The sequence below is a fragment of the Nocardia flavorosea NBRC 108225 genome (assembly GCF_001613385.1).
GTDB classification, from domain to species: domain Bacteria; phylum Actinomycetota; class Actinomycetes; order Mycobacteriales; family Mycobacteriaceae; genus Nocardia; species Nocardia flavorosea.
Genome location: NZ_BDCG01000018.1, coordinates 113,739 through 318,413 on the forward strand (window position 1 = coordinate 113,739; position 204,675 = coordinate 318,413).

182 protein-coding genes, 1 tRNA gene and 2 pseudogenes are annotated in these 204,675 nt (G+C 68.2%); 112 read left to right on the plus strand and 73 right to left on the minus strand.

From position 1 onward, the window contains the following. Positions 1-167: 167 nt before the first annotated feature. From NFL01S_RS24390 to NFL01S_RS24400, 3 genes are all read right to left on the minus strand, one after another. The gene (locus NFL01S_RS24390; protein WP_084493207.1) at positions 168-1,850 is read right to left on the minus strand and encodes an alpha-(1->6)-mannopyranosyltransferase A; all 1,683 of its coding nucleotides are present in this window, start codon (positions 1,848-1,850) and stop codon (positions 168-170) included. A gap of 58 nt (positions 1,851-1,908) precedes the next feature. Next, complete coding sequence (gene crtI, locus NFL01S_RS24395; RefSeq protein WP_062978638.1) at positions 1,909-3,495, minus strand: phytoene desaturase family protein; 1,587 nt, start codon at positions 3,493-3,495, stop codon at positions 1,909-1,911. Between the two features lie 274 nt (positions 3,496-3,769). Further along, the gene (locus tag NFL01S_RS24400) at positions 3,770-4,915 is read right to left on the minus strand and encodes a polyprenyl synthetase family protein (RefSeq protein WP_084493208.1); all 1,146 of its coding nucleotides are present in this window, start codon (positions 4,913-4,915) and stop codon (positions 3,770-3,772) included. A 461-nt stretch (positions 4,916-5,376) separates the two neighbouring features. On the opposite strand from NFL01S_RS24400, the gene NFL01S_RS24405 reads away from it, so the two are divergent. Then, positions 5,377-6,336, plus strand: coding sequence for a methylenetetrahydrofolate reductase (locus NFL01S_RS24405; protein ID WP_062978785.1), 960 nt, complete (start codon positions 5,377-5,379; stop codon positions 6,334-6,336). A gap of 416 nt (positions 6,337-6,752) precedes the next feature. On the opposite strand, the gene NFL01S_RS24410 is transcribed toward NFL01S_RS24405, so the two are convergent. The 6 genes from NFL01S_RS24410 to NFL01S_RS24435 form a co-directional block, all read right to left on the minus strand. Continuing rightward, positions 6,753-7,112, minus strand: a complete 360-nt coding sequence (locus tag NFL01S_RS24410) for a hypothetical protein (protein ID WP_062978640.1) — start codon at positions 7,110-7,112, stop codon at positions 6,753-6,755. Between the two features lie 101 nt (positions 7,113-7,213). Next, a complete protein-coding gene (locus tag NFL01S_RS24415; protein ID WP_245670856.1) occupies positions 7,214-8,350 on the minus strand; it encodes a glycosyltransferase family 2 protein in 1,137 nt (378 codons plus the stop codon). Between the two features lie 413 nt (positions 8,351-8,763). Then, positions 8,764-9,540: an LppM family (lipo)protein gene (locus tag NFL01S_RS24420; protein WP_063916027.1), complete on the minus strand. Its 777-nt coding sequence runs from the start codon at positions 9,538-9,540 to the stop codon at positions 8,764-8,766. 16 nt (positions 9,541-9,556) lie between these two features. Further along, positions 9,557-10,372, minus strand: coding sequence for a carotenoid biosynthesis protein (locus NFL01S_RS24425; protein WP_062978788.1), 816 nt, complete (start codon positions 10,370-10,372; stop codon positions 9,557-9,559). Between the two features lie 23 nt (positions 10,373-10,395). Continuing rightward, positions 10,396-11,961, minus strand: a complete 1,566-nt coding sequence (locus tag NFL01S_RS24430) for a phytoene desaturase family protein (protein ID WP_062978641.1) — start codon at positions 11,959-11,961, stop codon at positions 10,396-10,398. Further along, positions 11,958-12,578 (minus strand): GNAT family N-acetyltransferase, encoded by a 621-nt coding sequence (locus NFL01S_RS24435; protein ID WP_062978642.1) that lies wholly within the window; start codon positions 12,576-12,578, stop codon positions 11,958-11,960. Before NFL01S_RS24435 ends, NFL01S_RS24430 begins: the two co-directional genes overlap by 4 nt. A 198-nt stretch (positions 12,579-12,776) precedes the next feature. Between NFL01S_RS24435 and NFL01S_RS24440 the strand changes: the two genes are divergently transcribed. The 24 genes from NFL01S_RS24440 to NFL01S_RS36315 all read left to right on the plus strand — a co-directional run bounded on the left by NFL01S_RS24440 (position 12,777) and on the right by NFL01S_RS36315 (position 41,818). Then, positions 12,777-13,211 carry an SAV_6107 family HEPN domain-containing protein gene (locus NFL01S_RS24440; protein ID WP_174555720.1) on the plus strand — a complete coding sequence of 145 codons (435 nt, stop codon included), beginning with the start codon at positions 12,777-12,779 and terminating at the stop codon, positions 13,209-13,211. Between the two features lie 391 nt (positions 13,212-13,602). After that, positions 13,603-14,037 carry an SCO2097 family morphological protein gene (locus NFL01S_RS24445; RefSeq protein WP_033245099.1) on the plus strand — a complete coding sequence of 145 codons (435 nt, stop codon included), beginning with the start codon at positions 13,603-13,605 and terminating at the stop codon, positions 14,035-14,037. Positions 14,038-14,524: 487 nt separating this feature from the next. Beyond that, entirely contained in the window at positions 14,525-14,956 is a 432-nt protein-coding gene (gene mraZ / locus NFL01S_RS24450) for a division/cell wall cluster transcriptional repressor MraZ (RefSeq protein WP_062978644.1), read from the plus strand. A 264-nt stretch (positions 14,957-15,220) separates the two neighbouring features. Continuing rightward, entirely contained in the window at positions 15,221-16,198 is a 978-nt protein-coding gene (gene rsmH / locus NFL01S_RS24455) for a 16S rRNA (cytosine(1402)-N(4))-methyltransferase RsmH (protein ID WP_062978645.1), read from the plus strand. A 235-nt stretch (positions 16,199-16,433) separates the two neighbouring features. Then, a complete protein-coding gene (ftsL, locus tag NFL01S_RS24460; RefSeq protein WP_063916028.1) occupies positions 16,434-17,345 on the plus strand; it encodes a cell division protein FtsL in 912 nt (303 codons plus the stop codon). Positions 17,346-17,488: 143 nt separating this feature from the next. Next, the gene (locus NFL01S_RS24465; RefSeq protein WP_084493210.1) at positions 17,489-19,276 is read left to right on the plus strand and encodes a peptidoglycan D,D-transpeptidase FtsI family protein; all 1,788 of its coding nucleotides are present in this window, start codon (positions 17,489-17,491) and stop codon (positions 19,274-19,276) included. Between the two features lie 91 nt (positions 19,277-19,367). Beyond that, positions 19,368-20,963 carry a UDP-N-acetylmuramoyl-L-alanyl-D-glutamate--2,6-diaminopimelate ligase gene (locus tag NFL01S_RS24470; protein ID WP_084493211.1) on the plus strand — a complete coding sequence of 532 codons (1,596 nt, stop codon included), beginning with the start codon at positions 19,368-19,370 and terminating at the stop codon, positions 20,961-20,963. Positions 20,964-21,084: 121 nt separating this feature from the next. After that, positions 21,085-22,659, plus strand: coding sequence for a UDP-N-acetylmuramoyl-tripeptide--D-alanyl-D-alanine ligase (locus tag NFL01S_RS24475; RefSeq protein ID WP_062978791.1), 1,575 nt, complete (start codon positions 21,085-21,087; stop codon positions 22,657-22,659). Beyond that, entirely contained in the window at positions 22,656-23,732 is a 1,077-nt protein-coding gene (mraY, locus tag NFL01S_RS24480) for a phospho-N-acetylmuramoyl-pentapeptide-transferase (RefSeq protein ID WP_033245102.1), read from the plus strand. The genes NFL01S_RS24475 and mraY overlap by 4 nt, the downstream gene beginning before the upstream one ends. A gap of 49 nt (positions 23,733-23,781) precedes the next feature. Next, positions 23,782-25,248, plus strand: coding sequence for a UDP-N-acetylmuramoyl-L-alanine--D-glutamate ligase (gene murD / locus NFL01S_RS24485; protein ID WP_062978646.1), 1,467 nt, complete (start codon positions 23,782-23,784; stop codon positions 25,246-25,248). Next, positions 25,245-26,678, plus strand: coding sequence for a putative lipid II flippase FtsW (gene ftsW / locus NFL01S_RS24490; protein WP_062978647.1), 1,434 nt, complete (start codon positions 25,245-25,247; stop codon positions 26,676-26,678). The genes murD and ftsW overlap by 4 nt, the downstream gene beginning before the upstream one ends. Positions 26,679-26,752: 74 nt before the next feature. Continuing rightward, positions 26,753-27,847, plus strand: coding sequence for an undecaprenyldiphospho-muramoylpentapeptide beta-N-acetylglucosaminyltransferase (gene murG, locus NFL01S_RS24495; protein WP_062978792.1), 1,095 nt, complete (start codon positions 26,753-26,755; stop codon positions 27,845-27,847). A gap of 68 nt (positions 27,848-27,915) precedes the next feature. After that, positions 27,916-29,355, plus strand: coding sequence for a UDP-N-acetylmuramate--L-alanine ligase (gene murC / locus NFL01S_RS24500; protein ID WP_062978793.1), 1,440 nt, complete (start codon positions 27,916-27,918; stop codon positions 29,353-29,355). 33 nt (positions 29,356-29,388) lie between these two features. Continuing rightward, the gene (locus tag NFL01S_RS24505; RefSeq protein WP_062978648.1) at positions 29,389-30,054 is read left to right on the plus strand and encodes a cell division protein FtsQ/DivIB; all 666 of its coding nucleotides are present in this window, start codon (positions 29,389-29,391) and stop codon (positions 30,052-30,054) included. A gap of 385 nt (positions 30,055-30,439) precedes the next feature. Then, entirely contained in the window at positions 30,440-31,732 is a 1,293-nt protein-coding gene (gene ftsZ / locus NFL01S_RS24515; RefSeq protein ID WP_062978650.1) for a cell division protein FtsZ, read from the plus strand. Positions 31,733-32,014: 282 nt separating this feature from the next. Further along, the gene (gene pgeF / locus NFL01S_RS24520) at positions 32,015-32,743 is read left to right on the plus strand and encodes a peptidoglycan editing factor PgeF (protein ID WP_062978651.1); all 729 of its coding nucleotides are present in this window, start codon (positions 32,015-32,017) and stop codon (positions 32,741-32,743) included. Between the two features lie 141 nt (positions 32,744-32,884). Continuing rightward, on the plus strand, positions 32,885-33,757 hold the full coding sequence (locus NFL01S_RS24525) for a YggS family pyridoxal phosphate-dependent enzyme (protein WP_084493214.1): 873 nt from the start codon (positions 32,885-32,887) through the stop codon (positions 33,755-33,757). A 187-nt stretch (positions 33,758-33,944) separates the two neighbouring features. Next, a complete protein-coding gene (locus NFL01S_RS24530) occupies positions 33,945-34,721 on the plus strand; it encodes a cell division protein SepF (protein WP_062978652.1) in 777 nt (258 codons plus the stop codon). 92 nt (positions 34,722-34,813) lie between these two features. Continuing rightward, positions 34,814-35,116: a YggT family protein gene (locus NFL01S_RS24535; protein ID WP_033245431.1), complete on the plus strand. Its 303-nt coding sequence runs from the start codon at positions 34,814-34,816 to the stop codon at positions 35,114-35,116. A 63-nt stretch (positions 35,117-35,179) separates the two neighbouring features. Beyond that, the gene (gene wag31, locus NFL01S_RS24540; protein WP_062978653.1) at positions 35,180-36,025 is read left to right on the plus strand and encodes a DivIVA-like cell division protein Wag31; all 846 of its coding nucleotides are present in this window, start codon (positions 35,180-35,182) and stop codon (positions 36,023-36,025) included. A 56-nt stretch (positions 36,026-36,081) separates the two neighbouring features. Beyond that, positions 36,082-36,279: a hypothetical protein gene (locus NFL01S_RS24545; RefSeq protein ID WP_062978654.1), complete on the plus strand. Its 198-nt coding sequence runs from the start codon at positions 36,082-36,084 to the stop codon at positions 36,277-36,279. Between the two features lie 356 nt (positions 36,280-36,635). Continuing rightward, on the plus strand, positions 36,636-39,803 hold the full coding sequence (ileS, locus tag NFL01S_RS24550) for an isoleucine--tRNA ligase (RefSeq protein ID WP_062978655.1): 3,168 nt from the start codon (positions 36,636-36,638) through the stop codon (positions 39,801-39,803). 292 nt (positions 39,804-40,095) lie between these two features. Continuing rightward, on the plus strand, positions 40,096-41,022 hold the full coding sequence (locus tag NFL01S_RS24555) for a hypothetical protein (RefSeq protein ID WP_062978656.1): 927 nt from the start codon (positions 40,096-40,098) through the stop codon (positions 41,020-41,022). Positions 41,023-41,302: 280 nt separating this feature from the next. Beyond that, positions 41,303-41,818 (plus strand): C40 family peptidase, encoded by a 516-nt coding sequence (locus NFL01S_RS36315; RefSeq protein WP_062978657.1) that lies wholly within the window; start codon positions 41,303-41,305, stop codon positions 41,816-41,818. Positions 41,819-41,855: 37 nt separating this feature from the next. Here the strand turns inward: NFL01S_RS36315 and NFL01S_RS24565 are convergent, their stop codons facing one another. Then, positions 41,856-42,731 carry a UTP--glucose-1-phosphate uridylyltransferase gene (locus NFL01S_RS24565; protein ID WP_033245111.1) on the minus strand — a complete coding sequence of 292 codons (876 nt, stop codon included), beginning with the start codon at positions 42,729-42,731 and terminating at the stop codon, positions 41,856-41,858. Between the two features lie 729 nt (positions 42,732-43,460). Here NFL01S_RS24565 and NFL01S_RS24575 point away from each other — a divergent pair. The 5 genes from NFL01S_RS24575 to NFL01S_RS24600 all read left to right on the plus strand — a co-directional run bounded on the left by NFL01S_RS24575 (position 43,461) and on the right by NFL01S_RS24600 (position 53,105). Further along, entirely contained in the window at positions 43,461-45,122 is a 1,662-nt protein-coding gene (locus NFL01S_RS24575) for a DNA polymerase IV (RefSeq protein WP_062978795.1), read from the plus strand. 95 nt (positions 45,123-45,217) lie between these two features. Next, a complete protein-coding gene (locus tag NFL01S_RS24580; protein ID WP_062978659.1) occupies positions 45,218-45,724 on the plus strand; it encodes a WKL family lipoprotein in 507 nt (168 codons plus the stop codon). A 242-nt stretch (positions 45,725-45,966) separates the two neighbouring features. Next, positions 45,967-49,188 carry an arabinosyltransferase domain-containing protein gene (locus NFL01S_RS24585; RefSeq protein WP_371851848.1) on the plus strand — a complete coding sequence of 1,074 codons (3,222 nt, stop codon included), beginning with the start codon at positions 45,967-45,969 and terminating at the stop codon, positions 49,186-49,188. A gap of 34 nt (positions 49,189-49,222) precedes the next feature. After that, positions 49,223-51,643 (plus strand): HAD-IC family P-type ATPase, encoded by a 2,421-nt coding sequence (locus NFL01S_RS24590; RefSeq protein WP_062978660.1) that lies wholly within the window; start codon positions 49,223-49,225, stop codon positions 51,641-51,643. A 643-nt stretch (positions 51,644-52,286) separates the two neighbouring features. Continuing rightward, the gene (locus tag NFL01S_RS24600; RefSeq protein ID WP_062978662.1) at positions 52,287-53,105 is read left to right on the plus strand and encodes a PhzF family phenazine biosynthesis protein; all 819 of its coding nucleotides are present in this window, start codon (positions 52,287-52,289) and stop codon (positions 53,103-53,105) included. Between the two features lies 1 nt (position 53,106). Here NFL01S_RS24600 and NFL01S_RS24605 read toward each other — a convergent pair whose 3' ends face one another. The 3 genes and pseudogenes from NFL01S_RS24605 to lspA all read right to left on the minus strand — a co-directional run. After that, entirely contained in the window at positions 53,107-53,820 is a 714-nt protein-coding gene (locus tag NFL01S_RS24605) for a hypothetical protein (RefSeq protein ID WP_245670857.1), read from the minus strand. A 141-nt stretch (positions 53,821-53,961) separates the two neighbouring features. Beyond that, positions 53,962-54,888, minus strand: a complete 927-nt coding sequence (locus NFL01S_RS24610) for an RluA family pseudouridine synthase (protein ID WP_062978663.1) — start codon at positions 54,886-54,888, stop codon at positions 53,962-53,964. Positions 54,889-55,085: 197 nt separating this feature from the next. Then, positions 55,086-55,628, minus strand: a pseudogene (gene lspA / locus NFL01S_RS24615) (signal peptidase II); the annotation flags it as partial. Between the two features lie 121 nt (positions 55,629-55,749). Between lspA and NFL01S_RS24620 the strand changes: the two are divergent. The 7 genes from NFL01S_RS24620 (at position 55,750) to NFL01S_RS24650 (ending at position 63,058) form a co-directional block, all read left to right on the plus strand. Beyond that, complete coding sequence (locus NFL01S_RS24620) at positions 55,750-56,697, plus strand: hypothetical protein (RefSeq protein WP_307615826.1); 948 nt, start codon at positions 55,750-55,752, stop codon at positions 56,695-56,697. Positions 56,698-56,791: 94 nt separating this feature from the next. After that, the gene (locus tag NFL01S_RS24625; RefSeq protein ID WP_062978664.1) at positions 56,792-57,253 is read left to right on the plus strand and encodes a VOC family protein; all 462 of its coding nucleotides are present in this window, start codon (positions 56,792-56,794) and stop codon (positions 57,251-57,253) included. Positions 57,254-57,351: 98 nt separating this feature from the next. Next, the gene (locus tag NFL01S_RS24630) at positions 57,352-58,092 is read left to right on the plus strand and encodes a LytR/AlgR family response regulator transcription factor (protein WP_062978665.1); all 741 of its coding nucleotides are present in this window, start codon (positions 57,352-57,354) and stop codon (positions 58,090-58,092) included. Beyond that, positions 58,089-58,457 carry a hypothetical protein gene (locus NFL01S_RS24635; protein ID WP_062978666.1) on the plus strand — a complete coding sequence of 123 codons (369 nt, stop codon included), beginning with the start codon at positions 58,089-58,091 and terminating at the stop codon, positions 58,455-58,457. The genes NFL01S_RS24630 and NFL01S_RS24635 overlap by 4 nt, the downstream gene beginning before the upstream one ends. Before the next feature lie 697 nt (positions 58,458-59,154). Further along, positions 59,155-60,906, plus strand: a complete 1,752-nt coding sequence (locus NFL01S_RS24640) for a sodium/solute symporter (protein ID WP_245670858.1) — start codon at positions 59,155-59,157, stop codon at positions 60,904-60,906. Between the two features lie 170 nt (positions 60,907-61,076). Beyond that, on the plus strand, positions 61,077-61,430 hold the full coding sequence (locus tag NFL01S_RS24645) for a DUF485 domain-containing protein (RefSeq protein ID WP_062978667.1): 354 nt from the start codon (positions 61,077-61,079) through the stop codon (positions 61,428-61,430). 2 nt (positions 61,431-61,432) lie between these two features. Beyond that, entirely contained in the window at positions 61,433-63,058 is a 1,626-nt protein-coding gene (locus tag NFL01S_RS24650; RefSeq protein WP_157116913.1) for a monocarboxylic acid transporter, read from the plus strand. A 104-nt stretch (positions 63,059-63,162) separates the two neighbouring features. Here NFL01S_RS24650 and NFL01S_RS24655 read toward each other — a convergent pair whose 3' ends face one another. Then, positions 63,163-64,341, minus strand: coding sequence for a sensor histidine kinase (locus tag NFL01S_RS24655; protein ID WP_062978669.1), 1,179 nt, complete (start codon positions 64,339-64,341; stop codon positions 63,163-63,165). Between the two features lie 320 nt (positions 64,342-64,661). Beyond that, positions 64,662-65,111, minus strand: a complete 450-nt coding sequence (locus NFL01S_RS24660) for a hypothetical protein (protein ID WP_062978670.1) — start codon at positions 65,109-65,111, stop codon at positions 64,662-64,664. A gap of 286 nt (positions 65,112-65,397) precedes the next feature. Between NFL01S_RS24660 and dnaE the strand changes: the two genes are divergently transcribed. Further along, positions 65,398-68,943 carry a DNA polymerase III subunit alpha gene (dnaE, locus tag NFL01S_RS24665; protein WP_210744955.1) on the plus strand — a complete coding sequence of 1,182 codons (3,546 nt, stop codon included), beginning with the start codon at positions 65,398-65,400 and terminating at the stop codon, positions 68,941-68,943. 430 nt (positions 68,944-69,373) lie between these two features. Here dnaE and NFL01S_RS24670 read toward each other — a convergent pair whose 3' ends face one another. Beyond that, positions 69,374-69,988 carry a class I SAM-dependent methyltransferase gene (locus NFL01S_RS24670; RefSeq protein ID WP_062978801.1) on the minus strand — a complete coding sequence of 205 codons (615 nt, stop codon included), beginning with the start codon at positions 69,986-69,988 and terminating at the stop codon, positions 69,374-69,376. 87 nt (positions 69,989-70,075) lie between these two features. On the opposite strand from NFL01S_RS24670, the gene NFL01S_RS34750 reads away from it, so the two are divergent. Next, the gene (locus tag NFL01S_RS34750; protein ID WP_084493217.1) at positions 70,076-70,243 is read left to right on the plus strand and encodes a DUF4236 domain-containing protein; all 168 of its coding nucleotides are present in this window, start codon (positions 70,076-70,078) and stop codon (positions 70,241-70,243) included. 22 nt (positions 70,244-70,265) lie between these two features. Here NFL01S_RS34750 and NFL01S_RS24675 read toward each other — a convergent pair whose 3' ends face one another. Together NFL01S_RS24675 and NFL01S_RS24680 are read right to left on the minus strand one after the other, a co-directional pair. Beyond that, positions 70,266-70,991 carry an amino acid ABC transporter ATP-binding protein gene (locus NFL01S_RS24675; RefSeq protein WP_062978671.1) on the minus strand — a complete coding sequence of 242 codons (726 nt, stop codon included), beginning with the start codon at positions 70,989-70,991 and terminating at the stop codon, positions 70,266-70,268. A 3-nt stretch (positions 70,992-70,994) separates the two neighbouring features. Beyond that, positions 70,995-72,779 carry an ABC transporter substrate-binding protein/permease gene (locus tag NFL01S_RS24680; RefSeq protein WP_062978672.1) on the minus strand — a complete coding sequence of 595 codons (1,785 nt, stop codon included), beginning with the start codon at positions 72,777-72,779 and terminating at the stop codon, positions 70,995-70,997. 743 nt (positions 72,780-73,522) lie between these two features. Between NFL01S_RS24680 and NFL01S_RS37365 the strand changes: the two genes are divergently transcribed. Next, on the plus strand, positions 73,523-74,074 hold the full coding sequence (locus NFL01S_RS37365; RefSeq protein WP_062978673.1) for a hypothetical protein: 552 nt from the start codon (positions 73,523-73,525) through the stop codon (positions 74,072-74,074). A 12-nt stretch (positions 74,075-74,086) separates the two neighbouring features. Here the strand turns inward: NFL01S_RS37365 and NFL01S_RS24690 are convergent, their stop codons facing one another. Then, positions 74,087-74,947: a helix-turn-helix domain-containing GNAT family N-acetyltransferase gene (locus NFL01S_RS24690; RefSeq protein ID WP_062978802.1), complete on the minus strand. Its 861-nt coding sequence runs from the start codon at positions 74,945-74,947 to the stop codon at positions 74,087-74,089. 331 nt (positions 74,948-75,278) lie between these two features. On the opposite strand from NFL01S_RS24690, the gene NFL01S_RS24695 reads away from it, so the two are divergent. Then, on the plus strand, positions 75,279-76,502 hold the full coding sequence (locus NFL01S_RS24695; RefSeq protein ID WP_062978674.1) for a serine hydrolase domain-containing protein: 1,224 nt from the start codon (positions 75,279-75,281) through the stop codon (positions 76,500-76,502). A gap of 29 nt (positions 76,503-76,531) precedes the next feature. Here NFL01S_RS24695 and ilvA read toward each other — a convergent pair whose 3' ends face one another. Next, positions 76,532-77,887: a threonine ammonia-lyase IlvA gene (gene ilvA / locus NFL01S_RS24700; RefSeq protein WP_062978675.1), complete on the minus strand. Its 1,356-nt coding sequence runs from the start codon at positions 77,885-77,887 to the stop codon at positions 76,532-76,534. Positions 77,888-77,970: 83 nt separating this feature from the next. Beyond that, a complete protein-coding gene (locus tag NFL01S_RS24705; RefSeq protein ID WP_062978676.1) occupies positions 77,971-78,405 on the minus strand; it encodes a nitroreductase family deazaflavin-dependent oxidoreductase in 435 nt (144 codons plus the stop codon). 128 nt (positions 78,406-78,533) lie between these two features. Here NFL01S_RS24705 and NFL01S_RS24710 point away from each other — a divergent pair, with 128 nt between their 5' ends. Together NFL01S_RS24710 and NFL01S_RS24715 are read left to right on the plus strand one after the other, a co-directional pair. Continuing rightward, positions 78,534-78,761 carry a hypothetical protein gene (locus NFL01S_RS24710; RefSeq protein ID WP_062978677.1) on the plus strand — a complete coding sequence of 76 codons (228 nt, stop codon included), beginning with the start codon at positions 78,534-78,536 and terminating at the stop codon, positions 78,759-78,761. 148 nt (positions 78,762-78,909) lie between these two features. Beyond that, a complete protein-coding gene (locus tag NFL01S_RS24715; RefSeq protein ID WP_062978678.1) occupies positions 78,910-80,310 on the plus strand; it encodes an amidase in 1,401 nt (466 codons plus the stop codon). A gap of 15 nt (positions 80,311-80,325) precedes the next feature. Here the strand turns inward: NFL01S_RS24715 and treY are convergent, their stop codons facing one another. Both treY and NFL01S_RS24725 read right to left on the minus strand, forming a co-directional pair. Further along, positions 80,326-82,728 (minus strand): malto-oligosyltrehalose synthase, encoded by a 2,403-nt coding sequence (gene treY / locus NFL01S_RS24720; protein WP_062978803.1) that lies wholly within the window; start codon positions 82,726-82,728, stop codon positions 80,326-80,328. Positions 82,729-82,952: 224 nt separating this feature from the next. Then, positions 82,953-83,495 carry a cupin domain-containing protein gene (locus tag NFL01S_RS24725; protein WP_062978679.1) on the minus strand — a complete coding sequence of 181 codons (543 nt, stop codon included), beginning with the start codon at positions 83,493-83,495 and terminating at the stop codon, positions 82,953-82,955. A gap of 29 nt (positions 83,496-83,524) precedes the next feature. Here NFL01S_RS24725 and NFL01S_RS24730 point away from each other — a divergent pair, with 29 nt between their 5' ends. Continuing rightward, complete coding sequence (locus NFL01S_RS24730; protein ID WP_062978680.1) at positions 83,525-83,992, plus strand: MarR family winged helix-turn-helix transcriptional regulator; 468 nt, start codon at positions 83,525-83,527, stop codon at positions 83,990-83,992. A gap of 509 nt (positions 83,993-84,501) precedes the next feature. Further along, on the plus strand, positions 84,502-85,800 hold the full coding sequence (locus tag NFL01S_RS24735) for an adenosylmethionine--8-amino-7-oxononanoate transaminase (RefSeq protein WP_062978804.1): 1,299 nt from the start codon (positions 84,502-84,504) through the stop codon (positions 85,798-85,800). A gap of 294 nt (positions 85,801-86,094) precedes the next feature. On the opposite strand, the gene NFL01S_RS24740 is transcribed toward NFL01S_RS24735, so the two are convergent. From NFL01S_RS24740 to NFL01S_RS24790, 10 genes are all read right to left on the minus strand, one after another. Next, positions 86,095-88,398: a DUF2339 domain-containing protein gene (locus tag NFL01S_RS24740; RefSeq protein WP_062978681.1), complete on the minus strand. Its 2,304-nt coding sequence runs from the start codon at positions 88,396-88,398 to the stop codon at positions 86,095-86,097. A gap of 416 nt (positions 88,399-88,814) precedes the next feature. Next, complete coding sequence (locus NFL01S_RS24745; RefSeq protein WP_062978682.1) at positions 88,815-89,483, minus strand: response regulator; 669 nt, start codon at positions 89,481-89,483, stop codon at positions 88,815-88,817. A gap of 197 nt (positions 89,484-89,680) precedes the next feature. Beyond that, positions 89,681-90,397: a GNAT family N-acetyltransferase gene (locus NFL01S_RS24750; protein ID WP_062978683.1), complete on the minus strand. Its 717-nt coding sequence runs from the start codon at positions 90,395-90,397 to the stop codon at positions 89,681-89,683. A 171-nt stretch (positions 90,398-90,568) separates the two neighbouring features. Beyond that, positions 90,569-91,291 carry a nucleotidyltransferase domain-containing protein gene (locus NFL01S_RS24755; protein WP_062978684.1) on the minus strand — a complete coding sequence of 241 codons (723 nt, stop codon included), beginning with the start codon at positions 91,289-91,291 and terminating at the stop codon, positions 90,569-90,571. A 441-nt stretch (positions 91,292-91,732) separates the two neighbouring features. Continuing rightward, positions 91,733-92,161, minus strand: a complete 429-nt coding sequence (locus NFL01S_RS24765; RefSeq protein ID WP_062978686.1) for a DoxX family protein — start codon at positions 92,159-92,161, stop codon at positions 91,733-91,735. A 133-nt stretch (positions 92,162-92,294) separates the two neighbouring features. After that, positions 92,295-93,167: an alpha/beta fold hydrolase gene (locus NFL01S_RS24770; RefSeq protein WP_062978805.1), complete on the minus strand. Its 873-nt coding sequence runs from the start codon at positions 93,165-93,167 to the stop codon at positions 92,295-92,297. Positions 93,168-93,355: 188 nt separating this feature from the next. Beyond that, positions 93,356-94,546 carry a MacS family sensor histidine kinase gene (gene macS, locus NFL01S_RS24775; RefSeq protein WP_245670860.1) on the minus strand — a complete coding sequence of 397 codons (1,191 nt, stop codon included), beginning with the start codon at positions 94,544-94,546 and terminating at the stop codon, positions 93,356-93,358. Between the two features lie 8 nt (positions 94,547-94,554). Then, positions 94,555-95,286: a dethiobiotin synthase gene (gene bioD, locus NFL01S_RS24780; protein ID WP_062978687.1), complete on the minus strand. Its 732-nt coding sequence runs from the start codon at positions 95,284-95,286 to the stop codon at positions 94,555-94,557. After that, the gene (locus tag NFL01S_RS24785; RefSeq protein WP_062978688.1) at positions 95,283-96,449 is read right to left on the minus strand and encodes an 8-amino-7-oxononanoate synthase; all 1,167 of its coding nucleotides are present in this window, start codon (positions 96,447-96,449) and stop codon (positions 95,283-95,285) included. The genes bioD and NFL01S_RS24785 overlap by 4 nt, the downstream gene beginning before the upstream one ends. An 83-nt stretch (positions 96,450-96,532) precedes the next feature. Further along, positions 96,533-97,120 carry a TetR/AcrR family transcriptional regulator C-terminal domain-containing protein gene (locus NFL01S_RS24790; RefSeq protein ID WP_062978689.1) on the minus strand — a complete coding sequence of 196 codons (588 nt, stop codon included), beginning with the start codon at positions 97,118-97,120 and terminating at the stop codon, positions 96,533-96,535. A gap of 148 nt (positions 97,121-97,268) precedes the next feature. Between NFL01S_RS24790 and bioB the strand changes: the two genes are divergently transcribed. The 4 genes from bioB to NFL01S_RS24810 all read left to right on the plus strand — a co-directional run bounded on the left by bioB (position 97,269) and on the right by NFL01S_RS24810 (position 99,959). Next, the gene (bioB, locus tag NFL01S_RS24795; protein WP_062978690.1) at positions 97,269-98,297 is read left to right on the plus strand and encodes a biotin synthase BioB; all 1,029 of its coding nucleotides are present in this window, start codon (positions 97,269-97,271) and stop codon (positions 98,295-98,297) included. Between the two features lie 32 nt (positions 98,298-98,329). Beyond that, on the plus strand, positions 98,330-98,557 hold the full coding sequence (bsaP, locus tag NFL01S_RS24800) for a biotin synthase auxiliary protein BsaP (protein WP_062978691.1): 228 nt from the start codon (positions 98,330-98,332) through the stop codon (positions 98,555-98,557). A 59-nt stretch (positions 98,558-98,616) separates the two neighbouring features. Further along, positions 98,617-99,282 carry a DUF2567 domain-containing protein gene (locus NFL01S_RS24805; protein WP_062978692.1) on the plus strand — a complete coding sequence of 222 codons (666 nt, stop codon included), beginning with the start codon at positions 98,617-98,619 and terminating at the stop codon, positions 99,280-99,282. 146 nt (positions 99,283-99,428) lie between these two features. Then, a complete protein-coding gene (locus tag NFL01S_RS24810; RefSeq protein WP_062978693.1) occupies positions 99,429-99,959 on the plus strand; it encodes a DUF1353 domain-containing protein in 531 nt (176 codons plus the stop codon). Positions 99,960-99,996: 37 nt separating this feature from the next. On the opposite strand, the gene NFL01S_RS24815 is transcribed toward NFL01S_RS24810, so the two are convergent. Beyond that, positions 99,997-100,758, minus strand: coding sequence for an NUDIX hydrolase (locus NFL01S_RS24815; protein WP_062978694.1), 762 nt, complete (start codon positions 100,756-100,758; stop codon positions 99,997-99,999). Positions 100,759-100,822: 64 nt separating this feature from the next. On the opposite strand from NFL01S_RS24815, the gene nadA reads away from it, so the two are divergent. The 3 genes from nadA (at position 100,823) to nadC (ending at position 105,127) form a co-directional block, all read left to right on the plus strand. Beyond that, positions 100,823-101,878, plus strand: coding sequence for a quinolinate synthase NadA (gene nadA / locus NFL01S_RS24820; protein WP_062978695.1), 1,056 nt, complete (start codon positions 100,823-100,825; stop codon positions 101,876-101,878). Between the two features lie 371 nt (positions 101,879-102,249). Next, the gene (locus tag NFL01S_RS24825) at positions 102,250-104,160 is read left to right on the plus strand and encodes an L-aspartate oxidase (RefSeq protein WP_084493229.1); all 1,911 of its coding nucleotides are present in this window, start codon (positions 102,250-102,252) and stop codon (positions 104,158-104,160) included. 106 nt (positions 104,161-104,266) lie between these two features. After that, complete coding sequence (gene nadC / locus NFL01S_RS24830) at positions 104,267-105,127, plus strand: carboxylating nicotinate-nucleotide diphosphorylase (protein WP_062978696.1); 861 nt, start codon at positions 104,267-104,269, stop codon at positions 105,125-105,127. Between the two features lie 110 nt (positions 105,128-105,237). Here the strand turns inward: nadC and NFL01S_RS24835 are convergent, their stop codons facing one another. Further along, entirely contained in the window at positions 105,238-105,735 is a 498-nt protein-coding gene (locus tag NFL01S_RS24835; RefSeq protein ID WP_062978697.1) for a DUF4254 domain-containing protein, read from the minus strand. 755 nt (positions 105,736-106,490) lie between these two features. Between NFL01S_RS24835 and NFL01S_RS24845 the strand changes: the two genes are divergently transcribed. After that, positions 106,491-107,354 (plus strand): arylamine N-acetyltransferase family protein, encoded by an 864-nt coding sequence (locus NFL01S_RS24845; protein ID WP_062978699.1) that lies wholly within the window; start codon positions 106,491-106,493, stop codon positions 107,352-107,354. 173 nt (positions 107,355-107,527) lie between these two features. Next, positions 107,528-107,992, plus strand: coding sequence for a MarR family winged helix-turn-helix transcriptional regulator (locus NFL01S_RS24850; RefSeq protein WP_062978700.1), 465 nt, complete (start codon positions 107,528-107,530; stop codon positions 107,990-107,992). Positions 107,993-108,001: 9 nt separating this feature from the next. Here NFL01S_RS24850 and NFL01S_RS24855 read toward each other — a convergent pair whose 3' ends face one another. Together NFL01S_RS24855 and NFL01S_RS24860 are read right to left on the minus strand one after the other, a co-directional pair. Then, on the minus strand, positions 108,002-108,640 hold the full coding sequence (locus NFL01S_RS24855; protein ID WP_062978701.1) for a GNAT family N-acetyltransferase: 639 nt from the start codon (positions 108,638-108,640) through the stop codon (positions 108,002-108,004). A gap of 29 nt (positions 108,641-108,669) precedes the next feature. Beyond that, positions 108,670-109,848: a winged helix DNA-binding domain-containing protein gene (locus NFL01S_RS24860; protein ID WP_062978702.1), complete on the minus strand. Its 1,179-nt coding sequence runs from the start codon at positions 109,846-109,848 to the stop codon at positions 108,670-108,672. 131 nt (positions 109,849-109,979) lie between these two features. On the opposite strand from NFL01S_RS24860, the gene NFL01S_RS24865 reads away from it, so the two are divergent. Then, positions 109,980-110,954: an alpha/beta hydrolase family protein gene (locus NFL01S_RS24865; RefSeq protein WP_062978703.1), complete on the plus strand. Its 975-nt coding sequence runs from the start codon at positions 109,980-109,982 to the stop codon at positions 110,952-110,954. Positions 110,955-110,966: 12 nt separating this feature from the next. On the opposite strand, the gene NFL01S_RS24870 is transcribed toward NFL01S_RS24865, so the two are convergent. Continuing rightward, a complete protein-coding gene (locus tag NFL01S_RS24870; RefSeq protein ID WP_062978704.1) occupies positions 110,967-111,761 on the minus strand; it encodes an SDR family NAD(P)-dependent oxidoreductase in 795 nt (264 codons plus the stop codon). Between the two features lie 52 nt (positions 111,762-111,813). On the opposite strand from NFL01S_RS24870, the gene NFL01S_RS24875 reads away from it, so the two are divergent. Continuing rightward, positions 111,814-112,212 carry a MerR family transcriptional regulator gene (locus tag NFL01S_RS24875; RefSeq protein ID WP_062978705.1) on the plus strand — a complete coding sequence of 133 codons (399 nt, stop codon included), beginning with the start codon at positions 111,814-111,816 and terminating at the stop codon, positions 112,210-112,212. A 57-nt stretch (positions 112,213-112,269) separates the two neighbouring features. On the opposite strand, the gene hisH is transcribed toward NFL01S_RS24875, so the two are convergent. From hisH to NFL01S_RS24910, 7 genes are all read right to left on the minus strand, one after another. Further along, positions 112,270-112,899, minus strand: coding sequence for an imidazole glycerol phosphate synthase subunit HisH (hisH, locus tag NFL01S_RS24880; protein ID WP_062978706.1), 630 nt, complete (start codon positions 112,897-112,899; stop codon positions 112,270-112,272). A gap of 105 nt (positions 112,900-113,004) precedes the next feature. Continuing rightward, entirely contained in the window at positions 113,005-113,640 is a 636-nt protein-coding gene (hisB, locus tag NFL01S_RS24885) for an imidazoleglycerol-phosphate dehydratase HisB (protein ID WP_062978707.1), read from the minus strand. Between the two features lie 20 nt (positions 113,641-113,660). Beyond that, on the minus strand, positions 113,661-114,791 hold the full coding sequence (locus NFL01S_RS24890) for a histidinol-phosphate transaminase (protein ID WP_062978708.1): 1,131 nt from the start codon (positions 114,789-114,791) through the stop codon (positions 113,661-113,663). After that, positions 114,788-116,125: a histidinol dehydrogenase gene (gene hisD, locus NFL01S_RS24895; protein ID WP_062978709.1), complete on the minus strand. Its 1,338-nt coding sequence runs from the start codon at positions 116,123-116,125 to the stop codon at positions 114,788-114,790. Before hisD ends, NFL01S_RS24890 begins: the two co-directional genes overlap by 4 nt. An 84-nt stretch (positions 116,126-116,209) precedes the next feature. Next, entirely contained in the window at positions 116,210-116,641 is a 432-nt protein-coding gene (locus NFL01S_RS24900; RefSeq protein ID WP_062978710.1) for a hypothetical protein, read from the minus strand. Between the two features lie 39 nt (positions 116,642-116,680). Next, a complete protein-coding gene (locus NFL01S_RS24905; RefSeq protein ID WP_062978711.1) occupies positions 116,681-117,283 on the minus strand; it encodes a maleylpyruvate isomerase family mycothiol-dependent enzyme in 603 nt (200 codons plus the stop codon). A gap of 46 nt (positions 117,284-117,329) precedes the next feature. Beyond that, entirely contained in the window at positions 117,330-118,913 is a 1,584-nt protein-coding gene (locus tag NFL01S_RS24910) for a serine/threonine-protein kinase (RefSeq protein WP_245670861.1), read from the minus strand. 197 nt (positions 118,914-119,110) lie between these two features. Here NFL01S_RS24910 and priA point away from each other — a divergent pair, with 197 nt between their 5' ends. The 4 genes and pseudogenes from priA to hisI all read left to right on the plus strand — a co-directional run bounded on the left by priA (position 119,111) and on the right by hisI (position 122,075). Next, positions 119,111-119,842: a bifunctional 1-(5-phosphoribosyl)-5-((5-phosphoribosylamino)methylideneamino)imidazole-4-carboxamide isomerase/phosphoribosylanthranilate isomerase PriA gene (gene priA, locus NFL01S_RS24915; RefSeq protein WP_062978808.1), complete on the plus strand. Its 732-nt coding sequence runs from the start codon at positions 119,111-119,113 to the stop codon at positions 119,840-119,842. A 100-nt stretch (positions 119,843-119,942) separates the two neighbouring features. After that, a pseudogene (locus tag NFL01S_RS24920) lies at positions 119,943-120,737 on the plus strand (inositol monophosphatase family protein); the annotation flags it as partial. A gap of 212 nt (positions 120,738-120,949) precedes the next feature. Further along, positions 120,950-121,723, plus strand: coding sequence for an imidazole glycerol phosphate synthase subunit HisF (gene hisF, locus NFL01S_RS24925; protein WP_062978712.1), 774 nt, complete (start codon positions 120,950-120,952; stop codon positions 121,721-121,723). 1 nt (position 121,724) lies between these two features. Then, a complete protein-coding gene (gene hisI / locus NFL01S_RS24930) occupies positions 121,725-122,075 on the plus strand; it encodes a phosphoribosyl-AMP cyclohydrolase (protein WP_062978713.1) in 351 nt (116 codons plus the stop codon). A 270-nt stretch (positions 122,076-122,345) separates the two neighbouring features. On the opposite strand, the gene NFL01S_RS24935 is transcribed toward hisI, so the two are convergent. Continuing rightward, on the minus strand, positions 122,346-123,221 hold the full coding sequence (locus NFL01S_RS24935) for a sigma-70 family RNA polymerase sigma factor (protein WP_062978714.1): 876 nt from the start codon (positions 123,219-123,221) through the stop codon (positions 122,346-122,348). A 46-nt stretch (positions 123,222-123,267) separates the two neighbouring features. Between NFL01S_RS24935 and NFL01S_RS24940 the strand changes: the two genes are divergently transcribed. Together NFL01S_RS24940 and NFL01S_RS24945 are read left to right on the plus strand one after the other, a co-directional pair. Beyond that, the gene (locus tag NFL01S_RS24940) at positions 123,268-123,594 is read left to right on the plus strand and encodes a hypothetical protein (RefSeq protein WP_245670862.1); all 327 of its coding nucleotides are present in this window, start codon (positions 123,268-123,270) and stop codon (positions 123,592-123,594) included. After that, positions 123,591-123,959, plus strand: coding sequence for a DoxX family protein (locus NFL01S_RS24945; RefSeq protein ID WP_062978716.1), 369 nt, complete (start codon positions 123,591-123,593; stop codon positions 123,957-123,959). Before NFL01S_RS24940 ends, NFL01S_RS24945 begins: the two co-directional genes overlap by 4 nt. A 107-nt stretch (positions 123,960-124,066) precedes the next feature. Here NFL01S_RS24945 and NFL01S_RS24950 read toward each other — a convergent pair whose 3' ends face one another. Then, positions 124,067-124,534, minus strand: a complete 468-nt coding sequence (locus NFL01S_RS24950) for a MarR family winged helix-turn-helix transcriptional regulator (protein WP_062978717.1) — start codon at positions 124,532-124,534, stop codon at positions 124,067-124,069. A gap of 146 nt (positions 124,535-124,680) precedes the next feature. Further along, entirely contained in the window at positions 124,681-125,145 is a 465-nt protein-coding gene (locus NFL01S_RS24955) for a peroxiredoxin (protein WP_062978718.1), read from the minus strand. Between the two features lie 77 nt (positions 125,146-125,222). On the opposite strand from NFL01S_RS24955, the gene NFL01S_RS24960 reads away from it, so the two are divergent. The 9 genes from NFL01S_RS24960 (at position 125,223) to NFL01S_RS25000 (ending at position 136,077) form a co-directional block, all read left to right on the plus strand. Further along, positions 125,223-126,803, plus strand: coding sequence for an anthranilate synthase component I (locus tag NFL01S_RS24960; RefSeq protein ID WP_062978809.1), 1,581 nt, complete (start codon positions 125,223-125,225; stop codon positions 126,801-126,803). Then, positions 126,800-128,170, plus strand: coding sequence for a TIGR02234 family membrane protein (locus tag NFL01S_RS36580; protein WP_063916029.1), 1,371 nt, complete (start codon positions 126,800-126,802; stop codon positions 128,168-128,170). The genes NFL01S_RS24960 and NFL01S_RS36580 overlap by 4 nt, the downstream gene beginning before the upstream one ends. Positions 128,171-128,314: 144 nt before the next feature. Further along, entirely contained in the window at positions 128,315-129,133 is an 819-nt protein-coding gene (trpC, locus tag NFL01S_RS24970; RefSeq protein WP_062978719.1) for an indole-3-glycerol phosphate synthase TrpC, read from the plus strand. After that, positions 129,130-130,422, plus strand: a complete 1,293-nt coding sequence (gene trpB, locus NFL01S_RS24975; protein WP_062978810.1) for a tryptophan synthase subunit beta — start codon at positions 129,130-129,132, stop codon at positions 130,420-130,422. Before trpC ends, trpB begins: the two co-directional genes overlap by 4 nt. Beyond that, complete coding sequence (gene trpA, locus NFL01S_RS24980) at positions 130,419-131,219, plus strand: tryptophan synthase subunit alpha (RefSeq protein WP_062978720.1); 801 nt, start codon at positions 130,419-130,421, stop codon at positions 131,217-131,219. The genes trpB and trpA overlap by 4 nt, the downstream gene beginning before the upstream one ends. Positions 131,220-131,329: 110 nt before the next feature. Next, on the plus strand, positions 131,330-132,682 hold the full coding sequence (lgt, locus tag NFL01S_RS37120; protein WP_245670863.1) for a prolipoprotein diacylglyceryl transferase: 1,353 nt from the start codon (positions 131,330-131,332) through the stop codon (positions 132,680-132,682). Positions 132,683-132,980: 298 nt separating this feature from the next. Continuing rightward, entirely contained in the window at positions 132,981-133,526 is a 546-nt protein-coding gene (locus NFL01S_RS24990; protein WP_062978721.1) for a TM2 domain-containing protein, read from the plus strand. A 213-nt stretch (positions 133,527-133,739) separates the two neighbouring features. Next, the gene (pyk, locus tag NFL01S_RS24995) at positions 133,740-135,158 is read left to right on the plus strand and encodes a pyruvate kinase (protein ID WP_084493219.1); all 1,419 of its coding nucleotides are present in this window, start codon (positions 133,740-133,742) and stop codon (positions 135,156-135,158) included. Between the two features lie 25 nt (positions 135,159-135,183). Next, complete coding sequence (locus NFL01S_RS25000; RefSeq protein ID WP_062978722.1) at positions 135,184-136,077, plus strand: acyl-CoA thioesterase; 894 nt, start codon at positions 135,184-135,186, stop codon at positions 136,075-136,077. A gap of 15 nt (positions 136,078-136,092) precedes the next feature. Here NFL01S_RS25000 and NFL01S_RS25005 read toward each other — a convergent pair whose 3' ends face one another. The 4 genes from NFL01S_RS25005 to NFL01S_RS25020 all read right to left on the minus strand — a co-directional run bounded on the left by NFL01S_RS25005 (position 136,093) and on the right by NFL01S_RS25020 (position 139,688). Beyond that, a complete protein-coding gene (locus NFL01S_RS25005; protein ID WP_062978723.1) occupies positions 136,093-136,500 on the minus strand; it encodes a hypothetical protein in 408 nt (135 codons plus the stop codon). A gap of 140 nt (positions 136,501-136,640) precedes the next feature. Next, entirely contained in the window at positions 136,641-137,264 is a 624-nt protein-coding gene (locus NFL01S_RS25010; RefSeq protein ID WP_062978724.1) for an arsenate reductase/protein-tyrosine-phosphatase family protein, read from the minus strand. Between the two features lie 52 nt (positions 137,265-137,316). Beyond that, positions 137,317-138,357 carry an SDR family NAD(P)-dependent oxidoreductase gene (locus tag NFL01S_RS25015; protein ID WP_062978725.1) on the minus strand — a complete coding sequence of 347 codons (1,041 nt, stop codon included), beginning with the start codon at positions 138,355-138,357 and terminating at the stop codon, positions 137,317-137,319. A 41-nt stretch (positions 138,358-138,398) separates the two neighbouring features. Continuing rightward, positions 138,399-139,688, minus strand: coding sequence for a M24 family metallopeptidase (locus tag NFL01S_RS25020; RefSeq protein WP_063916036.1), 1,290 nt, complete (start codon positions 139,686-139,688; stop codon positions 138,399-138,401). Between the two features lie 195 nt (positions 139,689-139,883). Between NFL01S_RS25020 and NFL01S_RS25025 the strand changes: the two genes are divergently transcribed. Then, positions 139,884-140,726, plus strand: coding sequence for a helix-turn-helix transcriptional regulator (locus NFL01S_RS25025; RefSeq protein WP_062978727.1), 843 nt, complete (start codon positions 139,884-139,886; stop codon positions 140,724-140,726). Positions 140,727-140,813: 87 nt separating this feature from the next. Here the strand turns inward: NFL01S_RS25025 and NFL01S_RS25030 are convergent. Further along, a tRNA-Leu gene (locus NFL01S_RS25030) sits at positions 140,814-140,900 on the minus strand. A gap of 220 nt (positions 140,901-141,120) precedes the next feature. On the opposite strand from NFL01S_RS25030, the gene NFL01S_RS25035 reads away from it, so the two are divergent. From NFL01S_RS25035 to polA, 7 genes are all read left to right on the plus strand, one after another. Then, positions 141,121-141,717: an ANTAR domain-containing response regulator gene (locus NFL01S_RS25035; RefSeq protein WP_062978728.1), complete on the plus strand. Its 597-nt coding sequence runs from the start codon at positions 141,121-141,123 to the stop codon at positions 141,715-141,717. Positions 141,718-141,948: 231 nt separating this feature from the next. Next, positions 141,949-143,169, plus strand: a complete 1,221-nt coding sequence (locus NFL01S_RS25040; RefSeq protein WP_062978729.1) for a branched-chain amino acid ABC transporter substrate-binding protein — start codon at positions 141,949-141,951, stop codon at positions 143,167-143,169. Between the two features lie 92 nt (positions 143,170-143,261). Continuing rightward, the gene (locus NFL01S_RS25045) at positions 143,262-144,299 is read left to right on the plus strand and encodes a branched-chain amino acid ABC transporter permease (protein WP_062978730.1); all 1,038 of its coding nucleotides are present in this window, start codon (positions 143,262-143,264) and stop codon (positions 144,297-144,299) included. After that, positions 144,296-145,684: a branched-chain amino acid ABC transporter permease gene (locus NFL01S_RS25050; protein ID WP_062978731.1), complete on the plus strand. Its 1,389-nt coding sequence runs from the start codon at positions 144,296-144,298 to the stop codon at positions 145,682-145,684. Before NFL01S_RS25045 ends, NFL01S_RS25050 begins: the two co-directional genes overlap by 4 nt. Positions 145,685-145,725: 41 nt before the next feature. After that, on the plus strand, positions 145,726-146,724 hold the full coding sequence (locus NFL01S_RS25055) for an ABC transporter ATP-binding protein (RefSeq protein WP_084493232.1): 999 nt from the start codon (positions 145,726-145,728) through the stop codon (positions 146,722-146,724). After that, positions 146,724-147,476, plus strand: a complete 753-nt coding sequence (locus tag NFL01S_RS25060; RefSeq protein ID WP_062978732.1) for an ABC transporter ATP-binding protein — start codon at positions 146,724-146,726, stop codon at positions 147,474-147,476. The genes NFL01S_RS25055 and NFL01S_RS25060 overlap by 1 nt, the downstream gene beginning before the upstream one ends. A 268-nt stretch (positions 147,477-147,744) precedes the next feature. Further along, a complete protein-coding gene (gene polA / locus NFL01S_RS25065; protein ID WP_062978733.1) occupies positions 147,745-150,489 on the plus strand; it encodes a DNA polymerase I in 2,745 nt (914 codons plus the stop codon). A gap of 150 nt (positions 150,490-150,639) precedes the next feature. Here polA and NFL01S_RS25070 read toward each other — a convergent pair whose 3' ends face one another. Further along, positions 150,640-150,978: a hypothetical protein gene (locus NFL01S_RS25070; protein ID WP_062978734.1), complete on the minus strand. Its 339-nt coding sequence runs from the start codon at positions 150,976-150,978 to the stop codon at positions 150,640-150,642. Between the two features lie 637 nt (positions 150,979-151,615). Between NFL01S_RS25070 and NFL01S_RS25075 the strand changes: the two genes are divergently transcribed. Further along, complete coding sequence (locus NFL01S_RS25075) at positions 151,616-152,056, plus strand: 2-isopropylmalate synthase (protein ID WP_062978735.1); 441 nt, start codon at positions 151,616-151,618, stop codon at positions 152,054-152,056. Positions 152,057-152,159: 103 nt separating this feature from the next. Here the strand turns inward: NFL01S_RS25075 and trxA are convergent, their stop codons facing one another. Both trxA and NFL01S_RS25085 read right to left on the minus strand, forming a co-directional pair. Continuing rightward, complete coding sequence (gene trxA, locus NFL01S_RS25080) at positions 152,160-152,543, minus strand: thioredoxin (protein ID WP_062978736.1); 384 nt, start codon at positions 152,541-152,543, stop codon at positions 152,160-152,162. A 125-nt stretch (positions 152,544-152,668) separates the two neighbouring features. Next, the gene (locus NFL01S_RS25085; RefSeq protein ID WP_062978737.1) at positions 152,669-153,202 is read right to left on the minus strand and encodes a 2'-5' RNA ligase family protein; all 534 of its coding nucleotides are present in this window, start codon (positions 153,200-153,202) and stop codon (positions 152,669-152,671) included. A gap of 233 nt (positions 153,203-153,435) precedes the next feature. Here NFL01S_RS25085 and NFL01S_RS37125 point away from each other — a divergent pair, with 233 nt between their 5' ends. From NFL01S_RS37125 to NFL01S_RS36170, 7 genes are all read left to right on the plus strand, one after another. Then, positions 153,436-153,861 (plus strand): helix-turn-helix domain-containing protein, encoded by a 426-nt coding sequence (locus NFL01S_RS37125; RefSeq protein ID WP_245670865.1) that lies wholly within the window; start codon positions 153,436-153,438, stop codon positions 153,859-153,861. Positions 153,862-153,863: 2 nt separating this feature from the next. Continuing rightward, positions 153,864-154,580: an RNA-guided endonuclease InsQ/TnpB family protein gene (locus tag NFL01S_RS37130; protein WP_245670876.1), complete on the plus strand. Its 717-nt coding sequence runs from the start codon at positions 153,864-153,866 to the stop codon at positions 154,578-154,580. A gap of 124 nt (positions 154,581-154,704) precedes the next feature. Further along, positions 154,705-155,568: an ABC transporter substrate-binding protein gene (locus tag NFL01S_RS25095; RefSeq protein WP_084493233.1), complete on the plus strand. Its 864-nt coding sequence runs from the start codon at positions 154,705-154,707 to the stop codon at positions 155,566-155,568. A gap of 2 nt (positions 155,569-155,570) precedes the next feature. Continuing rightward, on the plus strand, positions 155,571-156,500 hold the full coding sequence (locus tag NFL01S_RS25100; protein ID WP_062978738.1) for an amino acid ABC transporter permease: 930 nt from the start codon (positions 155,571-155,573) through the stop codon (positions 156,498-156,500). Next, a complete protein-coding gene (locus NFL01S_RS25105) occupies positions 156,497-157,273 on the plus strand; it encodes an amino acid ABC transporter ATP-binding protein (protein ID WP_062978739.1) in 777 nt (258 codons plus the stop codon). The genes NFL01S_RS25100 and NFL01S_RS25105 overlap by 4 nt, the downstream gene beginning before the upstream one ends. A 536-nt stretch (positions 157,274-157,809) precedes the next feature. Beyond that, entirely contained in the window at positions 157,810-158,694 is an 885-nt protein-coding gene (locus NFL01S_RS25110) for an SPFH domain-containing protein (protein WP_062978740.1), read from the plus strand. Continuing rightward, positions 158,694-158,867, plus strand: coding sequence for a type II toxin-antitoxin system antitoxin (locus NFL01S_RS36170; protein ID WP_168433925.1), 174 nt, complete (start codon positions 158,694-158,696; stop codon positions 158,865-158,867). Before NFL01S_RS25110 ends, NFL01S_RS36170 begins: the two co-directional genes overlap by 1 nt. Before the next feature lie 71 nt (positions 158,868-158,938). On the opposite strand, the gene NFL01S_RS25115 is transcribed toward NFL01S_RS36170, so the two are convergent. Further along, positions 158,939-159,799, minus strand: a complete 861-nt coding sequence (locus tag NFL01S_RS25115) for a class I SAM-dependent methyltransferase (RefSeq protein ID WP_062978741.1) — start codon at positions 159,797-159,799, stop codon at positions 158,939-158,941. A gap of 167 nt (positions 159,800-159,966) precedes the next feature. On the opposite strand from NFL01S_RS25115, the gene rpsA reads away from it, so the two are divergent. Together rpsA and coaE are read left to right on the plus strand one after the other, a co-directional pair. Further along, positions 159,967-161,427: a 30S ribosomal protein S1 gene (gene rpsA, locus NFL01S_RS25120; protein ID WP_062978742.1), complete on the plus strand. Its 1,461-nt coding sequence runs from the start codon at positions 159,967-159,969 to the stop codon at positions 161,425-161,427. Between the two features lie 653 nt (positions 161,428-162,080). Then, complete coding sequence (gene coaE, locus NFL01S_RS25125) at positions 162,081-163,265, plus strand: dephospho-CoA kinase (protein ID WP_062978743.1); 1,185 nt, start codon at positions 162,081-162,083, stop codon at positions 163,263-163,265. Between the two features lie 349 nt (positions 163,266-163,614). Here the strand turns inward: coaE and NFL01S_RS25130 are convergent, their stop codons facing one another. Next, positions 163,615-164,139, minus strand: coding sequence for a ribonuclease FAU-1 family protein (locus NFL01S_RS25130; protein WP_062978744.1), 525 nt, complete (start codon positions 164,137-164,139; stop codon positions 163,615-163,617). Between the two features lie 136 nt (positions 164,140-164,275). On the opposite strand from NFL01S_RS25130, the gene uvrB reads away from it, so the two are divergent. Beyond that, complete coding sequence (gene uvrB / locus NFL01S_RS25135; RefSeq protein ID WP_247606303.1) at positions 164,276-166,468, plus strand: excinuclease ABC subunit UvrB; 2,193 nt, start codon at positions 164,276-164,278, stop codon at positions 166,466-166,468. 23 nt (positions 166,469-166,491) lie between these two features. On the opposite strand, the gene NFL01S_RS25140 is transcribed toward uvrB, so the two are convergent. Beyond that, positions 166,492-166,962, minus strand: a complete 471-nt coding sequence (locus NFL01S_RS25140) for a VOC family protein (protein ID WP_062978745.1) — start codon at positions 166,960-166,962, stop codon at positions 166,492-166,494. Positions 166,963-167,627: 665 nt separating this feature from the next. Here NFL01S_RS25140 and NFL01S_RS25145 point away from each other — a divergent pair. The 3 genes from NFL01S_RS25145 to NFL01S_RS25155 all read left to right on the plus strand — a co-directional run bounded on the left by NFL01S_RS25145 (position 167,628) and on the right by NFL01S_RS25155 (position 169,753). Next, positions 167,628-168,509 carry a helix-turn-helix domain-containing protein gene (locus NFL01S_RS25145; protein WP_245670866.1) on the plus strand — a complete coding sequence of 294 codons (882 nt, stop codon included), beginning with the start codon at positions 167,628-167,630 and terminating at the stop codon, positions 168,507-168,509. A gap of 57 nt (positions 168,510-168,566) precedes the next feature. Further along, positions 168,567-168,974, plus strand: coding sequence for a DoxX family protein (locus NFL01S_RS25150; RefSeq protein WP_062978746.1), 408 nt, complete (start codon positions 168,567-168,569; stop codon positions 168,972-168,974). A 326-nt stretch (positions 168,975-169,300) separates the two neighbouring features. After that, positions 169,301-169,753: a universal stress protein gene (locus NFL01S_RS25155; RefSeq protein WP_062978816.1), complete on the plus strand. Its 453-nt coding sequence runs from the start codon at positions 169,301-169,303 to the stop codon at positions 169,751-169,753. A 269-nt stretch (positions 169,754-170,022) separates the two neighbouring features. Here NFL01S_RS25155 and NFL01S_RS25160 read toward each other — a convergent pair whose 3' ends face one another. After that, entirely contained in the window at positions 170,023-172,353 is a 2,331-nt protein-coding gene (locus NFL01S_RS25160) for a HelD family protein (RefSeq protein ID WP_371851852.1), read from the minus strand. Between the two features lie 147 nt (positions 172,354-172,500). Continuing rightward, the gene (locus NFL01S_RS25165; RefSeq protein ID WP_062978747.1) at positions 172,501-173,835 is read right to left on the minus strand and encodes a sensor domain-containing diguanylate cyclase; all 1,335 of its coding nucleotides are present in this window, start codon (positions 173,833-173,835) and stop codon (positions 172,501-172,503) included. A 636-nt stretch (positions 173,836-174,471) separates the two neighbouring features. Between NFL01S_RS25165 and uvrA the strand changes: the two genes are divergently transcribed. Further along, positions 174,472-177,522: an excinuclease ABC subunit UvrA gene (uvrA, locus tag NFL01S_RS25170; protein WP_062978748.1), complete on the plus strand. Its 3,051-nt coding sequence runs from the start codon at positions 174,472-174,474 to the stop codon at positions 177,520-177,522. Between the two features lie 208 nt (positions 177,523-177,730). Here uvrA and NFL01S_RS25175 read toward each other — a convergent pair whose 3' ends face one another. Together NFL01S_RS25175 and NFL01S_RS25180 are read right to left on the minus strand one after the other, a co-directional pair. Then, complete coding sequence (locus NFL01S_RS25175) at positions 177,731-178,072, minus strand: DUF1844 domain-containing protein (protein WP_062978749.1); 342 nt, start codon at positions 178,070-178,072, stop codon at positions 177,731-177,733. A 72-nt stretch (positions 178,073-178,144) separates the two neighbouring features. Continuing rightward, positions 178,145-178,675 carry a DinB family protein gene (locus NFL01S_RS25180; protein WP_062978750.1) on the minus strand — a complete coding sequence of 177 codons (531 nt, stop codon included), beginning with the start codon at positions 178,673-178,675 and terminating at the stop codon, positions 178,145-178,147. A gap of 335 nt (positions 178,676-179,010) precedes the next feature. On the opposite strand from NFL01S_RS25180, the gene infC reads away from it, so the two are divergent. The 5 genes from infC (at position 179,011) to NFL01S_RS25205 (ending at position 182,416) form a co-directional block, all read left to right on the plus strand. Continuing rightward, positions 179,011-179,655 carry a translation initiation factor IF-3 gene (gene infC / locus NFL01S_RS25185; protein ID WP_033245475.1) on the plus strand — a complete coding sequence of 215 codons (645 nt, stop codon included), beginning with the start codon at positions 179,011-179,013 and terminating at the stop codon, positions 179,653-179,655. Between the two features lie 139 nt (positions 179,656-179,794). Further along, positions 179,795-179,989: a 50S ribosomal protein L35 gene (gene rpmI, locus NFL01S_RS25190; protein ID WP_033245213.1), complete on the plus strand. Its 195-nt coding sequence runs from the start codon at positions 179,795-179,797 to the stop codon at positions 179,987-179,989. Positions 179,990-180,102: 113 nt separating this feature from the next. Further along, positions 180,103-180,483, plus strand: a complete 381-nt coding sequence (gene rplT / locus NFL01S_RS25195; protein WP_033245214.1) for a 50S ribosomal protein L20 — start codon at positions 180,103-180,105, stop codon at positions 180,481-180,483. Positions 180,484-180,744: 261 nt separating this feature from the next. Further along, a complete protein-coding gene (locus NFL01S_RS25200; protein WP_062978751.1) occupies positions 180,745-181,587 on the plus strand; it encodes an alpha/beta fold hydrolase in 843 nt (280 codons plus the stop codon). Then, complete coding sequence (locus NFL01S_RS25205; RefSeq protein ID WP_062978752.1) at positions 181,580-182,416, plus strand: TrmH family RNA methyltransferase; 837 nt, start codon at positions 181,580-181,582, stop codon at positions 182,414-182,416. Before NFL01S_RS25200 ends, NFL01S_RS25205 begins: the two co-directional genes overlap by 8 nt. 101 nt (positions 182,417-182,517) lie before the next feature. On the opposite strand, the gene NFL01S_RS25210 is transcribed toward NFL01S_RS25205, so the two are convergent. Together NFL01S_RS25210 and NFL01S_RS25215 are read right to left on the minus strand one after the other, a co-directional pair. Then, a complete protein-coding gene (locus tag NFL01S_RS25210) occupies positions 182,518-183,060 on the minus strand; it encodes a TetR/AcrR family transcriptional regulator (RefSeq protein WP_062978753.1) in 543 nt (180 codons plus the stop codon). 289 nt (positions 183,061-183,349) lie between these two features. Then, positions 183,350-184,639 carry a glycosyltransferase 87 family protein gene (locus NFL01S_RS25215; protein ID WP_062978754.1) on the minus strand — a complete coding sequence of 430 codons (1,290 nt, stop codon included), beginning with the start codon at positions 184,637-184,639 and terminating at the stop codon, positions 183,350-183,352. 170 nt (positions 184,640-184,809) lie between these two features. Here NFL01S_RS25215 and pheS point away from each other — a divergent pair, with 170 nt between their 5' ends. From pheS to NFL01S_RS25235, 4 genes are all read left to right on the plus strand, one after another. Further along, complete coding sequence (gene pheS, locus NFL01S_RS25220) at positions 184,810-185,883, plus strand: phenylalanine--tRNA ligase subunit alpha (protein ID WP_062978755.1); 1,074 nt, start codon at positions 184,810-184,812, stop codon at positions 185,881-185,883. 28 nt (positions 185,884-185,911) lie between these two features. Beyond that, positions 185,912-188,413, plus strand: coding sequence for a phenylalanine--tRNA ligase subunit beta (gene pheT, locus NFL01S_RS25225; protein WP_062978756.1), 2,502 nt, complete (start codon positions 185,912-185,914; stop codon positions 188,411-188,413). Between the two features lie 100 nt (positions 188,414-188,513). Further along, positions 188,514-189,002 carry a hypothetical protein gene (locus NFL01S_RS25230; protein ID WP_062978757.1) on the plus strand — a complete coding sequence of 163 codons (489 nt, stop codon included), beginning with the start codon at positions 188,514-188,516 and terminating at the stop codon, positions 189,000-189,002. 332 nt (positions 189,003-189,334) lie between these two features. Continuing rightward, positions 189,335-190,378, plus strand: coding sequence for a hypothetical protein (locus tag NFL01S_RS25235; protein WP_062978758.1), 1,044 nt, complete (start codon positions 189,335-189,337; stop codon positions 190,376-190,378). A 266-nt stretch (positions 190,379-190,644) separates the two neighbouring features. On the opposite strand, the gene mscL is transcribed toward NFL01S_RS25235, so the two are convergent. Beyond that, positions 190,645-191,100: a large conductance mechanosensitive channel protein MscL gene (gene mscL, locus NFL01S_RS25240; RefSeq protein WP_062978759.1), complete on the minus strand. Its 456-nt coding sequence runs from the start codon at positions 191,098-191,100 to the stop codon at positions 190,645-190,647. A gap of 294 nt (positions 191,101-191,394) precedes the next feature. Here mscL and NFL01S_RS25245 point away from each other — a divergent pair, with 294 nt between their 5' ends. The 4 genes from NFL01S_RS25245 to ppc all read left to right on the plus strand — a co-directional run bounded on the left by NFL01S_RS25245 (position 191,395) and on the right by ppc (position 197,000). Further along, complete coding sequence (locus NFL01S_RS25245; RefSeq protein ID WP_245670867.1) at positions 191,395-191,748, plus strand: hypothetical protein; 354 nt, start codon at positions 191,395-191,397, stop codon at positions 191,746-191,748. A 233-nt stretch (positions 191,749-191,981) separates the two neighbouring features. After that, positions 191,982-193,181: a Cmx/CmrA family chloramphenicol efflux MFS transporter gene (locus NFL01S_RS25250; protein WP_062978760.1), complete on the plus strand. Its 1,200-nt coding sequence runs from the start codon at positions 191,982-191,984 to the stop codon at positions 193,179-193,181. Positions 193,182-193,272: 91 nt separating this feature from the next. Next, positions 193,273-193,959 (plus strand): hypothetical protein, encoded by a 687-nt coding sequence (locus tag NFL01S_RS25255; protein WP_062978761.1) that lies wholly within the window; start codon positions 193,273-193,275, stop codon positions 193,957-193,959. Positions 193,960-194,156: 197 nt separating this feature from the next. Further along, positions 194,157-197,000, plus strand: coding sequence for a phosphoenolpyruvate carboxylase (ppc, locus tag NFL01S_RS25260; protein ID WP_062978762.1), 2,844 nt, complete (start codon positions 194,157-194,159; stop codon positions 196,998-197,000). A 49-nt stretch (positions 197,001-197,049) separates the two neighbouring features. Here ppc and NFL01S_RS25265 read toward each other — a convergent pair whose 3' ends face one another. Further along, a complete protein-coding gene (locus tag NFL01S_RS25265; protein ID WP_062978763.1) occupies positions 197,050-197,256 on the minus strand; it encodes a ferredoxin in 207 nt (68 codons plus the stop codon). A 10-nt stretch (positions 197,257-197,266) separates the two neighbouring features. Next, positions 197,267-198,262, minus strand: a complete 996-nt coding sequence (locus NFL01S_RS25270) for a cytochrome P450 (RefSeq protein WP_245670868.1) — start codon at positions 198,260-198,262, stop codon at positions 197,267-197,269. Between NFL01S_RS25270 and NFL01S_RS25275 the strand changes: the two genes are divergently transcribed. Beyond that, positions 198,246-198,971, plus strand: a complete 726-nt coding sequence (locus NFL01S_RS25275; RefSeq protein WP_245670869.1) for a GbsR/MarR family transcriptional regulator — start codon at positions 198,246-198,248, stop codon at positions 198,969-198,971. The genes NFL01S_RS25270 and NFL01S_RS25275 overlap by 17 nt on opposite strands. 205 nt (positions 198,972-199,176) lie before the next feature. After that, the gene (locus tag NFL01S_RS25280) at positions 199,177-199,668 is read left to right on the plus strand and encodes a pyridoxamine 5'-phosphate oxidase family protein (RefSeq protein ID WP_062978820.1); all 492 of its coding nucleotides are present in this window, start codon (positions 199,177-199,179) and stop codon (positions 199,666-199,668) included. A gap of 147 nt (positions 199,669-199,815) precedes the next feature. Here the strand turns inward: NFL01S_RS25280 and NFL01S_RS25285 are convergent, their stop codons facing one another. Continuing rightward, positions 199,816-201,054, minus strand: coding sequence for an FAD-dependent monooxygenase (locus tag NFL01S_RS25285; protein WP_062978764.1), 1,239 nt, complete (start codon positions 201,052-201,054; stop codon positions 199,816-199,818). Positions 201,055-201,131: 77 nt separating this feature from the next. Between NFL01S_RS25285 and NFL01S_RS25290 the strand changes: the two genes are divergently transcribed. Beyond that, positions 201,132-201,746: a TetR/AcrR family transcriptional regulator gene (locus tag NFL01S_RS25290; RefSeq protein WP_063916030.1), complete on the plus strand. Its 615-nt coding sequence runs from the start codon at positions 201,132-201,134 to the stop codon at positions 201,744-201,746. A 161-nt stretch (positions 201,747-201,907) separates the two neighbouring features. On the opposite strand, the gene NFL01S_RS35715 is transcribed toward NFL01S_RS25290, so the two are convergent. Genes NFL01S_RS35715 through NFL01S_RS35720 form a run of 3 tightly spaced genes read right to left on the minus strand, consistent with a single transcriptional unit; the run spans position 201,908 to position 202,510 of the window. Beyond that, positions 201,908-202,063: a hypothetical protein gene (locus NFL01S_RS35715; protein WP_157116904.1), complete on the minus strand. Its 156-nt coding sequence runs from the start codon at positions 202,061-202,063 to the stop codon at positions 201,908-201,910. Then, a complete protein-coding gene (locus NFL01S_RS25295; protein WP_062978765.1) occupies positions 202,045-202,371 on the minus strand; it encodes a hypothetical protein in 327 nt (108 codons plus the stop codon). The genes NFL01S_RS35715 and NFL01S_RS25295 overlap by 19 nt, the downstream gene beginning before the upstream one ends. Continuing rightward, positions 202,364-202,510, minus strand: coding sequence for a hypothetical protein (locus NFL01S_RS35720; RefSeq protein ID WP_157116906.1), 147 nt, complete (start codon positions 202,508-202,510; stop codon positions 202,364-202,366). The genes NFL01S_RS25295 and NFL01S_RS35720 overlap by 8 nt, the downstream gene beginning before the upstream one ends. A 343-nt stretch (positions 202,511-202,853) precedes the next feature. Here NFL01S_RS35720 and NFL01S_RS25300 point away from each other — a divergent pair, with 343 nt between their 5' ends. Both NFL01S_RS25300 and NFL01S_RS25305 read left to right on the plus strand, forming a co-directional pair. Continuing rightward, the gene (locus NFL01S_RS25300; RefSeq protein ID WP_062978766.1) at positions 202,854-203,750 is read left to right on the plus strand and encodes a helix-turn-helix domain-containing protein; all 897 of its coding nucleotides are present in this window, start codon (positions 202,854-202,856) and stop codon (positions 203,748-203,750) included. A 3-nt stretch (positions 203,751-203,753) separates the two neighbouring features. After that, positions 203,754-203,957, plus strand: a complete 204-nt coding sequence (locus NFL01S_RS25305) for a DUF397 domain-containing protein (RefSeq protein WP_062978767.1) — start codon at positions 203,754-203,756, stop codon at positions 203,955-203,957. Between the two features lie 319 nt (positions 203,958-204,276). On the opposite strand, the gene NFL01S_RS25310 is transcribed toward NFL01S_RS25305, so the two are convergent. Then, the coding region (locus NFL01S_RS25310; protein ID WP_157116908.1) for a sensor histidine kinase at positions 204,277-204,675 on the minus strand (399 nt) is incomplete at its 5' end.

Consider the following 204,675-nt stretch of genomic DNA (forward strand, 5'->3'; position numbering starts at 1 on the left):
GCCCTGCACATTCCTCGACACGCGATTCGATGGGGTCTGTGTCGTCGACGCCCGCGTCGACGACTGCGGTGCTTCCGGGGGCCGGGCGGATGCTGCCAGTGCGTCTCCGGCCTGTCCCGCGGCGTGAAGACCGCGTTCGCCGGCGGGTTTCGGACCGCGTTCGGCGTTCACGGTCCAGCGGTGACTGTGGGGGTCGTCACCTGCCGTGGCGTTCCGCGCAGACGCAGCGGATCCACCGTTCGCAGCGAGAGCGCGGCGACGATGGCGGCGAAGGTCGCAGCGGCGACATGCCAGAAGTTGTAGAGCCCGATCGACCCGTCCGGCTGGAACACCAGCATCAACCAGGTGCAGATGCCGACCAGCGTCATGAGAGTAGTGGTCGACAGCGCGAATCCGGCGGCCAGCGCCAGCGGCCACGAGTAATACCAGGGCAGCGCGGCCGGCGACAGGATGACGATCGCGACGAAGGCGATCAGGATTCCCAGCACCGCATCCCGTTCGCTGAGTTTGAACCGCCACCAGGTCCACACCAGCAGGCCCAGCAGCGCCGCCATGCACAGTAAGCGGGTCACCTCGAGGGTCGAGCCGAGCTCGAAGGGGGTGATCCAGGTGGTGATATGCGCCAGGATCGTCGGTAGCGACAACCAGTTGATGATCTTCTGTGACCCGGACAGCGCGGTGAGCCAGCCGATCCCCACCCCGGCGATCGCGGAAGCCGCCACGAACACCACGGCGAACACCGCCAATCCGAGTGAGGCGATCTTGGCGAACATCTTCCAGTGGTGCGCCAGGAATTCCCGGCTACTCGTCGCGAGTGCCGCACGCTGGCCGTCCTCGGCGCGCCGGTCGCGTTCGTGCAGCATCCATATCCACACCAGGAACGGCAGCGCCACACCGGCAGTGGCCTTGATCGCGACCCCGATGGCCACCACCACGATCCCCGCCACGTGATGACGTTCCAGGACCAGCGCGATTCCCGCGCACATCAGGCCGACCATCAGCATCTCGTTGTGCACGCCGCCGATCAGATGGATCAGTACCAGCGGATTGAGCACGGCCAGCCACAGCGCGACTGTGGGCCGGCCACCGAGATGTTTGGTCAGATACGGCACCGCCCACATCATCAGCGCCAAGCCCGGCAGCATCACGAAGCGGAGCGCGATGGTGCCCGCGACCACGCTGTCGCCGGTGACCGCGGTGATGGCGCGACCCATCAGCAGGAATACCGGGCCGTAGGGGGCGGTGGTGGTGGTCCAGACGGTGCTCACGTTGTCGAGCAGGATGCCGGGGTTGGCGACGGGACCCACCTGATACGGGTCGAAACCGTCTCGGAGCAGTGCGCCCTGGGCGAGGTAGGAGTAGGCGTCACGGCTGAACATCGGTACCGCGAACATCAGCGGGGTGATCCAGATACCGACGATGGCGCGCAATTCGTTGAGGCGCACATCGCCGGAGTGGCCGCCGAAGCCCAGCGTGATCCGGCCCAGCCGCACCCAGGCGGCCACCATCATCAGCACGCCGGCCCATACACAGATCATCGACAGCGCGTACCCGTGTCCGAATCGCAGCCAGGACAGATGCACCGCTTCGAGTATCGGATCGCGTTCGCGCACACTGCCGGCCCCGAACCCGCCGAAGGTGATCATGATCGCCCCGGTGAAACCGAGAAGCGCCGCATGCCCTTCCGGGCTGCGCAGGAAATCGGCGCAGAATCGTAGCCAGCCCAGCAGGCCGGGCGCGAAACCGGCCCGGCCGGTCAGCTGGGCAGGAGCGGGCGCGGCCGGCGCGGGGGCGTCGGCGCCGGGGAGACGGACGGCGGTGGCGGCGGTGTGTGTATAGGGGGCTGGCATCAGTTGTCGGTCCCCCCGGGTGGTCGGCGGTCGCAACCGCAGGCGAATAGGTCGGCGCTCAGTTTACGGCTTCCCTCCGGGAAGACAGCCGGACGGTCGCGGAGGCACGCGTCCGGACTTCGCGATTCTCGCCCACAATGCGCTGTGCCGCGAGTTTTCCCGACAGCAGCGCGGTGGGAACTCCGACACCCGGCGTGGTCCCGCAACCTGCCAGGACCACGTTCTCGCTGCCGCGCGGGAAGTTACGCGGACGAAACGGGCCGGTCTGGCGGAACAGGTGCGCCGCGGAGAAAGGAGTCCCGGCGATCATGCCCTGATCCCGCCACGTCGCGGGCGTGTCGAGCCGGTCGACGACGAATTCGCTCGTAATACGGTGATATCCCCGCGCTTCCAGTACCGAAAGGAGTTCCCGCAGATAGGCCGGACCCAGCCGGTCCCAGTCCAGCGGCGCCGAATCCAGGTTCGGGCACGGTGCGAGCAGTGAGAACGGTTCGTAGCGGACGCCGTCGCGAGTGAGGTACAGGCCGGGGTCGCTCAGTGCGGGCCGGGTCAGCAGCAGCGACGGGTCGCTCATCGGCCGGCCGCCGCGCCGCGCGGTGATCTCGCGGAAGGTCTGCGCCCAAGCGGCACCGAACTCGATCGTGTGATGCGCCCGCACCGGCCACTGTCCGGCCACCGCGACCGGAACGAGCCCATGCGCGACCACCGCTGACGGCGAGGCCCGCAGACCGCGGCGCGGCCGGACCCCGAAACGGTCCAGGGATCCGAGATCCGCCGTGAGCACGACGGCGTCGCAGGGCAGGGTCCGGCCATCCGCCGTTACCACTCGCCGGGCCCGGCCCCGGTGGTAGTCGATACCCGTCACCTCGGTGCCGAGCTCGAGCCGCCCGCCCGCGGCGGTGAACGCCCCGGCGAGAGTATCGGCGACCGCGCGCATACCCCCCTTGGGGAAATAGACGCCCAGACCCGTATCCATATGAGGAATTGCGCCGTACACGCCCAGCGCCTGGGCAGGCGCCATACCGGCGTACAGCGCCTGGAAGGTGAACAGCCGGCTCAACCGGGGGTCGCGCAGGGTACGGGTGACGCGCCGGCCCAGCCGGCCGAACGCCCCGAGCGCGACGAGGTCGAACAGTGCCGCGCGTTTCGCCGGAACCCGGATCAGATCCAGAGGCGAATCGAAATTCGCTGCCAGGAATTCGTCGTATTCGGCGCGGTACACCCGCCCCAGCCAATCACGCAGCCGACGGTAGCGCACTGCCTCGGCCGGGCCGCAGACCCGCGTCACCTCCGCGCTCATCCGATCGGCATCGGAGAACACGCGCAGATCGGATCCGTCGGCGAAACGGGCATGATATGCCGGGGCCAGCGGCCGGATCCGCAACGGCGGCAGGGCGGTATCGGTGTCGAGCCCCACGGCGGCCAGCGCATCGTCCACGAGTTCGGGCAGGGTGAGGATGGTGGCGCCGGAGTCGATTTCGTAGCCGTCGAGCCGGTAGCGGCCCATCCGCCCGCCGGGATGATCGGCACGTTCGGCCACGGTAACGGAGCAGCCCGCGCCGGTCAGGTACAGCGCCGCCGACAATCCGGACAGCCCGGCCCCGACCACGACGACACGCTCTACCGGGCCACGCACAGTCCTCATCGGAGCCCACCGAACGCGGGCCGCGCTACCGTCGCCGGGCGTGAACCGTTCATCCCGAGCCCGACGGATACACACGGTGGGCCTGCGTGGTGACGGCACGCTGCGGCGTCCCGGCGTGAACTGCTCATGCCGTGTCGGCGGGGCATGGGCGGGGGGCCTCCGTGGTGATGCTGTGCTACCCCGTCCGGGCGTGAACCGGTCATGCTGTGTCGGCGGGGCACGGGTGGGGGCCCTGCGTGGTGGTGCTGTGCTGTCCCCTCCGGGCCTGACCCGATCATGCCGCGCGCCGGGTGGCGGCGAGCGCCATTGCCTGGAGCCGGTCTTTGGCCTCGGGGGTGGCGGAGCTGGCTTCGATGGCGGCGAGTCCCTGGTCGGTGAGTGCGGCGATCCGGGTCTCCACGGCATCGACCGCGCCCAGCTCGATCAGCAGCTCGCGCAGTTCGCCCACCTGTTCGTCGGAGAGGTCGGTGCCGATCGCGGCGCGTAGCCGGTCGCCGGCGGCGCGGTTGCCCGCCGCGGCCCGTTGCAGTGCCTCGGCGACCAGGACGGTGCGTTTACCCTCGCGCAGATCGTCACCGGAGGGTTTTCCGGTGACCTCCGGATTCCCGAACACACCGAGCAGATCGTCGCGCAACTGGAAGGCGATCCCGATATCGGTACCGTAGGTGCGGTAGGCGGCGACCAGATCGGCATCTGCGCCGGCGAGGGCCGCACCGAGGTGCAGTGGACGCTCGACCGTATAGGCCGCGGTTTTGTACCGGTTGATCCGCAGCGCCGCCGCCACCGATTCGTCGCCGCTGGCCTCACCGTGCACATCGAGCAGCTGACCACCCAGTACCTCGGTACGCATCCCGGCCCAGACCGGGGCGAACCGGCCCAATGCCGCAGGATCCAGGCCACTGCCGTGCACCATATCGTCGGCCCAGGCCAGGGCCAGATCACCGAGCAGGATCGCCACCGATTCGCCGTAGTGCGCAGAATCGCCCGTCCAGCCCCGGTGGCGATGGCGTTGTTCGAAATCCACGTGCACAGTGGGGAACCGGCGGCGGGTGCGGGAACAGTCGATGATGTCGTCGTGGATCAGCGCGCACGCCTGCACCAGCTCGAGTGCGGCACAGGCCCGGAGCACGGGCCCGGCCTGAGCACCGGCCGGATCGCCCCCGGCACCGAGCCAGCCCATCCAGGCGAAACCGGGGCGGGTGCGTTTACCGCCGCGCAATACGAACGATTCGAGCGCGCCGACCGCGTCGATGAATACCGGACCCAGTTCGGTGACGGCTTCCGCGCGGGTGGCGAAGTAGCCGGTCAGGGCCTGTTCGACGGCGGTCGCGAAGGCCGCTGTCCCGGGGACGGCCGAGAGGGGACCCGGATGGGTCGTGGTGTCGGTTCCGGTTCCGGCGGACAGGATGACCTCCCAGATCGTTACTCGCCATGGGGGCCGCCACCGAGATCGTCCGCAGGGCCCCTCCGCTGGTGTCCCATGGTCACCCGCCGTGGCGACGGGACCTGATCGCAGAATACGCGCGGACAGGTCCCGAACAGCAACGGGCGGTGCGCTGCACCGGGGAGAGGCTCGGATCGCCCGAACTTACGGCTCTAGACTGGCCCGGTGACCGGAAAAAGTAGCGCGCAGGCTCGGTCCTCCGGGACCGGGTCAGTCCAGAGCCGACTGTGCTGGTATGGTTCGGCGCATCCTCGTCGCCGGGCGGGCAGAGAGGCTGAACGCCTGTGGAGCGGATGTAAGACCTTCACTTGTGGGGGCGGTCTGCTGTGAAGCAGGAACCCACCGAGATACCGCACAGCGGTATAGCAGGAGTTCCGGTTGGTGACACCCGGGAGGACGTCGATTTCGATAACGCCCGGGTTCCGGCCTCTGGCTGGATAAATCCCACGACACCGCAGCTCTCCACGACCCCTTCGGTCGTGCAGAGCCTGGATCGGCATGCCGGTGCTGGCGTGCCCTTCTCGGTGGAGTTCTCACCACCCCGCGACGAAGCCGGTGAACAGCGGTTGTGGCGTGCGGTGCGCACCTTCGAGCGGATGCATCCCGCCTTCGTCTCGATGACCTACGGCGCCGGTGGCAGTACCCGCGATCGCACGGTACGGGTCACCGGGCAGCTCGCCCAGGAAACCACGCTGCTGCCGGTCGGGCATCTCACCGCGGTCGGGCACAGTGTCGCCGAGCTGCGGTCCATCGTCGGTGCCTACGCGGACTCGGGGATCAGCAATATCCTCGTGCTGCGCGGCGACCCGCCGGGCGATCCGCTGGGCGAATGGCAGAAGCACCCCGACGGCGTGGAGTACGCCGAAGAACTGGTGCGGATCGTGCGCGACCTCGGCGATTTCCATGTCGGGGTGGCCTCGTTTCCGCAGGGGCACCACCGTTCGCCGGATCTGGATTGCGATACCGCCTACCTCGCCGCGAAACTGCGTGCCGGCGCGGAGTATTCGATCACTCAGATGTTCTTCGATGTCGACGACTATCTCCGGTTGCGTGACCGAGTAGCCGCCCTGGACCCGGTCGAAGGCGCCAAACCGATCATTCCCGAGCTGATGCCGATCACCTCGCTGCGCACTGTGGAGCGAGCCGAACAGCTGTGCGGACGCCCACTTCCGGAGCCGGTCCTGGAACGGTTGCGCCGCGCCGCGGGCTCCGGTGCGGAGGAGGACCGCGCCGCGGTCCGCGCCGCCGGGATCGAGATCGCCACCGAAATGGGTGAACGCCTGATCGCCGAAGGCGCTCCCTGCCTGCATTTCATCACTCTGAATTTCGCCAAGGCCACCAGTGAGGTGCTGACCAACCTCGGTTACGGGGTCACCGCGGCACCACTGAGCGCCTGAGCTGCGGAGTCGCGTCGGGCCGACCGGAGGGTCGCCGTACGTCCAGGCAGGTAACCTCGGCGGCGGCCTTCGGCCGGGCCCCGCGTCCGGACCGGTGCGTGCAGCACGACGGCCACGCCCTGTGGGGCGCGCAGCCAGAGGCCGAGAACGGCAGCGTCGCCGGGGCGGCCGGTCCCGCTCGGTACGGCGGTGGACAGTTCCGAGGACGGTCGATCTCAGCGGGGGCTACCGAGCGCGCCTTCGTGCTCGGCCCGGCATACCGCAGCCGTTCCCGGTGGACGTCGTAGCCGTACCGCCCGGCCGGTCCGCTTGCCCGCGGAATGCACCAGCGAAGCCGCTCCGAGTGTGAGTAGGGATTTGATCCCTTCGGGTTCTCGCGGACCGGGCCCGGTTACCGCTGTACGCCGGAGGCGCGGCTAGACGAGCGGGGCGTGGACGTGGATCATCGTCCGTTCGCCTTGGCGGAGAACCTCCAGGGCATGGTCGTCGTGGCGCAGGATCAGCCCGGGTGCGCCGTCCACGGGATCGAGGATCTCGATGCCGGCGATCCGGGCGCCGTCGTGGTCGAGCCGGTCGCCCGGTTTGGCGGCGATGAACACCCGGCCGTTCACGACCCACCAGGTGCCGGGGATTCCCGGCACCTGCTCGGGGGATTCGCCGAGGATGTGCCGGGCGAGCGGGACTGTTTCGCGGTGTGCGCTGTGCAGGCGGGTCGAGTAGCGGCTGTGCCACTGTGTCCAGTCGGTATCGACACTGGGATGGACGGCGATGGTCATACGAGCCTCCTCGAACCCGGCCGGAAAGGGCCTGTTGCCCGCCGATCGGTCCGGGCCGGTTCATCATCCGGCCACGCGAACATCGGGCACAAGACTGAGAATCAGCGTGAGTTCAGCTCTTCTCCGGGCCCGAGAGTGCGTCCCTTCCAGGTCAGAGCGTTGCGGCGCCGATCGCGGTGTGAGCGTGCCCACAGCAAGAAGTAGGCCGTTATTGCCACTGGGTGGGACACTGCGGCAGCGAAGTCGCCGGATTCCGGCCGTCGTCCGGTTTCCAGCCCGCGAGCGAGTAACCGTCCGGCACCGGCAGTGGCGTACCCGACCAGCCCCCACCGCCGCACCGATCCGCGGCCGAGCACACCGGCCAGCGGAGGCAACCAGTACGCCCAGGCCGCGACCGCCGCGACCGCGAGCCCACCGGGAATCGAACCGCCGTACGCGGACCACAGCCAGCGCCGGTATCCCGTGGCGAGTTCGCCTCCACCCCGGTACATCCGTGTCCGCGCCAGATCGCCGGCCGCCGCCAGCCCGGTGCGGTAGCCGCCGCGGCGCAGCGCGCGGGCGATATCGAGGTCTTCGGTGGCACTGTCCGCGACCGTCGTGTGCCCACCGATCGCACGATAGGCGGCCGCGTCGAACACCAGGAACTGCCCACACGCGACCACCGTCGAGGTCCGTAGTCCGCGATCGGCGCACACCACCGGCAGCGTCGACGCCCACGACCAGCACAGCAGCGGTTGCACCAGGTGCTCGGCGAGGGACCGCGCCTGCTGCTGCGGCCAGGGTGACACCAGCGCGATATCCCGGCGCCGCAGTTCGGCCACCGCCGCGGCGAGGGCGCCCGGCGCGAGGCGGATATCGGCGTCCAGGAACACCAGCACCGTGGTGTCCGCGAGCTGCTCCGCGGTATGGGCGAGCGCCCGGCAGGCCGCGGCCTTGCCGGTCCAGCCCGGCGGCGGGTTTCCGCTGCCGCGCAGCAATGTGCAGCGCGGGTCGCCGTCGATTGCCTCGACTGCACGTGCGGCTGTTCCGTCCGTGGAGTCGTCGTCGAATACGAGTATCCGCAGCCGTGGGATATCGGTCTGGGCGCGTAGATCGGCGATCAGGGCGGGAATCCGGTCGGCTTCGTCGCGGGCGGGGACACAGACTGTCACCGCCTCGGTGATCGGCGCAGCAGTGGGGGACAGCCTGGGCACGGTGAGCCGGTTCCACGCCGTCAGCGCCGCACAACCAGCGGCCAACCAGGCTCCCACGGCGACCAGCCGTGCCGGTCGCCGCAGTGCCCTCCCGGTGAAGCCTGCTGCGCGAGCCGGTCGGCGTGGCGGGGTGGAGTCGGTTGCGCGAGACAGTGGTGACAAGCCCGCCGCGTGGAGCAGCGTGGGCCGGCCCGGTGCGCGAGATGCGGAAGAACCTGCTGCGACGCGAGCGGGCGGAGTCGAATGTGCCGGTCGGCGTGGCGGGGTGGAGTCGGTTGCGCGAGACAGTGGTGACAAATCCGCCGCGTGGAGCGGCGCGGGAAGGTCCGGTGCGGGAGAGGATGCAGCGGGTGCTGCTCGGGTGGACGGTGCGACGGAAGCCGGCGTGCGAGCCGAGCCGGGCGACCGCGGCCGGGCGGCCGACCGGAATGAGCCCGTTCGACCCCGCGCGATGGACCTCATGCGTCGTTTTTGACCTGATCCCACCAGCGGCGCAGCGAGAAACCGGCCGGGGCGCCGGAAGCGGGCGGGTTGCGGTGGAGGTAGGCCAGCGCGGCGACGACGGCCGCGACGGCCAGGGTGATCCCGCCGACGATACCGGCCCAGCCGGCGAACGAGCGGGTGTTCGGATCGGCGTAGCCGACTTCGGCGCGGACCGTGCTCACCTCACCGGCGGGCAGTTTCCAGGTGACCACCGCATCGCCCTCGCGGGTGCCGTTGGTTTTGGCGACCCGGGCCGGGAACGCCACACTCAACTGCACATCCGAGCCGTGCGGGGCCAGCGTTTCCAGATCGACGCGGCCGTTGAGGCTGACCAGATCGCCGTTGCGCTGGAATTTCAGGTCGAACAGGCCCTGTGCCTGCTCCGACAGCTGGCCCAGCTGTTCGACCTCGCCGAAGTTCAGGTCGTCGAAGTAGATTTCGCTGCCGACGTAACCGTCCTGGTTGTACGGTTCGATCCGCACTTTGGTGGCCAGTGCCTCCGGAGCGGTGAACTGAGGTCCCTTGTCCTCGCTGTTCTCCGGAACGACCGCGGCAACGATCCGGCCCGATACCCGGTCGTTGGAGGACAACCCCATCGAGGCCTGGACCCGCAGGCAACCGGCCAGGGTGGGCACCAGCAGGGCGGCCAGTACGATCGCCGCCGTCACCCGCGCCCGCAGGCGGCGGGAGCGCAGAACAGGGACCGGGGAGCCGGGTTTCGCGGTAACGGGACTCGAAGGCACGGATGACATGGTGCCAGGCCGCGACTCACCGACGCCATGCGACGGGCCCGGCCGCGTCGCCACCGGGCACATCGTTGCGCCCGAGGCCGGTGCGAACCGTCCGGACCAGCAGCGGAACCCCGAGCAGACCCAGCGCGACCCCGCCGTAGGCGGCCGAGTACGGCAGGCCGAGGAAAACCGCGTGTGCCAGCGCGGAACCCAGCCACGTCCACAGGAACATCAGTACCGGTACACCCACTCGCCGGGTGGGCGGGGCGGCCCGGTCCCATACGGTCAGCGCACCGGCGATGAGGCCGGCCACGAGGAACCAGCCGAGATAGTTCGTCCAGGGGATGGCCGCGAGACCCGGCAGCCCCGAATCGCTATCGGCCCACCACCACTGGCCGTCGGCCACCATCTGCGGATCCAGGAACAGATCCCAGCCCACGGCACCTGCCGAGGTGGCGGCGATCCGCGGCGCGGCCGTCCGGCACAGGATCCCGGCGACCACCCAGATCGGATATATCCCACCGGTCCACGCGAGCGGGACCACCAGCGGCACGTCGAACAGTGCCGGACCCAGCCGCCCTACCGCGTACTCGTAGGCGCCGAACGGGAACCCGGTGGCGGTGCCCACGGCCTCGGCGACGAGACCGATACCGGAAACGATGACGCCGAACCCCGCCGCGTACCGCAGACCGCGTGTCACTGCCGCGTGTATCAGGGCGGTGCCGGCCGAGGCGAGTACCACCGCCACCGTGACGACATCGCGGGCGGACCCGTCGGTCAGCGGATACGCGATCTGCACGGCGACGAGCAGGAGCAGGCACCCGGCGGGCGCCGGCTCACGTGGGCTGTCCATCCCGATCTTCGATACCACCACGCTCACCTGCGCAGCCACCGCCGCCTACGCCGCCCGTCGCGCAGGACCAGCCGCGCCGCGGTACGGCCGCTCGCTCCGGATACCCCGCCGCCCGGATGGGTGGAGGCACCGGTGAGGTAGAGGCCGGGCGCGCCGGGTACCCGCTGCCCGGACAGTTCCGGTAGGGGACGCCACAGCATCATCTGATCGAGGCTCATCTCGATATGCATGACATTGCCGCCGCGCAGACCCATCTCGGTTTCCAGGTCGACCGGGGTCTGAATGTGGCGGCGCAAGACCGTCCCCGCCGCGCCGGGCGCGTACCGGTCCAGTTCACCGATGATCCGGTCGGCCTCGGATTCGGCGTGCGACGCCCAGTGCGTACCGTCGGCGAGCCGGTAAGGATGCCATTGCGACCACAACGAGAGCTGGTGCTCTCCGGGCGGAGCGATACCGGGATCCAGTGCACTGAAACTCATCCCCAGCACCACCGGCCGCGGGGGGAGCCGGCCGCCGAGGGCGTTTCCGTGCGCGAGCCGCAACTCCCGGCGACCGGTGACCAGCAATTGCAGACCGGTCGCGGAGTCGGCGGATGTCGCGCCCGGATACTGCGGCAGCGCGCTGGTCGCAGCCCGCACCACCATGCCGATACCGGGACCGACGCGGATCCGCCGCCGCCACCCGTCCAGCGTTTCCGGATCGAAACCGCCGGCGCCCAGCAGTTCGAGGGTGGTCAGGATATGGGTTCCGGCGATCACGGTATCGGCGGTGTGGTTGCGTCCCGCGTCGGTACGGACCTGCCACCGGTCGCCGCGGTGGGCGATCGCGGTGACCGCGTCACCGGCGACGATCTCCCCGCCGTCGGCGCGCAGCCGGGCCACGAGCGCTTCGGTGAGCGCGCCGCTTCCGCCGATCGCCCGGCCGGGCGGCAGGGTGTGCATGAGCGCCGCGAACCCCACCATCGGTGCGGTCCCCGGTTCCGACATCGGCGGGCCCGATTGTGCCCCGAACCAGGCCAGCGCGGCCTTGAGCCGTTCATCGTCGAACCAGTTGTCCAGCAGTGCGTCACCGGTCTGCAGGAATTCCCGCGACAGGGCGCTACCTCCCGCACGGGCATCCAGGCCCCAGAACGAACGCAGGAGATGGCCGGGAGCCGGGGCGCCCCCGAACGAGCGCATCATCCGGCTTGCGCGTGGCTCCCAGACCGCAACGAAACGCCGATAGGCCGCCGCGTCACGGTCGCCGCAGGCGGTGGCTACGGACGCGCAGGTGCGGTCGAGATCGCGGTGGAAGACGATCGGGGCCGCGCCGGTATCGGGGCAGGCGGGGACGAAGGCCCAGGGGTCGCAGTCGAGATAGTGCAGGCCGAACCGGTCCAGCGCCAGATCCTCGATGATCCCGGTATGCCGGATCATCAGATGTGCCGACGATCCGCGATCCACGCGATGCCCGGGGAAGCGCTCCACGGTCGATACCGCACCGCCGAGGATGCTGTCGCGTTCCAGCACGCGCACCGGATGGCCCGCCCGGGCCAGATAACACCCGGCGACCAGTGCGTTGTGCCCGGAGCCGACGATCACCGCTGTCATGGCGGCGGCATCGGTAACGGCCGGCCGAGAATACCGAAGCGGCGGCTGTCGCCGGCGAAGACGAAATCGCGTAGTACGTCCTGGAAGCCCATCCGCCGGTACAGCCGCCAGGCCCGGTTGTCCTCGGCGGATACTTCGGGTGTGGACAGCAGTACCGCGCCTTCGGGCCGGTCATGCAGGAGTTTGCGGAGCAGGATCGCGCCGATACCGCGCCCCTGCGCGCTCGGATGGACGTGCAGTTCGGTGAGTTCGAAATAGTTGCCGAGCAGTCCCTGGGTCGCCGCTACCGACCAGCCGGACCGCCGCATACCCGCATGCACCTGCTGCTGCCACCATTGGTGTGGTCCGCCGCGATAGCCGTAGGCGATGGCGACGAGCGGCGAGGTGCGGATATCGAAGCCGCCGTTGTCCTCGGGGACGACCGCGGCGACGGCCTGCCAGCCGGCGCGCTGGGTGTGCTCGGTCCACATCGGCGCGCGATGGTGCTCGGTGCCGCGCGGATAGTCCATGGCCGCGACATATATCGACAGTGCGTCGTGCAGCCGGGCGCGCAGGGCGTCGACCGAGAGGTCGACGACGACGGGGGCGGGGAGATGGTTGGGTTTGACGGCGGTCATTGCGGTATCGGTGGGCTCTTTCGCGGTCGGCGGGGCGGAGCTGGGACTTTCCGGCGGGCGAACATGTCGGTGGTCGTCTCTATATTCAAGCTCGAGCCAAACGTTCGAATACCTGTTCGGCCCCCCACGGTGCACGCTCAGCCTGCCATACCGGCGGGCCGCCACGGGGGTCGGCGGGGGAGATACGGAGGGACGGCCATGGCGGAACGACACGTTCACCCGGGTCGATCGGGCCGCGCAGGGGTGTTGCTGCAACGCGCCGACGGACTGTTGATGGAAGCGGCGGGGGAGCACGATCCACGGGAGCGATTCCGGGTCGCATATCTGGCCGCGCTGCGTGGGGCGGGGGCGGTACTGGCACTCACCGGCGCCGATAACGCGCCGCGGGCCCGCTCGCGTAACGCCTGGGTGATGCTGCAGCGTGCCGCGCCCGAATTCGTGATGTGGGCGGACTATTTCAGCGGCCATTCCGCGACCCGTGCGGCGCTGGAGGCCGGTCTGCCGCGCGAAATCGGGGATACGCGTGCCGACGAGTTCTACGCACGGGTGGGCGCATTCCTCCACGATGTGGAGGATCTGATCGCACCGGCGGCTCGGTTGCGTGCCGCGGGAGACGGTAACGACATGCTGTGAGGCCATATGGCCGCCCGTGCCACGGGGCCGTGCGCGGTATTCCGCGCACGGCGCCGACCGGAGGTGGTATCGGCTCAGTGCCAGTGAACAGCAGACCGGTGTCGGGCCGGAGAGATCCCGGATGAGTAGGTGCTGCCGACCGGCCGGCCCACGCGGGCCGGACGACGCCCCGGCCTCGGCTGCGGTGCATCCCCGCCTGTCCCGGTGCGGGCCGTCTACCACGGCTTTCGGTACTTGCCGGGCTCGCTGCGATCACGAAGTTCGCTCGGCTGTACCCATATGGTGGTACGGCTCTGGGGGAACTCGTATCATTGGTGGCAGATAGCCGCCAAGGGGTTATCTGTCGCCTACCCGGAGGCGACAGCCACGTCCTAGTGCCGGGGGAGGTACCGTGCCACTCTCCGAGCACGAGCAGCGCATGCTCGAACAGATCGAGAGCGCTCTCTATGCTGAGGATCCGAAGTTCGCGTCGTCCGTCCGCGGTGGACGCTTCCGTACGCCGTCGAGTCGCCGCAGACTCCAGGCCGCGGCCTTGTTCCTGATAGGCCTCGTCCTGCTGATCGCCGGTATCGCCCTTCCGGTGCGGCCCGGTGGTTTCCCGATCATCAGTCTGATCGGATTCATCGTGATGTTCGGTGCGGGAGTTCTGGTCCTGCTCGGCGGAACGAAGGGTGGACCGGCGGATGGGGGCGATACGTCCCCGAACGATCCGCCGGCCGCGTCGGGATCGTCGCCGCGCGGCGGTGGTCGGGGCCGGCAACGCCGCTCCGGTGGTTTCACCGAGCGGATGGAAGACCGGTTCCGTAGAAGGTTCGAACAGGAGTAGTAGCCCGCCGAGGCGGACTTCTCACATATTGCGCGGACAGCGATGCCGCACCGGAATCCGGTGCGGCATCGCTGTCCGCGCTTGTCCGGTGCCGTGCCGCCCGGCCCGGCAGATGCGGTCCGGTGGGCGCGGCAAACGTCCCGGAGCCCGCTTTCCCACATCTCCCCACCGGAGCCCTCCACGATGCCCCACTGCACCCTGTGACGGTGTGTGAACAGGGGGTTTGCTGGAAGTTGACGGGGCCCCCTCAGCTCTCTGTGTGTGGACGCGCGCAAGGAGGCAGAGCGCGCGAAAAGTTCGCTTCACCTGTGATAGCTGGGGTGACCTGCGAAATCCGTGAACCGGGGAGCCACATCACCCCGTGTTTCGATTGAAAGTGGGGGAAAGTGGGGTAATGTGGAGCGCGCACTACAGGAGAGGCCGTAAGGCGCTCGGCCGGCCCAGCCGGCCAACACCATTCGAGGTGGTCCGGTAGGAGGTATCGGGGTTGTTTCTCGGTACTTACACACCTCGGTTGGACGACAAGGGGCGACTCACGTTGCCCGCGAAGTTTCGAGACGATCTGGCGGGAGGGTTGATGGTCACCAAAGGGCAGGACCACAGCCTGGCCGTCTATCCGAAGGAAGAGTTCAGTGCACTCGCCCGGCGAGCTGCTTCGGCATCCCGGAGCAATCCGCAGGCGCGGGCATTCATCCGGGCGCTGGCGGCGGGAACCGACGAACAGCGGCTGGATACGCAGGGCCGGATCGTATTGTCGGCCGAACATCGCCGGTACGCCAACCTCACCCGCGACTGCACGGTCATCGGTTCGGTGGACTTCCTGGAGATTTGGGACAAGCAGGCGTGGGAGACCTACCTCGCCGAACACGAGGAGGGCTACGCGCAAGCGAGAGACGAGGCATTGGGCGGAATCTTCTAGCCCGCGGCGAGTGCCACGCGGCCTCTGCCCGGACGCGGACCCTGACGTACTTCCCCGACGCCAGGTGCCGCTTCGGTCAGAGCCCCCGCGGCATTCGTTCGGTCACCGATTTCCTTCTGTCGCACATTCTGTGGCCGTCCCCATCGCGGTGGCGGTGCCGCATCTCACGCAAATTTCCGCACCGCTTCGGCGACGGCATCCGCGCCGCCGCCACGGTCCGATACGACCCGCAGCCGGTCGCAAGGCACAATTCCGGGAGGTCAGGTGAACCGTGAGCAGCACGGCACGCGACACGTCCCTGTTCTGCTCACTCGCGCGGCGGAATTGCTCGACCCGGTGCTCGACCGGCCGGATGCGGTGTACCTCGACGCCACCCTCGGGCTGGGCGGCCATGCCGAATACTTCCTGCGGACCCATCCCGCCCTGCGCCTGGTAGGGCTGGACCGGGATACCGACGCGCTGTCCCATGCCGCCGAACGGTTACGGCCTTTCCAGGACCGGACCACTCTGGTACACACCCGCTACGACGGGATAGCCGATGCGCTCGCCGAGGCAGGGTTGCCCGCGACGGGGTCGGTGCACGGCCTGTTGATGGACCTCGGTGTCTCGTCCATGCAACTGGACGAAGCCGAACGCGGCTTCGCCTATTCGGTGGACGCGCCGCTGGATATGCGGATGGATCCGACCACCGGTCCCACGGCCGCCGATGTGCTCAACACCTACAGTCACGGTGAGCTCGCCCGGGTCCTGAAAACCTATGGCGAGGAACGATTCGCGAGCCGGATCGCGTCGGAGATCGTACGCCGCCGGGCCAAGCAGCCGTTCCGGACCAGTGCCGAATTGGTGAGCCTGCTCTACGACGCCATCCCCGCGGCCGCCCGGCGAACGGGCGGACATCCGGCCAAGCGCACCTTCCAGGCCCTGCGGGTGGAGGTGAATGCCGAACTGGAGTCGCTACGGGCCGCACTGCCCGCCGCGCTGGACGCGTTGTGCCCCGGCGGGCGGATCGTCGTCATGTCGTATCAATCGCTCGAGGACCGGGTGGTCAAACACGAACTGGCGGGCCGGGCGAAATCGCGGACGCCGGTGGACCTTCCGGTCGAACTGCCCGGTATGGGCCCGCTGTTCCGGATCCTGACCCGCGGCGCCGAACAGGCGAGCGCCGCGGAGATCGAGGACAACCCGCGCGCGGCGCCGGTACGGATGCGGGCCGCGGAAAAGATCGTGCAGGAGGCGGTATGAGCCGGCACCCCCGCCCGTCCGTGCGCACCTTATCCGATCCTGTGGGTATATCGAATTCGATTGTCCACGAACGAAATATCGAGTACTACAGGGTGTATGCGGTACCCGCGTATCGCATCGTGAGCACGTGTCCGGCGGTACCGGAGGTGAAGCGGTCGGACACCGCGGACGGATACAGCACAGGGGCACGCGTCAGGACGTCGCGAGCCATCACACCGATACGGGGGTGTCTGGTATGAGTGTGGGAACACGTACCGAAATCGGGCGGCCGGCCCGGCGCGCACACAGCGCCGAGCGGGTGAAATCCGGTGCGGCACAGCGAGCCTACGAACGCCGCCGGCAGCGGGTGACGACGCCCGCCGCGCCGGCCGGTTCGGAGCTGACCGGCCGGGCGCCGTTCGTCGCCGCGATCCTGGCCATGTTCGGTTGTGGCCTGGCGCTGACGCTCGTGCTGACGACGCGCGCCGCCGAGGACAGCTACCAGCTCAGCGATGCTCGCGAGGTCAACCGGGTGCTCTCCGACGAACGCGCGGCGTTGCAGCGGGAGGTGGCCGCGGCCGATTCCGCCCCCGTACTCGCCGCTCGTGCCCGGGAACTCGGCATGATTCCCGCCGACGACCCCGCTCGCCTGGTGGTGGCGCCGGACGGAACGATCACCGTGATCGGTGATCCCGTACCGGCCCAGGGCCCGCCCGCACCGCCGTTGAACGCGCCGCCGAGGACGGCCCCGCCTCATGGTGCCGATCCGGGAGAGCGGGTCGTCCCGGTGCCGCTCACCCCGCCGGTGCCCGCTGCGCGTCCCGAGTCAGGCAGTGTGCTCGCTGCCCCGGGGGTGGATCCCGTACAGCCGGCCCCCGGTGGTGCACCGGAACCCGGTCAGCCTCCCGCGGGTGCTACCCCGGCACCGGAAAATGCCGGTGCGCCGGTTGCTCCGGTCCCGGGGAACGAGGCGGTGCCTCCCGCTGCTCCGGCCCCGGGCGCGCCCGCGGTGGGTGTTCCCGCTCCGGTGGACGGTGCCGTGGCGCCGCAGCCGCCGGTCGAACCGGGCGCGGCTGCCGGTGACGGCGGCGCGGCCGTACCGCCACCGGCTCCGGCCGGGGTGCCCGCAGGGGCCCCGGGAGCGGTTGCCGGGGAGGAGATGCGGTGAATCCGCGCGGGTCGGGACGCGGGCGCGACGCGCCGAAGTCCCGTACCGCGGGCAACCGGGGTTCTGCGAAGGGCCGTCCGGCCCCCGCCCCCGGCCGGCCCAAACGCTCGCGGGCCGGGGCGAAAAAGGACGGGCCCGTGCGGATGCGGCTGGGCGTGGGCCGGGTGATCATGCTCGTCGCGCTGACCGTGGTGGCATTGCAGCTGCTGTGGATCCAGACCATTTCCGCGCCCACACTGTCCGCGCAGGCAGCCGGGCAGCGAACCACCTACCAAGACCTGCCCGCCACCCGCGGCACCGTCACCGACCGGCACGGTAAATCGCTGGCGCTCACGGTGATCGCGCAGGCGTTGAGCTTCCAGCCGGTGCGGGTGCGCAAAGATCTCGCCGATGCCCGGGCCGCGGACGATACCGCGCCCGAACCCGATGAACGCCTGCAGGAGATCGCGCGCACCGTGCACGAAGTGCTCGGCCCGGACGGGCCCGAAGAGGGCGAGCTGCTGGACAAACTGCGTAGCGACGAACCTTTCGTGTATCTGGCCCGTAATGTCGATCCCCGCAAGGCCGACACCATTACCGCGAAGTTCCCCGAGGTCGGATCGGAACGGCAGGACCTGCGTGAGTACCCGGGCGGCTCGCTCGCGGCGAATATCGTCGGCGCCACCGGATGGGACGGGCACGGCAGGGTCGGCCTGGAGGGTGCGCTGGACTCGGTCCTGGCCGGTACCGACGGGTCCTATACCTACGATCGCGGGTCCGACGGCGCGGTCATCCCGGGGAGCTGGCGCGACCGCCAGCCCGCGGTGGACGGCAACGATGTCGAGCTCACCATCGATTCGTATCTGCAGTACTACGTGCAGCAGCAGATCCAGCAGGCCAAGGACCGATCGGGCGCGAAATCGGGGTCCGCGGTGGTCTTGGACGCCAAAACCGGCCAGGTCCTGGCGATGGCCAACGACAATACGTTCAACCCTGCCCTGGGGCCGGAACACTGGGATCCCGCAGGACTGGACAACCCCTCGGTGACCCAGCCGTTCGAACCCGGTTCGGTGAACAAGGTGGTGACCGCCGCGGCCGCCATCGAATACGGTCTCACCGATCCGCAGGAAGTGCACCAGGTCCCCGGCAAGATCCAGATGTCGGGGGTGACCGTCGGCGATGCCTGGGAGCACGGCGTCGAGCCCTACACCACCACCGGGATCTTCGGAAAATCCTCCAATGTCGGCACCCTGATGCTGGCGCAGCGCGTCGGGGAGGACCGGTTCGCCGATATGCTGGACCGATTCGGCCTGGGCCGGCGGACCGGGGTCGGCCTGCCCGCGGAGAGTTCGGGTCTGCTGCCCGCCCGCGATCAATGGTCCGGCGGCACTTTTGCGAACCTGCCGATCGGGCAGGGGCTTTCGATGACGACACTACAGATGACGAGTATGTACCAGGCCATTGCGAACGACGGGGTGCGGGTGCCGCCGCGGATCCTGCGCGCGACGGTCGCACCGGACGGTTCGCGCACCGAGGAACCGGCACCCGAGGGAGTGCGGGTGGTGAGTCCGGAGACCGCGCGCACTGTGCGGACGATGTTCCAGTCGGTGGTTCAGGACGACCCGACCGGCGTCCAGACAGGTACCGGGGCCGCCGCGGCGGTCGAGGGCTACCGGATCGCCGGGAAAACCGGAACCGCGCAAAAGGTCGACCCGGACTGCGGCTGCTATTCCAGCGATTCCTATTGGATCACCTTCGCCGGTATCGCGCCCGCGGACGATCCCCGGTATGTGATCGGATTGATGCTGGACGCGCCGCAACGCAGCTCCGACGGCGGCGGGGGACAGTCGGTGGCACCGCTGTTCCAGGATATCGCCTCCTGGGCGCTGCAGCGAGACCGGATACCGCCGTCGCGGCAACCGGAGCAACAGTTCGTCCTGCAGGCGTCGTGATTCGGCGAACCGGCTTACCCGGCCCGGACGCGGCGTCGGTAACCTGACTCGTCGTCGTATCCGCGCGCTTCATCATGCAGAGAGGAACCCCGTGCCCGCGCAGTCCAGCCAGCACGTGCTGCGGCCCGCCCGGCCGCCGTCGACCCCGCTGTCCGATCTGCTGGAAACGATCGCCGCCGACCCGCGGCCGGCGGTGCCCGCCGACCTGCGGATCACCGGTATCGAGCAGCGCTCCGACGCCGTGTTACCCGGTGATCTGTTCGCCGCGCTACCCGGATCACGCGCGCACGGCGCCCGGTTCGCCGCGGACGCGGTGGCGCGCGGCGCGGTCGCGGTACTGACCGATCCCGCGGGCGCCGAGGTAGCGGGTGAGCTGCCGGTGCCGGTGGTGGTGCGCGAGAATCCGCGCGCTGTCCTGGGCGAGTTGTCGGCGGCTGTCTACGGCCATCCGTCGGAGCGGCTGGCGATCGTCGGGATCACCGGTACCTCCGGTAAGACCACCACCTCCTATCTGGTGGAGGCCGGGCTGGCTGCCGCGGGGCTTTCCACTGCGCTGATCGGCACCATCGAGACCCGGATCGGCGGTCGTCGCGTACCCAGTGCGCTCACCACTCCCGAGGCGCCGCAGTTGCACGCCATGTTCGCGCTGATGGTGGAACAGGGTGTGGACGCGGTGGTGATGGAGGTGTCCAGTCACGCGCTGGCGCTGGGCCGTGTGGACGGTGTGCGATTCGCGGTGGGCGCGTTCACCAACCTGACGCAGGACCATCTGGATTTCCACGCCGATTTCGAAGACTATTTCGCGGCCAAACGCCGGTTGTTCGAGCCGGATTCGCCGGTGGCGGCGCGTACCGCGGTGGTGAATATCGACGATGCGTGGGGGCGCCGGCTCGCCGACGGGCTGGCTGCTCCGGTGCGGGTCTGTACGACCGGCCCCGCGGACTGGTCGCTGGCCGGGCCCGCCCGCACGCACGGTGGCGAGCAGGACTTCACCGCGGCCGGCCCCGCGGGGGAGACGGCGGTGCGGTTGCGGCTGCCGGGTGACTACAACGTCGCCAACGGATTGCTCGCGCTCGCGGTATGCGCGGCGGCGGGAGTCGATCCGGCCACCGCCGCCCCCGCGCTCGCCACGGTGGACGTACCGGGCCGGATGCAACGAGTGGATCGGGGGCAGGATTTCCTGGCCCTGGTGGATTACGCACATAAACCCGCCGCCGTGGAATCGGTGATCGCGACCCTGCGCGCCCATCTGGCCGCTGCGGGCGGCGCGGGCCGGCTGGCGGTGGTGGTGGGTGCCGGTGGCGATCGCGATACCGGCAAACGTGGACTGATGGGTGCGGCCGCGGCGCGCGGCGCAGATCTGCTGATCGTCACCGACGATAATCCGCGCAGTGAGGATCCGGCCGCGATCCGTGCGGCGCTGGTGGCCGGGGCGAACAGTGTGCCCGCAGAACAGCGCGGTGAAGTACGCGATATCGGCGACCGGACAGCGGCGATCGAGGCCGCCGTCGCCTGGGCGCACGCCGGCGATGTGGTGCTGGTGGCCGGTAAGGGACATGAAGTGGGACAGGAGATCCAGGGCGTGAAATATCCGTTCGACGACCGGGAGGCGCTCACCGCGGCGATCGCGTCGACCCGGCCGGACCGTCCGCAGGGTGCGAACGCGGAGGACTTGACGATTCCATGATCGACATCACCTCGAGGCGTGGCATACGCGCAGCCGGCTACCGGTGGAGACCGCGTAGGACCGAAAATACTTCCGGCGGTGGTCGGTGAACCAGGAACCCACCGAGACATCGGACGCACATATGCCGGACAGCCCGTCCCGACCGCTCGGGGCGGGATTCACACTGCGGGAGGTCGCCGAGATCGTGGGCGGCGAACTCCACGATGTCGACGATCCCGAGGCAGTCGTCACCGGTTCTGTCGAATTCGATTCACGCCGTACCGGTTCCGGCGGTCTTTTCGTAGCGTTGCCCGGGGAACGGGCCGACGGCCACGATTTCGCGGCGACCGCGCTCGCGGCGGGGGCCGTGGCGGTGCTGGCCGCCCGGCCGGTCGGTGTTCCGGCCGTTGTCGTTCCGCCGGTATCCGCCTCCTCGACCAATGCGCTTGCTCTCGAACACGATTCCGACGGTTCCGGCGCCGCGGTGCTGGCCGCGCTGGCGGCGCTGGCCGCGGCCCACGTGCGGCGATTGGTCGCTGCGGGCGGGCTGACCGTTATCGGTGTCACCGGTTCCTCGGGGAAGACCTCGACCAAGGATCTGCTGGCGTCGGTACTGGCGCCGCTCGGTCCCGTGGTGGCGCCGCCGGGATCGTTCAACAACGAACTCGGACATCCGTGGACCGCGCTGCGCGCCGGTCCGGACACGCGGTTCCTGGTCCTGGAGATGTCCGCCCGTGGGCCCGGCCATATCGCCGCGCTCGCTCGGGTGGCGCCCCCGAGTATCGGTGTAGTACTCAATGTCGGTACCGCCCATCTCGGTGAGTTCGGCAGCCGGGAGGCGATCGCCGCGACCAAGGGTGAGCTCGTGGAGGCACTGCCCGATACCGGTCTGGCTGTTCTCAACGCCGACGATTCGCAGGTGAGTGCGATGGCCGCGCGGACATCGGCGCGAGTGCTGATGGTGGGGCAGAGCGCCGGGGCGCAGGTCCGGGCGGAGGGAGTCACACTCGACGAGCAGGCCCGCGCCTCGTTCACGCTGCGCACCCCGCAGGGTGACCGCGACATCACCCTGGCCGTCCACGGCGAACACCAGGTGGGTAACGCGTTGTCGGCGGCCGCGGTGGCGCTGGAATGCGGTGCCGACCTCGATACTCTCGCGGCCGCGCTCGCCGGGGCCCACGCGGTGTCTGCGCGCCGGATGGATGTCCGCACCAGCGCCGCCGGGGTCACGGTGATCAACGATTCCTACAACGCCAACCCCGATTCCATGCGGGCCGCGCTCAAAGCGCTGGTCACCATGGCCCGGTCGGGTGATACAGCGCGCCGCAGCTGGGCGGTGCTCGGGGAGATGGCCGAACTCGGCCCGGAATCGGTGGTCGAACACGACGGTATCGGCCGCCTGGCGGTCCGCCTGGATGTGGACCGGCTGATCGTGGTCGGTACCGGACGGCCCTCCCGGGGCATGCACCAGGGAGCGGTCATGGAAGGCTCATGGGGTGAGGAGTCGGTGCTCGTCCCGGATATCGAAGCGGCCGTACAGCTGCTCGACGCCGAAGTCGAAGCGGGTGATGTGGTGCTGGTGAAAGCATCGCAGTCGGTCGGACTGTGGGCGGTGGCCGAGAAGCTGCTGGCCGCGGGAAGCAAGAAAACGGGTGCCGGTACTCCGGCGCCGGGCGGCTCGACCGCCGATGGGGCAGGCACGGAGGCAGTGCGTTGAGACAGATCTTGTTCGCGGCGGCGATCGCACTGACGGTGTCGATCCTGTTGACCCCGCTGCTGATCCGGATATTCGCCCGGCGCGGCTTCGGGCAGGAGATCCGGGTCGACGGACCGGCCAGCCACCAGTCCAAGCGGGGCACTCCCACAATGGGTGGCGTCGCGATCATCATCGGTATGTGGGCCGGGTACCTGGGGTCGCATCTGATCGGCATCGGCTACGACGCCGAGGGGCCCACCGCTTCCGCGTTACTGGTGCTGGGCCTGGCCACGGCGCTGGGCGTGGTCGGATTCATCGACGATTTCATCAAGCTCCGCAAGGGCCGCAACCTCGGGCTCACAGCGGCCGGTAAGTATCTGGGACAGGTCACCGCCGCGGTCGTTTTCGGTGTGCTGGCGCTGCAGTTCCCGGGTGGTAACGGGCTCACCCCGGCCGGCCGGCAACTGTCGTATGTGCGCGATATCAACACCGTCACGATGAGCGTGGTGGTGTTCCTGGCGTTCATCTGTTTCATCGTCGTGGCCTGGTCGAACGCGGTGAACCTGACCGACGGCCTGGACGGTCTCGCCGCCGGGTCGATGAGCCTGGTGCTCGGTGGCTACGTGGTCATCACGTTCTGGCAGTACTACCACTCGTGTGAGACCAAACCCGAGACCGGCTGCTACAACGTGCGTGATCCGCTGGATCTGGCGCTGGTCTGCGCCGCCGGTACCGCGGCGTGTATCGGATTCCTGTGGTGGAACGCCGCGCCCGCCAAGATCTTCATGGGCGACACCGGTTCGCTCGCGCTGGGTGGTCTGCTCGCCGGTATATCCGTCACCACCCGCACCGAACTGCTGATGGTCGTCATCGGCGCGCTGTTCGTCGCCGAGGCGGCATCGGTTGCGCTGCAGGTCGCGGTCTTCCGCACCACCCGCAACCGGTTGTTCAAGATGGCGCCGTTCCATCATCATTTCGAACTGAGTAAATGGGCGGAGACGACGGTGATCATCAGATTCTGGTTGCTGGCCGCGATGGCCTCGGCGGCCGGACTCGCCTTGTTCTACAGCGAATATCTCTCGGCGGTCGGGTGAGCTGACGATGGAGGATCATGCACCACGGGCCCTGCGTTCGCCGGGGCCCATGCTGGAATTCTTGCGCGGCCGGGAGGTTCTGGTCGCCGGTTGGGGAGTGTCGGGTCGCTCGCTGATCGCGCCGCTACGCGATATCGGCGCCCGGCCGGTCGTTACCGACAACGGAGCCCGCGCGCTGGCCGAGGCGGCCGAACTGGGGCTCGATATCGCCCCGGCGCCCGAATTGGAGAACACCGATTGGTCGCGGTTCGCGCTGGTGATCACCAGCCCGGGCTGGCGGCCGGATTCGCCCGTGCTGGCCTCGGCGGTGGCCGAGGGAACCCCGGTCTGGGGTGATGTGGAGTTCGCCTGGTGGGTCGATCAGGCGCGGCTCTACGGTCCGGTACGGAAATGGCTGGTGATCACCGGGACCAACGGTAAAACCACCACCACCGCGATGACCCACTCCATTCTGCGGGCCGCCGGTGTCCCCAGCGTGGCCTGCGGAAATATCGGCCTGCCCATCCTGGACGCATTGCGCCGCAGCCCGGGGCCGCAGGTGCTGGCGGTGGAACTGTCCTCGTTCCAGCTGCACTGGGCACCCTCGGTACGCCCGGAGGCCGGTGTGGTGCTGAATGTGGCCGAGGACCATCTGGACTGGCACGGCGGTCTCGACGCCTATGCCGCCGCCAAGGCGCGGGCCCTGCTGGGCCGCATCGGGGTCGTCGGGCTCGACGATCCGATCGCCGCGGGGCTGGCCCGCCGGTCCAAGGCACGCCGCACCATCGGGTTCCGTATCGGTGTGCCCGCCGACGGTGAACTCGGCGTGGTCGACGGCAAACTCCTCGACCGCGCGTTCACCAAGGCGGCGATCCTGGCCGAGTCCAAGGAGATCAGCCCACCCGGTCCGGCCGGTATCGCCGATGCCCTGGCCGCGGCCGCGCTGACCCGGGCGATCGATGTGGCGCCGCAATTCGTCCGCGAAGGACTGGTGGCGCACAAGGTAGGCCCGCATCGGTCGGCGCTGGTGCGGGAATTGGGCGGTGCGGAGTTCGTCGACGATTCCAAGGCCACCAACCCGCATGCCGCGCGTTCGTCGATCCTCGCTCACCAGCATGTGATCTGGCTGGCGGGGGGCCAGCTGAAGGGCGCCGGCGTCGAGGACCTGGTGGAGGAGGTGGCCGAGCGGCTGGTCGCCGTGGTGTTGTTCGGCATGGACGCCCCCGTGATCGCGGCCGCACTGGCGCGACACGCACCGGAAGTCCCCGTCGTGGAGCTGGATACGCGAGACCATTCCGGCATGGGTCAGGCCCTCATGAACGAAGCGATCACCGGTTCGCCGGATTACGCTGTCGCCGACGCGGTCATGGCCCGCGCGGTGCGGGAGGCGGCGGCGTTTGCCGGGCCGGGCGATACGGTGCTGCTGGCACCGGCCGCGGCGTCGCTGGATATGTTCACCGATTACACCCACCGGGGCCGCAGTTTCGCCGGCGCGGTCGAGGAGCTGAAGGACGAGGACCTCGGGCGGCGGTTATGAGTCCGCGCGGTACGCGACAGGTACAGGTCGGCCGATTCGGCGCCTGGCTGGCGCGACCGCTCGCCTCGTTCCACTTGGTGGTCACCATCGCCACCCTGCTCACCGTGCTGGGCCTGGTGATGGTCCTGTCGGCCTCGAGCGTGGAATCGTACGCAGACGGCGGATCGGCGTATGCGCTGTTCGTCCAGCAGGCCATGTACGCGGTGATCGGCGCCGTGCTGTTCTATCTGGCGCTGCGGATCCCGCTGCGCTGGCTACGGCAGGTGTCGTTTCCGCTGTTCGCGGCGTCGGTGCTGCTGTTGGCGCTGGTGCTGATCCCCGGGGTGGGCAGTACCGTCAACGGCGCCCGGCGCTGGATCGACCTGGGCTTGTTCTCCATCCAGCCCTCTGAGGTCGTGAAGGTGACCTTTGTGATCTGGGGCGCCCACCTGCTGGTTTCGCGCCGCGCGGCGGCGCGGGCCGCCAACGATCCCGGTGGGCTCAAGAACCTGCTGGTACCGCTGGTGCCCGCCGGGCTGCTGGTCTGCCTGCTGATCGTGCTGCAGCCGAACCTGTCCACCACCATCGCCATGGGCATCGTCCTGCTGGCGTTGCTGTGGTTCGGCGGCCTGCCGGTGCGCCTGTTCCTGGCGATCCTTGCCTCCGGCGCCATCGCCGCCCTGGTACTGGCGTTGTCGGCGGGGTACCGCTCGGACCGGATGCGAGCGTTCTTCAACCCCGGCGACGATCCGCAGGGCATCAACTACCAAGCCCGCCAAGCCACGTACTCGCTCGCCGACGGCGGGCTGTGGGGGCGCGGGCTGGGCCAGAGCCGGGCGAAATGGAGCTACCTGCCCAACTCCCACAACGATTTCATCTTCGCCATCATCGGTGAGGAACTGGGCTTCCTCGGGTGTGCCCTGGTGCTGGGTCTGTTCGCGCTGTTCGTCTACACCGGTCTGCGGATCGCGGCGCGTTCGGTGGATCCTTTCCTGCGGTTGCTCACCGCCACCGCTACCACCTGGATCACCGCTCAGGCACTCATCAACATCGGGTATGTGGTCGGCCTGCTACCGGTGACCGGGCTGCAGCTGCCGCTGGTTTCGGCCGGTGGTTCGTCGCTCGCGCTGACCCTGCTGATGTTCGGCATCATCGCCAACGCCGCCCGGCACGAACCCGAGGCGGTGGCGGCCCTGCACGCCGGGCAGGACGGCCGGGTCAGCCGGCTGCTGCGCCTGCCCAAACCGGAGATCTACCACTCGCCGCGGTCGCGTTCGGGTACGCCGGCCGCCGGCAGCAAAGCACCCGCCCGCGCGACCCCGCGCGACGATGACCGGCCGCGTACCCGTACCCGGGCCAACAGCCGCGGTACCGATACGCTGCGGGCGACGCGGGCCTGGGAACCCAGCTATTCGGTGACACACGGACGAGAACGGGGAAAGTACAGGTGAGCGCAGCTCAGTCCGCCCACGAGGATTCGACCCGGCCGGATACGGGTCCGGATCCGGCGCCACGTGCGGACGCGATATCGGTGATCGTCGCCGGCGGCGGCACCGCGGGACATATCGAACCGGCCCTGGCCGTGGCCGATGCGCTGCGCCGGCTGGCCCCGGGCACCCGGGTGACCGCGCTGGGCACCCGGCGCGGGCTGGAGACGACGCTGGTTCCCGAGCGCGGCTACCCGCTCGAGCTGATCCCGCCGGTGCCGTTGCCGCGGAAACCGAGTATGGATCTGCTGCGGTTGCCGGGCCGGGTGCGGGCCTCGGTGGCGCGTACCCGGGAGATCATCGACGAGGTCGGTGCCGATGTGATCGTCGGATTCGGCGGCTATGTCGCGCTGCCTGCGTATCTGGCTGCCGGGGCCGGTGTGCTGCGCCGCCGGCGTGCGGTGCCGATCGTGGTGCACGAGGCGAATGCAAAAGCCGGTATCGCGAACAAGGTCGGGGCCCGCCGGGCCGCGCGGGTGCTCGCGGCAGTCCCGGATTCGGGACTCCGTGCCGATATCGTCGGGATCCCGGTGCGTTCGGCGATCACCTCGCTGGACCGGGCCGGACTGCGGGCGCAGGCCCGTGACCATTTCGGGCTGCCCGCCGAGGGGCCGGTGCTGCTGGTGTTCGGCGGGTCGCAGGGCGCGCGGTCGATCAACGCCGCGATCTCCGGCGCCGCGCCGCAACTGGCCGCGGCCGGTATCTCGGTCCTGCATGCGCACGGTCCGAAGAACAACCTCGAGGTGCCGTCCCCGGACCCGCACGCCCCCTACGTCGCGGTGCCCTATCTTTCGCGGATGGATCTGGCCTACGCGGCCGCCGACGCAGTGGTCTGCCGTAGCGGCGCGATGACCGTCGCCGAAGTGTCGGCGGTGGGCCTGCCTGCGGTGTATGTGCCGCTACCACACGGAAACGGCGAACAGGAACTCAATGCCCGGCCCGTTGTCGCCGCCGGTGGTGGCAGAATCGTCGGTGACCCGCAACTGTCCGCGAAGTATGTGATCGATGAGGTGATACCGCTGCTCACGGATCCTGCACGCATAGCCGAGATGGGCCGGGCCGCTGCCGGTGCCGGTCACCGCGACGCCGCCGACGAGGTCGCGCGGATCGTGCTGCGGGCGGCGGGCCGGTGAGCGAGGACCAGGTGACGGCAGTTCCCGCCGGGCCGGGCACGCTCCCGCCGGAGCTGCTCCGGGTACATATGGTCGGAATCGGTGGCGCGGGGATGTCGGGGATCGCCCGGATCCTGTTGTCGCGTGGGGGTGCGGTGTCCGGTTCCGATGCCAAGGAGAGCCGCGGTGTGCTGGCTCTGCGGGCGCGCGGGGCACAAGTGCGTATCGGCCACGATGCCGGCGCCCTGGACCTGCTGCCCGGCGGTCCCACGGTGGTGGTCACGACCTACGCCGCCATCCCCAAAACCAATCCCGAACTGGTCGAGGCCCGGCGCCGCGAGATTCCGGTGGTGCTGCGGCCGGCCGTCCTCGCCGCCTTGATGAGCGGCCATCGCACCCTGCTGGTCTCGGGGACGCACGGCAAGACTTCCACCACCTCCATGCTCATCGTCGCGCTGCAGCACTGCGGGCTGGACCCGTCGTTCGCGGTGGGCGGTGAGCTCAACGAGGCGGGTACCAATGCCCACCACGGCAGCGGTGACACCTTCGTCGCCGAGGCCGACGAGAGCGACGGATCGCTGCTGCAGTACGACCCGGATGTCGCCGTGGTCACCAATATCGAATCCGACCATCTCGACTTCTTCGGCTCCGACGATGCCTATGTACAGGTTTTCGACGATTTCACCGACCGGCTCGCGGCCGGCGGCCTGCTGGTGGTGTGCCTGGACGATCCGGGCGCGCGAGCTCTCGCCGAGCGGGTCGGACCGCGGCTGACCGAGCGCGGGGTCGAGGTCCTCGGATACGGTTCGGGTGATCTGCCCGATGCGCCGGTTCCCGTGGGGGTCCGGTTGCACAGCTGGGAACCGCGGGATGTGGGCGGTATCGCCCAGTTCCAGCTCAGCGGCGAATCCGCACCGCGCACTTTGCGGCTGTCGGTACCGGGCCGCCATATGGCGCTCAACGCTTTGGCCGCATTGCTGGCCGCGCGGGCCGCGGGCGCGGATATCGACGAGATCATCCAGGGGCTGGAGGGTTTCGGTGGCGTTCACCGCCGGTTCCAGTTCGTGGGCCGGGAGAACGGCGTCCGCGTTTTCGACGATTACGCCCACCATCCCACCGAGGTCCGCGCCGTGCTCGGGGCCGCCGCCGAACTGGTCGATCAGGAGGCGCGCGACGGTGCGCGGTCGCGCCGCGGCCGGGTGATCGTGGTCTTCCAGCCGCACCTGTACAGTCGTACCGCGACTTTCGCCACCGAGTTCGCGGCCGCACTCGATCTGGCCGACGAGGTGGTGGTGCTCGATGTATTCGGCGCCCGGGAGGAACCCTTACCCGGTGTCAACGGTGCCCTGGTCGCCCAGTCGGTCGGCAAACCCGTGCACTACCAGCCCGATATGTCGCGGGTGGGCCGGCAGGTGGCCGGTCTCGCCCAGCCCGGCGATGTGGTGATAACGATGGGCGCCGGGGATGTCACCATGCTCGGCAGCCAGATCCTGGACGGACTACGCGCGCGTCCGCAGTACGGGCGGTGACGCGGAGTGCGGTCCGGGGCGCGGCGATTCGGGATGCTCGGGTCACGGCGTTTCCGGTTGTGGGCGGTGCCCGCGGTAGCGCTGGCGCTCACCTTTGCAGCGCTGGCATGGTTCTCGCCGATGCTGTCGGTACGCGAGGTGCAGATCGAAGGGGCGGGAGCGATACCCGAGGATCGGATCCGGGAGTTGCTGCAGATTCCGGACCAGGGATCGATTCTGCGGATCGATACCGCCGCAATGGCCCAGCGGGTGGCGAGTATTCCGAAGGTGCGCAGTGCGCGCGTGCAGCGGGTGCTGCCGTCGACGGTGCGGGTGCGGATCGAGCCGCGCACCCCGGTGTTGTACTACGACACCGCCGAGGGGGCACATCTGCTCGACGCGGACGGAATCGAGTACGCGATCGAGCCCGCACCGATCGGAGTTCCGAAGCTGGAGACCGAGAAACCGGGCAGTGCGGATGCACTCACCCGGGCGGCGATTGCCGTGGTGAGAGTGCTGCCACCGGGATTGACGGTGCAGGTGGACAGTGTGCGCGCCGAAACCGTCTCGGATATTTCGCTGACACTGCGCGACGGTCGCACTGTACTGTGGGGCAGCAGCGAGGACGGCGAACGCAAATCGGCGGTGGTGCTACCGCTACTGACGCGTCCGGGAACCGTGTTCGACGTCTCGAGTCCCAGTCTGGTCACGGTAAAATGAGTTCCAGCAATCTTGTTCGGTTCGACCCTGTCCGGTTCGCCGCGCCGCGGCGTCCCCGGGCGATCGCGCGGCGATTTCCCGCCGCGGGTGCCGGGGGCGTACCACGATGTGGGCGCGCGCCGTACGGCAACCGTTCACGATACGACGGGCACCGCCGCAACGGCGGCGAGTTCGCCGAAGAAACTGCTGATCGTCTCGGCGCGCCTGCGAGCGGATCGAGACGGCGGCGAATAGCGTTCGGCACCAGTCGGATACTTGACATAACTCCAACCCTATGGTTGAGGTTCAGGGTTCGCCCGGATCACGGTTCGCGGATTGCGATCAGACGGACCGGTACGGGGTATCCGGAAACGACAGACTTTGGATCGAAGGAAGGCGAGAGCTCATGACGCCCCCGCACAACTACCTTGCCGTGATCAAGGTCGTCGGTATCGGCGGCGGCGGCGTGAACGCCGTCAACCGAATGATCGAGCAAGGCCTGAAGGGTGTCGAGTTCATCGCGGTGAACACCGACGCCCAGGCACTGCTGATGAGCGATGCCGACGTGAAGCTCGATGTCGGGCGTGAGCTCACCCGGGGACTCGGCGCCGGCGCCGACCCGGAGGTAGGCCGTAAGGCCGCCGAGGATCACAAGGACGAGATCGAAGAGGTGCTCAAGGGCGCCGATATGGTCTTCGTGACCGCGGGCGAGGGCGGCGGTACCGGTACCGGCGGTGCGCCCGTGGTCGCGAGTATTGCGCGCAAACTGGGCGCGCTGACCATCGGTGTGGTCACCCGGCCGTTCTCGTTCGAGGGCAAACGCCGCGGTAACCAGGCCGAGGTCGGCATCAATATGCTGCGCGAATCCTGCGACACCCTGATCGTGATCCCCAACGACCGGCTGCTGCAGCTCGGCGATGCGGCGGTGAGCCTGATGGACGCCTTCCGCTCCGCCGACGAAGTACTCCTCAACGGTGTGCAGGGCATCACCGATCTGATCACCACCCCGGGCCTGATCAACGTCGACTTCGCCGACGTCAAGAGCGTGATGTCCGGCGCGGGTAGCGCGTTGATGGGTATCGGTTCTTCCCGGGGGGAGGGCAGATCGGTGAAAGCGGCCGAGGCGGCGATCAACTCGCCGCTGCTCGAGGCCTCGATGGACGGTGCGCACGGCGTCCTGCTCTCGATCGCCGGCGGTTCGGATCTCGGCCTGTTCGAAATCAACGAGGCCGCATCGCTGGTGCAGGAAGCCGCCCATATCGAGGCCAACATCATCTTCGGTACGGTGATCGACGATTCGCTCGGCGACGAGGTACGGGTAACCGTTATCGCCGCCGGGTTCGACGGCGGCGGTCCGACCAGACGCACCTTCGATACGGCGAGCAGCCGGGGATCGCTCGGTTCCGGGCGGACGGCGGAGATCTCCGCGCAGTCTGCGCGCAGCGCCGAACTCGGTCACTCCCGTACCGCCGAACTCGGTGCCGCACGCGGCCATTCCGAAGAGCCCGCGTCCCTGCGGTCGTCGGATTCCGGTTCGTCGGTCGCCCGGGGCCCGGCGCCGAGCTACCGCGATACCGAACGCAGCCGTCCGCCGGTGGATCCGACCCTCACGCACAACAGCCGGTCGCATATCCAGCCGTCGCCGGAACTGCCCGACGATGACGACGACGTCGACGTCCCGGATTTCATGCGTCGCTGACCGACCCGCCATGGCGTGCCCGGGGCGGACGATAGCGGCGTCGGCGACCGCCGGCGTACCGGCACTGTTCGAGGCCCCAGGCGCTTTCGCCGGTGCCGGAGCTTCGTCGCCAGGCAGTGACCTGGTGTGTACTCCGGTATCCCGGCCACCGCGTCCCGTGCCGTGCGGTCCGGGCATGCGCCGGCCGGGGCCTCGGTATCCCCGGCCGCACGCGATCCCATTCGGTTCGCCGCGAGCGGTCGGTGAATGGGTACGCGCGTTGCGCCCATTAGGCTCGACATCATGACTGCGCCACCGGTACTCACCGTTCGACGGGTAGTGACCACGCGCGCGGGGGGTTTCTCCGCGCCACCCTACGATTCGTTCAATCTGGGCGACCACGTCGGTGACGACCCGGAAGCGGTGCGTCGCAACCGTGCCCGCCTCGCCGCCTCGCTGGACCTACCCGCCGATCATCTGATCTGGATGGATCAGATCCACGGGCGAACCGTAGTGACGGTCGACGGCCCGCGCGACGAACCGGTGCCGGGCACCGACGCACTGGTCACCGCGCGGCCCGGGCTGGCGCTGGTGGTGCTGACCGCCGATTGTGTACCGATCCTGCTCTCCGACGACGAAGCCGGTGTGATCGCGGCAGTCCACGCGGGCCGGGTGGGGGCTCGGATCGGGATCGTGCCGCGCGTGCTGGAGGCGATGGTCGCCGCCGGGGCGCGGCCCGAGCGAATCGGCGCGCTGCTGGGGCCGGCGGCCAGCGGGCGGCAGTACGAGGTGCCGGCCGAGATGCGTGCCGATGTCGAGGCGCATCTGCCCGGCAGTGCCACGACAACAGTGCGGGGTACACCGGGATTGGATCTGCGTGCCGGAATCCGGCGTCAGCTGACCGCGGCCGGCGTCGGCGCCGTCGCCGAGGATCCGCGCTGCACCATCGAGGACACCACCCTGTTCAGTCATCGCCGCGGCGCGCCGACCGGCCGGCTGGGCAGCGTTATCTGGATGGAGCACGCCACCTAGGCGCTCCGGCGCACCCCGGAGGGTCTGCCGGGGATCCGGTAGTGCGCGGATCGCGGCGCCGGGCCGCGGATCCGGTTTCCGAGTGCGGAGGAGGAGATTCATGATCACGGCGATACGCGGAAACCGGATCGGCGGCCGACGATGAGTGGGATCGGGCGTGGCGTGCGGGGCGAATGCGCCTGGGATCCGGAGGGTTCGGCGGAACGCACGCCCGGCGATGGGCCACAGGAAGCAGGTGGCGCGGTGCCGCAGGGCGGATTCGCTGTCCCGGACAGTGGTCCGTCGGGGCCGGGAAGTACGGCCCGCGCCGATGTGCTGGCTCGCCGGCTCACCGGCCTGCTCGCCCGCATCGAGGCAGCGTGCACGGCCGCAGGCCGCGATTCCGGCGAGGTGCGGCTGTTGCCGGTGACAAAATATTTTCCGGCCTCGGATATCGCCGTGCTCCATCGTCTGGGCCGCCACGACTTCGGTGAGAACCGGCCTCAGGAGGCCGGTGCCAAAGCGGGCGAGCTGCACGATTTACGGCCCCTGCGCTGGCATCTGATCGGCCGGTTGCAGCGGAACAAAGCGCGGCAGGTGGCGCGCTGGGCATATGCCGTCCAATCGGTGGACAGCGAACGTCTGGCGACCGCACTGGAAACAGCGGTCGCCGCGGCACTGGACGCCGGTGAACGGCAGCAGCCGTTGGAGGTGCTGATCCAGGTGAGCCTGGACGCCGATCCGGCCCGCGGCGGGATGGAACCCGCCGGTGTCCCGGCGCTGGCGGATCGGATCGCGAGCTCCCCCGAGCTCCGGTTGGCAGGGATTATGGCTATTCCGCCGCTGGTCGCCGACCCGGACGCGGAATTTGCGCGGCTGGCCGAGGTCCACAGCCGCTTACGTGCAGCGCATCCCACTGCCACAGAACTGTCCGCCGGGATGTCCAATGATCTTGAAAGAGCTATTGCCCATGGATCGACGTGTGTGCGTGTCGGTACCGCCCTCATGGGGGAGCGACCGATAACCTCGGCGTAGCAAACAAACCTCATCAGTCACATTCGACACATATGCTGGGACACGACGAGGGCTGAGCAAGACTTCAACACCCGGCCGCCACCGGGGCCGAAGGAAGGTCGACCAGAATGAGCGAGCGCAGCGAGCGAGTAGTGGGCGCAGCCACGAGCGTGGTCGTGTACGGGCCGAGCGACAGCGAGGCGCAATCATGAGCACACTGCACAAGTTCAAGGCGTACTTCGGCATGGTTCCGCTCGAGGATTACGAAGACGACTACGTCGACGATCGCACCCCCCGTGGGGTCGAGGATCGCGGCGGACGCCGGCCGCGTGACTACTCCGACCGCGCTCCCCGTGACTACGACGACCGTCCGGACTACGACCGGTACGCCGAGGACCGTTACGACGGTGCCGACTACCGCGAGGCGCCGTACAAGTCCTCGTACCAGCCCAGCTACCCGCCGCCCCGGCGGGACGACTACCCGGGCGACACCTACGCCGACGATTACGAGGGTCCGCGCCGCCCCACCCGGATCGACGCCGCCGCGTCCGGCCGGTATCGTCCGGGCGGCGGTGCCTCCCTGCGCGGCGCGACCAGGGGAGCGCTGGCAGTCGATCCCGATGCCGAGGAGCGACGGCTGGCCGAACGGGTCCGTCCCGAACCGGCCGCCGCCCGCCGTCCCGCGATCTTCGAGGACGGAGGTCCCTTGTCCAAGATCACCACGCTGCGCCCGCGTGACTACAGCGAAGCGGCGATCATCGGTGAACGGTTCCGGGAGGGTAACCCGGTGATCATGGACCTGGTCGACCTGAGCAACGCCGACGCCAAACGTCTGGTCGACTTCGCCGCCGGGCTGGCGTTCGCCCTGCGTGGCTCGTTCGACAAGGTGGCCACCAAGGTGTTCCTGCTCTCTCCGGCCGATGTCGACGTATCGGCCGAGGAGCGCCGCCGGATCGCCGAAACCGGTTTCTACAACCAGAAATAGCGGCCGTCGCGCCCGGAGCGGGCGCGACGTTGCCGGGACCGAAGTCGGCGCGGGCATTTTGCACCGCGCCGATTTTGCGGCAGAGTGAGACCGTGGCCTTGTTCGCGGTGCTGTACTTCGTACTGTTCATCTTCTGGCTGTTGCTGATCAGTCGGGTGATCGTCGAGTTCATCCGTAGTTTCGCCCGTGACTGGCGTCCCACCGGGGTGGTTGTCGTGATACTCGAGGTGATCTTCACGATCACCGATCCCCCCGTGAAGCTGCTGCGACGGTTGATACCACCGGTCTCGCTGGGCGGAATTCGACTGGATTTGTCGATTATGGTCCTGCTGTTCCTGGTGTTCATCCTGATGTCCGTCGTCAGCGGCCTCGGCGGGTCGGTAGCTCCGGTGTGACAGAATGGTCCGAGAAGACTTGCCAGAGCCGCTAGATCTGACAACGCGCGAAGGGATCCTTCCATGCCGCTGACCCCAGCCGATGTGCACAACGTCGCGTTCAGCAAACCGCCTATCGGGAAACGCGGCTACAACGAGGACGAAGTCGATGCCTTCCTGGATCTGGTCGAGCAGGAACTTTCCCGGCTGATCGAAGAGAATGCGGATCTTCGCCAGCGGGTTGCCGAACTCGACGCGGAGCTGGCCGATGCCAAGAGCAGCCGCGGTCCGGCCGGTGCCGGGCTCGGTAAACCGGTGCAGCAGGCACCCCCGCCGGAACCGGTGAAACCGCCGGTCCAGGCGCCGCCCTCGGTCCCCATCCCCGCGGTTCCGGCCGCGCCCGCCGCGGCGGATGCGGGCGCCGACGCGAATATGCAGGCCGCGAAGGTGCTGAGCCTGGCGCAGGAGATGGCCGACCGGCTCACCAGCGACGCGAAAACCGAAGCCGAGAATTTGCTGGCCAATGCCCGCGCCAATTCCGAGCGGCTCGTCAACGATGCGCGGGCCCGGTCGGAAGAGATGGTCGCCGACGCCCGGCACAAATCCGATGCCATGCTCTCCGATGCGCAGACCCGGTCCGACAGCCAGCTGCGGCAGGCCAAGGAGAAGGCCGACGCGCTGCAGGCCGATGCCGAGCGCAAGCACACCGAGATCATGGGCACCATCACCCAGCAGCGCAATGTTCTCGAGAGCCGGATCCAGACCCTCAAAACCTTCGAACGCGAGTATCGGGTGCGCTTGAAATCGTACCTGGAATCGCAGCTCGAAGAGCTGGAGAACCGGGGGTCGGCCGTACCGGTGGACGAGGGTGACACCTTCGATACCGGGGCCAACCAGCTTGCTCCCGCATCGTTCGGCCAGGGCGAGTAAGCGCTCGATACCGCTGGGCGCGAACGGGCACCCGGCCTGCTGTCCTGGGGGTCAACATGCTTGTCTTGACACTGGCGCTCGCCGCGATCGGCCTGGTTCTGCTGATCCTGTCGCTGACCACGGGGTCGGTGGTCTGGGCCTGGGGCTGCATCGTGGTGTGCGGACTCGGTGCTGTGGTGTTGCTGGTGAGCGCGCTGTCGATGCGTGCACCCGAGGAGGAACTGCCGCCGCGGGATCAGCACGCGAAACACTGACGAGGACTACTACGAACGAGAACCGAACTGTCCTTCCGTGGTGCGCGGCGGGGCGGGCCTTATAAGTAGTTGACCGTCACGGTTAGAATCAAACCTGATAGGCGACGATCCGGCCATCACCGGGGAGCTTTCGGAAGAACGGCGCCGTGCAGCGGCTCCTGCGCTGCCGCACACGCTCAGTAGAACCGAACGGGTCAGCCCGTCACAGCTGGAAACGAGTGGTCCGCCCGCCCCTGCCGGGCAGGTGGACAAGCGGGGTGGTACCGCGGTACCGGAGCACCGATTGCGCCGGTCGTCGTCCCCGTGCCGGATACGAGAGCGCTGCGGCGCCGGGCACGAGGAGATGTGAATCCGCGATGGCGGACGAGAATTCCAGCAGCAGCGCATATCCGCGCGTCGATCTCGGCGGCGGGTCGGGCGTGACCTTCCCCGAGATGGAACGGGCCGTCCTGGACGCATGGGCCGCCGACGGAACCTTCCGCGCCAGCATCGACAACCGCGCCCCCGCGCCGGATGCGGCCGGCCCGGACGGCGCCGGTGAGTTCGTGTTCTACGACGGCCCGCCGTTTGCCAACGGTCTGCCGCACTACGGACATTTGCTCACCGGATACGTCAAAGATGTCATCCCACGTTTCCAGACGATGCTCGGGAAACGGGTCGATCGGCGATTCGGCTGGGACTGCCACGGACTGCCCGCGGAAATAGAAGCGGAGAAGCAGCTCGGTATCACGGACAAATCACAGATCGACTCGATGGGTCTCGCGGAATTCAATGCGGCGTGCAAGAATTCGGTACTCCGCTATACCGGGGAATGGCGCGACTATGTGACGCGTCAGGCGCGCTGGGTCGACTTCGACAACGATTACAAGACCCTCGATCTCGACTTCATGGAGTCGGTGATGTGGGCATTCAAATCGCTGTACGAGAAGGGGCTCATCTACCAGGGGTTCCGGGTGCTGCCCTACAGCTGGTACGAGCAGACGCCGCTGTCGAATCAGGAGACCCGGCTCGACGACGCCTACAAGATGCGCCAGGATCCGGCGGTCACCGTGGATATGGTGCTGCGCGTACCGGCCGAGCATCCGCTGGCCGGACTCGATGGTGCGGCGGCGCTGATCTGGACCACCACCCCCTGGACCTTGCCGTCGAATCTGGCGATCGCGGTCCATCCGGATGTGCGCTACGTGCAGGTTCGCGGTGTCGACGGTAAGCGGTACCTGCTGGCCGTCGAACGGCTCGGCCACTACGCCCGTGAACTCGGCCAGGAGCCGGTAGTGCTCGGCGAGTACGACGGCGCCGCGCTGGTGGGCCTCGAATACCGGCCGCCGTTCGATTTCTTCGTCGGCCATCCCGGGGCGCACCGGGTGCTGTCGGCCGACTATGTCGCCACCGACTCCGGTACCGGCCTGGTGCATCTGGCGCCCGCCTTCGGTGAAGAGGATATGGAGGTGTGCAGCGCCAACGGGATCGAACTGGTGCAGCCGCTCGACCCGGGCGGCAAGTTCACCTCGATGGTGCCCCCGTACGAGGGGCTGATGGTCTTCGATGCCAATCCGGTGATCATCAAGGATCTCAAGGCAGCCGGGAAACTGCTGCGGCACGAGACCATCGAGCACTCCTATCCGCACAGCTGGCGATCCGGGCAGCCGCTGATCTATATGGCGGTGCCGTCCTGGTTCGTCGGGGTGACCGAGTTCCGCGACCGGATGGTGGAGTTGAACAAGCGGGTCAACTGGGTGCCCGAACATATCCGGGACGGCCAGTTCGGCAAATGGCTCGAAGGCGCCCGGGACTGGAACATCAGCCGGAACCGCTACTGGGGCAGCCCGATCCCGGTGTGGACCTCCGACGATCCTGCCTATCCTCGTATCGATGTCTACGGTTCGCTCGACGAACTGGAACGCGATTTCGGGGTGCGGCCCACGGATCTGCACCGGCCGATGATCGATGAACTGACCCGGCCCAACCCCGACGATCCGACGGGGCGCTCGACGATGCGCCGGGTGCCGGAAGTACTGGACTGCTGGTTCGAATCGGGTTCCATGCCCTTCGCCCAGGTGCACTACCCGTTCGAGAACAAGGACTGGTTCGACTCCCACTTCCCGGGCGATTTCATCGTCGAGTACAACGGGCAGACCCGCGGCTGGTTCTACACCCTGCATGTGCTGGCCACGGCGCTGTTCGACAGCCCCGCGTTCGAGAACGTGGTCGCGCACGGCATCGTGCTGGGCGACGACGGCCTGAAGATGAGCAAATCCAAGGGCAACTACCCGGACGTCAACGAGGTGTTCGAGCGCGACGGTTCCGACGCGATGCGCTGGTTCCTGATGAGTTCGCCGGTCCTGCGCGGCGGGAACCTCATCGTCACCGAACGCGGTATCCGAGAGGGTGCGAGCCATGCCTTGCGGCCGCTGTGGAACGCCTGGACCTTCTTACAGCTGTACGCCCCCGAAACCGGCACCTGGCGTACGGATTCGGCGAATGTGCTGGATCGCTACATCCTGGCGAAACTGGCGCAGACGCGGGATGTGATGACCGCCGCGCTGACGGAGTTCGATATCGCCGGCGCCTGTGAGGAGCTGCGGACCTTCGCCGACGCGCTGACCAACTGGTATGTGCGCCGGTCGCGTTCGCGCTTCTGGGCCGAGGACCGGGACGCGGTCGATACCCTGCACACCGTGCTGGAGGTCGCGACCCGGCTGGCGGCGCCGCTGCTGCCGCTGGTGGCCGAGGTGATCTGGCGCGGTCTCACCGGAGAACGATCCGTGCATCTGGCCGATTGGCCCGCTGCCGATACGCTGCCCGCCGATCCGGAACTGGTCGCGGCGATGGACGAGGCGCGCACTGTGTGCTCGACCGTGCTGAGCCTGCGCAAGGCGCAGCAGCTGCGGGTCCGGTTGCCGCTCGCGGAGGTGACCATCGCCGCCGCCGACGCCGAACGGCTGGCGCCCTACGCCGACATCATCGCCGACGAGGTGAACGTCAAGAAGGTCGATCTGACCACCGATGTCGCCGCGCACGGCCGGTTCGAACTGGCCGTCAACGCCCGGGCGGCGGGGCCGCGGCTGGGTCGCGAGGTTCAGCAGGTGATCAAGGCGGTCAAGGCCGGGGAATGGACGGAAAGCGCCGACGGTGTGGTCACCGCGGCCGGAATCGAGTTGTTGCCCGAGGAATACACGCAGCGCCTCGTGGCCGCCGAACCGGAATCCACCGCGGCACTGCCCGGTCATGCCGGGCTGGTCGTGCTCGATTCGGTGGTCACCGAGGAACTCGAGGCCGAAGGCTGGGCGCGCGATATCATCCGGGATCTGCAGGAGACCCGGAAATCGCTGGGGCTGGAGGTTTCCGACCGGATCACCGCGACACTCGAGGTTCCGGCGGACCGGCAGGAGTGGGCGCGGACCCACCGGGAACTCATCGCCGGCGAGATCCTGGCTGTCGAGCTGGAATTCGGCCCGGCCGGTCCGGATGGTGCCGAGCTGACGGGTGGGTCGCGGGCCCGGATCGCGAAGGTGAGCCACTAGGCAAGCGGGCTTCGGCGATGTGCGGTGGTGTGCGCTCGGCATCACTGCCCATCGCCGATCTACCCGCTTTCCTGGAGTCGGCGGCCATCACCGGGATGTCGGAGCCGGATTCCCTGGCGATCACCGCACCGGCTGCCGGCCGGCTACGCCGGACGAACGGAATTGCCGGCCCTGCCTCGCTGCACCGAGTCGACGGAGCTGCGGTGCTTCGCACGATCGTGCCCGGCGGGCGCTGGTGCCCGAGATGTTGTGGCCATGACCGGGATGGAGTGTCCCACTAGGGTATGCACCTATGGCTTCGGACAACCCCGACGAGTGGTGGCAGCACGCGCCCGAGGGGCAACAGAAAAAGGACTCCCCTTCGGGGCAGTGGCAACAGGGTTATCAGTCCCAGGGCGGTCAGCCGGGGGTGCAATGGGGACAGACCGCGGGACAGGTTCCGCAACCTGTTCCGCAGTCGGGCGCATGGGAAGTACCGCCGCTCGGCTCCGGCGGGCAGGGAGGCCCACCGCGGAACAACAATGCCACCTTGATCGCGGTGCTGGCCGTGGTGGTGGTTCTGGTGCTGGCCGGTGTGGCCGGGCTGGTGATCCTACGGTCGGGGGGTTCGGAGGAGAACACCGCCGCGGCGGCGGGCGCCACGGAAACGACCGGTACGACAACGACTACGGCCACCGAGACCACCACGAGCGCGGCTCCGCCGATGGAAGGCGCGCCGGCTTTGAAGGAGGGGCTGTCGCCGGTCGTATTGTTCGGGCCGACCTTCGAAGACGGTGAGGACACCTACACCATGGCCTTCAAGGATTGGCCTTTCGCGTTCCGGACGCCGGGCTCCTGGGGCTGTATGAAGGGTTCGATCGATACCATCCCGGAGGCACAGGCGTGGGGATGCGTCGACGAGCAGGATTCCTCGGCCGGTCAGCGAGTCAACCTGATATTGCGTAAATGCCCGTCCACCTGTGATGCGGCCACCCGGACCCGGTTCGACGCGGACTGGTTCGACAAGGAAGGTGCGGCGGAACAGTTCGATCCGAACACCTCGTATGTGGAGACACCCACCAACGACAAGGGTAAGTACACCATCGATCTCAGCCGGTATGTCGCCGCCGAGCCCGGTGGTGAACCGGTCTGGCAGGTGGGGGTCTTCGTGGAGTCGCCGTCGGCCACCAAGGACGCGGTGCTGAAGACCCTGAACGACATCCTGACGCAAACGCAATAAACATTTTTGTGATTTAGATCACATGCTAGAAGTTTGCCAGGGTGCTTGGTGAACGCCCTTCTGCCGGGCACAATCATCGCGATACAGCTGCGACCGTTCCGTTGGGAGCAGCGGGAACGGTGATCATTTCGCTCGGTTCTACCTGAGTGGAGTTGCGTCGGAGTGAATTCGCTCCGGCGTAGCTCCAGTGGTCCGCGGTAGCCGGCTACTCGGCGGATGCCGCGAGTAAACCGGGACGCCCCACGGTGTCTCGTGCATCGACCGGCAGAAGGGTGGGCACGTGATCGGGATCGCTCTGCGGCGAGGTATCGCCGGCTTACTTCTCACCACGGCCGTCACCGCGGTCGCGGCCGCACCGGGTTGGGCACAACCCTCCGGCAGCGCGAGCGGATCGGCCTCGGGCTCCAGTTCGCTCAGCGCCAGCGGTTCGGCCGGGCTCCCGGTATCGACGATTGCCGGTCTCGGCGCCCTCGCCGCCGCCGGCACGCAGACCGGGAAAATGTACGAATGGGGCGCTACCGGACCGGACACCTGGGACTGTTCGGCACTGGTGCAATGGGCGTTCCGCCAGGTCGGCGTGGCGCTACCACGCACCACCTGGGAGCAGGCGGAGGTCGGCGCGGCGGTGCCCCCCTATGCGCTGGCCCCGGGGGATGTGGTGATCATCAACCGCGATGCGTCCCATGTCGGTATCTACGCCGGATCCGGGCAGGTGCTCAATGCCTACGGCGCCGGTGTCCCGGTCGGGCTCACGCCACTCGAGCACTTCTACGTGCACAGTATCCGGCGCTTCTGAGGCTTCCGGGCGGGTCGGTGACGGCGGCCCGCCTCGCTCACTCCACCTGTCGCCGGAGCAGCGGGCCGTAATCGGGATGAGCCAGCGCCGAGGCGAACTGCGCGACGAGGTAGTCGCCGGGATTGCCGGTGTCGTACCAGCGTCCCTGGATGACCTGCCCGTACACGGCGTGGTCGGCGGCGTAGGCGTTGATCGAATCGGTCAGATACACCTCACCGGTGCGATGGGTGTACCAGTTCTCGGTCTGCGTCCGCAGTTCGTCGATGATTCCGGGTGTGACGACGTAGCCGCCGATCGCCGCATAGGCCGACGGCGCATCGGCTGGTTTCGGCTTCTCCACCAGGCCGGAGATCCGCAACAATCCGTCGTCCAGATCCTCACGCACCACCGGGACGCCGTAGCGCTGGGATTCGTTCGGGTTCATCGGCATCAACGCCAATACCGGGCATCCCGTGGCCTCGTAGGCGCGAATGAGCTGCTGCGCGCGCGGTACCTCGGCCACGAACACATCGTCGGGCCACAGCACCAGCATCGGCTCGTCGCCGGCGGCGCGGGCCGCATTCAGCACCGGGGTGCCGTTACCGTACGGGCCGTGCTGATCCAGGTAGGTGATATGCCCGAGCCGCGACAGTTCGCCTACTTCTTCCACAGCATCGGCGTAAGCGGTCTTGCCGTCGGCGCGCAACTGGGCGACCAGCGCCGGATTGGGCCGGAAATGATCCTGGATCAGCGATTTTCCACCACTGACCACGATGGTGATATCGGTGATCCCGGAAGCCACCAACTCGCGCACCGTATGCTCGATGACCGGCTTGTCGCCGACCGGCAGCATCTCCTTGGGGATCGCCTTCGTCAGCGGCAGCAGCCGGGAGCCGATACCGGCAGCGGGAATGACAGCCTTGCGGATCATCATGGGCCGAGTTTATGGCTCTCCCGTGGCGCGCGTGGGTTGCGGCCCCAAGGTTGCGCGTTTCCGCCGGCGAACTGCCCGCGTGACCTTGCCGAACGCGGCTGTCGGTGATGCCGGGCCGAATCGGCCGGCACGACGGAGAGCGGACAGACCGGCCCGGCCTGCGGTGGCCATCCACGGCCCGAATTCGGGAAAGCACCGCGATGCTCGTGCCTGATACAGGTGGGCTCGGTAGCTCCCGGCCCCCGGCCCGGCCGGCCGTGAGCAAGGAACTGCGGTGTACGGCGCAGGCTCGATCCCCGAGTGCTCGGTGTCGGCGTGCCACCGAGTGTGCAGGGCATCCGGCATGCGGGCCGAGATCGGACCGACCGCGCCCACCGGCAAGGAGTCGGACGAAGGCCTTCGCCGGTTCGGCCGGCCGGTTCGGAAGGTATCCGGCGATGTCGGCGCCGACAGTGTCCCCACGGTTTTCGCCGGGCTCCGTTGCGCGCCCGGGAAGCGGGGTGGCCCTGGCCGCCGTGTCGCGTCCGGAGCCGGCAGGGAACTGTTGGCCGGCGACCGGCCGGTGCGAGCCCGGCGCCGATCCGATCCTGCGTTGGCCGGGGCACGGCGCCACGCGCAGCGGTCGCCGCCGGTGCCCGGCCGGGCTGTCGGTGCTCGCGCGTAGATTGCGCGGTATGTACCAACAGGGGCGTGACCAGCGGTGCGGGTGATGTGGAACCAGGTCCGGTGGTGAACGGCGACCGCTCCGAGCCGGGTTCCGGAGCACCTCGGCACGTGTTCGCCCGGGAAACGGCGCGGCGCTGGGTACTGCACATCGATATGGATGCGTTCTTCGCCTCCTGTGAGCAGCTCACCCGGCCGACGTTGCGGGGCCGGCCGGTGCTCGTCGGGGGGACCGGGGCGCGCGGGGTGGTGGCGGGGGCCAGTTACGAGGCGCGGGTGTTCGGGGCGCGGTCGGCCATGCCGATGCATCAGGCGCGGCGGCTGGTCGGGGTGACGGCCGTGGTGGTGCCGCCGCGCGGGGCGCTGTACGGCGTGCTGAGCGGGCGAGTGTTCGATACCTTGCGGGCGCGGATTCCGGTGCTGGAAACCTTGTCGTTCGACGAGGCGTTCGGTGAACCCGCGGAACTGGCGGGCGCGAGCGTGTCCGCGGTGCTGGATTTCTGCGCGGAGTTGCGGGCGGCGGTGCGGGAAAGTACCGGGCTGGTAGCTTCGGTGGGTGTAGGTACCGGCAAGCAACTCGCCAAGATAGCTTCGGGAATGGCCAAACCGGACGGGATCAGGGTGATCGCGCCCGGTGAGCAGCAGGAGCTGCTCGCCGGGTTGCCGGTGCGCAAACTCTGGGGGATCGGGCCGGTGGCGGAGAGCAGGTTACGAGCACTCGGGATCGAAACGGTCGGGGCGTTCGCGGCTCTGCCCGAGGTGGAGGCCGAATCGATCCTGGGCGGAAGTATCGGCGCCGCACTGCACCGGCTGGCCCGAGGTATCGACGATCGGCCGGTCGCCGAGCGTGCCGAGGCGAAACAGATCAGCGCCGAAACCACCTACGAAACCGATATCGTCACGCTGGAACGGCTACGCCCGGCGATCACCGAGATGGCCGCGGCCGCGCACCGGCGGCTGGTGCGCGACGGGCGGGCCGCGCGCACCGTGGTGCTGAAACTCAAACGCGCCGACATGAGTATCACCACCCGGTCCAGCACTCTGCCCTACGCGACCGAGGATCTGGCCACGCTCACCTCCGCGGCCCAGCGGGCGGCTCTGGACCCGCGGGATCTGGGGCCGGTGCGGCTGGTAGGGGTCGGGTACGCGGGTTTGTCGACGATCCGGCAGGAATCGTTGTTTCCCGAATTGGACCGGCGGGGAGCGGATTCCACGGATCCCGGTGTGGACATCGCCGGCCACGGCGAAACGGAGGCGCCGGTACGCGATTTCGCGAGCGGGGCATCGGACGGCGAGGCGAGTGGACCGGTCGGGCAGGAGTTCCCCGCGGGGGTCTCGGTGGACAGCGACTCGTACCCGGCCGGTGCCGGGAAGCGGGTGGCCGAGCCCGAGTTTGTGGCACCAGAGCAAGAGAGCTCTGTGGATTCGGTGAGATCTACCGTGGGCGAGGCCTCTTCCGGTGCCTCCGCCGGGACGGTCGGGATGGCGCGCCCCGAAACCGTCGGCACGGCCGCGGATCCGGGAGTAACCGCTGGTCCGGTCGTGGACTGGCGGGCCGGATCGGATGTTCTGCATCCGGAATTCGGCTTCGGCTGGGTGCAGGGGGCAGGCCACGGGCGGGTGACCGTGCGGTTCGAGTCCCGCTCGACAGGGCCGGGGATCGCGCGTACTTTCGCTGCCGACAACACCGAGTTGCGCCCTGCGGACCCGCTCGGCAGCCTGTCCTGAACCCCGCCGGGTAGGTTGGTGCCGGGCAGCGTCGCCGGTTCCGGTGGGGCTGCCGCAGCGCACGACACCGAACCCCGAACGCAAAGGACGAGCAGTTGAAGCTTCGCAAAACCGGACGTATCGCGATCGCCGGCCTGGCCGCCGCGGCCGCGCTGACCCTGACGGCGTGTGGTAGCGATGATTCCGACTCGGACACCGCAGCGGCGACGAGCACCACGGCCGCGGCCGAGACCACGGAGGCGGAGGCCGAGACGCCGCCCGTCCCGACCCCGGCCGATCTGAACACTCAGCTCCAGCGCGCGCTCGACCCGAACGTTCCGAACGAGGAAAAGCTGGAGATGGTGCAGGGCGCCGAGGCCGATCCGGAGCTGCCGTCGAAGCTGAGCCAGTTCTACGCCCAGTCGGGCGCCACGATCGAGGTCACCGACGTGCAGGATTTCGGTACCGAGATCCAGGCCAAGGCCAACCTCACACTGAACGGTCAGACCAATGTGGCCGATGTGCCGTTCGTGGCCGAGGACGGGGTGTGGAAGGTCCAGCAGCAGTGGACCTGCACCATGCTCGCCAACGCCCAGATCCAGTCGCCTGCCTGCGCGGCCTGAATCGGGCGTATGCATTAATCGGCCGGTCCGCATCCGTGCGGGCCGGCCGATTCTGTGTCGGATGGCTCTGTCTCCGGATCGGCGGCATGCAGGGATGCAGGGGAACGCGCGACTGTCCCGAGGGGCGCCCGGTGGCGCAAGCGCTGGTCCGGGCCCTGCGCCGGGAGGCGCCGGCGCAGGGCCCGGACCGCGGGTATCTGTGGATGTGGCCGCCGTGATCGCGCCCATTAGGATGGCGCTCCGTGGCTGACACGATGGTGGTGGCGGCGTCCGAGCCGGCAGAGATCTCCGAAAGTCCGCGACCCCGAAGGCGGGGCGGCTGGGCACGGCCGGTGGCCCTGGTGTCGGCCCTGATCGGGGCGTTGCTCGCGGTAGCGGTTCCGTTCCTGCCGGTACGAGTGGATGCGGCGACACTGTCCTGGCCGCAGGACGATTCCGCCGCGTCGGTCGAGGCGCCGCTGGTCGCCTATGCGCCGCTGAGCTTCGAAGCCACCGTGCCCTGCGCGGCGATTCAGCAGTTGCCTGCCGGTGGGGTGCTCTCCGCCACCGCGCCCTACGGCGCCCCCGATCTGGAGCGGTACGGGTTCCTGGCCCAGGTCCGGCCGCCTACGCCCGAATCCGGCCCCGTACTCGACGTGGTGTTGCGCAACCAGTCGCTGTTCAGCGTGCCGGTGGCCGAACTGGCGCCCGGGTGTGAGCTCACCGTGGGCGCGGGGATGACCGAATCCGTGGCCACGCTCACCGGGCACGAACCCGTGGTGCTGGGCGGGGATTACCGGCCGCAGATGGTCGGTGTGTTCAGCGATCTCGGCGATCCGGCGGGTGCCACCGTCACCGCGGAGGTGGACAGCCGGTACAGCTCCACCCCGACCCTGGTGAAACACCTCGCGATCTGGGCGGCCGTAGTGGCGACCGTGCTCTCGCTGGTGGCCCTGCATCGCCTGGACAACCTCGACGGGCGTCGTGCCCGGCGCTTTCTGCCGGCCCGCTGGTGGACCTTCCGGCCGGTGGATTTCGTGGTGCTCGGCACGCTGGTGCTCTGGCATTTCATCGGCGCCACCACTTCCGACGACGGCTATCAGTTCGGGATGGGCCGCACTTCGCAGGTCGCGGGGTATATGGCGAACTACTTCCGGTACTTCGGCGTGCCGGAGAATCCGATCGGCACCCCGTACTACGACCTCATCGGGCTGATGGCGGATGTGAGTACGGCCAGTCCCTGGGTGCGCCTGCCGACCTTGCTGGCGGGAATCGTGGCCTGGCTGGTGATCAGCCGGGAAGTCGTGCCCCGGCTCGGGGCCGCGCTGCACCGCAACCGGTTTGTGCCGTGGACCGGTGCGCTGGTCTTCCTCGCGGTGTGGTTGCCGTACAACAACGGCCTGCGGCCGGAGCCGCTGGTTGCGCTCGGTGTCCTGCTGACCTGGTGTTCGGTGGAGCGCGGGATCGCGACCCGGCGGTTGCTGCCGTTTGCGGTCGCCATTCTGATCGCGGCGTTCAGCTGTACGGCGGGCCCGCACGGGCTCATCTGTCTCGCGGCGCTGCTGGCCGGGCTGCGCCCGCTGTTCAAGATCGTTTCGGCGCGGGTGCGACAGGTCGGCTGGCTCGCACAGCTGCTCCCGCTCGGTGCGGCGGGCGTGCTGGTGCTCGTCGTCGCCTTCGCGGACCAGACGTTCAGTGCCATGCAGGAAATGCGCCGGGTGCACGAACTGGCCGGGCCGAATGTGCTGTGGTTCGACGAGTACCTCCGCTATCAGTACCTGTTCATGGGCACGGTGGACGGTTCGCTGGCCCGCCGGTTCGGGATCTTCGTGATGGTCGTCGGGCTGGCGGTCTGCCTGCTGACGCTGTTGCACAAGGGTGGCCGGATCCCGACCGCCGCCGTGGGGCCGTCGCGCCGGATCCTCGGGGTCACCATCGGCGCCATGGTGCTCATGATGACGACACCGACCAAATGGACCCACCACCTCGGAGTTTTCGCCGGGCTGGCGGGTGCGGTCGCGGTGCTCACCGCGGTGGCGGTCGGCCCGCGGGTCATGCGCGGGCCGCGGAACCGGGCGTTGTTCGCCGCCGGAGTGGCATTCCTGATGGCGCTGGTGTTCTCCGGGCCCAACGGCTGGTGGTACGTCTCCTCCTTCAGCATCCCCTGGTGGGACAAACAGCCTTCGATCGCCGGTATCGCCCTCAACAAGGTCTTCCTGCTGGGTGCGGTACTACTGCTTGCGCTGGCCGCATGGTGGCATGTGCGGGCGCCCGATACCGGACATCATCGGATCTCCCGGTGGGGGTGGCGCTTCGCGAAGATTCCGCCGCTCACGGTGGCGGCGGCGTTCATGGTGCTCTTCGAGGTCGCCTCGTTCGCCAAGGGCGCGGTCAGCCAGTATCCGGCGTTCTCCCTGGCCGGTTCGAACTTCGGCGCGCTCACCGGCAACGCGTGCGGGCTGGCCCCGCATGTCCTGGTCGAAACCGATCCGAACCGGGGCATGCTCGCCCCGCTGGCCGGCGACCCGGCAACCACTCTGGCCGGTAACGGCAGTACCGGTTTCACGCCGACCGGTGTGGCGGCGGACCTGAGCGCCGATACCGAACAGGGCGCCGACGCCGCCATCGCCGATTCGATGGGGGCCGGCGGCGGCACCGGGGTCGCCACCGAAACCGCCGGTCCCGCGCTGCCGTTCGGTCTCGACCCCGCGACACCGGTACTGGGCAGTTTCCAGGCCGACGGTCCGGCGGAACTGACCAGCGGCTGGTTCCGGCTTCCGCCGGTCGCCGACCGCGCCGATATCCTCGCCGTGAGCGCCGCCGGCCGGATCTGGTCACGCGACGCCGACGGGGTCGTCACCCACGGACAATCGTTCGAACTCGAATTCGGGTCCACCACCGCCCCCGGCGCCTCGGCCACCGAACCGGTCGCGCTGCGGCGGGTGAACCCGATCGATATCGGTCCCGCGCCGTCCTGGCGTAACCTGCGGGTTCCGCTGGAGCCGTATGCCGACGCCGATACCGTCCGTATCGTCGCGCACGACCGGGACCGCGATCCGCGGCAGTGGCTGGCCTTCACTCCGCCCCGGATGCCGCAGACCCAGGATCTGAACACGGTGGTCGGCTCCACCGATCCGGTGCTGCTCGACTGGGCTGTCGGGCTGCAGTTCCCGTGCCAGCGGCCGTTCGACCACCGCATCGGCATCGCCGAGGTGCCGAAGTACCGCATACTGCCGGACCGGGTCGGCGCCCACGACACCAACCTGTGGCAGAACCACGACGGTGGCGGCCCGCTCGGCTGGACCGAACTACTGTTGCACGCCCGCACCCTGCCGACCTACCTGAACCACGACTGGGACCGCGATTGGGGCCAGCTCCAGCAGTTCCTGCCGCGTGATCCGGACGCGGTCCCCGCCCGTCCACAGGTCACGCAGGAGGATCACCCGGGCACCTGGACACCGGGGCCGATCAACGTCGCCTGGTGAGTGGCCGACCACCGCGCTGGCTAGGCTGACCGTCATGTCGACAACTGTGGAGGCTGTCGGTTCGCCCGGGCTCACCGCCGCCGAGGTGGACCGGCGGCGCCGGGACGGGCTCACCAACGATGTACCGGACCGGGCGAGCCGCTCGGTCCGCGATATCGTCCGGGCGAATGTTCTCACCCGGATCAACGCCATCCTGGGTGTGCTGTTCGTCCTGGTCATGGCCACCGGCTCGGTGATCGACGGGATGTTCGGGTTGCTGATCGTGGCCAACAGCGCGGTCGGCATCATTCAGGAAGTCCGGGCGAAACGGACGCTGGACCGGCTGGCGATCGTGGGCCAGGCGCGGCCCACGGTGCGCCGCGACGGCCGGGCCGAGCAGATCGCCCCCAAGGATGTGGTGCTCGACGATCTGATCGAACTCGGGCCCGGTGATCAGGTCGTGGTCGACGGTGTGGTCGTCGAAGCCGAACTGCTCGAGATCGACGAATCACTGCTCACCGGCGAATCCGACGATGTCGCCAAAGAGCCGGGCGCCCAGGTGCTCTCGGGCAGCTACGTGGTGTCCGGTTCGGGTGCCTACCGCGCCACCAAGGTCGGTAGGGACGCCTACGCCGCGAAACTGGCCGAAGAGGCCAGCAAATTCACCCTGGTGAATTCGGAGCTGCGCAACGGGATCAATACGATTCTGAAGGTCATCACCTACCTGCTCATCCCGGCCGGCGCGCTGAGTATCTACAACCAGCTGGTGTCCAGCGGGGAATCCTGGCGTCCGGCGGTCACCGGGATGGTGGCGGCACTGGTGCCGATGGTGCCGGAGGGGCTGGTGCTGATGACCTCGATCGCGTTCGCGGTCGGGGTCGTGCGGCTGGGGCAGCGGAACTGCCTGGTGCAGGAGTTGCCCGCGATCGAGGGGCTGGCGCGGGTGGATGTGGTGTGCGCGGACAAGACCGGCACATTGACCGAGAACGGGATGCGCCTGGCCGAACTCCGCATGCTCGAGGAGGGTGCGGAACCGGCCGCCCGTCAGGCCCTGGCTGCGATGGCGGCCGACGACCCGCGACCGAATGCCAGCGTGCAGGCGATCGCGGAGGCGCTGCCGGATACTCCCGGCTGGAAATACACCGCGGTGGCGCCGTTCTCTTCGGCGAAGAAATGGAGCGGTTTCTCCTACGGTGCGCACGGCGACTGGTTGCTCGGAGCTCCCGATGTGCTGCTCGACGCGGCCTCGGATGACGCTCGCGCCGCCGAGGAGCTGGGTGCGACCGGCTTGCGGGTGCTGCTGCTCGCCCGCGGGGACCGGGCCGTGGACGCACCCGATGCGCCCGGGACGATCACTCCCGTGGCGCTGGTGGTGCTGGAGCAGAAGGTCCGGCCCGATGCCCGCGACACCCTGGACTACTTCGCGAGCCAGGACGTTTCCATCAAGGTCATCTCCGGCGACAACGCCGTCTCGGTGGGCGCCGTCGCCTCCTCGCTCGACCTGCCCGGCGGTGACCACCCCGTCGACGCCCGCACCCTGCCCGAGGACCGGGACGAACTGGCCGGGGTACTGGCGCAGCAGAGCACGTTCGGCCGGGTGCGGCCCGATCAGAAACGCGCCATGGTGGGTGCTCTGCAGTCGCGCGGGCACACCGTGGCGATGACCGGCGACGGGGTCAACGATGTGCTGGCGCTCAAGGACGCCGATATCGGTGTCGCCATGGGCGCCGGTAGCCCGGCGACCCGGGCGGTCGCCCAGATCGTCTTGCTGGACAACAAATTCGCGACCCTCCCGTATGTGGTGGGTGAGGGCCGGCGGGTGATCGGCAATATCGAGCGGGTCTCCAATCTGTTCCTCACCAAAACCGTGTACTCGGTGCTGCTCGCCTTCCTGGTGGGGGCGGCGGGGGTGGGCTCGCAGATCTTCGGCTACGACCCGATCGGCTACCCCTTCCTGCCCCGGCATGTGACGATCGCGGCCTGGTTCACCATCGGTATCCCCGCCTTCATCCTGTCGCTGGCCCCGAACAACGAACGTGCCCGGCCCGGTTTCGTCGGCCGGGTGATGCGATTGGCGATCCCGTCGGGTGTGGTGATCGGCACCATGACTTTCCTCGCCTATCTCATCGCCTACGCCGGGCCCGAAGCCGGCGACGAACAGAAGATGCAGGCGGGTACCACCGCGCTCATCACGTTGATCATGATCGCGGTCTGGGTACTGGCGATCGTTGCCCGGCCGTACAACTGGTGGAAGATCGTGCTGCTGGTCGTCTCGGTGCTCGCGTACCTGGTGCTGTTCACGGTGCCGTTCACCCGGGAGTTCTTCGCGCTCGACCCGTCGAACATCGCCCTCACCACCGCGGCGTTCCTCTGCGGCGCGGTCGGCATCGTCCTGGTGGAAGTTGCCTGGTGGGTCAGTGCGACGCTGCGCGGCGAACTACACAAACTGGTCCCCGCGGCCCCGGGCGAATCCTGAAATATCGCCGGTGGGTACCGCGCCGTTGCCGAGTGTGCTGCGTTCGGGCCACTTGTCACCGGGCCGGGTTACTGTCACGGCATCTCCGCGGCGGCTGATATCACCCCGGCCGAGCCGGGACGGCCGGTCGGCGCGGGACGGAAGCCTCGACGAGAGAGAAGGACACCGCATTGCCGACCGAGCTCGAGGTACGACCGGCGCGCCGCGACGAGATCGCGGCGTTGGCGCGGACGCTGGCCGCCGCCTTCCGGGACGACCCGGTCATGGAGTGGATGTTGCCGGATCCGCGGCGGCGGGAGAGGAGCCTGGAACGGCTGTTCGAGGCCCAGACCCGGCATCACCATTTCGCGTCCGGCGGTGTGGATATCGGCGTGGATTCGGCGGGCGAGATCGCCGGCGCCGCGCTCTGGGATCCACCCGGCCGGTGGAAGACACCGCCGCTCACCGAGGTACGAATGCTTCCGCAGACTTTACGCGCCCGGGGCGCGTCGCCGCCGAACCTGTGGTGGCGGGGACACGGAGAATGCTCGCGACACCCCGCACCGACCGGCGATCCGTCGCCTGAGCGGGGCGGGAGCCGTGTCCATAGAGGCCCAGATGGCTTGTGCAGGGCGCTTATTCACGGCTGGAGTACCTTCATGGCATGGAGGTTCTGCTGCACCAGATCGACGCGTTCGCCGACGCACCGTTCTCCGGGAATCCGGCCGCGGTCATGCCGTTACCGGATTGGTTACCCGACAGCGTGCTGCAACAGCTGGCCGAGGAGAACAACCTCGCCGAGACCGCCTTCTACACCTCGCGTCTGCCTCCGGAGGCGGAACCGCCACCTGCCGGCGGCCCCGCCTACCACCTGCGCTGGTTCACCCCGGCGGTGGAAGTGGCGATGTGCGGGCACGCGACCCTGGCGAGTGCCGCGCAGATCCTCACCGATATCGCGCCCGGACAGGACCAGGTCAGCTTCTTCACCCACAGCGGCTGGCTGCGAGTCGACCGAACCGACGACGATGTCTACATCCTCGACCTGCCCGCCGTCGCATCCGCGCCGGCCGACCCCGATCCGGCGCTGGTGGCCGCGCTCGGCGTGGAACCGGTGCGCGCATTCACAGGAACCGATGTGGTGCTCGTGGTGGAGTCCGAGCGGCAGGTCCGGGATCTGGCACCGGCGCTGAGTGCCTTCCCGCCGCTGCCCCGCGGTGTGACCGTGACCGCGCCCGGTGACGAGGTGGACTTCGTCTCGCGGTTCTTCGCGCCCGGGGCCGGCGTACCGGAAGATCCGGTGACCGGTTCCGCGCATGCGCAGCTCGCGCCGCTGTGGAGCGCCGAACTCGGGCGGCAGCGGATGGTCGCGCGGCAGCTGTCCCGGCGGGGCGGCACTCTGGGGGTCGAACTGGCCGGTGACCGGGTGTTGCTGAGCGGCCGGTGCCGCCGGTATCTCGACGGTGTGGTGAGCCTGGATTTCTGAATCAGCCGGCCGGGACGGGGCCGTCGTCGGGCCGCGGAGCGACCGGGTCCGCGCTGTCCGGGAGCAGGGGCGCCACCGCGAACCGTTCCGCGACGGCATCCGCCGGGAGCGCCTGGACCGCGCGGACTCCGGGGCGGCCCGCCAGTTCGCGTAACCGGGACAGCGGCGCCCGCACCACCAGTCCGGGTGAGCAGGCGCAGCCGGCGCGCAGCCGGGCGATGGATACATCCAGGACCTGGGCGCCGCGGGTGCCGTCGGCGGCATAACGGCGGCGGTCGGCCAGCTGCCAGGCCGCGTCCGTCCCGGACCGTGTCAGCGCCGTCGCCTCTGCGGGAACCTGTACCGCCACCAGCGGGGCCGCCACCCGGGGGAGCGGCACCTGATACAGCGCCTGACTCACCCGCACACCGTCCGGCAGGCCGGGGAGTGCGGCGGCGGGCCGGTAGCCGGCGAACGACACCAGCGCCCAGCGGTCACTGTCGTCGGTGCCGGACAGCGAAGCACGGGCCCGGTCGAGGTATGCCGCGATCGTTTCCCCGGTGTCGGGACCGAGCCGGTCGGTGGACACGCCGTCCGGGGCGGGCGGATTCGCGATACCCAGAAGCACGACGACCGCCGCGCAGACTGCGGCCGTCGCACCGAAAGCCAGTGCGCGCAGCCCACTACGGGTCGCCGTCGGCGGGGGCTCGGTACCCACCGCAGCGTCGTGATCCACGCCGCGACACGAGCCGGCCGACGCGGATCCAGCGGCCGTGGACGCGTCGTGGCCGAGGCTTGCCGGCGCTGCCGGTCCGGCGCCGGTGACCGCGCCTTCTTCAGGCTCTGTGGGCACGTCGGGGTTCGCGGGCATGACCGCTCACGCCTCGCGCAGCACCTGCAGCGCACCGGCGAGGTCGTCGGGGTAGTCGCTGGTGATCTCCAGATAGCGGCCGTCGGCCGGATGCTGGAAGCCCAGCGCACGGGCGTGCAGCCATTGCCGTTGCAGCCCGAGCCGTTCGGCCAGCCGCGGATCCGCACCATAGGTGAGGTCGCCGCAGCAGGGATGCCGGATCGCCGAGAAATGCACCCTGATCTGATGGGTTCGGCCCGTCTCCAGATGGATATCGAGGAGGCTGGCGGCCTGGAACGCCTCCACTGTGTCGTAGTGGGTGACGCTGGGCCGGCCGTCGGAGGTCACCGCGAATTTCCACTCGCCGCCCCGGGCGCGGCCGATCGGTGCGTCGATGGTGCCGCTGCTGGGATCGGGATGACCCTGCACCAGTGCGTGATAGCGCTTGTCCACGGTGCGCTGTTTGAAGGCGCGTTTGAGCACGGTGTAGGCGTGCTCGGACTGCGCGACCACCATCACTCCCGAGGTGCCGACATCGAGCCGGTGCACGATGCCCTGCCGTTCGTGGGCACCGGAGGTGGAGATCCGGTATCCGGCCGCAGCCAGGCCACCCACCACGGTGGGCCCGGTCCAGCCGACGCCGGCGTGGGCGGCCACGCCGACCGGTTTGTCGACGGCGACGATATCGTCGTCGGCGTAGAGGATTTTCATCCCCTCCACCGGTTCGGCCTCGATGGTCAGCTCGCGGCGGGGTTCGGGGAACACCACTTCCAGCCAGGCGCCGGCGACGAGCCGGTCGGATTTACCGGCGGCCACACCGTCGAGCTGTACCGACCCTTCCTCGGCGAGGGCGGCCACCGCCGTCCGGGACAGGCCCAGCAGCCGCGCCAGTCCGGTGTCCACTCGCATTCCGTCGAGACCGTCGGGGACGGGCATGGTCCTGGTTTCCCTCATGCGGCGGTGCCCTCGCCGGTGCGGGCGGCCGGGGTGCCGGCGGAGGCCTCGGGTTCCGGATCGCGGGTGGGTTCGCCACGATCGGGTGTGGGGGATTCGCCGGTTCCGCTACCGGGGTGGTCGGCCGGGCCGGGCCGGGGAGTGGCGGGCGGCGCATCGGATGCGGTGGCGTTCTCGGACGGAGTGTTGCGGTTGTAGCGGGTGCCGTCGGGTTCGAAACCGAACACCGTCAGCACGACCAGCAGGATGGCGCCGCAGACGATCGAGGAATCGGCCACATTGAACACCGGGAAGGAGCCGACCGAGAAGAAGTCGACCACATGACCCTGCATCGGGCCAGGCGCCCGGAACAACCGGTCCATCAGGTTGCCGAACGCGCCGCCCAGTACTCCGCCGAGGCCGATCGCCCACAGCGGTGACCGCAGGGTGCGGCCGATCCGCAGGACACCGATCACGACCGCCGCCGCGATGAGCGTCAGCAGCCAGGTCATCCCGGTGGCCATCGAGAACGCGGCGCCCGGGTTGCGTACCAGGACGAGCTGGACGAAATCCCCGATCAACGGGATCCGTTCGCCGGGCTGGATCTGCTGGACTACCACGACTTTCGTGATGAGATCCAGCGTGAACAGGGTCACCGCTATGGTCAGCAGGAGCGGCAGCCGCTGGCGGGGCTGTTGTCCGTCCCCACTCGGGCGGTCGGGGTCCTGCTCGCGCGTAGGGTCCTCAGTCACAACGCCCATCATCTCTCGAGGCAGCGCGGCCCGGTACGTGGGCACCCGGACGTGTGCATACCGTCCACCCACAGGTGTTCCCGGTGAATGTCCCAGCCCTTCCTCAGGAACGCCTCGTAGGCTGTCGAGCGTGACGGTGTTGTGTTCGCTTCCTTCGGTCCGCCAGGCGCGGTCCAGAGTGCTGATGCTGGTTCTCGCGCTGGGACTGACCACCTTCGGGGCAGGTTGCAGCGATACCCGGGAATCGGCGGCCGAGGCGGACGGTACCGAACCCCTCGGTATCGGTAACGAGGTCACGGTGCCGATCGCCGCGGCGCAGGTGAACGTGGTGGATTCCGGTAGCGAACCCCGTTCACTGCTGCGTCCCTCCTACTACGACGGCACGATCCAGGCGGTCACCCTGCGTACCGACCACCACATCCAGCAGCAGATCGATGCCCAGCAGGTCCGCGACTTCTCCAGTCCCGCGCTCACCATTCCGATGACCGCCACGGCGGATTCGAACGGGGTGGCTCTGACCCTCGGCGAGGTCACCACCCCCGATCCGGCGCTGTCGGAGGCGCTCACCGCGGCCGACGGTTCGCATGCCGGACTGGAGATGAGCGAACTCGGCGGTATCACCGCGCTGCGTCTGGCGCCCTCGCCCGAAACGTCGAATTCGGCGCGGGTTGCGCTGGAACAGGCCTTCTATCAGGCGGTATACCGGTCCATCACATTCCCCGACGAACCGGTCGGCGTGGGCGCGGTATGGCAGGTACAGCAGACGGTCGGCGGCGGGGTCGATCTGGACCAGGTCACCACGGCCACGCTCGTGGACCGGGACGGGGGCCGGCTGTACATCCGGCTCGACGTCACCCAGACACCACAATCGAGTATCTGGGATCTGCCGAATGCGGCCGGCACCCTCGATATCGAGGATTACACGATGCAGGGCAGCGGCGAGATCACCGTCGATCTGGGGCTGCCGCTGCCGGTTGCCGGATCGATCACCATCGGCGGGCACCAGTTCTACCGCAATCCGCGGAACGCGACCGAGCTGCGGCAGGTCATCGAGACGAACGTGAGCTGGGGCGACTGATCCGGGCCGGATTGTGTCGGACACCGGCGATCGGTGCGGCAGGGGCCTAAGCTCGCAGTATCCGACCATTCGATCCGAGACCGGAGGTCTTGTGATGGCTGATGTCTCCCCGATCCCCGAAGGGTATCCCACCATTTCGCCCGGTCTTGCGATCGCCGGCGCCACCGATGCGGTCGAATTCTACAAACGTGTTTTCGGCGCTACCGAGCGGATGCGTATCCCCGGGCCGGACGGCACGGTGATGCACTGCGAGCTGCTCATCGGCAACTCCGTGCTGATGCTCGGTGATCCGGCGCCCGATATGGCCTTCCGGGATCCGCATTCCATCGGCGGTACGCCGGTCAACCTGTACGTGTACGTCGCGGATATGGATGCCGCCTACGCCGTCGCGCTGGCGGGCGGCGCCACCGAGATCAGCGCTCCGGAGACCCAGTTCTACGGCGACCGCACCGGTTCGTTCGTCGACCCGTGGGGACATCAGTGGACGGTCGCCACCCATGTGGAAGATATCGAGCCGGAAGAAATGCAGCGGCGTATGGACCAGCTCGGAACGTGACCCCGGCACCGTTGCCGACCGGATAACCGGACCCGCCCCCGCCGCTCGGTACCGATGATTACCATGATCGGGTCGATGTAGCGGGAAAGGTCGGGCGGATGCGGGTGCTGGCCGTGGACGACGAGCCGCCGGCGCTGGACGAGCTGCTGTATCTCCTCCGCGCCGACACCGCGGTGACCGAACTCCACGGCGCCGCCGATGCGACCGGCGCGTTGCGGATACTGCGCGCGCACGGCGCCGATGTGGTGTTCCTCGATATCAATATGCCGGGCCTGGACGGTATGGAACTGGCGGGGGTCCTCGCCGAATTCGCCGATCCACCGGCCGTTGTTTTCGTCACCGCCCACGAAGACCATGCGGTGGCGGCATTCGACCTCGGCGCGGTGGACTATCTTCTCAAACCGGTGCGACAGGTTCGGCTCGGCGCCGCCTTGCGGCGGGTTGCCGACCGGCGCGCCCGCACCGGTCCGGAGCCCGCGCCGGCCGGGAACAACGAGGTGATCCCGGTGGAACTCGGTGGTGTGACCACGCTGGTGCACCGGTCCCAGGTGAGCTGGGTGGAGGCCGAGGGCGATTACGCGCGGCTGCATACCGATACCGGTTCGCACCTGGTGCGGATCCCGCTGTCGGCATTACAGGACCGCTGGCGGGACGGCTTCCTGCGGGTGCACCGGTCGTATCTGGTAGCACTGGACCGGGTCACCGGCCTGCGCACGGTCGGCGCAGCAACCCGGGTCTGCCTGCGCGGTGCCGCGCAGGTGGAACTGCCGGTGAGCCGGCGGCAGGTCCGCGAACTCAAACAGCGGCTGGTACAGGGCCCGCATCCGGACCGACGATGATCGGCCCGCCGCCCAGAGGCCCGCGCGAGCGGGTGGTACTCGCCGAACGACGCGGCGCGCGGCGGGTACGCACGCGGGTGGAGGTCGCCGAGCAGACCGAGATCGGGGCGGCGCTGATCGGCGGCCTGATCCGCGCGCAACTCGGGCTGGCACTGAGTTGCGCGCTGGTGACGGCCCTGCTTCTTGCTGCACTGCCACTGCTGTTCCGGGTGACCGCGGTCGCCGAGACGGTGGTGCTCGGGATCCGGTTACCGTGGCTGCTGCTGGGCGGGGCGGCGTATCCGCTGCTGTGGTCGACCGGCCGGATCTATGTGCGGCTCGCCGAACGCAATGAGCACGATTTCCTCGAACTCACCGGGGATTGAGGACGGTGCCGGGACCGACGACAGCCGGCGGCGCTACAGATATGTGGGGCCGCGGACCTCGTTCGTGTTCCGTGCGCGACTACCGCCCCGGTAGTTGTGCGCGCCCAGGTCCGCGACGGGCGGAGCGTCGAGCAACCGGTTCCCCGGCCCGGCGTTCCCGTACGGGCACGGTGCCGGTGCTGCGGCGGTGTGCCGTGCGGGCCGCGCAGCAATTCCACAGGTACCGCGGGGTACCTGGACCGCTTTCGGCCCCCGGTGCGGGGATCGTGCTCCGGTTGCTGTGCCGCGAGGTCATGGCGTTGCCGCCGGTCGCGCGGAATTCGTGCCGCACGTTCGGGCCGGTGTGCGAACACCGGTCCGGCGGCCGCGCCGCCGCCAGGGCATGGTGGCGCGGGCGCCCTCGCGGTTCGCACTGGGAACCAGCCGCATCTGCTCGAACGGGCAGCGGCTCGCGCGGAGGCCGTCGTGCCAGGCCTGGGCCGGCACACCGCCGAGGCGCAGACGCCGGCTGCTGCCGGGCGTGCGGAATCGGTGGGTCCAGGGTTCGACCGGCGATGCCCGGCAGCCCGGATCGGCGTCGCACCGGTCCCGCCGGTGGTTTCCGGCCGCCGGGATCGGCGCGGGTCTCACGCCGATCCCTTCGCCGGTCGCCGGGTGGCGCCGGATGTCCTGGTGCCCGGGGTGCAGGGGAGCTGCGGTGAATTCGTCCGGTCTCACGGTGGCCGCGTTGCTGGCGGCGGCCGTCGCGACAGTGACCCTCGGCGTGTACGGGGTGCGCTGGGCGCGTACCACCTCCGATTTCCTGGTGGCCTCGCGCAGTGTCGGCCCGCGGTGGAATGCCGCCGCGGTATCGGGCGAGTATCTCTCGGCCGCATCGTTTCTCGGTGTGGCGGGTCTGATCGCCAAGTACGGTGCCGACGCCCTCTGGTACCCGGTGGGATTCACGGCGGGCTACCTGGCGTTACTGCTGTTCGTGGCGGCGCCGCTGCGACGGTCCGGCGCCTACACCGTCCCGGATTTCGCCGAGTTCCGGTTGGGTTCACCGCGGGCCCGCCGGTTCGCCGCCCTGGTGGTGGTGCTGGTGTGCGCGGTCTATGTGATCCCGCAATTCCAGGGCGCCGGTTTGACCCTGCGCATTCTGCTCGGGGTGCCGGGGTGGGTCGGTGCGGTGGCGGTCGCCGGGATCGTGGTGGCGAATGTGGTCGGCGGTGGGATGCGTTCGATCACCCTCGTCCAGGCGTTTCAATACTGGCTGAAACTGACCGCGGTGGCGTTACCCGCTCTCGTTCTGCTGGGGCATTTCTTCGGTAGCGGTGCGGATGAACGCGAGATCGGTGCGGCGGCGCCGCCGACGGTCGGCGAACGTACCACGGTGGAGGTGACGACCCCGGTCCTGGTGCAGTTACCGGCGCCGCAGTGGGTCGCGGTGCACGGGGAACTCGATGACCGTCCGGTGGACGGACCGGTGCTGCTCACCGCGGGCACCCATGAGCTGGCGCGCGATACCCGGCTCGTCCTCGAACCGGGCTCGGCGGTGCCGGTGGTGGCGGGTGCGCCGGCCGACGGTGCGCACTGGTTGCGGCCGGGCGGGGGGTTCGCCGGGCCCCATCCGCAGTACCAGGTGTACTCGCTGATGATCGCGACCTTCCTGGGCACTATGGGGCTTCCGCACGTCCTGGTCCGCTTCTACACCAATCGTGACGGCCGGGCCGCGCGCGCCACCGCGCTGACGGTGATCGCGATGGTCGGGGTGTTCTACCTGTTCCCGGTGCTGCTCGGGGTTTTCGCCCGCCTCTACGTACCGCAATTGCTGATCACCGGGACCTCCGATGCCGCGGTTCTGCTGCTGCCGTCCTCGGCGCTGGCCGGATTGCCGGGGCAGTTGCTGGCCGCTCTGGTTGCGGCAGGGGCGATGGCCGCGTTCTTGTCGACCTCCTCGGGGCTGGTGGTGAGCATCGCGGGGGTACTGAGCACGGATGTGCTGCGCGGGCGGATCCGGGACTTCCGGGTGGCGGCGCTGGCCGCGGGCGCGGTTCCGCTGGCGTTATCGCTGTCGGTCGTTTCACTCGACCTGTCGCGCACCGTGGGGCTGGCCTTCTCGCTCGCGGCATCCACCCTGTGCCCGCTGCTGGTACTGGGGATCTGGTGGCGTGGGCTCACCGCGGCGGGTGCGGTGGCGGGACTGGTGGCCGGTGGTGTCGTGGCGGGCGGGGCGACGGTGATCTCGGTATTCGGCGGTGTCTCTCCGGATCTGGCCGGCGGGTGGCCCGCCGCGATATTCGGCTATCCCGCGGCGGTCGCGGTACCGCTGGCGTTCGGGACGATGGTGCTGGTCAGCCGGTTCACCGCGAAACCCGCGGAACTGGGCCGGGTTTTCGTCCGGATGCACGCGCCGGAGCGGCTCGGTATGGGCGCCGACCGTGAGCCGGGAAAACGCTCGGATCGCTGAACCGACGCGGGGCGAACCGGAGTTCGGGCCCGACCGCTCATCGCGTCTCAGCGACCATTCACCGCACAGTCACCTACCTTCACCGAGTGACCGCCGTCACATCTGTTGCCGCCACGCCGGACTCGCTAGCTTCAGTTCAGGTAACACACATCACATTGCGAGGACTCGGCATGACCGATACGGATCTCGACGAAGGTGGCGGGCAGTCCACAGCGCCCCCCGATTTCGTCGCAGTACAAGCCAGCCCGGAGTTCAATGAACTCCGTAATCGGCTGCGTCGCTTCATTTTCCCCATGGCCGGCCTGTTCCTGCTCTGGTACCTCGGCTATGTGCTGCTCGGTGCGTACGCACACGATTTCATGGGTACCGAGGTGATCGGCGAGATCAATATCGGGCTGCTGCTCGGCCTGGGACAGTTCGTCTCGACCTTCCTCATCACCGGTCTCTACGTCCGGTTCGCCAACCGGGAACTGGACCCGCGTGCGGCTGCGCTGCTCGCCGAACTGGAAGGAAGCGGGTCGTGACCATGCTGTACGCCGCCGAAGGCGCGGTCGGCAATCCCGCGGCCAATATCGGTATCTTCGCCCTGTTCGTCGTCGTCACGATGATCGTGGTGTTCTGGGCCGGCCGCAACACCTCCGGCGCGACCGACTATTTCACCGGCGGCCGCGGATTCACCGGCCCGCAGAACGGGGTCGCCATCGCCGGCGACTATCTTTCCGCCGCAAGCTTCCTGGGGATCGCCGGGGCCATCGCGGTCTACGGGTACGACGGATTCCTGTACTCGATCGGCTTCCTGGTGGCCTGGCTGGTGGCCCTGCTACTGGTGGCCGAAATGCTGCGCAACACCGGCAAATTCACCATGGCCGATGTACTGAGCTTCCGGTTGCAGCAGCGCCCGGTCCGGACCGCGGCCGCGATCACGACGCTGGCGGTATCGCTGTTCTATCTGCTCGCGCAGATGGCCGGTGCGGGCGGCCTGGTGGCGTTGCTGCTGAACGTATCGAGTGAGGCCGGGCAGGCCGTGGTGATCGCCGTGGTCGGTGTGCTGATGATCGTCTACGTACTGGTCGGCGGGATGAAGGGCACCACTTGGGTGCAGATCATCAAGGCGGTCCTGCTGATCGCGGGCGCGGGCCTGATGACCGTGATGGTGCTGGCGAAATTCGGATTCAACCCATCCGACATCCTGAGCGGGGCCCAGAGTGCGATCACCGGATCCACCGACCCGAAGGTCGCCGCCCGCGATGTGCTGGCGCCCGGCGCCCAATACGGCGGCAGCGAGATGTCGAAGCTGAACTTCCTGTCGCTGGGTCTTGCCCTGGTACTCGGCACCGCGGGCCTGCCGCATGTGCTGATGCGCTTCTACACGGTGCCGACCGCGAAGGAAGCACGTCGCTCGGTGGTCTGGGCGATCGGCCTGATCGGCGCCTTCTACCTGTTCACCCTCGTTCTGGGTTACGGTGCGGCGGCCCTGGTCGGCCCCGATCGCATCCTGTCCGCGGCCGGTGGACAGAATGCGGCGGCTCCGCTGCTGGCCTTCGAACTGGGTGGGGTGATCCTGCTCGGCGTGATCTCCGCGGTGGCCTTCGCGACCATTCTCGCGGTGGTCGCCGGGCTCACCATCACCGCATCGGCCTCGTTCGCGCACGATATCTACGCCAATGTCATCCGCCGTGGAAAAGTGGACGACAACGCCCAGGTGCGGGTCTCCCGGATCACCGCGGTGGTGATCGGCGTGCTGGCCATCGGGCTGGGCATCCTGGCCAACGGGCAGAACATCGCATTCCTGGTGGCGCTGGCCTTCGCGGTCGCCGCCTCGGCCAATCTGCCGACCATCCTGTACTCGCTGTTCTGGCGCCGCTTCAACACCCGGGGTGCACTGTTCAGCATGTACGGCGGGCTGATCTCCACGATCGTGCTCATCGTGTTCTCCCCGGCGGTATCCGGATCGGCGAGTGCCATGCTCCCGAGTATGGATTTCGACTGGTTCCCGCTGTCGAATCCGGGCATCGTCTCCATCCCGCTGGCCTTCGTGCTCGGTGTGGTGGGGACCTATCTGGGCGGTAACGACGAGGATCCGGCCAAGGCCGCGGAAATGGAAGTCAGGGCATTGACCGGCGTCGGCGCAGAAAAGGCCGTCGCGCACTGATACCGGGACCCGGATGCCGTGCCGGCGGCATCCGGGCGATTTCCGGTTGCCGAGGGCCGGTCCCCGTTCTGTGAGGGTGAACGGGGCCCGGCCTTGCGCCGTGTTCAGGGCCGGATTCCGGCGCGGAACTTCGGCACCCGCATACTCACCTTCGTCCCCGCCCCCGGCGCCGTATCCACTACCAGCCCGTAGTCGTTGCCGAACGCTGCACGTAACCGATCGTCCACGTTGGCCAGCCCGATGTGTGGTGCCTCGCGCATATCTCCGGCGGCATCCAGTGTTCCGGACCGCAGAACCTCCGGATCCATTCCGGCGCCGTCGTCTTCTACGCTGATCAGGCAGTCGGTGCCGGCATCGAGCGCTTCGATGGTCACCGTTCCGCCCCCGGGCCGTCCCGCCAGCCCGTGCCGCACCGCGTTCTCCACCAGCGGCTGTAACGCGAGGAACGGCAGCGTCACCCCCAGCACTTCCGGCGCGATCCGCAACCGTACCTGCAGCGCCCGCCCGAACCGGGCGCGTTCCAGCTCCAGATACCGTTCGATATTGCTGAGTTCGTCGGCCAGTACGGTGTATTCACCGGCGGCCCGGAACGAATAGCGGGTGAAATCGGCGAAATCCAGGATGAGCTCGCGGGCCCGCCCGGGATCGGTGCGGACGAACGAGGCGATGGTGTTGAGTGCGTTGTAGATGAAATGCGGGCTGATCTGTGCTCGTAGCGCCCGCACTTCCGCGCGGTCCAGCCGGGCACGGGAGGCATCGAGTTCGGCCAGTTCCAGCTGACCGCACGCGTAGCGGGCGACCTCGGCCAGCGCGCCGAGGGTACCGGGCCCCGGCCGGGCCGAGGTGACCATCCCCAGCACGCCCGCCACGGCGTCGCTGTCGGTGAGCAGCGGCTGGGCCACCAGGGTGCGGCCCGGATGCTCGGGATCGGGCAGGTGGACCAGTACCGGCCGCCGCCCCGCGATGGCTTCGCGGACGGCCGCGGTGAACTTCTCCTCCGAGACGTGATGTGCGCCGTCCCATGCCAGGAGTTCCCCGTCGGGATCGGCCACTCCGAGCCCCTCGGCGCCGACGAGTGCCCGCAGATGCGGGACGGCATCGAGGGCCGAGGTGGCAGTGAGCCCGCGGCGCAACGACCGGGCTGCCAGCGAAGCAGTGTGCAGTGCCGCGTGCACCGCGCGTTCCGCGGGCGTGGTGACCATCCGGCGCGGCCGGGCCCAGACCAGCAGGGCCACCGCGAGCAACGCCGCGGAAGCACAGATCGCGACGACGGTCGCGGCCATTCGGCCACCTTCTCTCGCACGGGCCGGGCGCCGCGGGGCACAACACGTTGTGCCGGCGCGACCCCCATCCTCACCGGTTCGCAGCGGCCGCGCATACGCCGGCCTGAAGACCCCGGCCGGCTCGCCGGCCGGGGCCGGTCATCGTCTCACGCTTCCCGCAGCAACCGCCATTGCTGCGGGAAACCTTCTCCGGAGGCGATAACCGGCCCGGGCCGGCGAGGCGGCACACGAGGGGATCGGTGAGCGGGAGAGTAGGGGCGGCCGGGAGCGGCCACCGGCCGGTCGTGACCGGTACGCTTCGCGCTATCGGGGGCCGCCGCTCACCCCCGGTACTCGGTGACGGTGAAGTCCACCGAACCGGGTTCGGGTACATGTGCCGCGCCGACCGTGATGGTCGCGGTGAACCGGCCCACACCCGGATGGAACAGCGCGGAGCGCCCGTCGTTCATCCAGTGTCCCGGCCCGTTCGCCGTCTGCGTGACCGATCCGGTGGCACCGGTATCGAGATTGCGCCAGTTCAGGGTCACCGGCAGGGCGCACGGGCCGACGCCGAACATGATGGTCGAGACGGTGAATGCCGCGTGCTCGGGGTAGGCGTCGCCGGTGACGGAGGCGTCGAGCTGGGCGACGCAGGCGCCCTGGGCGAGTGAATAGACGGGCTGGAACGAGCCGCCGTCCGCCGCCGCGGGTGCCGCGGTGGCCGTGAGCGCTCCCACCGTCAGCGCCGTCGCGGCCGCTGGGAGGGCGAACGCCGTGGTACGTGCTGTCATCGTTCACCTCGCTGGGTCGTTCGTGGGCTTGCGGGGTCGATCCTCGGGGTCCGGGCTGTTGTGGTGCAGGCGGACCTCCGAACCTCCGGTTGATCCGATCGTGACGCGGCCCGACCCTACCAGCGTCCGGCCCGGCCGGTGGCCGATTCGGCGGCGCCGCAAGGTCACCGGGGAAGCGACACGCCGGTTCCCGCCTGGCACGCCGATCCGGGGGCGAAGCTGTCGGTGCGTACGCATAAACTCGCTACACCAACCCCCGCCGAGCCACTGGGAGGAAGGACAGATCTTGGCCTCGTCCGGATTCGTTCATCTGCACAACCACACCGAGTACTCGATGCTCGATGGTGCCGCCAAGATCTCGCCGCTGTTCGCCGAGGCCGATCGCCTCGGTATGACCGCGGTCGGGATGACCGACCACGGCAATATGTACGGCGCCGCGGAGTTCTACAACTCGGCGAAGAAGGCCGGGATCAAACCCATCATCGGGATCGAGGCCTATATCGCGCCCGGTTCCCGGTTCGACACCAAACGTATCCAATGGGGCGATCCGAGCCAGAAGAGCGACGATGTCTCGGGCTCGGGTGCCTACACCCATATGACCATGGTCGCCGAGAACGCGACCGGCCTGCGCAACCTGTTCAAGCTGTCCTCGCTGGCCAGTATCGAGGGCCAGCTCGGTAAATGGGCGCGGATGGACGAGGAGCTCATCGCCACGTATGCCGAGGGCATCATCGCCACCACCGGCTGCCCGTCCGGCGAGGTGCAGACCCGGTTGCGGCTCGGGCACGACCGTGAGGCGCTCGAGGCCGCCGCCAAGTGGCAGGAGATCTTCGGCAAGGACAACTTCTTCCTCGAGCTGATGGACCACGGCCTGTCCATCGAGACGCGGGTTCGCTCCGGCCTGATCGAGATCGGCAAGAAGCTGGGTATCCCGCCGCTGGCCACCAACGACTGCCATTACGTGCACGAATCCGATTCGACCAATCACGAAGCGCTGCTGTGCATCCAGACCGGTAAGACGCTGTCGGATCCCAATCGGTTCAAATTCGGCGGTAGCGGCTACTTCCTGAAGTCGGCTGCGGAGATGCGGAAACTCTGGGATGACGAAGTGCCCGGGGCCTGCGACAACACGGTGCTGATCGGCGAACGCGTCGAATCCTATGAGGAGATCTGGACCCACCGCGACCGGATGCCCAAATTCCCGGTTCCAGAGGGGGAGACCGAGGGATCGTGGCTGCGCAAGGAGGTCGCGCGGGGGCTCGAGTACCGCTTCCCGGACGGCGTTCCGCAGAAGTATCTCGACCAGGCCGATTACGAAATCGGCGTTATTCTGGAGATGGGCTTCCCGGCCTACTTCCTGGTCGTCGGCGATCTGATCAATCATGCTCGCGAGGTCGGTATCCGGGTCGGCCCCGGTCGTGGTTCGGCGGCCGGTTCGCTGGTCGCCTACGCGCTCAAAATCACCAATATCGATCCGCTACCGCACGGTCTGCTGTTCGAACGGTTCCTCAACCCCGAGCGCGTATCGATGCCCGATATCGATATCGACTTCGACGATCGCCGCCGCGGTGAGATGGTCCGCTACGCCACCGAGAAGTGGGGGAGCGACCGGGTCGCCCAGGTCATCACCTTCGGCACCATCAAGACCAAGGCGGCCATCAAGGATTCCGCCCGAGTGTTGTTCGGGCAGCCGGGTTTCGCGATCGCCGACCAGATCACCAAGGCGCTCCCGCCGCCGATCATGGCCAAGGACATCTCGGTTGCCGGGATCACCGATCCCGAACACGAGCGCTACAAAGAGGCCGCCGAGGTCCGTACGCTCATCGAGTCCAATCCGGATATCGCCAAGATCTACGACACCGCGAAGGGCCTGGAGGGCCTGATCCGCAACGCGGGCGTGCACGCCTGCGCGGTGATCATGTCCTCGGAGCCGCTCACCGACGCCATCCCGGTGTGGAAACGGGCTCAGGACGGCGCCATCATCACCGGCTGGGACTATCCGTCCTGCGAGGCCATCGGCCTGCTGAAGATGGACTTCCTGGGCCTGCGCAACCTCACGGTGCTCGGCGACGCCATCCACAACGCCAAATCCAACCGCGGTGTCGATGTCGATCTGGATTCGCTGCCGCTGGACGATACGAAGACCTTCGAACTGCTCGCCCGCGGCGACACCCTGGGCGTGTTCCAGCTCGACGGTGGGCCGATGCGCGATCTGCTGCGCCGTATGCAGCCCACTGCCTTCGAGGACATCGTGGCCGTCGGCGCGCTGTATCGCCCCGGCCCGATGGGCATGAACGCGCACAACGACTACGCCGACCGCAAGAACGGGCGCCAAGAGGTCAAACCGATCCACCCGGAGCTCGAGGAACCGCTGAGCGAGATCCTCGGCGAAACCTATGGTCTGATCGTCTACCAAGAGCAGATCATGCACGTCGCCCAGAAAGTGGCCGGATACTCGCTCGGACGAGCCGATATCCTGCGCCGCGCGATGGGTAAGAAGAAGGCCGAGGTCCTCGCGCAAGAGTTCGAGGGTTTCGAGAAGGGTATGCAGGAGAACGGTTTCTCCAAGGCCGCCATCAAGGCGCTGTGGGACACCATTCTGCCGTTCGCCGGATACGCGTTCAACAAATCGCATGCCGCCGCCTACGGCCTGGTGTCGTACTGGACCGCCTACTTCAAGGCCAACTATCCCGCGGAGTACATGGCCGCGCTGCTCACCAGCGTCGGTGACGACAAGGACAAGGCCGCGGTCTACCTGGCGGACTGCCGGCGCCTCGGGATCACGGTGCTGCCGCCGGATGTCAACGAGTCCGAGCACAACTTCACCTCGGTCGGCAAGGACATCCGCTTCGGTATGGGTGCGGTCCGCAACGTCGGTACCAATGTGGTGTCGTCGATCATCTCGGCGCGTGCGGAGAAATCCAAGTTCACCGATTTCTCCGACTACCTGAACAAGATCGATGCTGTGGCGTGCACCAAGAAGGTCACCGAATCACTGATCAAGGCCGGTGCTTTCGACGACCTGGGGCATCCCCGCAAGGGGCTCATGCTCGTGCATTCCGATGCCATCGACGCGGTGATGTCCACCAAGAAGGCCGAGGCCATCGGCCAGTTCGACCTTTTCGGCGGTATGGGCGAAGAGGGCGAGGAATCCATATCCTCGGTTTTCGATGTGAAGGTGCCCGACGAGGAATGGGATAGCAAACACCGGCTCGCGCTGGAACGGGAGATGCTCGGCCTCTACGTATCCGGTCATCCGCTCAACGGAATCGACCATGTACTCGCCGCCGCGGCCGATACGCAGATCCCGGCGATTCTCGAGGGCGATATCAAGGACGGTACCCAGGTGACCGTCGGCGGCATCCTGGCCTCGGTGAACCGCCGGATCAACAAGAACGGCCTGGCCTGGGCCTCGGCGCAGCTCGAGGATCTCACCGGTGGTATCGAGGTGCTGTTCTTCCCGCAGGCCTACTCGGTCTACGGTATGGACGTGGTGGAGGACGCGGTGGTGCTGGTGAAGGCCCGGGTCTCCATGCGCGACGACCGTATCTCGCTTATCGCCAACGATCTCGCCGTCCCGGATCTGTCCGCGATCGGGGTGGCGAAACCACTGGCGGTGACGATTTCCACCCGGATGTGCACCCGGGACAAGATCAGCGAGTTGAAGCGGGTGCTCTCCCGGCACCCGGGCACCTCGGATGTGCACGTGCGGCACGTGGGCGCCCGGGAAAAGACCACCCTGCTCAAACTCGACGACAGTCTCCGGGTCGAACCGTCGTCGGCCCTCATGGGAGACCTGAAAGCCCTCCTCGGTCCCGGCTGCCTGACCTGATCGGCGCGGGCTGCGGGCCGGCTTGCAGGAATCCCGAGGCGGATCCACGGTCCGCGCCGCGGTGTAGTCGTCACCGTGGACGTCGCGGCGAGTGTGGCCCGGTCGAGGCCGCACCCGTGGGGCGGCGCGCTTTGCCGTGCCTGCCGAGGTGGTAGCGGCGAGATTTGTGCCGGTTCGGTGCGTCGACCGCATGCGACCCCGGGCCAGGCGGGGCGCGTACAACGGCAGCCCGGGCTCAGTACCCGAGCCGGCACGTATTGTCTCGGGGCAAGGCCGCGCGGGCGAGGGCGCGTCGCTGTGCGGCTGCGCCGCCGACCGGTTGCGCTGATCCGGCGGCGGTGCCGAGAACGGTTAGTGCGGGGCTGCGGCGTCGAGTGCGGCGGCCACCTGGTCGGCCACCCTGGCGACGGCGGGCCGGGACGCGGCCGGTTCACGCGGCCGTGGCAACTCCGAGCGATTGGGAGTCGATGAACGCGGGCCCCTGACCCTTGAAGACCTCCAGATCGCGGATCTCGAAACCACCGGCCCGGATGATGGCGGCGATATCGCGGTTCAGATGGCAGCCGCCGGCGATTCGCTGCTGGAGCGGGTCGAGCCGGTGCTGCCAGCGCTGGACCTTCGGGTCCGGGGCGAGTCCGTGTTCGACGAAATGCAGGGTGCCGCCGGGCACCAGGACACGACGCAATTCGGCGAGGGCGGCGTCGATATCGGGGATGGTGCACATGGTCCAGGTCGACAGCGCGGTATCGAAACTGTTCTCGGGGAACGGTAGCCGCTGACCGTCCAGACCGGCCCGTTCGACCGGCACCCGGGCCTGCGCCAGCCGCGCGGCCGCGAGTTTCCACCCCAGGTCGGCCGGTTCCACGGCGCTCACCGAAGTGACAGTCGCCGGGTAGTACGGCACGTTCAGACCGGACCCGAAACCCAGCTCGATCACCCGGCCCGACAGCCCCGAGCACACTCGCTCGCGCAGCGGCTCGTTCGCTTTCATCCCGCAGGCAACATTGACCAAACGGGGTACGAAACGATCGCGGTAGATTCCCACGTCCTCCACTCTGGCACCCGGCATGATCGAACGCCATGGGTGAATACCCGGAACCGCTATCCTGAGGCCGAGTCAGGGAGGTCGGTCATGCCCATCAGATTCCGTAAACGCACACCCTTCGGACCGCTGAAGTTCAATTTCACCCAGTCGGGTATGTCCTCGTGGGGGATGAAGATCGGCCCGTGGTCGTGGAACTCCCGGACGAAGAAGAACAGCATCGACCTACCCGGTCCGCTGAGCTGGCGGCAACGCTGAGCTGCGACAGAACGCCGAGCCTCTACAGCACCTGATCGAGGAAGCGGCGCAGCCGGGGGGTTTCGGCATCGTCGAAGAGAGCTTCGGGCCGGCCGGATTCCACGACCTGGCCGGCGTCCATGAACACCACATGGTCGGAAACGCTGCGCGCGAAACCCATTTCGTGGGTCACGACGATCATCGACATCCCGCCCGCGGCCAGATCCGCCATCACCGCGAGGATGCCCTTGACCAGTTCCGGGTCCAGGGCGGAGGTGGCCTCGTCGAAGAACATGATGTCGGGTTTCATGGCCAGCGCCCGCGCGATCGCCACCCGTTGTTGCTGGCCGCCGGAGAGGTTGGCGGGCCGGGAATCGGCTTTACCGGCCAGCCCCACCACCTCGAGCTGTTCCATGGCCAGTGCGCGCGATTTCTCCTTGGTCAGCCCGCGTAGTTTGCGCGGGCCCAGCGCGATATTGTCGGCGACCGTCCGGTGCGGGAACAGGTTGAACTGCTGGAACACCATCCCGATGCGCTGGCGGAGGCGGTCGGGATGCTCGGCCAGTACGGATTTGCCGTCGAGCAGGATATCGCCGGAATCCGGTTCGTAGAGCCGGTTGAGGACCCGCAGCAGGGTGGATTTACCCGATCCGGAGGGCCCGATCACGGTGGTCGTCCGGCCCGCCTCCACGTGGATGTCCACGCCGCGCAGGATCTGGTTGTTACCCAGCCGCAGATGCAATCCGGTACCGGTCAGTGCGGAACTCATCGCCTATCCTCGCCCTTCCGTGATGGTCTGCTGTTCGACCGGGTCGATCGGCTGGTCGGGGCGCCCGGTGCGCATCCGGTGGTCGATGTAATTCACCAGATGGGTCAGCGGAATGGTCAGCAGCAGGTAGACGAGACCGGCCGCGACCAGCGGGGACAGGTTCCCGGTCTGCGCGTTCAGGTCGCGGCCGACCGCGAACAGTTCGCGCTGGGTCGCCAGCAGGCCCAGGAAGTAGATCAGTGAGGAATCCTTGATCAAGGCGATGAACTGGTTCATCAGGGCGGGCAGCACCCGGCGCACACCCTGCGGGATCACCACCAGCGTCATTGCCTGCCGGTAACCGAAGCCGATCGCGCGGGCCGCCTCCAGCTGGCCGGGCTCCACCGACTGGATGCCGGATCGGAAGATCTCACCGATATAGGCCGAGGCGAGCAGGGCCAGCGCCACCGCGCCCAGCCAGTAGGGGTTGTTACCGGTGATCCCGCTGGCGACCGGTCCGATACCGAGCCCGATGATCAAGATGATCACCACCGCGGGCAGCCCGCGGAAGATATCGGTGTAGATCCGGGCCGGCCAGCGCAGCCAGCGGGTGCGGGCGATCCCCGCGACCGCCAGCAGCATGCCGATGACGGTGCCCAGGATCCCGGAGACGACCGCGAGGATCAGGGTGTTGGGCAGCCCGGTCTTGAACAGCTCCGGGAACGCCTGCTTGTACAGCGACCAGTCGAAGAAGGTGTCGCGCAACTGTTCCAGCGTCGATTTCGGGGCCTGTTCGGAGCGTTGCTGCGGTTCGCGTTCGGCGGCGAGCGCCGCGAAATCCGGAAGATCCGGAGCGGGCGCGGCCTTGGACCCCGGTTTCCATCCGGGTGGCGGTTCCCGGGGCACCCAGTCGCTGTACAGGCGAGCGTAGGTTCCGTCGGCGATCACCGCGTCCAGGCCGGCGTTGAGGGCGTCGATCAGCGGCTGGTTGTTCTTCGCGACCGCCCACGCCGCGAAATTGTCCAGGCTGAACGAATTCTCCACCACCGAGGTGGCATCACCCGGTGCGATCGCGCCGTCGGCCTGCGCGGACGGGGCGATCCAGGCGTCCACCTGGCCGGTTTTCACATTCGCGTAGGCGGTGTTGTAGTCGGGGAATTCGACCGGGTCCAGGCCGAGCTCGTTCACCACGTACTCGTCCTGAACGGTGCCCTGCACCACCGCGACCCGCGACCCCGGGCCCAGATCGCCGAATCCGCCGACCGGACTTCCGTCCTTCACCACCAGCGAGTGGTAGCCGAAGTCGTAGCCGTTGGTGAAACCGACCTGCTCGCGCCGCGCATCGGTGGTGGTGATGTTGGACGACCCGGCATCGAAACGTTTACCGGCGACCTGGGCCAGCAGACCGGCGAACTCGGTTCCGGAGAACTTCACCTGCAACCCGAGTTTCGCCGCCACCGCACGCAGCAGCTCGTTGTCGAAACCGGTGAACGAACCGGCGGAGTTCACGCAGATACTCGGCGGCGCGTCCGAGAGTGTGCCGACGCTCAGCACCCCGGGCTCGATCAGGCCCAGCCGGGAGATGTCCACCGATTCGACGGGCATGGTGGACGGGGTGGTGAACCGGTCCTCGGATCCGCCGGCGGGCGCGCTCAGTTTCTCCGGTGCCGCCGACGCCGCCTCGGGGCCGGGTGGGGCGCACAGATCACGGGCGGCGGTTTCACCGCCGTTGCCGCTACCGCAGGCCGTCGCGAGCAGCGCGACGGCGAGCAGTAGCGCCGCGAACAGCGCACGGGACAGTCTGGCCATGATCGACAACCCTAAACCCCGGTCTACCCGGGATCGGACACCCCTGGTCGGATGTCCACGGCCGTGCCGTGATGCTCCGTAGCCGGATGAGCAGGCATTTCCGGGCGTCGCCGGTGAAATCGGCTCAGCCCGAGCCGAATCGCAGCCGACCGGCGTTACCGCCCGTCGCGGACTCCCACCCGCTGACCGCAGGATTGGCTCGTCCAGCCGCCGGATCGGCTCGCCCGGGACTCGCGCCGGGCCGCCACCGTGGACAGCCACGGGGCAAGCCAGGGCGAGTTGGCCGCCGACGCGCCGCCGTCGGCCCCGAGACATCGCCGTGCAACTGGGAGCCGTTGCAGGTACAAGGGGGCAGTACCTCCTGGTCTCGATCGGTTCAGGGCTGCATCCAGCGGCGGTCGTGGCCCGGACCCTGAGCGGTACGTGGTGCCGGTCCAACGCAGCGTGGCGTGCACTCCGTCTCCCGGCGGTAAAGGTATCCAGTGAATGCGCGATCTGCGCGACCGTGTGAGCCGAAGGGACGACTCCGCGGGAGCGGGTGCAGGCGCTGCGAGGAATGCGCGTCAGGATGGCACCGGCCGCGTTCCGGGCTTCATGGATGTACTCCCGCCGACTCGGGGCCGGGCAGCGGGGAGGTTCCGCGGTGCCGGTCCGGTCGTTAGGGTTGGTGCGGCAGGGCGGAGGCCGGTACCGGGCCGTAAGCGGCGCGGTGGCAGCAGGATCGATCGGTACGGGGAAGCTCCATGAGGATTTCGGCCGGTACGCCCGGATGGTATGACGCGTGTACGCGGGATGAGCGCGCCGATACGGTCGTCCTGGCGGCGTCGCGGTGGCGCTGGTCGGTGGTGTGGTCGGGTGTGGCGGCCGTGGGGGTGGTGCTCGCCGTCTGCGGGCTGGTGAGCGGTGTCCTGCCCGTGGCATGGCCGGTGACCGCTGTGCCGCGGGCGGCGCTCGGGGTGGCGCTGGCGGCGCTGCTGATCGATCTGGCCGTACTCGTACCGAACTGTGTGGCCTGGTTGCGGGTGGAACAGGTGTTCTCGGGCCGGGCGCCGGACGAGGTGGTGCGGCCGTTCCGGTGGATGCGCTGGGTACCGACTTCTCTGGTGTCGCTGTTCGGCACCGTCGCCATGCTCATCGCGGGTGTTCATCCGCTCGCCGTCCTGGGGGAGCACGGTCTCGGTGGGTTGTCGTTTCTCGACTGGCTGACCGCGGTGGTGGCGGTGCTGTGTGTGCTGTGCGGTCTGTCGACCATGTGGTTGAAGGTGATCCTGCGGCCGGTTCGTACCGGCCCGTGAACCGCCCCGTCCTCAGTTGAGCGGGCTGCGGCGTTCCAGTAGCACCGCATCGCGCCAGCGCCCTTCGGAGCGGCCGATCCGCTCCCGGATTCCGACGGTGCGGAAACCTGCCGCGTGATGGACCGAGATACCGGTCCGGTCCTCGGGGTACAGGGTGGTCTGCAGCGTGCGCAGCCCCGCCTCTTCGGCGGCCATCACCTGCCGGCGCAGCAGCGCGGTGCCGATACCGCGGCGCTCCAGATCGTCGGCGACCATCACGCAGCTATCGGCGATATCGCGGTAGAACTCGTGCCCGGAGACCGGAGTGAGCGCGGCCCATCCGGCGATCCGGCCGGCGGTTTCGGCGATCCAGCGCTGGCCGGGTAGCCACTGCCGGTTCAGGACCTCACTATCGGGCGCTTCGGCGGCGAAGACCGCGGGGTAGGTGGTGCCGCGGCTGGCGTAGATGGCCCGGACCGCGGGCCAGTCGTCGTCGTTCATCGCGCGCACCGTGACGTCCGCGGGCGGATCGTCGGGGCACAGTGGCTGCGGAGTCAGAATGCCCATGACCGCGTCGGCGGTATGGGGGAGTTCCGTACAGCGGTCGGGGTTGATCATGACGAGTGTGGCGGTGCCCTCTTTGTGTACCGTGACGAATCCGGCGTCGGTGAGTTTGCGGACGTGATGGGAGACGGTGGGCTGACCGATTCCGAGTGCTTCGGCGATTTCCCCGATATGGATTCCGGCGGGGCTCATGGCGACCTGGTGCAACAACCGGACCCGGGTGGGGTCGGCCAGGCAGGAAAACCAGCCGGCGTAGAGGGTCGCGTCGGAGACCGGGAGCGCGTCGTCGCGCACCTGGTCCCGCACGACCGGCGGTTCCAAGGAGGTCATGCGGCCCACTATATCCACGGAATTATTCATTTCGAGAATTTTGCCGTCCGGAATGTTTATCGAGTGTCTTCGATATTTCGCAAGGGGAATTATCCGGAATCATTTCGCGTCCCGGTGGTGACTATTTCGTATCACCGGACGGGAATTATCGCGGCCGGCTGTACGCCATGGGACCGAGGGCCGGCCCGGACGGTCGCATTCGGGTATCGGGCCGTGCCGCGACTCCGGGAGCTCACCGCATACCGGTGATATCGGTGCGCAGGGTCGCCGCGCCGTATACCGTCCCGGACGGGCGTTGCCGGAACGTGCTCAATGACCTTACTGTGTAAGGATGAGCAGCGTTGCTTATTCCGGCACCGCCGGAGCAGGATTTGGGCGGCTGACGTCCGCCTTCACCCGGGTCTACGGTGGCCGGAAGGGTGTCGGTGCGGCGCTGGCGGTCTATCGGCACGGGGAACCGATTCTCGATATCTGGACGGGCGAGTCTGCACCCGAGCGGCCGTGGACCCGCGATACGGGTGCCATGGTCTTTTCCGCGACCAAGGCGATCGCCTCCACCGTCGTGCACCGCCTCGCCGACCGCGGGCTGATCGACTACGACGCCCCCGTGGCCGAGTACTGGCCCGAGTTCGGCTGCAACAAGAAGGATTGCATCACCGTCCGCCAGGTTCTCACTCATTCGGCCGGGCTGTCCGGAGTCGGCACGCTGGCCGCGCACGGTTCCGAACTGCTCGACCACGAGCTCATGGCACAACGGCTGGCCGCCGCCACACCCGACCGGCTCCTCGGTGTACCCGCCTACCATGCGATGACCTACGGCTGGCTACTCGCGGGCCTGGCGCGGGCGGTGACCGGGTCGAGTATGAAACAGCTGTTCCAGCAGGAGGTCGCGCAGCCGCTGGGGATCGAGGGTATCCATCTGGGCCGTCCGCCTGCGGGATCGACCACCATGGCCGCGGAAAGTTTCGGGACCGGCTTCGCGTTCGCAGGTACCCCGCACGGCTCGCGGCTGGTCGCCCTGTTGCAGAGCATTCCCGGTGTGCTCGGCGTGAGCAGCCGTTCGCTGTTCATCCCGGGCGCGGAAGCGATTCTCGCCGGACCGAATCCGCCGGTGCTGGACAGTGAGATGCCCGCCGCCAACGGGGTGTGCACGGCCAACGGGCTGGCCGCCATGTACGAGCCGCTGGCCTGTGATGGTATGGCCGGTGGACAGCGGTACCTGTCCGGGGCCACCATGCAGGCGATTCGCCGGATCGAGCGGTATCGCCCGGATACGGGACTGTTCCTGTACATGGGGCCGCTGTGGCATCTGGGCTATCACGCGATGCCGACGGTCGGCGCGCCCCGCGGTTTCGGCCATATCGGGCTCGGTGGCTCGTTCGGCTGGGCCGATCCGGACAGCGGGCTCTCGGTCGGCTTCGCGCACAACCGGCTGTCACTGGACATGCTCGCGGTGGACCAGCCGGCTTTTGCGTGGCTGCTGCCGCTGGTGGTCGGCGGTGCCCGGTCGGCGCGCCGGATCGCCCGCCGTGCACCCCGGGAGGCCGCTGCCTGACCCGGGGGCCGGGCAGCGGACGGTACCGGTCAGGTCAGGTAGCGATAGGCCGGCGAGCCCGGTTCCAGCCGTTCGCACTGGATCGGCGATCGGGCGATCCGTTCCAGCAGCGGCTGTAGGCCGCTGCGTTCGCCGAGTTCCACGCCCACCAGCGCCGCCCCGGTCTCCCGGTTGTTGCGCTTGACGTACTCGAACAGCGTGATGTCGTCGTCGGGGCCGAGTACCTCGTCCAGGAAGCGGCGCAGCGCACCGGGTTCCTGCGGGAAATCCACCAGGAAGTAGTGCTTGAGGCCCTGATGTACCAGGGACCGTTCGATCACCTCGCCGTAGCGAGAGACATCGTTGTTGCCGCCGGAGACCAGGCAGACAACCGTCGAACCGGGTTCCGGGGCGGACTCGAGCAATGCGGTCACCGCGAGGGCGCCTGCCGGCTCCGCTATGATCCCCTCGTTCTGGTAGAGGTCCAGCATGGCCGTGCAGATCGCGCCTTCGTCGACCTGCAGCACACGGAACGATCCCGCGCCGGGCGGGTACTCGGTGCCGGTGATCAAGGGCAGCGAGGCATGGGAGACCACCCGGCCGCCGAAACCCGATACCGCGTCGAAGGGCACCTTGCCGATGCGGCGTACCGCGGCACCGTCGACGAACGGGTCGACCTCGGGCAGGGTGACCGGCGTTCCCGCGATCAATGCCGCGGTCATGGACGCGGCCCCGGCCGGTTCGACCCCGAGGATGCCGGTCCGCGGAGAGCGTTCCCGCAGGTAGGTACCGACCCCGGCGAGGCATCCGCCCCCGCCGACCGGGACGACCACCAGATCGGGGGTCGTATCGAGCTGGTCCAGGATTTCCGCGGCGATGGTGCCCTGACCTGCCGCAGTGCGGGTGTCGTCGAAGGGGGGCACCATGGTGGCGCCGCTGCGCCGGACATCGGCGGCGGCGGCCGCCGCGGCGGCGTCGAAGGTTTCCCCGACGGCGATGAGTTCGACGAATTCACCACCGTGCACCCGGATCCGGTCGCGTTTCTGTTTGGGGGTGGTGGTCGGTACGTAGATCCGGCCGGTGATCCCCATGGCCCGGCAGGCGAAGGCCACTCCCTGGGCGTGATTGCCGGCGCTGGCGGTGACCACACCGGCGGCCCGCTCGGGTTCGCTGAGCTGCACGACCAGGTTGTAGGCGCCGCGGAGTTTATAGGACCGCACAACGGTCAGATCCTCGCGCTTCAGATACACCTGCGCGCCGGTGAGCTGGGACAACCGCGGGCACAGCTGCAGCGGCGTGGGCTCGATAATGTCCGCAATACGCTTGGCCGCAGCATCGATCTCGTCCGCGGTGAGCGCGGGACGGGCTTCGGGCAGATGGGTCAGCACATCGGACACCCGCCCCATGGTGCCACCCGCCGCCCTCGCGGACTGCGGCGGGTGGTCTGTACTGGGCTTTTTGTTCATTTCACGGCACGTGGGCCCCGGAGTCAGCGCGGTGTCAGCACGAAGACAGGGATCTGCCGTTCGGTTTTGGTCTGGTAATCGGCGTAGGGCGGATATGCGGCGACCGCACGCTCCCACCAGACGGCCTTCTCCTCGCCGAATACCTCGCGCGCGGTGTAGTCCTCGGTCACCGCGCCGTCCCGCAGTTCCACATGTGGTTCGGCGACGATGTTGTGGTACCAGACGGGATGTTTGGGCGCGCCCCCCAGTGAGGCGACGACGGCGTATTCGCCTTCGTGCTCGACCCGCATGAGTGCGGTCTTACGCAGTTTGCCGGTCTTGTTCCCGACTGTGGTCAGCACGACGACGGGCATACCGTTCAAGGTGGTGCCTTCGGTGCCCCCCGAGTTCTCGATCTTCTCGGCCTGTTCGCGGGCCCAATCGGACGTGGAAGGTGCGTATTCTCCGGTCAATGGCATACCCCGGAAAACGTCGGAGGTTGCGGCGATTGTTCCCGGCGCTCTCACGCCGGGCGCGCCGTGGGATACGCGCGCGGAAGACAAAAGTTCGATGGACCGAACACCGGGTACGCGGGTAGCCTTACTACATGACCGCATCGCAGACTCTCGACACCCGCGCGCCCGTACGTGCCGGGGCGGAGGTCGATATCGCGGGGACGCCCTGGCCGGTGTTCAAATTGGAGGCACTGGGGGCCGGAGTGCTGTCTCTTCTGGTTGTGGCGCTCGTTCTCGGGTCGCTACAGGCGGGCGTATTGCTCGGTGCCGCTGTCGGGGCGGTGCTGTGGACGCGGGGATGGTGGCGGACGGCGCGGTAGTGGCCGTAGGTGCGGTTGCCGACGGGATCGGTGTGTCGCTCCGGCTCCGCAATGATCGTTCACGTACTACTCTTGGGCCGAGCTGAACTTATGTCCAACTTGGTCCGGCCGGTCCTCCGGCGGCCCCGAGGTACACGCGAGCCGAGATATGAGCGATCGAGTACATGCCTTCACCGACGATGCGCTGGGCGATCACGACGCAGTAGCGCTGGCGGAGCTGGCCGCCTCCGCGGCGGTACGTCCCGACGAACTCGCGGCGGCGGCCCTGGCCCGCGCGGATGCGGTGAATCCGCAGCTCAACGCCATCGCGTACCGCTGCCCCGCTCCACGGCATGCGGCGAGCGCATCCGGTGTCTGGTACGGCGTCCCGGCCTTCGTGAAGGACAACGCCGACGTGGCGGGGCTGCCCAGCTGCCACGGTAGTGCCGCCGTCACCCCGCATCCGGCGGGGAAGGACGACCGTTTCACCGCCCAGCTGCTCAGTACCGGGATCACGGTTCTCGGCAAAACCACCATGCCCGAGTTCGGATTCACCTCCACCACGGAATTCGAGAGCAGCGATCCCACCCGCAATCCGTGGGATACCGGCTATACGGTCGGCGGGTCGTCGGGCGGTTCGGCGGCGATGGTCGCGGCGGGTGTGGTGCCGGTGGCGCACGGTAACGACGGCGGGGGGTCCCTGCGGATACCGGCGGCCTGCGCCGGTCTGGTGTCGCTGAAACCCAGCCGGTTCCGGCATCTGGACAATGCGCAGGCCCGGCAGTTGCCGATCAAACTGGTCTCCGAAGGCGTCCTCACCCGGTCGGTACGCGATCAGGCCGCCTATCACGCCGCCGCCGAAAAGTACTGGCGTAACCCGAAACTCCCGCCCATCGGGGCCATCGAGGGGCCATCGGCGCGTAAGTTGCGGATCGGGTTGCTCACCACCGCGTGCAACGGCCGCGAACCCGATGCCGCGACCGCGGCCGCCGTCCACAGCACCGCCGCGATCCTCGAAGCGGCAGGACATTCCATCGAGCCGATGACCTCACCGGTCGCGCCGAGCCTGGTGGACGATTTCCTGCGCTACTGGGGCTTTCTGGCGCAGATGTCGGGAGTGACCGGCAAACTGAGCCATGGCCGCAGCTTCGACGCCGCCCGCCTGGACGCATTCACGAAAGGCCTCGCTGCCTCCTTCCGTCGCAGGCTCCTTGCCACTCCCGGCTCGCTGTACCGGCTGAACAAGGCGCGCGCCGACTACGACGAGGTCCTCACCCGCTACGACGTGATCCTTTCGCCGGTGCTCACCCACACCACACCCGAACTCGGGTACCTCCGCCCCGGTGTGCCGTTCGACGAGCTACTCGACCGGGTCACGAACTTCGTCGGCTATACGCCGATCAACAATGTCACCGGATCGCCGTCGATCGCGGTTCCGGCCGGGCTCACCGATACCGGCCTGCCGGTCGGCGTAATGCTCAGCGGTGCCTACGGCGACGAACGGACGCTGCTCGAACTGGCCTTCCTGCTGGAGGCGCAGCGCCCGTTCCCGCGGATTACCGAATCCTGACGAGGCCCGCAGCGCTCAACGGACCAGGAGAGCGACAGGGAGGCGGGCGAACAGTTTCTCGGTCCGGGCACGGTTCTGAAAGGTGTGACCGGTGAGCCGGTCGGTCCAGGAACCGGACGGCAGCTCGAGATAGGTATCGGCCCAGCCGGTTTCGCCGATCGCCACGCTGTGCCGGGTCACCGCCACGAGGATCTCCGGATCCGCCCCGACTCGCCCGCGGGCGTAGGCGACCAGTTTGTCGGCGTGCTCACCGTGCCCGAATACGGGCGTATAGCTGCCGCCGACGAAACATTCCGGCCGCTCCCGGCGCAACCACAGCGCGTACGCCACCACCCACATCTTCGCGGCGCCGGTGATATCCAGTGCCGGGGTGGTGGTGAGGGTGTGCAGCATCGCGATCCGGGAGCCGAAATCCACCGGGCGGCGGTTGTCCGGATCGACCAGGGAATCCTCCCAGATCTCGCAACCCTGGTAGATATCCGGGATCCCCGGCCCGCACAGTTGCAGCAGTTTCTGCGCCAGCGAATCCGACCAGGCGTGCGGTGCCAGATCGTGCGCGAGATCGGTGAGCTGGCGGCCCACCGGCCCGTCGATCACCTGGTCCAGCCAGGTATGCACCGCGTTCTCGAACTCCACGTCGGGTTCCTCCCACGCGGTGTGCAGCCCGGATTCGCGCATCGCCTTCTCGGCGAAGCGGTGCACACGTTCGCGCAGCCCGGGCACCGAGGACGCGGGGCGGCCGTCGGCCGGCCACATCCCGAACATGTTCTGTAGCAGGAACAGTGCGGTCGCACCGTCGGGCGGTGGCAGTTTCTCCAGCCACAGCGTCACTGCCCGTGCCCACATCCGCGGGACCTGGGACAGGATCCCGATCCGTGCCCGCACATCCTCGCCGCGTTTGGTGTCGTGCGTCGACAGGGTGGTCATCGAGGCGGGCCAGCGCAGCGCCCGCGACGCGTTGGCGAGATGGAATTCGTTGACGGTACGACCGAAACGGGCCGGATTCCCGCCGAGTTCCTGCAGCGAGACCAGCCGCACCGCGCGGTAGAACAGGATGTCCTCCACGGCCTTCGCGCCGATCGCCGTACTCACCTGATGGAACCGGCTCCACGCGGAAGCTCCGCGTGTCAGTGCCGTCATTAGCACCGACAGTGGGACCCGCAGTTCGGCATTGCGTTTCTCCACCTCCGCCAGGACGGCACTGATCATGCCCGCGAGCGGGGTGTAGTCGGCCCGGGCCACCGGCAGGAACGACAGCACTTCGATGGTGGCGTTGGTGAGCGCCATGGTGTCGAAATCTTCGGCATCCGCGTCCTGTTTGATCGCGGTGACCAACCGGCGGATCTCCGGCAGCAGAATACTTTCCGCCACCGCGCGTTTGATGCGGTGTTCTTTTTCGCCCACCCATACGCGGTCGCTGCCGTGGCCGGTGATATGGCGGGACAGTTCGGTGAGGATCGGCTCGCCGGCGGGTTCGAGCAGCACACCGCCGAAATCGGCGAGGGTGTCGTAGCCGGTGGTGCCGTCGATCGGGAGGGTGGCGTCGAGGGGCTCGCGGTTGGCGAGGGTTTTCTCCACCAGCAGCAGCCGGTTCGGGCCGATCAGCCGGCGCAGCCGCTGCAGGTAGTCCGTCGGGTCGGCCAGCCCGTCGGGGTGGTCCACCCGCACACCGTCGATGAGATCGTGTTCGCACCAGGCCGCCAGTTCGCGGTGGGTGGCCTCGAAAACAAGCGGATCCTCCTGGCGCAGCGCGGCCAGTCCGTCGATCGACAGGTAGCGGCGGTAACCACAGATTCCGGATTTCCGGCTCACCAGCCGGTAGTGCTGTTTGTCGTGGATACGCAGCGCGTTGTCGCCGTCTGTGCCCGGCGCGATCGGGAAACGCAGATCGTGCAGCGCCAGCAGCGGTTCGGGTCCGGACCGGTCGACGGTCAGCGCGGCGGGATCGTTCTCGCTGCGCAGCACCGGTAGCGCCAACCGCCCGCCGACCCCGTTACCCGGGCTCCAGTCGATATCGAAGAAGGGCGCGAACTGGGATTTGCGGCCGTATTGCAGCACATGCCACCACCAGGGATTCTGCTGTGGATCTGCGACTCCCACATGGTTGGGGACCAGATCCATGATCAGCCCCATACCGCGGTTGCGGGCCTCGTCGGCCAGGGCCTTCAGGCCGACGGGGCCGCCGAGCGCGGGGGAGACGGCGGTGGGGTCGGTGACGTCGTAGCCGTGTGTGGACCCGCGCGCGGCGGTCATCACCGGGGACAAGTAGAGATGGGAAACCCCGAGTTGCTGGAGATACTCCGCGATCGCCGTGGCCTGCGCGAAGGTGAGGCCGTCCGGTCGCAGCTGCAGCCGGTAGGTGCTGCGGACCGGAGTGAGTCGCGGATTGGGGCGAAAACGCGGCGGGTCTGCGGGCATACGGTTCTCGGTCGGGTCCTGGGGTGGCACGGCGGACAGATGTGGGCTGCGCGATTATCGGCGGGAACGGGTCACCGGGGGTGATAGGCGTGGCCCCGTGGCCGGGTGGGATCCGGCGATTGCGGTGGTGGTGCCGCACCCTCGGGCAGCGGGTCGGACGCGTGCATGGTCAAAACCCTAGCGCCATTCCGGCGAAGTTCCGCCGTGGGCCGTTGGTCAGCTGTTCAGCCAGGTTCGGGTGACATACCGAGACGGCGGGCGTAACCGGTTCGCCGGGCGATTGCTGCGAGGCTTCCGAGGGTTGCGCGTTGCAGCCAGGAGGGGATTCCGGCGAGATAGCCGTCCTGCAATTCCCAGAGCAGGGCGAGCGCGAAGGGGTTGCGCGGTACACCGGCGCCGGTGGTGGCGCCGGTTTCGTCCAGGGCACTCCACAGGGTGAACATCTGCCAATGTTGCAGCGGTGGCCGGATCTCGTGGTCGAGCACGGTATCGCGGGCCTCGTTGTGGAATTCGTGCACGGCGCGCGCCGGGGCCGTGACGGTATCGCCCGGCCGGGCGAGAATTTCGCGGCCGTCGATCCGGAATCGCACGGCGCCGCGGCGCACGGTCCACTCCTCGGTGAGGACCGGATGCCAATGCGGACCCGCTTGGCGGCCCGGTTCGGGGAGGTCGTGCCGCAGGCGTAGATACGGGCCGCGGTCGTCGGTGCCCTGCTCGACGAGGGTGATGCGGTGGCCGTTGCGGAAGGTCAGGACCCGGGATGCCATAACCTAATTAGAAAGGTAACCTTCATAATATGTCAACACCCGAGTCCCCGTCTCTGTTGAAACTGCTGACCCTCGCCTCCGCGGCCGTCGAGGGTGAACTGAACGCCGACTTGCGGGCCCGGCTGTCCGCCGACGTGCGGCCGGCGCACTATGCGGTCTTCCGCTACCTGGACCCGGCCGGCTCCCGGGTGGGTGAGCTGGCGCAGGCGGCAGGGATGACCCAGCAGTCGATGGGCGAACTGGTGGCGCAGCTGGAAAGCGTGGGCCTGGTCCGCCGGCAGGTGGATCCGGCCGACCGGCGGGCCCGGCAAGTGGTGTGCACTCCGGCGGGCCGGGCGGCGCTGGCGCTGGCCGGGGAGCGGATCGCCGGAATCGAACAGCGCATAACGCGTGCGGTCGGAGAAACGGGTATGCGCGATCTGCTGAACCTGCTCACGCAGGTCGTGAACCTCCTCGACGGGGGCCGGACGGGAGTGCCCGGTGAGCTGGAGCGGTAGGCGGGTCGGATCGGTGACTGTGGTGGCGTGGAGAGGTGTCGTGGCCGAACGGGTACCGGGATGTTCGCCGCGCCCGCCGGCGGGCGTCCTGCGGTGTCGAGTTGCGCCGGCCGGGCGCTGCTTGTGCGACGTCCCGGCGTGGGACGAGCAGATGGCCGCGGAGGCGGTCGCCATTCATATCGGGACCGGTGGCCGCGGCGGAATGTCCTCGTGTTGCCGGGGTCGGCGCTGTCGTTCGGCGCCTGGGAGTAGGCCTGGCTTGATTGCCCGCTCTGCTGACTCGGGGCAGCAGTGCCGGGTCGGTCGTGGGGCCGCCGGTGGGGCGCTGGCTGCCCTGGGTTCGTTCGGGCCGGTGTAGCGCACCTCCGGTCGCGGTCGTGTGCCGGGCCGGCGTCGTCGGATGGGTCGGCGGCGGGATGCGGGACTGTTGGGGTCGCCGGGTGGCTTTGGTAACTTGAACGGTGTTCAGGTCGTCTGGGGCGGCCGCCGTCTCCGAGGTGAGGATCTTCGTGACCACTGCTGCCGCGCCGCTCACCGCGGCGCAGATCTCGGCGCTGGACGCCCGCCACGTCTGGCATCCCTACGGTGGATTCCCGGCCACCACCGAACCGCTGGTCGTCGCGTCCGCCTCGGGCACCAGGCTCACCCTGGCCGACGGACGGGAGCTCGTGGACGGAATGAGCTCGTGGTGGGCCGCCGTGCACGGCTACCGGCATCCTGTCCTCGACGCGGCACTCGCAGAGCAGGCGGGACGGATGAGCCATGTCATGTTCGGCGGGCTCACCCACGAACCCGCCGTCCGCCTCTGTGAACTGCTGGTGCGGCACACGCCGGCCGGTCTGGACAAGGTGTTCCTCTGCGATTCCGGTTCGGTATCGATCGAGGTAGCGGTGAAGATGTGCCTGCAGTACTGGCGGTCGGTGGGTAAACCCGGCAAGCGCCGCCTGCTCACCTGGCGCGGCGGCTATCACGGCGACACCTTCACTCCGATGAGCGTCTGCGATCCTGACGGCGGCATGCACGCCCTGTGGACAGATGTGCTGGCCGATCAGGTCTTCGTCTCCGCGCCGCCGCGGGAGTACCGGCCGGGCTACGTGCGCCGGCTCGAAGCGGCCGTCGCCCGCCACGCCACCGAACTCGCGGCTGTCGTGGTGGAACCCGTGGTACAGGGCGCCGGTGGGATGCGCTGGCACGACCCCCGCTATCTGGCCGATCTGCGCCGGCTCTGCGACGAATATGGGGTGCTGCTGGTCTTCGATGAGATCGCCACCGGATTCGGTCGCACCGGAACATTGTTCGCAGCCGAACATGCCGGGGTGTCACCCGACGTCATGTGTGTGGGCAAGGCGCTCACCGGCGGCTATCTGACCCTTGCCGCGGCACTGTGCACCACCGAACTCGCCGAAACCGTCAGCGCGGCCCACGGCGGCCTCATGCACGGGCCGACGTTCATGGGCAACCCGCTGGCCTGCGCGGTCGCGGTCGCCTCCGTCGAACTGCTGCTGTCGCGGGATTGGCGCGGTGAGATCGCGCGGCTGGAGAACGGGCTCACGGAAGGGCTGGCACCGGCCCGGGAGCTGCCGGGCGTGACCGACGTTCGGGTACTGGGCGGAATCGGCGTGATCCAGCTCGACCGCCCCGTGGACATGCGCGCCGCCACCGACGCGGCTGTCGGCGCGGGCGCCTGGATCCGGCCGTTCCGCGATCTGGTGTACGCCATGCCGCCGTTCATCAGCGATACCGCGGACCTCGAGACCGTCACCCGCGCCATGGTCGCGGCGGCGCGGGCGCGGGATCGTGCCGCATGACGAGCCCGGCGCGTGGAGCGGCCATATCGCCGCGCGACCGGGCCCGCCGGAGCCGCCGCGACGACGCACTCCGCGAGACGCGGTCGTCACCACCCGCGCGGTTCGCATCCCGAGCCGAGTTCGACGGGCCGGAAGCGGAGCCGCGGTTCGGGGGGCTGCACCGACGCCGGAACGACGCCGTTGGGCAACCGGTCCGCCGAACGGCCGCCGCTGCGCACCCGGAGGGGAGTGCGCAGCGGCGGCTCGATGCGATGCCCGGAATCGATCGATCGACCGTTCCTCGCCGGCGGCGTGCTATCGGGGCGCGGCGCCCCGTGACCCGGCTTCGGCGAATGCCCGGGCGTAGCGGGTTCCGGCTACCAGCAACAGGATTCCGACCATCAGGAATGCTGTGACCCGGACCAGTCCGTCCAGCGTGGACAGGTCGAACAGGAACAGCTTTGCCAGGGCGGCGGCGGTGACCAGCAACCCGGACCCCAGCGCGACCTTCACCGTCGCCGATACGTCGGCACCGAGCCGGCGCAGACCGTACAAGAGGGCAGCCAGCGCACCGGCCATCCAGATGATGGTGGACACGCTGTGGCCGACGACGAATCCGTTCGCGGCACCGGCGGCGACACCCAGCGATACCGCCGCGGTGGTCACCAGGTAGAGGGCCGCTCCACTGGCGCCGATCCACAGCAGGGTGGCCGCCGATTCGTCGGTGGTCGTGCCGAAGAGCCGGCGCAGCGTCCACAGTGCTACCGCGAGGACACCCAGGCCCGCGAATGCGGCAGCCGCGGTCGTGGTGCTCAGGTTTTCGACGGCCCGGCGGGACAGGGCCAAGGTTTCCGGGTCGGCGACGGTGAGCAGGCCGATACCGCCGAGTACCGCGTAGCCGGTGCCGAACAGGGCGGTGATCCGGTTCCGGGCCTGACCGGCGACGCCCAGATAGCAGGCGCCGACGAGCAGCAGTCCCAGCGGCAGGGTGGACCCCGTCGTGATACCCCAGAGGGCTTCCAGCACAGCGAAGGAGCCGCCGGTGCCGGCCACGATCGCGGTATGCCCCGGGATGCGGGCGACGTCACGCAGTTTCGGGACCAGTGTCGTCGCGGCGACCGCCAGCAGTACCGCCGCGTAACCCGCAGACAGGATCGTGGCCGCCGGCCGGTCGATCAGGGCGGGGGCGGCGAGCAGCGGTGTGCAGGCCAGCGCGCACGTCAGACTCGCGACGAGATCGCCCGGCCGCTGCCGCGTCACCAGAATTGCGCCGCCCAGACCGACCGCGGCCACCGCGGTCGCCGCCCCGACCACCAGCGCCTGACGATCGTCGGGTTGTTCGATCGCGAACGCGAGGATCGTGAAGTGGGTGGCCAGCACCGCGGGGACCGTGCGCACCAGATGGAGGAACGGCCAGTCGTATCGCATCTGCACCGGGACACAGGCCACGTGCAGCACGATCAGGAAAGCGAGCAGGGCCAGCTCGATCGTGACGAACGGCGCCAGCACGGCCGCCCCTGCCACCACCAGCACGGCCAGCGGCTGAGACCGCCACTGCACCGCCAGACCCACCCCGGCCGCCGCGACGCCGAGCGCGGCGGCGAAGCCCGGCACCGGATGCAGCCAGTCGTAGATCGTGGTCATCGCGATGACATCGAGGTAGGCGCCCGCGAAACCGGTGGCCGCCAAGGCGATACCGCCGACCCGTCCGCCGGGGCGGCGGAATACACGCATCCCCGCGCCCACCAGGGCGGCGGAAAGGACCGCGCCGGCGACCACCCGTGGAACGGGTCCGAAGATCCCGGCCTGCGCGGCGAGAACCAGCAGCATCACGACCCCGATCAGCGTGACCGCCACCCCGGCGACCGCGAGCAGCCGGCTGATGACGCCCTCCCGCTGCCACCACGGCGGACGGGACTCGGGGGCGCCGTTGCGCGGTGGAATCGGGCCGCGCGGCGGATGCGCCGTAGGCGGCACCTGACCCATCGCCGTCCGGTACTCCTGCGCGGTCGTGGCGGGCCGGCCGCGCCGGGGCGCGATACCGCCCGCCTGCGCCTGCGCATTCTGCGGAGACGGTGCCGGCCTGCGTTGCGGGGGAGTCGGCGGTCCGCCGTGAAGGGGTGCCGGTGTGGTGCGCGCAGCGGTCGCGCTCGGTGGCGGAGCACCCCATGCAGGCCGAGGAAACGCTTCGCCGGGCCGGGGGTGCGGGGAAGTGGTGGACTCGTTTGCCGGCGGTGGGGTTCCGGGTGAGGCGCCGGGCCCGGCCTCCCCGGTGGGAGAAGCCGAGCCCGGCGGTTCCGGTGTGTGCACCCCGCCGACGCCCACACCGGGTGACGGCACTGCCTCCGGCGGAGCGCCGGGTGGTGCCGTGGTCTTGTCTGTCGTATGCCCGGGGCCGGTGTCCGGGGCGGCTGCCTTGTGGCCGGGCAGCGTGGCGGATTCCGGGGTGCCCGGCGATCCGGTGTGGACGGGTGTTGTCGGCAGCACCTGCCGGTGCAGGGAGGCCAGGTCGCGGCCCAGTGTGTTCATCTGTCCGCCGAGCGCGGTGAATTCTCCGGCCAGCGTGTCGAACTCGCCGGACAGGCGGGCGACCAGGGCCGGGTCGATCGAAATCGTCATATTTCGATGGTCGGGCGCGCGGCTTCTCCGCGGATGAGTAGAACTACTCGCCGCAGCCTCGGGATCTACCCGTTCCCGCCGGCCGGCCCGCGGCGGCTCCGCCCCGGCCCCGCCGGGACCGCCCCCGGGCTCTACCGGGACTGCCCCGGGCTCTACCGGGACCGCCCCGGGCTCCACCGGAGGCGTCCCGCGGGCTCCCCACTACGGTCGTCGAACCACCCGCACGGGATGCTGATGCAGGACAGCTCCCGGACGACGTACAGTCCGGGGCCCTTCGCCGGTCGATCAGAGCGCCCGGATTCGATGACCTTGCGCAGGCAGGCCCTGTCGCTTTCGCGTTTGCCGACTTCCTGAGCGCTCGGTCATCAGCGCAACCCGCTCCGGCACCGCTCCCCGGCTCTCAGCCCGGGGAGAAGTCAATCGTCGAGGCCCTGTTCGATCACGTAGCGCGTGAGCTCCACCCTGTTCGCGAGTTGAAGTTTGCGCAGGGTCGCCTGCACATGGTTCTCGACCGTGCGATGACTCAGATGCAGGCGGGTGGCGATCTGCTTGGCGGACAGTCCCTTGGCGACCATGCGCAGCACTTCGGTTTCCCGTTCGGTCAGGGCCGGCTGTTCCGGGGTACCGGGATCGCTGGGGGCGGTGGCCATCCGCCGGTACTCACCCAGCACCAGGCCGGCCAGCCCAGGCGTGAACACCGCTTGGCCGGCAGCCGTATCATTCACCGCGGCAAAGAGTTCGGCCGCGGACGCGCTTTTGACCAGATAGCCGGAGGCCCCCGCTTTCACCGCGTCCAGTACATCGTCGCGCTCGTCGGACGCCGAGAGAACCAGTACCCGGCTATCCGGTGATACCCGCAGCACGTCGGCCGTGGCCTGGGCGCCGTTCCCGTCGGGGAGCTGCATATCCATCAGCACCACCCGCGGCCGCACCGCGGCGGCCCGCCGGACCGCGGTTGCGGTGTCCTCGGCGGTGGCGACCACCCGGAACCCGGCCGCCTCGAGATCCCGGGCCACACCCTCGCGCCAGATCGGGTGATCGTCGACCACCATCACCGAAATGGGCGCTGCTGCCTCGTCTGCCATGCCACCGCTCCCTTCGGGTCGGGTCGCCGTATGCGTCCGGCCGTCCCGGAATCCGCCGGTGCAGAACAGGCCGTGCCGATCTCCACGCTATTCTGCCCATCTCGCAGTGTGGGAGAAACCGGAAGGACCGGGCTGCCGGAAACTCCACCGGATTCGCACCGGAGTGCCGCCTTCGGTTCCTGTGGAATCCCGATCGTTCACCGGCCTCGAGGTATGCGGAACCCCCGGAAGGCGACCTGCTTACGGGTGCGGAAACCGAGCCGCTCGTACAGGGCGATCGCGCCGGTATTGGTTTCGAGCACATGCAGAAACGGCCGTTCGCCCCGCGCCACGATCCGTGCGACCAGCTCACCGATCAAATCGGCCGCATATCCTTTACCCCGCGCCTCGGGGGCCGTGCACACCGCGCTGACCTCGGTCCATCCCGGTGGCCGCAACCGTTCACCCGCCATCGCCACCAGCCTGCCCCGCTCGCGGATGCCGAGGTAGGTACCGAGTTCGTGGGTGCGCGATCGGAACGGCCCCGGCTGTGTCCGCGCGATCAGATCGAGCATCTCCGGCACACTGTCCGCGCCGAGTTCCACCACATCGGCGTTCAGGCCGGACCATTGTTCCGGCCCGATCATCTGCCGGCCGTCGAGGGCGAAAACCGGCTCCCAGTCCGCGGGTGGCCGCGCCGGGCAACTGAACATATCCGCGACCTCACCGCGCCCGACCAGCCGGGCCAGGTCTTCCCATGCCTGCTCGTCCGGTTCGTTACTCACGGCGGCGAACGACGCGACCTCCGGCAGGTACGTACCGGCCCGCCCGGCCCACCGGCTCAGGTGCGCATGCCGTCCCCGCAGCGATTCACCCACGGGATCGTCCAGTTCGACGGCGCAGTCCACGGCCGTGCTGTACCCCTTGTTGTCCACACAGCGAGTATGCCGGTTCGGTCGGCGACCGGACCGGCCGCGATCGCCCTGGCCGCCGTACGCGTCTCGTTCGACCGCCGTCTCCGGTGGCTACCGTCGAGGACGGCCCACGGCGGATGCGGTGTCGAAATCGCCGATACCTCGGCCGGTGCACTCCGTCCGGAGGCCAGGTCAGCCGGGGCCGTCGGCTTTGAATCCGTCGAAGAGCGGGCCGCCGAACTCGTGCAGCGCCCGGGTGACGATACCCACCAACGGTTCGATGGTGCCGTGCGCCACAGACCGGACCCCTCGCGCCAGCGCGTGCGAGTAGTCCGTGCCGGCCTCTCGATCGAAGGAGGCCAGCTCGCGGTGTAACCATTTGCCGCTGCCCATCCACCGGCCGTGCCCCGTGAGCACCAGTTCTGCCGTGGCCCGCCACAAGCCGAACGCGATCAGCAGGCGTTCGTCGTCGTCGCGGGAGCCCACGAGATCATCGAGCAGATCGGTGAGCCCGTAGCGCTCGGCTCGCAGTTCCTCGACACCGAGCGGTTCCGGGCCGGCGGCCAGCAGAGCTGCGCATTTTTCCTGCAGATACGCACCGCTCCCGTCGCTATCGAGCAGAATCTGCGTCTGCCCGATCAGTCGCAAGGTCGTCGGCTTCCTGGCCGTGCGTTCCGTGGCGAGGAAATACTCCATCGACGACTCGGTGTGTACGAACAGCTCTACGGGCCAGCGGTGATATCGCAGCGATTCGCGGTACGGCGCAGGCGGGCCCGCGAGTAGCACGGTGATATCCAGGTCGGAAGTCGGCGGGGCAGTCCCGAGGACAGTGCTGCCCCCCAGCCACGCCGCCCGCGCCTGCGGAAAACGTTCGTGTACCAGTTTTCTGGCGGTATCGAATCCGGCGATGCTCATGCCCCGATCCGACCGCAGACCGGCTGAGCACGCAAAGGAGTCTCCGGATTCGGGAAGTATCCAGACCATCGAGTTCGGCGAGGTAGCTGTCCTGTGCCTGGCCGGCTGCCGGGTGGTATCCATGGGGCCGCCGGTACCCGTGGTCCACAGCGGTGCGATACCGGACCTGGACCATGAGCTCCCGGCGCTGATCCGGTTGCCATGGATCGGCGCGGCCGGAATCGACCGGGTGTCTTTTCGTCATGACCGACAGGCCGCTCACGACCACAGCGAGCTATGGCGACCGGACGCGAGAACGGCCACCCGGGGCGGCGCCGGCGAGGGCGCCGCGGACCGGATGGCCGCTGGATCGATCACCGCCAACCCGACGGGCGATCGATCCGGGTACGCGCGATCGGCGATCGGTGGTATCACCGATCGCCGATCGCGCTTATGTGGTTGTCATCGTGCGACAGAGTTGCGCAGTCCGGTGACGGTGGCACGGCGCTCGTAGGCGATCCAGGCGAAGATCGCGGCGAGGACCAGGGGGAAGATCGCCATCGAAGGCTTGTCGGCGATGAAAGCCTGTGTTCCGGCGGCGAGGACGGTGAGGACGGTCAAGCCCGCGGCGGCGAGGGCGGAAAGTCGCGGCACCATCAGGCCGATACCGCCCGCGACCTCGGCCACTCCGATGAAGACGAGCAGCGCGAAGGGGATGGACAGGTTCTCGGAAGCGTTGTCCGACAAGGCGTGCGGCATCACGAGCTTCGGCCCGCCGGAGGCGATGATGAAGAACAGGCCGAGCAGGATCTGCAGCGTCCACAGGATGCGGTTGCGGATCGTGCCGGGGCGGTCGGCGACAACGGTGGTGGTGGGGTTCGCGGTGGTCATGGCTGGTCCTTCTGGTCGGTCGCGCCGGGTTGGTAGCGCGTTCAACCGATAGGACGGGGCATCGTCGGCGGAGTCATCGCTGGCCGCGAATTTTTTTCCGGAACTGCCGCTGGATCACGACAAGCGCCGTCGCCTACGCCGGGACGCCCGGCGATTGCGCGAGGAGCTGCCGGAGGATTTCGCCGGCATGTGTCCACAGCAGGGCGGCGCCGCTGTCGGGTAAGTAGTGCCTGGTCGCGTTCGGGATCCGCGCCGCGAGGGTGGCGCCGTGATCCGGGGAGTGGGTCGGGTTGGCGTCGCGCCCGCCGTACCAGAGGTGGACGCGGGCGGTGAGGTCCTCGACGCGGAACGGCCAGCGCGCGAAATGCAGAACCGTATCGCGTGCATACCCGGCCGGACCCTGCGCGAAGCCGGAAACCAGCGCGCGTCGGAAGGCGGCGGCGAAATCCGGTTGCCGGTAGAACGCCCGATCGACCTCGGAACCGCCCTCGACGCTCAACCGCCACAGCGTCTCGGCGCTCCCGAACTGCGCGAAATCGCGTTCGGCGCCGGCCGGATCGGCGGCCACCAGATCGACCGATCGCCGAACGTCGTCCGGCAGAACAGTTCCGGGGTGGGCGAGCTCGTCACCGCCGGAGACGATCGCCACCGCGGAGGTGAGCCCGCGCGCGGCCAGAGCGAGCGCGAACGGGGCTCCCTGGGAGAAACCGACGACCGCGGGATCGGTGAAGCCGAGTTGACCGATATCGTCGGCCCAATCCAGCAGTGTGCGCCCGGGCATTCCGGTGGATTCCCCCGATCCGGGCCGTTCCACCGAGATCAGCCGGACACCCAGCTCGGCCGTCGCGGTACCGCCGAATCCGAGCCGGCGCCCCCACCCGGCGCCGGGGCAGAACAACACCGGCCGGCCGTCCGCCGGGCCCCATTCCGCCCATGCCGTTCGGCGACCGTCTCGCAACTCGGTTACGCCCACACGCGCGGGGTCTGCCACCTGTAGCGTGTCCATACCGGTCATGATGGCCACGCCGCAGCGGTCGGTACAAGGGGTTTTGTGCGACCGCTCCCGGTCCGCCGAGGCCATGAGCGGGCGGCCTGCTTCACCGGCTCGAGCCGTGTGGGGGCCGTGCCGACCTCATGGGCTGCATGCCTGGTGGTTGCGCTCCGACGGGAATCCGGCCGGCCGTCGGTGCGGTATCAGGCGCGCGGGATGTGGAATTCCCATTCCGTACCCTCGCCGACGATATCGGCGGTGAGTAGTTCGGCCGTACCCCCGAGGGCGGCGATACGGCCGGTGATCGAGCGGGACACTCCCATCCGGCCCTCGTTCTCTGCTTCGGCGAGGCGGCCGGGTGGGATACCCATACCGTCGTCGCGGACACTGACGACCAGTTCGGTACCGGTGTCCTCCAGCAGGACATAGGCGCGTGCGTCGGGTCCTGCGTGCAGTTCGACGTTGGTCAGGGCGGCGGCGACCGCGGCGGTGATCTCCTGGGCCGTCCAGCGGCCGACGCGGACCGGTTCGCCCGGAGTGGAGACCACCACCCTGGGCGTGGCCTGCGCGGTCAACTGTGGACGTAGGTCGACGGCGGTCTCACCGTTGTCCGATTGCGCGGCCTGTTCGGAGATCAGCCGTCGCAGCGCGACTTCCTGCTCACCCGCGCGCTGCGCCAGTTCCCTTGCCGGGCCACCTATTTCATTGCCGCGCCGGGTGATGTAGGAAAGGATTTGCAGAACGCCGTCGTGTACCTGGCGGGCCAGTCGTTCCCGTTCCTCGGTGGCCGCGGTGAGCCGTACCGCGCGCTGTAGCTGTTCCTGGGCGCGGCGGGCGGTATTGGCGGCCAGGCCCAGCGCCAGACCTACCGACACCAGAACGGGCGCCGTCGCATCGGCCCACACATCCTCGCCCCACTGCTGCCGCATGGTGATGATCGTGGCCGCGATGAGCAGGCCGGAACCGACGCCGGCGAGCGGACCGCGCAGGATGGCGGCGGAGATGACCGCGTTCGCCGACCACATGGTGGTGGGTAGCGGTTGGTGTCCGTGATACCAGTCGTAATCGGCGACCAGGGGAGTGGCCGCGATCAGTCCGAGCACCACGATATGGTCGCCCACCACGACAAGCGTGCGCGTGCGTGCGGTATCGGAGGTGCGCCGGTGGGTCAGGAGCAGGGCGGAGATACCGGACCAGATCACCATGAGCGTGATGAAGAACCAGCTCAGTAATCGATTCTCGTAATGCTGCACCGACGCGATCTGCTGTCCCACCGCGTACAGCAGCGTGACCAGCCGGAACGCCTGGACGGCGCGCCACAGTGGTGCGGTCGCGGCGTCGGCGGGGTCGGGTGCGTAGTACGGCGACCCCCGTGGGGGCCTGGTCGTGGCCATACCGAACTCTAAGCAGTGAGCGTGCGCGGCTCAGGCCGAAATGCCTGATCGCCGTCGGATATCCCCGGGTACCGCCGTGCCCAGGTCCGGGTGAACCAGCCGGGCGCGGCTGCCCGGAACCGCGGCGGTGCCCACGAGCCCGCGCCCGCGGGAAGAGTTCCGACGATTGCAGTCCCGGTGACTCGCGGCAGGTCGGTGCGATTGGTCCGGGTCGCCAGATCGGGGTGTTGCGGCCAGGAGCCCACCACCAGGCCGGCGCACGGTACACCGGCCTGTGCCAAGGTCCGGATGGTGAGTTCGCTGTGGTTGAGCGTGCCCAGGCCCGGAGCGGTCACCACCAGTACCGGTGCCGCGAGCTCGCGGGCGAGGTCGAGCAAGGTGAACTCGCCGAGCCGCACCAGCAGGCCGCCGGCGCCTTCGACCAGTGTCAGGTCTGCATCGTCGAGAGCGGCTATGGCGGAAACGGTTTCGGTCAGGGTGAGGGGTGGGGCGCCGCACCGGCGGGCGGCGGTATCAGGGGCAAGCGGGTCGGGATAGCGGGCCAGTTCGAGCGTCCGGGTCACCCCGGAGAGCGCGGTGATCGTGGCGAGATCGCCGGGTTCGGCGGCCGCGACACCGGTTTGAGCGGGTTTGCAGACCGCTACGGTGCGGCCGGCGGCGTGGGCGGTGGCCGCGAGGGCGGCGGTGGTGACGGTTTTGCCGACCTCGGTGGACGTGCCGGTGACGAACAGCATGGTCATGCGGGCACCACCGCGGTGTTCCGTGCGTGCGCCAGCACCGGGATCAAAATCTCTGCCAGGGTTTCGAGATCGGCGGGGGTCAGATCGGCGCGGGCGGTGAGGCGGAGCCGGGAGGTGCCCTCGGGAACCGACGGCGGCCGGAAGCACCCCACTTCCACGCCTAGTTCGCGGCAGGTGCATGCGGCGTCGTGGGCGATCTGCGGGTCACCGAGGAGAATCGGGACTACCGCCGAATCCGGTGCCGGTACCCCGGCGATCCGGGCGATCTCGGCGGCGCGATCCAGTACCCGGCGCCCGAGCCCCGGCTCGCGGCGCAGAATCCGCAGCGCAGCGCGGGCGGCGCCGACGGCGGCGGGTGCCAGCCCGGTATCGAAGATCATGGTGCGTGCGGTGTCGATGAGATGGGCGCGCACCCGTTCGTCGCCCACAACCGCACCGCCCTGGGCGGCGAGGGCTTTGGACAGGGTCAGGGTGACGATCACGTCGGGTTCGCCCGCCAGCCCGGTTTCCTGGACGAGGCCGCGCCCTCCGTGGCCGCGCACGCCGAGTCCGTGTGCTTCATCGACGAGCAGGAGGGCGTTGTGGTTGCGGGTCACGCGGTGCAGTTCGGCCAGCGGCGCCAGATCGCCGTCGGCGCTGAACACGGAATCGGTGAGTACGAGGGCGCGCTCCTCGGTGCGGTCGGCCAGTAGCCGGGCGACGGCGGCAGTGTCGCGGTGCGGTGCGATCGCCACCCGGGCGCGGGAGAGCCGGCAGGCATCCACGAGGGAGGCGTGGCACCCGGCGTCGGAGACGATCAGCGAACCCCGGCCGGTCAGCGCGGTCACTGCGCCGAGGTTGGCGGCGTAACCGGAGGAGAAGACCAGGCCGGCCGGGAATCCGGTGAATTCGGCCAGTTCGGCTTCCAGGAGTTCATGGTCGGTGGTGGTTCCGGTGACCAGGCGCGAACCGGTCGACCCGGCGCCCCAGCGCTGTACCGCCTCGATGGCTCCGTCGCGAACTTCCGGGTGGCCCGTGAGGCCCAGATAATCGTTGGAGGCGAGGTCCAATGCCGGTGAGTCCGCGGTGCGCGGGCGTAGATGCCGTCGTAGTCCGGCGGTCGCGCGGTTCGCCGCATGGTCGTCGAGCCAGGCCAATGGGTCCGAGGTCACGCCAGGCACCATACTTGAACGCCGTTCAAGGTTGCTATGGGTTCCGGTGTTCGGCGTAACAGGGCCGGGGTGTCAGGGTGTGGATGTGCGGACGGTCAGCGGATTTCCGCGCCCAGCCGGTGCCGGATGCCGGCGGTGAACAGTTGGAGTCCGAAGTCGAATCGGGCGGTCGGGTCGGGATCTTCCGCGGGCTCGGGGGAGCTGGGGGTGGGCAGGGCTCCGGCCGAGTCCATCTGCATCCGGGACTGTTCGTCGACGGTGTGGCCCAGCACGTAGTAGAGCAGCGTGTAGGCGGCGAGTTCGGCCTGTTCGCGGGGCATGCCGGCGCGTATCGCCGCGCCGGCGATACGCTCGCGGCCTTTGCTGGTGGTCAGGCGGGAGGCGTAGGTGGCGGATACCAGTTCCGCGCCGTCGCGATAGGCGAGCAGGCAGTTGCGCAGCCGGTGCGCCAATTCGGTCATCGCCCCCGGCCAGTCGCTCGCGGCGACGGGGTGTTCCATCGGGGCCAGGATCCGGTCGGCGACCGCGCCGAGCAATGCCTGTTTGTTGGGGAAGTGCCAGTACAGCGCGCCGGGCTGGACGTTCAGTGAACCGGCGAGCCGGCGCATGGTGAGGTCGGCGAGTCCGTACTGGTCGAGGATGGTGAGGGCTCCGTCCACGACATCGTCTCGGTGTAGCTGCACAGTCGGTCCTCCCGGTGGCTTCGATACCGTCCCTGACGCTACCCCAGCCTGAACGCTGTTCAATCTTTGCCGTTACCCTGTCCTGAACGCTGTTCAAGTTCGGTGTGCCGGCCCGCAGCCGGACACCTCCCGACGAAGGGATTCGCCAGTGACCCAGGCCACCGTCACCACTCAGGCATCCGCGGACGATGTGCTGACCGTTGCGCGGGAACAGGTGCTCGAGCGCGGTATCGGGCTGTCCCGGGAGCAGACCCTGGGCGTGCTGCGCCTCGCGGACGACCGGCTCGAGCAACTGCTCGAACTCGCACACGAGGTCCGGGTGAAATGGTGCGGCCCGGAGGTGGAGATGGAGGGCATCATCAGCCTCAAGACCGGCGGCTGTCCGGAGGACTGCCATTTCTGCTCGCAATCGGGGCTGTTCGCCTCCCCGGTCCGGGCGGCCTGGCTCGATATCCCGAGCCTGGTCGAAGCTGCCAAACAGACCGCTAAGACCGGAGCCACCGAATTCTGCATCGTCGCCGCCGTTCGTGGCCCCGACGAACGGTTGATGGCACAGGTGGCCGCGGGAGTGGAGGCCATTCGCAACGAGGTCGACATCCAGGTCGCCTGCTCGCTCGGAATGCTCACCCGGGATCAGGTCGACCGGCTCGCCGCGATGGGCGTGCACCGCTACAACCACAACCTGGAAACCGCCCGCTCCCACTTCCCGAATGTGGTCACCACCCATACCTGGGAGGAACGCTGGGATACCTTGCGAATGGTGCGGGAAGCCGGGATGGAGGTCTGCTGCGGCGGAATTCTCGGCATGGGCGAAACCCTCGAACAGCGCGCCGAATTCGCCGCCGATCTCGCCGCACTCGCACCCGACGAGGTGCCGCTGAACTTCCTCGATCCGCGCCCCGGCACGCCGTTCGGCGACCTCGAGGTCCTGCCCGCCGCGGACGCCCTGCGTGCTGTGGCCGCCTTCCGGCTCGCATTGCCCCGCACCATCCTGCGCTTCGCCGGCGGCCGTGAGATCACCCTCGGCGACCTGGGCGCCCGCCAGGGCATCCTGGGCGGAATCAATGCCGTGATCGTCGGCAACTACCTGACCACCCTGGGGCGCCCGGCCGAACAGGACCTCGACCTGCTGGGCGAACTCCGGATGCCGATCAAGGCACTCAACGAGACATTCTGATCGGCGGCGTCAACCGCGGAAGGCGGCCTCGGATGAGTACTGTCGGCGATATGGACGAGCGCTACAACCCGTTCACGGGCACGCGGGTCGTGCCCGGGCAGGACGAGCCGGCCTCCCGGGCCGTGGCACTGGGCCTGGAACCGCCGCGATTCTGCGCGCACTGCGGGCGCCGGATGGTCGTGCAGATCGATCCGGGCGGCTGGCGGGCGCGTTGCTCGCGGCACGGGGTCCTCGATTCTGCGTGCGCGGAGAGGCGGTAGCAGTGCCCGGGTCACGCGGGGGCGGAGCCGGGGCGCGCCACGGTGGAGCGCGTAAGGAGATGCGTGCCGCGGCGGTGCTGCTGGCCGCCGTGGTCGCGCTGAGCGTGCTCGCCGGCGTGGTCTGGGGCCTGCTGGTGCCGACCGAACTGGTGCTGGTGGTCGAACCGGGCCGCGGCGCCACACTGGTGGGGGAGAGCCTGCACAGGTTCGACGCCCTGGCGATCTTCGCCGGTCTGGGCGCAGTGACCGGTGTGCTGTCCGCGGCCACGGCCTGGCGGTGGCGGCGGATGCGCGGCCCCATCCAGCTCGTCGGGCTGCTGCTGGGCTCGGTGGCCGGGGCGTGGGTCATGGCGTGGATCGGGGAAACGGTCAACTCCTGGGACAACCCGCGGCCCGACGATCCGCCGGTGGGACAGATCGTGTCGTTGCCCGTCGGCCTGGAAAGCCCGCTCACACTGCTGGTCCAGCCGATGACCGCGGCGCTGGTCATCCTGATGCTGGCCGGGCTCAGCACGACAGAAGATCTCGGTAGCGGATTCATGAGCCCCTTCGGAGAATCGCGTCCCCAGCCGTATGCGGAGCCGGAGTACTCGGATTACGACCAGGCTTTCTACCCCGGTGAACCGTCTACGCGGGTGCCGGCCAACGGCACCGCGGAACCCGGCGCCCAGGTGCCGGCCGGCGGCGAAGGCGCGCTGTCGCCGCAGGAGTCGCCGCCGCGGTAGGCGCTGTATTTCCTGCTCCACACTCGTTCGGTTCTCGCCGGCCGAGTCCGGTCCCGCGTAGCGGGACCGCGTGCTATCCGCCGCGCTGCCCTGTCCTGCCCGTCGTAGGCTGACTGCGTACGGGAGGACGACAGAGAGAAGACGTCGTGGGGTTCACCAGTTCACTCGTGGTCGAGGAGATCGACGGGGAGTTCTGGAAGGTCAGGGAGCCGCTGACCTATCAGGGTGCGGACGAAGTATTCGAGATTCCGGCGGATTTCCGCACCGATTTCGCGTCGGTGCCACGACCGCTGGTATGGCTGATCCCGCGCTACGGGGTGTACACACGTGCTGCGATTCTGCACGATTTCCTGGTGCGCACCGAGCGGGTCAGCCGGGCCGATGCCGACGGCATCTTCCGGAGGACGCTGCGGGAATGCGATGTCTCGCGGCCGCGGCGCTGGATGATGTGGGCGGCAGTGCGGCTGGGCGGCGGGTTGCGGGGGATATCGCCTGCGGCGTTCGCGGTGTTCCTGCTGATCGCGGTGCCCTCGGTCATCTTCCTGGCGATACCGACCGTTGTCGTCACGGTATTCCTGGTGCTGTTCTGGTGCGTCGAACTGATCGCTTGGGTCGTGGATCGTTTCGTGCCACCGGACCGACGCACCCGCGTGCCGCGCCCGCAGATGCGCACCTGATTGCCCGCTCCGGTGGCGCCGTTGGCGCGGTGACCGATCAGATGCGCGGGCGTAGCGCCGCGAATTCGTCGGTGACCCGCAGGTCCGAATCGGTGAAACGGTAGACCGACGCCGGCCGGCCACCCGCCCGGCCGGGTGTCGCGGTATCGCCGGTGGGCGTAATCACCTTGCGGCGACTCAGAACTCGCTGCAGATTCGTGGTGTCCACATCGTAGCCCAGTGCGGCGCAATAGATCTCACGCAAGGTCGACATGGTGAACCGGTCCGGCGCCAAGGCGAACGAGATGTTGGTGTAGGACAGTTTCGCGGCCAGGCGGGTGCGGGCGTGCTGCACCACGGTCCCGTGGTCGAAAGACATTTCCGGGAGCGCGGAGACCGGATGCCAGCGGGTATCGGACGGGAGTTGCGGGTCGGCGGTGAGTGGTACCAGGCCGAGGTAGGCCGAGGCGATCCGGCGCGGGCCGGGTACCCGGTCCGGGGCGCTGAACACCGACAGTTGCTCGAGGTGGTCCACCTCGCGCACATCGACCTTTTCGGCCAGTTGGCGGCGGGCCGAGGTGTCGAGGTCCTCGTCGTTGCGTAACCGGCCGCCGGGTAGCGACCAGGTGCCCTGCTGTGGGTCGAGTGCCCGTTGCCAGAGCAGGACGGCGAGTTCACTGCGCTGTCCCGGCGGCCGGCGGTCGGTCATCCCGTCGTGACCGCTCTCACCTGCGGTGATATTGGCGGGGAAGCGGCGAACCTGGAACACCGCGGTGAGCGATTCATGGATGGTGCTAAACTGGTCCACGTTTTCGATCATAAGTCGAAAACCTGGTTGAGTGCGAATCGGCAGGGTTGCCGAGTGCACGAAGGAAGGAGCGACCATGGCGACGATGGGAGCAGAATTGGCCCCGGCGCCGGGTACCGCACTGCGGGAACGGATCGTCGACGGGCCCACGGGCTATACCGGGGTGGAGGCGACACCGGAATGGGCAGCCGAGGTGAAACGCCTCGCGCGGCAGCGCAACGCGACCATTCTCGCGCACAACTACCAGCTCCCGGAGATCCAGGACGTGGCCGATCACGTCGGCGACTCCCTGGCGCTGTCCCGGATCGCAGCGGAGGCCCCCGAAGGCACGATCGTGTTCTGCGGTGTGCATTTCATGGCCGAAACCGCCAAAATCCTGAGCCCGGAGAAAACCGTGCTCATCCCCGATCAGCGGGCGGGCTGCTCGCTGGCCGATTCGATCACCGCCGAAGACCTGCGCGACTGGAAAGCCGAACACCCCGATGCGGTCGTGGTGTCCTACGTCAACACGACCGCGGCCGTGAAGGGCCTGACGGATATCTGCTGCACATCCTCCAACGCCGTGGACGTCGTGGCCTCCATCGCCCCGGACCGCGAGGTGCTGTTCCTGCCCGACCAGTTCCTGGGCGCGCACGTCAAACGGGAGACCGGCCGCGAGAACATGCACATCTGGATGGGCGAATGCCACGTCCACGCCGGGATCAACGGTGACGAACTCAACGATCAGGCGCGCGCCCACCCCGACGCCGAACTGTTCGTGCACCCCGAATGTGGCTGCGCGACCTCGGCGCTCTACCTGGCCGGCGAAGGCGAATTCCCGGCCGACCGGGTGCATATCCTGTCCACCGGCGGCATGATCGACGCGGCCCGCACCGCCAAGTCGAACCAGGTACTCGTGGCGACCGAGGTCGGCATGCTGCACCAGTTGCGCAAAGCCGCGCCGGATATCGACTTCCAGGCCGTGAACGACCGCGCCGCGTGCAAATACATGAAGATGATCACCCCGGCCGCGCTGCTGCGCTGCCTGGAGGAGAACCGCGACGAGGTGCACGTCGACCCGGAAACCGCTGCCAAGGCACGCCATTCGGTCCAGCGCATGATCGAGATCGGGAACCCCGGCGGCGGGGAATGACGCGGATTCCGGATACCGCGGACGCAAACGGCCGCTCGCGTCCGATGCCCGACGGGCGTATCCGTCCGTCCGGTAGCCGGGCGGATACGCCGACTCGGCGGTCGCATCCGCCGTATGAGCAGATAAGAGCGGTGCAAGGGTGGGCCGGCCCGCTCAGTGGGCGTGGCACGGGCCGGGCAGGCAAGCCGTCCAGCCCGGCCATCGGCCGAGCTCACCGCGAGATCCGACCGGCTCGGTGCCCGAGCGGTATCCCGGTGCACGGCGCGAGTGTGCCGGGCCGCGGAGCGGGGAGAACGGTCGATACATGAGCTGGTCCGGTTACCGGCTGTGCCGGCGATCCGTCGGTGACCGCCCGGGCAGTGGAGGACACGATGACTGGTGAACCATGGAATCCGGCGTGGGAAGAGCGCGCGGACCTGGTCGTGATCGGCGGCGGTGTCGCCGGGCTCACCGCCGCGCGCGCCGCCTCGCGCCGGGGTCTGCGCGTGCTGATTCTGAGCAAAGGCGGACCCAGCGATACCGCCACCCAATACGCGCAGGGTGGTATCGCGGTGGTCGCTCCGCAGGGCGATTCGGTGGACTCCCATGTCGCCGACACCCTCGCCGCGGGCGGCGGACTGTGCGACCCCGCCGCGGTGCGATCCATCGTGGAAGCGGGCCCCGATGCCGTCGCTGCACTGACCGATCTCGGCGCGGTGTTCGACCTCGGCCGCGACGGTCAGATCTCCCGGACCCGCGAAGGCGGGCACAGCACGCGCCGCATCATCCACGCCGGCGGCGATGCGACGGGCGCGGAAGTGCAGCGGGCACTGTCGGCGGCCGGTCTACCGGTGCTGTTCGGGACGGCCGTACTCGATGTAGTCACGGACGAGTCGGGTGTTCAGGGGGTCGTCGCGGTCTCCGGCCGGGGTACCGGTGTTGTGCATGCCCCGGCGGTACTGCTGGCCACCGGCGGCCTCGGCCAGTTGTACGCGTTGAGCACCAACCCCGCTGGAGCCACCGCGGACGGTGTCGCGCTGGCGTTGTGGGCGGGTGCGGCGGTGGCGGATCTCGAATTCGTGCAATTCCATCCCACAGTGCTGTACTCACCCGGCGGCCTCGGCCGGCAACCGCTGATCAGCGAGGCGGTGCGCGGTGAGGGGGCGGTACTGGTCGACTCCCGTGGTGATTCGGTGACCGCCGGGGTCCATCCGCGCGGCGATCTGGCGCCCCGGGACGTGGTTTCGCGGGCGATCGCCGCGCGGCTGCGGGAGCTGGGCGAGGACCACGTCTACCTCGACGCCCGCGCGGTCCCCGATTTCACCGTCCGGTTCCCCACGATCACCACTTCTTGCCGGGTCGCCGGGATCGACCCGCGCCGCGACCTCATTCCGGTGGCGCCCGCCGCGCACTACCAGTGCGGGGGAGTGGTCACCGACCTGCACGGCCGTACCGGCGTACCGGGGTTGTATGCGGCCGGAGAGGTCGCGCGCACCGGGTTGCACGGTGCCAACCGGCTCGCCTCCAACAGCCTGCTCGAAGGTCTGGTGATGGGTGAACGGGCCGGTCTGGCGGCGCTCGAGCGGCTGGGCGAACCGGCATTCGTGTCCGGCCGGTGTTTCGTGGATCGTCCCGCGCTCCCGCGGGCACTGGTCCAGCGGACGATGACAGAACACGCGTCGGTAGTGCGGGACGGGCGAGGTCTCGCGCAGGCCACGGCCGTCCTCGAGGCCGCAATCGGCCGGGACGCGCGGTTACCCGCCGGCAGTGTCGAGGAGGAATCGCCGGTCATCGTGCCGATGTCCCCGGAATCCTCGTCGGCCTCGATAGCCGGTCGATCGCCTGTTTCCCCGGCAGAGGTGATCGCGCGTTTCGAAGGTTCCGCACTGACGGTCACGGCTCGCGCCGTACTGCTGGCGGCCGCTGCGCGTACCGAAAGTCGCGGCTGTCATACCCGCGCCGAACAACCTGTGCCGCAGGGGGATTCGGCCGAGGCCACGGTGGTGTGCCTGGATGGTTCAGGCGCCCCGTATCTCGCCGCAACCGCTGTGGGCTCCCCGGATGTTGTCGTGCACGGACCCGGTGTGCCCACCCACGCCGGTGGTGGTACCGGCCCGGCCGATGTCCCCGAGGGCATGCGCCACCGAGTGCCGGATGATCCGGTGCTGCGCTGTCGCGGTGCCGGGGATGTGGGTCCTGCAACCGGTGCCGCGAGTATCCGGGGCTTGCCCGCCGCAATGCCCGACGCCGGGATTCCCGCAGGTGCTACCGCCGGGACAGGACCAGCGGAGGCGCCCTCGTGATCGGCTCGGACCGAGCCCGGGGTCGTACCTGTTGCGTGCGGGTTCCGGGCCCGCGCGGCAGCCGGGATCACCCGCCGCAGGCGAAGACGGAAAAGAGGAGTACACAATGACTTTGGACCCCGGGCTGGACATCGACGCGATCCGCGGCCTCATCCGCACCGCGCTCGACGAGGATCTGCGCTACGGCCCCGATATCACCACCGCCGCCACCGTCCCCGCGGATACCGTCGTGAAGGCCGCCGTCGTCGCGCGTCAGCCCGGCACCGTGGCCGGTATCGATATCGGCCTGCTCGTTCTGGACGAAGTGATCGGCGCCGAGGCGTACGAGATCACCGAACGTATCCCCGACGGCTCCCGTATCGCAGCCGGCGATTCCGTACTCGGTGTCGTCGCCCCGACCCGGGGCCTGCTCACCGCCGAACGCACCATGCTCAACCTCCTGTGCCATCTGTCCGGTATCGCCACCGCGACCGCCGCCTGGGTGGACGCCGTGGCCGGCACGAACTGCCGGATCCGCGACAGCCGCAAAACCCTGCCCGGTCTGCGCGCCCTGCAGAAATACGCGGTCCGGGCCGGCGGCGGCGTCAACCATCGCATGGGCCTGGGCGACGCGGCGCTGATCAAGGACAATCACGTCGTCGCCGCGGGGTCGGTGGTGAACGCCCTGCACGCCGTCCGCGCCGCCGCCCCTGATATCGACTGCGAAGTGGAGGTGGACAACCTCGACCAGCTCGACGCGGTCCTGGCCGAGAACGTCCAGCTGGTGCTGCTGGACAATTTCCCGCTCTGGCAGACCCAGGCCGCCGTTCAGCGCCGCAACGCCGCCGCCCCGGAGACGAAACTCGAATCCTCGGGCGGGCTCACCCTGGACATGGCCGCGGACTACGCCCGAACCGGTGTCGACTATCTCGCCGTAGGAGCCCTCACCCACTCCGTTCGGGTTCTCGACCTGGGCCTCGATATGTAGACCATCCCGCCGGGCACCGGCAGGGGACGGTCACCGCGACGCGCGGCACCATCGCTATGAAACAGACAGGCGCGCTCGCTGCGCACCTGTACCGGTGTCTGCGGGGGTGGTCAGTGGGCCATCGACGGCACGCAGTTCCGCCGGGCCTTCACGTCGGCGATGAGGTTGTTGTAACCGCCGACCAGTTCCGCCAACCGGAGCCAGTCCGTCTGCGTCGCACCACGGGTCATCGGCACCGGAACGGCGGCGCGGTTGGCCTGAGCCCATGCCTGAGCCAGTCGATCGATCACGAAACCGAGCGATTCGGGTTCGCGGCTCGCCTCGTTCCATCGGGCCGGCAGGTACCGGATCGACCACTCGTCGATCTCGCCCACCAATTCGGCGCGGCGTCGATCGAGATCGATGAGTGGTGCACGGCTGGTGCCGCCGGTGCGGCAGACATGGAGGTTCACCAGGCAGCGTGCTGCCCGGTAGAGCTCGTGATCTCGAAACGTGCCCCCTTGGAACACTCCCAGCAACTGGACCGCGGTCGGAAGTTCCCCGGGAAGCGGGCCATCCAGCGTGGTCGGTTGAGCGTCGGCCGGCAGACGTGTGTCCTCCTGCAACATTCCCTGACTCCTGGTCTCAGTTGTTACGCCCCACAGGAAAGTTCATCCACAGGGACTGTAACCGACAACCTCTGACTCGGCTACGGAAAACGCAATATTGCATCCTCAATTTGCCGACCGCGTGATCGGGTAGGTGGCAACTTATCAGCTAATCGAGGGTTCTGGCCGGCTATAGGCCTGGGGTGATCACACCGGGACGCCGGGTTCGGCAACCCGGCCGCAACAGCGATTCGGTCACTCGCTCGGCGATATGACGTCATCGACGCTGTGCGCGCGGAATCCGGGGAGGGTGAGGCCGAGGGGTTCGGTGCCGATGTCAGGTCCGCCGGCTTGTACTACGCGGCCGCCGGGTTCACGGTGTGTGTCCGATCGGAGGCGCTGCCGCCGGCCGCGGCGACCCCGTCGACCACGGGCAGGGCTTGTGGAGAAACACGGGCCGAAAGCCGCCTATGAGCTCACGGCATCGGGGCTGGCGCTCAGCGAAGCCCTCCAGCCACTGTGGGACTGGTCCGAGTCCTGGGCTCGCGGTGATTCCGGCGGTGTGTGGACGCGAGGTAATGCGAAATGACGCGGAACGCTGATCGAACCGACGGCCTGTGGGGCGCCCGGCTCGGTCTCGGCGACGCACCTTCCGGTGGCCCGGGCAGTGCATAAACCAGAGGCCGACCGGCTGGACTGTGACGAGGTCCCGGAGGGAACATATGCGGGCCGAGCACGGTTGCTGGTATCGATACCGGGCGAAAACGAGGAGTGCCATGCCGAAGCCGGCCGACGCGGCATATCACTGGAACGGCGACCAGGTGGATCTGGAGCTGTACCTGCACAGGATCGGATACTCCGGACCGCGTACGGCCACGTCGGCAGTGCTGCGGTCACTGGTAGCCGCCCATACGACTTCCATCCCGTTCGAAAACCTCGAGGCGGTATTGGGCCGGCCGGTTCCGCTGGACCTGGAAACTTTGCAGGACAAGCTGTTACGGCAGCGCCGGGGTGGTTACTGCTACGAGAACGTCACGGTGTTCGCGGCGGTGCTGGAGCGGCTGGGGTTCGGGGTGACCGGACTGTCCGGGCGGGTCACGATGGGAGCGGACGGGTTGCGGCCTGCCACCCATGCGTTGCTGCGGGTCACCACCACCGATGACGACCGGATATGGATCGTCGACGTCGGGTTCGGAGCGGGTCCGGCCGAACCCTATGCGCTCGCCGACAGCCCGGCAGAGTTCCCGCTCGGTGAATGGCGGTTCAGGCTGGCCCGTGAATTCGGCGAGCTGGAGACCGAGCAGTGGGTGCTGCACCAGTTTGCGAAGGACGGGTGGGTCGACCGCTACACCTTTACCCTGGCCCCGCAGTACCGGGTGGATTACGAGGTCGGTAACCATTTCGTCGCCACTTCGCCGCGGTCGCCGTTCACCCGGCGGCCGTTCGTACAGCGTTTCCATCCCGACGCCCACCATATTCTCGACGGCCGCGTCCTGACCACCGAACATCCCGACGGGTCCGGCCGGTCGCGGGAACTGGAACCTGCGGAACTGCCGGAAATATTGGCGAAAGTATTCGATATCGAACTATCCGACGAGGACACCGCGGCGTTGCTTCGCGCCCCATGGGCACTGGACTGACTGCCGCTTCCAGCGGTCGACGACGCCAGTGATCCGGCTCGTGGCGAAACGAGCCGGATCCCCGGCATACATGCCGGCCGCCGGCTCAGGTCATCGGCCACAGCGGGGCCGGGGTGCGTCCAGCGAGGCAGGTTTCGTGGGTACTGCCAACGGATGGTTGCTAGATTGCCGGTATGGAAGCCGCGCACCAGGGGGCAGCGGGCAGGCTGCGCAGTCTGCCGACGCGACTGATCAACCAAACGGCGCTACTCGCAGACCGGGCGACCGAACAGGCGATGGCCGGTACGGGCTCGCGGCGGTACCACTACGCGGTGCTGACCACGCTGCGCGAACGCGGTGCCGGCAGTCAGGCCGAACTCGGGCGCCGCACCGGAATCGATCGCAGCGATATCGTCGCCGTCCTGAACGACCTGGTGGCCAGGGGGTTCGTGGACCGCGCCGCCGACCCGAATGATCGGCGGCGCAATATCGTGAATCTGGCCGATCCCGGCCGGGAACATCTTCGGGAACTGGACCGCAAGCTGGACCTTGCACAGAAGGATCTGCTCGCCGCCCTGTCCGTCGCGGAGCGCCGCACCCTGGTCGGCCTGCTGGGCCGCATACTCGACGATCACGCGACCCGGTCGGCGAAGAAGTAGGCCGGGCGATCAGCAGCTGCGGACCATGGTCTGCTGGTGGACCCGTTTGCCCTGGTAGCGCATCCCCGGCACCGGCGGTGTCGATCCGTGCGGGGCAAAGCCCATCCGTTCGAAGAACCGGACGGCCCGGGTGTTCTCGACCAGTGTCTGCAGAAAGCAGCCGGGGGAACCCACCGAGCGGAGCCGTTCGAACCAATGCTCCATCAGGGCGTCCGCCGCGCCGGAGCCGCGCGCCTCTGGCACCACATTGATGTGCAGATGCGCGGGCCAGCGCGGATCGTGGATTTCGCCGGCGGCCGGTGTGCGGCGGATTGCCGCGCTCGCGGCATCGAATGCGCTGCGGGCGAAGAACAGAACCGGCCGGCGGTGCCGGATCAGGCGGTGTGTCCGGATGGCGTCCGCGATTCGCCGGTCCTCGCTCGGGAAAGAATCCGTGTCCACGCAGCCGGTGAGGTAACCGAGTAGTTCGCCCTCGGATTCGGCCAGGAACAAGGAGTCGGGTTCGTGGTCCATATAGGGATCGAGGTATATCTGCGCCTCGGATTCCGGGTGCCCCCACAGGGTTTCGGTCGGCGAACCCTGACCGGCCCGTAGTGCCAGCTGCCGCACTGCCGGTCTGTCCCGTTCCTCGAACGTTCGGATTCGCATGGGAACAATCTATCTCGGTGCGCGGCCGGTCAGGCGGTGAGTTCCCGTTCGAGGGGAGTGCGGAAGCGGGGGACCGGCCGGAGCTCGCCGTACCAGCCGGCCGCGCGCTCGGCCTCGGCGGCGACGAGGCCCCGGGCATCGGCCCCGATATCTTCCAGCAGGCGGGTCACGATCTCGCCGTCCTTGCGTTGCGCCCAGCCGCCGACGATCCGGCCGTCGAACCAGATGCTCGGCCCGATATTGCCGTTGCGATCGAACAGTTGTTCCTTGTGTTCGCCCAGGTACCAGTCGCGGGACTGCCAGCCCATCGGTGTGGGGTCCAGTGCGGGCAGTAGGGCCGCCCAGGGGTGCGGTGGCGGGACCGGGTCGAGATCGTCGGCGAGCAGCAGCCCGGTGGTGCCGTCGAGATCGACCTCTACCGTGTCGAGCCGGGCCAGTGTTGCGCGGACCTGGCCCAGCGTCCACCCGGTCCACCATTTGATATCGCCGATCGGGGCGGGGCCGAACGTGTGCAGCCAGCGGCGTACCAGTTCGGTGCGGGCAACGCCTGCGTCGAGATCGTCGATCGGAACGGACAGCCAGGACTCGATCGGCGCCCACGAGTACTGGCTGCTGGACCAGCTGCCGCCGGGCCGGGCGCGGACGATCCGCCCCTCGGTGCCGAGCAGTAACAGCACCCAGGTGGTGATGGAGGTCGGTTTGGAGTACGACTTCTCCGGGTTCGTATTGATCTGCGTGCGCAGGGCAGGGACGTCCTTGCTCAGCTGGGCCCCCGTGGCGCTGCCCCGGGCCAGGAGCGCGCGATGGGTCTCGTCGGCGACGGCGGCCAGCCACGCCTCCGGATCGCCGTCACCGATACCGGCGTCGGCCAGATACTTCGCATAGGTGCGGCGTTGCCTGGTGGCCAGTTCGGTGGCGCAGGAGGCGTGCAGTACGGGCGCCAGCTCGACCGGTGCTACGAACATGGTGCGCCGCATCGCCAGCATGCGCAGCAGCGCGCGGTCCTCGTACAGTGCGCGCTCCACCTGCGCGGGACCGATTCCGGTGCCCCGTGCGGCCACCGAGAGGTGCACGGTGGCCGGATCGGTGGCGTGCAGCACCACCAGGGAGCGCGCGATCTCGGCGACGTCGCCGCTGCGATATCCGGCCGCGAGCCGGTGCCGGATTCCGAGCCGTGCCCGCCGCTGCTCGGTGGTGAAGGCGTACATGAGGCGGATGGTAGCCGGGCCCACCGACACCTACGGCGGCATACGTACGCAGGCACAACCTGTACGCGAATTGCCGACGGGCCCAGCCGAGTTCCCGCTCTTTCGGCCTAAAGCATGGAAATATTCCTGTTATGAGCAGACGTGCACTGAGCTATCTGGCCGGGTTGCTGCTCCCGGCCTTGACGGCGACCCTGCTGGCCGCCGCCCCCGCGGCCGCGATCGATGCCTGCTCGGTGCATACCCGCCCGATCGCGATACCGGTCGACGGTGAACGGGCTACCGGCCTGGTGTACGAGCCGCAGGGCTGTGTGGTGGGCAACGCCCTGGTGGTGGCGGCACATGGGCACAAGGGTTCCGCGGCCCAGTACGCCGAGTACCTGATCTCGATCGCCGCCCGCACCGCGACCCCGATCCTGTCGATGGATCTGCGCGGTAGCCCGCAGTGGCCGACCGGCGACTGGAATCTGTGGGCCGGTTGGCGCGATCTGGTGGCCGGCACCCAGTGGTACAAGGGCGCGAATCCGCGAGTGACGCGCACCGTGCTGTGGGGTTGGAGCCAGGGCGCCATGACCTCCGGCCTGGCGGCCGCCTACGGCCCCGCCAGTTTGTTCGACTACTGGGTCGACACCTTCGGCCCGTCGGATCTGTTCACCCACTACCAGGGTCCTGCCGCCGACTATCCCGCGCTACAGGCCCAGATCAAGCGGGATGCCGGTGGGTGTGTCCCGGCCGTCTGCCCACTTGCCTATGCCGAACGCTCCCCGGCGCTGCAGGCCGGCCGGATGAACATCCGGCACGCCTTCCTCGTCCACGGCACCGCCGACGAGGTGGTGCCCTATGCGGCCAGTATGCAGATGCGGGCCGCCCTCATGCTGGCCGGTAAACCGAGCACCATGTACTCCATCGTCAGCGGTCGCACGCTGGACGGCGTGGTGGAACCCGGCCGCCACAATGTCGGCCCGGCACTGTTCGAAGCGGGATGTGTGGTCGAACGACTGCTCCTGGGCACCGAACCCCTCGACGGCAACCGCGACTTCCTGGTCGATGTGGCCGCCGGTGTCGTTGCGGCACCCCCGGCCCCGCCCAACGCGAAATGCGCGGCATAACGTTCGAGCCGTTCAGACCACCGAATACCCGCCGTCGACACCGAGCACCTGCCCGGTGATCCAGGAATCCGGACGTGCCAGCGCGACCACCCACTCGGCTACTTCGCCGGGGTGGCCCCGCCGGCCCAGCGGGATCTGCGCGGCTTCCTGCACTTTCACCTGTTCGGCCTCGGCGGCGGACAGCCCCATACGGTCCAGTGCTTCGCTCTCGGTCGGCCCCGGCGCCACCGCGTTCACCCGGATACCGGCATCCGCCAGTTCCACCGCCCAGCTCCGGGTCAGCTGTTCCAGCGCGGCTTTCCCTGCCCCGTAGTGGCTGATACCGGGCGCCGTCTTGGCGCCGAAAGTGCTGGAAACGTTGACCACCGCGCCGCCACGGACGCGGAGATACGGCAGGGCGGCCTGTGTCACCAGGGTCGGTCCCAGAACGTTGGTGGCCCACATGCGCAGGGCATCGTCGGGATCTATCTCGTCCAGCCGCGCCGCGATACCGAACCCGGCATTGTTGACGACCACGTCTAGCCGTCCGTTCATATCCTGTGCAGCTCGGACCATGGCGGCGGCGTCGTGGGGATCGGAGACGTCACCGACGTGGATGCGCAGGGCCGGCGACCGGCGTGCGGTGTTCTCGAGCGCCGGCCGCCGCCGGCCGGTCACCACGACATCCATCCCACGGTCGGCCAGCGCCACCGCCACGGCGGCCCCGATCCCGGATCCGCCGCCGGTGACGAGGGCGGTGCGGCCGGACAGGTCACCGTAGGGCCGGCTGCCCGGGGAGGAATGGTGTAGGGGGGAATCAATTGCCATGGCACCGACGCTAAACAGTGACACAGGTGTCAAGAGCAAATCCGGAGGCGATATGCGTATCGGTGAACTGTCACGGCGGACCGGTGTGAGCCGGCGCTCCCTGCGGTACTACGAACAGAACGGGCTGCTCCGGTCCGGTCGCAGCGCCAACGGCTGGCGGGAATACGACGAATCCTGTATCGGTCGAGTGCGTAAGATCGCCGATCTGTTGCGGCGGGGACTGACGATGGAAGGAATCGGACAGCTCGACGCCTGCCTCGATCTGTCCGATATGGACACCTGCGACGACCCCGGTCATGCCCTCGAGATCTACCGGGCCCGGCTGGCCGTCCTGGACGACCGGCTCGAACGCCTGCACGAGCATCGCACGAACCTCATGGAGACACTCGGCGAATTGGAAGTGGCGCAATCGCGCGTGCCGGGCCCGGCGACGGCGCCCGGACGGGTCTGACCGACAGCCGGGGCCTGCCCGGCGCGTACGGGTGCCCCGCCGGCCGACAGCCCGGGGTCAGAGGGATTTCACCCAGTTGGACAGCAGCTGGGCGCCCGCGTCACCCGACTTCTCGGGGTGGAACTGGGTGGCCGAGAGTGCGCCGTTCTCCACCGCGGCCAGGAAGCGGCTGCCATGTTCGGTCCAGGTGAGCTTGGGGGCGGCGAGGTGATCGCTGAGCGGCAGCTCCCATGACCGGGCAGCGTAGGTGTGGACGAAATAGAAACGGGTGCCGGCGTCCATACCCGCGAACAGCACGCTCTCTGCAGGGGCTTCGACGGTGTTCCAGCCCATATGCGGCAGGACCGGGGCATCGAGTTTGTCGACGGTCCCGGGCCATTCCCCGCAGCCCTCGGTTTCCACACCGAATTCGACCCCGCGGTCGAACAGGATCTGCATACCCACGCAGATCCCGAGCACCGGCCGGCCACCGGCCAGCCGCTGACCGATGATGCGCTCACCGCGGACCTCCCGCAGGCCCGCCATACAGGCCGCGAAGGCGCCGACGCCCGGGACCACCAGCCCGTCCGCCGCCAGCGCCGCCTTGTGGTCGGCAGTCACTTCGACCTGCGCGCCCGCCCTGACCAGGGCGCGTTCAGCGGAGTGAAGATTGCCCGAGCCATAGTCCAGCAGAACAACCGAAGTCAACGTGCTTCCTCCCTGGGAAGTGCATGGTCACCGGATTCACCGGAGCGAAGGCGCAGATATCGCATCACGGTGCCGAGTGTCGTTCAGGGCGGGCGCGGTACACCATCACAGCGCCCCCTTGGTGGACGGCACGACGCCCTGCACCCGCGGATCCGGTTCGACGGCGGCGCGTAAGGCCCGGGCGACCGCCTTGTATTCGGCTTCGGTGACGTGATGCTGATCGCGGCCGTAGAGCACCCGTACGTGCAGGGCGATCCGGGCGTTGAGTGCGATGGATTCGAAAACGTGCCGGTTGAGCACCGTCGAATACGGTGCGCCGGGATCGTTACGGCCGCGTACCGGTGCGCCGGGGATCACGGCGTGCAGCAGATGATCGGGTTCGCCGGTGTGCACGCAATAGGGGCGGCCGGAGACGTCGACGGCGGCATGCGTCAGGGTTTCGTCCATCGGGATGTAGGCGTCGCCGAAGCGGCGGATGCCTTTCTTGTCGCCGAGCGCCTTGCCGAGTGCCTGGCCGAACACGATGGCGGTGTCTTCGACCGTATGGTGTGCCTCGATCTCGATATCGCCCTCGGCGCGCACCGTGAGGTCGAAACTGGCGTGAGTGCCGAGCGCGGTGAGCATATGGTCGTAGAACGGGACACCGGTGGAGATATCGGTCTGCCCGGTGCCGTCGAGGTTCAGTTCCACCACGATGCCGGATTCCTTGGTGGTGCGCTCCACTCGCGCGGTTCGGTTCATGCTCACTTCCGGTTGTCGCTTCAGTTCTGCGCGGTCAGTTCGGTGGCGGCCAGTTTCGCGCTGACCCGCAGGAATTCGTCGTTCTCGGCGGCCAGCCCGATGGTGGTGCGCAGATGGCCGCGGATTCCCACGTCCCGGATGAGGACACCTTCGTCCAGGTAGTGCTGCCAGGCCCGGGGCGCGTCGTGGAAGGTTCCGAACAGCAGGAAGTTCGCGTCGCTGGGCACCACATGGAAACCGAGGGCGGTCAGTTCCCGGGCGACCCGGTCGCGCTGGGCGGCCAGTTCCGCGACGCTCGCCAAGGTTTCGCCGGCATGCCGCAGGGCGGCGCGCGCCGCGGCCTGGGTGACCACCGACAGGTGATACGGCAACCGCACCAGTAGCAGGGCGTCGATCACCGCGGGGGCCGCGACGAGGTAGCCGAGCCGGCCGCCGGCGAAGGCGAATGCCTTGCTCATGGTGCGGCTGACCACCAGTTTCGCCGGGTAGCTGTCGATGAGACCGATCGCGCTGGGTTGTGCGGAGAATTCGCCGTAGGCCTCGTCCACGATCACGATCCCCGGGGCGGCCTCGAGGATCCGGGCCAGCTCCGCGGCCGGGATGCTGTGCCCGGTCGGGTTGTTGGGGCTGGTCACGAACACCACATCGGGCCGGCGATCGGCGATGGCAGCCACGGCGGCGTCGATATCGATGGAGAAATCGGCGGACCGTTTCGCCTCCACCCACTCGGTGTCGATGCCCTCGGAGATGATCGGATGCATCGAATACGACGGGACGAAACCCAGTGCCCGCCGGCCGGGTCCGCCGAAGGCCTGCAGCAGCTGCTGCAGGATCTCGTTGGACCCGTTGGCCGCCCAGACATTCGCCGCGTCCACCGCGATACCGGTCTGGCGGGTGAGGTAGGCGGCGAGATCGGTGCGCAACCCCACTGCATCGCGGTCGGGATAGCGGTGCAGATCGGCGGCCGCCGCGCGCACCGCCTCGGCGAGATCCGCCACCAGCGCCGACGTCGGCGGGTGCGGGTTCTCGTTGGTGTTGAGCTGGACGGGAACGCTGAGTTGCGGTGCGCCGTACGGGGATTTACCGCGCAGGTTCTCCCGTAACGGCAGCGCGTCCAGCCCGATCCCGGCGCCGGGGACCTGCGCGCTCATGACAGTGCCTCGAACCGGGCGCGTACGGCCTGCCCGTGGGCGGGTAGATCCTCGGCGTCGGCCAGCGCCACCACATGTCCGGCGACATCCTTCAACGCCGCCTCGGTGTAGTCCACGACGTGGATACCGCGCAGGAAGGTCTGCACGCTCAGCCCGGACGAATGCCGGGCGCAACCGGCAGTGGGCAGGACGTGGTTGGAGCCGGCGCAGTAGTCGCCGAGGCTCACCGGGGCGTAGGGCCCGACGAAGATCGCGCCCGCGCTGCGCACCCGGGCGGCGACCGCGGTGGCCTGTGCGGTCTGGATCTCCAAGTGCTCGGCGGCGTAGGCGTTCACCACCCGCAGCCCCTGGTCGATATCGTCGACCAGCACCGTGCCGGACTGGGCGCCGCGGAGCGCCGCGGTTACCCGTTCGGCATGTTTCACGACGGTCAGCTGTGTGGTCAGGGCCGCATCGACGGCATCGGCGAGGGCGGGGCTGTCGGTGACCAGCACACTCGCGGCGAGCACATCGTGTTCGGCCTGGCTGATGAGGTCGGCGGCCACATGTACCGGGTCGGCGGTGGCGTCGGCGAGGATCGCGATCTCGGTGGGGCCGGCTTCGGCGTCGATCCCGACCAGGCCGCGGCACAGCCGTTTGGCGGCGGTGACATAGATATTGCCGGGACCGGTGATCAGATCGACGGGGGCCAGATCGGCACCGTCGGTATCGGAGCCCCCGTAGGACAGCAGGGCGACCGCCTGCGCGCCGCCGACGGCCCACACCTCCTCGACACCCAGCAGCCGGGCCGCGGCCAGCACGGTCGGATGCGGCAGCCCACCGAACTGTTCCTGCGGCGGCGAGGCCACCACCAGTGATTCCACCCCGGCGGCCTGCGCGGGTACGACGTTCATCACGACACTGGACGGGTACACGGCGTTACCGCCGGGCACGTACAACCCGACCCGTTCGACCGGCACCCAGCGTTCGGTGACGGTGCCGCCGGGAACCACCTCGGTGGTGGTGTCGGTGCGCCGCTGATCCGCGTGCACGGCACGGGTCCGCGCGATCGCGACCTCGAGCGCCGCCCGCACCGCCGGATCCAGTCCGTCGAGGGCGGCAGCCAGCTCGGCGGCGGGGACGCGCACGGTTTCCGGGGTCACCCCGTCGAACTTCGCGCCGAATTCCAGGGCTGCGGCCGCGCCGCGGTCCCGGACCGCCTCCACCACCGGCCGCACCTGATGTAGTACCGAGTCCACATCGACCCCGCCGCGCGGCAGCGCGGTGCGCAGCTGCGCGGTGGTGGGCGTGCGGCCGCGCAGATCTACGCGGGCGAGCTCGATACGGGATGTCATGGTGGTATCGGTCCTTGTGCAGCGGCTGAGTACGACAGCACCAGGGTATCGGGCCGATACCAGTGGTTATCCGCGTGGTCCGGCTCAGGCGATCCGGGTGTAGACGATATCGAGCTGGTGCTCCCAGGTCCGCGGGTCCAATTCGGCGTCCGAGCGCTCCCAGGTGGCTCGGAATATGTTCCCGGACTCCTCGAGATTGCCGGTCAGCCGCTGGGAATCGCCGGGGGCGTCGCGCCAGATCCGCCACAGCGGCCCGGTGAGCGCGCCGTTGTAGATCCGGCGGGCACCGGCGCTGTCGTGCTGCAGGACCTTCAGCCGTTCCGGGTAGGCGTCATCGGTACCGACAACCCAGGTCCGGGCGATCGCCGGCTCGGGTACCGTCAGCCGGACCAGCAGGAAGGCGTCGCCGTCCAGCCACTCGATGGTGGTGTGGCCGACCATATCGGGGAGCTGTTCGCTGGTCGTCCTCCACTCGCCGATCATCGCCGCCATGGCGACGAGTGCCGAATCGGTCATCTGCGCGTCTCCCATCGGTGAAGCGGACTTCCGGATGTTTCAGCTGCAGCGGCGGCGCAGTTCCCCGACGCCTTCGCCGTCGAGTTCGTCGAGGACCACGGGCCGGCCCACCATCGCCAACGCTAGCGCTTCACCGCGCCCGCGGACGGTAGGCCCCGATCCCTTGACCCAGTCGAAATCTGTCGCGACGAACTGTAACCCTCCGGTGAGGCGTCCGGGGCGCGCGAACGGGTCGGGATGGTCGAGTACGGCCTTCAACCGGTCGGTGGGGATTTCGCGGCGCCGGCCCAGGGGCCGCCGGATGTCCTGTTGGTGGATCAGTAGATCGGCCAGCCCCAGTCGTGGCCACAGCCGCGATACCGTGCGTGGGGCGGATTCGAATTCGGCCAGCAGTTCCGCCGGTGTCCGGCGCGATCCCTCGGCGGCCATGGCGTTGTTGACGCCGTCGATGGAGAAGCGGTTGCGCGCGGCGATACCGGCGTACTCGGTGAGCGGGATCGCGTCGTAGCGCAGATGCCCGACCAGTTCCCGTACCCGCCAGCCGGTGCACAGTGTCGGCGCGTCCCATTCCTCGTTCCCCAGGCCGCGCAGCAGAGCGGTGAACTCGGCTCGCTCGGCGGCGAGCATCCCCCGAATATTCATGTCGCACACGATAGCCCGGCTGCGGGCGGGGAGTTCGGGTTACGGATCAGCGAGTATCGCTGTCGATGAGCAGCGACCCGCCCGAATGCACGACCCGCAGTATCGGATTACGGGTCTGGCCACCGTAGCTGAGGTTGTTCACCCGCATATCCACCGAGCCGTCGGGGTTGTTGCCCTTGAAGGCCTCGATGCGGCTGAAACTCTGCACGGTCCGGGTCGACCAGTACTGTTCGAATTCCTGCCGGCTGCCGTAGGCCTGTTGTGCGGCCGGAGTCAGCAAGGACCACGAACCCGCCGGATTCATGTAGAACTGCTCGAGCAGCTGGCCGGCCTGGACCCATTCGACCTGTCCGGTACTGGGCGTGCTGCCCAGCGCGGGGGCGGCCGCCGCCGTGGTCCCGGGTGTCCGGGGTGCCGACGAGGTCACCGAGGTACCGGCCTGCGCGGATCCGCCGTCGCCGGAATCCGAGGAACTGAACCACAGCACACCACCGACCACTGCCGCCCCGGCGATACCACCGATGAGCACCGCTCGCCGTACCCCGCCACCGGAGCCTTCCGGAACGGGCTGGGTGGTGGTGGGGGGATGATTCGGAGCCCGCCGCGAGGGGCGGTCGCCGTTTCCGTCGTGGCCGGCCTCCGCGCGGGGTTCGGCCCGCCGGCGTGGAGCCGGGGCGGGCGCGGCGCCGCGGGTGCGGCCGGGGACCGGTGTTTCCATCGTGCTGACGGCGGCTCCGCCGGAGTGCCCGTTGCGATCGAAGGCCTCGCGCGCCGGGACGAACCCGGCATGCTCGGAATTCGCGCCCGGATATCCGGCGAATTGCGCCAGTTGTTCGCGGGCCTCCTGCATCGTGGGTCGCAGCCGCGGATCGGCTTCCAGCAGGTCGAGTAGGAAATCGGTGGCCGGGCCGGCGTTCTGGGGCTCGCTGACCTGGCCGTTGGCCGCGGCATACAGCACTTTGAGCGGGTTGCCGGACCCGAAGGGTGGTTCCCCTTCGAGGGCGTGGAACAGCGTCGCGCCCAGGGCGAACACGTCCGCGGCCGGGGTCGGATCCGCGCCCCGCGCGACCTCGGGTGCCAAGTAGGCGGCGGTTCCGCAGATCAACCCGGTCTCGGTGAGCGTCACATCGCCGGTGGCACGCGAGATCCCGAAATCGGTGATCTTGACGGTGCCGTGATCGTCGAGCAGGACATTGCCCGGTTTCACATCGCGATGCACGATCCCGGCCTGATGCGCCGCGATGAGTGCCGCCGCGACCTGTTCCCCGATCCGCGCGACCTGCGGCAACGGCAGCGGCCCCTCGGAGGACAGCACCTGTGCGAGGCTGCGCGACTTCATGTACTCCATCACCAGGCACGGATCGCCGCCGTGTTCGGTGATGTCGAACACCACGATGGCATTCGGATGCTGGAAACGAGCCGCGTTGCGGGCCTCGCGGGTGGCGCGCTGGCGCAGCACATCACGCTCGGCAGGTGGCAGGCTGGGCTTTATATGGATCTGTTTGATCGCCACCGACCGTTGCAGACGTTCGTCGACGGCACGCCAGACCACGCCTGTGCCGCCGCTACCAATCTGCTCGACCAGGCGGTAGTGATCCGCGATCAACTGACCGGTATCGATGGCGCCCACTCCGAACTTTCTCGAATCGTGACCTGACGCGTCGGTGACCTCTCACGCGTTCGCCGATGAGTGTAGCGGGCACCCCGACCGGCCCAGTGGGTGATATCACCCAACGCTCGCCGGCCCCCGTCACCGCGGCGCGCGGCCTGCCGACTCGCTACCGGGCGCGCGGCACGGGCGAACCCCGGGCTACTAGGCTGTTGCGCGTGAGTCTTGTGTTGCTGCCTGCAGTCGATGTCGCCGATGGAGAGGCCGTCCGCCTGGTACAGGGCGCGGCGGGCAGCGAAACCGGTTACGGTTCGCCGCGCGATGCCGCCCTCGCGTGGCAGGACGCGGGTGCCGAATGGGTGCATCTGGTGGACCTCGACGCCGCCTTCGGCCGCGGGTCCAACCGGGAGCTGCTGGCCCGAGTGGTCGGTGAACTGGATGTCGCTGTCGAACTGTCCGGCGGTATCCGCGACGACGAATCGCTGAAGGCCGCGATGGCCACCGGCTGCGCCCGTGTCAACCTGGGAACCGCCGCGCTGGAAGATCCGCAATGGTGCGCCCGGGCCATCGCCGAATACGGCGATCGGGTGGCGGTCGGGCTGGACGTCCAGATCGTGGACGGCGACTACCGGCTGCGCGGCCGCGGCTGGGTCAGCGACGGTGGGGATCTGTGGGAGGTCCTGGAACGGCTGGAACGGGACGGCTGCTCGCGGTACGTCGTCACCGATGTCACCAAGGACGGCACCCTCACCGGTCCCAACCTGGATCTGCTGCGCGAGGTGTGTATGGCCACCGACGCGCCGGTGATCGCTTCCGGCGGGGTCTCGGCTTTGGCCGATCTGACCGCGATCGCCGAACTGGTGCCCGAGGGCGTCGAAGGCGCGATCGTCGGCAAAGCCCTGTACGCGGGCCGGTTCACCCTGCCCGAGGCGCTGGCCGCCGTCCGTTGACCGCGCGCGGGGTCGTAGCGGCCGGGCTCGGGCGCAGGAGCAAACGCACCGTGCGGGCGTACGGCCGCACACCGACCGCGAGAAACCGGGAGCCGAAGCGATGACCAGGGCAGAGACCGAACTGGCGGGGCTGCTGAGTACGGCGGCCGAGGTACTCGACAGCGTCGGCGACCGTTTTCTCGAGGGACGCGGCGCTCCCAGCGCGGTGGCCAAGGGCTCCCGGGATTTCGCCACCGAACTCGACCTGGAACTCGAACGCACCATCTCCGAGCTGCTCGTGGCGCGGACCGGTATCGAGGTGCACGGTGAGGAATTCGGCGGGCCGTCGCTCACCGGCGGCACCGCATGGGTGCTGGACCCCATCGACGGCACCTTCAACTATTCGACCGGTCATCCGCTCACCGGAACCCTGCTCGCGTTGATCCGCGACGGCGAACCGGTCCTCGGGCTCGCCTGGTTCCCGCCGCTGGACCGCCGGTACGCCGCCGTCGCCGGTGGGCCACTTCTCGTGGACGGAGTGGCCCGGCCACCGCTACCCCCTGCGCTGCTCGACGAGGCGATGATCGGGTTCGGTGCCTTCAACATCGAATCCACCGGACGCGTCCCGGGCCTGTTCCGGCATCGGGTACTCGGCGCGCTGAGCCGGTTGTCGTCCCGCGTACGGATGCACGGCTCGACCGGAATCGACCTCGCCTTCACTGCCGACGGAACGCTGGGCGGCGCGATCGTGTTCGGTCACCATCCGTGGGACAACGCGGCGGGCGCGCTGATGGTGCGGTGCGCCGGCGGGATCGTCACCGATCTCGAGGGGGCGGACTGGACGATCGAATCCGGTTCGGTGCTCGCGGCGGCGCCCGGGGTGCATGCCGAACTGCTCGAGATGATCGCCGCGGCCCGCGGTACCGGATTCGCCGTGCCGGGCAGTGATCGCGATCCCGGTCGGGCGGCGGAGCCCGCGTCCGGTGAGGACGGAGCCGGCTCGGACGCCGGTGTGGACAGTGCCCACTCCGGCGGTGCGGACAGCCCCGCCTACGGCAGCGGTGCGGGCACTGCCGCCCCCGGAAGTCGTGTGGACAATGCCGCTCCCGGCGGCGGTGAGGAGCGTTCATGACCCTGGCGACACGTGTCATCCCCTGCCTGGACGTCGATGCCGGGCGGGTGGTCAAAGGCGTCAACTTCCAGAACCTGCGCGATGCCGGCGATCCGGTGCAGCTCGCCGCCGCCTACGACGCCCAGGGCGCCGACGAACTCACCTTCCTCGATGTCACCGCCTCCAGCGGTGACCGCGCCACCATGTTCGACGTGGTCACCCGGACCGCCGAGCAGATCTTCATTCCGCTCACCGTCGGCGGCGGAGTGCGCACCGTCGACGACGTGGACCGGCTGCTGCGCGCGGGCGCGGACAAGGTCTCGGTGAATACCGCCGCCATTGCCCGCCCCGAGGTGCTGCACGAGATGTCGCAGCGCTTCGGATCGCAGTGCATCGTGCTGTCGGTCGACGCCCGCACCGTGCCCGACGGCGAACCGGACACCCCGTCGGGCTGGGAGGTCACGACACACGGCGGTCGCCGGGGCACCGGGATCGACGCGGTCGAATGGGCGGTGCGCGGGGCCGAGCTGGGGGTGGGGGAGATCCTGCTCAACTCGATGGACGCCGACGGCACCAAGGCAGGGTTCGATCTGCCGATGATCCGCGCCGTGCGTGCCGCGGTCTCGATTCCGGTGATCGCCTCCGGCGGTGCCGGCGCGGTCGAGCATTTCGCTCCCGCAGTGCAGTCCGGTGCGGACGCCGTGCTGGCCGCCAGCGTTTTCCACTTCGGTGACCTGACCATCCCGCAGGTCAAGGATGCCCTGCGCGCGGCCGATCTGGTGGTGCGCTGAGATGGCCCTGGATCCGGCGATCGCTGCCCGGCTCAAACGTAACGACGCCGGACTGGTGGCCGCGGTGGCACAGGAACGCGGGACGGGCGCGGTACTGATGATGGCGTGGATGGACGACGAGGCACTGGCCCGCACCCTCGAAACTCGCCGCGCCACCTACTATTCCCGGTCCCGGAAGCAGTACTGGGTCAAGGGGGAGACCTCGGGACATACGCAGTACGTGCACGAGGTCCGGCTGGACTGCGACGGCGATACGGTGCTGCTGGTGGTGGATCAGCGGGGCGCGGCCTGCCACACCGGCACGCATACCTGTTTCGACACCGACGTACTGCTGCCTTCCGAACAGGTGTGACGACAGGTCTGTCGCGTGCCGGTGACATCACACCAAGGGCCGGTCGCAGGTGGCCCGACCGCGCCGGGATCGGCGATAACTGTGCTGCTCGAGGGGGCGCCCCGGCGACCGGAATCGGCCGGGCATTCGTGGACCTGGCCGACGACCACCGGTGCGTGGCCGCTGGTCGTCGATGGATAGCGTGGATGCCGCGAGATCGCCGTTGATCACCTCGTAGTTCCGGTGCCGCCGAGGATATCGAGGGTTCCCGCATACCGGGACCGCGCACGGTCAGCTCGGCGATATCGTGCCGGGCATACACTGCCCGATCTCGATTGCCCGGACGAGCCGGTCCTCGATCCGGAAACGGATGAGCGCGAAGGGGTGCCCGCCGGGCGCGATCACCGCCGCGGGGCTACCGGCGAGGAGAAGCGTCGTGGTGACGGCGATCCGGTCGGCGAACAACCGTGTTTCCTCGGCGACTGCCGTGGCGCCGCGAACCTCGGTGGGCGCGCCCGCCGGGAGCAGGCGCGGATCGGCGATCCGGACGGCATCCGGAGCCAGCAGGGTGACCAGCCGGGCGATATCGCCGCCGCGGGCAGCGGCCAGGAAGGCCTCGACGATCTCGAGATGCGCGGCGGTATCGGGATAGCCGGAGGAACTGGGATGCCCGGTCGCAGTACCGGATTCGGGCGGCCGTGCATCGCGCAGCCTGCCGCGGGCCCGGCTGGCCAGTTTTTTCGCTGCCGCCGGAGTCGCCTCGAGTACCGTGGCGACCCGGTCGAACGGTACTGCGAAGAGATCGTGCAGCACATAGGCCACCCGCTGGGCCGGTGACAGCTCGCCGAGCAGCACGAGCAGTGCCCGGGACACATCCTCGCGCCGGAGGAATGCTTCGTCGGCTCCGGTCTGTTCACCGCCGATATCGTCGAGCAGCAGCGGGAGTTCGCCGCGGCGCTCCCGCGCCCGGAGCAGATCCAGGCACAACCGCGCCGTCACGGTCGTGAACCAGGCGTCCGGTTCGGCCACTTCGGACAGGTCCGCCACCTGTACCCGGGTCCACGCGGTCTGCACCGCATCCTCGGCGTCCTGGTGCGAGCCGACGATCCGGTAGGCGAGCGAAAGCAGCCGCGGCCGGGCCGCCTCGAACTTCTCGACTGTTTCCACGGGGAGGTCACCTTTCGTGCGTGACGGACGTCAGGAGGGGTGAGTGATGACTACCACGACATTGCACGCCTTCGAGGAGACAGATATGAGCGTACAGATTCTCCGGTTCACCACCGCCCCGGAGCGGATACCAGAGGTCGAACAGGCCGTTACGAAGTTGTTTGCTGCGGTGGACGCCGCCGGTCCCGAAGGGATCGACTACACCGCGATGCGGGTGGGCCCGGATGGCGAGTTCGTGCTGATTCTCCGGCTGACCGACGCCAACCCGCTTCTGGATATTCCGGAAGCCCGGGAATTCCGGGCACGGCTGGCCGAGTGGGCAGGCCCGGTCGCCCCGCGACCCGCCGTCGAGCTGGGCCGGTACACCCGGTGACCGGCGCGCTCGATACTGCACTGTTCGTCGCGACCGTGGTTTGTGTGCTGGCGAATGCTGCCGAGGTCGTCGCCAAGGCCGTGCGCGCGCCGTTCATGGTGCAGAACGCCGCGGAAGCCGGCGTGGCACCGAAGTGGATCCCGTACCTGGCGGTAATCGAAGGTGCCGGTGTGGCCGGGTTGGTCGCGGGACTCTTCGGCTGGAAATCCATAGGGTTCGCCGCAGCGGTCGGGCTGGTCCTGTTCTTCGTGGTAGCGGTCGGCGTCCACGTACGGGCGCGGGTATTCCACAACATTGCGTTCCCTGCGGGTTTCCTGGCTCTGGCGCTGGCAGCCACTGCCTTTTTCGCCGGGCCGGCGGGCTGAAACCACCACGGACCTGCCCGCCCGGATTGCCTGGAGTGGTGCGGGCTGTCCGGTCGGTACGCCACACCCGGGCCCGGCGGCGACCCCTCGCCGCTGCTGCGCCCCGGTTAGGGGGCGGTACGGCCGAGAACGGTGCCCAGGTGGTCGGCGAGCGTTTCGCCGAGATCCGCCATCGCTGCGGTCTGCTCGGCATCGAGCCCGTCGAAGACCAGTCGCCGCACCACATCCATGTACCCGGGTGCCGCTTCCACGACCTTCTGATGGCCGTCGTCGGTGAGTTCGGCCAGGACGCCGCGACGCCCGGTGGTCGCGGTACGCGTCGCCCAGCCCATCCGCTCGAGTTTGGAGACCACATGCGAAAGTCTCGATAGCGATGAATTTGCTCGATGGGCGAGCTCGCTCATCTGCAGCCGCCGGTCCGGCGCCTCCGAGAGCAGGGTGAGCACCCAGTACTCGAAATGAGTCACGCCGGACTCGCGCTGCAGATCGGTATCCAATGCCCCCGGCAAACGGTTCAGCACCGCGACCACTGCGCGCCAGGCCCGTCCCTCGACCGGGTTCAGCCACTCCGTCACTAATCCGCCTTCTCTCCGGCCCGGTGGCTATTCCGGCATGTGCCACCGGGCTACCCGAAGAAAAGTTTGCCACGACTTCGCTCGAACGTGGGTCATCTCGGAAACGAAGGTGAGGCCATTCACACGAACTGAGCGGATCGAAGCCGCTACGCGCTTTTTCGCGTGCGAAGAAAATCCAGGGCGCGGTCGGCGTGTACATTCGCGCGCAGTTCGCTGCTGATCACGGTGAGAACGCTGCGGTCGGTGTCGATGACGAAGGTATGCCGTTTCACGGGCATGAGCTTGCCCAGCAGTCCGCGTTTGACCCCGTAGCTTTCTGCGACCGTCCCGTCGGCGTCCGACAACAGCGGGTATTCGAGCCGCTGCGCCCCCGCAAACCCCGCCTGGACATCGACGGCATCGGCACTGATCCCCGCGCAACTCGCGCCGAGGGCCGCGAACTCCGCGGTGAGATCGCGGAAATGGCAGGCCTCGGCCGTGCACACCGGCGTATTCGCGGCCGGATAGAAGAACAACACCAGTGGCCCGCCGGCCAGCAGTGAATCGAGCGAACGGAGGGCGCCGGTCTGGTCCGGGAGTTCGAATACCGGGGCGAGCTGGCCGATCTGCATACCCGGACACTACCGCCGGCGGCGGTCCCGCGGGGTGCGTCGAGCGCACCGGGCACCCGGCTGGAATGATGGTTCGAATGCACGGCGCGACCACTCCCGCGACTACCACCCGCGAACGATTCCACGAACTCGCCGCCGAGCACCGGGTCGTCCCGGTGACCCGGAAGGTGCTGGCCGATTCGGAGACCCCGCTGTCGGCCTACCGCAAACTGGGCGGTGACCGGGCGGGCACATTCCTGTTCGAATCCGCGGAGAACGGCCGATCGTGGTCGCGCTGGTCGTTCATCGGCGCGGGCAGTCCGTCGGCGCTCACCTCGGTCGACGGCGCCGCCACCTGGCTCGGCGCGACCCCCGCCGGTGCTCCGGCCGGCGGCGACCCTCTGGACGCCCTGCGCGAAACCCTCGAACTGCTGCGCACCGAACGGCTGCCCGGTCTGCCCCCGCTGACCGGCGGGATGGTCGGCTACCTCGGTTACGACGCGGTGCGCCGCATGGAACGGCTGCCCGAATATGCCGAGGACGATCTGCATCTCCCCGAGATGGTGCTGCTGCTGGCCACCGATCTGGCGGCGTTCGACCACCACGAGGGCGCCATCACCTTGATCGCCAACGCCGTCAACTGGAACGGCACCGCCGAGAATGTGGACGCCGCCTACGACGACGCCCTCGCCCGGCTCGACCGGATGACCGCGGCGCTGGCCGCGCCCGCGGACTCCACGGTGTCCGTTTTCGACCAGCCCGAACCGGATTACCGGCGCGCCCGCACCCCGGACGAATACGGCGCGGGGGTCCGCCGCCTGGTCGCGGAGATCGAGGCCGGGGAAGCCTTCCAGGTGGTGCTGTCGCAGCGTTTCGAAATGGACTACGGCGGCAGCCCCATCGACCTCTACCGGATGTTGCGGGCGGCCAACCCGAGCCCGTACATGTTCCTGCTGCACATCCCGGACGGCGCCGGGAACACCGCGTTCTCCATCGTGGGATCGAGCCCGGAAGCATTGGTGGCGGTGCAGGACGGGGTCGCCACCACGCACCCCATCGCGGGCACCCGCTGGCGGGGCGCCACCGAGGAAGACGATCTGCTGCTCGAGAAGGGCCTGCTGGCCGACGAGAAGGAGAACGCCGAACATCTGATGCTGGTCGATCTCGGGCGCAACGATCTGGGCCGGGTGTGTGTGCCCGGGACGGTACGGGTCACCGAGTACCGCCACGTCGAGCGCTACAGCCATGTCATGCATCTGGTCTCCACGGTGACCGGGCGGCTGGCACCCGGCAAGATCGCACTCGACGCGGTGCGCGCCTGTTTCCCGGCGGGCACGCTGTCCGGCGCCCCCAAGGTGCGGGCCATGCAGTTGATCGAGGAACTCGAACCCACCCGGCGCGGTGTATACGGCGGCGTGGTCGGCTACCTCGATTTCGCCGGTGACGCCGATACCGCGATCGCCATCCGCACCGCTCTCCTCAAGGACGGCACGGCCTACGTCCAGGCGGGCGCCGGGGTGGTGGCCGATTCCGAAGCCGAATACGAGGACACCGAATCCCGGAACAAGGCGATGGCGGTGCTGCGTGCGGTCGCCGCCGCCGAAACGGTGCGCGCCTTCGGTGCGGAGGAGGCAGCGGGCCGGGAATCGGTCTCCGTGACCTCCGGAGGCGGCGTATGACAGCCGGCGAGCCCGCCCGCCGCCCGCTCGGCGAGGACTCCGGCGGTGCAGACCGGAGCGGTACCGCGGGGGCCGGCGAGCCCGCAGGCAACGATACGGAAGCTCGCGTGCCGACGAGCGATGCCGCTCCCGGCGCCGGCCCGGAGACGAGTAACCCCGCGGGCGGAGCGCCCGTGGGCGCCGCAGCAGGCGCGGACGTCGCTCCGTCGGCAGAGTTCGTGGCCACCGGCACCGGTGCGGACGGGACGGATTCCGCTGTTACCGCAGCGGCTGAGGCCCCCACGAACGACGCAGGCGCTGTGGCGGCCACCGAGCCGGGCGCCCGGGCAACCGGCTCCGGCGCAGCGGGCGTGGACAGCGGTGTGGCCGAGCCGGGCTCGGTAGCAGGCAGCGCGGCCGGGGCGCACTCGCTCACGGCCGATACGAGTGGCGTCGCGTCGGCAGCCGCAGCGCAGGATTCCGCGGAAGCGGCCACCGGGTCCGCTGGTGAATCCGTCGCCGCGCGATCCCGGCCGATCGACTGGGGCGACGAGGAAATTGCACCTGCCGCCGGGGCCGGGACCGGCCGAGGTGGCCGGCAACCGGTTACCGCGCTGGCATTGCTCGCCCTCGGTGCCGCCGCGCTGTGGGGGTCCTCCCGGCTCACCTGGGTGACGGTGACCTCTGCGGACGGTTTGACCGAACCGCGCACCGACGACCTGAACGGCGGGGTCTGGTTCGGTGCGCTGACGCCGCTGGCACTGGTTCTGCTGGCCGCCATCGCCGCTGTCCTGGCGACCCGGGGCTGGATGCGTCGGCTGGTCGGTGTGGTGGTTGCCTTGATCGCCGCCGTGACAGCGGTACCGGCGCTGGCACTGCTCACCGGGGCCGGGGCCACCGAGCAACGGGCCGCGGAGCTGGCCGGGCTGCCGGGCCGGGCGCAGGTGCAGGAGCTGGTGACCTCGAGTGGTCCGGCGGCGCTCACACTGTGCGGTGCGCTGGCCGCGTTCGGTGCGGGGCTGTTGCTGGCCCGGATGCCGGCCGGTACCGAGCAGCTGTCCGGGAAATACGACAACCCGGCGACGCGGAAGGCCGCGGCCACCCAGGCGGTGCAGCAGCGTGGGTCCGGCGATGTGCTGCCCGAACGGGTGCTGTGGGACGCGCTGGACGCCGGCGCCGACCCGACCGACGCGGACGATCCGACCGGCGCGACCGACTCGACCGGTGGGAGCGACCCGACCGGCGCGGATAAGCCGTCCACCCGCACCGGCCCGGCGAACGAAACGGCTCGGTCCACCTCGGCCGGCTCGGCAGATCCGGTGGACAGGGACGCGGCGGCCCGTGACGAAGGCCGCTCGGCAACGCCGAGGTCCGGTGATACCCCCTAGCAGGCCGGTCGCGGCAGGGCGACCCGCCCCCGGCGTCAGGGTGCCGCGGCCTGCCATTTACTCTTGTTCAGCATCGGTGAGACAGCTCCTGGGGGAATCCTTCAGGCGTAAGTTGCGTGTCTCCCCAGAAAGGATTCGAGCCAGATGACGGTACTCGACTCGATTCTCGACGGGGTCCGCTCGGATGTAGCCGCTCGGGAGGCGGTGCTCGACTTCCCCGCGGTGAAGGCAGCGGCCGCCGCCGCGACCCCACCGCTCGATGCGAAGGCGGCCCTTCTCGAAGACGGCATCGGTGTGATCGCCGAGGTCAAGCGGGCCAGTCCGTCCAAGGGCGCGCTCGCCGATATCGGTGACCCGGCCAGCCTGGCCAAGGCCTACGAGGACGGTGGCGCCCGGATCATCAGCGTGCTCACCGAAGGCCGGCGCTTCAACGGATCGCTCGACGATCTGGACGCCGTTCGCGCCACCGTCGATATCCCGGTGCTGCGCAAGGATTTCGTCGTCGGCCCGTACCAGATCCATGAGGCCCGGGCGCACGGCGCCGATGTGATCCTGCTGATCGTCGCGGCCCTGGAACAGGACACGCTGGCTTCGCTCATCGATCGGACCGAATCGCTCGGGATGACCGCGCTCGTCGAGGTGCATACCGAGGAGGAGGCCGATCGGGCCCTCACCGCGGGAGCGAGTGTGATCGGTGTGAACGCGCGCAACCTGAAAACTCTCGAGGTCGATCGGGACTGTTTCGCCAGGATCGCGCCGGGGCTCCCCACCGAGGTCGTGCGGATCGCCGAATCCGGGGTCCGTGGTACCGCCGATCTGCTCGCCTACGCCGGCGCCGGCGCGGACGCGGTTCTCGTCGGCGAGGGGCTGGTCACCAGTGGTGATCCCCGGGCGGCGGTATCGGAGCTGGTCACCGCCGGCACCCATCCGTCTTGCCCGAAACCGGCCCGGCGGGGGCGATGATGGCGGCGTCCGGGTCCTCCACCGATCATGCACTGCCCGCCGCGAGTCGCGGGGTGGCGCACCGTAGCGAGCACGAACCGGACGAGGGCGGCCACTTCGGCGTCTACGGCGGCCGGCATGTGCCCGAGGCGCTGATGGCGGTGATCGAGGAGGTCACGGCCGAATACGACAAGGTCCGCCTGGATCCGGATTTTCTCGCCGAGCTCGATCGGCTGCAACGCGACTACACCGGTCGCCCTTCGCCGGTCTTCGAATGCACCGGGCTGGCCGAACACGCCGGCGGTGCGCGGATCCTGCTGAAGCGCGAGGATCTGAACCACACCGGTTCCCACAAGATCAACAACGTGCTGGGCCAGGCGCTGCTGGCCAAGCGGATGGGTAAGACCCGGATCATCGCCGAAACCGGCGCCGGGCAGCACGGGGTCGCCACGGCCACCGCCTGCGCGCTGCTCGGGTTGCGCTGCATCATTTACATGGGTGCGGTCGATACCGCCCGGCAGGCCTTGAACGTGGCCCGGATGCGGTTGCTCGGTGCCGAGGTCGTCTCGGTGACTCTCGGTTCGCAGACGCTCAAGGACGCGATCAACGAGGCCCTGCGTGACTGGGTCACCAACGCCGACGACACCTACTACTGTTTCGGCACCGCGGCCGGCCCTCATCCGTTCCCGATGATGGTCCGTGATTTTCAGCGGGTCGTCGGAATGGAGGCGCGCGCCCAGGTCCAGAGCCTGACGGGCCGGTTACCCGATGCCGTCGCGGCCTGCGTGGGCGGCGGATCCAATGCGATCGGTATCTTCCATGCCTTCATCGACGACCCCGGCGTCCGGCTCGTCGGCTACGAAGCCGCCGGTGACGGCGTGGAAACCGGCCGGCATGCGGCGACCTTCGCCGGTGGCTCCCCGGGCGCCTTCCAGGGTGCCTACTCGTACCTGCTGCAGGACGAGGACGGCCAGACCATCGAATCGCATTCCATCTCGGCCGGCCTGGATTATCCGGGCGTGGGTCCTGAGCACGCGTTCCTGAAGGATATCGGCCGGGCCGAGTACCTGCCCGTCACCGATACCGCCGCGATGGACGCGCTACTGCTGCTCAGCCGCACCGAGGGCATCATCCCGGCCATCGAATCCGCGCACGCGGTCGCGGGGGCGCTCGAGCTGGGCCGTGAGCTGGGCGAGGGGGCGATCATCCTGGTGAATCTGTCCGGACGCGGCGACAAGGATATGGATACCGCTGCCCGCTGGTTCGGGCTCTTCGACGATCCGGACACGGGCAAGGAGAACGGTCAGTGAGTTCCGAATCCCGTCTCGGCGCCACCTTCGCCGCATGTAAGGCCGATAACCGCGCGGCTCTCATCGGCTACCTGCCCGCCGGATACCCGGACCTCGAGGGGTCGCGCAAGGTCGTGCGGGCGATGGTCGAATCCGGTTGCGATATCGTCGAAGTCGGCGTTGCTTATTCCGATCCGGTGATGGACGGGCCGACCATCCAGGCCGCGGCCGATCAGGCGCTGCGCGGCGGGGTGCGGGTCCGCGATGTGTTCTCCGTGGTCGAAGCGGTGGCCGACGCGGGTGCCCAGGCGGTGGTGATGAGCTACTGGAATCCGGTACTCAAATACGGCGTCGACCGATTCGCCCGCGATCTCGCCGCCGCCGGTGGTGCCGGCATCATCACGCCCAATCTCATCCCCGAAGAAGCGGCCGACTGGTTCAGTGCCTCCGCCGCGCACCACCTCGACAGGATCTTCCTGGTGGCGCCGTCGTCCACCGAGGAACGCCTCGCCGCCACCCTCGACGCCAGTTCGGGTTTCGTCTACGCCGCGTCGACCATGGGTGTCACCGGTGCCCGGGACGCGGTCTCGACCATGGCGCCCGCGCTGTGCGCCCGGATCCGCGAGCACAGCGATATTCCCGTCGGGGTCGGTCTCGGGGTCCGCTCCGGGGCGCAGGCGGCCGAGATCGCCGCCTACGCCGACGGGGTCATCGTCGGTTCCGCGCTGGTCAGCGCCGCCGCCGAGGGGCTGGACGCGGTCCACGCCCTGACCGCGGAACTGGCCGGTGGTGTCCGCGCCGCCACGGTCGCGTCCTGAACCCGCCCCGGCGCGTATGACACCGCGGTAGGTGGCCGGCCGGGGCCGGAGATAACACGCGAGCCGGAGGCCGAACTTGCCAACGTGGCCTCCTGGACTACGGTTGCCCCGTGACCGTTCTCGCCGTACCGGAAACCACCTCGACCGCCGTATCGCCCGCCACCGAGCTGCTGGCCTATCTGCCCAGCCCGCCGCAGGGCGTCTGGGATATCGGGCCGTTCCCGCTGCGCGCGTACGCGGTCTGCATCATCGTCGGAATCATCGTCGCCATCTGGTGGGGCGAGAAACGCTGGCAGTCCCGCGGGGGCGAGGCGGGCGCGATCCTGGACGTTGCCGTGTTCGCCGTACCGTTCGGGCTGATCGGCGGCCGGATCTACCACGTCGCCACCGACTGGCAGAAGTACTTCGGGGCGGACGGCAACCCCGTGGATGCCCTGAAGATCTATCAGGGCGGTCTCGGCATCTGGGGGGCGGTATTCCTGGGCGGTATCGGCGCCTGGATCGCCTGCCGGATCTACAAGATCCCGCTGCCCGCACTCGGTGACGCGATCGCCCCGCCGATCCTGCTCGCCCAGGCCATCGGCCGGCTCGGCAACTACTTCAACCAGGAGCTCTACGGTCGCGAAACCGATCTGCCCTGGGGCCTGGAGATCTACCTGCGCTTCGACGACGCCGGCCGCCTCGACATGATGAACGGTGTTTCCTCCGGCGAGGTCCACTCCGTCGTGCATCCGACGTTCCTCTACGAGTTGCTGTGGAATGTCGCGGTCGTGCTCGCACTGGTCTATATCGACCGGCGTTTCCGGATCGGGCACGGGCGGCTGTTCGCCCTGTACGTCGCCGGCTACTGCTTCGGGCGCTTCTTCGTCGAACTCATGCGCGACGACGAGGCCACCCTGATCGCGGGTATCCGGGTGAACTCCTTCACCTCCGGCCTGGTATTCCTGGCCGCGATCGCGTACGTCCTGTTTGCGACCAAGGGCCGGGAAACTCCGGAACAGCTCCGGCCCGGAGGGGGGCCACGCCCGTGGCCGTGGCAGTTCGGCGCGCTACGGGCCGCAGGTGCGGCGACCGGTCCCGGCTCCGGCGACGAGGATGCCGCCGCGCGCGAATCCGATACCGGCACCGAATCCGCGCACTACGATGCTGCCGATCCCCCGGCCGAGGCAGCGGACTCGGAGGACGGCGGTGGGTCCGGCGCCACCGATCCGCTCGCGAAGCCGGAGGGAGCCGCCGAGTCCGCGAAAACGGACGAGCCCGCCGATTCCGCAGCCGGCCCGCAAGATTCGTCTGCCGAGCCCGACTCCGCGGGACTGGGCGGGTCCGCGGAGTCGCCGAAATCCGCGACAAGTGAAGATGCCGTCGATCCGAAGTCCGGCGCGAACGAATCCGGCGCTGCACACACCGATTCCGTGTCGTCGGCGGATACGGATTCCGCGGCCACCGCACCGAGGAACCCCTGAGGCGACTGGAACAGCCTTCCACAGCCCACCGCGCGGTACGGGCCCGAACCCCGCGCTGCCGGAGGCGGCGCCATGACACAACGGGGAAGTGAGCAAAGAACTACGAGACAGATGTCCCCGGGCACTGCGCCGCCGAAGAATCCCTCCCGTGACTGCCCACCTGAATGGGTTCGGGGCCCGTCTCGTTCTGGAGCGACAGAGCGGGGCAGCGTTGCGGAGGAGCGGCGGAGTGAAGAACGAGACATAGGGCCCCGAACCCCGCGCCGCCGGAGGCGGCGCCTATAACACAGGAGGAGCAGTGACCGATCCGTACCAGCAGGGCGGACCGCAGTACGGCCCGCAGGGCACCGGCCCGGATCTGGGTAAATCGCCGGGGTATCCGTCGCAGCCCTACCCGTCCCAGCCCTACGCCTCGCAGCCGCAGCCGTATCCGGGGCAGCCCGACCCGCAGTACGGGGCCGCGCCCGGGTACGGACAGCCGGGCCCGCAGTACGGGCAGCCGGATCCTGCCTACGGGCAACCGGGCGCGTACGGGCAGCCGGGACCTGGCTACGGCGCGCCCATGGGGTACAACCCGATGGATCCGGAGGCGCCCTACGGCCGCGATATGTACGGGGTGCCGCTGTCGGACAAACAGAAGATGGTGGCGGGACTGCTGCAGATCTTCTTCGGCTATCTCGGGATCGGCCGGTTCTACCTCGGTGATACCGGGATGGGTATCGGCCAGATCGCGGCCAGCATCTTCACCTGCGGTATCGCCGGGTCGATCTGGGGTCTCATCGACGGCATCATGATTCTCACCGGCAAGGTGACCGATACCCACGGTCGTCCGCTGCGGGACTGAATCCCCCCCGGTGTGCGGAGTGCGGGTCCACCACGGTGGGCCCGCATTCGTGTATCCGGGGTGATTCGTAGCGCCGCGGTAACAGTCGCGTACGACCTCCCGCTCATTCGGAGGCGGGCGGCGTTGGGTTGCCGTTCACCCGGAGTTCGGCGCTCTCGCCGCTGCCCGCGGGCCGGGCGGGACGCCGTACCCCGGCAGGATTAGGCTCGACACGTGATGCGACGGACGAAGATTGTGTGCACCCTCGGCCCGGCCACTGCCACCGAGGAACGTATTCGAGAGCTCGTCGAAAGCGGTATGGATGTCGCCCGGCTGAATTTCAGCCACGGCGAGCACTCCGACCACGCCGAAAACTACAAGAAGGTGCGGCAGGCCTGCGAACATCTCGGCCGCGCCGTCGGTATTCTCGCCGATCTGCAAGGCCCCAAGATCCGGCTGGGGCGTTTCGCCGAGGAACGCACCATCTGGGCGACCGGTGAGGTCGTCCGCATCACCGTCGACGAGATCGTCGGTGATCACGACCGTGTCTCCACCACCTACAAACAGCTCGCCGCCGACGCCAAATCCGGTGACCGGCTGCTCGTCGACGACGGCAAGGTCGGGCTGGAGGTGATCCGCGTCGAGGGGAACGACGTGGTGTGCGAGGTGACCGAGGGCGGCCCGGTCAGCAACAACAAGGGTGTGTCGCTGCCGGGTATGGACGTCTCGGTGCCCGCGCTCTCCGAAAAAGATATCGAGGATCTGGAATTCGCCCTGAATCTGGGCGTGGATTTCATCGCCCTCTCGTTCGTCCGCTCACCGTCGGATATCGAGCTCGTCCACGACGTGATGGACCGGGTGGGCCGGCGGGTCCCGGTGATCGGCAAACTGGAGAAGCCCGAGGCGATCGACAACCTCGAGGCCGTGGTCCTGGCCTTCGACGCGGTGATGGTGGCCCGCGGCGACCTCGGTGTCGAATTGCCGCTCGAGCAGGTACCGATCGTGCAGAAGCGTGCCATCCAGATGGCGCGCGAGAACGCGAAACCGGTGATCGTGGCGACCCAGATGCTCGAATCCATGATCGAGAACTCGCGTCCTACCCGTGCCGAGGCCTCCGATGTGGCCAATGCGGTGCTCGACGGCGCCGACGCGGTGATGCTGTCCGGTGAGACCTCGGTCGGGAAGTATCCGATCGAGACCGTGCGCACCATGGCGCGCATCGTGCACGCGGTGGAAACCGAATCCACCAATGTGCCGCCCCTGACGCATACACCGCGCACCAAACGCGGTGTCATCTCGTATGCCGCCCGCGATATCGGGGAACGGCTCAACGCCAAGGCGCTGGTGGCGTTTACCCAGTCCGGCGATACGGTGCGCCGCCTGGCCCGCCTGCACACCCCGATCCCGCTGCTGGCGTTCACCCCCCTTCCGGAGGTGCGCAGCCAGCTGGCGCTCACCTGGGGCACCGAAACCTTCATCGTGCCCACCGTGGACAGCACGGACGCGATGATCAAACAGGTCGATCAGGCGCTGCTGAGCATGAACCGCTACGCCAAGGGCGACCTCGTGGTCATCGTGGCGGGCTCCCCACCGGGTACCGTCGGGTCCACGAACCTGATCCACGTGCACCGTATCGGCGAGGAGGACCACTGATGCCGAGCAACCCCGGAGCCGCCCGGTGAGCGCGCCCGTCGACGAGACCGTCACCGACCGGCACCGCGATCTCGACACTCTGCTCGAGCTGCTGGACCTGGAGGAGGTGTCCGAGGATGTGTTCCGCGGGCACCATCCGGAGAAGGTCGCCAGCCGCACCTTCGGCGGGCAGCTGGTCTCCCAGGCGGTGATCGCTGCCGGCCGCACGGCCGGAAATCGGCCGATCCACGTGCTCAACGCGCATTTCGTGCGGGGCGGCGATGTGAAGAAACCCATAGATTTCCACGTCGAACGGCATCGTGACGGCCGTGCGTTCGCGAACCGCACCGTCACCGCGGTCCAGGACGGTCAGGAACTGTTCGTCATGCTGGCCTCCTTCCAGGAGTGGGGCAAAGGGCTCGAGCACGCGCACGAACGGCCGGAAGTCCCGGATCCGGAGACGCTGCCGCGGGTCCAGGAGAGTTTCGCCGGGTTCGAGGACAAGCTGGAGATGTTCGTCAACGCTCCGCACCCGATCGATATGCGCTACACCAACGATCCGGCCTGGATCCTCAAGGGCACCGGCGAGAAGCTGAACCACAACCGCGTGTGGATGCGCGCCGACGGCACCCTGCCCGACGATCCGCTCATCCACGTGGCCGCGCTGAGCTACTCCTCCGACACCACGGTGCTGGATTCGATCATCACCACGCACGGCCTGTCGTGGGGTCTGGACCGGATCGTCGCCGCCACGGTGAACCATTCCATCTGGTTCCACCGGCCGTTCCGGTTCGACGAATGGGCGCTGTACGCCACCGAGTCCCCCGTGGCCGCAGGCTCACGGGGGCTGGCGACCGGGCGTTTCTACTCGCGGTCGGGCGATCTGCTGGCCACCACCGTGCAGGAAGGCGTTATCCGCCATTTCCCGGCGCGGCGTTGACCGCCCGCCGAGCGGTCAGAGCCGCTCGGCCGGTAGCGGCTCGAGATCGACATCGGTGCGCTGTTCGGCACTGAGCGTGAACGGTGCCCCGGGGCCGAGTTCGTCCAAGCCCCGCAGCAGGCGGTGCTCCAGCGCATCGATATAGCCGTCGGTCAGTTCGGCCGGATCGCCGGCCAGGCTCAGCGCGATCTCGAACGTCGCATGCCCGCAGGGTTCCGCGCCGGGATTCCCGGCGCGCCAGCGGCTGTCGAATTCCCGGTGCCGCGAATCGTCCTCGGCGACGGGCAGTGTGCACCGCCAGGCGCAGACCTCACCGTCATCGAGGTGTTCGGCCAGATCGGTGCGCACGGACTCGACGAGTCTGTCCAGGGTTTCCGGTGTCACATACACATGAAGCGAAACATCCGAAATGCGTTTCGGCATGCGCGATTCCTGTCGTGTGTCGAACCTGCAACGGGATGGGATTCTCGGTGTTCCGGAGCGCGAGTGTAGTGGGCGCGGCCGGGAAAGTCAGACTCCGAGTCGCCATCGTTGTCGATTTCCGATATCGGCGGCGTCCGTATTCACGCGTACCAGCCGGTGTGCTGGGCGGCGACCAGCGGCGACCACCGCGCCGCCGGTCCAGGCTGCACCACCAGCGGCGGCCGTCCCCAGTGCCGCTCGGCCGGTGTACTCACCGGCGCCAGCGCCACCAGCAACGGCACAAGCGCTTCCGCGATCGTGTCCCCGACCTCGCAATATGCCTGTGCCGAAAGTCCGACCGGATCGCCGATGTTCTCCCGCCCCACCAGCGACAGGTTGTGCCGGCTGCGGTGCAGTCCGGCCACGCTGCGTGCCCCGGTGACCCGCGCGATCCGATACGCCTCCAGCAACGTGAACGTCCGCGGCCCCGCTGCCCCCATTTCCGCAACTTCATCCCGGATGTTCTCAGTCATGGTGAGAACGAGATCCGCCCGATCGATATGCTCGGCTTTGAGTTTGCGGGCCCGGAAGTCACTCGGATCCCCGCCCAAGCCGGTGATGGCCTCGGCAGCCCGCGGTTCCACCGGAAAACCCACCAGGGCCCGTGTCCCGGCGCTCTCGGCGGTGATCCCGGTCAGCCGGTATTCGACCGCGATGGAACGGGTGAGTCGTTCGGCGATCACCGACCGGCACACATTGCCATTGCAGACGAACAGGATGTGCATGTGGCTACGGTAAGACGCCCGCGACCTGCGCAGAACCGGTGTTCGCTCGATATCACATCATCCGGCCGGTGAATTCATCTCCGCTTAGCACGTTGTTTTTCTGTGGCTCCGGCTCGATACCAGATCGCCGGCGGAGATGGGCAGGTTCCTCCTCTGAGCGGAGGCCGACGAGCCGCTTCGAGTCGTTCCAGAGCGTGCGGGCGCGCTCCTCATCGTAGGAAACCTTCGACGATTGCCTCCGCCGCAGCTTTCCCTCCCGTGCTTGAAAGTACTTACCGGATACCGTGGCGTAGCGCTTGTCGACCGCGAGATCGGCCAGCGCGGCACCGGAGAACGCGACCGTCGATGTCGTGACGCCGATATATGTGGATATCGATTGCATCAGGGAACTCGCTGCCAGCCATTGCACCGCTTTCGGCATATTCCGCAAGAAGCCTGTCTCGGGAACCGATCCGGGGTCGTAGGCGAGGGAGGCGATCGCGCTGCCGGCGCGGTCGAGGCGGCGGGCGAGTTCGTAGGCGTACATGACCGTGCAGAGTTTCGAGGTCGAATAGCGTTTGCCGGCCGGTAAGGGTTTCGCCCCGCTCAGCCCGTCGTTGGCCAGCTCGACGGCCCTCGGTTCGACGGCGGCGCCGACGAGCTTGCCGTCCATGGTGTCTGGATCGTGCGTACCGCTCGCGGTGAACACGACACGACCGTCCGCGGATATCGCCGGAAGCAGGAGTTCGACCAGAAGGAAATGGCCGAGGCAGTTCGTCGCGAACGTCAGTTCGTAGCCGTCCGGGCTGTATTTCTCCTTGCCGTCGAACCGGCCACCGGCGTTGCAGATCAGTGCCTGCAGCGGTGCGGCCGCACCGCGTTCGATCAGCGAACCGTACGTGGCAGCCGCGGTACGCACCGAGGCGAGAGACGAGGTGTCCAGTTCGACCGTCACCACGTCGATATCGTGCACCGTGCGCAGTTCTTCGGCGACTGCCTGCATTCGTTGCGGGCTTCGGCCGGCGAGTACGAGGTCGACTCCCCGGGCAGCGAGCTGCCTGGAGCATTCGAGCCCGATGCCGGAATGACCGCCGGTGATGAAAACTGTTGCCATACTTGCTCCTTGACTGGGATTCGCCGATAACACCGCAGCGGCTATGCCGATAGGGCCGAGTTGTCGCCTCGGGCGCGCAGAATCTGCGCCGTGTACGGATTGAGTTCGATCGGGTCGGGGTCGCCGACGATCACGGTGCCTCCGAGGTAGGCCAGGTGCCGGCCGAAGACGTAGTTGGGCTCCATGGCGAAGGTCATGCCGGGCACGAGTTCGAGGTCGGCACCGATCGTGGGGTGGTCGGGCTCGGGTGGGTAGGCTTCGGCGCCGGGAATCCACTGCCCGGCGTCGGCGGGGAAGCCGCTCAGCGCGATCGCCGGGTTGAGCGCGTGCACGGACGGCCCGAACTCCCAGCCGCCGGCAGGGTCCAGTACCTCCCGCATAGCAGCGACGACGTCGCCGAACGTCCGCCCCGGGCGCAGCGACCGCAGGCCCGCGTCATACGTCGCGCGGGCAACCTCGGCGGCACGCAGCAGATCCGGATGCGGCTCGCCGACCGTGATCGTGGCCTGGTGCTGCGTATGACGTCCGCCCAGGTTGGCGAAAACCTCCGCCGAGACGACATCACCGTCGGCCAGGACGCGGGGCGCCTGCGGACGGTAGCTCCACGGCGGCACGGCCCGGGCCAAAGGGGCGGGACCGGAGTAGAGATGCATTGCCGCCGGAGTGGTGCCCCGCGCGTAACCTGCAGCCATTCCTGCTGCGTAGACCTCGCTCTCCGAGACACCGGCGGCCGCGGTGGCGACCATGGCGGCCACCATGGCGTCTCCGATGCTCCCCGCGCGGCGTACGACGGCGATCTCTTCGCTGCTCAGCGGCATGATCAGACGGGACAGCGGCCGGGCGACGGGGACGAATTCCGCGTCGGGGAACGTGTCGAGGATGGTGTTCCACTGCCGGTAGGGCACGAGCCCCTCGGGATGCCACGGCGGATACGGCTCCAGGCCTACGACGCCGATTGTTGCCGTCGACAGTCCCAATGCGGTGAGCGTCTCGGCAATTGCCGCCGAGTCGCGAGACACCCGGATGTTATCGGGTGTGATCCAGGGGATGTCGCCGCGGCGAATGCCCTCGAGATAGTCCCGCCAGAACATCTCCATCGGCAACAGTGACAGCGGGTCGCCGTCGCGGGTAAAGACGACCGTCGTCCCCGCCCTGGCGTTGGTGAACCAGGTATCGAAGGCGAACGGCGCGGGACCGGCATCTTCGTGCTCACCGAAAACCAGCAGTGCGTCCAGCCCTTCACGCTGCATGAATTCGCGCGTCAGGCGCCAGCGGCGGTCACGCTCGGCGGTGGAGTAGCCAGGTATTTCTGCGTTGTCTCCGCGGTTCATATCGTTCTCCTCGGGGCTCGAACAGGTGTGGATGCCAGGAACTGCCCCGTACGCGTAATCGGGCGCGGATTCGGTGTGCTCGTGACCGGCACCTGTCACCACGATGGCCCGGTAGCGGTAGGTGATCCAGAGACTTCCGAAGCTAGGAGTGGCGGTACCAGGACAGCGAGCATCCGGCCGGGGAAACTCGAGGACATGGATCGCGCCGAACTCGCCAATGTCCTGAGAGCCGCGCGGGCACGTATCGCGCCCGAAGAGGTGGGGCTTGTGGCAGGCCCCAGGAGACGGGTTGCGGGTCTGCGACGTGAAGAGGTCGCGCAACTCGCCGGGCTCAGCGTCGACTATGTGGTGCGCCTCGAACAGGGGCGCGCGCCGCGCCCATCGATCCAGGTGCTCGCGGCGCTGACCAGGGCATTACGGTTCGACCGCGACGGACGCGATCAGGTCTTCCGGCTCGCCGGGAGCGCCCCGCCGCTGGCGGGTCGGGTCGAGATGTCGTTGCGGCCGAGTGTGCTGCGGTTGCTACAGCGTATGACCGACCTGCCCGCGCTCGTGCTGTCGGCAAAAGGTGATGTACTGGTGCAGAATTCGATGGCCCGCGCTCTCTTGGGCGAACTCGCCGACCGGCCGGAGGGACAACGCAACCTGTTCCGGCAGCGGTTCCTCGGCACCGGCGAAACTCGCGTGGTGCTCGATCCGGAGGAAGCGGAATCGACCGAGCGGCAGGCAGTCGGATCGCTCCGCACCGCGCTCTCGCGCTACCCCGACGACCCCCAGCTGCGTGAAATGATCGACGAGCTGATGGCCCGCAGCCCGCGATTCCACCGGCTGTGGCAGGAAGGAAACTCCACGACGTGGCGGTCGATGCACAAGACCGTCGAGCACCCGGATTTCGGGCGGCTCGTCTTGGACTGCGACACTCTGCTGCTGCCCGATACCGACCAGTCGATGATCGTCTACTCCGCCGCGGCCGCCACCCGCGAAGCCTCGGCACTCGACCTGATGCGCGTAACGGGCACCGAGCGGATGACCACCTGACCCCGTCTCATGCGGGATCTCCCGAAACCGGACGCTCGCTTGTGCTGTGCGAAGAAAATGGGCGGTGGCGCACCACCCGCCCGACCTTGGTGCCGAGTGTGGGACTCGAACCCACACGTCCTTTCGGACAACGGTTTTTGAGACCGTCGCGTCTGCCAGTTCCGCCAACTCGGCGCACCGGGTGCAAATGATAGCCCGAGCCGGCCGAATCGCCGAATTCCGGGTGGGTTGCCGGGGGAGGAAGGGTGGTAAGCAGGGTAAATGCAGCGGCGTTCCTGGTGAACGGTAGTCTCTACACCACCCGATCGCGTGACGGCGGATCGACGGCCGGGCATCGGTGTCGATCCGCCGTTCGCGATATCGGGACGAGGCATCGGAACCAGAGGGGTCGTTTATGGGCACTAGTGCAGACGCCGGGGCGAAACGTGTGGTTGTCGCCGAGGACGAGGCGTTGATCCGGATGGATCTGGTGGAGATGCTGACCGAAGAGGGCTACCGGGTCGTCGGGGAAGCCGGTGACGGGCAGCAGGCCGTCGACCTCGCGGTGGAGCACCGGCCCGATCTCGTGATCATGGATGTGAAGATGCCGCGCCGCGACGGGATCGATGCGGCAGCCGAGATCGCGTCGAAACGGGTTGCGCCCGTGGTGATTCTGACGGCGTTCAGCCAGCGGGACCTGGTCGAGCGGGCCCGGGACGCCGGCGCCATGGCCTATCTCGTGAAACCCTTCACCAAATCGGATCTGGTCCCGGCGATCGAGTTGGCGGCGAGCCGGTTCCACGAGATCACGGCGTTGGAGAGCGAGGTCGCCACCCTGGGGGAGCGGCTGGAGACCCGTAAGCTCGTCGAACGGGCCAAGGGGGTGCTGATGCAGACGCAGGGGTTGAGCGAACCGCAGGCGTTCAAGTGGATTCAACGCACCGCGATGGACCGCCGCACCACGATGAAGGCAGTGGCGGAGGTCGTGCTGGAGAACCTCGCACCGCAGTGAGACGACCCGCTCACCGGTGGTGCGTTACCGGCGAGCGGGACGATTTTACCCGCTCGAAACAATACTCGGGCAAGAATCTGCGACGAGATCATCGCGATGATCCGAATGTCACGCGCGATCAACATACCGGAGTTATGTTTCTCACAGGCCGGCGTAGTCGGCTACCCCGGTCCGGCCGGGGAATGATGAGGAACATAGGGGTAGATCGTGTTCGTTTCGACATGGTCGGGTATGCCGCGGCGCAGCCGCCGAGTACGCGGGATTCTGGCGGTCGCCGCAGCGGCTACATTGGTTCTGGCAGGTTGCGGGGACAAATCCGCGGGTGACCCGGAGGGGCCCGGTGCCGGCGGGCTGTCCATCGAACCGCTGATGCAGATCGATGCCGCGGGCAAGGAGGTCCCGGCCGCCGACGCCGCCACCGCGGCAGATCCGGCGGGTAACGGTAAGGCGACCTGTCCGCCCACCACGTCGATCGCCATGGCCGGCGCGCTGACCGGACCTGATGCGGCGCTCGGAATCAATATCGTCAACGGTGTGCATTTGGCGATCGACCAGCACAACAAGGCCAATCCGGGCTGTCAGATCCAGGTGAAGCCGTTCGACACCGAAGGTGATCCGCAGAAGGCCAGCCAGGTGATACCGCAGATCGTGAACGATCCGTCGATCATCGGTGTGGTCGGTCCGGCGTTCTCCGGCGAAACCAAGGCCACCGGGCAGATCCTCAGCGATGCCGGGCTGGTCGCGGTGTCGTCGTCGGCCACCAATGCGACCTTGACGCAGAACGGATGGAAGACCTTCTTCCGTGGTCTGGCCAACGATGATGTGCAGGGACCGTCGGTGGCGAAGTACCTGGTCGACACCGCCGGTTACCAGAAGGTCTGCGTGGTCCAGGACAACACCGATTACGGTGTCGGACTGGCGAAGAGCATCACCGCCGGTCTCGGTGCGGCCGCCGATCCGGCGTGCGCGGCCAGTATCAAGAAGGGCGACAAGGATTTCTCGGCCACCGTCACCAAGATCGCGAACGCGCAGCCGGACGCGATCTTCTACTCCGGCTATTACGCCGAGGCGGCGCCGCTGGTGCAGCAGTTGCGCGACGGCAATGTAGAAGCGGCGTTCGTCTCCGCCGACGGCACCAACGATCCGCAGTTCGTCAGCCAGGCCGGCGATTCGGCGACCGGTGCGGTGCTGTCCTGCCCCTGTGGTCCGGCCCCGGCGGAGTTCGCCACCGCCTACGAGGAACTGCACGGTCAGGCCCCCGGCGTGTATTCCGTGGAGGCCTACGATCTGGCCACCATTCTCGCCACCGGTATCGACGCCGGTGAATCGACCCGCCCCGGCCTCTTGGAGTACGTCCGAGGCTACAACGGTGACGGCCTCGCCCGGCACTACCAGTGGGACGCCGACGGCGAACTGTCCGCCGCATTGATCTGGGTGTACGAGGTCGGCTGACCGCTGCGCGAACGGTACGCGCACCGGACCTGGGCCGGGTGCGTACCGCTCGCTGCCCCGGTGCGGGGTCCGAGGACGAGGGCGGATAGCCGATGAGAGCAGCCGTTGCGGCCGATGTGGCCGTCTGGGCGCAGAGATCGATCGATTTCAACTACGAGGGGGTCATAGATCAGTTCTGGCGGCTGACCGTCGACGGACTGTCCTACGGCGCGATATACGCCTTGGTGGCGGTGGGCTACACCCTGGTCTACGGGGTACTGCGGCTGATCAACTTCGCCCACTCCGAAGTGTTCATGCTCGGGATGTTCGGCCAGTACGTGGGCCTGATGCTGCTGGGATTCGCGCCCAGCGGTAATGCCTACAGCGAGGGCATCGTGCTCACGGTCGTGTATCTCGGTGTGGCCATGCTCATCGGTATGGCGGTATCCGGGGCGGCCGCGGTCGGGTTGGAACGGGTGGCCTACCGGCCGTTGCGGCGCCGCGGCGCCAAACCCCTGACCTTCCTGATCACCGCGATCGGTATGTCGTTCGTACTGCAGGAGTTCGTGCACTTCGTGCTGCCGCAACTGTGGCCGGGCCTCGGCGGGAACAACGCCCAGCAGCAGATCACCCTGGTCGAACCCGAAACACAGTTCACCATCGCCGGGGCCGAGGTCACCAATGTGACCCTGGTGATCGTGATATCGGCGGTGGGACTGGCGATATCGGCCGAGATCCTGATCAATCGCACCCGGTTCGGCCGCGGTATCCGTGCGGTGGCCCAGGATCCCGATACCGCGACGCTGATGGGTGTTTCGCGGGAGCGGGTCATCATGCTCACTTTCCTCATCGGCGGCCTGCTGGCCGGCGCCGCCGCCATGCTGTACGTGATGAAGATTCCGCATGCCGTGATCTTCAACGGCGGATTCATCCTGGGCATCAAGGCTTTCGCCGCTGCTGTGCTGGGCGGTATCGGCAATGTGCGCGGCGCGGTGCTCGGCGGCCTGCTGCTCGGTCTGGTGGAGAACTACGGGCAGATGCTGTTCGGCACCGAATGGCGCGATGTGGTGGCCTTCCTGGTGCTCGTACTGGTGTTGTTCTTCCGGCCGACCGGCATCCTGGGAGAAAGTCTCGGAAGGGCGCGCACATGAGTATTGCGGCGACCGAGAAGAAAGGTCACGGCTTCGGCGACGAGCTGCGGGCGTGGTGGACCGGGCTCAGCAGGCCGGCGCAGTGGGCGCTCGGGATACCGGCGCTGTTGCTGCTCGCTGCGCTTCCGCTGTTTCCGCCTCCGCTGCTGGACACCCCGGGCACCAGTTTCGGCGGTGTGCTGGCGCAGTTCGCGATGTATGCCCTGATCGCCATCGGTCTGAATGTGGTGGTGGGACAAGCCGGTTTGCTGGATCTCGGCTATGTCGGTTTCTATGCCGTCGGTGCGTACACCGTCGGTCTGTTGACCAGTCCGAACAGTCCGTGGAACCAAACCGGCGACGGCTGGCTGAACTCCGAGTGGGCCTGGCTGGCCTGTGTGCCGCTGGCGATCATGGTGACCGCCGTATCGGGTCTGCTGCTCGGTTCGCCCACCTTGCGCCTGCGGGGTGACTATCTGGCCATCGTGACCCTCGGTTTCGGCGAGATCGTCCGCCTGCTCGCCGACAATCTGGGGGAGCTCACCAACGGTAGCCTGGGCCTGTCCGGTATCGCCTATCCGCGGGTCGGTGAATCCGAGTCCCATCCCAACGGTGTGTTCTCCGCCGGGAATGTCGGCGCACCGGAGAGCTCGAATCTCCTCGACCGCGCCAGTTCCGGCACGTGGTGGTACTGGGTCGGGATGTTCGCGGTGGTCGTGGTGCTGCTCGTGGTGGGCAATCTGGAACGGAGCCGGGTGGGCCGGGCGTGGGTGGCGATCCGCGAGGACGAGGACGCCGCCGAGATCATGGGCGTACCGACCTTCAAGTTCAAGCTGTGGGCGTTCATGATCGGCGCCGCCATCGGCGGTCTGTCCGGGGCGTTGTTCGCCGGGCAGGTGCAATTCATCAATCCCACCGGGTTCAACATCATCAATTCGATGCTGTTCCTGTGTGCGGTGGTGATCGGCGGTCAGGGCAATAAGCTCGGTGTCATCGTCGGCGCCTTCCTGGTGGTGTACCTGCCGAACCGGCTGATGTCGGTTTCGATCGTCGAGACCCGGGCCGACGCCTATGTGCAGCTGGCGATCGTCGCGGTACTCTGTGCGGCGCTGCTGGCGGGCCGGCGGTGGCGGGCGGGCTGGTCACGATGGGTGTACCTCGCGGTGAGTGTGGTGGCGGCGGTATACGCGGTGCTGCTGCTGAGCAGTCTGCTGCTCTTCGACGAAGGCGGGGAACAGCGCCTCGGTGACCTGAAGTACCTGTATTTCGGCATTGCACTGGTGGTGATGATGGTCCTGCGCCCTCAGGGGTTGTTCCCGGTCCGTCAGAAGCTGCTCGCTTTCGGCCGGCAGATCGTGCGGGCGATTCGCCGCCCGGCGCCGGAGACCGTGGAGGTGACCTCGTGACCGGCCCGAACCCAGGCGATGCCCTGTTCGACAACGAGGATATGGCCGTGGGCCATACCGCCGAACTCCGTGCCGAATCGGCGGGGGAGGTGGACGTGATCGCGGTCGATCCGGCGCTCGCCGACGACGCCGCGGTCGCCGAGGCCGTGGCCGGGCACCGGGAGATCCGGGCCGAGGTCGGCGCACCGCTGCTGCGCACGGAGGGCCTCACGGTGCAGTTCGGTGGGCTCACCGCCCTGGATTCGGTGAGTTTCGATATCCGCCGCGGTGAGATCTTGGGACTGATCGGGCCGAACGGCGCGGGGAAGACCACCTGCTTCAACGCCATCACCGGGGTGTATCGGCCGAGCGCGGGGACGGTGTTCTTCGACGGGAAACCGCTCACCAAGACCAAACGGCACGCGATCACCCGGCTCGGGATCGCGCGGACCTTCCAGAACGTCCGCCTGTTCGGCGAGATGACCGCCCTGGAGAACGTGGTGGTGGGGACCGACGCCCGTCACCGTACCTCCGTGCCCGGCGCGATTCTGCGGAGCAGACGGCACCGGCGCGAGGAACACGATGCGATCGCCCGGGGCATGGCCCTCCTGGAATTCGTCGGTATCGCCCCCCGCGCCGTGGAGAAGGCCCGCAATCTCTCCTACGGCGACCAGCGCCGGCTGGAAATTGCCCGGGCACTGGCCACCGAGCCGAAACTGTTGTGCCTGGACGAACCGGCCGCCGGATTCAATCCGAGCGAGAAATCCGCGCTCATGGAGCTGATCCGCAAAATCCGCGACGACGGATTCACGGTACTGCTGATCGAACACGATATGCGGCTGGTCATGGGCGTGACGGACCGGATCGTGGTGCTGGAATTCGGCCGCAAGATCGCCGACGGCCTGCCCGCCGATATCCGGGCCGATCCTGCGGTGATCGCGGCGTATCTCGGGGTGCCCGACGACGAACTGACCGCCGAGGACGTCTCGGTGTCCACCGTGGCACTGCGTGCGGAACACGATCCGGCCACTGGTGCCGGCGAGGAATCGGAGGCCCGGTGATGGCCGCATCCCAGGGCGGGAAACCCGGCGGCGAACCGCTCCTCGAGGTCGAGGATATCGTTGTCGGCTACGGCAGAATCGAGGCGCTGCACGGTATTTCACTGCGCGTGGCCGAAGGTGAGCTGGTGACACTGCTCGGCGCGAACGGCGCCGGGAAGACGACCACCATGCGCGCGCTCTCCGGCCTGCTCCCGCTGACCCGCGGCCGCATCCTGTTCGAGGGCAGCGATATCAGCGGGGTACAGGCGCATCGGCGGGTGCTGGCCGGGCTGGTGCAGGCGCCGGAGGGTCGCGGGGTGTTCCCCGGGATGACGGTGCGGGAGAACCTCGATATGGGGTGCTACGCCCGGCCCTTCCGGAACAAGGGCGATCATGCCGCTGCCCTGGACCGGGTTTTCGAACTGTTCCCGCGGCTGCGGGAGCGGGAGAAACAGGTGGGTGGCACCCTGTCGGGCGGCGAACAGCAGATGGTGGCCATCGGCCGCGCTCTGATGGCGCGGCCGCGGCTGCTGCTCCTGGACGAACCGTCCATGGGGCTCGCGCCGATGGTGATCCAGCAGATCTTCCGGATCATCGCCGAGATCAACGCCACCGGGACCACCGTGCTGCTGGTGGAACAGAATGCGCGGCAGGCACTGGCCCGCAGTGACCGCGGCTACATCCTGGAGACCGGTGCGGTCACGAAATCCGGGCCCGGTCGCGAACTGCTGGACGACCCGGCTGTACAGGCGGCCTATCTCGGCGTCGGCTGACACCGAAGCAGCGCCGGTCGGACACCTCCCGATCGGGGCCGGATTCCGTAGGTACTCGTTCAGGGCTGCGTCGAATGCGCGTTGGGGGCTGTGCCGGAAGTGGTGATCGGGCGTTGTGCCGGAAGTGTGGAGGCTGGGCGTTGTGTCGGGGTGGCGGTCGGGTGCTTGTGCCGGAGGTGGGCGCTGTGGCGACGGTCGTTTGCCCGGTGGCGGTATCCGAGACACTCCCTGGGCTCGGTGTCGGGGGGAGTCCCTAGACTCTCCGGGTGTGACCCCACCGACCACTGCGCAGCCGAGCCTCCCCGCCACCGCCGATACCTCCGGATCGCCGGAGACCCGGCCCACGCTGCTGCTACTGGACGGGCATTCACTGGCCTACCGTGCGTTCTACGCGCTGCCGGCGGAGAACTTCCAAACCGTCACCGGCCAGACCACGAATGCCGTGTACGGGTTCACCGCCATGCTCATCAACCTGCTGCGCGACGAGAAACCCACCCACGTCGCCGCCGCCTTCGACGTTTCCCGGCAGACCTTCCGCGTGGATGCGTTCCCCGAGTACAAGGCGAACCGGGCGAAGACCCCGGACGAGTTCCGCGGCCAGGTCGAACTCACCAAAGAGGTGCTGGGTGCCCTCGGTATCCCGGTGATGGCGATCGAGGGCTATGAGGCCGACGACATCATCGCCACCCTCACCACTCAGGCGGTACCGCAGGGCTACCGGGTGCTCATCGTCACCGGCGACCGTGATGCCATCCAGCTGGTCGACGAGAACGTCACGGTTCTCTATCCGCGCAAGGGTGTCTCCGAACTCACCCGGTTCACCCCGGAAGAGGTGGACAAGAAATACGGTCTGAGCCCGGCCCAGTACCCGGACTACGCGGCCCTGCGCGGCGACCCGAGCGACAACCTGCCCGGGATCCCCGGGGTGGGGGAGAAGACCGCGGCCAAATGGATCCGTGAGTACGGCGATCTGAACACTCTGGTCGACAAGGTGGACGAGGTACGCGGCAAGGTCGGCGACGCCCTGCGTGCCAATCTCAGCAGTGTGGTGCTCAACCGCCAGCTCACCGAGATGGTCCGCGATGTCCCGCTGCCCTACACCCCCGACCAGCTCGCCCAGGGCGCCTGGAATCGGGAGCGGATCCACCAGTTGTTCGATGATCTGGAGTTCCGGGTCCTGCGCGACCGGCTGTTCGAAACCCTGGCACCGCCCACCGTCGAGGCCGAATCCGGTTTCGAGATCAGCGGTCAGACGCTGACGCCGGGCAGCGTCGCGGATTGGCTCGGTGAGCATGCCGGTGCCGGTGTCCGGCACGGTATTTCGATCGCCGGGAGCGGCGCTCCGGCCGCCGGGGATGTGCGTGCCCTCGCGATATCGGCCGCGGACGAAGAATCCGCCTATATCGATGTCACCGCCCTCACGCCCGAGGACGAGGCGGCGCTCGGGGCCTGGCTGGCCGATCCCGGCCCGGGCAAAGCTCTGCATGAGGCCAAGAGCGCGCTGCACGCGCTACGGGGTCGCGGCTGGACCTTGGCGGGACTCACCAGTGATACGGCCCTGGCCGCCTACCTGGTCCGTCCGGGCCAGCGCAGTTTCAACCTCGACGATCTGTCGCTGCGCTATCTGCATCGCGAACTGCGCACCGAAACCGAGGCGGCACCGCAGCTTTCGCTCCTGGACGCCGAAGACGCGGTCGATACGGAACTCGCCCAGGGGGAGATGCTGCGTGCCCGCGCCGTGGCCGATCTGGCCGGGGCCCTGGACGAAGAGCTCGGCAAGATCGAGTCCCGGCCGCTGCTGGACGAGATGGAACTGCCGCTGCTCGGGGTGCTCGCCGACCTCGAGGATGCCGGGATAGCGGTGGACAACGATCAGCTCACCGCGCTGCAGCGTCAGTTCGCCGATAAGGTCGCCGACGCCGCGAACGCCGCCTACGACGTGATCGGCAAGCAGATCAACCTCGGCTCGCCGAAACAGCTGCAGGTGGTGCTGTTCGACGAGCTCGATATGCCGAAGACCAAACGCACCAAGACCGGCTACACCACCGACGCGGACGCGCTGGAATCCCTGTACGAGAAAACCGAGCACCCTTTCCTGCAGCATCTGCTCGCGCATCGCGATGCCACCCGTCTGAAGGTCACTGTCGACGGCCTGTTGAAAGCCGTCGCCGACGACGGCCGGATCCACACCACCTTCAACCAGACCATTGCCGCCACCGGCCGGCTGTCGTCCACCGAGCCCAATCTGCAGAACATCCCCATCCGCACCGATACCGGCCGCATGATCCGGGATACGTTCGTGGTCGGCGACGGATACGAATCGCTGATGACCGCCGACTACAGCCAGATCGAGATGCGCATCATGGCGCATCTGTCCGGTGACGAGGGCCTGATCGAGGCGTTCAACTCCGGCGAGGATCTGCACAGCTTCGTCGCGTCGAAGGCCTTCGATATTCCGATCTCCGAGGTATCGCCGGAACTGCGCCGCCGGATCAAGGCGATGTCCTACGGGCTGGCCTACGGCCTGAGTTCCTACGGCTTGTCCGCCCAGTTGAAGATCAGTACCCAGGAGGCGAAGGAGCAGATGGAGGTCTACTTCGCCCGGTTCGGCGGGATCCGCGATTATCTGCAGGCCGTCGTGGACCAGGCCCGCAAGGTCGGCTACACCCAGACCTTGTTCGGCCGCCGCCGCTACCTGCCCGACCTCGACCACAGCAACCGGCAGCGCCGCGAGTCCGCGGAACGGATGGCGCTCAACGCCCCGATCCAGGGCACGGCCGCCGATATCATCAAGGTCGCCATGATCAACGTGCACCGGGCCCTGGCCGACTCGGGCCTGCGTTCCCGGATGCTGTTGCAGATCCACGACGAACTCGTCCTCGAGGTGGCGCCGGGAGAGCAGGAACAGTTGCGCGACCTGGTTCGCGAGAATATGTCCTCGGCGATCGAACTATCTGTGCCACTGAGTGTTTCGGTCGGTATCGGACGCAGCTGGGACGCGGCTGCGCACTGACGGGCACTCACCCGAGTGATCCGGCGGATGGGAGTACAGGCTTTCGGATGTCCTTGGTATGTCCGGGCCGGTTCACTGCTGCACGATTCCGTGTGTTGCCGAGCCGGTGGCTCGCTGCGCATAGGCCGAACGCTCGGCAACTTCCGTGGATCAGCTCTGGCCGGCGAGCAGACCGCCGATCGGCATCGGCGGTAGCGCACGGACCAGGGTCATCACCGCGTTGCAGTATGCGCTGGGGAGGGCATCCCACTGATTGGTGTTGCAGACGTAGTTTCCCATCTTGTCGTAGTGCGAGGAGTGCCCCTTGTAGGACCAGGTGAGTCCGTCTTCGGATGGGCTCGAGGGGCACTGGCCCGCCTCTATGCCCGCGCAGGGCCCTTCGACTCCCCACGGTCCGACCGGATACGCGATCGCTTGCGGTGCCCCGGCGAGAGTCAGCGCCGCGGTTGCCGCCGCGCCGGTGAGCAGGTACTTGACGGTCGATTTCACGATTTCCTTGATGTTGGTAGGAACCCTTTCGCCCTCTTATCGTCCGCCCGGGACGCTCGTTACTTTTGGGTTCTAAACGTTGTGGAACAGCAGTGGCTGTCGCGCGGACCGGGGTTTCAGCCCATCGTGGTGGTGAGGTTGGCGCGGCGGCCGACGAGGAAGGTGTCCCGTTGGTGGCTTCTGCCTGACCCAGCCGTGGCTCGGATATGTCGTCGGCTCGGGGCGAGGCACGCCGGTGTGGCTGCCGGCCGGTTGTACAGCACGACGGGTTCGGAGTCTGCTCGGTCACCCCAGGGGCTGGGGAAATTTTGGGTTACGTGTCGATGACCAGCAGAAACGCTACTGCCGGGTAGCGCAAACCGCGGGGTGTATGTGGTTGCTATCCGCCCGGTGAGTCTTTATCCTCGACACCGTGCAGATCCACGCCGACGGCCTACGTGCCGCGCCGATTCTCGCGGACCGCGAGGGCGCGGCGCTTCTTGCGCGTCTCGCGAAGCCGGCCGGGCGGGTTCTTGCGGTAGTAGTAACCCGCCGTAGCGGGGTCTGATTCGGACCGGCCCCCTCGCTGCGGGCCCCTTTTTCTCGATTTTGCTGGTCCCCCAACCTGCCGACCTTCTCTGGGAAGACCTACGTGCTCATGACCACACTGACGCTGGACAACGACGCCCTGACCACTGCCGCTCCCCGTAGCCTGCGCACCGAATGCGCGGAGCTCACCGCGGACCAATTCCATGAACGCTTCGGCGAATGTGCCGGTCCGATCCGCCTCGCGGGCTGCTCGTCCACCGGTGCCCGCGGCGGCGCGTTCACCGCCACCCTCGAATTCCCGGGGTGGTCGCGTTCGGTGGTGGCCGCCGGTAGCCCGATCGCAGCCATGACCTCCGCCCTCTACGAGGCGGGCTATCCGGTGGAGATCCTGCGCTTCCATCAGCGCCGGACCGCCGCGGGAACCGCCACCTTCGTGCAATGCGAATTCGACGGCCGGCGCGGCTGGGGCGTGGCCCTCGCGGCGGACGGTGCGCAATCCTCGGTGCGCGCGATGATCGCCAGCGTGAACCGCTTGGTCGCCCAGCGCTGATCCGCTGATCCGCCGCCGGGTATCGACCCGGTGCCGGATACGGCACGACGGCGGGCTCTACACCATCCCCGGAAAGTGTGGAGCCCGCCGTCGTTCGTCGATTCTATTCGGCCACTTCGCCGTTGGCTGCTTGTTGCTCGGCGAGTTGCTTACGGACCTCGTCCATATCGAGCGCCTTGACCTGAGAAACCAGATCCTCGAGGGCGGCGGGCGGGAGCGCTCCCGGCTGGGCGAAGACCAGCACGCCTTCGCGGAAAGCCATGATGGTCGGGATGGACTGGATATTGGCCGCCGCGGCCAAGCCCTGTTCGGCCTCGGTATCGACCTTGCCGTGGACGACATCGGGGTGTTTGTCCGCCGATGCCTCGTAGGTGGGTGCGAAACTGCGGCACGGTCCGCACCAGGAAGCCCAGAAATCGACGAGTACCACGTCGTTGCCGGTGACTACCTCATCGAAGTTCTGTTGCGTCAGTGTCTGGGTGGCCATGACGTCCTCTCGTGGTCGGTATACAGGCTGCAACGCCGGCCCCGGCCGCGGTTGTTCCACGGCGGTGTCGTACGCCACCTGGCCCCACCCTACGTTGTCCTATATCGGCTCGCGTGGGCCTCCGGTCAGCCGTGTCCGGCGATCGGCCAGGCCCGGCGGCGGTCCCCGTCCCAGCGCCGCAGACCTACCACGGTCGCGGCGGTGTCCTTGTCCGCGGCCACCGCACTCACCGCCTCCCCGATCCGTTGCGGCAGCACCCGCCGGGCCAGCGTGATATGGGGAGTCCACTGGTTCGGATGCAGGTTCGCCGGAACATCCGGGCACGGTGCCACGATCTGATACACCCGCCGATGCCAGGCCAGTAGTTGTTCCGACGGCACCACTGCACGAACGAGAATCGGTCGCCGCGCCCCGAAGACCAGCACACCGCCGAGGCGGATCGGGAACGGCCGGAAAGGCAGACGGTCCAGGTCGGTGTCGATCCGCGGCCAGATCTGCCGGGCCACCGCCACGGTGATATGGGGCCGATGGCTTTCGGTGTCGCCGGCGCGGGCCCCGCGTCCCAGACCGGGCAGGCCTGCTTCGGCGAGCAGTTCCCACTGTCGCCGGATCCGCTGCTCGGACGTCTCGTCGAGCAGTAATTCCACCGACTGCACCATGATCTGCAGACGGTAGCCGTTCGCTCGCCGGATATCCGGCGGATCGGCCGGTCTCGTGCTGCGCGTGGGTCAAATCTCGGTTACTACGGCCGTGTTGCACCCGCTGTTCGCCAACTGTGCTGACCGTGAAACGTAGCGTACAAGCCCGGTCCATCAGGGCCGGGATAGGGCGTCAACAGCTCCCCGGTCAGGGTTTGAGGGTTGGTGTCGGTAGGGGTTGTTACGGTGCGCGGGTGCAGCTTCGGTACAACTTCCGTATCTATCCAGCGCCCGGCCGGCGCATCGCGCTGGCCGGGGCGTTCGGGTGTGCGCGGGTGGTGTACAACGACAACCTCCGGGCCCGCGAAGCCGCGTATGCAGCCGGGGTGAAGTTTTCGGATTCCGAGATTCAGCGGCGGGTGGTCACCGAAGCTAAACGCAGGCCCGAGCGGGTCTGGTTGTCACAGGTGTCGTCGGTGGTGCTGGTGCAGGCCTGCCAGGACGCGCGGGCGGCGTACCGAAACTGGCTCGACTCGCTGTCCGGGAAACGGAAGGGCCCGAAACTCGGCAAACCCCGGTGGCGGTCCCGGAAGGACAATCGCCAAGCGATCCGGCTCACCCGCAACGGTTTCAGTGTGCGTGCGAATCGGAAGCTGTACGTGGCCAAGGTCGGGATTTGAAGGTGGCCTGGTCGCGGGAGTTGCCGTCGGAACCGTCCTCGGTCACGGTCGTCAAGGATTCGGCAGGCCGGTATTTCGCGTCGTTCGTGGTCACGGTCGAGGAACGCGCGTTGCCGAAGGCCGGCCCCGAGGTGGGTATCGATCTCGGTCTTGCTACGTTCGCGGTCTTGTCGAACGGACGCAAGATCGACAGCCCCAGATTTTTGCGGCAGGCCGAGCGCCGGTTGAAGAAGGCGCAACAGTGCCTGTCCCGTAAGGAGAAGGGCTCACGGAACCGGCTGAAGGCCCGGGTCAGGGTTGCCAAGGCGCATGCGAAGGTAGCCGATACGCGCAGAGATTTCGCACACAAGCATTCCACAAGGATTATTCGCGATAACCAAGCGATATTCGTGGAGGACTTGTATGTGAAAGGTCTTGCGCGGACGAAGCTCGCGAAGTCGGTGCACGACGCGGGATGGGGCATGTTCACGCGGATGCTGGAAGAGAAAGCTCGCCGGTACGGCCGGACCTTCGCCAGGGTGGATCGTTGGTTTCCCTCCACTCGGATGTGTTCGGCGTGTGGGATGGTAGGAGAAAAGAAACCGCTGCAGGTGCGGGAATGGACGTGCACCTGCGGTGCTGTCCACGACCGCGATTTGAACGCGGCCCGCAACATACTCGCCGCAGGGCTTGCGGAGAGTCGAAACGCCTGCGGAGGGGCGGTAAGCCCGGCCGCGTAGCGGAAGGCACGCTCCAGTGAAACAGGAACCCACCGGAGAACCACGCGGTTCAGGAGGAATCCCGGACGTTCACTTCCGGGAGGAAGTCAAGGTGGCTGATCGATCCGGTTCCCGGATCCGGCGGATGGTGTGCGTGATCGCCGGTGTGCTGCTGGCGGCCGGGTGCGTAACCAATATCGAGGACACCGGGCCGGTACCCCCGAAGATCGGGGTGCAGCCCGTGCCGGAGCTCGCGGCCCGCGTACCCCCCGATATCGCCGCGGCGGGGGAAGTGGTCGTCGGCGTGAACGTGCCGTATCAGCCGAACGAGTACCGCGACCGGCACGGCGCTATCGTCGGCTTCGATATCGACTTGATGGATGCAGTGACCGCGGTACTGGGAATCCGTGCCCGCTACACCGAATCGGCGTTCGAGAAGATCATCCCCGCCGTGCAGGCCGGAACCTACGACATCGGGATGTCGTCGATCACCGATACCCCCGAACGGGAGCAGCAGGTCGATTTCGTCACCTACTTCAGCGCCGGTGTGCAGTGGGCACAGCGCACCGGTGACGATATCGATCCGGAGAACGCCTGCGGTAAACGTGTCGCGGTCCAGGCGACGACCGTGGAACATATCGAGGAGGTTCCGGCCAAGAGCGAAGCGTGTGTCGCCGCCGGGAAGGATCCGATCATCATCGACGCGTTCGACGAGCAGAGCTCGGTCACCAACGCCCTGGTCCTGGGTCAGGTCGACGCCATGTCCGCGGATTCCCCGGTGACGGCGTACGCCATCAAACAGACCGACGGGAAGATCGAACCGGCGGGTCCGGTATTCGACGCCGCACCGTACGGGTGGGCGGTGGCCAAGGGTTCCCCGCTCGCACCGGTACTGCGGGATGCGGTGCAGCATCTGATGGACAGCGGGCAGTACCGGCAGATCACCGAGAACTGGGGTGTGCAGGAGGGTGCGCTGGGCACCTCCGTGATCAACGGCGCGAGGAGCTGACCATGGCCACCGATCCGGGCGCGACCCGCGACGACCACGAACCCGAACCGATCGAGGCCGTCCCCCTGCGGCGTCCGGGCCGGTGGCTCGCGGCGGTCCTGGTCCTGGTCCTGGTAGGCCTGTTCGTCTACGGTGCGGCAACCAATCCCGCCTATCGCTGGGATGTGTACTGGCAGTATCTGCGGGATACCAGGATCGCATCCGGTGCCGTGGTCACCCTGGAGCTGACCGTGCTGGCGATGGTGATCGCCGTGGCACTCGGCACAACGCTGGCGGTGATGCGGTTGTCGCCGAACCCGGTACTGCGCGCCACCGCCTGGGTGTACCTGTGGATCTTCCGCGGCACCCCGGTGTATGTGCAGCTGGTGTTCTGGGGGCTGGTGCCGTCGCTGTACCAGCATGTCGCGCTCGGTGTGCCGTTCGGGCCGCGCCTGTTCGAGCTCGATGTCCAGAGCCTGCAGGCGGCCTTCGCGTTCGCGGTGATCGGGCTGGGTCTCAACGAGGCGGCGTATATGGCCGAGATCGTCCGGGCCGGCATCAACTCCGTAGGGGAGGGGCAGCGGGAAGCCTCGACGGCCCTGGGAATGTCCTGGTCACAGACCATGCGCCGGACGGTGCTACCGCAGGCCATGCGGGTGATCATCCCGCCGACCGGTAACGAACTCATCAGCATGCTGAAGACGACCGCCCTGGTCACCGCCATCCCGCTCAGCACGGACCTGTTCGGGCGGGCCCGCGATATCTACGGCGTGAACTTCCTGCCCATCCCGCTGCTGCTGGTCACCGCGACCTGGTACCTGGCCATCACCAGCGTGCTGATGGTCGGCCAGTACTACCTGGAGAAATACTATTCACGCGGGATATCGCGGCAGCTGACGGCCAAACAGCTTCAGGAGCTGGCCGATGCACAAGGGGAGGCACGGGCGAAATGACCGCGACCAGTACGGAGCCGATGGTCCGCGCCGACCGGGTGCACAAGAACTTCGGCGCGTTGCGCGTGCTCAACGGGATATCGCTGGAGGTCCGGCACGGTGAGGTGCTGTGTCTCATCGGACCTTCCGGGTCGGGCAAATCCACGTTCCTGCGCTGTATCAACCATCTCGAACAGGTGAGCGCGGGACGGTTGTATGTCGCCGGGGAACTCGTCGGCTACCGGGAGAAAGCCGGGCGGCTCTACGAACTGCACCCGCGTGACGCCGCGCGGCAGCGCCGGGAGATCGGGATGGTCTTCCAGCATTTCAACCTCTTCCCGCACCGGACCGCGCTCGGCAATGTCATCGAGGCACCGATGCAGGTGAAGAAGGTGCGCAAAGCCGCGGCGACCGCACGCGCGAAGGAACTGCTGGATCGAGTCGGTCTGGCGGACAAGGTAAATGCCTATCCCGCGCAATTGTCCGGCGGGCAGCAGCAACGGGTCGCGATCGCCCGCGCTTTGGCGATGGACCCGAAACTCATGCTCTTCGACGAGCCCACCTCCGCCCTGGATCCCGAACTGGTCGGCGAAGTACTCACGGTGATGCGCGAACTCGCCGATTCCGGAATGACGATGGTGGTCGTCACCCACGAGATGGGTTTCGCGCGGGAGGTCGCCGATCAGCTGGTGTTCATGGACCAAGGGGTGGTCGTCGAAGCAGGACCGCCCGCCGAGTTACTGGCCGCTCCGCGCCACGACCGGACGAAGGAATTCTTGTCCCGGCTGCTGTAGTAGCGGCGGCCGGTCGCGGTCGGGTGGACCAGTGCGATGCGCAGTTGCCCGAGCGGTACTTTCGCCGCGGGTGCCGATGCTGCGGGGGATAGGAGGCGTTGTCGTGCAAGCCGAGGATCCGGGCATCGGTGCCGGCCAAACCGTCGAGGGTGGGTTCCGGTAGCGCCGAGCCGAATTCGTCGATCGCCCGGTGGCCATCGGCAAGTCGACCACTTCCGGGGGCAGTGCATCCGGCGGCCGTCAGTGCCTCGTCCACCACCCGTCGCGCCGAACCGGCCACCTCGGGCCCGAGCCCATCGCACTCGACGAGACCCAGTCGTAGCCGCCGGCCCGATACCGTCCCGTCCATCCGGTCATCGTCGCAGGAGTGCGCGCCCGTGGCGTGGACCGCCGGACCGGTGTCGTCCGGCCCGGCGGTCGTCGATCCGGTGCCGTGCCGGTTCCGCTGGGCGCTTGCGCGCCCTCGAGCCCGGAGTTTGTGGCCGTCCTCGCTCGCTGCTATCGTAGTGATATCACTTTGATAGAGGGAGGATGTCATGAAGTTTCGGGACGTCGCACGGGTCAACGGGTTCGTGGTGTTGCTGATCTGGCTGGTCCTCACGATCGCGCTGGCGGCCGTGGCGGTGGCCGGTTTCGTCGCCTTCGGGCAGAACGGGAACGCTGCCGCGCTGACCGGGGCGATCGTCGCCTGCGTGGTGGCCGTACTGCTGTTGTTCGGAATCACCGGACTGACCGTGGTGAACCCCAACGAGGCCAAGGTCGTTCAGTTCTTCGGCCGCTATATCGGATCGGTGAGCGATCCCGGGTTCTTCTCGGTTCTCCCGATGACCGACCGGCGCAGTATCTCGCTGCGAGTCCGCAACTTCGAAACGCAGAAGCTGAAGGTCAACGACGCCGACGGGAACCCGGTGGAGATCGCCGCGGTGGTGGTCTACAAGGTGGTCGACAGCTTCAAGGCCGCGTTCGCCGTGGACGACTACGAAGAATATGTGGCGACACAGTCCGAGGCAGCGGTCCGGCATCTGGCCACCACCCACCCCTACGACGCCCACGACGACGACCGCACCAGCCTGCGGGACGGCGCCGAAGTCGCCGAGGAACTCACCGTCGAACTGCGCGAACGCACCGAAACCGCGGGGATCGAGGTCATCGAGGCGCGGATCACCCACCTCGCCTACGCGCCCGAGATCGCCCAGGCGATGCTCGTGCGCCAGCAGGCGAACCAGGTCGTCGCGGCGCGGGCCCGGATCGTGGAGGGCGCGGTCGGCATGGTCGGGATGGCCTTGGAACGGCTCACCGCCGAAGGCATGGTCGACCTGGACGAGGAGCGCAAGGCCACCATGGTCTCGAACCTGCTGGTGGTGCTGTGCGGTGACCGGCCCGCGCAGCCCGTGGTCAATGCGGGATCGCTGTACAGCTGATGGCCGAACGCAAGAAGGTCCTGCTCCGGCTCGACCCGGCGGTGTACGACGCGGTGGCGAAATGGGCGGCCGACGACCTGCGCAGCGTGAACGCGCAGATCGAGTTCGCGCTCCGGCGCGCTCTCGACCAGGCCGGCCGTTCACCGCGGACTTCCCGCAGCGACGACTCCTGAACAGTTCCTCTCATCCTCCGGTCCGCGGACGCCGCGGACCGGAGGATGCTTTATCGATGCAGCAGGACCGCTTACTCCGGTTTATGGCTGACGAATATGGCCGTACCCGGGAAAATCTGTCCCCGCAGCGGGCTCCACTGCCCCCATTCCCGGTCGAGCCATTCCGGCCAATCGGGCTCGACGATATCGTCGAGTACCAATCCCGCGCCCACGATTTCCCGGACCCGATCACCGATCGTCCGATGATGTTCCACATAGGTGCAGCGGCCGTCGCCGTCGAATTCGGTGTACGGCGTGCGGTCGAAATAGGGGAGCACGGCCTCGAGGCCGTCCGGCCCCGGATCGTCGCGGAAGATCCAGCGCATCGGATGGTTCACCGCGAAAACCCAGCGGCCGCCCGGCCGCAGCACCCGGGCGACCTCCCGCATGACGCGTGCGGAATCGGCGACGAACGGCACGGCGCCGAAGGCCGAACACGCCAGATCGAACGATTCGCCCGCGAACGGCAGATCCTCCGCGCCTGCCTGGACCAGCGGGACCCGAGGCCCGCCCTGCTCCATCGCGGCAAGCCCCCGAGACAACATCCCCATCGACAGATCCAGCCCCACCGGGTGTGCCCCCTGACCGGCCAGCCAGCGCGCGCAGGGCGCCGATCCGCAGCCGAGTTCCAGGATCCGCTTTCCGGCGATCTCCCCGAGTAGCCGCATATCGCCTTCGTGCAGCCCTTCCGGGCACCATACGAACTCACCCCCCGGACTAGCGGTGCCCAGGAACTCGCCATGGGTATCGTGGTAGTCGCCGGCGTCGGCATCCCACCAGCGCCGGCTCGCCCGCTCGCTTTCTTTCGAATCGACTCGCGAGCGTGCGGCACCCGTGGTTCCCAGTAGTGCGGTGGCCTGAGCGTGGCGATCTTGAACGAGGTCGTCGGACACGACGCGAAGCTTATAGATCCGCAGCGGGGGGTCGTTTGCCCGGCTGGATACGGGTCGCGTACGCTGAACCCGCAAGTGATCACACCCGGAGCCGCTGGGTGTATCGCAGCGTACCGAAAGTCTCAATGTCCGCAACCGATCACAATCCGTCCGGAGCAAACCGCCACATGCCCACCACCGTCACCTCGCCGCAGGTAGCCGTTAACGACATCGGCTCCGCCGAGGATTTCCTCGCCGCCATCGACGCCACGATCAAGTACTTCAACGACGGCGATATCGTCGAAGGAACCATCGTCAAAGTCGACCGCGACGAGGTCCTGCTCGACATCGGTTACAAAACCGAAGGCGTCATCCCGTCTCGCGAGCTCTCCATCAAACACGATGTCGACCCGAACGAGGTCGTTTCCGTGGGCGATGAGGTGGAGGCCCTGGTCCTCACCAAGGAGGACAAAGAGGGCCGCCTGATCCTGTCCAAGAAGCGGGCTCAGTACGAGCGCGCCTGGGGCACGATCGAGGAGCTCAAGGAGAAGGACGAGGCCGTTCGCGGCACTGTGATCGAGGTCGTCAAGGGCGGTCTGATCCTCGACATCGGTCTGCGCGGCTTCCTGCCCGCGTCGCTGGTCGAGATGCGCCGCGTCCGCGATCTGCAGCCGTACGTCGGCAAGGAGATCGAGGCCAAGATCATCGAGCTGGACAAGAACCGCAACAACGTGGTTCTGTCGCGTCGCGCCTGGCTGGAGCAGACCCAGTCCGAGGTGCGCAGCGAATTCCTGCACCAGCTGCAGAAGGGCCAGGTCCGCAAGGGTGTGGTCTCCTCCATCGTCAACTTCGGCGCCTTCGTCGATCTCGGCGGTGTCGACGGTCTGGTGCACGTCTCCGAGCTGTCCTGGAAGCATATCGATCACCCGTCCGAGGTGGTCGAGGTCGGCAACGAGGTCACCGTCGAGGTCCTCGACGTCGACCTGGACCGCGAGCGCGTCTCGCTGTCGCTGAAGGCCACCCAGGAAGATCCGTGGCGGCAGTTCGCCCGTACCCACGCCATCGGCCAGATCGTGCCGGGCAAGGTCACCAAGCTGGTCCCGTTCGGCGCGTTCGTCCGCGTCGAGGAGGGCATCGAGGGCCTGGTGCACATCTCCGAGCTGGCCGAGCGCCACGTGGAGGTCCCGGACCAGGTCGTGGTCGTCGGCGACGACGCGATGGTCAAGGTCATCGATATCGACCTGGAGCGTCGCCGGATCTCGCTGAGCCTCAAGCAGGCCAACGAGGACTACAGCCCCGAATTCGATCCGTCGAAGTACGGCATGGCCGACAGCTACGACGAGCAGGGCAACTACATCTTCCCCGAGGGCTTCGATCCCGAGACCAACGAATGGCTCGAGGGCTTCGACAAGCAGCGCGAAGAGTGGGAAGGCCGCTACGCCGAGGCGGAGCGCCGGCACAAGATGCACACCGCGCAGATGGAGAAGATGGCGGCCGACGCCGCGGCCGAGGCCGTCAACGGCAGCGGTTCGTCGAACTACTCCTCCGAAAGCGGCGCGCAGTCCAGCGCTCCCGCGGAGTCGGGTGGTTCGCTGGCCAGCGATGCTCAGCTCGCGGCCCTGCGGGAGAAGCTCTCCGGTAACGCCTGAGGCATCGTCGGGTAGCCCCGAAGATCTGACGAAGACCCCCGGTTCCTCGCGAACCGGGGGTCTTCGCTATCGGTGGCCGACCATCGCGGAGTCGCGCGGCTGCCGGGGTTCCGGTCGGGCCGGCTGCCGGGCGTGGCTGCGGAACGGCGTTCGGGTCGACGATTCGACGTCCGAGTGACGGATACGGAAACGGCGACGGCCCGGCACCGAGGTGCCGGGCCGTCCACCAGTGTTCTTTTTCAGCCTGCGGGCGCGGGAATCCAGCGAATACGCACTCGTGGTACGACGGGCCGGTGGCGTTTGGCGGCGAAACTGTGTTGCGCCGGGACCACGAAAACGGTGAACCACGAACGCCGGTTTTCGCGCAGATATCTCGCGACGGCCGGAATAAAAACGCAATGCACGCGACCCGCCGAACCCAGCCGGTGGCGGCCTGTACGGATTTCTCTGGTGCGCATACTCTTTCCTTTGCTTGTCGTAACAAGTGCTATCGGAAAAAGGGCAATTCCCGTCGATATTGCGGCGAACGCAGATTATCCGAGTGGATCTCATGGTCCGGACATTTCCGGATCGGGCACCCGTGGGCGTGTCGTACCGCGGCCGCGGATCGACCTGTCCGGCGTGGTCGGTGCCGCGGATGCGAAACTGAGCCAATGTTACGAATCGGCCTCACCGGAGGTATGGGCGCGGGCAAATCGACGGTGGCGCGGGCACTCGCCGACCACGGGGCGGTGATCATCGACTCCGACGTCATCGCACGGGAGGTGGTGGCACCCGGTACTCCCGGACTGGCGACCCTCGTGGAGGCGTTCGGCGCGGATATCCTCGCCGCCGACGGAAGCCTCGACCGGCCCGCCCTCGCCGCCAAGGCGTTCCGCGACGACGAATCCCGCGCGACCCTGAACTCCATCACCCATCCCTTGGTGGGGCAGCGCACCACCGAGCTGCTCGCCGCAGCAGCGCCGGACGCCATTGTGGTGCAGGATGTTCCGTTGCTGGTGGAGAACAATATGGCGCCGTTCGTGAACTTGGTACTGGTGGTGGACGCCGCCACCGAAACCCGGTTGCGGCGGCTGGTGGAATTCCGTCGTGTGGACGAGGCCGATGCGCGCGCCCGGATCGCGGCACAGGCCACCGACGAACAGCGCTACGCCGCCGCCGATGTGCTGTTGGACAACAACGGTGCCGCGGGCGCGGTGGAAGCCGAGGTCGCGCGGTTGTGGGAGCGGCGGCTGGTGCCGTTCGAAGCGAATATGCGCGCCGGTATCGCGGTGCGCCCCGAGTTCGGCATCGTGGAAGCCAGGCCCGAGTGGGCCGCGCAGGCGCAGCGGCTGATTGCCCGGCTACAGGTTGCGGCCGGAGCGGCAGCTGTCCGGGTCGACCATATCGGCGCTACCGCGGTGCCGGATCTCCCCGCGCCGGATGTGCTCGAATTGCAGATCACGGTCGCTGACGCGGCCGGTGCCGCCGGTATTCGGGACGCTCTGGCCGGGGCCGGATTCCCGGAGCTTCGGACGCCGGTCCCCGAGCCTTCTACCGATGCAGCGGACAGTTCCACCGCGGTTGGGATGCACGGTAGTGCGGATCCCGGACGTCCCGCGCTCGTGCACCTGCGCGTGGCGGGCAGTTCAGGCCAGGAGTTGGCCCTGGCGTTCCGCGACCGGCTGCGGACCGACGAGCAGATACGCGCCGAGTACACGGAGGTGATCCGTGCCGCGGCGAACAAGGCCGCGGGGCTCGATGGTGACGAGGCGTGGGCGGCCTATGCCGCGGCGCGGCAACCCTGGCTGACCGGAGTGTTCCAGCAGCCGGGCGGCCGGAACGCGGAGCAGTTGTAGCCATGAGCCGGCCGGCCGGTGCGCCGAGCGCAAATGGTTCGGCGGCGGGGCGCGCCGAGCTGCCGTGGTTCACGTCGGCACCGGCCGCCGGCCACGAACCCGCCGGTGACCGAGATCCCGGAGGGCGCCGTGGCAACCGGGGCTCGGGCCCCATCGCGGGACCGCCGGTGCGCCGGCCCGGTCGCAGCCCGGTATCACCGGAACGGAGAGGCCGGATGATCGGTTCGGCCGTTGCCGGGCGGAACCGTTCGCGTCGGCTACCTGCCGGCTCGCCTGTGCGGGTGGCTTCCGGTTCGTCGCGACGCCGGTTCGAAGGCGGACTGTGTGCGATCGAACCGCGGGCGGCGGCTCACATCCAGGTGAGCGGCATATCCAGGGAGGCGGTCCAGGCCAGGAAGTCGTGGCCGTGGGCAGCGATACCGTCGATGGCGCGGGTGGCGGTCGCGACGGCTTGTTCGGCGCCGGCCGCGTCGATCAGGCCGGCCGTGTGTGCGGCCAGGAGTTCGTCGACGTCCAGCAGTTGGGTTTCGCGGCCCGTCCGGACCACCAGGTCCAGGTAGTGGTCGACCGATCGCCAGCGTTTCGGCTCGAATTCGCCGAACTCCCCGATATCGAGGTAGTAGTCCTGGTCGCGCATATGCGCGGGATGGAAGTGGAACACCGTCGCACGGATGCCGAGCGAGGGCAGCAGCCAGGATTCGAGGTAGTGGAACTGAGGGTGGTCGGCCGTGCGGGCCATGTACAGGCCCCAGGGCTCGAGATGGTAGCGCTCGACCGCGCGGATGAACCCTTTCGGATCGGTATTGGTCAGTTCCGCGATATCGAAGTACTCCACCTTCGGCCGGTGGACGTGCACACTGGCTGCGTTGGTCACAGCTGGAGAATCTACCCAGGACGGCGGTGATGTGCGCGGTGCCGTACCCGGCAAGACCGCCGGGCGGCGGGCGGCGTGGCCGCCGCCACCGTGTGGAGACCGGAATCGTGTCGGTGGGCGGGCTTAGTCTGGGGATATGGCATTCGCAACCGAACTCCGTGCGGCCGGCGTCAGCGGAACCGAGGCCGACGGGCAAACTCCCCTGGCGAAATCGGAGTTCCGCCCGGTCGGGGAGATCGAGCGGACCGGCGGGCAATTCGAGGTCGTCAGTCCGTATCAGCCCGCCGGGGATCAGCCGGCCGCGATCGAGGAGCTGGAACGCCGGATCACGGCCGGGGAACCCGATGTGGTGCTGCTGGGCGCCACCGGTACCGGTAAATCCGCCACCACGGCCTGGCTCATCGAACGATTGCAGCGGCCCACGCTGGTGATGGCCCCGAACAAGACCCTTGCGGCGCAGCTGGCCAACGAGTTGCGCGAAATGCTCCCGCACAACGCGGTGGAGTATTTCGTCTCCTATTACGACTATTACCAGCCCGAGGCCTATATCGCGCAGACCGATACCTATATCGAGAAGGACAGCTCGATCAACGACGATGTGGAGCGGCTGCGCCATTCGGCCACCTCCGCGCTGCTGTCCCGGCGCGATGTGGTGGTGGTGGCCTCGGTGTCCTGTATCTACGGCCTGGGCACTCCGCAGTCGTATCTGGATCGTTCGGTGCTGCTGGAGGTCGGCGCGGAGGTCGACCGCGACGCCTTCCTGCGCATGCTGGTGGACGTCCAGTACACGCGCAACGATATGGCCTTCACCAGAGGATCGTTCCGGGTGCGCGGCGATACCGTCGAGATCATCCCGTCCTATGAGGAACTGGCGGTGCGGATCGAGTTCTTCGGTGACGAGATCGAGGAACTCTATTATCTGCACCCGCTCACCGGGGATGTCGTGCGCAAGGTCGATATGGTGCGGATCTTCCCGGCCACCCATTATGTGGCCGGGCCGGACCGGATGGCGCGGGCGGTCACCGATATCGAGGCCGAGCTGGAGGAACGGCTGGCCGAATTGGAGAGCAAAGGCAAACTGCTCGAAGCGCAGCGGTTGCGGATGCGCACCCAATACGACCTGGAAATGATCCGCCAGGTCGGTTTCTGCTCGGGTATCGAGAATTATTCACGGCATATCGACGGGCGGCCCGCGGGCTCGGCTCCGGCCACCCTGCTCGACTATTTCCCCGACGATTTCCTGCTGGTCATCGACGAATCGCATGTCACGGTGCCACAGATCGGCGGTATGTACGAGGGGGATATGTCGCGCAAACGCAACCTCGTCGAATACGGGTTCCGGTTGCCGTCGGCGGTGGACAATCGCCCGTTGACGTGGGAGGAGTTCGCCGAACGTATCGGTCAGGCGGTGTACCTGTCGGCCACCCCGGGCGATTACGAACTCGGCCGCGTCGGTGGTGAGGTGGTCGAACAGGTCATCCGTCCGACCGGTCTGGTCGATCCGCAGGTGGTGGTCAAACCCACCAAGGGGCAGATCGACGATCTGGTGCACGAGGTCCGGCAGCGGATCGAGCGCGACGAGCGCGTACTGGTGACCACGCTCACCAAGAAAATGGCCGAGGATCTCACCGACTACCTGCTCGGGCTGGGTTTGCGGGTGCGCTACCTGCATTCCGAGATCGACACCTTGCGCCGGGTCGAGTTGCTGCGTCAGTTGCGTCTCGGCGAATACGACGTACTGGTCGGGATCAACCTGCTGCGCGAGGGACTGGACCTGCCGGAGGTTTCGCTGGTCGCCATTCTGGATGCCGATAAGGAAGGGTTCCTGCGCAGCACCAAAAGCCTCATCCAGACCATCGGCCGTGCCGCCCGGAACGTCTCGGGCGAGGTGCACATGTACGCGGACAAGATCACCGATTCGATGCGCGACGCCATCGACGAAACCGAACGCCGCCGCGCCAAACAGCTCGCCTACAACGCGGAGATGGGCATCGATCCGCAACCGTTGCGCAAGAAGATCGCCGATATCCTCGACCAGGTCTATTCCGAGGCCGACGACGAGGTCGCGGTCGGCGGTTCCGGCCGTAATGCCAGCCGCGGCCGGCGGGCGCAGGGGGAGCCGGGCCGGGCGGTGAGCGCGGGCATCGTGGAAGGTCGCGATATCAAGTCGATGCCACGGGCCGAACTGGCCGATCTGGTGGCCGAGCTGACCGATCAGATGATGAATGCGGCCCGCGAACTGCAGTTCGAGCTCGCGGGCCGGCTCCGCGACGAAATCGCCGATCTGAAGAAGGAACTGCGCGGTATGGACGCGGCCGGACTGAAGTGACCGCGCCGGTTTCCCGCGGACGGTCAGCCCTGGGTGGCCATCCATTCCTCGACCCGGCGTTCGGCCTCTTCACGGGAGACGTTCTCCACCCGGGTCATCACCACCCAGCGGTGACCGAACGGGTCCAGCAGGGCCCCGTAGCGGTCGCCGGTGACGAAGGTGGCCGGATCCTCGGCGACCTTCGCGCCGTGCTCGCGTGCGCGGGCGATCACGGCGTCGACATCCGGGCAGTAGTGCACCAGCGAGGTGTGCACCCATTCACCGGTCGGGGCCAGCACGTTCTGGTCCGGTACCGGCATGCCCAGCTGGATCGTGGAATCGCCGATCTTCAGTTCGGCATGGGCGGGCTGCCCGTCGGGCATATCGTTGCGGGAGAGCACCTCGGCACCGAAAACGGCGCGGTAGAAGTCGATGGCGGCCTTGCCGTCCGGGACCGCGATGAACACGGTGATCGAGTGATAGCCCTCGGGAATCGGATTCACTGTTTCGCTCATGAGTTCGAGTCTGCTCGGGTGCGCGGCCGGGATCTTGTAAGAAAGCGACAGCTCGCCGGAGCCGGCGTCGTGCCGGTCCGGCGCCGACGCGGATTTGCAGGCGGCGCAATCGGTGTACGGAGTAGCCGCCGCCGCAATTCTGTGCAGGACCGGCGCAGCGGCCGGGGCACCCCGGTAACAGACGGCATGCCGTCGCGGTACCGGTGGCCCTCATCTGGTGCCCGGCCTGCGTCCCTGGTCACCGGTGCTCTGTGGGCGAGGACCGGGGCCGGGGCGCCAGAGGCGACGATCTCCGGCGTGCGGGCGTGCGGCCCAGCGGTTCCGGTCGGGAAGCCACGGCCGGCCGAAGCCGACGTCGTGACCGGGCACCGGCCGGTGCCCGGCACGGAGGTACAGCGCGCAGAGCCTTCTCGGTGCCGGCAACACCTCCGCCCACCGCTCAGAGGCGGCCGGTGCCTCTGTCAAGAGAGGTGGCATCCGGACGGAATCGCCGAATGGTCGCCGCGCGACTTCCGGCAGGCACGTCGGCCCGGCACGACCGGTCCCGGCCTGCTTCTCCTCGTAGTTCGACGACTCCGCGCGTTGGTATCCGGCTCACCGTGGCCGGGCCGGCGGGCTCGATGGTGCGTGGTGGACCACGCGCAACGGCGGGACAGGACCTTGTCGTGAGCCGCCCGGAATTCCCGGTGCGCCGCGCAGCGCCCGCGGCCGATGATCGTAAGGCGATTCTGCATCCGCATGAGCAGGAGCGCTATCGCACGCTCGAGCGGTTGCCGGCCGGTCCGGCGGTCGCCGAGTACGTCGAATGGTATTGGGCCGTGCGCTGGGATATGCGCGGGCGAGCGCCCTACTTCGCCGAGGTGCTTCCGTTTCCGTGTGTGCATCTCACCTTCGAACGCGACGGCGACCGTTTCGGGGGATTCGTCAACGGTGTGTGCACCCGGAAATATGTCCGGGAGCTCGCCGGTCGCGGGGAGACCTTCGGCGTGCGGTTCCGGCCCGGTGGGTTCGGGGCGTTCACCGGCCTCGATGTGGGCGGGCTGCGGGACCGGGCCGTGCCCGCCGCCGAGGTGCTGCCCGATATCGGAGATCTTGCCGACCGAGTGCTGGCCACCCCCGCGGATGCCGACCGGCGCCGGTCGGTGGAGGACTATCTGCGCGCCCGGACCCGGCGTGAGGATCCGAACTATCGGCTCGTGCTGCGGATCGCGGCCGCGATGGCGCAGGATCCGCAGCTGACCCGGGTCGATCAGGTGACCGAGCGGTTCGGTGTTTCGGCGCGGACCCTGCAGCGGCTGTTCCGCCGGTATATCGGTGCCGGGCCGAAATGGGTGTTGCGCCGGTACCGGCTCCAGGACGGTGCGGATCTGCTGGCCCGCGGCCATACCGGCGATCTCGCCGCGCTCGCCGCCGACCTCGGATATTTCGATCAGGCGCATTTCACACGCGAGTTCACCGCGGAGGTCGGAATGGCGCCACTGGAATATGCCAAGAATTCGTTACGCTCGCGCGATGAGGTGACTTCCAAGGTGCTGCCTGCCTCATAATCGAATTTCGGATTCGACATGTAAGCGGTACCCGTCGGTGAGAGCGAGGAGCTGCACATGGATGTCGTGGTATTGATCGGCCGGGTGATGTTCGTCATCCTGTTTCTGAGCTCGGCAATGGGGCATTTCACCCAGACGAAGGCGATGGCCGGCTATGCGCAGTCCAAGGGGGTGCCGATGCCGGAGATGGCTGTCCGGGCCTCGGGTGCACTCATGTTGCTCGGGAGTATCAGCATTCTGCTGGGCATCTGGGCCGATCTGGGGGCCTTGCTGCTGCTGGTGATGATCGTCCCCACCATGATCATGATGCACAGTTTCTGGAAGGAAACCGATCCGGAGGCAACCCAGTCGGAGACCATTCAGTTCAACAAGGACCTCGCCCTCGCGGGCGCCCTGGTGATGCTGTTCGGCTTTTTCGCGCATACCGAGGAATTGGGGCTGACCATTACCGGACCGCTGTTCTAGCAGGGGCCGTATTCGGTGATCCGGTGCCGTGGCGGCCACCTGGGTTGTGAGGAAAATCCTACGGCGCCAATGGTGTTCGCCCTTCTTGTGATGTCTCACATGTTCGACCGCGCGGCGACGGGAACATCCAGGTAGATGAGGTCGCTGCCGGTCCGGGAAGCGGAAATGTGAAACACCGATACCGCCGCGACCCAATGTGATGTAGAACGAATCAGGTTACTCGGGCCTCGGTTACGGCTATGGTCTACGCAGTCGCTGCGCCGTTGCCGACTTTCCGGCACCGTTCGGCGCAGCCGCGTTTATACCCCGCACAGTTGGAGGAGAGAATGACCGCCTACCGGACCATTGTCGTCGGTACCGACGGCTCGGACTCGTCGTATGTCGCCGTGGACAAGGCCGCCGCATTGGCGGGAGCCGCGGGTTCGACACTGATCCTGGCCTGCGCCTACTACCCGACCGACGACCGTGACGTCGCTGCCGCGAGCGATATGCTCAAGGACGAGGCGTACCAGGTCCGCGGTTCTGCGCCCACCAACGAGATCCTGCGTACCGCGCGGGATCGGGCTGTGGCAGCGGGCGCCAAGGAGATCGTCGAGAGGGCGATGGTCGGCGAACCGGTCGAATCCCTGCTGGACCTGGTCAAGGAAACGCAGGCAGATCTGCTCGTGGTCGGCAACCGAGGCCTGAACACGCTGGCCGGACGGTTGCTGGGGTCGGTGCCCTCCGACGTCGCGCGTAAATCGAAATCCGATGTCCTGATCGTGCACACGGTGCGCTGAACCGCGTATCTGTCGCCTTCGCCCCGCCCGGAACATGTTCCGGGCGGGGCGTTCGCGTACCGGGGTGCGGCCGACCGGTGCACCCGGTCGGCACACACAGGATCAGCTGGAGTTGCGCACGTGACGCCGCCGGATGCCTGATCGGTCGCCCATATCGGTACTGCGGAACTGTCCCCTTCGGCTCCGGGACCCGGTGGCGACGACCGGCTCCGATGTATCCGGCGCCGGGTATGTCGCCGGGCCGGCGGAACGCGCCCGGCGGGCCCCGGTCAGCGTGCGAGGCGGTGCAGTTCGGGCGGGAGGTCCGCGCTGTGCACCACGGTGAGCTGCTGGGTCGCGCGGGTGAGGGCGACGTACAGATCGTTACGGCCGCGCGGAGAATCGGCGATCACCGCGCTCGGTTCCACGAGATACACTGCATCGAATTCCAGGCCCTTGGCCTCGGTCACCGTGAGCACCCGTACCGACTCACCGGCCAGATGGGCGAGCTCGCCGATGTTCTCGGCCGGGGCCAGTACCGCCGCGGTTCCCGGACCCTGCTGCTCGGCGAGCAGGGCGGCCAGTGTGCCCGCGATCTCTGTAGCGGCCACCCGGTGCGCCTGCGGTAGGCGCCCCGTTTCCCGTACCGAGCGCGGCATCCGGGCGGTGGGGTCGATGGCGGCCAATACATCCGCCGCGACCGCCATGATCTCGGCGGGGGTGCGGTAGTTCACCGTCAGCTCGGTGCGTTTCCAGCGCTTGGCCACATACGGTTCCAGCATCTGCGCCCACGAATGCGCGCCCGCCGGATCACCGGTCTGCGCGATATCTCCGACCACGGTGACCCACCGGTTCGGGATCCGGCGCATCACCATGCGCCAGGCCATCTCCGACAGTTCCTGCGCCTCGTCCACGATCACATGCCCGTAGGTCCAGCTGCGGTCGCCGGCGGCGCGTTCGGCGGTGGTCTGCCGGTTGCGCACCTGCTGGCGTTCGGCGAGCTGGCTCGCATCGATCAGGTCGTAGGCCATCAGTATTTCGGGGTCCAGTTCGTCCTCGAGATCCTGCGGGGCCGAACCGGTCAGGATGTCCAGGGCGTCTTGTGCCTCGGCGAGCTGGGCGCGCCAGCGCCGCCGGGCGCGTTCGCGTTCCTCTGCATCGTCGGTGCCCAGGAGTTCGGCCAGCTCGTCGAGCAGGGGTGCGTCGGCGGCGCTGAACTCGCCGGTGCCGGTGCGCAGGAGTTCGGCGCGGTCTTCCGGAGCGAGGATTTTGCCGGCGGCCCGGTCGAGCCGCTCGGGATCGGCGAGCAGATCGCTGAGGACCTGCTGCGGGGTGAGCAGCGGCCACAGTTCGGCCAGCACCCGGGTGACCGTGGTATCGGCGCGTAGTTCGTCGCTGATCTCGCTCAGATCTGCGGCGCTGAGCAGGCTACGGCCACCACCCAGTGGGTCGGCGCCCATGGTCTGCGCCAGTTGGTCGGTGAGCGCTTCGATCACCATCGATACGAAGATCGGGCGGGCCAGATTGTGCGGGCGGCGCGAGGAGCGGGCCCGGCCCCGGGCGCGGGTCACGATCTTGCGGTCCAGTGTCACCGGGTAGCCGTCGAAGGTCAGGGTGATGGGTTCGCGCGGCACCTCCTGCCGGTCGCGGACGGCGTTCTTCAGGATATCGAGAACGTGTAGCGATCCCTTGAGTTCACCGGCCCGCAGCGAATCCTCCAGGGTCGCTTTCACCCCCGGATACAGGTCTCCGATGGTGGACAGCAGCACTCCCGTTTCACCGAGCGACGGCAGGACCTGGCCGATGTAGTCGAGGAAGGTGGCGTTGGGTCCGATGATCAGCACACCGCTCTTCGCCAGCTGCTGGCGGTAGGTGTAGAGCAGATAGGCGGCCCGGTGCAGCGCGACCGCGGTCTTACCGGTACCCGGCCCGCCCTGAACCACCAGAACGCTCTTGTGCTCGGCGCGAATGATCGCGTCCTGTTCGGTCTGGATGGTTTCCACGATGTCGGACATATGTCCGGTGCGTGCCGCGTTCAGGGCCGCGAGCAGCGCGCTCTCGCTGCCGACCCCGCCGTCGGAGGCGGCGACGCCGGCGTTTCGGGCGGCGTCGAGATCGAGATATTCGTCGTTGACCGCCGTCACCCGGCGGTTGCGGGAGCGGATATGGCGCCGGCGGGCCACGCCGTCGGGAGCGGCGGTGGTGGCCAGGTAGAACGGCCGGGCCAGCGGAGCGCGCCAGTCCAGGAGCAGGGTTTCGTAATCGTTGTCCTCATCGAGGATGCCGAGGCGGCCGATATAGCGCTGTTCGGGACCTTCCTCGCCGTCGGTGATATCGATCCGGCCGAAGCACAGTCCGTGCTCGGCGGCATCGTATTTGGCCAGGTCCTCGGTGTAGAGCTGGCTGAACGATTCGCGTTCGGTGCGTGCCTGGGGGGTGCCGCCGGTTTCCAGCAGTACCGTGCGCAACCGCTGGTCGGCGTAGGCGCGCATCCCGTCCAGCCGGTCGTACAGCACCGACAGGTACGCCTGCTCCTGATCGATATCTCGGGTCGCCGCGTCCGGCGCTACCTCGGCGGAGTCCAGGGCGCCTGCGCGTTCCTGGGTGCGGTTGTCGGGCAAGTTCTGGCTCCTTCTCACCCACTGCGGGACAAGGTCGGCGGACACGAAATCACGGTGTGCACGCGTTGCGCTGGGGTGTGCACAGAGTTGTCGAGTCTACTGCGGACTCCGGGGACATGCCGTTCCCCCAGGTCGGTGACCTATTTCTCAGGAGACGTTGCTGTTGTCGCCGCGGAGCCCGCGACCGCCGGTGGCGTCGCGGTGGCCCGCCGGTTTGGCCTCGTACATTGCGATATCGGCGTCGTGCAGGACCGCTTCCGGCGTGCGGGTATCGCCCGGTTCGAGCGTGGTGACCCCGATGGAGGCGTTGACCGCGATCCGGTGCCCGCGCGCGACGATCGGCTCCGCCATGGCCGCGCGCAATCGCTGCACCAGCGGTTCGAGTTCTTCGTCGTCCGGGCGCCCGGCCAGCAGGACGAGGAATTCGTCGCCTCCGAGCCGGCCCACCAGATCCTCGGCGCGCAATGCGCGCAGCAACCGGTGGGCCACGATCCGCAGCACCGTATCGCCGATGGCGTGACCCATGGTGTCGTTGATCGATTTGAAGCGGTCCAGGTCGATGAACATCACGGTGGACACCCGGCGGTGCGCCCCGCTGGCGGCCAGCGCCCCCGACAGCTGCGACAGGATCAGCGAACGGTTGGCCAGGCCGGTGAGCGGGTCGTGGGTGGCCTGGTATTCGAGCTGGCGGCGCCCCGCCAGATATTCGGTGATGTCGGTGAACGAGCACACCGCCGCCGCGCCGGGTTCGTCCGGGGTCAGCAGGCGGCTCGAAACGCTGAGCCAGCGGCGGCGGCCGTCCGGCCGGCCGATCGCGAAGACGAAGGCGGTGACCGTCTCGCCGGTCGCGAGGGTCCGCGCGACCGGATGCCGGGAAGGGGGCAACGGGGCACCGTTGGCGTCCAGCCATTCCACCGGCAGCTGGGCGATCCGGGAGCCGACCACCGGCATGTTCTCGTCGATGCCGAGGATGCGCCGGGCCGCCGGATTCGCGGAGCCGATGATGCCGTCCCGGTAGATGACCGCCACGCCCTCCTCGAGCTGCGCCACCACCGTGGTGAAGTGCTGTTCGGCGCGGCGCTGGGCGCGTTCGGCGCGGCGCTGGGCGGACAGGTCGTGCAGGACCACCTGGTAGGCCAGTCGGTCGTGCCAGGCGGTGAGCACGGAAACCGTTTCCACCGGGACCTCGCGGCCGTCCAGCGCCAGCAGCGTCATCTCGGTGGGGTCGGTGGCGACACCGGCCGCGGTCAGGCCGGCGAGCCGCTCGAACATCGTGTCTCGGGAATCGGGGTGGATGAAACGGGCGACACGCTGACCCAGGACTCCGGCGAGGTTCTTCGCGCCCAGAAGCCGCAGGCACGCCGGGTTGGCGTAGACCACGATGCCGCGTTCGTGGACGAAAATTCCGTCCGGGGAGTGTTCGACCAGGGAACGATACCGATGCGCGAGTTGCTCGGCGGCGGAGGCCCTGCGATCTCCCATACCAACCCCCATCGTCGGTTGACCCGGACATTCAAACACGGCACAACTGGCGGCATCCACACACAGCGAACTCGTCTTGTGGACAAGATGCCCCCGGCGACCACGTCACAACGTGTCCCCGCGGTGCACCGGGGGCCGGGGCCCCGGGGGGAAATGCTGTGCAAGACACCGGACTTCACCATCGATCTTATGTCGATCGCCGGGATCGGTGCGGGCGGCGGCTACGGCCGGTGCCGCGGGACTCGCCGGGAGTCCCGGGTACGGCGGCCGGTACGGGCCCGGCCGGGTGATCGGGGACACGCCCCGGTGACCGGCCCGGTTGACCTACCCTGGACTAGAGCCGTCCGGCCCGCTCCTCGCCCTGCCGGTGCGCGCGGACACTGTGCCGGTATACGCCGTGCAGCCGGCGGATCGCACCGTATCAGCCGGGTACCGGCCGTTCGGCGAAACTTGTCGGTGGCCCGGCCTAGCATCAGCGCGGGGCCGATCCGCGGCCCGAGCACAAAGCGACGACCGGGTAGAACGGGCCGTCCCCCGCACCGCCGCCCCCACCGGGCCGGTGGGGGCTCCAGCGGAACGACATCATGGCGCGCCTGGCGGCGCGACGACGAACAGATACGAGAAGGGACCCACCTGGTGGCGGAACGCCTGACTGTCCGCGGCGCGCGGGAGCACAACCTCAAAGGGGTCGATATCGACCTGCCCCGCGACAGTCTGATCGTCTTCACCGGCCTATCCGGCTCGGGGAAGTCCAGCCTGGCCTTCGATACGATTTTCGCCGAAGGGCAACGCCGGTACGTGGAATCGCTGTCCGCCTACGCCCGGCAGTTCCTGGGCCAGATGGACAAACCCGATGTGGACTTCATCGAGGGTCTCTCGCCCGCGGTGTCGATCGATCAGAAATCCACCAACCGCAACCCCCGCTCTACGGTCGGCACCATCACCGAGGTACACGACTACCTACGCCTGCTCTATGCGCGCGCCGGTGTCCCGCACTGCCCGGTGTGCTCCGAACTCATCGCCAAACAGACCCCGCAGCAGATCGTCGACCAGGTGCTGGCCATGGAACCCGGAGTCCGCTTCCAGGTGCTCGCGCCGGTGGTGCGTACTCGCAAAGGTGAGTTCGTCGACCTGTTCGACCAGCTGAACTCGCAGGGGTACGCCCGGGTGCGGGTGGACGGGGTGGTGTATCCGCTCACCGATCCGCCGAAGTTGAAAAAGCAGGAGAAGCACGACGTCGAGGTGGTGGTCGACCGCCTCGCCGTCAAACCGGCCGCCAAACAGCGTCTCACCGATTCCATCGAGACCGCGCTGCGCCTGGCCGACGGGATCGTCGTCCTCGATTTCGTGGACCGCGACGAACACGCACACGATCGGGAACGCCGCTTCTCCGAGAAACTGGCCTGCCCGAACGGCCACGCTCTCGATATCGAGGATCTGGAACCGCGGTCGTTCTCGTTCAACTCGCCCTACGGCGCCTGCCCCGACTGCACCGGCCTCGGTATCCGCAAAGAGGTCGATCCGGAACTCGTCGTCCCCGACCCCGAGTTGAGCCTGGCCGAGGGCGCGATCGCGCCGTGGTCGCGTGGGCAGAGCGCCGAGTACTTCGTGCGGCTGCTCTCCGGGCTGGCCGCCGCCCAAGGGTTCGACCTGGACACCCCGTGGCGCGAACTACCGGCCCGGGCGCGTAAAGCGGTGCTCGAGGGCAGTTCGGACCAGGTCCATATCGTCTACACGAACAGGTACGGCCGGAAACGGTCCTACTACGCCGATTTCGAGGGCGTGATGCCGTTCCTGCAGCGGCGCCTGGACAACACCGAATCCGAGCAGATGAAGGAGCACTACGAGGGGTATATGCGGGATGTCCCGTGCCCGGTGTGCAACGGTGCGCGGCTGCGGCCGGAGATCCTGGCCGTGACGCTGTCCGCGGACGCGGAGCGGAAATCCATTGCCGAGGTCAGTGAACTCTCGATTCGCGACTGCGCGCAGTTCCTGAACGCGCTGACCCTCGGGGAGCGGCAGGCGGCCATCGCCGGTCAGGTACTCAAGGAGGTGCAGGCGCGGCTGGGGTTCCTGCTCGACGTGGGTCTGGACTATCTCACCCTGTCCCGCGCCGCGGCCACCCTCTCCGGTGGGGAGGCGCAGCGGATCCGGCTCGCCACCCAGATCGGGTCCGGGCTGGTCGGGGTGCTGTACGTACTGGACGAACCCTCGATCGGGTTGCATCAGCGCGATAACCGCCGGCTCATCGAAACACTGACCCGGCTGAAGGATCTGGGCAACACCCTGATCGTCGTCGAGCACGACGAGGACACCATCCGTGCCTCGGATTGGGTCGTCGATATCGGCCCGTTCGCCGGTGAACACGGCGGCCAGGTGGTGCACAGCGGTCCCTATTCGGAACTGCTCGCCGATCCGGCCTCGCTCACCGGCGCGTACCTCTCCGGCCGCGAACGTATCGAGATCCCGATGATGCGGCGGCCGGTGAACAAGAAGCGGCGGGTCACCGTGGTCGGCGCGACCGAGAACAATCTGCGCGGTATCGATGTGGCGTTCCCGCTGGGCGTGCTGACCGCGGTCACCGGGGTGTCCGGATCCGGTAAATCCACGCTGGTCAACGACATCCTGGCGACCGTGATGGCGAACAAACTGAACGGCGCGCGCCAGGTGCCGGGCCGGCACACCCGGGTCAACGGGCTGGATCAACTGGACAAACTCGTACGGGTGGACCAGTCGCCCATCGGCCGCACCCCGCGGTCCAATCCGGCCACCTACACCGGCGTGTTCGACAAGATCCGCAGCCTGTTCGCCGCCACCACCGAGGCCAAGGTGCGCGGGTATCAGCCGGGCCGGTTCTCGTTCAACGTGAAGGGCGGCCGCTGCGAGGCATGCTCCGGTGACGGCACCCTCAAGATCGAGATGAACTTCCTGCCGGATGTGTATGTGCCGTGCGAGGTCTGCCAGGGTGCCCGCTACAACCGGGAAACCCTCGAGGTGCACTACAAGGGCAAAACCATCGCCGAGGTCCTGGATATGCCGATCGAGGAGGCCGCCGAGTTCTTCGAACCGGTGACCTCGATCCATCGCTACCTGGCCACCCTCGTCGATGTCGGCCTGGGGTATGTGCGGCTGGGCCAGAGCGCGACCACCCTCTCCGGTGGTGAGGCGCAGCGCGTGAAACTGGCGGCCGAACTGCAGAAACGCTCCAACGGCCGCACGGTCTACATCCTCGACGAACCCACCACCGGCCTGCACTTCGAGGACATCCGCAAACTGCTCGCGGTGATCAACGGCCTGGTCGACAAGGGCAATACCGTGATCGTCATCGAACACAACCTGGACGTCGTCAAGACCGCGGACTGGGTGATCGATATGGGACCCGAGGGCGGGTCCGGCGGCGGAACAGTGGTCGGGGAGGGGACGCCCGAAGATATCGCCGCAACACCCGGTAGCTACACGGGCGAGTTCCTGAAGGAGATCCTGGCTCAGCCCGCTGCCACCGGTCCGGCGCCGGATACCGGTGCGGTGAAACCGGATACCGCACCCGCCCGTAAGTCCGCGGCCAAGAAGGCGCCGGCGGCGAAGAAGAAGGCGGCGGGATCGTCGGATACGGCGGATAAGGCAATGAAATCGCCGGACGCGCAGAAGGCGAAACGCCTGGCCCGCAAGGCGGCAGCACTGCGCTGAGTACGGAACGCGTCGACGCGGCAGGCCTGGCGTTTTCGACCGCTGGGCCCGCCACAGCAGTACGGAGGGCCGCCATTCCCGCTTCGGGCAGGTAGTTCGGGCCGCTGGATGAGCGGGGGCCTGCTGCCTGCCGGGCGGGCCTCCGCGCATTCGGCGGCGTAGATCCCACCGCAGCTGTTCGATCAGTTGCCGATCGGGGCGTGACGCGTCAGTGGACGGGGCCGGTGTACTTCTCGCCGGGCCCGGCCCCCGGGGCGTCGGGTATGGCGGAACTCTCCCGGAAGGCCTTCTGCAGCGATTGCAGACCCTCCCGAAGCGGCCCGGCGTGTGGTCCGAGGTACTCCACCGACGCGGTGATCAGGCCCGCCAGCGCGGTGATCAGGCGCCGCGCCTCGTCCATATCCCGGCGCGGACTGTTCTCGGGATCGTCGTCGCCGAGCCCGAGTTTCTCCGCGGCCGAACTCATCAGCATCACCGCTGCCCGGCTGATCACCTCCACGGCGGGGATTTCGGCCAGTTCACGCACATCGCCCTCGGGCTGTTCGGTCATGGCGTTCAGCCTAAGCGCGCCCCGGCGGCAGCCGTGCCGGGGCCGTGAGCGGATGTGCGCCGCGCCTCGTTTCTACCGGTTCGCCGCCCCGGCCGCGCGCAGTATCCGCAACTGGCCGATCTCGGTGGCGTTCTTCAGCAACTCCACATTGACCCATGCCGCCAAGTGGGCGATGGTGAGTCCCGCGTCGGCCGGCCACGGGTGAGACGTGGCCCGTTCGAGTTCTGTGTCATCGCATCCGTCGAGGACTCGGAGCCACTGTTCGCGCAGGTCGTCGATCCAGGTGAGGGCGGCCGCCGTATCGCCCGGCCAGTAGACCTCGGTGCGGTCGGGTACCGGCCGTTGCTCGGCGTGAGCGATCGCCGAACTCCACCACCAGCCGATATGCCAGGTCAGCCAGGCGACGGTGGTCGCGGGGACGGGGTCGGGCTCCGTTTCTGCGAAATCGGGGCGCCATCTCCCGTCGGCGCCGCGGTGCACCGTCCAGATCACCTCCGCGGGTGCCCAGTGGGTATCGTCGTCGGTCACGGCGTCGAAATGCAGCCGGGACAGCGACCAGATCAGGTCGAACTGCCAGCGGAGTAGGTCGCGTCGGCTGCTCACGGGCGTCGACCCTGTCAGGCGCCCGCGCCGATGGGCAACCGATTTTCGTACCGGGCTGCGACCGGGCGATTCGTTCATCCGGTGCGGAACTGTTAGACTCGTCCGCGACGACCGCCCCGGTCCTGTCCGGGGCAGACAAGTGGAGCCCGACTCCCACCGTTGCCGGCGAGTGATCGCCTGGTCAAACGGTCCGGTCACCCACCTTCGCGGTGGGACCACGGTCCCGGATGAACCGGGAGTGTGGCGCAGGCATTGCACCTGCGTGGATCGGTCGACATCGGGCCCCGTCGGCGGTGAAATACCGCGACGGGGTTTTCGTGTTGAACAAGGGGTTCATTTCGAGCGGTCGTCGGACGACACCGCTAGACCTAGGAGGCCCCATCAGCACTGAGACCCGCATCAACGATCGCATTCGTGTTCCCGAGGTCCGGCTCATCGGACCCGGCGGAGAGCAGGTTGGGATCGTGCGTGTTGAAGATGCACTCCGCGTCGCCCTGGAGGCAGACCTGGACCTCGTAGAGGTCGCACCGGACGCACGTCCACCGGTCTGCAAGATCATGGATTACGGCAAGTTCAAGTACGAGACCGCGCAGAAAGCGCGCGAGTCCCGGAAGAACCAGGTCCAGACCGTGATCAAGGAACAGAAGCTGCGGCCCAAGATCGACAACCACGACTACGAGACCAAGAAGTCCAACGTCGTGCGCTTCCTGGAAGCCGGGGCGAAGGTCAAGGTCACCATCATGTTCCGGGGACGCGAACAGTCCCGGCCCGAACTCGGTTTCCGGCTGCTGCAGCGGCTGGCCTCCGATGTGGCGGAATTGGGTTTCGTCGAGACCTCGGCCAAGCAGGACGGCCGCAACATGACGATGGTCCTCGCCCCGCACAAGGGTGCGAAGACGCGGGCCAAGGCCGCGCAGGATTCGGCCCGGCCGCAGCCCGGCGGCGCGGCGCCGAATGCCGGTCGGCCGGTCGCGCAATAACAACGGCGTAGCCGTGAACACTGCGGCGCACCGCCGCACCAGCGGCGTACGCCGCAGCGATATTGCGTCGAGCCCGCAATAACGCTGATCAGCACACCTGGTCCGCCCCTGCGCGGGCACGACACAGATTGAGGTTGCCATGCCGAAGATGAAGAGCCACAGCGGCGCTTCGAAGCGTTTCAAGGTGACCGGTAAGGGCAAGCTGCGCCGTCAGCAGGCCAACCGCCGGCACCTGTTCGAGTACAAGTCCTCCCGCCGGACCCGTCGCCTGGAAGGTACGGAGGCCGTCGCTCCCGCCGACGTCCGCCGGGTGAAGAAGCTGCTGGGTATCTGATCTCCCGCTCCGGGGCAGATACCGTCCGGTACCGCCTACGCGACCGGACGCCGATGAACCGACCCACTCGGGTGCGCCCAACCAGCACCCCCAAGATCGATTAGGACTGACCAGTGGCACGCGTCAAAAGGGCCGTCAACGCTCAGAAGAAGCGCCGTTCGATCCTCGAGGCCTCCAAGGGCTACCGCGGGCAGCGCTCGCGCCTGTACCGCAAGGCCAAGGAACAGCAGCTGCATTCGCTCACCTACGCCTACCGGGACCGCCGGGCGCGTAAGGGCGATTTCCGTAAGCTGTGGATCGCGCGTATCAACGCCGCGGCCCGCGCGAACGACATCACCTACAACCGCTTCGTGCAGGGCCTGAAGGCCGCGGGTGTGGAGGTCGACCGTAAGAACCTCGCCGAGCTGGCCGTCTCCGATGCCGAAGCGTTCGCCGGCCTGGTCGCCGTCGCCAAGGCCGCGCTGCCGGCCGATGTCAACGCCCCGGCTGCCTGAGTGGTGAATCCGTAGCCGGAGCTCGCTCCGCCTCCGATGTGGTGAAGGCCCCCTTCTCTGTGTGAACCCACAGAGAAGGGGGCCTTCGTCGTTGCCGGAGGGAGTCGGGGCTTTCTGCTGTCCGGAGACGTGACCACTTGCGACAGGCGGCTGCGACCGCACGCACCCGGTCGGCGCGGCGTACCCGGTCACGACGGTCCGGCTGCGCTGATCGGGGGAAACCTGTTCGCTTCCCGCGCGAGGTACTGGCAGCCTGGCGGAATGCGTGAACAGTGGCTGTCGGTACCGAGCGGGGTACGGGTCTGTTATACGGATTTCGGCGTGACCGGGATACCGGTCCTGGCTCTGCACGGAACGTTCGGCCGGGGAAGGATTTTCGCCGGACTGGCGCGCGAGCTCGCCGGTGTGGCCCGCATCATCGCACCGGACCAGCGTGGGCACGGCCGCACCGATCGGCGAGAAAGCTATACCTGCGCGGATTTCGTCGCGGACGCTGCCGGGCTACTGGAGCAGCTCGAGCTCGCACCGGTGGTGGTTCTCGGCCATTCCCGCGGTGGAATCACCGCCTATCAGCTCGCCGCGCGGTATCCGGAACTCGTTGCGGGGCTGGTCATCGAGGATGTCGGTCCGGTCATGCAGCAGCCCGAAATCGCCGATCCTGTGCTGCCGGTGCGAGGCTGGCCTGCGATAGCGGCGACCGAGGCGGATCTGGCGGCGGCGCTGCGGGCACGAGGAATTCCGGATGCGAGCTATTTTCTGCAGAGCAGTGTCACGACACCGGACGGGCGGTGCCGGTTCCTCTTCGATTGGGAGGACATGATGGCGGTGCAGCTCAGCGGCGTCGGGGACTGGTGGGCGGATTGGCTGGGCTCGACGTGCCCGGCGCTGGTCGTGCGCGGGGAGCGCAGCAGTATGCTGCCGCCGCGGCTGGCGGCGCGGATGGCCGCACAACGGCGGGGTACTCGTCTGGTCGAGATCGCGGGCGCCGGACATTGGGTCCACGACGATGCTGCGCCCGCCATGGCGGCGGCCATCAGTGACTTCCTGGCCGACCCGGCGACAGGGCTCGGCGCGGTCCGGGCTCTACGATCTCCTGGTGGGTGACCGACAAGAACCGATAGATCTACGGAACTCGCGGGTGGTCGCGGCGGCGAAGCTGCACCGCGGTGCGGCGCGTAGACGGGCGGGGAGATTCCTCGCCGAAGGCGCCAACTCGGTAGGGGCGGCACTCGATACCGGGCGGGTTCGGGAACTCTTCTATTCGGCCGGCGGCGCCGCCCGCGAGCATGCGCTGATCGCCGGAGCCGCAGCGGCCGGTGTGCGGACGACGCTCGTCACCGATCGAGCCGCACAGGCACTGGGGGAGACGGTCACACCGCCCGGCCTGGTGGCCGTCTGCGATCTGGTGGATGTACCGCTGGACCGTATCGTCCCGGCGGACCCCGGAGCGGATACGCCCCGGATGTTGGCAGTGCCGGTCGGCATCGCGGATCCGGGTAATGCGGGCACGCTCATCCGGGTGGTCGATGCGGTGGGCGCGGACGCGGTGGTGCTGGCCGGTGACAGTGTCGACCCGCACAACGGAAAATGTGTCCGATCGTGCGCGGGCAGCCTGTTCCATGTGCCGATCGTGCGCGAGCGTGAGACATATTCGGTGCTGGATCGGATCGAAGCGGCCGGGATCGCCACCGTGGCCACCGCGGCCGACGGCGAACTCGACCTCGAGGAGGCCGGGGAACTGTTCACCGGTCCCGTGGCTTGGCTGTTCGGCAACGAAGCGCACGGTCTCGATCCGGAGGTGGCGCGCCGGGCGCGGCACCGGGTACGCATTCCGATCCGCGGGCGGGCGGAAAGCCTCAATATCGCCGCGGCCGCCGCGATCTGCCTGTATGCGAATTCCCGGGTACGACATGGGACGGAATCGGCGATGTAGCTGTCGGCGGAACCGCGGTTCGGGAATCGGCCCGACCGTGAATGCACCGGTTTCGGTGACCCGAACCCCGCCGGAACCGGAAGCCGGCCTTCCGGGCCGGTTCACATGCCGTTCTGGTAGAGGTCGGTCAGCATATCCTCGGCCCAGTCGGCGGCTATGGCGTCCGGCCCGGTCACCCGGAGTGCGGCCATCACGGTGAGCAGCATGCCGGTCGCGAGGAAGCGCCGGGATTCGGCAACCGGGGCGCCGGTGAGTTCACGGATCAGGTGGTAGATGCGGCCGTAGCGGTCGCGGATGACCGGCCCGATATCGGGGTTGCCCGCGGCGGCGAAGGCGTGCAGCAGAACCAGTAGCAGGCTGCGGTCGGTGAGGAGCCGATGGTAACCCTGCGAGAGCGCGTCGAGGGCAGCGTCCGGGCCGGCGGCCTCGGCAGCGTCGGTGAAGGCCTCCTCGATGCGGTCGCAGACCTGGTCCACCGCGGCGAGGAACAGGCGTTGTTTGGAGCCGAAGAGGCGGATGACGTAGGGCTGGGAGACACCCGCGCGCCGCGCGATCTCGTCGGTGCGGGTGGCTGCGTAGCCGCTTTCGGCGAAGGCGGCGACGGCCGCCTCCAAAACCTGGGCGCCGCGTTCCTCGGCGGTCATCCTGATCCTGCTCGATTCCGGCACGGTCCTCCTCGGGGTCGCTCGGACTACCGACAGGTTATCAGTCGATGCATACTATTGCCGCTGTTGGTCATCGGTAGACGACAAGGCCTCGGCGCGACTGCAGCAGTGATACCGAGGGCGGTGCCCGAACCCGAGTGCCATGATGGCGTGAGCTCGGCGCCCGACCCCGCAGGGGCCGGTCCGCAGTATGGGCCGGCCGCCGCAGCGTCGGCCGCGATCCCGCTGCCCGCGTGCGGCGGCGCGGTATCGGCCGCAGTACGGCCGGTCAGCCTTTGTGGACCGTGACCAGGGAGCCGTCCGCAGGAATCGGGGTGGGCAGGGGTGCGCTCCGGGCGCGGCGCCCGGCGGCGGTTGCGTACAGCACGACGAGTAGCACGCTGAACCAGACGTAACCGTTGCCGATCACCTGTTCCCGCACCGACCAGTCCAGCTCCCGGCCGTCGTTGCCGGGGAGGTTGCTGTGCTCGGCGAGAACGAACACCACGGCGGTGGCCACCACCGCGGCATACCAGCCTGCGGCCCGCGGCCACGGCAGTGTGGTCGCGAAACCGGCCATCGCCAGCAGGGCCGGCGCTACCCACACCCAGTGGTGCGACCAGGAGATCGGCGAGACGAGCAGCGCGACCACCGCGTTCACCGCGAGCGCGATCATCGGCGGTGTCCCGGCCCGGCGGATGGCGACCACGGCCAGGGCGACCATGGCCGCGGCGGCCAGCAGCCACAGCGCCGTGGCCGGGGTACCGGTGATCCCGAAACGGGCCAGCACGGCCTGAATGGACTGGTTGGTCTGATACTCCGACCCGCTCAATCCGCCGACATTGCCGAACCCGCCGAACCAGTACCGCACCGATTCGTCGGGCATGACCGCGAAACCGATGATCGTGGCGACCGCACCGCTCGCCGCGGCCGTCGCCGCGGCCTTGTAGTCCCTGCGGATGAGGAAGAACAATACGAACGCGGCCGGGGTGAGTTTGATCGCGGCGGCCAGACCCAGCAGCAGGCCGCGTGGCCAGCGCGGGTTACGGGTCAGGCAATCGGCCGCCACCAGGCCCATCAGGATCAGATTGACCTGGCCGAAGTCCAGCGTCGACCAGATGGGCTCCAGCAGTAGCGCCAGCGGCGTCGCCGTCGCGCATACCAGCAGGGCGAGCTTGCGCTGGTCCTGGGCGGGCCACAGTTGCCGGGCGACCAGGTAGAGCGTGACTGCCAGCGCGCCCACCGACACCGCGAGATAGGCGAGCACCGCGGCCGCCCACGGCAGCAGGGCGTAGATGCCGAGCGCCAGCGCGGCAAACGGCGGATAGATGAACGGCAGGCTGATATCGGCGGCCGTCTCCGGCAACTGCCCGTAGAGATCACCGCCGGAACGCCACTCCTCGACCCCCAGCCGGTACACCTCGAGATCGATGTAGTCGCCGCTGATCCCGCGGAACGGGTCCACCGATCGTGACATCAGTACCCATGTCACGATCATCGCCAGTAGCGGTAGCAGCCAGATCGCCTGCTGGCGGGCACGTCCGGCGAGCGTCTCGGTGCGGGTCGGGGCGTTCGTCATCGTGAGGGACTTTACCGGTTCGAGGTGTCGTCGCACTCGGCCAGTGATCGCCGGGGGATATCGGGGTGAACCGGCCACCGGCCATCGAATACGATTCCACCAGCAGCAATACGGGCGCCGGAGCCTACCGGGGTCCGCTCACAGAAGCCTAGGGGAGAGACGAGTAGACCGTGGCCGACGACACCGACGCAGGCACAGCGACCGGCGGGCAGCAATCCGCGCTCACCGAGGAAGCCCTGGCCGCAGCGGCCGCGGCCGCAGAAAAAGCCTTCGCGGCCGCCGCCGACCTGGACGCCCTCGCTACCGCGAAAACCGAGCATATGGGTGGTAAATCGCCGATCTCGCTGGCGCAACGGTCGCTGGGCAGTCTGCCGAAGCCGGAGAAGGCGGACGCTGGTAAGCGGGTCAACGTCGCGCGCGGCCGGGTCTCGCGAGCTTTCGACGAACGCCGCCAGGTCCTGGTGGCCGAACGTGATGCGGCGGTGCTGGTGGCCGAGGCGATCGATGTCACCCTGCCGGCGAACCGGGGGCCGGTCGGCGCCCGGCATCCGATCACGGTCATCTCCGAACAGGTCGCCGATGTATTCGTCGCGATGGGCTGGGAGATTGCCGAGGGCCCCGAGGTGGAAACCGAACATTTCAACTTCGATGCGCTGAACTTCCTCCCGGACCATCCCGCGCGCACCATGCAGGACACCTTCCATATCGCGCCCGCCGGGTCGCGACAGGTGCTGCGCACCCATACCTCGCCGGTCCAGGTGCGTTCGATGCTCGAACGCGATCTGCCGATCTACGTGGTGTGCCCGGGCCGCACCTTCCGCACCGACGAACTGGACGCCACGCATACGCCGGTGTTCTCCCAGATCGAGGGCCTGGCCATCGACAAAGGCCTGACCATGGCGCATCTGCGCGGCACCCTGGACGCATTCGCGCGGGCGCTGTTCGGTCCCGACACCACCACCCGGATCCGGCCCAACTACTTCCCGTTCACCGAGCCCTCCGCCGAGGTGGACGTCTGGTTCCCGGACAAGAAGGGCGGTGCGGGCTGGGTCGAATGGGGCGGCTGCGGCATGGTCAACCCCAAGGTGCTGATCGCCAGCGGTATCGACCCCGACGAATACAGCGGTTTCGCGTTCGGGATGGGTCTGGAACGCACGCTGCAGTTCCGCAACGGTATTCCCGATATGCGCGACATCGTCGAGGGTGATGTGCGGTTCACCCTGCCCTTCGGTATCCGGTCCTGATTTCCCGAGCGAGAGAGCGAACGTCACAGTGCGAGTAGCGCAGTCCTGGCTGACCGAAACGATCCGCCGCACCGTCCCCGATTGGGAGGTCACACCGGAGGAACTCGACGCCGGATTCGTCCGGGTCGGGCTCGAGGTCGAAGAGGTCGACCGGCTCGAACCGGTGGGCGGTGAAATCGACCATCCACTGGTGGTCGGCCGGGTGGCCGAGATCACCGAACTCACCGAGTTCAAAAAACCCATCCGTTTCTGCAAGGTCGATATCGGGGCGCCCGAACTCCAGGAGATCGTCTGCGGAGCGACCAACTTCGCCGTCGGCGATCTCGTGGTCGTGGTGTTGCCGGGTGGGGTGCTGCCCGGCGGTTTCGCCATCTCCTCGCGTAAGACCTACGGGCACACCTCCAACGGCATGATCTGCTCGGTCGCCGAACTCGGTATCGGCAAGGACCACTCCGGCATCCTCGTACTGGAACCCGGTACCGCCGAGCCCGGTACCGACGCCAACGAACTGCTCGGCCTCGGCGATACCGTTATCGAACTGAACATCACCCCCGATCGCGGCTACTGCTTCTCGGTGCGCGGCCTGGGCCGGGAACTGGCGTGCGGATTCGATCTCGAATACGCCGACCCGGCCGTGCGCACGCTGCCCGAGGGGCCGGAGGCGTGGCCGGTGCGCGTGGAATCGGAATCGCGCTGCACCCGCTTCGGCGTCCGCCGGGTGACCGGGATCGACCCGCAGGCGGTGAGCCCGTGGTGGTTGCAGCGGCGGCTGCTGCTGTCCGGTGTGCGGCCGATCTCGCCCGCGGTCGACGTGACCAATTACGTGATGCTCGAACTGGGTCAGCCGCTGCACGCGTTCGATGCCGCGAAACTCAGCGGTGGCCTGGTGGTGCGGCGTGCCCGGACCGGCGAAACCCTGCGCACCCTCGATGACGCCGAACGGGAACTCGACGCCGAGGATGTGGTGATCGCCGACAGCACCGGAGTGGTATCGCTGGCCGGTGTGATGGGCGGCGCGTCCACGGAGGTGAACGCCGAAACCACCGATGTGGTGCTGGAGGCCGCCACCTGGGATCCGCTGCTCGTCTACCGCACCGCGCGCCGGCACAAATTGGTGTCGGAGGCGAGTAAACGCTACGAGCGGGTGGTGGATCCGGAACTCAATCTGGCCGCGCTGGACCGCGCCGCGACCCTGCTCGCCGAAATTGCCGGGGGCACGGTCGAATCCACGCTCACCGATATCCGCACCCAGCTCGACCCGCCGGCTCCGATCCGGATCGATATCGATCTGCCCGACCGGGTGGCCGGTGTCAACTACCCCCCGGGGACCTCCGCGCGCCGGCTCACCCAGATCGGCTGCCATGTGGAGGTCGCCGTGGACGAGAGCAGCGGTCACGGCCAGTTGGTGGTGACACCGCCGTCCTGGCGGCCCGATCTGGAACAGCCCGCCGATCTGGTGGAAGAGGTACTGCGGCTGGAGGGGCTCGAACAGATTCCGCTGGTGCTGCCGCAGGCGCCGGCCGGCCGTGGCCTGACCGCGGTGCAGCGCCGCCGCCGCGCGGTGAGTCGCGCGCTGGCCTTCGCCGGCTGCGTCGAGGTGCCACCGCCGGTCTTCCTGCCCGCCGGTGTTTTCGATACCTGGGGACTGGAGGACGACGATCCGCGCCGCACTACCACCCGGGTGCTGAACCCGCTGGATGTCGAACGCGCCGAGCTGGCCACGACCCTTTTGCCGGGACTCCTCGAGATCGCCGCCCGCAATATCTCGCGCGGCGCCCGCGATCTCTCGCTCTACGGGATCGCCCAGGTGGTGTTGCCGGGGCCGGAGACCGAACCGGTGGATCCGCTGCCGGTCGACCGTCGTCCATCCGATGCGGAGATCACCGAACTGCTGGATTCGCTGCCCGCGCAGCCGCAGCATGTCGCGCTGGTCCTGACCGGCCGCCGGGAACCGCGCGGCCCGTGGGGCCCGGGCCGGGCTGCCGAGGCCGCCGACGCCTTCGCTCTCGCCGATGTGATCGCCGAGGCGGCCGGTGTGCGGATCGAGCGGCGGCCCGGGAAGTACCTGCCGTGGCATCCGGGTCGCTGTGCCGAACTCGTGGTCGGCGATACGGTCGTCGGGTACGCGGGTGAACTGCATCCCGGTGTGCTGGAACGGTCGGGTCTGCCGCCGCGTACCTGCGCGGTGGAACTCGACCTGGACGCGCTGCCGCTGACCGAATCCCGGCCGGCACCGGCCATTTCCCCGTTCCCCGCGGTGCTGCAGGACGTTTCGGTGAGTGTGCCGGCGGAGGTGGCGGCGGCCGCGGTCGAGACGGCGTTGCGTTCCGGCGGCGGGGAACTGCTCGAGGATATCGCGTTGTTCGACGTCTACGAGGGCGCGCAGGCCGGTGAAGGCCGTAAATCGTTCACCTACGCGCTGCGGTTCCGCGCGGCCGACCGGACCCTCACCGAGGACGAGGCCAGCGCGGCCCGCGACGCCGCGGTGGCGGCCGCCGCGGAGGCGGTGGGCGCCCTGATCCGGTCGTAGGCGGTATCTCGGCCGGGGGCGCGGGCCGTCGGCCGCCCGTACTGTACGAGAGACTTCCGGCCGGTCCGAGCGGGCGGGCCGGAAGTCGTAGGCTGGTCGTATGAGTGAACCGAACGCAGGCGATCCGGGCGCGCTCGCCGCGCGGTTGGCGGCCCTGCCCGACGAACAGTTGCTGGCCGTGCTGGTCGTCGCCACGGCGGGCCGGGAGGAACTGGCTTCCCTGTACGAGGTCGCGACCCGGTTGTTGTCGGAAACCGGTCGCGCCACACCGGCCGGGATCGCCGGGAACGTGCCGACGGGGATTCCCACCGGTGGCGAGGTAGGCGCCGTCACCCAGCTCGGGGGTATCGGCACACCGGCCGGAAGTGGTGGCGCCACTGCCGATTACACCGGCGGTGGTATGCCGACCTTCGATTCTGTCCGCGACAAGTTCCAGCGGCGGATCGGAACTGCGTTCGGCCACCGCGAGCTCGATCGGCAATCCGGGACCGGCCGCGGTGTCGAAGAACAGTGGGAAGCCCGCGAGCAGGCGGCGCGGGAACGCCTCGAGCAGATCCGGACCTCTCTGCACGAGGGCGACCGCCGGTAGTAGTACGGGCGGCCTGTGATTCTGCCCACCTGAGCGACGGCGAGCTATCGACCGGCTGGTGGGGTCGGTGGTTTCCGCAGGTCAGTGCAGGCGAGGCGGTACGTTTCCGGGGCTGCCGGGGCCGGGCTCCGCAGGCGCCGGGATCCGTCTCGGACAAGCACGCCGACGGTGCCGGACCCGGTATAGGGTCGTCTGGCTACAGCGCCCCCGCGGCCGGTTCCGGCCCGTGGCGGGCCGGTACAACCGTCGACAAGGGATGATCCGATGATGCGATACCTCCGCCAACGCTTCGGCCTCCGCCGGCCGCAGGAATCTGCTCCGATGGCGAATTCATGACCGGCAGCGCCGACCCGACGGCTCGCGCGCTCGCCGACCGGCTCCTCGACGCGCAGGTGCGGTGGCTGCTCGACGAGGTGAGCGGCGACCGGTTCGCCGAGGTCGTCGCCCGCGATGTGGCGGCCGTCCTCGATGTGGCGGCCACCGTGCCCGCCGGTGAGGTGGTCGGAGTCGAGCAGCTCGAAACCACGGTCGCCACGGTCGTGGACAAGGTCGGCGGTAGTGCTGTGCTCGCCGATACGGTGGGGGTGTTCGCCGACGCGATCTACGACAGTATCGCCACCAACGAAGACCACACCCTGGGCGAACTCGTCGAACGCGAACCGGTCGAAGCACTGCTGCAGAAGATCGTCGATATGCACCAAACCCAGGAGCGGGTTCTGGAACGCCTCACCGACAGCCCGCTCGTGGCCACCGTCGCCTCCAAATTCGTGGACAAACTGGTCGGCGACTTCGTGGAGGTCAACCGGCAGCGCGCCGAGAAGATCCCCGGTATGGGCACATTGATGTCGCTCGGCCAATCCGCCGCCGACCGTGCCCGTAAGGCCGCCGAGAGCAACACCATCCTGGGGGATATCGCCGGCAAAGGCGCCATGTACGCGCTCAAACGCACCAACAACGCGATCCGCGAAATGCTGCGCGATGCGCCGGTACACGACGCCACCATGGAGTTCTGGGATCTGCACGCCGACGAACCGATCAGCGGCCTGCGCGAGTACCTCACCAAACAGGACCTGAACGAGCTGGTGCGGTTGTGCTACCGGATCGCCGTGACCACCCGCGAGAAGGAGTACTTCGGCCTGCTGGTCGACGAATGCGTGCAGGTGTTCCACGAGAAGTACCGCGACCACACCATGGCCGCGGTACTCGGGGAGCTGGGTTTGACGGGCGAGGATATTGCCACCGAGATCCTGCGCTACGGACCGGCCGTCGTGGAGGTCGCGAAACGCGACGGGGTGCTGGAACGGCTTCTCAGGGAACGGTTGGAGCCGTTCTATTACTCGGACGAGATCCTGAAGATTCTCACGCCCACCGGGTGAACCCGGACCGAACCCACCTCCTGCCGCGGACGGCGGGGCACCGGCGCGTTTCGGGGCGGTCCACTTCGGGCCTGTGGCGCGGCGTTCGGACTGTGATCCCGCGAACGCGGGAACGAAGAGACCGAGCGGGCACCTGCCTCGGTCGTCGTGCCGTGACACGGTCGCCCGTTCGGCCATATGGCCGCCCTGCGGATGTGTGGTGGACCCGCGCTGCGTCGGTTAGTGGCGCCCTGATCCGGTGGCCGGGGACACGCGGTGCGGCACTGTTACTGCACCCGTGCGGACTCCTTTTCCGAACCGTTGCCACCGGAGCCGTTCTGTGTCCCGGCGGCACGTTCGGCCAGCAGATCGCGGATCTCGATCAGCAGCTCGGTATCGGTCGGCACCGGCTTGTCCGTATCGGCGCCCTTACGGGCCAGATACCGTTTCTGCACGGTTTTCATCGGCAGGATCAACGCGAAGTACAGCACCGCCGCGACCATGACGAAATTGATGGCGGCGCTGATGATCGGGCCGAGCGCGATGAACGTCGCGGGTTTACCGGCGACCAGGGTGACGCCGAAACCGAGCTGGCTGCTGCCGCCCAGAACAGCGAGCAGAGGCTCCAGCACACCTTTGGTCACCGAGGTGACGATGGCGGTGAACGCGGTGCCCATGACCACCGCGACGGCGAGGTCGATGACGTTGCCGCGCATCAGAAAATCTTTGAAACCCTTGAACATCCACCCAACTCCGTATCGAAACGCTGCGGTACACCGCCGGGCGTGGTCCCGGTCGGCAAGTCGATTGCGGTGTCCGTCCGAGGTCCGGCACCACACGGCAGGTGATGGTGGCAGCCCGGCCGACGGCGCGCAAACCGGCCACGAGGTGGGCGGATGGCCCGATCCACGTATCGCGGATGCTCCGGTGCCGGGCGACTTCGGTGTGGCATGACAGTCCGGCGTATCGTCCGCGAGCGGCGCAGGCCCCGGGAAGCCGCTAAGGTCGGCAATATCGCTACTTACCAGGAGGAATTCGTGGCAACGACACCGATGGGCCGGGCAGTTCGGGGAGTCAACCGCGGAATAGTGGCCCTGCTGGGCGCCCCGGTTCTGGGACCGCTGCTCAGCAAGGTGTTCGCCGAGGTCGAATACGTGGGCCGGCGATCGGGCCGGGTTTTCCGTACTCCGGTCAACTTCATGAAGGAAGGTGACGAATACGTTATCCGCGTCGCCATGCCCGACAAGAAAACGTGGTGGCGGAACTTCCTCGGCGAGGGCAGCCCGATCCTGCTGCATTTCCGGGAGGGGCAGCTGCGCGGGCATGCGACGGCGCGGCGCGACGAGAAGGGCCGGGTGACCGTGCGGGTCCGGCCGGACAGCACCGCCTGACCGGTAACCGGCGGCGAAAAATGCGATGCGCCGTGAGCGGGTCGGTGGGTAGCGTGCTCGTCATGTCGAGTCCGGAAGCATCCAGGGCAGGGCTGTCGGTCACCCCCGTCAGCCCCTGATCCCTTTTTTCCCCGCGGTGCCGCCTCTCGGCGGTATCGCCCACAGCCGATCTCCGGGTAGCTGACCGGGGTGGCGAGACGTGAACTGTTGTCTCTCCCACCTCGGAGCTGTCGATGCCCTTTGCTCTCTATCTGCTCGCCATGGCGGTTTTCGCCATGGGGACCTCGGAATTCATGCTCGCCGGGCTCGTCCCGGATATCGCCGCCGATCTGGATGTCGAGCTCGCCGGTACCGGCCTGCTGACCTCGGCGTTCGCCGTCGGAATGGCCGTCGGCGCACCGGTGATGGCGGTGCTCGCCCGGAATCGGCCGGTGCGGTCGAGCCTGCTGGTCTTCATTGCCGTATTCCTCGCGGCCCATATCGCCGGTGCGGTCACCGCAGAGTTCCCGGTGCTGGTTGCGACCCGCGTGGTCGCCGCGCTCGCCGATGCCGGGTTCCTCGCGGTCGCCCTGACCGCCGCCACCGGACTGGTTCCGGCGGATCGGCGCGGTCGGGCACTGGCGGTACTGCTCTCGGGGACCACCATGGCCACAATTGCGGGTGTACCCGGCGGCGCGCTGCTGGGCACTGTATTCGGCTGGCGCGTCACCTTCTGGGCGGTCGCGCTGCTCTGCGTACCCGCCGCGATAGGCGTGCTCACCGGTATCCCGGCACGGATGCGGGCCGTGGCGGATCGCGGACCGGGACTTTCCGCCGAACTCGCGGTACTGACCCGGCCGCGGCTGATGGCCGTCATGCTGCTCGGTGCCCTGGTGAATGCCGCCACCTTCGGCGCTTTCACCTTCCTCGCTCCGCTGCTGACGGACCGGGCCGGACTGGGCGATCTGTGGGTGCCGGCGGCGCTGGTGCTCTTCGGTATCGGGTCCTTCGCCGGGGTCACCCTCGCCGGCCGGTACTCCGATACCCGGCCGGGGGCCGTGGTTGCGGTCGCGGGACCACTGCTGTGCGCGGGATGGTTCGCGATGGCAGTGGCCGCGGACCGGCCCCCGGTAGTGCTGATCCTCGTCTTCGTGCAAGGCGCGCTGTCCTTCGCGCTCGGCAGCACCCTGATCACCCGCGTCCTGTACGAGGCTGCGGGGGCGCCGGCCATGGCCGGGTCCTATGCGACCGCCGCGCTGAATATCGGGGCGGCCGTGGGACCGGTTGTGGCCGCGCTCGCCCTGGGAACGCGGCTGGGATCGCTCGGGCCGGTCGTGAGCAGCGGTGTGCTGGTGGCGATCGCGCTGCTGGTGGCGTCGTGTGGTCGCGCTGTCCTCGGCGGACGCCAGTCCGAGTCGGTTGACAGCGTGACGGCGGGGCTTGCCGGCGCGTGACAGTGTTCGACGGCGAACCGCCCTGGCCGCCTGCGGCCTCCGAAGTAGGGTAGGCCGCGGTCCGCGATCGAGCGGGCCGGAAAGGGTCGCCGTGCCGGCTTCGATACTTTTCGCGGTACTCGCCGCCGGCCAACTGGCGCTGGTCGGCTGGTGCGGTACGCGGTACCGCCGTACGGGTGACCGGATGCTCTTCGTGCCGGCCGTGGTGTGCGCGGCCCTGGTATACGACAACGCGATCGTGGCGGCGGGCCGCTGGATCGGGGTGGGCGGCACTCTGGAGACGTTGTCGGTGTTCCGGTTCGTAGCGCATCTCGTGCTCACTCCGCTGCTGATGCCGTGGGCGTGCGCGGCGGCCGGTCGGGCGGGTGTGACGTGGCTGCGTCCGACATGGGTACGGGCGGCCGTCGGTGCCGCGACATTGTCGGTGATCGCGCTGGGTGTGTTCGGCGAACTGATGCGGCTCACCCTGCGCCCGGCCGAATGGGCCGGCACGATCCGCTACACGACCGGGCATTCGTCCCTGGCAGGGGTGCTGCCGCCGGTGATCACGGTCGTGGCGGTGCTGGTCGCGGCCGTAGCGGTGTGGCGGGTGCGCGGGTACCGGCTGTGGACGGTGACGACCGCGACGATGGCGGTGGTCTCCGCGGCCATGCTGCCGATGCTGCTGACCAATGCCGCCGAACTCTTCTTCGCATGGGGCATCGTCGCGACCGCGATGTGGTTGTCGGGGCCTGGACAGGCGCCGGTGTCCACCGGCCGGAATTCCGGCGAGCGATGAATTCCGGACGTGCGTGGCGTCCGAGGTGACCGTCCGGGCAGCCCGGCGTCGAGTTCATCCTGGAGACACCGGAGATGGTGCCGGATCCGGTGCAGCAGGAAGAGGCGCGCGGCGCCGGGTCGATCGACTCACGGTTTCGGCGCGGCCGTGTGCGTCGTCACAGACCGGGACGGATCGGGCGACCATACTGTCCGACCATGGGCGATGCGCAGACCGGTGGTGGAAACGACGCGACCCGGCCGCTCCGCGAGGACATCCGGTTCCTCGGTGGCGTACTCGGGGACACCATTCGCGATCACGAGGGGCCGGAGGTATTCGACCTCGTCGAGAAGGTCCGGGTGGAGGCCTTCCGTGTGCGCCGGGAGGAGGTGCGGCGCAGCGCGGTCGCCGAAATGCTGGCCGGGGTGGATATCGCGGTGGCGCTCCCGTTGATCCGGGCGTTCAGCTATTTCGTGCTGCTGGCGAATCTGGCCGAGGATATCCAGCGCGACCGGCGCCGCGCGGTGCACGAAGCGGCGGGGGAGCCGCCGCAGGATTCTTCGCTGGCCGCCACCTACCGGAAGCTGGACGCGGCGGGAGTTCCCGGAGAGCGGGTGGCCGAGTTGCTCGCCGATGCCCTGGTATCGCCGGTGATCACCGCTCATCCCACCGAGACCCGCCGGCGCACCGTATTCGACACCCAGACCCGGATCACCGATCTCATGCGGCAGCGGTTGCGTGCCGCGGCGGCCGAACAGCCCGCACTGGACCGGGAGATCCGCCGCCAGGTGCTCACCCTCTGGCGGACGGCGCTCATCCGGTTGTCCCGGTTGCGGATCCAGGACGAAATCGCGGTCGGGCTGCGGTACTACGAGCTGACGCTGCTCGATGTGATCCCGGCGATCAACGCCGATGTCCGGGCGGCGCTGTGGGCACGCTGGCCCGAGCAGCGGTTGCTGCCGAAACCGATCCTGCGTACCGGGTCCTGGATCGGCGGCGACCGGGACGGCAACCCTTATGTGACCGCCGAGGTGGTGCGGACCGCCGCCGCGCATGCCGCGGGCGTGGCTTTCGGTCGGTATCTGCGGGATCTGGCGCAACTGGAGAAAACTCTCGCGCTGTCGGCGCGGTTGGTCCCGGTGACCCCGTCGCTGCAGGCGCTGTCGGATGCGGGATACCCGGATCCGGATATCCACGCCGACGAACCGTATCGCCGGGCGCTCTACGGTATCCGGGCGCGGCTCACGGTGACCGCACGGGACGCGCTGCGTGCCGTGGGAGCGGGCGATACCGACGCCGCGGCGACCCTGCCGGATTCGGTCGCCGCGAGCGACAGCCCACTGCGGGACTTCACCGGCCGCGGCGCGGTGGTGTCCGGTATCCGCCCCTACTCGTCACCGCAGGAGCTGCTGGACGATCTGGACGCCGTCGACACCTCCCTGCGCGCGAGTGGTGACGGTTTGCTCGCCGACGACCAGCTGGCGGCTCTGCGGCATACCGTGGAAACCTTCGGTTTCCATCTGCAGGGCCTGGATATGCGGCAGAACTCCGAAACCCATGAGCAGGTCGTGGCCGAATTGCTGGCGTGGGCCGGTGTGCACCCGGACTACGCGAGCCTGCCCGAAGCCGATCGGGTGGACCTGCTCACCCGCGAACTGCGCACCCGCCGTCCGCTTCTGGGCCCGCACGCACGGTTGAGCGAGCTGGCCACCAAGGAACTGGGCATCATCCGGGCCGCGGCCGAAGTGGTGACCGCGCTCGGGCCGGAAGCCGTGCCGAACTACATCATCTCGATGTGCACCTCGGTCAGCGATCTGCTCGAGGCGGCACTGCTGCTGAAGGAAGGGGGCCTGCTCGATCCCGGTGAGGCCGGCGGCGACCCGTTCTGCCCGGCCGGGATCGTGCCGCTGTTCGAGACCATCGAGGATCTCGCGGCCGGGGCCGCCACCCTCGGTGCCGCCTTGCAGGTTCCGGAGTACCGGGACCTGGTGGTCGCGCGTGGTATGCGCCAGGAGGTGATGCTCGGGTACTCCGATTCGAACAAGGACGGCGGATATCTGGCTGCCAACTGGGCGCTGTACCGCGCCGAACTGGACCTGGTGGAGCTGGCCGAGCAGCAGGGAATCCGGTTGCGGCTCTTCCACGGTCGCGGTGGCACCGTGGGCCGCGGCGGCGGGCGCAGCTACGACGCGATCCTGGCCCAGCCCGCCGGAGCGGTGCGCGGAGCGTTGCGACTCACCGAACAGGGCGAGGTCATCGCCGCGAAATACGCCGAACCCGGTTCGGCGTACCGCAACCTGGAATCGTTGATCGCGGGCACACTCGAATCGACACTTCTCGACGTCGAAGGTCTGGGATCCGACGCCGAATCCGCGTACGCCCTCATGGACGATCTCGCCGCCCGCGCCCGCGCCGCCTACGCCCGCCTCGTGCACGACACCCCCGGTTTCGTCGACTATTTCCGGCAATCGACACCGGTCGCCGAGGTGGGCGATCTCAATATCGGCAGCCGTCCCGCCTCCCGCAAACCCACGAAATCAGTCGGCGACCTCCGCGCCATCCCGTGGGTGATGTCCTGGAGCCAGGCCCGGGTGATGCTGCCCGGCTGGTACGGGACCGGGACCGCGCTCGAGGAGTGGGTGGACGGCGATCCGGAGCGGCTCACCCGCCTGTCGGACCTGTACCGGCGGTGGCCGTTCTTCCGCACTGTGCTGTCGAACCTCGCCCAGGTCATGGCCAAGAGCGATCTCGCGATCGCGGCCCGCTATGCCGAACTCGTCGAGGACAGCGAACTGCGTGAGCGCATCTTCGGGATGATCGAACGCGAGCATGCCCGGACCGTCGCCATGCACGCCGCGATCACCGGTAACGATCACCTCCTGGCCGACAACCCGTCACTGTCGGAATCCATTCACAACCGGTTCCCGTACCTGGAGCCGTTGAACCAGATGCAGGTCGAACTGCTGCGCCGGTTGCGTGGCGGTGACGATTCCGAGCTGGTCAGACGCGGCATCCTGCTCACCATGAACGGTCTGGCTACCGCCCTGCGCAACTCCGGATGACGGTTCGCCCGGAAGCCGGATGAGAAACCGGCGCCGCCGGCGCAGTATTTCATCGCCGCCGGCCGATCTCGCTTATCCGGATAGCTCCTGCCGGGCAGACCTTTTCGGCGGCACGTGCGTCGGCGACCCCGTGGCCGCTCGGTTCGGATTCCAGCAGGATCGAATTGCCGTCCTCGTCTTGATCGAAGAGCTGTGGCGCGGTCAAGGCACACATACCGGAACCGATGCAGCGGCCGCGGTCGACGACGATCTTCATCCCTCGTCCCTCACCAGGTGACCGGAAGTTCGTGTGCGCCGTAGATGTCGAGGCCGTGTCGCAGCGGTATATCGGCGACCGGCACTGCCAGGCGCAGTGTGGGAAAGCGGCGTACCAGGGCGGGCAACGCCACGCGCATCTCCACTCGGGCCAATTGCTGACCGAGGCATTGATGCACGCCGTGACCGAAGCCGAGGTGCCCGACGGCAGAGCGGCCGATATCGAAAGTGTCCGGTTCGTGGAATTTCGCGGGATCACGGTTGGCGGCTTGGATCGATACCGCTACGGTTTCGCCTTTCTTGATCAGCTGTCCGTCGAGCTCGACATCCGTGAGGGCGGTTCGCGCGCTGGTGTGCGCAATGCTCAGGTAGCGCAGCAACTCCTCGATGGCGCGGTCGGTGGTTTCCGGGTCGTTGCGCAACTCCGCGAGCTGATCGGGGTGGGTGAGTAGCGCCGCGGTCCCCAGTGCCAGCATGTTCGCGGTGGTATCCAGTCCGGCGCCGAGTAGCAGAGTCCCGATCCCCGAGAGTTCGTCGTCGGTCAGGTCGGTTCCGGTGAGATCGCTGAGCAGGTCATCGGTCGGCGCATTGCGTTTGGCGAGCACCAGGCCTCGGAGGTAGTCCTGGACGGCGGCGAACGCCGCGCCCCGGGCCTCCATGGAATGGTCCGCGCCGCCGACCGCGGCGGCGACGTGCTGCTGGAAGAAGTCGCGGTCGTGGTACGGCACGCCCAGTAGTTCACAGATCACGAGCGCGGGGATCGGGAAGGCAAATACCTCGACGAGATCGACCGGGCCGCCGGCGCTTTCCATCGCATCGAGATGGGTGGTGGTGATATCGGCAACGTGGTCGCTGAGTTGCTGCATCCGGCGCACGGTGAACTTACCGGTCAGCAGTTTTCGGTAGCGGGTGTGCTCGGGAGGGTCCACGCCGAGCATATCGCCCGGTACGGCAGGTGCGAGCTCTCCCGCATCGGCCAGCGGATAGTGCGTGATTTCGTATCGCACGCGGCTCACTGCCGCCGATCGGCAGGAAATTGCCGAAGGGCTGGCGCGCGGAATCGGTTACGCCGAGATCGCTCGCCGATTGGCGCGCCCGACGTCCACTGTGAGCCGCGAAGTCCTTCGCAACGGTGGGCCCAACCGCTACCAGCCGCAACGTGCGCAACGCGCTACCGAACAACGCGCGCGCCGGCACAAGAGACCGGCCGAACCGGCAGCAACCGGTGGCCCCGACGATATCGCGACCCGCGAGTACCTCGACCGGCTGAGTGCCCTGATCACGCAGACGGGACTCCCACGTACCGCAGCCAAGGTGATGGCCACTCTGTACGCCGACAACGCTCCCGGCCTCACCGCTGCCGACCTGGCTCAGCGACTCCAGGTCAGCCCGGCTACCGTCTCCGCCGCCGTCGTCCTGCTGGAAACTCAGGGATTGATCCGCCGCGAGCGCAACGCGAGCGGAAGGCGCGATCGCTATCTCATCGACGACGACGCCTGGGTCCGTGCGACCTTGGCCAGTGCTCGGCAGGTCCACCTGCTCGCCGAAGCCGCTCACCAGGGAATCGCCGTATTCGGAGCGGCCACTCCGGCCGGATCACGACTGGGCACCATGAGCGAATTTCTGACATTCGTCGGCCACGACATGGTCGCCTCGGCCGAGCGCTGGCGGCAACTACTCGGCGGAAACGAGCCCGGCGGGTCCACGGACTCGTAGCCCCTCACGGCGCGATCCGCGAAATCGTTGCCCGGGTAGCGATGATTCCGGGCCGGTAGTTCGGTTCGGTCGCCTGTGGTGCGGACCGTGTCCGATCCGGAGACTCGGTCTGTATCCGTGGGTAGGTCGGCACGCAGCCGGTCGCGGCGATTTCGATCCGCTTGCCTCGACCGTGGTGTTGCCGGAGCGTCGTACCGTGGCGGGTATGACGACATGGAGCGAGTTCACCACCGAGGCGCCCCATATCAGCACGGTCTTCCGGCGCCGCCACACCGCGACCGGCAACCTGTGCATGCTCGCGACCCTGCGATCGGACGGGTATCCCCGTGTCAGCCCGGTGGAACCGATGATCTTCGAGGAGAAACTGGTGATCGCCGGTATGCCCGGCACCACCAAGTTCCGGGATCTCCTGCGCGATCCACGTTTCTGCCTGCATACCGCCACGGTCGACACCATGGTGTCCGACGGCGACGCGAAACTCTTCGGTGTCGTGGTCGACGATCCGGATTCTGCGCTGCACGCCCGCTTCGCCCAGTACCTGTACGAGGACAGCGGAATGGACCTGCGCGGTCAGGCGTTCGACCACTTCTTCGTCGCCGACCTCACCTCCGCGTCCTCGGTGGAGGTCGGCGACGACACCCTGAAGATCACGATCTGGAAGCCGGGCGAGGGGGAGCGGGTCGTCGAGAAGCGGTAGGCCCGGCGCCGCCCGCGCACCACGCCACGGCGGGGGTAGGACGTCGGCGCGGTCATCCGGGCCGGCCGGTCGCGCTCTCACCGATGTGGTCGCGGTTCGATATTGCATATTGCATGCCACGCGGCGAAGGGCCGGAATCCGGCGCGTCTAGCGGGCGTGTTCCGGTGCTTCGATATCCGGCGGCGTCGACTCGTCCGGTAGGGCGAACGACGAAAGGGTGCTGCTCGCGCCACCGGCAAGGAGCCGCTTGCGCAGCGTGGCCGGCAGCCTGGTCAGCAGGCGCGTGGCGGCGGCGTTGAACCGCAGGTGGGTACGGGAGCGGGGGATTCCACGCCGCAGCACGCCGGGTGCCACCTCCCGGCATCGTCGCACGTAGTCGCCCAGTTGTTGTTCGTAGACGGCGAATGCGTGCTCGTGAGCGCCGCCGGTCTCGGCGAGGACGCGCGCCAAGAGGTAGGCGCCGACGACCGCAAGGGTGGTGCCGCCGCCTACCGCGGGGCCCGGGGCGTATCCCGCGTCACCCACCAGCGATACCCGCCCCCGTGACCACGAGTCCAGCCGGATCTGGCTGATCGCGTCGAGATAGAAATCGTCCGCCCGGTCCATCTCGTCGAGCAGCCGGGGTATCTCCCAGCCCTCGGCCCGGTACTCCGCGCGCAACAGCCGGCGCTGGGCATCGATATCGCGGTGGTCGGAGACCAGTTCGGTGGTGCGGCGGAACAGGAAGACGGCGCGGGCCTGCCCCGTCTGCGTCACGGGGTACATGGCGGCGATCCGGTCGACCGCGTTGTAGAGGACGGTGTGCGTCGACAGCTCACGATAGTTCGGCAGGGTCCCCACGGCGAGATATCCGCCGAGGTGGTGACTCACCTCGTCTTCCGGCCCGAATACCAGGCGGCGCACTGTGGAGTGCAGCCCGTCGGCGCCGATGACGAGGTCGAACCGGCCGGAGCGACCGCTGTCGAAGGTGACATCGATACCGGCTTCGTCCTCGGCGAGAGTGGCGATCGAATCGCCGAACCGGTAGTCGACCCGGTCGGCGGTGGCCGCGTGCACGATCACGGCCAGTTCGCCGCGCATGATCTCCAGGTGGCGGTTGTCGGCGAAGGCTTCCGAGATATCGCGCAGGTCGACCTCGATGGGTGAACCACCGGGGCGTTCGTAGCGCAGCGCGGAGGTTTCGACGGCTACCGCGCGGAGCCGGGGGAGCAGGCCCATCCGGTCCATCACCGCGCTTGCGGGAGCGAACAGGTCCACCGCATGCCCGCCCAGCCCGAGCCTGGGTTGCGGGGTGCGTTCCACCACCACCGGCGTGAACCCGTAGTGCTGCAGCCAGTACGCGAGAACGGGTCCGGCGACGCCGGCGCCGGAAATCAGGATGTCCACCTCGGCTCCTCGTTCGTTTACTTAACGGTCGGTAAACGAGTTTACTTACCGGGCGGTCAACGCGCTAGGGTTGGCCGATGCCCAGAGCTCGATCCACCGAGACGCGTGACCGCATCCAGGCCGCCGCGCTGGAACTGTTCGCCACCCACGGGATCCGGGAGACCAGCCTCCGCCAGATCGCGGAGCGCCTGGGCATCACGAAACCCGCGCTGTACTACCACTTCGCCTCGCGCGAGGACCTCCTGCGCAGCCTGGTGCAGCCACTGGTGGACGAGGTCGACGCCGTGATCGCCGAGGACGAGGCGCGGCACGGCGGCGACGAACAAGTGAACGCCCGCGAATTGCTCACCCGCTATTTCGATGTCTCGTATAAACACCGCGACGTAACGGCCCTGCTGCTCCGGGATATCGCGCCCCTCGGCGAACTGGGCTTCCTGCAGAATGTGGTCGACTGGCGTCGCCGGCTCACGACATTGCTGGTCGGTCCCGACGCCGGTGTCGCAGACCGGGCCCGCGCCATCGTCGCACTGGGTGGTCTCGGTGATTGCCTGATCCTGCTGGCCGACGTCCCGGTGGACGAACTGCGGACGGCAGCCGTGGACGCGGCGTGCGCGGCACTGGGCGACGTGGGCGCCGCCGGTCCGGCGTCGACGCCCCCTCTCTCGCCCCGAGTGGACGCCGCCGACCACTAGCGTTCGGCCGGCCTCGCGGCATTCGACGAACGCGCCGCGCGTACGGCCCCGCGGTGACGGGCTGCCCAGTGGATGTACCAGCCGCGATGTGAAGCTCCAGTGCTATCGCGGTTTCGGGCCTGCCGGGCGCGAACACTCGCGAGTCCGCTCGACACCGTTCACTACACGCGGAAATGCTGTAGCAGCCGCGCGAGCGCGGACCGGGTCCGGCGCATGCCTTCGTCCCGATCGATCGACCGGGCGAGCAGGATCGTGTAGCCGATCGAGCCGAGCATGCCGAGCGTCACCACGCTGAGCGCTACCTCTCCCCACCGCATGCGGTGTCCTCTCTGTGCCAGCGGAAACCGCGGGGATAGACCCGGCTCGGCGTGATGAGCGCGGCATTCTCGGTGATGATCCGGCGGATATCGCGTGCGTGCGAATATCCCGGAACGATGACGGCCCGAGCGTCGAATTCGGCGGCGTACCGGGCCAGTGCGTGCGCGGTGACGAACGGCCGGGCGTTCGTTCTCACCGTGTGCACCAGCCGGCATCCGTTGCGCTCGGCGACTCTGTGCAGGTCGATATCGGGTGCCGGGATATCCAGCCGGATGAGGCCGACCGCCGCCGGTACCCGGTCAGGCATGCTCACCGTCCTCGGCCCACCGCCGCATGGCCTCGCGGATCAGTTCCAGGTGGGCGAGGGTGGGTGATGTCCAGGCGGTAGGCGCGGGGATCGCGAATTCGCCGCGGACCCGCACCGGCAATGACTCTTTTGCGCACATGATGAATCCCCACTCGTGACATAGGATTTGGCGTGCACCCGGTGCGGGGTCGGATATGTGGTGTCGGTGTCCTGTTACGGTTCCACCGGCTGTGTTGTGTCAGACCACCGGTTTTCGGCACTCCAGGCGTCGAACCGGTGTCCTCGACTGCGATTCGAGGTGGCCCGCACCGGGCGCGTTATCAGTAGAGCCCTGGCCCAGTTGAATGGGAAGCCGGAAACCGGAATTTCCAAGACAAACTTCCGGAATTCCTCCACACTCATTGCGGGGCTGAGATTTCCATGTATCGGCTTCCTTGTGCGGGCTTCCAGAATTCACACTTCCTGTTAGCAAAGGCAACGACATGGTCAAAGGATCGACACGTACGAACGCGTCTACGCTGCCCAGACGGGCGCTGGGCCGACAACTACGCAAACTCCGTGAACGGGCCGGGTATACGCAATCGGCGGCGTCGCGAGTAGCCGAGATTTCTCCCCAGTCGTATGGGCGCATCGAGGACGGCTGGCAGACTAAGGTCACCGATCTGGGGCTGAACGCGCTGGCCAATGCTTACGAAGCCACCGACCAGGAGCGTCGGCTCCTTCTCGACCTCGCCCGCGAGATCCGAGAGGCCACCGCGTCCGGCGGCGGGTGGTGGCGCGCGTACGCAGACGCGATGGTGTCGGGATTCGATCATTATCTTGCCCTCGAAGAGGCGGCGAACTGGGTGACCACCTGGCAAACCACGGTTGTCCCTGGCTTGCTCCAAACTCGCGACTACCGTCAGGCGCTCACCTGGGCAACGAATCCGAATCAATCTCCTGATGAGGTCAACCGCACACTGGACCTTGCGCAGCGGCGCCAAAACCTCCTGGACCGTTCGGACTTCCGGTTCGAGGCTCTGCTCACCGAGGCGGTACTTCGGTACAACGTGGGTAGCACGTCCGTCATGGCAGATCAGGTGGGGCACCTTATCGAGAAGTCGCAAGATCCGGGCATTGAGATCAGGATCGTCCCTAGCGTCGAGACCAGCCCTGTCGGGTTGATATCCAGGTCGTTTCATCTATTCAGCTTTCCGCCGCTGCGCGCATCCAAGCTTCAGGAACCGCCGGTGGCCTTCATGGAAGGATTCACCGGCGACCTGTACATAGAGCGAGACACCGAGGTTTCGAAGTACGCTCGCGAGGCCGAGCGGATCCGGCATGTAGCGTTGTCGCCGGCGGCATCGAGAGACCTGATGCTGCGGATTTCGAAGGAGTGAAGGATGATCGACCTGTCTCGGGCCGAGTGGTTCAAGAGCAGCCGTAGCCAAGGGGGCAGCGAGTGCGTCGAGGCCGCCTACCTGGACGGCGGGCATGTCGGCGTCCGCGACTCCAAGAACCCCTCCGGCCCCGCCCTGGTGTTCACCCCCGGTGAATGGGACGCCTTCCTGACAGGTGCCAAGGACGGCGAGTTCGACCGCCCCTGACCCCACGAATCACGACCCCCGAGTCCGGCAGAAGCATCGAACTCGGGGGTCGATTCGTGGTCGCAGCGGTTCGTGTGGGAGTTCCGTTGCCAGCGCAGACAGTCTGGTGTGAAACAGCCGCTACGCCCGGTGGTGCCGAGTTGGGCACTCAACCGCACGAGTAGCGCTATCACCAGGAACATAGACGCGCGAAGGGTAATAGGGGAGGTTCGCGGGGCGCTGCCCGCAACAAGCAAGCCCGGCTGACCGTCTCGGAAGCCGATGGCTCAGCGAAGCCGGCGTGACCTCGCTCGGGCCGGCACTTCTGCGCCTGTGACCGTCAGCTGGTGTCTGGTGGTGCGGCCGGTAGGCGCACGGTGCACCGGAGCCCGCCGGAGGGGCGGGGAGTGAGGGTCAGGGTTCCGTGGTGAGCTCTGGCGATGCTTTGGACAATTGCCAGGCCCAGTCCGGTACCTGCGTGGTCGGTGTGCAGGCGTTCGGTGCCGCGGCGAAACGGTTCGACCAGCGTGGACACCACCTGTGGCGAGATTTCCGCACCGGTGTTCTCGACAGTGAGCACGACCGTGCCGGGTTGCGCGCTGGTCGTAACCCATACGGTGCCCCGGTCGGGCAGGTTGTGCACGATCGCGTTGTGAACGAGGTTCGTGGTCAATTGGAGCAGGAGTGCGGGAGAGCCCATGGCTGGGGTTATATCGCCGGAGGTTTCGATGGCGATACT

Excerpts from the sequence above, each read along its gene's own strand:
- NFL01S_RS37365 (WP_062978673.1), top strand. The coding sequence starts at position 73,523 with ATGAGGATTTCGGCCGGTACGCCCGGATGGTATGACGCGTGTACGCGG.
- NFL01S_RS24655 (WP_062978669.1), bottom strand. The coding sequence starts at position 64,341 with ATGGCCGCGACCGTCGTCGCGATCTGTGCTTCCGCGGCGTTGCTCGCG.
- NFL01S_RS24545 (WP_062978654.1), top strand. The coding sequence starts at position 36,082 with ATGCTTGTCTTGACACTGGCGCTCGCCGCGATCGGCCTGGTTCTGCTG.
- NFL01S_RS24430 (WP_062978641.1), bottom strand. The coding sequence starts at position 11,961 with ATGACAGCGGTGATCGTCGGCTCCGGGCACAACGCACTGGTCGCCGGG.
- NFL01S_RS25210 (WP_062978753.1), bottom strand. The coding sequence starts at position 183,060 with ATGACCGCCGAGGAACGCGGCGCCCAGGTTTTGGAGGCGGCCGTCGCC.
- NFL01S_RS24725 (WP_062978679.1), bottom strand. The coding sequence starts at position 83,495 with ATGGCATCCCGGGTCCTGACCTTCCGCAACGGCCACCGCATCACCCTC.
- NFL01S_RS25055 (WP_084493232.1), top strand. The coding sequence starts at position 145,726 with ATGGCCGTGGGCCATACCGCCGAACTCCGTGCCGAATCGGCGGGGGAG.
- NFL01S_RS25025 (WP_062978727.1), top strand. The coding sequence starts at position 139,884 with ATGGATCGCGCCGAACTCGCCAATGTCCTGAGAGCCGCGCGGGCACGT.
- NFL01S_RS24425 (WP_062978788.1), bottom strand. The coding sequence starts at position 10,372 with ATGGACAGCCCACGTGAGCCGGCGCCCGCCGGGTGCCTGCTCCTGCTC.
- NFL01S_RS24900 (WP_062978710.1), bottom strand. The coding sequence starts at position 116,641 with ATGACCGATTCGGCACTCGTCGCCATGGCGGCGATGATCGGCGAGTGG.
- NFL01S_RS24860 (WP_062978702.1), bottom strand. The coding sequence starts at position 109,848 with ATGTACGCCTTCACCACCGAGCAGCGGCGGGCACGGCTCGGAATCCGG.
- trxA (WP_062978736.1), bottom strand. The coding sequence starts at position 152,543 with ATGGCCACCCAGACACTGACGCAACAGAACTTCGATGAGGTAGTCACC.
- hisI (WP_062978713.1), top strand. The coding sequence starts at position 121,725 with ATGGCCCTGGATCCGGCGATCGCTGCCCGGCTCAAACGTAACGACGCC.
- NFL01S_RS24715 (WP_062978678.1), top strand. The coding sequence starts at position 78,910 with ATGAGCGATCGAGTACATGCCTTCACCGACGATGCGCTGGGCGATCAC.
- NFL01S_RS24645 (WP_062978667.1), top strand. The coding sequence starts at position 61,077 with ATGACCGATACGGATCTCGACGAAGGTGGCGGGCAGTCCACAGCGCCC.
- NFL01S_RS25230 (WP_062978757.1), top strand. The coding sequence starts at position 188,514 with ATGAGTGAACCGAACGCAGGCGATCCGGGCGCGCTCGCCGCGCGGTTG.
- NFL01S_RS35720 (WP_157116906.1), bottom strand. The coding sequence starts at position 202,510 with ATGTGCGCAAAAGAGTCATTGCCGGTGCGGGTCCGCGGCGAATTCGCG.
- NFL01S_RS24755 (WP_062978684.1), bottom strand. The coding sequence starts at position 91,291 with ATGAGCATCGCCGGATTCGATACCGCCAGAAAACTGGTACACGAACGT.
- NFL01S_RS24705 (WP_062978676.1), bottom strand. The coding sequence starts at position 78,405 with ATGCCATTGACCGGAGAATACGCACCTTCCACGTCCGATTGGGCCCGC.
- NFL01S_RS25015 (WP_062978725.1), bottom strand. The coding sequence starts at position 138,357 with ATGGCAACAGTTTTCATCACCGGCGGTCATTCCGGCATCGGGCTCGAA.
- hisF (WP_062978712.1), top strand. The coding sequence starts at position 120,950 with ATGACCCTGGCGACACGTGTCATCCCCTGCCTGGACGTCGATGCCGGG.
- ppc (WP_062978762.1), top strand. The coding sequence starts at position 194,157 with ATGGGCGATGCGCAGACCGGTGGTGGAAACGACGCGACCCGGCCGCTC.
- NFL01S_RS24905 (WP_062978711.1), bottom strand. The coding sequence starts at position 117,283 with ATGAATATTCGGGGGATGCTCGCCGCCGAGCGAGCCGAGTTCACCGCT.
- hisD (WP_062978709.1), bottom strand. The coding sequence starts at position 116,125 with ATGACATCCCGTATCGAGCTCGCCCGCGTAGATCTGCGCGGCCGCACG.
- NFL01S_RS24565 (WP_033245111.1), bottom strand. The coding sequence starts at position 42,731 with ATGATGATCCGCAAGGCTGTCATTCCCGCTGCCGGTATCGGCTCCCGG.
- NFL01S_RS24630 (WP_062978665.1), top strand. The coding sequence starts at position 57,352 with ATGCGGGTGCTGGCCGTGGACGACGAGCCGCCGGCGCTGGACGAGCTG.
- NFL01S_RS25010 (WP_062978724.1), bottom strand. The coding sequence starts at position 137,264 with ATGCACATCCTGTTCGTCTGCAATGGCAATGTGTGCCGGTCGGTGATC.
- NFL01S_RS24610 (WP_062978663.1), bottom strand. The coding sequence starts at position 54,888 with ATGAGGGAAACCAGGACCATGCCCGTCCCCGACGGTCTCGACGGAATG.
- NFL01S_RS24435 (WP_062978642.1), bottom strand. The coding sequence starts at position 12,578 with ATGACCGCCGTCAAACCCAACCATCTCCCCGCCCCCGTCGTCGTCGAC.
- ileS (WP_062978655.1), top strand. The coding sequence starts at position 36,636 with ATGGCGGACGAGAATTCCAGCAGCAGCGCATATCCGCGCGTCGATCTC.
- macS (WP_245670860.1), bottom strand. The coding sequence starts at position 94,546 with ATGGCCACGACCAGGCCCCCACGGGGGTCGCCGTACTACGCACCCGAC.
- NFL01S_RS24740 (WP_062978681.1), bottom strand. The coding sequence starts at position 88,398 with ATGACGATTTCGATCGACCCGGCCCTGGTCGCCCGCCTGTCCGGCGAG.
- NFL01S_RS24420 (WP_063916027.1), bottom strand. The coding sequence starts at position 9,540 with ATGTCATCCGTGCCTTCGAGTCCCGTTACCGCGAAACCCGGCTCCCCG.
- NFL01S_RS24745 (WP_062978682.1), bottom strand. The coding sequence starts at position 89,483 with ATGGCAGACGAGGCAGCAGCGCCCATTTCGGTGATGGTGGTCGACGAT.
- wag31 (WP_062978653.1), top strand. The coding sequence starts at position 35,180 with ATGCCGCTGACCCCAGCCGATGTGCACAACGTCGCGTTCAGCAAACCG.
- NFL01S_RS24815 (WP_062978694.1), bottom strand. The coding sequence starts at position 100,758 with ATGATCGAAAACGTGGACCAGTTTAGCACCATCCATGAATCGCTCACC.
- NFL01S_RS24635 (WP_062978666.1), top strand. The coding sequence starts at position 58,089 with ATGATCGGCCCGCCGCCCAGAGGCCCGCGCGAGCGGGTGGTACTCGCC.
- NFL01S_RS36170 (WP_168433925.1), top strand. The coding sequence starts at position 158,694 with ATGGCCGAACGCAAGAAGGTCCTGCTCCGGCTCGACCCGGCGGTGTAC.
- NFL01S_RS24440 (WP_174555720.1), top strand. The coding sequence starts at position 12,777 with ATGGCGGAACGACACGTTCACCCGGGTCGATCGGGCCGCGCAGGGGTG.
- NFL01S_RS24825 (WP_084493229.1), top strand. The coding sequence starts at position 102,250 with ATGACTGGTGAACCATGGAATCCGGCGTGGGAAGAGCGCGCGGACCTG.
- NFL01S_RS24850 (WP_062978700.1), top strand. The coding sequence starts at position 107,528 with ATGGAAGCCGCGCACCAGGGGGCAGCGGGCAGGCTGCGCAGTCTGCCG.
- NFL01S_RS24865 (WP_062978703.1), top strand. The coding sequence starts at position 109,980 with ATGAGCAGACGTGCACTGAGCTATCTGGCCGGGTTGCTGCTCCCGGCC.
- NFL01S_RS25060 (WP_062978732.1), top strand. The coding sequence starts at position 146,724 with ATGGCCGCATCCCAGGGCGGGAAACCCGGCGGCGAACCGCTCCTCGAG.
- NFL01S_RS24680 (WP_062978672.1), bottom strand. The coding sequence starts at position 72,779 with ATGGCCAGACTGTCCCGTGCGCTGTTCGCGGCGCTACTGCTCGCCGTC.
- murC (WP_062978793.1), top strand. The coding sequence starts at position 27,916 with ATGGTCGGAATCGGTGGCGCGGGGATGTCGGGGATCGCCCGGATCCTG.
- rpsA (WP_062978742.1), top strand. The coding sequence starts at position 159,967 with ATGCCCACCACCGTCACCTCGCCGCAGGTAGCCGTTAACGACATCGGC.
- NFL01S_RS24710 (WP_062978677.1), top strand. The coding sequence starts at position 78,534 with ATGACCGCATCGCAGACTCTCGACACCCGCGCGCCCGTACGTGCCGGG.
- crtI (WP_062978638.1), bottom strand. The coding sequence starts at position 3,495 with ATGAGGACTGTGCGTGGCCCGGTAGAGCGTGTCGTCGTGGTCGGGGCC.
- NFL01S_RS24475 (WP_062978791.1), top strand. The coding sequence starts at position 21,085 with ATGCCGGACAGCCCGTCCCGACCGCTCGGGGCGGGATTCACACTGCGG.
- NFL01S_RS24555 (WP_062978656.1), top strand. The coding sequence starts at position 40,096 with ATGGCTTCGGACAACCCCGACGAGTGGTGGCAGCACGCGCCCGAGGGG.
- NFL01S_RS25150 (WP_062978746.1), top strand. The coding sequence starts at position 168,567 with ATGGATGTCGTGGTATTGATCGGCCGGGTGATGTTCGTCATCCTGTTT.
- nadC (WP_062978696.1), top strand. The coding sequence starts at position 104,267 with ATGACTTTGGACCCCGGGCTGGACATCGACGCGATCCGCGGCCTCATC.
- NFL01S_RS25045 (WP_062978730.1), top strand. The coding sequence starts at position 143,262 with ATGAGAGCAGCCGTTGCGGCCGATGTGGCCGTCTGGGCGCAGAGATCG.
- NFL01S_RS25290 (WP_063916030.1), top strand. The coding sequence starts at position 201,132 with ATGCCCAGAGCTCGATCCACCGAGACGCGTGACCGCATCCAGGCCGCC.
- NFL01S_RS25235 (WP_062978758.1), top strand. The coding sequence starts at position 189,335 with ATGACCGGCAGCGCCGACCCGACGGCTCGCGCGCTCGCCGACCGGCTC.
- NFL01S_RS25100 (WP_062978738.1), top strand. The coding sequence starts at position 155,571 with ATGGCCACCGATCCGGGCGCGACCCGCGACGACCACGAACCCGAACCG.
- trpC (WP_062978719.1), top strand. The coding sequence starts at position 128,315 with ATGACGGTACTCGACTCGATTCTCGACGGGGTCCGCTCGGATGTAGCC.
- NFL01S_RS25105 (WP_062978739.1), top strand. The coding sequence starts at position 156,497 with ATGACCGCGACCAGTACGGAGCCGATGGTCCGCGCCGACCGGGTGCAC.
- rpmI (WP_033245213.1), top strand. The coding sequence starts at position 179,795 with ATGCCGAAGATGAAGAGCCACAGCGGCGCTTCGAAGCGTTTCAAGGTG.
- murD (WP_062978646.1), top strand. The coding sequence starts at position 23,782 with ATGCTGGAATTCTTGCGCGGCCGGGAGGTTCTGGTCGCCGGTTGGGGA.
- NFL01S_RS25050 (WP_062978731.1), top strand. The coding sequence starts at position 144,296 with ATGAGTATTGCGGCGACCGAGAAGAAAGGTCACGGCTTCGGCGACGAG.
- NFL01S_RS25305 (WP_062978767.1), top strand. The coding sequence starts at position 203,754 with ATGATCGACCTGTCTCGGGCCGAGTGGTTCAAGAGCAGCCGTAGCCAA.
- NFL01S_RS24690 (WP_062978802.1), bottom strand. The coding sequence starts at position 74,947 with ATGACCTCCTTGGAACCGCCGGTCGTGCGGGACCAGGTGCGCGACGAC.
- NFL01S_RS25295 (WP_062978765.1), bottom strand. The coding sequence starts at position 202,371 with ATGCCTGACCGGGTACCGGCGGCGGTCGGCCTCATCCGGCTGGATATC.
- NFL01S_RS24805 (WP_062978692.1), top strand. The coding sequence starts at position 98,617 with ATGCGTGCCGCGGCGGTGCTGCTGGCCGCCGTGGTCGCGCTGAGCGTG.
- NFL01S_RS25165 (WP_062978747.1), bottom strand. The coding sequence starts at position 173,835 with ATGGGAGATCGCAGGGCCTCCGCCGCCGAGCAACTCGCGCATCGGTAT.
- NFL01S_RS24960 (WP_062978809.1), top strand. The coding sequence starts at position 125,223 with ATGCACGGCGCGACCACTCCCGCGACTACCACCCGCGAACGATTCCAC.
- NFL01S_RS24600 (WP_062978662.1), top strand. The coding sequence starts at position 52,287 with ATGGAGGTTCTGCTGCACCAGATCGACGCGTTCGCCGACGCACCGTTC.
- NFL01S_RS24955 (WP_062978718.1), bottom strand. The coding sequence starts at position 125,145 with ATGCAGATCGGCCAGCTCGCCCCGGTATTCGAACTCCCGGACCAGACC.
- hisB (WP_062978707.1), bottom strand. The coding sequence starts at position 113,640 with ATGAACCGAACCGCGCGAGTGGAGCGCACCACCAAGGAATCCGGCATC.
- ftsW (WP_062978647.1), top strand. The coding sequence starts at position 25,245 with ATGAGTCCGCGCGGTACGCGACAGGTACAGGTCGGCCGATTCGGCGCC.
- NFL01S_RS25075 (WP_062978735.1), top strand. The coding sequence starts at position 151,616 with ATGACCACACTGACGCTGGACAACGACGCCCTGACCACTGCCGCTCCC.
- NFL01S_RS24855 (WP_062978701.1), bottom strand. The coding sequence starts at position 108,640 with ATGCGAATCCGAACGTTCGAGGAACGGGACAGACCGGCAGTGCGGCAG.
- NFL01S_RS24390 (WP_084493207.1), bottom strand. The coding sequence starts at position 1,850 with ATGCCAGCCCCCTATACACACACCGCCGCCACCGCCGTCCGTCTCCCC.
- NFL01S_RS25110 (WP_062978740.1), top strand. The coding sequence starts at position 157,810 with ATGAAGTTTCGGGACGTCGCACGGGTCAACGGGTTCGTGGTGTTGCTG.
- NFL01S_RS24505 (WP_062978648.1), top strand. The coding sequence starts at position 29,389 with ATGCTCGGGTCACGGCGTTTCCGGTTGTGGGCGGTGCCCGCGGTAGCG.
- coaE (WP_062978743.1), top strand. The coding sequence starts at position 162,081 with ATGTTACGAATCGGCCTCACCGGAGGTATGGGCGCGGGCAAATCGACG.
- NFL01S_RS25300 (WP_062978766.1), top strand. The coding sequence starts at position 202,854 with ATGGTCAAAGGATCGACACGTACGAACGCGTCTACGCTGCCCAGACGG.
- bioD (WP_062978687.1), bottom strand. The coding sequence starts at position 95,286 with ATGACCATGCTGTTCGTCACCGGCACGTCCACCGAGGTCGGCAAAACC.
- NFL01S_RS24845 (WP_062978699.1), top strand. The coding sequence starts at position 106,491 with ATGCCGAAGCCGGCCGACGCGGCATATCACTGGAACGGCGACCAGGTG.
- NFL01S_RS24875 (WP_062978705.1), top strand. The coding sequence starts at position 111,814 with ATGCGTATCGGTGAACTGTCACGGCGGACCGGTGTGAGCCGGCGCTCC.
- NFL01S_RS25265 (WP_062978763.1), bottom strand. The coding sequence starts at position 197,256 with ATGAAGATCGTCGTCGACCGCGGCCGCTGCATCGGTTCCGGTATGTGT.
- NFL01S_RS24695 (WP_062978674.1), top strand. The coding sequence starts at position 75,279 with ATGAGCAGCGTTGCTTATTCCGGCACCGCCGGAGCAGGATTTGGGCGG.
- NFL01S_RS25155 (WP_062978816.1), top strand. The coding sequence starts at position 169,301 with ATGACCGCCTACCGGACCATTGTCGTCGGTACCGACGGCTCGGACTCG.
- NFL01S_RS24765 (WP_062978686.1), bottom strand. The coding sequence starts at position 92,161 with ATGACCACCGCGAACCCCACCACCACCGTTGTCGCCGACCGCCCCGGC.
- ftsZ (WP_062978650.1), top strand. The coding sequence starts at position 30,440 with ATGACGCCCCCGCACAACTACCTTGCCGTGATCAAGGTCGTCGGTATC.
- NFL01S_RS24525 (WP_084493214.1), top strand. The coding sequence starts at position 32,885 with ATGAGTGGGATCGGGCGTGGCGTGCGGGGCGAATGCGCCTGGGATCCG.
- NFL01S_RS25175 (WP_062978749.1), bottom strand. The coding sequence starts at position 178,072 with ATGACCGAACAGCCCGAGGGCGATGTGCGTGAACTGGCCGAAATCCCC.
- mscL (WP_062978759.1), bottom strand. The coding sequence starts at position 191,100 with ATGTTCAAGGGTTTCAAAGATTTTCTGATGCGCGGCAACGTCATCGAC.
- NFL01S_RS35715 (WP_157116904.1), bottom strand. The coding sequence starts at position 202,063 with ATGCGGTGGGGAGAGGTAGCGCTCAGCGTGGTGACGCTCGGCATGCTC.
- NFL01S_RS25040 (WP_062978729.1), top strand. The coding sequence starts at position 141,949 with ATGCCGCGGCGCAGCCGCCGAGTACGCGGGATTCTGGCGGTCGCCGCA.
- NFL01S_RS25250 (WP_062978760.1), top strand. The coding sequence starts at position 191,982 with ATGCCCTTTGCTCTCTATCTGCTCGCCATGGCGGTTTTCGCCATGGGG.
- NFL01S_RS24730 (WP_062978680.1), top strand. The coding sequence starts at position 83,525 with ATGTCAACACCCGAGTCCCCGTCTCTGTTGAAACTGCTGACCCTCGCC.
- pgeF (WP_062978651.1), top strand. The coding sequence starts at position 32,015 with ATGACTGCGCCACCGGTACTCACCGTTCGACGGGTAGTGACCACGCGC.
- NFL01S_RS24785 (WP_062978688.1), bottom strand. The coding sequence starts at position 96,449 with ATGGTGCCTGGCGTGACCTCGGACCCATTGGCCTGGCTCGACGACCAT.
- nadA (WP_062978695.1), top strand. The coding sequence starts at position 100,823 with ATGGCGACGATGGGAGCAGAATTGGCCCCGGCGCCGGGTACCGCACTG.
- bsaP (WP_062978691.1), top strand. The coding sequence starts at position 98,330 with ATGAGTACTGTCGGCGATATGGACGAGCGCTACAACCCGTTCACGGGC.
- trpB (WP_062978810.1), top strand. The coding sequence starts at position 129,130 with ATGATGGCGGCGTCCGGGTCCTCCACCGATCATGCACTGCCCGCCGCG.
- NFL01S_RS25200 (WP_062978751.1), top strand. The coding sequence starts at position 180,745 with ATGCGTGAACAGTGGCTGTCGGTACCGAGCGGGGTACGGGTCTGTTAT.
- NFL01S_RS24410 (WP_062978640.1), bottom strand. The coding sequence starts at position 7,112 with ATGACCATCGCCGTCCATCCCAGTGTCGATACCGACTGGACACAGTGG.
- NFL01S_RS25140 (WP_062978745.1), bottom strand. The coding sequence starts at position 166,962 with ATGAGCGAAACAGTGAATCCGATTCCCGAGGGCTATCACTCGATCACC.
- NFL01S_RS36580 (WP_063916029.1), top strand. The coding sequence starts at position 126,800 with ATGACAGCCGGCGAGCCCGCCCGCCGCCCGCTCGGCGAGGACTCCGGC.
- NFL01S_RS24675 (WP_062978671.1), bottom strand. The coding sequence starts at position 70,991 with ATGAGTTCCGCACTGACCGGTACCGGATTGCATCTGCGGCTGGGTAAC.
- NFL01S_RS24835 (WP_062978697.1), bottom strand. The coding sequence starts at position 105,735 with ATGTTGCAGGAGGACACACGTCTGCCGGCCGACGCTCAACCGACCACG.
- NFL01S_RS24465 (WP_084493210.1), top strand. The coding sequence starts at position 17,489 with ATGCGGCTGGGCGTGGGCCGGGTGATCATGCTCGTCGCGCTGACCGTG.
- uvrB (WP_247606303.1), top strand. The coding sequence starts at position 164,276 with ATGGCATTCGCAACCGAACTCCGTGCGGCCGGCGTCAGCGGAACCGAG.
- NFL01S_RS24770 (WP_062978805.1), bottom strand. The coding sequence starts at position 93,167 with ATGGACACGCTACAGGTGGCAGACCCCGCGCGTGTGGGCGTAACCGAG.
- NFL01S_RS24940 (WP_245670862.1), top strand. The coding sequence starts at position 123,268 with ATGACTACCACGACATTGCACGCCTTCGAGGAGACAGATATGAGCGTA.
- NFL01S_RS25215 (WP_062978754.1), bottom strand. The coding sequence starts at position 184,639 with ATGACGAACGCCCCGACCCGCACCGAGACGCTCGCCGGACGTGCCCGC.
- NFL01S_RS24590 (WP_062978660.1), top strand. The coding sequence starts at position 49,223 with ATGTCGACAACTGTGGAGGCTGTCGGTTCGCCCGGGCTCACCGCCGCC.
- NFL01S_RS25005 (WP_062978723.1), bottom strand. The coding sequence starts at position 136,500 with ATGCCGAAACGCATTTCGGATGTTTCGCTTCATGTGTATGTGACACCG.
- NFL01S_RS25020 (WP_063916036.1), bottom strand. The coding sequence starts at position 139,688 with ATGAACCGCGGAGACAACGCAGAAATACCTGGCTACTCCACCGCCGAG.
- NFL01S_RS25085 (WP_062978737.1), bottom strand. The coding sequence starts at position 153,202 with ATGGTGCAGTCGGTGGAATTACTGCTCGACGAGACGTCCGAGCAGCGG.
- ilvA (WP_062978675.1), bottom strand. The coding sequence starts at position 77,887 with ATGGGGCGGGTGTCCGATGTGCTGACCCATCTGCCCGAAGCCCGTCCC.
- NFL01S_RS24870 (WP_062978704.1), bottom strand. The coding sequence starts at position 111,761 with ATGGCAATTGATTCCCCCCTACACCATTCCTCCCCGGGCAGCCGGCCC.
- ftsL (WP_063916028.1), top strand. The coding sequence starts at position 16,434 with ATGAGTGTGGGAACACGTACCGAAATCGGGCGGCCGGCCCGGCGCGCA.
- NFL01S_RS24530 (WP_062978652.1), top strand. The coding sequence starts at position 33,945 with ATGAGCACACTGCACAAGTTCAAGGCGTACTTCGGCATGGTTCCGCTC.
- NFL01S_RS24660 (WP_062978670.1), bottom strand. The coding sequence starts at position 65,111 with ATGACAGCACGTACCACGGCGTTCGCCCTCCCAGCGGCCGCGACGGCG.
- NFL01S_RS25280 (WP_062978820.1), top strand. The coding sequence starts at position 199,177 with ATGACGACATGGAGCGAGTTCACCACCGAGGCGCCCCATATCAGCACG.
- NFL01S_RS24890 (WP_062978708.1), bottom strand. The coding sequence starts at position 114,791 with ATGAGCGCGCAGGTCCCCGGCGCCGGGATCGGGCTGGACGCGCTGCCG.
- treY (WP_062978803.1), bottom strand. The coding sequence starts at position 82,728 with ATGCCCGCAGACCCGCCGCGTTTTCGCCCCAATCCGCGACTCACTCCG.
- NFL01S_RS24625 (WP_062978664.1), top strand. The coding sequence starts at position 56,792 with ATGGCTGATGTCTCCCCGATCCCCGAAGGGTATCCCACCATTTCGCCC.
- NFL01S_RS25035 (WP_062978728.1), top strand. The coding sequence starts at position 141,121 with ATGGGCACTAGTGCAGACGCCGGGGCGAAACGTGTGGTTGTCGCCGAG.
- NFL01S_RS25095 (WP_084493233.1), top strand. The coding sequence starts at position 154,705 with ATGGTGTGCGTGATCGCCGGTGTGCTGCTGGCGGCCGGGTGCGTAACC.
- NFL01S_RS34750 (WP_084493217.1), top strand. The coding sequence starts at position 70,076 with ATGCCCATCAGATTCCGTAAACGCACACCCTTCGGACCGCTGAAGTTC.
- NFL01S_RS24650 (WP_157116913.1), top strand. The coding sequence starts at position 61,433 with ATGCTGTACGCCGCCGAAGGCGCGGTCGGCAATCCCGCGGCCAATATC.